Source organism: Asticcacaulis solisilvae (assembly GCF_017875235.1).
Classification (GTDB): Bacteria; Pseudomonadota; Alphaproteobacteria; order Caulobacterales; family Caulobacteraceae; genus Asticcacaulis; species Asticcacaulis solisilvae_A.
On sequence record NZ_JAGGMI010000005.1, the window covers coordinates 1 to 227,683 of the forward strand.

The window sequence follows — 227,683 nt, forward strand, 5'->3', positions numbered from 1 at the left end:
GGCCGCATAACTCCGGCATCCAAAAATACCCAAACCCAAGTAACGGACAAAAAACAAACCCCGCCAAAAAGACGGGGTTTGTCAACAGTCTGAGCGGGCCGTCAGGCCCGCTCTTAATGCGTTACCCGAAGGATGTGACGTTATTTTGCGCCGAACAGGCGCGCCCAGAAGCCGGGCTTCTTCTTGGTGGCTTCCGCGGCCTTGCCGGTGACTTCATGCGCCTTGTCGGCGATGTCGCTGGCGATGCTGTCGGCCTTTTCAGCCGCCTCGGCGATGACCGGCTTGGCGGCTTCGACCGCTTCATCGATCTTGGCCTTGGCGGTGTCCAGTGCGGCTTCGGCCTTTTCGCCCAGGTCCTTCAGCGCCGGCTCGGCGGCGGTCTTCAGTTCCTCGATCTTGGCGGCCGCGATATCCTTGGCCTCCTCGATCTTCACCTTGGCGTCGGCGAGCGAATCCTTGGCAGCTTCGACAACGGCCTCGACCTTGGCAGCCGTCTTGGCTGCGGCCTTCTTGGCCGGAGCTTTGGCGACAGCCGTTTTTGCCGGAGCCGTCTTGGCGGCGGGCTTTGCAGCCGCGGCCTTGGCCGGTGCAGCCTTGGCAGCCGTCGTCTTTGCGGCCGTCGTCTTGGCGGCCGCCGGCTTCTTCACCGCCTTGGGGGCTTCGGCGACCACCGCGTCCTTGACGTCGTTGACGAGCGACTTGGGCGCGGCCTTCTTTGCAGCCGCCGGCTTTTGGGCGGGGGCAGTGGCTTCAGCCTTCGGGGCCGGCGCCTTGCGCGCGATCGTCTTCTTCACACCGGCATCGGCCGCGATGTCATCGGCGCCGGTTTTTTTGTCGCCGGAATTCGTTTTTGTGGTAGCTCTCGCCATCATCCGTCCTTAAGTGCCTGGCACGCGCCCGAATCGTTACCTTAAAAAGAAAAAGTAACTTAGTCCGGGTGCTGAATCAATGTTACCGCAAAGCAGCATGACCTATAATCCTCAACAAATCGTCGCTCGTGGCCCGCGCGCCATATCTGAAGCCGCCGCCGAAGCCATTGACGGCGATGTCCTGCTGGAAGGCGCTACCTATTCGATCCTCGAAGAAGACGAGGACAAGGACGTTTGGCGCATCGACGCCTTTCCGACCACCGAGGAAGAGGATCAGCGCCTTCAGGCGGTTTTAAGCGGCTTTGACGGGCTGATCGTCACGCACGACAAGCTGGCCGACGCCGACTGGCTGGCCATGGCGCTGTCGGGCCTGCCGCCGGTGCATGCCGGACGGTTCTTCGTCTACGGCATCCACGACCGCGGCAAGGCTCCGTCCAGCACGGTCAACCTGCGCATCGAAGCCGGCGCGGCCTTCGGCACCGGCCATCACGGCACGACGGTCGGCTGCCTCATCGCCTATAGCGACCTGCTGAAACAGCGCAGCTTCGAGCGCGTGCTCGACGTCGGCGCCGGCACGGGCGTGCTGGCCATCGCGGCGGCGCGGACAGGCACGCGAGTCGCCGTCGGCACCGATATCGACCCGGTCAGCGTGCGCATCTCCAACGAGAACGCCAAGCTGAACAACGCCAATGCGCGTTTCGTTTATGCCAACGGGCTGAACCATCAGTTGGTGCGCAAGGACGGTCCTTACGACCTGGTCTTCGCCAATATCCTGGCGCGGCCTCTGGTCAGCCTGTCGCCGTCCATTCGCGGTGCCTTGAAACCCAAGGGGCTGGTCATCCTCTCGGGCCTGCTGCGCACCCAGGAACGCTTCGTCAAGGCGGCCTATTTGAGCCACGGCTTTCAACTGATCCGCCGCATTCACCGTGACGCCTGGTGCACACTTGTCATGGAAAAAGTGTAGGCCGTTATCCCAACTATTGCATTTGTACGACAACGCGGCATGATTAAATAAATCAAATAGAAGAACCCTGCACGGGAGCGGGGTTTCAATGCCGGGGAGTGTCTCATGCTTATTTCACGTCGCAGCCTTATTGCGTCCACAGCAGCCTTTGCCGGGACTTGGGCGGGGGCTTCGGCCCTGCCTGCGTTCGCCGCCGAGCCGTTCGTCGTCTACGACGACGAGCTGAAAAACGGCTGGCAGAACTGGAGTTGGGCCAAGGCGGAGCTGTCGGTGCCGGCCGGCGGCGCCAAGCCGATCAAGGTCGAGGGTGAACCGTGGTCGGCCCTGGCCCTGCGCCACGATCCATTCTCGACCGCGCCCTATACCAAGCTGACCTTCTTCATCAATGGCGGCGTCGAAGGTGGCCAGACCCTGGCGATAAAGGCGCTGGTGGACGGCAACGCGGTCGAGTCGAATTGCCAGATAACACTCAAGGCCAAGTCATGGCAGCCGGCGTCCATCCTCCTGAAGGACTTCGCCGCGGACAACAAAACGATCAACGGCATCTGGTTCCAGGGGCAGGCCACCGCCTATCCGGCCTACTACATCACCAAAATTCAGTTCGAGTAGTTTTTAGCACCTCACGCCGCGTGGCGCCGCATTAACGCTCGGCAATTCGGCGTTTGCAACAATACTGGATTTGGCGGGGCGGTGGTTATATGTGTAACCACCGCCTTTTGCATGTCCGAGACTGCCATGACCGCCGATTCCGCCCGTCCCGTCTTCCAGACCTATGATGTCACGACCCATCCGTCACAGGGCATCGCCAATGTCGCGGCCCTGCGCGCGGAAATGAAGGCGCAGGGGCTCGACGGTTTCATCGTGCCGCACGAAGATGAGCATCAGAATGAATACCTGCCCGACGCCAATGAGCGCCTGGCCTGGGTGTCGGGCTTCACGGGCTCGGCCGGCGCCGCGATCATCTTCAAGGACCGCGCCGTCCTCTACGCCGACGGCCGCTATACCCTGCAGTCGCGCGAACAGACTGACGCATCCGTATTTGAAGTCAAGGACTTCCATGCCTCCGCCTTGGCCGACGAACTTCTGGCCACGGCCGCCGGCAGCGTCATTGGCTATGACCCGGGCTTGATTACGCCGGATAGCTTGAGCCGTCTGCACGCCGCCGCGCGGACCGCCGGCGTTACGCTCAAGGCCGTGCCCGTCAATCCGCTGGATGCCGCCTGGGGCAGCGCCCGCCCGGCCCAGCCCGCCGCCACCATTGTGCCGCAGCCGCTCGACTATGCTGGTTTGGCATCGGCCGAGAAGCGCGCCCAGATCGCGCGCAACCTGACCGCCAACGGTGTCGCCGCCGCCCTGATCACGGCGCCGTCCTCGCTGGCCTGGCTGTTCAACATTCGCGGCGGCGATGTCATCCGCTCACCCCTGCCGCTGGGCCAGGCCATCCTGAAGGCCGACGGCACGGCCGAACTGTTCGTCGAGCCCATCAAGGTCTCCGACGGCCTGCTGGAATGGCTGGGCAACGAGGTCAGCGTCAAGGCGCCCGCCGATATCCTTGACAGCCTGGCAGCCCTCGACGGCGAGGCTGTGCTGATCGATCCTGTACAGTCGTCGGCCTTTTGGTTCGAAGCTCTTGCCGCCGCAGGCGCCAATCCGGTCGCTCAGGACGATCCCTGCCTGCTGCCGCGCGCCTGCAAGAACGCCACCGAGATCGCCGGCACCAAGGCCGCGCACATCCGTGACGGCGCTATCCTGACGACCTTCCTGCACTGGGTGGCGACGGAAGCGCAAACGACCCTGCCGACCGAAATCGAGGTTGCGCAAAAGTTGGAAGCTTTGCGCATCGCCAATGGCGGGCTGAAGGATCTGAGCTTCGACACGATTTCGGGCTTTGGTCCGCACGGAGCGTTGCCCCATTATCGCGTCAACGCAAACAGCAATATCCCGATCCAGGCCGGCAACCTGCTGCTGGTCGACTCGGGCGGCCAGTTCATGGACGGCACGACCGACGTCACGCGCACCATGGCCATTGGCACGCCCAGCGCCGAACACAGGCGCATGTTCACCCTGGTGCTCAAGGGCCATATCGCGCTGGCGACCGTCAGGTTTCCCGCCGGCACGACGGGTACGCATCTGGATGCCCTGGCGCGCCAGTTCCTGTGGTCCGAAGGTTTCGACTACGACCACGGCACGGGCCATGGCGTCGGCGTCTATCTCGGCGTCCACGAAGGCCCGCAGCGCATTTCCAAGGCTCTGAACCGCTACGCCCTGCAGACCGGCATGATCGTGTCGAATGAGCCCGGCTTCTATAAGGAAAACGACTTCGGCATCCGCATCGAGAACCTGCAGTTCGTCACCGAAGCCGTCATCCCAAAAGGCGGCGAACGCGCCATGCACGGGTTTGAGAACCTGACCTGGGCGCCGATCGACCGCGACCTGATCGATGTGACGCTGCTGACGTCTTCCGAGCGCGCCTACATGGACTGGTACCACAGCCGGGTGCTGGAATTGATCGGGCCGCTGGTCAGTCCCGAGGTTCGCAACTGGCTCGAGACGGTCTGCGCGCCGCTTTAGAGCGACATGGCGAAAAGTGTAAGCGGTTTTCGCCTTAAATGTCGCGACAAAACAAAAACTTAGATCGGTATGATGTTCCCACTAAAATCATACCGATCTAGCCGCGCCCATAGAGCGGCATAGCGGATGCCATAACCGTTATGAACGGGATGTTCGCGTCGGGTGGCAGGGTCGCCATATGCACGACCGTTCGCGCAACATGAGCAACATCCATGCGCGGCTCCGGCCTGACCTGCCCATCCGCCTGAAGCACGCCGCTATCCATGCGCGCCGACATGTCGGTCACCGCATTGCCGATATCGATCTGACCGCAGGTGATGCCGTATGGCCGGCCATCGAGGATCAGCGATTTGGTCAGGCCGGTCATGGCGTGCTTGCTGGCGACATAGGGCGCGGACAAGGGGCGTGGCCCGTAGGCTGACACCGAACCATTGTTGATAATACGGCCGCCTTGCGGGTTCTGCGCCTTCATGGCGCGCAGGGCCGCCCGCGCGCACAGCATGGCGCCCAGCACGTTGACGTCCAACACGGCGCGCAGATCAGCCGCCGGCAATTCATCGAGCGGCATGGCCGGCGCGCTGACGCCGGCATTGTTGAACAGAAGGTTGACACGACCGAAGTGCGCCACTGTCTGGTCGAACAGGTTGGCGACCGAGGCTTCGTCCGTCACATCGGTCGTGATCGCGACGGCGTTTGACGCTAACGCGGCTGTTTCCTGAAGGGCCTCTGCCCGGCGACCGGCCAGCACGACGGCGAATGCAGCTTCACTCAGGGCGATGGCGACCGCGCGGCCAATGCCGCTGCCGGCGCCGGTAACAATGGCGACCCGGTTCATGCGATCATCGCCAGCCATTCATCTTCGGTCAGGGTCTTGATGCCCAGTTCCGCGGCCTTTTTCAGCTTCGATCCTGCCCCCGGTCCCGCGACCAGAAGATCGGTCTTGGCCGACACCGAACCCGACACCTTGGCGCCCAGCCGTTCGGCCTGCGCCTTGGCTTCATCGCGTGTCATCTTTTCCAGCGTGCCGGTGAACACTACGGTTTTTCCGGAAATGGCGTGATCGCCTGCGGCGACTTCGGCGTCCCTGACCGTAACCTGCGCCAGAAAACGGTCATAGATAGCGCGCTGATAAGGGTGGGCGAAGTAGCTGATGACCGAATTGGCGACCACCGGACCAATCTGGTCGAAGTGCTCGAAGGCGTCGCGCGCCTCCTGATCGCCTTCAGCGGCAGCGGTGAGTGTCGTGCGGAAGGCCTCTTCAGAACCAAAGGCGCGCGCCAGTAGTTTCGCCGTAGTCTCGCCGACGTGCTTGATACCCAGAGCTGCGATAAAGCGTTCCAACGGAAGATCGCGGCGACTTTCGATAGAGGCGAACAGGTTGCGGACGCTCTGTTCGCCCATGCCTTCGCGATCTTTCAGCTTTTTCAGATTTGTCTTGTCGCGCTCAGCCAGGGTGAAGATATCGGCCGGCTCCTTGATCAGGTCGTCCTCATAGAACTTTTGCAACTGCTTTTCGCCCAGGCCTTCGATATCGAGCACGCGGCGGCTGACGACATACTTCAGATATTCGACACGCTGATGCGGGCAGGCCTGGTCGCCGGAACACTTGCGCGCCACGCCCTCGCCCCCGCCGGCCGTGGCTTCGCGCACAACCTCGGTCTTCAGCGGGCATGGGCAAAGCTTCGGGAATTCGTAGACCTGCGCATCGTCCGGCCGTTCCGCCAGTTCGACGCCAACGATCTGCGGAATGACATCGCCGGCGCGCTGGACGCGGACCATATCGCCAATACGGATATCCTTGCGCTCGATCTCGTCGGCATTATGCAGCGTCACATTGGTGACGACGACGCCACCGACATTGATCGGTTCCAGCCGCGCCACCGGCGTCAGGGTGCCGATACGGCCGACCTGGATGTCGATACCGCGCAGCCGCGTCAGGGCCTGCTGCGCCGGGAACTTGTGCGCGATGGCCCAGCGCGGGCTGCGCGAGACAAAGCCTAGGCGGCGTTGCCAGTCGAGGCGGTCGACTTTATAGACCACGCCGTCGATATCGTAGCCGAGTTGCGAGCGCGTCTTGCCGATATGGTCGTAGAGCTCCAGCAATCCCGCCGTGCCTTCGACGCGCTTAGAGTTAGGATTAACGTCGAAGCCCCAGGCGCGGAAGCAGTCGAGCGCCTCGGTCTGGGTCTTGACGAAGTCAGCATTGCTGACCTCGCCCCAGGCATAGGCGAAGAACCGCAGAGGCCGCGACGCCGTCACGCTGACATCGATCTGGCGCAACGAGCCCGAAGCGAAGTTGCGCGGATTGGCGTAGGTCCGTCCGCCTTCGGCGATCGCTCTGGCGTTCATATCGGCGAATTCGGCGAGCGGCATATAGACTTCGCCGCGGATTTCAATCCGTTCCGGAAAACCGGAACCTTTCAAGCTATGCGGTACATTCTTGATTGTCTTGACGTTTTCGGTGATGTCCTCGCCGACGCGGCCGTCGCCACGCGTCGCCGCCCGCACCAGTTCGCCATTGATGTAGAGGATGCTGCACGACAAACCGTCGATCTTGGGCTCGGCGGCATAGGCGACGACCTCGTCCTCCGGCAATTTCAGGAAACGTTTCAGGCTCTTTTCGAAATCAGCGATGTCGTCGGCGTCAAACGCATTGTCGAGCGACAGCATGGGAATGCCGTGCGTTACCGGAGCGAACTTTTCCGATACTGGCGCGCCAACTTGCTCGGTCGGGCTGTCGGGCGTCTTCAGTTCCGGGAACTGCGCCTCGATATCACGCAGTCGCTTTTCGAGCGCGTCGTATTCGGCGTCGGTCAATTCCGGCGTTTCTTCGCGGTAGTAGAGTTCGCGATGATATTTGACCTGGGCTGCCAGATCGGCGTGCGCCACGCGGGCGTCGTCGAGCGTCATAGAGAATCCCCAACTTTTGAGCAGCCTTAACTGCCATAAAGCTCAATAAGTGTCAGGATCGAAAGGCTCCCGCTCCAGAGACTTTTTCGTCAGTTGGTAGCAGATCCAGATGAGCGACACCACGCCGGCGGCGATCAAGGCCGCCGGATAAGCCGGGCGCATATCTTCGAGGAAGAAGGCCGAATGCGCATAGGCCATGCCCTTGTCGTGGATAATATAGGCGGCGGTGCCGCCGATGGTCAGGGCGACGACGACGGCAAACTGGATCACGAAATAGATCAGACGACCGATCACGGCCTTCCCTTTCTTATACCAGTTCGGCGCTCCTCAACCTTTGCGCCGCCGCGCGGGCTTCCGGGGTGATTTCCGCACCGGCCAGCATGCGCGCCAGTTCCTCAAGGGTCTGCGCCTCATCCAGGCATTGTACGCTCGAACGCACGCCTTCGCCACCCTCAAACACATAGGCCGCTTTGGAGACCTTCAAGTGCTGGTCGCCGCGCGCCGCCACCTGGGGACTGTGGGTCACCACAATGACCTGGGAGGTCTGGGCCAGCTTCTTGAGACGCAGGCCCACGGCATCAGCGACGGCGCCGCCGACGCCTTGGTCGACCTCGTCGAAGATCATGACGGGCGACACGGCTTCATCGCCGCCGCGTGTCGCCAACGCCGCCTTGAGCGCCAGGGCAAAGCGCGCCAGTTCGCCACCCGATGCGATGACGCCGAGCCCGCCCCACTCCGCGCCGGGATTGGTCTTGACCTCGAATTCGACGGCATCGCCGCCATTTTGCCCATAGCGGTCCGGTTCCAGCGCCGTGATGCGGACCCGGAAGCGCGCCTTGTCGAGCTTGAGCGGCGTCAGTTCCGCCATGACAGCCGCCGACAGCGTTTCACCGGCCGCCATTCGGCGCGCACGCAAGGCATCGACGGCGGCATGAAAGCGCGTTTGCGCCTCCGCTATCGCCCTGTCGAGCCGGACCAAGTGGGCGTCGAGATCCTCGATCTCGTTGAGCGCCTTGGCGATGCGCGTCCGCTCCTTGGGCAGGTCATCGACCAGTACACCCAGTTTGCGTGCCGCCGCGCGCAAGGCGAACAGACGCTCCTCGACCCGGTCGAGCTGTCCGGGTTCGAAATCGAGGCTGTCGGCGGCCTGATCCATCAGCGCCAGGGCCTCGTCGGCCGCGATCAGGGTGCGGTCGAGCGCATCCGCCGCCGCCGTCAGGCGCTTCAGCACCTCGTCCTCACCGGCGGCGCCGGCCTGGATGGCGCGCGTGCGGGCATGGTCGAGCGCGCGGAAGGCCTTGACCAGGCGCTGCGACAACTGGTCGCCACCGACGGCGTCGCGCGCCTCAGTAATGTCTTCAAGCGCGCGTTCGCCGGCGCCCAGCAGCGCGCGTTCGGACGCCAGTTCCGCCTCTTCGCCGGCCTGCGGGCTCAGGCGGTCGAGTTCCTGCAGACGCGCCGTCAGTTGTTCCAGTTCCGCCTTGTCGCCCTGGGCGCGCTTGAGCAGGTCGCGATGCTCATCCTTCAGCGCCTTCAGCGCCTTGAAGGTTTCCGCCACCGCGGTGCGTTCGGCGACAGTGCCGCCATAGGAATCGAGCATGCCCATATGGGCGCGGGCATCGAGCAGCCCGACAGTCTCGTGCTGACCATGCACTTCCAGCAGGCTTTCGCCCAAGGCTTTCAGCACCGCCACGCTTACCGGTTGATCGTTGACGAAGGCCTTGGAGCGGCCGTCACGCGTCACGACCCGGCGCAGCAAAAGAGATTCGCCGGGCTCAACGCCCAGCCCGCGCTCTTCGAAGAAATCATGCAGGGGATGATTGGCCGTCAACTCGAACTCGGCGGTCACGGATGCCTGATTGGCGCCGGACCGGATCAGGCCGGCATCGGCGCGTGCGCCGGTCGCCAGACCAAGACTGTCGAGAAGAATGGATTTACCGGCGCCGGTTTCACCCGTCAGCACGCTCAGGCCCGGGCGAATATCAAGATCGAGCCGATCAACGAGCACAACGTCGGCAATGGTCAGGCGGGTCAGCATAAGTTGGCCGTCCATGATATTCGGACGACTCACACCAGTTGTCCGCAGTCAGCGCATTAAAGCGCATTTTCCGCGAAACGCAAGAACAAATAGAGAACTTTTAACTGGGTGTCTTCTTAGACGTTCGGGCGCATAAAGCTGAACCAACCCTTTTTCTTTTTGGTATCAGGCGCTTCCGGGCCTTTTTTGCCGTTGGGATCCGGCTTGACGGCCGGGGCGTCGCCCTTCTCGGTCAGCAGCTTGTAGGCCTTGGCGTACCAGCGGTCGCCCGGATAGTTGTAGCCGAGGACCGCGCCGACGCGCACGGCTTCGTCGTGCAGGCCCATGGTTTCATTGGCTTCGACGAGGCGATAAAGGGCTTCGGGCGTATGGCTGGTCGTTTGATATTCGGTGGCCACCGACTTGAAGCGGCCGAGCGCTGCCAACGGCTGGTTGTCGTTGAGATACCAGCGGCCGATTTCCATTTCCTTGCCGGCCAGCTGGTCGCGCACCATGTCAATCTTGACGCGCGCGTCGCGGGCGTATTCGGTGTCGGGATAGCGGCGGACGACGTCCCCCAGCAGGCCCAGGGCCGAGGTCGTATAGGCCTGGTCGCGGCCGACATCGACGATCTGTTCGAACGAGCAGATAGCCTTCATGTAATAGGCATAGGGCGTCAATTCGCTGCCCGGATAGAGGTGGATGAACTGATCAGCCGCCTGGGTGGCTTCCTGGTAGCTGCCGCCCTGATAGTTGGCGTAGATCGTCATGACGATCGCGCGGCGCGACCATTCCGAATAGGGATGCTGACGCTGGACTTCTTCGAAATACTGGACGGCGTCCTTCCACTGCTTGTCGTCCAGGCGTTCCATTCCGGTCGCGTACAGCAGTTCCACGGGGCGTTCTTCGTAAACCAGGTGCTCGGTCTTGCCTTTACCGGCACAGCCCGAAAGCGCAACGGCCGAAACCGTGGCCAGGAGAATCACAGCCGCGGAGGTCTTGAGAAGCCGTACAGCGTTCACGCCAGATAACCCTTTTCCCTGGCGCCTTGTACCGGCGCCTCGCCATAAGTTTTGTGAGGGATACATCTACACGAGGGCAAGGCCCGCGCCAACCGGAGAATTAGCCGACCTCGGCCAGATCCGCGCCGCGTGTGACGATACGGTAGCTATCCGGGGCCGACAATAGGGCGCGAACAAGGGCATTATTAAGGCCGTGACCGGCACGGATTCCTTCAAACCTGCCAATAATCGGCATGCCCAGGACGTACAGGTCGCCGATGGCGTCGAGCGCCTTGTGACGGACGAATTCGTCGGCGAAGCGCAGTCCGCCTTCATTCAGAATGGTGTCGCCGTCGATGACAACCGCATTGTCGAGCGAACCGCCACGCGCCAGACCGGCCGCGCGCAGGGCTTCGACGCCCTGCAGGAAGCCGAAGGTGCGCGCCGCCGCCAGTTCGGTGCGGAAGGTGTCTTCGGTAATGACCAGATCGACAGCCTGATGGCCGATCGGGCTGTTCGGGAAGTCGATTTCAAAGCGCACTTCGAAACGGTCGCACGGCAAAAGCACCGCGCTCTTGTCGTCCTCGACGACTTCGACGGCTTTAAGGATTTCGATCGCCATCTGCGGCGTACCCTGGCGGCGGAAACCGGCCTGGTCGAGAATCTGGACGAACGGCAGCGACGAGCCGTCCATGATCGGCACTTCGGGGCCGTCGAGTTCGGCGTAGACGTTGTCGATGCCCATGGCCGCAAAGGCGGCCATGACGTGTTCGATGGTCGAAACCGAGACGCCGGCGTCATTGGTGATGACGGTGCCAAGGCGCGTTTGCGTGACATTGTGGGCAAGAGCGGGCACGCGGTTGTCGCGATCGGTTACGTCGGAACGCACGAAAACCACGCCCGTGCCTGCCGGGGCCGGACGCACGACCATGCGCACCGTCGCCCCCGTATGCAGGCCGATGCCGGCAATGATCGCGGCGCGCGCCAGGGTCTGTTCGTTCTGATCAGTAACCATGTTGATGCGAAACCTGCTGCGCCCTCGCCCCCGTTGGCTGGGCATAAAAAAAGCGAGGACAACCCTGTCCTCGCCTTAATTAATAGGGGTTTCGGCGCCTATCCTCAAACGAACTTGTATTTCCGTTTGTAACGCTAACCAGAGACAATCTTAGTTAGCGAGGCGCCTTAAGAAAGAAGGGATTTCCAGATCATCCTCCGCATCGGCTGAAGGCTGCTCCACCGGCTTGGCGGCCGGGCTGACGGACGACGCGGAGCTCTTGGCAGGTGCCGGCTGATAGCGGTCGGCCTCATCCTCGGCCGAGGCTTGCGAGCCTACCGGCGAGAAATCATTGCGCTGGCGCTGCGGAAACAGGCCGCGCCAGAACGATTCGCGGCCCTCCTCTTCAGTATTGAGGCGGGGCGCAGGCGCAGGCGCCGCCGGACGAGGCTGCTGGGCGGCCGGTTGCTGGACCGGGGCTTGCGTGCCGTAGGCATTCGGACGCGTGATGTTCGGGCGGCTGATCTGCGGCTCGACGCGCGGAGCCGGCGTGATGGCGGGCGCAGGCTGAGGCGTCGCGGCGGCCGGCAGGTCTTCCATGGCCATCGGATCGACGATCTTGCGGATCACCTGAGGCTCTTCGACAACCGGGGCGGGCGCGGGCTGAGGCGCGGATGCCTGAGCTGCCGGAGCGGCTTCGAACAGGCTGGAACGCGGCGCGGCCGGAGCCGACGGGGCGGCAGCAGGAGCCGGAGCAGCCGTGCGCTCTGCAGCCGGGGCAATCGGCTGGCTGGGTGCCGGCTGCGGCGCAGGCTGTTCCTGACGCGAGGCATAGCCGAGGCCGAAGGTCGGGGCCGGCGTCTGGGTCTTGACCTGGGTAGTGGTCAGCGGCGTCTGAAGCGCCACGCCGTCCATGCCGGTGGCGACGACCGACACGCGCAGCTTGCCTTCCAGGGCCGGATCGAAGGCCGCGCCGAAGATGATATTGGCTTCCGGATCGACTTCGGACGAGATGGCGTTGGCCGCTTCGTCGACTTCGTGCAGCGTCATGTCGAGGCCGCCGGTGACGTTCACCAGCACCGCCTTGGCGCCCTTCAGCGAGGTTTCGTCGAGCAGCGGGTTCTGGATGGCGTTCTGGGCGGCCAGCAGGGCGCGGTCTTCGCCCGAAGCCTCGCCCGTACCCATCATCGCCTTGCCCATGTCGGACATGACCGAACGGACGTCAGCGAAGTCGAGGTTGATCAGGCCCGGCAGGACCATCAGGTCGGTGATCGAACGGACGCCGGCGTGCAGCACCTGGTCGGCCATGCCGAAGGCTTCGGCGAAGGTCGTGCGCTCATTGGCGATGCGGAACAGGTTCTGGTTCGGGATGACGATCAGGGTGTCAACATAGCGCTGCAGCTCGCTGATGCCCGCGTCGGCCAGGCGCATGCGGTGGCGGCCTTCGAAGGTGAACGGCTTGGTGACGACGCCGACGGTCAGGATGCCGCGCTCACGGGCGCACTTGGCGATGATCGGCGCGGCGCCGGTGCCGGTGCCACCGCCCATGCCGGCGGTGATGAACACCATGTGCGCACCTTCCAGGTGTTCGGCGATCGTGTCGCTCGACTCCTCGGCGGCGGTCATGCCGACTTCAGGATGCGCGCCCGCGCCCAGGCCCATGGTGATGCCGACGCCCAGCTGAATGCGGGCCTCGGTACGGGAAAACTGCAACTGCTGGGCGTCCGTATTGGCTACGACGAACTCCACGCCTTCCAGCCCGGCCTCGATCATGTTGTTGACGGCGTTACCGCCGGCCCCGCCGACCCCAAAGACGACGATGCGCGGCTTCAGCTCTTGGTGGCGCGGCGCAGAAAGACTAATAGCCATGGCTTCGGACTACCTTTCCAAACAGACTCCCGGCCTTCAGCCAGAAGCTCTCCCCGTACAGGGGCGACAAAGCGGATAGTTCTCATCCACCGAATCTGCCCCTAATAGCAGAGATGAATGAGACATCAAATATGCTTAACGATTGGTTACCGGATAACTTGAGTCGGGCGTTTTTGAAGCCACTTCCCTAATATATTTTAATAAAAATTACCAAAGTGTGACTTCGCGCAGGGCGGCGTGACAGCACGATGAAACGCTCGGCATCGACCGCTTACCGCCCGGACATGTCGGCCACTCTTCCCGCCAGCGACAATAATCGCCGCTTTATAATTTCACCCGTGAACTCCCTAGTGACTCTTTATGAGCCGCCATGACCAATAGGCCTCAGGTATCTTTCGTATTGAGGCGGGCATAATCCTATGAATTCCAACGCAAAAATTCTCCTGGTGGACGACGAAGCTGAAATTCGCAGCATGCTCGGCATCTTCCTGAGCGTGGAGGATTTCGAGATCGTCGAGGCCGACAGCGGCAAGTCCGCCCTGCGCCAGGTCATCTCAAGCAAGCCGGACCTGATCGTGCTCGATCTCGGCCTGCCGGAAATGGACGGCCAGGAGGTCATCACCGCCGTGCGCCAGTTCTCGAACACGCCCATCGTCGTCCTGACCGCGCGCGCCGACGACCGGGAAGTTGTTACGGCCCTGAACGCGGGCGCTGACGATTATGTGACCAAGCCCTTCCGCGCCGAGGTCCTGCTGGCGCGCATCCAGGCCAACCTGCGCCAGCGCAAGGTCGAGGCCGAGCCCGAGGGCATCGACAACGGTCCTATTGCCATCGACCTGATGCGCCACGAAGTCCGGATCAATGGCGAACTGGTGCCGTTCACGCCCAAGGAGTTCGCCCTGCTGGAATTCTTCGTGCGCAACAAGGGCAAGATGCTGACGCACAAGCAGATCCTGCGCGAGGTGTGGGGCCCGACCCACGTCGACGACACCCAGTACCTGCGCGTCTATATCGGCCAGGTCCGCGAGAAGCTGGAACGCGCCGCCGGCCTCGGCCAGAGCATCACCTCGGAATCCGGTATCGGCTACCGCATGGAAGCCTTGTCGACCGGCGCCGCAGCAGTAGCGGCGGAATAGGCACCGCCGCCATTGCATCACATTGCGCACAAACGATATTTCCATCTTATCGTTTGTGCGTAATGCTGTGTCATGGCCTCCAAAAGCACGCTGAACCAGAAAAACCTCGAAGCGCTGGGCGCGGAACGTCTCGCCGCCCTGCTGATTGAAATCAGCGAAGGCAACGCCAACCAGAAACGACGCCTGCGCATGGAACTGGCGGGGGTCGAAAGCCCGGCCAAGCTGGTCAATGAAATCCGCAAACGCCTGACATCGATTGGCGCCGCCACCAACAACATCGGCTGGCGCAGCCTTAAAGCGTTCAAGGCTGACCTGTTGAGCCAGCGCAAGCTCATTACCGAACAGGTAGCCGTCGGCGCGCCCACGGAGGCGCTCGACCTGATGTGGCAGTTCATCTGCCTGGGGGGTTCGGTGCTGGAACGCACCACCGATACATCGGGCGAAGTCATCGAAATCTTCCGCCAGGCCGCCCACGACCAGGGCGGGATCGCCATCCGGGCGGAAGCGTCACGCGATGCCCTGCTTAAACCCCTGACGGAGGCCATCCTGGCCAATGGCTATGGCCAGAGCGACACCCTGATCGGCGACCTGGCGCCGCGCCTCGGTAAGGAGGGACTGGAGCAGTTGCGCGTCAGGCTCCTGGCGTCGGCGAAGGAACCCGAACCGCGCAAGGTCGTCAAGACGCGCAGGATTTCACGCTGGCGACGCCAGAAGCTGGAGCGCAGCACGGTGGCGCGCCGCAACCGCGCGCAGATTCTACACCAGGCGCAACTGGATATCGCAGACGCCCTGGGCGACGCCGATGCCTATATGGCCCTGCAGTCCGACCTGCGTTCACCGGCGACAGCGGCGAAGGTCGCAGAGCGTCTGCTGGCGGCCGGGCGCGCGGGCGAAGCCCTGGCTTTGCTCGATAATGTCAAGGCGGGACTGCGCGAAGTGCGGCCACGCGAATGGACCCTGGCGCGCATCCAGGCACTGGAAACCCTGGGCCACGGTGCGGATGCCCAGGTGGCGCGTCTCGATGCCTTTCACCAGTCGCTCAATCCGGAATTCTTGCGCGCCTACCTCAAGCGCCTGCCCGATTTCGACGATATCGAAGCCGAGGACGAAGCGCTCGATTTCGTCGCGGGGACGGCCGACGCGAACAAGGCGCTCGATTTCCTGATCAGCTGGCCGGCGCTTGAGCGCGCCGCGCGGTTCGTCATTGACCGCATCGCCGGGATCGACGGCGGTGACGACGAGATTCCGACCATCGCCGCCGAAAAGCTGGCGGCGCGCTATCCTCTGGCGGCGGTCTTATTGCTGCGGAAGATGGTCGAAGCCACGCTGAACAATAGCCGGTCGATCGACTATGAGCTCGCCGCCGATCGTTTGAGCGAAGCCGAAAAGCTCAGTGCCGGGATCGACGATTTCAAGGGGTTCGCGGATTCCGCGACCTATATGCGCCAGCTGAAAGCTCAGCACGTCCGCAAAACAGAGTTCTGGGAAGCGGTCTGATTTTTAGCGCGCTTTTTTACCCAAAAACCGCTTCACACTTTTGAAAGCCCTACAGGTTGGACTGCAACCAGTTGATCACGCGCTGGATGATGCCGCCCTGGCTGGTCGTCGGCGCGTCTTTGGGGCCAATCTTGGCCGTCATGATGCGGCGAACCTGGACCACATCGCGCGGGCCGTAAAGCGTGCGCAGGATGACGCCCGCCGCGGCCGCGAACGACGGGCCGGCCGCCGCGTCGCCCAGATGCGGCACGCGCATCGGCTTGCCCAGGCGCACAGGACGGTCGAAAACGCGCACGGCCAGTTCGCGCACTCCGGCCAATTGCGACGCCCCACCGGTCAGGACGATGCCCGCGCCGGGTTCGATCTGGACGCCCGACGCCTTGATCTTTTCGCGCAGAAGCTCGAAGGTCTCCTCGACGCGCGGAGCGATAATGCCCTTGAGGATCGAGCGCGGCACCACGATCGGGCCGCCGCCGCGATCGTCGCCGCGCGGCGGCGCTTCGACGGTTTCACGGTCTTCGTTCGACGAGGCGATCGCCGAGCCATGCAGGGTCTTGATGCGCTCGGCGCCGGCGATGGTCGTCGACAGGCCGCGCGCGATGTCGGCCGTGACGTGGCTGCCGCCAACATTCAGGCAGTCGACGTGGATCAGGGTGCCGTTGGCGAAGATGGCCGCGGTCGTCGACGACGCGCCCATGTCGATGCAAATGCAGCCCAGTTCCTTCTCGTCTTCTTCCAGCGCGGCGACGGCGGCGGCCAGCGGCGCCGATACGATGGCCTGGACTTCGAGATGGGCCAGGCCGACGCACTGCTGGATATTGTTGAAGACGTTCTCGTCGATGGTGACGACCAGCAGTTCCAGGCCAAGGTTACGGCCGTTCAGGCCGCGTGGATCGCGCACGCCGGCGTGGCTGTCGACGCTCCACGACACAGGCAGGAGGTGGATGGCGCGGCGGTTGGGAAAGCGAACCTGGGCCAGGGCGGAGGCAATGGCGCGGTTGAGGTCTTCGTCGGTAATCGGCTTCAGACCCAGCGACACGGAGGCCGACACGCGGTGCGACGCCGTCTGCGCGCCCGGGATGGCGACACGCACGCCCTGGATCGAGACATTGGCCATGGCTTCGGCGCGTTCGACCGCCTGGGCGATCGCCTGGGAGGCAGCCTCCATGTCGATGATGGCGCCGGCGCGGATACCCTTGGACTGCACATAGCCGACCCCGGCGACGCGGATAGACTGGTCCGACTGGCGCGCGCCTTCGGGGCGCATGATGAAGCAGCCGATCTTCGAAGCCCCCAGGTCCAGCGACGCGATCAGGCCAGACGACACGACCGGACGGACGGCTGCATCGGCCATGGCGGGACGGCCGGAGGCGGAGGCCCCTTTGGTTGCCTGCAACTTGGCGTTCTGGCGGTCTTCGTAACGGGACATGAGCGGATACTTTAGAGTGCGGTCAGGTTTGCGGGATGGGACGGGAAACCAGCGGGACGACCTGTAACGCGGTCGGATCCAGCAGGTCGATTTCGGCAAAGCCCTGGTCAAGCACGCGGCGCTCGGCGATCAGAACGTCAAGGCGCGCCATGGCGTCGTCCTGGTTCAGGGCCGGCAGCTTGACGATGGTGCCGTTCTTGAGGTGGATGTCCCAGCGGCGCGTATCGACGCGCACCAGGGCATAGGTCTTCTGCATCAGGCCGGGACGCGCGTTCATCAGTTCCAGGATGGCGGCGGCCTGTTCGTTGGCGCCTTCGCCGACGACGAGCGGCAAGTTGACGAAGTTGGTGGCGCGCGCTTCCGGGATGATCTGGCCCTGGTCATCGACCACCATGCTCTTGCCCTTGTATTGCCAGACGGCCAAGCGCGGACGTTCGACTACGGTGATGACCAGCAGGCCGGGCAACTGACGGCGGACAGAGACCTGCCGGACCCAGCCGACGCTCTCGACTGACTTCTGCACGGCGGTCAGGTCCATCAGGGCCAGCGGGTCGCCGCGCTTCATGTCCAAAGCACGCTGGATGTCGGGGGCCGCCGCATCGGACACGCCTTCCAGGCGGACGTGCTGGAGGTTCATGCCCAGGGCCGCCAGGCGGCCGTCGGCGAAGCGGGTCAGGCCCTGCCCCAGGGCGGTGGCGCGGCCGCCGGTCATCAGCACGACGGCCAGCAGGCTCACGACCATGATGACGGAAAACCAGGCGGTGACTTCGTTCGGGATCGGCACCGAGCCGATGATGGCGCGCTTGCCGCCGGGCGCGGCGCCCTTGCGCGCAGCCCCCCTTCCTTTCGGTGCACCCTTGCCCTGGCTTGCCTTCGGCGCCGCCTCGGGTTTCGATGCTTGTCGTCTGCCACCACGCACGACAGCCGGCATAGTCGGATCTCCACATCACGTCACAGAAAGGCTTCGCATTCCGCAAAGCCGTTACAGGGTGTCACGGGAGCACCGCGCCGCCGGACGGCAGCGAACGTTGCGTTCTCATGACCCCTGAAAGTTAGAGACCCATAAAAACCCCAACGTCCTTAACAATGTCATAACAAACGGCGATTCGTTTAACCGTACAGCAGAAACAAAAAGAACGTATCCATCTGTATTTTAATGCTTTTGCCTCGTCTTTAGCGATCTAAAAGAAATTGCCGCATTAAGAATTCTACAGTTGGCCCCGCCCACCACTCGCTCTGCTCGTGGTCCCCTCCCCATTCATGGGATAAGCGCCGCAAAAGTATAGCTTTCGCAAGCGCAGGGACCGCCGAAGGCGGTTGACGGGGGCCTACATGGGCAGGTTCAAGCCCAGAAGCCCGTTCGTCACTCACAAACAAAAACGGGCAGGGTTTCCCCTGCCCGTTTCGCATCATGTCGCGTGGATCAGATCCTGATCGCGACGCTTTCGGCCGCGACCGGCTCCGTTTCCGGCACCGCCAGGTTCGAGCTGAGCTCAACAGCCACACCCGTGGTCTCGTCACGCTTGATCTCCTCGCCGTTCAGCACCTTGGCGATCTCGTCGCCCGTCAGGGTTTCGAGCTCGAGCAGGGTCTTGGCCAGGCGGTGCAGGCCGTCATGGTTTTCCTGCAGGATGCGCTTGGCTTCGTCGTAGCCGCCCTTGACCAGGCGCTTGATCTCTTCGTCGATTTTCTGCGCCGTGGCCTCCGACGTATCGCGGCCCAGGGCGCCGTATTCGTCCTCGGAGTCCTTGTAGTTCACCAGGCCCAGCTCATCCGAATAGCCCCAGCGCGTCACCATCGCTTTCGCAAGGCGGGTCGCCTGCTGGATGTCGGATGAGGCACCCGACGTAATCTTTTCCTTGCCGAAGATCAGTTCTTCGGCGACGCGGCCGGCCATCAAGATGGCGAGGCGAGAGGTCATCTGGACGAAGTTCTGCGAGTAGCGGTCGCCTTCCGGCAACTGCATGACCATGCCGAGCGCACGGCCGCGCGGAATGATGGTCGCCTTGTGGACCGGGTCGGCCTCGGGCGCCTTGAGGGCGACGATGGCGTGGCCGCCTTCGTGATAGGCCGTCAGCTTCTTTTCTTCTTCCGACATGGCCATGGAGCGGCGTTCCGCCCCCATCAGCACCTTGTCCTTGGCGTCTTCGAAGTCGCGCATGGTGACCAGCTTGCGATCCTTGCGCGCCGCCATAAGCGCCGCTTCGTTGACCAGGTTGGCGAGGTCAGCGCCTGAGAAGCCTGGCGTGCCGCGCGCAATGACCTTTACATTGACGTCAACGGCCAGCGGCACATTCTTCATGTGTACGCGCAGGATCGATTCACGGCCGGTCAGATCAGGGTTCGGCACGGTCACCTGGCGGTCGAAGCGGCCCGGACGCAGCAGGGCCGAGTCCAGAACGTCCGGACGGTTGGTGGCGGCGATCATGATGATGCCTTCATTGGCCTCGAAGCCGTCCATCTCGACCAGCAGTTGGTTCAGAGTCTGTTCGCGTTCATCGTTACCGCCACCGTGACCGGCGCCGCGATGGCGGCCGACGGCGTCGATTTCGTCGATGAAGATGATGCACGGTGCATTCTTCTTGGCCTGGTCGAACATGTCACGGACGCGCGAGGCGCCGACACCGACGAACATTTCCACGAAGTCCGAGCCCGAGATCGAGAAGAAGGGCACGCCCGCCTCACCGGCGACTGCTCGCGCCAGCAGGGTCTTGCCGGTCCCCGGAGGGCCGACCAGCAAAGCGCCTTTCGGAATCTTGCCGCCCAGCTTCTGGAACTTCGACGGGTCCTTCAGGAAGTCGACGACCTCCTGCAGTTCTTCCTTGGCTTCGTCGACACCGGCGACGTCCTGGAAGGTGACGCGGTTCTTGTGCTCGGTCAAAAGCCGCGCCTTGGACTTGCCGAAGCCCATGGCGCCGCGCCCGCCGCCCTGCATCTGGCGCATGAAGAAGATCCAGATGGCGATGATCAGGATGACCGGCAACAGCGTGGTGATGATCGTCATCAGCAGCGGCGTACGGTTCGACTGGAAGGTCGTCTTGACGCCCTTGGCGTCCAGAGCGTTCTGCAGCGGCGCGGAGCCCATGAGCGGCGGCAGGGTCGCCTTGAAACGCGTCTTGCCGTCGATCAGCACGCCGGTGGCTTCGTCGTTGTGAATTTCGATTTCGCGCACCTGGCCGGCATTCACCTTGGCCAGCAGATCGGAATAGATCATCGTCTGCGGCGCCGCGCCGGTCAGGGAGGAGCCCCCCTTCATCTGGGACTGCATCACGACGTACAGCCCGATCAAGAGGGCCAGGACGATGCCGATGATCGTGATGGAACGCATATTCATGCCGGTTCATTCCTCGAAAACGGTCGCGTAGGCAACGCGCCCGCAGGCCTCAAAAACAGTCGCGTGGAGCACGCGCCGGTTGCTTGTTTCCGCCCCGCTTCCGCCCGCTTATCACGGTGGCCGGTAAAGGAGCGATACACACTTCAATCACACCATATAGGGAGCATCTGTAAACATTGCTACAGCGGTTTTTCCCGCATTCGGGAACAATCGCTTTCGCAGGCGAAGACACCGCAGGCGGCCAGAAAACGCGGCATGACCCAACAAGCAAGCTTTATGCCGCTTGCAGCCGTGTCGTCCGTATGAAGAGGAATTGGCAACACAGGCGAAGTCCCGCCGTCGGAAACGGCAGGCAAGGCGCCGCGAAGCGCCGCCGGCAGGGCCAGCAGAGCGTTCCGGTCCACATCGGTCAAGGAGGGGCGGACCTGGGCCGAGGGTTGGACGGTTGCTTCCCGTCCCGTCAGAATCTCAAAACGGCCATCCCACATGACCGGATGTCCGGCCTCGACACAGACCGGATCGGCCCTGCAGCGTTCCAGCTCGCCGGCCTCGCGTATCATCGTGATCCTGCCACCGCCGCGATGGACACGCGCGCCTCCTAAAGTCGCTGTCGCTTCCGGCGTCAGGTCCCGGCGCAGGCGGTCGAGACTGTCGCGCCGTGGCAGCCTGTCGCCGCCGCCGGCGCTGACGACCGCCGCCGCCAGCCGGTGGCGCGCCACCGCGTCCGGCAGGGCGTCGAAGACTTCGGCATCAAATGTAATGGCGCCAAGATCGCCAAAACCGTCATCCACCAGCAGATGCGGCAGGTCCTGGCACAGCCGGACCGGCTGCAGAAACAGGCCGAGCGTCGGGCTGACCAGGACCTGCCCCTCAAGCGCCTTGCGCGCCCGCGCCCTTGCCGACGCCATGTTTTCATTGGCCGGATCCTCGATCCAGCTCACGCCGCGTAATTTGAGAAAGTCGCGTAATTCCGCCCGGCGCTTGCCAATAAAGGGGCGGAAAAGGAACACACCACGGCCTTCCGGCCATACCGGCGACGGCGCCCAAAGCGCTGGCGGGCCAACATTCGATCCTTCCTCGGCCATGACGAGCGCCTCGGCGATGTCGTCGTGGGTGTGCGCCAGGCAGATGACCGTTACGCCCTTCGCGCGCGCGGCGTCGGCCAGAAGCCGGTGGCGCGCCATACGCGCCTTGGCCGACAGGCCGGTCCTGGGTTTCTCTCCGGTCCATTCGAGCGCGGTGAAACCAGCGCCAACGCTTTGCGCATGGCGCGCCACGCCTTCGATCCAGCGGCGGCTGTCGGGATTCAGCCCATGATCGACCGAGAAGACTTCCAGCGGCCGGCGGCCCCACAGGGCCAGAGCATGCAGCAGCGCCACCGAATCGCCACCTCCGGAAACGGCAACGCCGACCGGGTGGTCGGCGGGTCCGTCAAGATAGGTCTCGAAAATCGCGAAGGCGTCGTCCAGGCTGGCCGTCAGGCCTTGCATTTCGCCCGGACTTTCAGCGTCTTCGCCTGGGCCTTGCTCTCGGCCGTCGCTGCCTTGGCATAGAGCTTGTCGAACTGGGCAAGGGTCGCGCAGGCATCACTGGGGCGGTTGGTATCTGTAAGCGTTCCGGCCAGGTTGACAGTAGCTTCGGGCGCCCAGGCGGCCTTGGGCCAGCCCTTCAGCGCCGTCGCATAGGCCGCGATGGCGCCCTGGTTGTCCTGCTTCTTCGCGCGGATTTGGCCCAGGCGGAACCAGGCTTCGGGCAGTTGCGAGGCTTCGGGCCACGTCGTGGTGAAACCTTCGAAGGCGCGCTCTGCGTCGTCGATCTGACCGGACGTCATCATGTTGTAGGCGCGTTCGAAGTCAGCCTGCGCGTCACCGAGCGTCGGCGGCGGCGGCGGTGGCGGCGCCAGGGCGGCGTCGATGTCCTTGATATGCGCGTCATTGAGATCAACGCGCTTGGTCAGGGTATCGATACGCGCCGTCAGGGCCGAAATCTGTTCGAGCAACTGGCGGTTCTGGAATTGCGATTCCTCAAGCTGGCCGGTCAGGCGGGTCAGGCCGCCATTCTGCTCCTCGACCTTGCGCGACAGGATGTCGACGGTCGCCTGCAGGGCCACCACCTCGGGGTCCGGCTCGATCAGGATCGGCGGATTGGGCGCCTTGCCTTCCAAGCGGGCGATGGTGCGTTGCAGCTTGCGGACATTGCGGTCGAGCTTCTGCAGCTTCTTGGCGTCCCAGACCTCATTGTCGGTCGGACGCATGGTGGGGTCGTCCTCATCGTCATCGGTGCTGAACAGCTGCGCGTGCGCCGTTGACGGCGACACCAGCGCGGCCGTGCCCGCACCCAATGACAAGACCAGCGCCAGGCCGGTCAAACCCGCGGCGACGTGTGTCCGCCAACCCGCTGCAAACTGTTTACGGCAACGATACTCTGTCATGGAACCTCTTCCCCGCCCGTAACACGAGAAAAGCGCCGACCGGAGCCGGCGCAATACAGTGCTTAGCTAAACACCATAGTCGGGCTGAATTAAGACGTAAACGCCTAATTCAACCCGATTTTCGGAAGTCTTACTGCGCGGCCGACAGTGTGTCGTTCTTGACCCAGCCGATATTGTCGTTGTCGTCGGCGACCTGCCACCAGATGCCGTTCTTTTCGCCTGTCGGATAAAGGGTCAGGCCAACCGGCAGGGCGCGCACGACGGCGCCCTTGGGGTCGGGCGTCTTGCGCAGGGTCGTCGCCGTCTGGACGGTGAAGCTGCGCGACGGCGCCGCCGCCTTGCCGCCGATTTCGATACCGCCCAGGCTATTGACCATCTCGCCATAGGCAACGATGAAGGCCTGGGTGACGATGCGGCCGACCTCGGTGTCCTCATAACCGCCGCCGACCGCGCCGGCAAAGCCCAGGCCGCCGCCGGCACCCCAGCTCAAGTCGTTCTTGGCCGCGTGGCCTTCGAAGGCATTCGATTCCGAGGTGCGGACGTCTGTCAGCGACAGGACGACGTCGGCTTCAAGCTTCTTGGTGCGGAAGCCGCCGATCACCGCCCCGGCCTTGCCACCGACGAGGCCGCCGATCAGGCCCGCGGCGCCACCGCCGCCGGTGTTGGAATCGGCGCTGCCGACTTCGGCGACCAGCACGAAGTCCGCCGCCTTGATCTGCCCCTTGCCGACGTTCGAGCCGCGCTGCAGGCCGAGATTCTGGTTCAGCTCGCGCTCCCTGGCCGCCGCGTTCATGCCCGCGCCGCGGTCGACCAGGCTGAAGCAGCCTGACTTCTGCACGATAACCTTCAGCAGCTTTTGCGGCGGAGCCAGGCTGTTCTGCGTCCAGCCGCTATTGTCATCGCCATCGACGATCGAAATGGTGCCGAGCTTTTGCGAGCATTTCGGGATTTCGGACAGCATCTTGTCCTGGGTCTGCTGGACCTTGGAGGCCTTGGCCTGGGCGAATACGGCCGGCGCGGCCATCAGCGCCGAGACGGCGACGCCCGCCGCCAGCACGCGCGAAAACAGTTTAAGAGTGGTCATGCGGTATCTCCCCGATGAAATAGGCTGAGACGCGCAAAGACAGCGGTTGCCCCCCGCTTATTGACATGTCTCGACAAAAAACGCTGGGTTACTGAAAGTTTGGTCGGGCGCGCCGATACGGACTGCGCAAACGAAATCAGGCCTCGCACGTTAACCGTGGGAGGCCTGATCCGCAACCGGAAAAACGGTTTAAAGCTTAGCGCGCGCCCGAGGTCAGCGAGGTATGCGCGTTACGGTTCTGCGCCCAGGCATCCTCATCCGAACCAGGGTTCAGCGGGTTTTCCTTGCCGTACGAAATCGTCGAGATGCGGGCCGGAGCCACGCCCTTGGAGATCAGGAACTCCGACACCGATTCGGCGCGGCGGGCGCCCAGGGCGAAGTTGTATTCACGCGTGCCGCGTTCGTCGGCGCTGCCTTCGATGCGGATCTTGACGCCCGGATAGCGGTTCAGCCACGCGGCCTGCGCGGCCAGCACGCCCTGCGCATCGGCGCGCAACGACGACTGGTCGGTATCGAAATAGACGCGGTCGCCGACATTGACGACGAAGTCCTGCTGCGAGCCCGGCAGGATACCGGTCTGGACAGGCTGGGTCGGAGCCGGTTGCGGCTGCGGCGCCGGAGCCGTCGCGACCGGCGGCGGGGTCGGCGTGGGCTCGACGGGCTTCGGCTTGTCCGAGCAGGCAGCAACGGATGTCAGCACAAAGGCCACAAGGGCTGTTTTCACAACGGTTTTGGTCTTGATCGACATAAATCCACCTCTCTCACCAGGTCGAACCTTTATGCGGTTCTATTGCATAATTTTTGTGACTTTAACGTTCACAAAAAGCGTTAATGTTTACCTTCATATGCCCTGCCGGTTTTGTCAAACACAAGTGTTAATTTCAACTATCCGGGCAAACGCTTCATAAAAACGCGAGATTTTCCTACTTCAGACGCGGCGACCACGCCGGGTCCGAGGCGCCGCCGTGATAGGGCACCGGCCGCTCGATCCGGCCCGACGCCTCGACCGTCCACAGGGACGGCGTACCGCCCGGCGGCTCGCGGAAGAACATGATGTAGCGGCCGTTCGGCGCCCAGGTCGGGCCCTCTTCCAGGTAGGACGAGGTCAAAAGCTTTTCGCCGCCGCCATTGGGGTTCATGACGCCGATGGAGAAGCGGCCGCCCGACTGCTTGGTAAAGGCGATCATATCGCCCTTGGGACTGAAGACCGGCGTCGAATAGGCGCCGCCGCCAAAGGTCAGGCGGCGCACATTCGAACCATCGGCGTTCATGACGTAAATCTGCGGCGAGCCGCCCCGGTCCGAGGTAAAGGCGATGCGGCTGCCGTCGGGCGAGAAGGACGGCGACGTATCGATCGAGCCATCGCGCGTCAGGCGCGTCGTCTGACGCGAGCCGAGGTCCATCGTATAGATGTCGGAATTGCCGCCCTGCGTAACGGTAAAGGCCAGCTTGGAACCATCGGGCGAGAAGCGCGGCGCGAACACCATGCCGCGGAAGTCGCCGACCGTTTCCTGGCGGCCGGTTTCGATATTGAAGATGTAGATGCGCGCGCGGTCGGCGCTCAGCGACATGTAGACGACTTCCTGGCTGTCGGCCGAGAAGCGCGGCGTCATCACCTTGGTCGAGCCGTCGGTCAGATAGGAGGGGTTGGCCGCGTCCTGGTCCATGATGGCCAGGCGCTTGACCCGGTTGCCGCGCTTGCCGCTTTCGGCGACGAAGACGACGCGCGTATCGAAATAACCTTCTTCTCCGGTCAGGCGCTCATAGATGGCGTCGGCGATCTTGTGCGCCACACGCCGCCAGTTTTCCGGCGTCGCCGTCATCGACTGGCCCAGCAACTGGTTGGTCCCAAAGACATCCCACAGGCGGAAATCAACGGTCAGGCGGCCATCGGCGTCAGTGAAGGCACGGCCGTTGGACAGGTACTGGGCATTGATGGTCCGCCAGTTATCGAAATTCGGCTGGACGTTGACGTCGGCTTCGTGCGCGATAAAGGCGTTGGGATCGATCGGCTTGAAGAAGCCCGAACGTTCCAGGTCGGCCGAAATCACCTTGGATATCTGCGCGCCGATATTGTTGCCGGAGGCATCGGCGCCGGAATTGATATCGATGGCGATCGGCAGGGGCTGGATATTGCCCTGGTCCACGGTGCCGCGCAGAGCGGTTTGCGCAAGAGCCTCAGGCGCCATGGCCAGACCCGCCAATCCCATGCCCGACACCAGCAAACCGCGCTTGGTCAGGTCAAATGGTCCGTTGGCTGTCTTACGCATGAGAGCTCCTTTTTTTATTCTGGCGTTCTATCGATCGTACGTAACGGATTCCGTCTTAATCCGCATTGAGTGCATTTTTATGGCGAGTTCTGCAATTTTGCACAGATGCGGTTTAACCGCCGCAGACCTTTCTTCCGTCGAAGACGATTTCCAGAGGCTGATTGTACAGCTCCTTGGGTAGATCGTCGTAAAGCTCGCCGCGCTTGACCGCGCTCATGGCGCGCGAAGCGGCCGCCTGCCAGATTGGATCGTTGCGACGATTGGCCCATTCCGGCCCCTTGATCACCCGGCCGTTGGGCGAGATGGTGAAGTGGATTTCCGGGCTGACCAGCTTCGCGCCCGGCACATCGCAGTTCGGGTTCCACAAGTTCGACAGCTTGTTGATCAGCGCCGTTAAGGCGGCCTGCGTGCCGGCGTCGGCCGGCGCGGTGCCCTGGTTCGAACGGCCGTCGGTGCGGCGGGTATTGGCCTGGGCGGGCTTTTTGCTGGTCGACCGCGAAGGCGCCGCGGCCAGTCGTGACAACAGATCGTCAGCCGCCGAGGTCTTGGGCTTGGTCTGCTTGGGCGGTTCCGGCTTCTTTACACCCTTGGGATCAGGCTTCGGCTTTTCGACCGGCTTGGGCTCAGGCTTCTTTTCCGGTTTGGGCTCCGGCTTGGGCGCCGCCGGCTTCTGCGGCGTCGGCACAGGCAGTTTCGGCGCGGGTTCCGGCTTGGGTTCGACTACAGGCTCAGGCGGCGCGGGTTCCGGCTCGGGCGTCTTGACCGCCTGTTCGTCGACCGGCGCCTCGGCCTGCTCGCGCATCGGCACTTGAGAGACAAGCTCGATCGGCACGCTGGCGATCGTCAGCGGCGGGGGCGCGGTCTTCCAGCTCACATAGGCAAGCGCAAATATGCCGGCGTGCAGCGCAAGAGACAAAACAAGGGCGGTGTTGAACCGTTTCATGTCTTACCGGGTTGCCGCTGCCGCGCTCGAGGAGGCCGCCGATTGGCCACCCATCGTTTCCGTCAGGAGGTTGATCTTCACAAAGCCCGACTTCGACAGCCGGCCCATGACCTGGGCGACCGTCTCCCAGGTCGCGGCACCCGCGCCCCGGACATAGATCGGCTTAGAGGTGTCACCGCCGGTGATGGCCAGAAGACGCGGCGCCAGCTCGTCATAACTGGCCTCATCGTCCATGACGTAGATCTTGCCTTGCGCGTCCACCGACACGGTGACCGGATCGCCTTCGTCCTTGAGCGCGGCGGCCTCGGTCTTGGGCAGGTCGATCTTGATGCCCGACGTCAGGAGCGGCGCCGAGATCATGAAGATAATCAAAAGCACCAGCATGACGTCAACCATCGGCGTGACGTTGATTTCGGCCAGAGCCGCGCGCTTGCCGCGCCGGCTGGAGCGGCGGCGTCCGCCGCCTCCGGATGTTGCGCCACCAAGGGCCATGGCAGCCTCCCCCTAGCTCGCGATCTTGTCGCCGACGCGGCGGGTCAGCGACACCATCAATTCGTCGGCGAAGCCTTCCATGCGGGCCACGAAACGGGCGATCTTGGTGTTGAACAGGTTGTAGCCGATATAGGCCGGAATAGCGGCGCCCAGGCCCAGGGCCGTGGCGAACAGCGCTTCGGAAATCGCCGGGGCGACGGTCGCCAGGTTGGTGTCACCTTGCGAGGCGATCGCGGAGAAGGCGTTCATGATGCCCCAGACCGTGCCGAACAGGCCGATGAAGGGCGAAGCGGTCGCGATAACGGCCAGCAGGCTCAGCCCCTGCTCCATGCTTTCGGCTTCGTTGGAGATGACGTGGTTCAGTTCGCGGTCGGCCTGGTTAAGGACGATATCGCCCTGGGCGCCCGACAGGCTGCGGCTCTTGTTGTCGCGCCACACGCGGGTGACGATGACCAGCAGCTTCTGGAACGGTTCCTTGGGATGGGTGCCCAGGGTCGCCGCGATATCATCGAGCGGACGGCCCGAAGCCAGAACGCCTTCGAAGCCGTCGGCCTCCTTGTTGACCTTGCCCAGCAGCATGACCTTCTGGATAATGACCGCCCAGGACCACAGGGAGCCGAGGACAAGCGCGATCATCACGGTCTTGATCACCCAGTCCGAGTGCATGAAGAGTTGAACAAAGTCCAAGCCGGCGGCGGTAGTCGTGGCTGCCATGAAGCGGTCCCCGATGTGGTTAATCCCTGAATAGGGCCACATTGCACCAGTTTTGACGACATTTCTATGGCGCAGGTGCGTTTTGTGCCCGGTTTTCAAGCGATATGCCGAAAAGTGTCAGCGGTTTTCGGCTCAATATCGCGCTAAGGCAAGTCTAACGGCGTTTTGGCAACAGTCTCTTCGATGACGGCGGACAGAGCCTTTGGCAGGCGGCGCGGCCTGTTTTTAAAGTCGATGCAGACGGCTGTGAAGTGCGCCTCGCACAAGAGGACGCCGTCACGTTCGATGCGCTGGTGCAGGAAGAACTGCGCCCCCTTCATGCCGGTAGGCCGTGACCGGACAAGCAGGATGTCGTCGATCTTCGCCGGCGCGCGATAGCGGATATCGATGTGCGCAACGGCAAAGGCCAGCGGTTCCGGCAGGGCCGCCAGTTCGGTATGGTGAATGCCGATCAGGCGCAGATAGTCCGAACGCCCGCGCTCGAAGAACTTCATATAGTTGGCGTAGTAGACGACACCGGAAAAGTCCGTGTCTTCGTAATAGACGCGCACCAGCAGGTGGTGTTCGCCATCGACGATCTGGCCGGACAGGGACTGGGAAGGTATTTGGGTCATACCGGCTTTTACGGCGCTTGGGCCAGGAAAATCAAGAAAGGCCGGCGTCCGGATGGCAAGCGTAAACGCTCAGTCCACATACCAAGGCCCCCGCCCACCGCCTTCGGCGGTCCCCCTCCCCATGAATGGGAAGGGCGAAAAGTAAACAGCCTCCGCTGGTTACTTTTGCAGCTTCAGGCATCGGCAGATATCACGGTCGTAAATCCTTCGCCCTTCCCATTCATGGGGAGGACCATCTGCGGAGCAGATGGTGGGCGGGGCCTCTTACCTAAGGCGTATCGCGATACCGGCAAACCTCATAGCGCATGCCTTTGCGCGCCACGGGGCCCTTATGCTCATACTGAAGGTAATAGCCGTCCGTGCCGTAGAAGGGCCAGAAGGGCAGTCCCTCCCCGTTCGGATCGCCGGTCTTGGCAAACCGCGCCCAATGCTCAAGCAGCGGCGGCCACTGACGCGCCGACTTTCCCTCCGGCCGGTGGTTGAACACAAAGGCCAGTTCCGAACCGTGATGGGCAGTCCCCCCGGACGCATCGACATCGAGTTGATAGAGCCAGGTGCCCTGGCCCGAGGCGTTGACCTGCCACGCCGTCCAGTCCGACGGACAACGCATCATCAGGTCGGTCGACAACTGCATGGCCGTGTCGCCCAGTACCGGATCGGGCTTGGCGCGCAGCTTGGTGTCGATGCCGTAAAAACTCAAAGCCTTCATGCGGTTCGGACCAAAGGCCTCATGGACCGTCGGATAGACGGCCGCGTCGCCGCCGTGCAGGCCCAGCTCCTGCGCCGAGGTACCGATGATCAGCGGCACCTTGGCTTGGTTGTGCGCGCGGAAAACCTCATAGGGCGACTTTGGCAGGACATGTCCGTCGACGACCGCCTGGAGCCATATGAAGCTGGCATCATCGACCGGCGGCCTGAGCTTGTCGGCCGCTTCCTGGAGCTGGATCCCGGGCGCTCGGCGCAGGTCCTCCAGCGCTTCGGCGCCGGCGGGTGCGCGCTCGCCGGCGCGCGGACTATATAGCCGCACCAGTTCGACACCCATGGCTTCGTTTTCGGCTAAGGTGCGCGGCGGCAAACCGAACTGCGGCGGTCCGCTCTGGATGATCGCCTTGTCGAACAGGCCTTCCGCCAGGGGCGAGGCCATCAGAAGCCCGACATCCTGCGCGCCGGCGCTGTGGCCAAACAGGGTGACATTGTCCGGGTCGCCCCCGAAGACGGCGATATTGTCGCGCACCCATTCCAGGGCGGCGATCTGGTCCATCAGGGCATAGTTCCCCGAAGCGCCCTCGCCCTCGGCCGTCAGGGCCGGGTGCGACAGGAAGCCGAACACGCCCAGCCGGTACTGGATCGACACCAGGACGACACCTTCGTCGACCAGGCCCGACATGACGGTCCCGGCCCCATTGCCGGCGCGGTTGGCGCCGCCATGGACAAAGACCATGACCGGCAGCGGCGCGTCGGGATGGATTTCCGGCGTGCGGATCTCGAGATAGAGGCAGTCCTCGGAACTGGTCTTCGCCATGTCGGCGTTCCAGCCATAGGGGACCTGGAGGCAAGCCGGCGCGCCTCGGGTCTCGAAGCGGACGCCGTTCCAGCTGAGCGGCGGCTGCGGCGGGGTCCAGCGCAGGTTGCCGACCGGCGGACGGGCAAAGGGCACGGCCTTGAAGACGACCGAGCCGTCATCCAGACGGTCGCCGCCGATAAGCCCGCCGGTCACCGGAAGTTCGACATCCGCTCTGGGGCCATGGACGACGGGCGGCGAGGCAATAGTGCCTTGCGGTTCGGCTTGGGTTTCTTCTCGCGTCTCGGGCGGATAGTCCTCGGCGCGCCAGCTCTTGACCGGGACCTTTTTCACGGCCGCCGCATTGCCCTTGAAGCTGCCGCGCCAGCGCTTGGACTGCGCATCGGCGCTCCCAACGACAAGGCACAGGGCGCCCGTCAGCAGAACAAGCTTCGATAATTTGGCCTTAGGGGTCATAGCCGGCTCCGGAGTCAATACGCCGACATTATAGGGTTAACGGCCCTGCTGCCAGAGCTGAGCCGCACCGCGCACGCCGGAACTATCGCCCCACTTGGCGGCCGCCAGGGTCGCCGCCCAGGCGTCGCTGAACACATAGGGGCGGATCTTGCCCGGCAGGCGGTCATAGAGTTCCGGCACGTTCGACAGGCCGCCGCCGAAGATAAAGGCGTCGGGATCGATCATGTTGACGGCGACGGCCAAGGCGCGGCCCAGGCGGTCGATCAGCCGGTCGAAGGCGGCATCGGCTTCAGGATCGCCGGCGCGCATGGCTTCGATGATCTGTTCGCCCTTCATGGCGCGGCCGGTCACGTGATGAAAGTCGCGGGCAAAGCCCGAGCCGGAGACCCAGGTCTCAAGGCAGCTCTTCTGGCCGCACCAGCATGTCGGCCCAGGAAACTCTTCGGGTTGAGGCCACGGCAGAGGCATATGCCCCCATTCACCGGTGACGCCGTTGGCGCCTTCGACCAGCCGGCCGTCGACGACCAGACCACCGCCGCAACCGGTGCCGATGATAATGGCGAAGACGGATTTCAGTCCCTTGCCGGCACCGTCGATAGCTTCGGAAAGGGCCAGGCAGTTGGCATCATTGGCAAGGCGGACCGGGCGCTGAAGCGCGGCTTCAAGGTCCTCGCGGAAGGTCTTGCCGTTGAGCCAGGTGGAATTGGCATTGCGCATCACGCCCGTCCGCGGGCTCACCGAACCGGGAGCGCCGACACCAATGGTGCCGATACGGTGGGCGAGACTAGGGTCTTTCTGGCGGGCTTCGGTTTCGACGCGATTGATCAGCTCGCACACCGTGCGAATGGCATCGTGATAATTGCCGGGATTAGGCTCCCTTTGCCGCGACAGGAAGTCTCCGTCCTGCGACAGGGCAGCGGCTTCGATCTTCGTGCCGCCAAAATCAACACCGACATATAACATTCAAAGAGTTCCTGCAGCGAAGCATTTATGTATCCCGTCCTGTGGCCGGACGGCTTTTTTAAGTCAGGAGTGACCTCCGGCGCGCCATCTCAGTGACGTCGCCGGAGGCCGTTACGCGATATACTTAATACTTAGTGGCCGCCGCTGACGCCTTCTTCGATGGCGTGGGTCGGCGCCTTGCGGCAGGCGAACGAGAACCACAGCACGTAGACGTAGCAGAGCAGAGGCGCGATGAAGCCGAGCGACATCGAACCGGTCAGTTCCTGGATCTTGGCGAAGGCCAGCGGCAGGAAGGCGCCGCCGACGATGGCCATGCACAGCAGGCCCGAAGTCGCCGAGGTCGGCGCGGTCGAACGCTGCAGGGTCAGGGTAAAGATCGTCGGGAACATGATCGAGTTGAACAGGCCGATCAGCAGGGCCGCGAAGGCCGGGATCAGGCCCGAGGTTTCCGGAACCGAGGTTAGGATGACATTGATCATGCCGGTCGGTTCAGTCGGGACCAGGTCCTTGGTAAAGATAACCACCAGCGACAGGGCGATGGCGCCCAGCGCCACCATGGTCAGCATGACGTAGTCGCGAACGACCTTCAGCAGGGCCGAGCCGGCGAAGCGGCCGATCATGGCGAACAGCATATAGAAGGTGGTCAGCTGGCCGGCCGACTGGGCTTCGATGTTCAGGATGTTCTTCTGCTCAAGGAACAGAAGCAGGTTGAGCGAGATGGCCACTTCGGCGCCGACATAAAGGAAGATGCCGATCGAGCCAAGGTTGGCCCACTTGGACTTCAGCGCGCTGAACGGCGAGACCAGCTTGCCGGTCTTGGGGGCGGCGGCGGTGATCTTCTTGCGGACCAGGAAGATGGCGAAGATGAACAGGGCCAGGGCGACGCCGATGGCCAGGTAGACGTTCGAGACGAAGCCCAGGGCCTCTTCACGCATGACGTCGGTGATGACCACGTCCTTCTCGAAGATCGCGCCGTTCAGCAGGAACTTGGCGCCGAAGAACAGGCCGCAGGCAGCGCCCAGGCTGTTGAACGACTGCGACAGGTTCAGGCGGAAGGCCGAATCCTCGGGCTTGCCCATGGAGGCGATCAGCGGGTTGGCCGCGACCTGCAGCAGGGTAACGCCCGACGCCATGACGAACAAGGCGACCAGGAAAATGGTGTAGATGTGGACGTTCGCCGCGGCGATGGCCATGAAGCAGCCGGTCACGATGGCGCCGAGGCCGACCATGACGGAGTTGGCGTAACCGAACTTGGACAGGAAGGCCGCCGACGGCAGCGACATGACGCCATAGGCAATAAAGAAGGCGAAGCCGGTCAGGTTGGCCTGGACGGGCGTCAGGGTGAAGACGGTCTTCATGGTCTTCAGCAGGGGGTCAAGCAGGTTGGTGACCAGCGCCCATATGAAGAAGAGACACGTGACGTATACCACAGCAAGCGCAAGGCCGCCGGGTTTAGCCGTTTCTGAGGATGAGGACATATACCTACCTGTGCACAGTTATGGTGAAAGCCGGCGCACACCTAGCCTTCCCCGATTAAATAAATCAAATTGCAAAAAATGACTCTTTGCAAGTGCCTTCGGCGAAAAATGTGCGTTTCTTCCGCCGCCATCGACTTGTAACACATCACCGTGTCCGTGCCAGAGCGCGCGCCTTAAGGGAGAGCGCCATTCTTGCCATCCATCGATAGTGCCAAAAGCCGGGCCGGGGCGCGATCGCGCGTTAAGCCCTGTTTAAGCTTTACGTCACCCCGGCCAGACCGGCAAGGGATGTTAGCGCTAACCGCAACAATAATCAGACAATTGAGAGCCTTGGAGGCAACGATTTGAGCCGTGATGTTTCAAAGGTTTGAACAAGTTTTAGCTTGACCCGACGGCATAAGATGGGCTTTGTGCCCGCGCTCAAAATCCCTTCCCAGACGAAGAGTCGCGCCCTTGAAAATCCTTCGCCGCCGTAAAACCAAGATCGTTGCCACACTCGGGCCCGCCAGCTCGAATCTGGAGATGATGACGCAACTGCTGCACGCCGGCGCCGACGTGTTCCGGTTGAACTTCAGCCACGGCAGCCACGAGGATCATGGCCGCAATATCGAGCTGATCCGCGAACTGGAGCAGAAAACCAAGCGTCCGATAGGCATCCTGGCCGACGTCCAAGGCCCCAAGTTGCGCGTCGGCCGCTTCCTGGGCGGCGCAGTGGTGCTCAATCCGGGCCAGACCTTCCGTCTCGATCTCAATCCGACGCCTGGCGATTCGCGCCGCGCCAACCTGCCCCATCCCGAAATCATCGCCGCCGCCCAGATCGGCTCGCACCTGCTGCTCGATGACGGCAAGCTGAAGCTGCGCGTCACCCACGTCCGCGACGACCATCTTGAAACGGTCGTCGTCACCGGTGGCCGCCTGTCCGACCGCAAGGGCGTCAACGTCCCCGACGTCGTCCTGCCGATCCCGGCCCTGACCGAAAAGGACCGCGCCGACATGGAGTTCGCGCTCCAGCGCGGCGTGGAATATATCGGCCTGTCCTTCGTCCAGCGTCCCGAGGACGTCATCGAAGCCAAGGGCATCATCCAGGGCCGCGCCTGGGTCCTGTCCAAGCTGGAGAAGCCGCAGGCGCTCGACAATCTCGATGAAATCATGCGCCTTTCCGACGCCGTCATGGTGGCGCGCGGCGACCTGGGTGTTGAACTGCCGCCCGAAGAAGTACCGCTGGCGCAAAAGCGCATCGTCATGACCGCCCGCCAGATGGGCAAGCCGGTCATCGTCGCCACCCAGATGCTGGAATCGATGATTTCGGCCCCGACCCCGACCCGCGCCGAAGCTTCGGACGTGGCGACCGCCGTGTTCGACGGCGCCGACGCCGTCATGCTGTCGGCCGAAACCGCCGCCGGACAATATCCGGTTGAAGCCGTCACCATCATGGACCGCATCGTCGCCCGCGTCGAAAAGGACGATGGCTGGCGCGGCCTGACCGACCGCCGCCGCCCAGAGCCGGAAAAGTCGACCTCGGGCGCCATTGCCGCCGCCGCGCGCCAGGTCGCCCAGACGATCGACGCCGTGGCCATCGCCGCCATGACCAATTCGTCGGCGACCGCGCTGCACGTCGCGCGTGAACGCCCAACCTCGCTGATCCTGGGCCTGACGCCGAACACCGAAACCGCCCGCCGCCTGGCCCTGACCTGGGGCGTGCACCCGGTTGTCACTCCGATCACCCACTCGATGACCGAGACGGTCGCCGTTGCTTCTAAGCTGGCGCGTTCCGAAGGCGTTGCCGAGCCGGGCCAGGACATCGTCATCGTCGCCGGCATGCCGTTCGGCAAGTCGGGTTCGACCAACGCCTTGCGCGTCGCCCGCGTCACCCGCACCAACGCTGTCGAAGCCGAATTCGACGATGGCGAAACCGAAACGAAGTAAGGCTTGGACGTTCCAAAATGGAAAACGCCGCGCTGTTCTCACAGCGTGGCGTTTTTCTTAAGAGCGACCCGGGGAAAATCCTCCAATTTGGATGAGATGCTAGCCGGCAAGCGCCGCAGGTACGCTTGTACCTGCCAGCGCAGACTGCGACGCAGATCGCCAAATTCGAGGATTTTCGGCTACTCGATGTAGTCGGGAGCGGTTATCCTTTTGCCGAGCAGCATCGCGTCGGCAACGATGCGCAGCGGCTCGAAGTCCGCGTCCGACGACTTCGACTTGATCAGGTCGTGGAAGTGCGCGTAGAGGCCCGGATACTCGGCTTCCTTTTCCTTGGCCATGACCTGGCCATCGATTTCCAGCTCGGCGCCGCCCATCGACAGGGTCAGCTTTTCACCAGCTTCGGACTCGACGAAGATGCTCCAGGTCTGAATGCCGGTCTGCAGGAAGTCGTATTCGGCTCGCACCGGCACGCCGTTGGTGGTCAGCATGTCCATCTCGACCTGGATCGGCGCTTCGCAATTGCCCGGAATGTGCAGGTCGGCCTTCTTGACCATGACGGCGCCCGGCAGGATGCGCGTGACGATCGACAGCGAATTGATGCCCGGATCGAAGACACCCATGCCGCCGGCCTCGAAAATCCACTTCTGGCCGGGGTGCCACTGGCGGACGTTTTCCTTCCAGTGGACGACGACCGACTTCAGCTTGCGCGACGCGATCCACTGGCGCGTGCGCTCCACCGCCGGGGCAAAGCGCGAATGCCAGCTGGCCAGCAGGCTGACGCCCTTCTGGGCGGCCAGGGCCTTGATCGCCATGGCTTCGCCGAGTGTCGCCGCGGGCGGCTTTTCCAGGAAGACGTGCCGGCCGTCATTGATCACCTGCTGGGCGATGACGTGGCGGACCTGCGGCGGAGTGCAGATGGCGATGGCCTCGATATCAGGATGGGCCGCGACCATTTCCTCATAGCTGTTGTAGGCCTTGACGCCGTCGGGGCGCGAGCTGGGCGAACAACCGGCGACCAGGGTCAGCTTCTTGTTGGCATTGATCGAGGGGATGTGCTGATCCACCGCGATCTTGCCGAGGCCAATCAGACCGATCTTGAGGGGTTTACTACCGAACATGAACAAAAGTCCCTTATGCTAAGCGCTTGCCTATTGATCGCGATATTTAGCCGAAAATCGCTACACACTTTTCGGCATATCGCTCTGCCTGTATTTGTCAGAGTTTTCAGCCCTCTTAGCACGGCCTGACGGCTTGGCAATTATCATATTTATCCAGGTTGCTCGGACAGCGCATAAATTCGCGTCATGGGCACCCATTTTTCACCGGGAGCGGCAAAGGGCAAGGGCTGTTGAAAGTCCCACATCAGCTTTTCCCATGCCTGGACGTCGGGACTGGCGGCGTCGGCGGCGGCTTTTGCCGCCGGATCGAAGCTCGGCCCGGGCGTCAGGACCATGACCATCCGGTTGCCGGCAAGGAAGATTTCAAGCGCTTCGATGCCGGCATTGCGGATCGAGGCATTGATGGGGGCCGGCACCTGACCGGGCGCATGCCATTGCTTATAGCGTTCTATGGCCGCGGCATCGTCCTTGAGATCGAGGCAGAAATAGAGCTTATTCATATGGCGTCCTTTGTCATTCCTGTAGTGTTTCCGTTTTCGCCACTCGTTCCACATTCCTCCTCCCAAGTAAATTTCATATTTGACGTGTTCGTTCATATGTGATGAGCTATTTCCATAAGCGGCCGGTAAAGATGCCGCGCATGTGAGGAAAACTGGGACCATGTCAGAAGCGGCGAAGACGGACGCAAAAGCGTCAACAGGGCTCTGGCCCATCATATTGATCACCAGCCTGTTCTTCTTCTGGGGAATAGCCAATAATCTAAACGATATCCTGATACCGCAGTTCAAAAAAGCCTTCATCCTGACCGACCTTCAGACGGGGTTGGTCCAGTGGGCTTTCTACCTGGGCTATTTCCTGCTGGCCCTCCCCGCCGCCTTCGTCATGCGCCAGTTCGGCTACAAGTTTTCCGTGGTCATCGGCCTGCTCCTTTACGCCGCCGGCGCCTTCCTCTTCTATCCGGCCGCCGACAATCACCAATACAGCTGGTTCCTGGGCGGCCTGTTTGTCATCGCTTCGGGCCTTGCCTTCCTGGAAACCTCGGCGAACCCGCTGATCACCGTTCTGGGCTCGCCGGAAAAGGCCGCCTTCCGGCTGAACCTGGCGCAGAGCTTCAATCCGCTGGGCGCGCTGTCGGGCATCTTCATCGGCCAGCACTTCATCCTGTCGGGTATCGAACACGACGAACAGGCGCTGGCCGCCATGAGCGAAACGGCGCGCCAGGCCTTTTATATTTCAGAAGTGAAGGCGGTCCAGGGCCCTTACCTGGTCATCGGCTGTGTCGTCCTGCTCTGGGCGGCGCTGGTCCTGCTGTCGAAATTCCCGTCGGCGGCAACGCAGAATACCCACGAAGATACCGGCGAAGACGTCGGCTTCTTCACCTCGATCGCCCGCCTGTTCGGCAAGCCGCACTTCCTGTTCGGCGTGGTTGCCCAGTTCTTTTACGTCGGCGCCCAGGTCGGTATCTGGAGCTTCACCATCCGCTACGCCCAGGCCGAAATCGGCCTCGGCGAAAAGGAAGCCGCCAACTACCTCTACTATGCTCTCATCGCCTTTGCCGTCGGCCGTTTCTTCGGCACCGCGCTGATGAGCCGCGTAAGCGCCTCATTGATCCTCGGCATCTTCGCGGTGATCAATATCGGCCTGACCCTGTACGCCGTAGTCGCCGGCGGCCAGAACGGCCTCTATGCGCTGGTCGCCTCGTCCTTCTTCATGTCCATCATGTTCCCGACCATCTTCGCCACCTCGGTGCAGGGCCTCGGCAACCTGACCAAGACCGGCTCGTCGCTGCTGGTCATGAGCATCATCGGCGGCGGCGCACTGACCATGCTGATGGGCCTGGTGTCCGACGCCAGTCACATCCGTACGGCCTTCATCGTGACAGCCGTCTGCTTCGCCGTCATCGCGCTCTACGCCTTCCGGACCAAAAACGCAGCGGCCCCGGTCGCGATGACGGGGCATTGATGGTCATCGATTCGCACCAGCACCTGTGGCAGATCGGGCGCAACGGCCATGAATGGCCGACGCCCGACCTTACCGCCATCCATCGCGATTTCGGCCCGGAGGATCTCCGGGCCGAAGCTGTCGCCGTGGACGGCAGCGTGCTGGTGCAGTCGCAGCCCAATGACGCCGATACTGACTGGATGCTCGACGTCGCGGCCACCGAGCCCTTTATCAAGGGTGTTGTCGGCTGGGCCGATCTGGAGGCGCCGTCGGCCCCTGCCCGCCTGGCTGAGTTGGCGCGCAGACCCAAGCTGAAGGGCATCCGTCCGATGCTTCAGGGCCTGGCTGACGACGAATGGATCCTGCGCGGCACGGTTCGCCCAGCGCTGACGGCCCTCACCGACCTCAACCTGCGCCTCGACGCCCTGATCTTCCCGCGCCATCTCGGTGTCATCGATCGGCTGGCGCAAACCTACCCTTCGCTCGCTATCGTCATCGATCACTGCGGTAAGCCTCAAATTGGGCCCCAGATCGGCAATGGTAACGACGCCCTGTGGCGCGACGGCATAGCGCGCGCCGCCGGCAATCCCAACGTCTTCTGCAAGCTGTCGGGCCTGGCGACCGAAATGGCGGACGGCCTGTCGCTCGATGCCGCGAAACCCTACGCTGACCACGTGCTGGCCTGTTTCGGGGCTGACCGCCTCATGTGGGGATCGGACTGGCCGGTGGTGAACTTGCGTGCCCACTACGACGTATGGCAGGACTGGACATCGGCGTGGCTGGCGCCGCAATCCGAAGCCGTGCGTGACGCTGTCTTCGGCGGTACGGCCCGCCGTTTCTATCAACTGACTTAAGGCCGGACATGCCCTTTTCCGATTCCGAATCCGACAAGACCGCCAAGTACCGCGCGCCCGCTCTGGAAAAGGGGCTCGACGTCCTGGAATTGCTGGCCGCCGCCAAGGCGCCGTTGACCCTATCGCAGATTTCCACGCGGCTCGACCGCTCGGTCAGCGAACTGTTCCGCATGGTCCAGGTGCTGGAGGCGCGCGGCTATGTTGGCCCTTCGGCGCGCGGCGACGGGTTTGAGCTGACCAACAAGCTGTTTTCGCTCGGCATCTCGCGCGGCCCGAACCAGAACCTGCTGCTGAGCGCCCTGCCGATGATGCAGGAGCTGAGCGAGCAGACCCGACAGGCCTGCCACCTCGTCATCGCTTCCGACGACCGCATGGTGGTCATTGCCCGCGTCGAAGCCCCCGGCGACATCGGCTTTTCGGTCCGCGTCGGCTATCAGCGCCCTTTGTGCAAGTCGACCTCGGGTATCATTCTGTACGCCTTCCAGAAGCCGAAGGTGCGCGAAAGCTGGCGCAATCACATGCGGCCGACCCTGACGCCCGAGGAATGGCAGGAATTCGACGCCCAGGCCGACCGCGCCGTCGCGCAAGGGTTTATCGCCGTCAAGAGCGGCTATGCCGAAGGAATCATCGACGTGTCCTGCCCGATCCACAACGACGTATCGGTCATCGCCGCCCTGACCATGCCGTTCATCCGTTCGACCGAAAGCGCCGGCATTGAAGAGACGACCGCCCACCTCCGCGCCACGGCCGCCGCGCTCAGCCGCAGCCTGGGAGCCTAGGAGATGTATCGCCCGTGACCCGCTTTCCCAGGACATCGATAGGCAGCACAGGTCTTGCCGTCCCGGCGCTCGGCTTCGGCGCCGCGTCGGTCGGCAACCTCTACCGCGCCATGAGCGACGCGGCCGCGCGTGAGACACTGCAATGCGCGTTGGATCAAGGCATCGCCCTGTTCGACACCGCGCCGCATTACGGCCAGGGACTGAGCGAACGCCGTGTCGGCGCCGTCATCTCCGGCCATGATGTCGTCCTGTCGACCAAGGTCGGCCGTGTCCTGAAACCGACCACGCCACACGATCGAGGCACCGAACGCTACGGCTTTATCGACGGCGATCCGTATGAGCCGGAGTTCGATTATTCCTATGACGGCGTCATGCGGGCGTTCAACGACAGTCGCCATCGTCTGGGTGGCGCACCTGTAGACATCCTGCTGGCCCACGACCTGGGTGAGGTGACGCACGGCGACGCCCACGCCCACCATCTGAAAGCTTTCCTCGACGGCGGCTACCACGCCATGCGCGCGCTGAAGGACGGTGGACAGATCCGGGCGATCGGCCTGGGTGTCAATGAATGGCAGATCTGTGAAGAGATTCTCGGCCACGCCGACATCGATGTCGTTCTGCTGGCCGGGCGCTATACCCTGCTGGAACAGACGGCGTTGTCGAGCTTCCTGCCGTTGTGCGAACGGCGCGGAGTGAGCGTGCTGGCCGCCGGCGTCTTCAATTCAGGAATTCTCAGCGGCGGAACGGCTTATAATTACGCTCCCGCGCCGGAAACCGTCCGATCGCGCGTTCAGGCTCTAAAGGCCGTGTGCGATAGCCACAACGTCCCGCTGGCGGCGGTCGCTCTCCAGTTTCCGCTTGCGCACCCGGCTATCGCCGGCGCGATCGTCGGTATGGCCAGTCCCGCCGAAGTGACGCAAAATATCGACTGGTTCAACCGGTCCATCCCCGCCGGCCTATGGAGCGATCTCAAGGCCGAAACCCTGCTGCCCGATGACGCGCCGACACCGGCGCCGGAGAAAGTTCATACATGAGTACACACGCGTCCTTCATCCTCCTGCACGGCGATGACAACGTCCTCGTCTGCCGCGCCCGCGCCGAAGCCGGCGAGACGGTCGCGGTGGACGACCAGATATTGACGCTGACGTCTCCGATCGAGGTCGGCCACAAGATCGCACGCCGCGACCTGAGCATCGGTGACAAGATTTACAAGTATGGCGCGCCCATCGGTTCGATGACGACCGATGCAAAAGCCGGCGACCACGTCCATATGCACAACATGCAAAGCGATTACATCAAGACCCATACCCGTGAGGCGACCCATGGATAGTCTCAGCCCTGCCACGGCGCCTGCGCACATCGATCCCAACACCTTCACCTTTCCGGCCTGGCAGCGTTCCGATGGCCGCAAGGGCATCCGCAACATCGTCGCCGTCGCCTACCTCGTAGAATGCGCGCACCACGTGGCACGCCGCATCGTCGACAAGTCCGGCCGTGACGACGTGCACCTGATCGGCTTTCCGGGCTGCTACCCCAATCAGTACGCGCTCGACATGATGCAGGCCCTGTGCACCCATCCCAACGTCGGCGGCGTCGTCCTGGTGTCGCTCGGCTGCGAAAGCTTCAACCGTGAAGCCCTCCGCAAGGCCGTCGAAGCCTCCGGACGCCCGGTCGAAGTCTTCGTCATCCAGCAGGAAGGCGGCACCGCATCGACCATTCAGAAGGGCGTCGATGCTGTATCGCGCATTCGCGCCATCGCCGACACTACGCCAAAGACCGAGATGAAGACGTCGGAGCTGGTCATTGGCACGATCTGCGGCGGGTCCGACGGTACGTCGGGCATCACCGCCAACCCGGCCGTCGGCCGCGCCTTCGATACGCTGGGCGCCATCGGTTCGGCCTGCGTCTTCGAAGAGACCGGCGAACTGATCGGCTGCGAGAAGATCATGGCCAGCCGCGCGATCACGCCTGAACTGGGCGTGGAACTGGAAGCCTGCGTGCAGAAGGCCGAGACCTACTACTCGATCATGGGCTTCGGCTCGTTCGCGCCGGGCAATTCCGACGGCGGCCTGACGACGCTCGAAGAAAAGTCGATGGGCGCCTATTCCAAGTCGGGCTCAGCGCCGATCTGCGGCATCCTGAAGCCCGGTGATGTGCCGCCGACGGGGGGCCTGTACCTGCTCGACGTCGTGCCGGACGGCGAACCGCGCTTCGGCTTCCCGAACATCTCGGACAATGCCGAAATCGTCGAGATGATCGCCTGCGGCTGCCACCTGACCCTGTTCACCACCGGCCGCGGCAGCGTCGTCGGCTCGGCCATTTCGCCGGTCATCAAGGTCTGTGCCAATCCGGAGACCTATCGCCGCCTGGAAGGCGACATGGACGTCGATGCCGGCCGTATCATGGAAGGCCGCGCCACGCTGGACGAGGTCGGCGCCGAGATCACCGACTTGATCCTCCGCGTGTCCGCCGGCGAGCCCAGCAAGTCGGAAGCCATGGGCCACCAGGAATTCATTCTCACCTACAAGGCGTTCGACCCTGTGGGTCCCGCCTGCCTGCCTTTGAAGAGAGCCTGATTACAATGGGAAGACTAGCTGGAAAAACCGCGCTGATCACCGCAGCGGGGCAAGGAATCGGCCGCGCCACGGCCGACGCTTATCTGCGTGAAGGTGCTACGGTTATTGCCGTCGATATCAACGGCGATACGCTCAAGGATTTCGGCGGCATCAGCCACGTCGCCGACATCACCGATGCCGAGGCCGTCAAGGCGTTGGCCGCCAAGTTCCCGGACGTGAACGTGCTCTATAACTGCGCGGGTACGGTCCATGCCGGCAATATTCTCGAGTGCGACGAGGATGCCTGGCAGTTCTCGGTTAATCTCAACGTGACGGCCATGTACCGCATGGTGCGCGCCTTCCTGCCAGGCATGCTGGCCAATTTCCAGAAAACGGGGGGCGGCGGGTCGATCATCAACATGTCGTCGATCGCGTCGTCGATCAAAGGCATTCCGAACCGCTTTGCTTACTGCGCCACCAAGGCTGCCGTCATCGGCCTGACCAAGGCCGTGGCCGCCGACTTCGTGACGCAGGGCATTCGCTGCAATGCCATCTGCCCGGGCACCGTGGAAACGCCGTCGCTGTTGCAGCGCCTGCGCGACACCGGTGACTTCGACAAGGCCTATTCGGAATTTACGGCGCGCCAGGCCATGGGGCGCTTTGGCAAGGTGGATGAACTGGCGGCGCTGGCGGTGTATCTCGGTTCGGACGAGTCGAGCTTTACGACCGGCCAGGCGCACGTGATTGACGGTGGCTGGGTGAACTAACGAGATGTGGGGTCCGCGACCCCACAACTCTTGATATCAAAAGAAAAACCTGCACATGAAAGGCCAAGCTTCTATCAGAGACAGAATAGTGAGGTGAGCGAGGTACCCGAGATTCTGTGAAGCATTCCGAAATATCGTTGGATGAAACCCTGGAAAGTTTAGGCTTTCCGCTAAAATCTACGCCATCCTATGGGACTTGAAAAAGGTTAATGGCCCCCCATGTAGCCAAATATGGCAAAATCACGGCCACGCAAGGAGTGGGAAATGGCGGATATCGACAACACTTTCCCAGAGGCAGAGCTCGCATATCGGGACATCCACGAGCCTGACTGGCTTCTTCAGCATATTGTCGGTATCGCAAACCGTGTGGCAGCGGGTCCAGACGTTACCCTGCAGATTGGCGGCCATTTCATCACTGGCTCGATAATTGGCGCGAAAGAGTACGTCGAGAAACTTGCTATCCAGCTGGGTAGCAGCAATTTCAAAGACCACTCAGGACAAATTGATGCAGAGGACGAGCAAGAACTCGCGAACCAGTATGCGAAGCTGTTGCTGGTTCCGTTGGAAGCGAAATACCTCCCGCAAGGCGATAAAGAGACCAGTTCTGTGCAGGAGGACGACGACACAACGATCGCCTTTATTCACCTTAAGAACATAGCCATTGGCAACGCGATTGGCAGCCTCAGAGAGGTCAACGACATCGTCTGGAGGGGCCGCCTGTCCGCTATAACCGGGTTCTATTTCGGACGGACGACAGCTCAATAAATTCAATGCGTTTTAATCGCGGCTTGAGCCTTCTATGAATTCAATATGCCAAAGGCGGCCAGGGGATACCCCAGCCGCCTCATTGACTAGTGAGGCCAGCATATGCCGATCAACACTAGGACGAAACCGTATGTCCATCGTAAAATGGCGGCCGCGTCCACGTTGATGTGCACGTTGACGTTCACTGAAGGGCTTGGCTTCTTCATAAATGAATACCCAAGGCCACGTCGCGACGCAGCCTAAAAGGTTGCGTGTTTCGCGTGGGTGAACGGATTACCCTTCCGTTCCCAATAAGGCCCGCTCTCCCCTGCGGCCGCAGGCTGAAGCAGTTCGCCAAGAGCTAGTCCGCACAGTCGCTTAACGTCATCCCCATGGAATACGTCAGAACGGTATTGTGAGGCGAGGCGCGTAAGCGAACCGGGCTGGTAGCTAATCAGTTGTCCGTCGCTCCACCTAAGTACTTTGGCCGGAATATAGCCTCATGTCCAGTCACATCACTCATAAAGAGCCAACGTGTGCCGTGGTCTATGACCGCCTGGCGTCCGCGAACATAAAATGCCTGCATGGTATTCCGCACTCAGGATGACGCTGTCCACTACTGGACATCTGAAGTTTTTTATAAAGAGACAGGCCCAACCCCGTCAGTCATGCAGTGCCAGGTCCATCCACACCATGTCCGTCTGCCCGCTCTTCAGGCAGTGCAGGCCCGAGTTCGGCTTGTTGAACGGATCCGGCATATGGTTGACCGGCTCGGCGCAGAAAATCTCAGGATCGTGTGTCGGCGCGAAAATATGCAGCCAGTGGCAGTTCGGCGAGGCCCGCAAGGTATGGGTCAGCCGGTCGCCTTCGAAGATCTCGGCCTTGCCCTTGAAGCCGGTGTAGCAATTGTCGATGGTGATATCGTGCGTCACGACATCGCCGTGCGTCCAATCCTTCTTGACCACACCTGCATGCCAGTTGCGCGGCAAGGTCTGGTCATCGACCAGCCACACGCCATCGACGCTGGCCTTCAGGCGCGTCTGGGGCGTGCGATTGAAATAGGGGTGAAAACCCAGCCCCGCCGGCATCGTCCCGCGCGCCAGATTCCTGACGGTCAGGAAGCAGCGCACGCCACCGGGGCGCAGTTCATAGACGACAGTCGCTTCATAGTCCCATGGCCAGGCATCCGGCTGATGGCGATAGGACAGCACTGCCCGCGTCGGAGAGGTCTCTACGACCGTCCAGGCGGTCTTCCAGCCATGACCATGCAGGGGGTGAGGACTGTCGCCGAAATTGGCCGGCAGTTGCACCTTGCGCCCTTCGGCGACGAAGGCGCCGTCGCGCAGCCGGTTGCACCAGGGCACCAAAGGAAAATTGGCGGTCATCAGCGCATCGGTCTGACCGTCCTGCGTCGGCCGCAGGGCATCCCTGCCCTTGTGTGTAAAGCGCCACATCGCCCCGGCAACCGCCGGATTGATGTCTAGCACTGTGTCTCCCGCCGTGAGACGTAGCATGGTTCATTCCCCGCTGGCATTTTTTATCGTTGAAACAGCAGCGGGGGCCCGTCGAGGAGCCCCCGCTGTTTACGCATACATGGGAACGCTTACGACTTCTTCCAGAGGCTTTCGATGGCTTCCAGGGTCTTGCCTTTTGTTTCCGGCACGAACTTCCAGACGAACAGCGCCGCCAGGATCGAGAAGATGCCATACATATAGTAGGCCGCACCGTGATTGAAGATTTCATTGAGCTTGGTGTCGCCGTCGATGATCAGGAACGACCACGTGACGACAAAGTTCGAAATCCACTGGGCGGCGACGGCGATGGCCATGGCCGGCCCCTTGATCGAGTTCGGAAACAGTTCCGACAGCATGACCCACACGACCGGGCCCCACGACAGGGCGAAGCCGGCGACGTACAGCATGGCGGCGGCCAGCAGGCCGATACCCTGGCTGTGCGTCTGGAACAGGAAGCCCATGGCGATCATGGCCGCGGCCATGATCAAACCACCCAGGATCAGCAGCGGCTTACGGCCCCAGCTATCGACGGTGAAGGTCGCGACCAGGGTGAACAGGACGTTCGTCGCCATGACGATGACGGTCTGCAGGAAGGCTGTGTCCGAATCCAGGCCGATATTCTTGAACATGATGTTCGAGTAGTAGAGCACGGCGTTGATGCCGACGAACTGCTGAAAGACCGACAGCAGGATGCCTACAATAATGACGCCGGCGCCGAACGAGAACAGCTTGCCAGAGTGCTCGGTCAGGGTGCCCTTGATTTCGGTGATCGTGGCTTCAGTTTCCTGAGCGTCGTTGAGGCTCAGCAGCACCTTGCGAGCCTTTTCCTCATGGCCCTTGATGACGTACCAGCGCGGCGTGTCCGGCATCATGAAGGCGGCCAGGAAGAACAGCGCCGCCGGCAGGGCACATGAGGCCAGCATGTAGCGCCAACCCGTGGCGTGCAGCCAGCTTTCGTCACCGCCACCCATGCGCTGGATGTACAGGTTGACAACCGCGACCAGCAGGATACCGCCGACGATGGCCAGTTGCTGGAAGGTCACCAGCAGGCCGCGTTGCTTGGCCGGCGCAATTTCAGCGATATAGAGCGGTGAGATCAGCGACGCCATGCCGATGGCCACGCCGCCGATGAAGCGGTAGACCATGAAGGGGTTGAGCGCGTCGACGCCCATGCCGCCGATCGGCGCCAGGCCAAGTTCCGGATAGCCGGACAGGATCGACGACACGAAAAACAGGAAGGCGGCAACCAGCATGCCGACGCGGCGGCCGAGCGCCGTCGCCAGAGGACCGGCGATCAGCGAACCGACGACGCAGCCCAGCAGCGCCATGCCGGTCGCCCAGCCGAACAGGTTGTTGCGCTCAAGCTCCGTGAGCGCGGTACGCGGATCGATGAAATTGTGCTTGATGGACTCGACCGCGCCGTTGATGACGGCGGTGTCGTAACCGAACAACAGGCCGCCCAGCGCAGCGCCGATGGCGAGCCCCATGACAAGACCCATGTTCACAGACTTTGCTGTGGCTGACATGATATGACATTCTCCCTAATGTGCGGGCTTTTGCCCACGCGATATTCCCTGGTCTCTGCGGTCCGGTGCTTGGACGCACCTGTTTAACCGCTTAACGAAAGCTTAACCCCAAGGCAGGTTTTCAGCAAGCCCCGGAAAACCAAAACCCCTATAAAACATAAAGAGTTAACGGCAAAAACGGTCTTATATTACCGCAAAATTGTTAACGGTAACAATAAAAGAGGGATGTCGCGTCGCAACATCCCTCGAAGCGTTTAGTGATTGTGACGCGGAAGCTTCTCGGAAATCTTCGTATATTTCAACGCGGGTTCCATGACGGCGCCAGTGTGCAGCTGCGAAACCGTGGCGCGGTAAATCTCCTGCCACGGAGTCATCGACTCCGGCACGGCCGGAATGCCGTCTTTTTTGCGTTCCGCGATAACGCTATCATCGACCAGGGCGTTACAGGCGCCGGTATTGAGGTCGATGCGGATCACATCCCCCGTCCGCAGCCAGGCCAGGCCCCCACCCGCCGCGCTTTCCGGCGAAGCATTCAGGATAGACGGCGAATCGGACGTGCCCGACTGGCGGCCGTCGCCCAGGGTCGGCAGCGAGGTGATGCCCGCCTTCAGCAGTGCCGCCGGCGGCTGCATGTTGACGACTTCGGCCGACCCCGGCCAACCGATCGGGCCGGAGCCACGAATGACCAGGATGGTGTTCTCATCGATGCCCAGTGACGGATCGTCGATGCGCTCGTGATAATCGGTCGAACCGTCGAAGACGACCGCGCGGCATTCGAGGATGTTTTCCTGGCCAGGGCGCGACAGGTAGCGGTCGCGGAATTCCCTGGAGATCACGCTGGTCTTCATGATGGCGAAGTCGAACAGGTTGCCCTTGAGCACCATGAAGCCGGCGCGCTCCATGATCGGTTCGGCCACCGTGCGGATCATTTCGCGATCCTTGGTCTCCTTGCCCTTGATGTTGTCGCCGATCGTCTTGCCGGTAACGGTCAGGGCATTGGTCTCGATCTTATTGGCGACGGCCAGTTCGTGCAGAATGGCGGGGACGCCGCCGGCGCGGTGGAAGCGCTCGCCGAGATACTTACCCGACGGCTGCATGTTGAGGATCAGCGGCAGGTCGTGTGCGGCCATCCAGTCGGCATCGGTGATCTCGACGCCGGCGTGGCGCGCCATGGCGACGATGTGCGGCTGGGCGTTGGTCGATCCGCCGATGGCGGCGACGGCGGCGATGGCGTTCAGGAAGGACGCCTTGGTCAGGATCTTTGAGGGTTTGAGGTCCTCATAGGCCATTTCGACGATGCGGCGGCCGGTCTCATAGGCCATCTGGCCGCGTTCGCGGTACGGCGCCGGAATGGCCGAGCAACCCGGCAGCGACAGACCCATGGCTTCGGCGACCGCGTTCATGGTCGAGGCGGTGCCCATGGTGTTGCAGTGGCCGGCCGACGGCGCCGACGAGGTGGCCGCCTCGAAAAACTCTTCCTCGGTGATCTGACCGGCGGCAAGCGCCCGGCGCGAACGCCAGATGACCGTGCCGGAGCCGACGAGGTCGCCATTGTGATAGCCGTCGAGCATCGGCCCGCCGCTCAAGACAATGGCCGGGATGTCGACCGCGGTCGCCGCCATGATGCCGGCCGGCGTGGTCTTGTCGCAGCCGGTCGTCAGCACGACGGCATCGAGCGGATAGCCGTGCAGGATCTCGATCAGCGTCATCATCGACAGGTTGCGGTCGATGGCGGCGGTCGGACGACGGCAGTTTTCGAAGATCGGGTGGACCGGGAATTCCATGCAGATGCCGCCGGCGGCGACGATGCCGTCACGGGCGCGCTTGGCCAGTTCCAGGTGGATGCGGTTGCACGGCGCAATGTCGCTGCCCGACTGGGCGAAACCGATGATCGGCTTGCCCGAGCGCAGTTCGGCCGGCGTGATGCCGTAGTTCATGAAGCGTTCGAGATAGAGCGCGGCCAGGTCGATATGGCCAGGGGCTTCGAACCATTCCTGCGACCGGAAACGGCCGTTCGGCGTGGCAGGCCGGCGCGCGGCCGCCTTTTCGGAAAATTCAGACATGTTGGATCTCATTCTGGGGCTGACCGGGGATATCGACGTCGAAACGGAAGAGCCCTCCCGCCAGCGGCTGTTTTTTCAGCTCTTCCGGCGACAACCCCTTGGCGGCGGTCGTGGCATAGACAGTCTTCAGGTCCGGACCGCCGAAGGCGATCTTGGTGACATTGGAAACGGGGAAGCGGACGCGACGCAGCAAACGGCCATCAGGCGCATAGCAGTTGACGCCCCAGCCGAAGAACAGCGCGTTCCAGACATTGCCGGCGCTGTCGACAACGGGCCCGTCCATATAGCCCTGGCCGTGGTCCTTCTGGGTCGCCTGTTCATTGGCGTAGCAGACGGGGCTGGCGCTTTCCGGCGGCAGCGGCTGGTCGAGCTGGGCGAAGACGCGCTTGTTCGACAGATGGCCGTCATGGCTGAGGTCGAAGGCGTAGATGACCTTCTTCAGCGTGTCGTTGTGATAGAGGGTCTTGCCGTCGGGGCTGACGGCCGGGCCATTGGTGATGACGTAGTCGTCGTCCATGACCTTCAGGCCGCGCGCGTCATAGCGGTAGAGCTTGCCGTGCGGATGGTTCTCATCGTCATCCATCGAACCGAACCACAGGCGGCCGTGATGATCGACATAGCCATCGTTGAGCCGATTGTTGGGGAGGCCCGGCTCGACGTGCGTCAGCAGTTCGAAATGGCCCTGGCGGTTATTGCCCTGCGGATCGAAATCGAAGAGGCCGGTCTTGCAGCCGACGATAAAGCCGCCGCGCTGTTTCGGTGCGACGAAGCCGCAAGGCGACGGGGCGTGGAAGACCTGATGCGAGCCGATATTGACGTCATAGCGATAGACGCGCGACGACTTGATGTCGACGAACCAGATGGCGTGGTCCTTGCGCGACCAGACGGGACCTTCGCCAAGCGTGGCCTTGAGGTCCCAGACACAGGTTGGTTCGAACAACTGGCTCATTCCGCGTCCCTGTTTTCTTCTTGTATGGCCCCGCCCACCATTGGCTCCGCCAATGGTCCTTCGCTTGTGAAAGCTATACTTTCCCTGCGCTCACCCCATGAATGGGGAGGGCGAAATTCGTTCTTACCGGGAGACCACTTCGGCTACCGCCAGCCGGCGTCGATCCAGTAGCCGTGACCGGTGCACAGTTCGGCATCGTCCGACGCCAGGAACAGGGCCAGGCCAGCGACGTGCTTGGGCTCAATACGGCCCGGCAGGCACTGGGCTTCGACGATCTGGCGCTCGCCTTCCGGCGTGTACCACTTCATCTGGCGCGGCGTCTTGACATTGCCCGGGATGATGGTGGTGACGCGGATATTGTCGGGGCCCAGTTCGCGGGCCAAGGCGCGCGTCATGCCTTCGATGCCGGCCTTGGCCGTCTCGTACAGGACCAGGTCCGGCAGGCCGAGGTGCCACGAGATTGACCCGAAGTTGATGATGGCGCCGCCGCCATTGGCCTTCATGCCCGGCGCCACGGCCTTGGCGCAGAACAGCAGGTGCTTGAGGTTCACCGCGATGCGGTTGTCGAAATAGGCCTCGGTGACGTCGCCAAGTGAGTGGCGGTCGTCATTGGCGGCGTTGTTCAACAGGATGTCGACGGTGCCGATCTGAGCCAGGGTGCGTTCCAGCGCCGGAATGTCGGTCAGGTCGCACTTGTAGAAGGTGGCGGCGCCGGCCGGCAACTGCTCGGAAATGGTGTCGGCCAGATCGATGAAGGACACTTGCGCGCCCTGTTTTACGAAGGCTTCGACAAGGCCCGCGCCGATGCCGGAGCCCCCGCCGGTGATAAGCACCTTGCGTCCCTTGAGGCTCGGATAGATGGCAGATGACATAGACTTATACTCTTCCCTTTGGGTTTGCGCCCTGGTTTATGCTGTTTTTGCGTTATGACGCCAAGGCTTGCGCGCGGCTGGTGTTTTTTGCGTTTAAAAGTCCGCGTTCACTGAGGTTTTGCATCAGGTCGGCTATGCCGAAGGTCCATTCGCGGGCGTCCTTCGAGAAGACGACGCGATTTTCCAGGCAGCCGAGCTTAGGCGACGACACCTTGACGACGTCGCCGACCTTATGGGTAAAGCCGCGGCCCGGGACGTCGCGGTCCTGGGTCGGCGCGAACAGCGTGCCCAGCATCAGGACGAAGCCGTCCGGATAGTGGTGCTCGCTCATCGCCTGGCGGATCAACTCCAGCGGGTCGCGGCTGATCTGGGTCATGGTCGAACGGCCGACCAGTTCATAGCCTTCCGGTCCGTCGATCTTCAGGTCCAGTTCGGCGCTGCGGACGTCCTCGATGGTGAAGCCGTCGTCGAACATGCGGATGAACGGCCCCAAGGCACACGAGGCATTGTTGTCCTTGGCCTTGCCGAGCAGCAGCGCCGAGCGGCCTTCGAAGCAGCGCAGGTTGACGTCGTTGCCGAGCATGGCGCCGACCGCCTGGCCCTTGGGCGTCACGACCATGACGACTTCCGGCTCGGGGTTGTTCCAGGTCGAGTCGGAACGGACGCCGACCTCCTCGCCCCAGCCGACGCTCGACAGGACCGGCGACTTGGTGAAGACCTCGGCGTCGGGGCCGATGGCAACTTCGAGATATTGCGACCACAGGCCGTCGGCGATCAGGGCTTCCTTCAGCTTGGCCGATTCCGCCGAGCCCGGCTTGACCGAACGGATGTCCGAGCCGACGCGTTCCGCCAAGGCGTTGCGGATATCCTGGGCCTTGTTGGAATCGCCGCGGGCGCGTTCCTCGATGACGCGCTCGACGGCCGAAACGGCGAAGGTCACGCCTGCGGCCTTGACGCATTGCAGATCGATCGGCGACAGCAGCTGGTCACCCTTGCGGCCGCCTTCCCAGGTCTTGCCGAAGGTGAAGTCCTCAAGCTTGCCCAGCGACTTGCCGCCCGACGGTACACCGGTGTCCGGCCAGGCCTTCAGCAGTTGCGATACGGTCGGCGCCACCGTGCTCATGTCGAACACTTCGCCGTTCTTCACCAGGATGGGAGTCGGACCAGCTTCAGTCTGCAGGCGCCCGACCAGGGTCGCCGACTGCCAGTCTTGAGGTAAGAAGTTCGTCATAACACAATCTCCGCGCCGAATTCGCGCACCGAAACCTATAGGATGGCTATTGGGTGGCCGTAGGAATTTACCGCATCGTCGCGGCCTCCACGGAAGTTACCGCTACCTTCCCCAAAACCCTTATTTTGTTAGCGCTACCAAATCACGCAGCGCGAAGACGATGTCAAGCTAATACGAAAATCGAAACACAAATTCTACGCTTAACTGTCCGAGATGGCGCCGCCACTGCTGGTAAAGGTCGAGGACTGGCGCTCGATCAGGGCGAAATCCCTCACCTCGCGCACCGGTTCGAACTCGCGGCCCAGACGGCGCGACCGGATCTGTTCCAGCAGCAGCCGGACGCTGGCCGCCGCCATGTCGGCGATCGGCTGGCGCACCGTCGTCAGTTCCGGCCAGACCGAAGACGCCATGGCCGTATCGTCGAACCCGACGATCGTCAGCTGGTCCGGCACGTCCAGACCCATACGGTGGGCGGTCGCCACGGCACCGGCGGCCATGTCGTCATTGCTGGCGAAGATGGCGGTCGGGCGCTGCTTGTGGCTCAGGATTCGTTCGGCCGCGTCGAAACCCGAACGATAGGTGAAATAGCCCTGGGCGATCAGGTGCGGCTCAGCCGTCAGCCCGGCCTTGGCCATGGCCGATAGGAAGCCGTCGAAGCGCAACTGGCTGGCATAGGCGTTGGGATGGCCCTTGATGAAGCCGATGTCACGGTGGCCCAGTTCGATCAGCCGGCGCGTCATAGCAAAGGCCGCCTTGTGGTCGTCGATCGACACGGCGCAGATGTCGGTCGCCGGACGCGCCGCCGCCACGCCGACGAAAGGCAGGTTCATGTCCTGCAGCGTCTTGGCGACGCGCGTCGAATCAGACAGGGGCGGCGACAGAATAACGCCGTCGCAGCCGTTGTTCTTGAGCTTCTCAAGCGCCGCGGCAGCGCCTTCGGGGCCATCGCACGACTCGATGAGGAGTTGGGTGCCGGCCTGCGAGCTTTCGCCGAGGATCCCCAGCAGGAACTCGCTCAGGAAGGCCACCGACGGGTTGGAGTAAAGCAGGCCGACGCGCGCCGCGTCCTGGGTCGCCAGCGACCGCGCCGCTAGGTTCGGGGAGTAGTTGAGCGCCTCGACACTGGCCAAGACCTTGGCGCGGGTCTCCTCGCGCACGTTCTTTTCGCCGTTGATAACGCGCGATACCGTCATGGGCGATACGCCGACATGCCGCGCGACATCATGGATTGTCACGATATTGCCACCGCGGCGGCCGACCTTACGCGCCAAGCTCAGTCCCTTTTTTATCGAAATGGTCCGGTAGAATCGTCCGGACACTTATGATTCAAGGGGAACATCCATAAACTGCTCCGTTACAATTGGCAAATTCATAGCTTATTCGCGCGAAGTTCGCGGGCAAAAATCTTTTAATTGGCAAAAGTACCGCGACGTGGTGAGTATGTAAAACCTCACAAAAGCGCTTGCCAAGTCGGCCACGGTTTGCCGATATCAGCGCACAACAACAAAACGGAGGCGGAGATGAAACGGCTTGGATTCAAGGGATGGCTTTGCGCATTGACAGCGCTTACCGCCGCAAGCACCGCGCAGGCGGCGCCTGAGTTCGCCAAGGTATTCAGCGACCACGCCGTCCTGCAGCGCGACGTGCCGTTGAAAATCTGGGGCCAGGCCGCGCCTTCGCAAGCCGTGGAGGTCAAGCTAAACGGTAATAACGGCACGACGCGCAGTGCCAATGCGACGGCCGGCGCCGATGGCAGGTGGACGGCGATCCTGGACGCGCTTCCGACAGGCGGTACCTATACGCTGACCGCCACCGACAGCAGCGGCGCCAAGACCCTCAGCGACATCCTGGTTGGTGACGTCCTGATGTGCGGCGGCCAGTCGAACATGCAGTTCCCGGAACGCCTGTCGACCGGCGCCTGGGGCGACATCGGCAACTCGGCCAATGACAGCTTGCGCTTCATGATCGTTCAGACCAACACGCAACCCGCGCCCCTGGCCGATATCGGCAAGCCGACCCAGTGGCAGGTCGTCGGCCCCGACACGGTCGGCGAAGCTTCGGCCGTCTGCTATCATATGGCCAAGGCGATCCAGAAGGAACACAATGTTCCGATCGGCATGATCAACTCCTTCTGGGGCGGCACGACGATCCAGAGCTGGATCAGTCCGGCATCCTTGCGCACCCTGCCGAAATATACCGCCGGGCTCGACACCCTGGCGCTGCTGGCCAGCGATCCCGCCAAGGCCAGGGCCCAGCAGGTCAAGGCGGATGAAGCGTGGTGGGATGCGCACGACAAGACGAACAAGGCCAATCGCGCCTTCATCGCGCCCGCCTTCGACGACAGCAAGTGGGCAACGCTCACCGCCGACAGCGGCTGGAAGGATGCGGGCATCGCCGAGCTGAAAAGCTTCGACGGCGTCACCTGGCTCCGCACCACCGTCACCCTGACCGCCGAACAGGCGAAAGCCGCCAACCAGTTGCAACTGGGCCCGATCGACACCTACGACTCGACCTGGGTCAACGGCACCTGGGTCGGCAGCACCGGCATTTCGTGGATGTGGCGCGACTATTCCGTCCCGACGGGCGTCTTCAAGGCCGGCGCCAACACCATCGTCATCCGCGCGCTCGGCGGCGGAGGCCTGAGCGGCCGGGCCGCCAACCGATACGTCAAAACCAGCGACGGCCAGGCCATTCCTGTGCCCGCGACCTGGAAGTACAAGACCGGCATGGCCGCCAAGGGCCTCAGCATCCCGGCCGCGCCGTGGTCGGTGCCGACCAGCCTGTCGACCTTGCACAACGCCATGATCGCGCCGCTCAGCGGTTACCGAGTGAAACTTGCCGCCTGGTACCAGGGTGAAGCCAATACAGGCGAGGCCGGCGAATACCAGGCCCTGCTGGCCCTGCTCATGAAAGACTGGCGCAAGACTTTCGACGATCCGCAGATGCCCTTCTTCGTCGCGCAGCTGTCGGCCTTCGGTGATGTCGCCACCAAGCCGGTCCAGTCGAGCTGGGCCGAGCTGCGTGAAGCCCAGCGCCTGGCGGTCAATGCCGATCCGCGCGCGGGCCTGGCGGTGACCGTCGATTTCGGCGACCGCACCGACATCCACCCGACGCAGAAGGTCGTGGTCGGCCAGCGCCTGGCGCGCAACGCCCGCGCCATCGCCTATGGCGACACTGTCTCCAACGGCGGCCCCGATGCCGTCAGCGCCACACGTTCGGGCAGCGACCTGATCGTCACCTTCCGCAACACCAACGGCGGCTTGCGCACCTACAGCTCCGACGTCGCCATCGGCTTCGAAGCCTGCAAGGACGGCGCCTGCCGCTACGTCACGGCCAGGCCGCAAGGCGACACGATCGTGCTTTCCGGCGCGGCCGACGCCACTTCGGTGCGCTATGCCTGGGCGGACTCGCCCTATGTCAACCTCTACAGCGCCGACGACCTGCCCGCCGGGCCGTTCCAGCTGGACGTGAAGTGATGCGGCGCCGGGCCCTTCTTGCAGCGGGTTTAAGCCTACCGTTCGCCGCGGCGTGCGGCCCTTCCGTCGCGCAAGGCGGGCTTACCCTGCCCGACATGCCGCTGCACGATCCGTGGATCGTCGCCGACAAGGCGTCAGGCACCTACTATCTCTATACCTCGAATATCGGCCGCATCAGCGGTGAGGCCGGTATCGGCGTCATGGCCTATACCAGCAAGGACCTGCGAAACTGGCAGAAGGCAAAACGCGTCTTCGCCCTGCCGCAAGGCATTTGGGCCAATGCCGGCTGCTGGGCGCCGGAAGTTCACGAATGGAAGGGCCGCCACTACCTGTTCGTCACCGTCCATAACGACGCCCTGCCGCTGCCCGGCAATGGCAACGGCTCGGGCGAGAAGCTGATCCGCCGCAGCACGATCCTGGCTGTATCCGACAGCCTGGACGGGCCATTCACCGTCGTGCGCGATGCCGAGCCCGTCGTCTCAAAAGACCTGATGACGCTCGACGGCACGCTTTATGTCGACACGTCCGGCCAGCCGTGGATGGTCTACGCCCACGAATGGATCCAGACGCGCATCGGCACAATGGAAGCCGTACCGCTCGACGACGACCTGAAGGCCAAGGGCCCGCCCATTCTCCTCTTCAAGGGCTCGGATTCGCCCGACGCCACGCCACAGCGCGAAACCGGCTCGGTCGTCACCGATGGTCCGGAGCTCTATCACACCGGCGACGGCAGCCTAGTCATGCTGTGGTCGAGCTGGGGCGCCGACGGCTATATCCAGACCCAGGCGGTCTCGACCAGCGGCAAGCTGGAAGGCCCGTGGAAGCAACTGCCGCACATGCTGGGCAAGGGCTCGGGCCACGGCATGGTGTTCACGACCTTCGACGACCGCCGGATGCTGATCGTCCATCGCCCGTTTAAGAACGCACGCGGCAAGCTTTACGACATCGACGACAGCGGAGACCGCATCGTCGTTGTCTCGCCGCGCCCGGATCTCGATTTCGACCCGGCCCCGCTCTATCCCAATCCCCTGATCGCGAAATAAGGACCTGATCATGCGCCCTTCCCGCCGCCAGCTTATCGGTTCCGCCGCAGCCTTAGGCGCCATTCCAGCCGTCCCGGCTGAGGCTGCGCCCGCCCCCTTCAAGGCCAACTGGGACTCTTTGGCCGCCGGCTACCGGACGCCCGAATGGTTCCGTGACGCCAAGCTGGGCCTGTGGGCGCACTGGGGGCCGCAATGCGTGCCCGAGCATGGCGACTGGTACGGCCGCCAGATGTACATCCAGGGCAACCATTTCTACGATCACCACCTCAAGACCTACGGCCATCCGGCGCAGTTCGGCTTCATGGAGTTCCTCAAGGACTGGAAGGCCGAAAAGTTCGATCCGGACGGCCTGGTCAACCTCTATAAATCGGTGGGCGCGAAATACTTCGTCGCCATGGCCAACCACCACGACAATTTCGACCTCTATAACTCCAAGTACCAGAACTGGAACTCGGTCAATATCGGTCCCAAGCGCGACATCTGCGGCGACTTCGAAAAGGCCGCGCGCAAGCATGGCCTGAAGTTCGGCCTGTCGAATCACGCCGCCCATGCCTGGCACTGGTGGCAGACCGCCTACGGCTATGATCCCGAAGGTCCGGTCAAGGGCTTGCGCTATGACGCCGCCCGCCTGACCAAGGCCGACGGCAAGGGCAAGTGGTGGGAGGGCTACGACCCGCAGGAACTGTACACCGGCCCGTTCGGCGACATGCCGCCAAAGGATGGCATTACCTCCATCGCCGCCATGCAGGATCACATAAACAAGACGTCGGGTCAGTGGCTGGAGACAGTGCCCCCCAACGGGCAGTACTACGCGAAGAAGTGGCTGTTGCGCCAGAATGACATGGTCGACCGCTACAAGCCCGACCTGGTCTATTTCGACGACACCGCCCTGCCGCTGGAACAGTACGGCCTCGACGCCGCCAGCTACTATTATAACCAAAGCCTGAAGTGGCATGGCGACATCCAGGTCGTCGCCACCGGCAAGCAGCTCAACGACCTGCAGCGCCGCGCCATTACCGAGGACATCGAACGCGGCTTCTCCGACCGGCTGCGGCCAATCCCGTGGCAGACCTGCACCTGCCTCGGCAACTGGCACTATGACCGCGGCCTCTATGAGCGTGGCGGCTATAAGCCCGCCAAGCAGGTCATACAGCGCCTTTGCGATATCGTCGCCAAGAACGGCAACATGCTGCTGAGTGTGCCGGTGCGCGGCAATGGCGAGATTGACGAGAAGGAAGTCGCCATCCTCAACGGCATGAAGGCGTGGCTGGACGTCAATGGCGACGCCATCTTTGCCACGCGGCCGTGGGACATATACGGCGAAGGCCCGGTCAAGCCTGCCGAAGGCCATATGCAGGAGGGCGCCGCCAAGCCTTTCACCCACGAAGACATCCGCTTTACGACGAAAGGCGGCGCCCTCTATGCCATTGCCATGGAATGGCCGGAAAGCGGCTTCCTCAACATCCGCGCGATGGCCGAAGGCTCACCGCAACGCAAGGGCACGGTCGAGCGCGTCGAAGTGCTGGGCCACGGCGAGCCGCTGCGCTTCGAGCTGGGAATGGACGGCCTGGCGGTCAAGCTGCCCGAAGCACGCCCGGCCTTTACACCGGCGCTGAAAATCAGCGGTGCGGGTTTGGTGTAAGCGGTGTAAGGTGCGCGCAACACCAAGCGATATACCAAAAAGTGTCTGCGGTTTTTGGCTTAATATCGCGACAAGTCAAAAAGCCGAGGGAGCGCGCACCATGACCAAATCAATATTGATATTCAGTGCTGGCCTAGCTGCCATAGCGCTTGTCCAATGTTCGCCGAAGGCCGATGCGCCCGCTGCTTCGGCGGCGCCGGCCGCTGTCGGCTACAGCTATGACATCGCGCTCAGCTTCACGCCGGAGGCAATCGAAAAGATCAAGGCGCGCGGCAGTCAGATGGAGATCTCCGCCCTCTATTATGGCAATGCCCGGCCGTCGACCGTGCAACTGGCCGATCCCAAGGACGGCACGATCCATCTCAATACCGACACGCTGCAGGTCGAGGCGAAAGACCAGACCGTGCATATGACCGGGGCCGGCGCGCAAACCGAGAACCTGCAGCACATCACCGGTCAGAAGCCACTGGTCCTGATCAATATCTACTCGACCAAGGCCGGCAAGAAGGATGGCCTGATCGGCTGCGGCGTCTTCCAGGACTATGTCGAAAGCGCCCAGGCCAAACCCGTCGCCATTCATTGCGACCTGAAATAACGAACGGTTAGAACCGGATCGGCCAGTCGCGGATGATGATGTTCTGCGCCTTGGCCGCAGCCATGACATCCGGACGCTTCTTCAAGGCGGCGACGGCGGCATTGAGTGCCTTGCTGCGCTCCGAGTAGGCGATCGGCGGCTTACCGTTCTGCAGGGTGATAATGGTCTCATCCCTGGACGAAGGTGTGTTGATGTGGGCTATCAACGCCTTGGCCGCGCCTTCGGTATCGCCCGCACAGAGATAGATCTTGGGATCGGTCAGTCCGGACGGCGTCGTCGCCATGGACAGCGACACGTCATAACGCATGGTGTCTTTCAGATAGCCGTAGGCACACCCCTGCACCGCCGCCAGCCGGCGCTTCTGGCCTTCATCGAGTTGGGTGAAGTCGATATTCGACTCCAGCGCCAGAGCCTCCTGGTCACGGCCGAGACCGATCAGGAAGTCCATATAGGACATCGTGAACGTAAATGTGCCGGCGCCTTTCATGACCTTGGCGCCCTCCTTGTAGAGTGTCAGGGCTTCTTCCGTCTTGCCGAGTTCGGTGAGGAGAAGCGCCTTGTCGCGGATCAGGTTGGGATAGGTGTTCGGCGCCTTGAACTTTTCCAGGCCATTGACGCGGATCAGTTGCAGGACGCCGTTCAACTGGACAAGGGCGAGCTGCTGCTCATCGGCCGTACGCTGCAGAAGGATCAGGTAGCGCAACCCCGGCAGGTCGGTCGGTGTATTGGCGATATAGGTCTGGACGTCCTGGATCTGCTGGCGCAGCACCGGCATCACGTAGGCGGGAGGGACGTTCGCGTCGCTGATGGCGCCGTCGCCCTGGCTGATCGGATAGATGAGCGCATTGTCGGCGATGTCGGCGCGGAACAGATCGGCCAGGACCTTGTCGTCGGCCTTGACCGCCGTGCGCAGGCCGTCCAGGCGCAGGAAGTCGATGACCAGCCGCCCCGATGGATCGCGAATCTGCCAGCCGGCGCGTTGCAGCCCGGCCAGGAGTTCCCGGCGGCGCTCCAGCTTGACGGTCAGCAGCGTGCCCATGACCGTCATGTCGGTCAGCTTGTAGGCCGTCGCGGAAAAGCGTGTCACGGCCTCGGCCAGGACAGTGGCCGCCGCGTCCGTTTGCCTGGAGCTCAGGAGCAGGAAGATGCGCAAATCGTAGCTGGCGACCGTCGCGCCGGGATGTTTCAGGCTTTCCTCTGACAGGGCCAGCGCCGCCGGCATGCCCTTCAGCGCGATGGTGCAAATGATGCGCTGGAAGCGGAACTTTTCGGCCAGGTCCGGATCGCTCTTCAGCAGTTCCGGGTCGTTCCATAGCTGTTCGAGGATCGGCAGGGCTTCGTCGCACTTGCCGGCCTGCATGGCGGCGGTCGCCTGCATGATGTTGAGCGCGGTATTGGGGCTGGCCGCGGGGGCCGTGGCCGGCGCGATCGTGGCCGTATCGGCGCGCGCGGGTGCCGCAGCAGCGGCGCACAGGCCCAATACCAGCAGGCCTACCGGTCCAAAACGCCGCAACGCCAAAATCATGAAAAGCCCCCACCATCCATCGTTTAACAAGCGTTAACCGAAAGATGGCGGGGCGGCAAGCATCGACGCCTGCCAGGGTCAAGCAAATCGCGCCGCTGCGGCAAATTTGTCTTATCCAGGACGTGCTTACGGTTTCAGGGCCGGTTCCCAGACAAAGCCCTCGCCCTTGACCTTGATGGTGCCGACGCCGGGATAGGGGAAGTGCGGCGAGAAGACCAGTTGGCCGCTCTTGGCCAGGCTGCTTAGCAGTTCCTTGCGGCTGTCGCGCGCGGTCGGCTTGTCGCCGTCGAACTGGATGAACCATTCCGGCTTGGCCAGCGAGATGATCGACGAATGCGCGCTGTCGCCGATGGCCAGCAGGCTGTCCTTGCCCGAGGTGATCTCATAAGCCGAGTGTCCAGGCGTATGCCCCTTGACCTCGACCGCCTTGACGCTTGGCGATATCTGCGCGCCGGGCGCGAAGGTTTCGACCTGGGGTATGATGGCGGCAACGATGGCGTCGGCGCGACCGCCGGCCTTTATCGCCTCCCATTCGGCAGCCGTCATACGCACCTTGGCGTTCTTGAAAGCAGGCGTGCCATCGGCATTGATCAGCCCGCCGATATGGTCACCATGGCCGTGGGAGATCAGGACGTCGGTGATCTGGTCCGGCGTAACACCGGCGTATTTCAGGCTTTCGATCAGCTTGCCGCCCTTGGGGCCGACGCCGGTGTCGATCAGGATCAGGCGGCCGCCGTCCTTGACCAGCAGCGCATCGACGCTGAGCGTAATCTTGTCGGTGGGTGCACCGGCGTCCTTGAGGACCGTCGTGACGGCATCAACACCGGCATCGAGGCCGAAGACCTTGGCATCATTGGGCATGACGAACTGCGTGTCGTGCAGCGAAACCAGTTCCAGATCGCCGACCTTAAAAGTCTTGGCGGCGATTTCCGGAATGGCCGGCTCGGCGGCACAGGCCGCGCCCGCTGCGAGGATGGAGGCAAACACAGATGCAAAGCCAATACGCAACGCCGTTTTCATATCGTGACCTTTCGGATGCCCTAGCGGAACGTGTCTAGCACTGCGGACAGCGGCGGGCCAGTCCTGGTTCTTAATGTTATGGGGTGTGGGGTCCGCGACCCCACAGACTTACTGATATCAAAAGAAAAGCCTGACCTTTTAGGGCCAGGCTTTTCTTTTGATTTTAAAGGCCTTGGCGCCGCAGGCCCCAAACCTCGTAAATTTAAGAGTCGAGGAATGACCGCAGCTTCCGCGACCGCGACGGGTGCTTCAGCTTGCGCAGCGCCTTCGCCTCGATCTGACGGATCCGTTCGCGCGTCACCGAGAACTGCTGGCCGACTTCTTCCAGCGTGTGGTCGGTGTTCATGCCGATACCGAAGCGCATCCGCAGCACCCGCTCTTCACGCGGCGTCAGGGACGCCAGCACGCGCGTGGTGGTTTCACGCAGGTTCGACTGGATGGCCGCATCGATCGGCAGCACCGCGTTCTTGTCCTCGATGAAGTCGCCGAGGTGCGAATCCTCTTCATCGCCAATCGGCGTTTCGAGCGAGATCGGTTCCTTGGCGATCTTCAGGACCTTGCGCACCTTTTCCAGCGGCATGGCCAGCTTTTCGGCCAGCTCTTCCGGCGTCGGCTCGCGGCCGATTTCGTGCAGCATCTGGCGCGAGGTGCGGACGATCTTGTTGATCGTCTCGATCATGTGGACCGGGATACGGATGGTCCGCGCCTGGTCGGCGATCGAGCGCGTGATCGCCTGACGAATCCACCAGGTCGCATAGGTCGAGAACTTGTAACCACGACGGTACTCGAACTTGTCGACCGCCTTCATCAGGCCGATATTGCCTTCCTGGATGAGGTCCAGGAACTGCAGGCCGCGGTTGGTGTACTTCTTGGCGATCGAGATGACGAGGCGCAGGTTGGCTTCGACCATTTCGGTCTTGGCCTGACGGGCCTCGCGTTCGCCCTTCTGCACCGTCTGGACGATGCGACGGAAGTCGTCGACCGCCACGCCCATATCGGTCGCCAGTTGCGTGACATCGCCACGGATGCGCGCAATGGCGCCCGAGTCGTTGTCGATGAACTTCTGCCAGCGCACGCCCATGTCGCGCACCTTGTCGCCCCACTGCGGGTCCAGTTCGCGCGAATAGTAGGCGGTCAGGAACTCGGTCCGCGAAATGCCGTAGGAGTCCGCCAGACGCAGCAGACGGCCTTCCAGCGACATCAGGCGCTTGTTGATGGCATAAAGCTGCTCGACCAGGGCTTCGATCCGCTGGTTGTTGAGCTTCAGGGTCTTGAGGTGGCGCGTGATGGTCGAGGTGACCTCCTCGTGCGCCGCCTTGTCGGCCGGATCGACGGGCTGGCCTTCCAGCTTGGCGCCAAGGATCTTGTCCTGTACGCGGCGGTAGGTCTCGAACTCGCCGGCAATGGCGTCCAGCGTCGCCATGACACCTTCGCGCAGTTCCGATTCCATGGCCGAGACGGACGGACCGGCGCCATCGTCGAAGTCGTCCTCTTCCTCCTCTTCGGCGGCTTCGGGCTTCTTCTCTTCCTCGTCCATCGGGACGTAGTCGTCGTCATCGTCTTCGTCGTCGCCCGACTTCTTCTTCGGCTCGGGCTTCTTCGCCTCGGGCTTGGGCTCAGGCTTAGGTTCCGACTTGGGCTCAGGCTTCGGTTCGGGCGCCTTGACGACCGGCGCGGGCGCACGCAGCGCGATCACGCCGTCACCTGCGTCTTCTTCTTCACCGTCTTCGCCGAGCGCACCCGGAGGCGGACCTTCCGACGGACCACCGCCATAGGTGCCTTCCAGGTCGATGATTTCACGCAGCAGGATGCGGCCGGAGCCCAGTTCCTCGCGCCACACCATGATGGCTTCGAAGGTCAGGGCCGACTCGCACAGGCCGCGGATCATGGTGTCGCGACCGGCCTCGATGCGCTTGGCGATGGCGATTTCGCCTTCGCGCGACAAAAGCTCGACCGACCCCATTTCGCGCAGGTACATGCGCACAGGATCGTCGGTGCGGTCATAGGCCGACGTCTTGCCGGTTTCGGCCAGCGCGCCCGCTTCCTCGCGCACGGCGACCTCGGTCGACTCGCTGGCCTCTTCTTCGGACTCGATGACGTTGACGCCCATCTCGGTGAGCATGGCCAGCGTGTCTTCGATCTGTTCCGAAGTAAACTCTTCAGATGGCAGGACCTTGTTCAGCTCGTCCATAGTGACGTAGCCGCGCGCCTTGGCCGCCTTGATGAACTTCTTGACCGCGGAATCGGTCAGATCGAGCAATGGGCCGTCGGACGGCGTATCCGCTTCGGGTTTCTCGGTCGTGGTACTCATTGGCCGGCACCCTTCATATTTAAAAGCATATAGCTCTCCGCAACTCGACCCGCTTCCCGGCTGGGTCTCCGGACTTTAAGTCCGGTTTGGTGTGTTATGGCGGGAGTATCGTCAACGAAGCCTTAAAAGGGCGACGTGACGGTCATGTCACACCTAATGCCCTAAGCTTTTGTTGCACTGTCCTGCCAGATATGTCCGCTTCGCAAGGACCGCCGCAAGGAATCGCGCTCCAGCTTCAGCCGTGAAAAAAATTCTGTTCCAACCTGTTCCTTGGCAGAATTAAGAGCACGATCCAACGCCGTCAAACGCGAGACCGCGTTGAACGCCTGTATCCAGCGGGCGTGGGCATGCGCGAGTTCGGTGTCCGGTGCGAGGAATGGCGCGCCTGCTTTGATGGCCGCCTTTTGGATCTCGCTCAGCAATGCGCCAAGTCCTTGCCTGTGCAAATGGCGAGTAAGATTCTCTCTGTCAAGCCCCTCGTGACGAAAAGTTAATGCGACGAGATTGCGCGCCAGCCCGTCCAGGGCCGGATCGCCCAGGCCATAGGCTTCAAGGCCTTCGACCTGGTCATGCATCCAGTCGGGATTGTCGATCAAACCTTGCGCCAGCGCCGCCGCGATCGGATCGATCGAAACGGTCAGGTTCTGCGCCGCCGCGCGCGCCTCGGGCATGGCCGGCTGGTTCTTGGGATCAGGTTTGCCGCCCGTCCATTTTCCGCCACGGCGTATGTCCGGCCGGTATTCCGGATAGGGCGTCTCATTACGCCTGGGCGCGAACATGTCATCGAACTTCGCCAGTAGGTCGCGGCGATAGGTATCGGCGAGGTCCTTGTCCTCGATCTGCTGCGCCAGCGCCCGCAGGCGCTTCTTCAGGCCCGCCTTGCGTTCCGGCGTATCGAGCGGCTCGGCCTCGGCCTCGCGGGTGAACAGCACGTCGACGAACGGCTTGGTATGGCCGATCTGGTCGCGCAGGACCAGGGCGCCTTTTTCTCGCAGGATTTCGTCGGGATCCTTGCCGCCTTCGAGGAAGCAGACCTTGAACGACTTGCCGGGCTTGAGCTTCGGCAGCGCCCGATCCAGGGCGCGATAGGCGGCGCGCAGGCCCGCCTTGTCGCCGTCGAAACAAAGCGTCGGCTCCGGGTGGCGGCGCCACAGGATATCGATCTGTTCTTCGGTCAGGGCGGTGCCGAGCGGCGCCACGGCGGCGATCTTGGCGCGCTGGCAGGCAATGGCGTCCATATAGCCTTCGACGACGACCAGTTCCTCGTGCGTTTCTTCCGCACCAAGCAGTTTCAGCGCCTTGGGAAGGCCGAACAGCATGCTGCCCTTGTGAAACAGCGGCGTTTCCGGACCGTTGAGATACTTGGCCTTCTCATCGGGGTTGAGCGCCCGGCCGCCAAAGCTGACCACATGGCCGCGCTGGTCTTCGATCGGGAACATGAGCCGGTCGCGGAAACGGTCATAGGGCGCCTTGCCATCGACCTCGATGAGAAGACCGCATTCGACCAGTTCGGAGACCTTGGCGCCTTTCTGCACCAGGGCGTCCTTAAGCGCCTGGTGATCGCGCGGCGAATAGCCGAGGCCGAAGGTGACGATGTCATCCTGCGACAGACCGCGTTTCTTGAGATAGTCGCGCGCCGCCTGCGCCGCCGGCGTCTTGTCCTGGAGCCGGGCAACAAACCACTTCTGCGCCAGTTCCATCCAGTCGCTTAATCCGCGGCGCTTCTGCTCGGCGGCGACGGCCTGGGGCGTGACGGCCGGCAAGGCCATGCCGGCCTCGGCCGCCAGCTTCTCGACTGCCTCGTTGAAGCTGAGGCGCTCGGTTTCCTGGACGAAGGAAATGATGTCGCCATTCTTGCCGGACGAAAAGTCGAAGAATTGCCCCTTCTGGTCGTTGACGTAGAAGGACGGCGTCTTCTCCTTGGTGAAGGGCGACAGGCCGACCCATTCCTTGCCGTTGCGGCGCAGCTTGACGCTCTTGCCTATGACGTCGGACGGACGCAGGCGGGTCTTCAGCTCATCAAGAAAATGGTCATCAAAACGCACCGGCTTAATATAGTCGCTTGCTGCCGATTCGCGAAATGTTCCGAACCACGATTAATGAAATCATTTTTCATTATTCCAAAATCTGCTAACCAGACCGGACAGGGAGATGAAAATGACACGGATTTTGAGGCTGACTGTCCTGGCCGCATTGCTGTCGAGTTCCGCGATGGCGGCGCCGCAAGCCAACCCACCGGTCTTCACGACTGAGAACAGCCGAATCTTGACGCCCGATGGCCGCGAATTCGTAGCGCGCGGCGTCAACCTGCAATATGGCGACCATCCTGATCGCGCCTTGCCGGCTATCGCCGCCATAGACAGCGCCGGCGCCAACATGATCCGCCTGCAGCTGCGCCGAAACACCACCGCGGGGCAACTGCGCCGTGCGCTGGACGCGGCGGTAGCACACCAGATCCCGGTCATGATCTTCTACTGGGAAAAGGACATCACCTGCGCCTCTGACAGCGCGCTGTTGCGCAAGGACACCGAAGCCCTTTGGTTGAAGCGCTGGGCCAAGGTGCTGAAAGAACCAAAGTACCAACCCTGGATCATGCTCAATATCGCCAATGAGTGGGGCACCTCCAAGGACGGCTTCAAGGACTATACCGCGACCTACACCGACCTGATCAAGGCCTTCCGCGCCAAAGGCTTCCGCGCGCCAATCGTCATCGACGCCGCCGATTGCGGCCAGGCCACGGCAAGCTTTACAGAAGGACGCGGCAAGGCCTTTATCGCGGCGGACCCGCTGAAAAACGTCATCGTTTCCGTCCACGCCTACCACCACCTGTGGAACAACCCCGGCCGCATCGACGACAATATTTCGGCCCTGAAAGCCACCGGCCTGCCTTTTATGCTGGGAGAATTCGGCGACCGGGAGCTCAACGAGGACGGCCATACGGTCGATCATCTCTACCTGATGCAATCGGCTGATGCACAAGGCGTCGGCTGGCTGGCCTGGAGCTGGAAGGGCAATGGCGGAGCCACGCGCGTGCTGGACATGTCGCAGGACTATGGCAAGGTAACGCCCACCCGCCGGGGTGAAGAGATCATTTCGCGCTGGCGATCGTTAAAATAACGCATCAAGGAAGCGCCGCCATGCAGGTTACGACAACGAATTCCATCGAAGGCAGCAAGATCACCGCCTATCTCGGCGTGGTCACCGGCGAGGCCATATTGGGCGCCAACATCTTCCGCGACTTCTTTGCCGGCATCCGCGACATCGTCGGCGGCCGGTCCGGCGCCTACGAAGAGGTGTTGCGCGAAGCCCGCGACGCCGCCCTGCGCGAAATGGAAGCCGAGGCGCAGAAGCGCGGTGCCAACGCCATTGTCGGCGTCGACATCGACTATTCGACGGTCGGCCAGGGCAGCATGCTGATGGTCAGTTGCTCAGGGACAGCCGTGACAATCAGCTGAGGGCTTCCTATCTGACGGGCAGTATCCCTCAGAGTTAAGTGCCATGCCCGAAACGCGTCTTGATAAATTTGGTCCCCTGCCCGCCGAACATTGCGTCCCCGACTTGCTTTCAGCCGGACTGAAGGTGGTGTTCTGTGGTACGGCGCTCGGGCGCGTGTCCGCCGAACGCCGCGCCTACTACGCCAATCCCGGCAACTTCTTCTGGCGAACGCTGCACAATATCGGCCTGACGCCGGAAAGGGTGCGGCCCGAGGATTACGCGACGCTGCTGCAATTCGGCATAGGCCTGACCGACCTGTGCAAGGCGCATTTCGGCAATGACAACGAACTGCCGGCCGGCGCCCTCGATGCCGGGGCGCTGCGGAATAAGATTCTGAAATTCCAGCCGCGTATCCTCGCCTTCACCAGCAAGACGGGCGCTGGCACCTTCCTCGGCCGGCCAACGGGCGCGATTCCACTGGGCTTTCAGGACGACAAGGTCGGCGAGACGCGCATCTGCGTTCTGCCGTCGCCCTCAGGGCAGGCCCGCATCTTCTGGGATCAACAGGCGTGGCAGGACCTGGCCGACGCGGTCAAGGCCATGCCGTAATCGGGTTACGAAATCACGCCGTTGCGCGGCACGGACTTGACGTTGCGCGCGGCATAGAGGGAGTTGGACGACAATTGCCCCAGCGTGCCCAGGCCGAGCGCATCGAGCAGGGTGTGGATCTTGGCCAGGCGCTCGGACAGCTCGGTCCGGCGCTGGTCCAGTTCCGCGTGCTTCTTGACCAGCATCGCCACTTCGGCATCGAGTTGCGCCCGCTCTTTTTCGATATTTTCAATGTCCGCGGTCGTCAGAAGAATAGCAGGCGTCTCCGTCGTCATATCGCTCCCCTAGCTAAAACGGCTCATAAACCACCGTTCTTAAGTGCACTTTGTGACATGTCGATGATGGCATTCGTCAAGATTTCGCAGCTGCGCATTGACCTGCGGCCCCCGGCCCCCTATGTGTGCGGCCGTTTGCCCGCATCCCATAAAAGTGAGTCCCGCCCATGACCGATCAAGCCCCTACCGACCTGCTGCCCGGCTGCACCGGAGTGCTTGTCCTGGCGGACGGCACCGTCTATCAGGGCCTGGGCTGCGGCGCCGCCGGCGAAGCGCTGGGCGAGGTCTGTTTCAACACCGCCATGACCGGCTACCAGGAAATCCTGACCGATCCGTCCTATATGGAACAGATCGTCGCCTTCACCTTTCCACACGTCGGCAATGTTGGCGTCAATGCCGACGATGTCGAGCAATTGGGCAATGACCCCAGGCGCGCGGCCAAGGGCGCGATCTTCCGCGACCTGCCGACGCCGCCAGCCAACTGGCGCTCGACCCTCAGCTTCAATGACTGGCTGACCCAGCGCGGCGTCGTCGCCATCGCCGGCATCGACACGCGCGCCCTGACCAAGCGCATCCGCGATAAGGGCATGCCGCATGGCATCATCGCCCATTCGCCGACAGGGGTCTTCGACATTCCGGCCCTGATCACCAAGGCCGCCAACTGGTCCGGCATCGGCGGACTGGATCTCGCACCCGCGGCGACTTCCGCGCAATCCTCGACCTACACCACCGACCTGTGGCAGTGGCCGCAGGGCTACCAGGACGGGAAGGATAAGGCGTTCAAGGTCGTGGTCATCGACTACGGCGTCAAGCAGAACATCCTGCGCGCCCTGGTCGATATCGGTGCCGACGTCCAGATCGTCCCGGCCAAGACCTCGGCCGAGGACATCCTGGCCCGCAATCCCGACGGCGTGCTGCTGTCGAACGGCCCGGGCGATCCCGCCGCCACCGGCGAATACGCCGTCCCGGTCATCCGCAAGCTGGTCGATGCTGGCCTGCCGGTCTTCGGTATCTGCCTCGGCCACCAGATGCTGGCCCTGGCTCTGGGCGCCAGGACGATCAAGATGGGCCAGGGCCACCACGGCGCCAACCACCCGGTCAAGGACGAGACAACCGGCAAGGTCGAGATCGTGTCGATGAACCACGGCTTCGCGGTCGATCGCGACAGCCTGCCCGAAGGCGTGGTCGAAACCCATGTCTCGCTGTTCGATGGTTCGAACTGCGGCATCGCCATGGCTAACAAGCCGGTCTTCAGCGTCCAGCACCACCCCGAGGCCTCGCCTGGCCCGGTCGATTCGCTCTACCTGTTCGAGCGCTTCGCCCAATATATGCGTCAGCATCAGGCCGTCGAGGCGTAAGCGCCGCCAGGTCTTTGCTCTTACGTTTGGGCGGCCGCGATGGCCGCCCTTTTCTTTGCGCGCTGATATCCCCACATACCGACACCCAGGCAGATCAGGGGCGCATAGCTGCCCCAGACGCCCAATACCGTAATATAGCCGTAGGCGCCGAGATGCAGCCATTTGGCGATGAAATGCGTGATCAGGGTGTTCACATTGGCGGCGGTAATGAAAAACACCCAGATACGGCGTGAGCGGATCGCCAGCCAGCCGTAGCAGATCAATGTGGCGACATCGATCGCCACACTGAACGGGCCCGGCCTGTAATTGTCCAAAGGCAGCGTTAGCAAACCGATACCCCAGGACACAACGGTAATCGCCGCCGCTATCCGTTCGGTCTTGCCGCCGCGCCAGAAGGCCCAGCCGCAGATCACGAAAAAAAGGACCCATGCCCCGTATCTGTACAGGAATTCCAGCGTGTGAAGATCCAAATCAGCCCCCCTGTCTTACAAGCGCCCTGTGCCCCATGATGCCCGCGGCCAGGCAGGCCAGTATGCCGTAACCGCCCCAAAAGCCGCTGACTGTTACATAGGCAAAGGTACCAAGCCCCAACGTGCGCGCGATAAAATGCGTCACGACCGCATTGACCATGCAGGCCGTAATGAAAAACGTCCAGGGCCGCCGCGACCAGATCGCAAGGACGGCAAAACAGAGCATCGCCACGATATCGACGACGACGGTCGTTATCGCCGGGCCGCTGCCGTCGTGCGTGGCATGAATGAACGAGATATACCAGGCAACGATCGTGATCAGCGCACCGGCGCGCTCGGTCACGCCGCCCTGCAGGAACGCCCAGACGCAGATGATAATGCAGAGGCTTCGCGCAGTGTATTTCCAGAAGAAATGGATCAGTTCCCAGTCCAGGGTCACTGAGTCTGCCCGGTCAGATTCTGGATGGCTTGGATAAGGGTCGCGGCGCTGGTCAAAAGGGCCACCAGGATGACGGTCAACCCCAATGCCATGAGCAGGATGATTCCCACGCACTCGATAATGGATCTTTCCTTGAGCCAGGCAGCAAATGTGCGTGACTTCGGCATGAGGCTGCCGGCAGGCCGGAGGGTGGGTTCCGTCTGCGCCGCCACGTTGTATAACTCGACGGGCACGTTTTCCTGCGAATCGATGAGTGAACCGCCCGGGACGTCCGCCGGTGAACCCGGCAACAGTTCCTGCTCACTCAGGCTGCCGTCGCCGCTTTCATGCCGCAGCAGGACGATCGCCGCCTCACGGCTGGTCGCGGCGCCCAAGCGCCGGCGCGCCTCTTCGGTGTGGGTCCGGACGGTTGCCTCGCTGATATTGAGGAGGCGGGCGATCTCCTTGACCTGATGATGCCGCGCCACCAGGCGCAGAATTTCCTTCTGGCGTCTGGACAGACTGTCCACGCCCGTAACAACTTTTGACTTCCCGGGCACGCTTCTTAATCCCCAAACTTCGCCGGAATGTGCCGCACGCCTGTCCTTCTGGCAATGCAAATCCTCCGACAGTTGCATAGAGGTACGCAGGCGGCGGGACAATCCTTTCAAAACCTTGGCTTTCTCGCTTCGTCGCGGCCGGCAGTCTGGCCCCACTTCAACAGTCAACGGAGGTGGCATTGTGGAAACACTTGAGATTCGGCGCCGGAATCGATTCGCGAATGGCGGGTCACGGGCCGTGGCCATCGCGATCCGCCTATGGGTGGCAAGGGCATCGGCGCCATTACGAGGGACCGCGCGCCGTAAAGAATCGGATAGCGGGCAAGAATCGGGTTGCGCTGCGGGGCCCTAGGCACTAAAGCACCCGCTTAGCCCAAAACCCGAAAGTCCCGGCCGTGTCAGCGCCCCTGAGCGCGGACGGTTCGCGCGCGTTACGAAAGACCGAGATGCCCAAACGTACAGACCTCAAGTCCATCCTCATCATTGGCGCCGGCCCGATCGTCATCGGCCAGGCCTGTGAGTTCGACTATTCGGGTGTCCAGGCGTGCAAGGCCCTGCGTCAGGAAGGCTACCGCATCATCCTGGTCAATTCGAACCCCGCCACGATCATGACCGATCCGGACGTGGCCGATGCGACCTATATCGAACCGATCACGCCGGAATTCGTCGAGAAGATCATCGCCAAGGAGCGCCCGGACGCGCTTCTGCCGACCATGGGCGGCCAGACGGCGCTGAACACCGCGCTGGCGTTGGAGAATTCCGGCGTCCTGGCGAAATACAATGTCGAAATGATCGGCGCCAAGGCCGAGGTCATCGACAAGGCCGAAGACCGCCAGAAGTTCCGCGACGCCATGGACAAGCTGGGCCTGGAATCGGCCAAATCCGCCGTCGCCCACACCTGGGAAGAGGCCGTCGAAGGCCTGAAGACCATTGGCGGCCTGCCCGCCGTCATCCGACCGTCGTTTACCCTGGCCGGCACCGGCGGCGGCATCGCCTTCAACCAGGAAGAATTCAAGGAAATCGTCGAGCGCGGCCTCGACCTGTCCCCGACCACCGAAGTGCTGATCGAAGAGTCGATCCTCGGCTGGAAGGAATACGAGATGGAGGTCGTCCGCGACACGGCGGACAACTGCATCATCGTCTGCTCGATCGAAAACGTCGACCCGATGGGCGTGCACACGGGCGATTCGATCACGGTTGCCCCCGCCCTGACCATGACGGACAAGGAATACCAGATCATGCGTTCGGCCTCGCTGGCCGTCCTGCGCGAAATCGGCGTCGAAACCGGCGGCTCGAACGTCCAGTTCGCGCTCAACCCGGCCGACGGCCGCATGATCGTCATCGAAATGAACCCGCGCGTGTCGCGCTCGTCGGCCCTGGCCTCCAAGGCGACCGGCTTCCCGATCGCCAAGGTCGCCGCCAAGCTGGCCGTCGGCTACACGCTGGATGAGCTGCAAAACGACATCACCAAGGTCACGCCGGCCTCGTTCGAGCCGTCCATTGATTATGTTGTGACCAAGATCCCGCGCTTTGCCTTTGAGAAGTATCCGGGCTCCGAGCCGCTGCTCGGCACCTCGATGAAGTCGGTCGGCGAAGTCATGGCCATCGGCCGCACCTTCGCTGAGTCGGTGCAGAAGGCCCTGCGCGGCCTGGAAACCGGCCTGTCGGGCTTCGACGAAATCGAGATTCCAGGCACCAGGAACGCCGAGCCGCACGCCCTGCGTGAAGCCGTCATCCGCGAACTGGGCCGTCCGACGCCGGACCGCCTGCGTGTCATCGCCCAGGCCTTCCGCCATGGGCTGAGCGTCGAGGACATCAACGCCGCCTGTTCATATGAGCCGTGGTTCCTGCGCCAGATCGAAACCATCGTCTCCGAAGAAGCCAAGATCGGCGCCCTGGGCCTGCCCAAGTCGGCGCAAGGCTTCCGCACGCTGAAGGCCATGGGCTTCTCGGACAAGCGCCTGGCGCAACTGACCGACCAAAAAGAAAAGGACGTTCGCGCCGCCCGCCGTGAACTGGGTGTGCGCCCGGTCTTCAAGCGCATCGATACCTGCGCCGCCGAATTCGCCTCGAACACCGCCTATATGTATTCGACCTATGAATCGGGCGCTTTAGGCCAGATTCCGGAATGCGAAGCCGATCCGTCAGATCGCAAGAAGGCCATCATCCTCGGCGGCGGTCCCAACCGGATCGGCCAGGGCATCGAGTTCGACTATTGCTGCTGTCATGCCGCCTTTGCCTTCAAGGACATCGACATTGAAGCCATCATGGTCAACTGCAACCCGGAAACGGTGTCGACCGACTATGATACGTCCGATCGTCTGTATTTCGAGCCTCTGACGGCCGAAGACGTGCTGGAACTGATCCACGTCGAGCAGTCGAAGGGTGAATTGGCCGGCGTCGTCGTCCAGTTCGGCGGCCAGACACCGCTGAAGCTGGCCCAGGCGCTTGAAGACGAAGGCATCCCCATCCTCGGCACCTCGCCCGACGCCATCGACCTGGCCGAAGACCGCGAGCGCTTCCAGCACCTGCTGCGCGACATCGAGCTGACCCAGCCGGTCAACGCCATCGCCCGCACGCCGGACGAAGCCTTCAAGGCCGCCCACGAAGTCGGTTATCCGATCGTCATCCGTCCGTCCTACGTCCTGGGCGGCCGTGCCATGGAAATCGTCCGCGACGACGAACAGCTGACCCGCTATGTCCGTGAGGCCGTGCAGGTGTCGGGCGACTCGCCCGTCCTGATCGACCAGTACCTGTCGGCCGCCATCGAGGTCGACGCCGACGCCCTGGCCGACGGCACCGATGTGTTTGTGGCCGGCATCATGGAGCATATCGAAGAAGCCGGCGTGCACTCGGGCGACTCGGCCTGTTCGCTGCCGCCGTTTTCGCTGAAGCCGGAAACGGTCAAGGAACTGGAGCGCCAGACGGTCGAACTGGCCCGCGCGCTCAAGGTCCGTGGCCTGATGAACGTCCAGTTCGCCATTGAGAACCCGTACACCGATCCGAAGATCTACGTGCTGGAAGTCAATCCGCGCGCCTCGCGGACCGTGCCGTTCGTCGCCAAGACCCTGGGCCAGCCGCTGGCCGGCATCGCCGCCAAGATTATGGCCGGTGAGACGCTCGCCTCCTTCGGCCTTAAGCCGCGTGACTACCGCCACGTCGCCGTCAAGGAAGCCGTCTTCCCGTTTGCCCGCTTCGCAAATGTCGACACGGTCCTGGGGCCGGAAATGCGCTCAACCGGCGAGGTCATGGGCCTCGACTGGGTGCGCGACGGCGAAGAGATGATCGACGCCTTTTCGCGCGCCTTTGCCAAGTCGCAGCAGGGCAGCGGCGTCAAGCTGCCGTCCTCGGGCAAGGTCTTCGTCTCGGTCAAGGACCAGGACAAGCCGGTCATCGTCGAGTCGATCCGCACCCTGCTCAATCTGGGCTTCGAGGTCGTCGCCACCGGCGGCACCTGCGACTATCTGGAAGAACACGGCGTCAAGGTCGAGCGCATCAAGAAGGTGCTGGAGGGCCGTCCGAACATCCTGGATGCCATCAAGAACGGCGAGATCGCCCTGGTCTTCAACACCACCGAAGGCAAGCAGTCGCTATCCGACAGCTTCTCGATCCGCCGCACGACGCTGATGATGAAGATCCCCTACTACACCACCGCTTCGGGCGCCGTGGCCGCTACGCGCGCCATTGCCTCCGGCGCCAAGGAAACGCTCGACGTCCGCGCGCTCCAGGCCTACGCCTGATCAGGTCAAATCCATCGCAGCCGCGAACGGTAGTCCGTTGCGGCTGCGAAAGGAAAAGGATATAGCCTCCGCCAGCGTTAAGAGGGGGCGATAATGGAACAAGGTGAGTTTGAAAAGCACCGAAAGGCCTTGACCTTTGCGATGCCAATCATCCTGTTCATGCTGTTCTTCACGCCGGCGGTCCTCGATCCGACACGGGTCGGCTGGTTGCTCGACGGCGACTGGGGACAGCATTTCCTGGGCTGGCACGCCTATCGCCAGACCCCGCTCTCCTGGCCATTCAATTACCAGACCCTGCTTTCCTACCCAACCGGCCTGAGCCTCCTTTACACCGACTCCAATCCGCTGGTGTCCATCCCCATGCGATGGCTCACCGGCATATTACCCCAGCACTTCCAGTTCATCGGCTGGTGGTTCCTGGTCTGCATCGTTCTGCACTACTATGTCGCCTACCGGCTGGTGGCGCGCCATGCGCCCGGGCCATGGTCCGCACTTGCCGGCGCCACCCTCCTGACCCTGCTGCCGACGCTTTATATGCGCATCGGTCACGATACCCTGGTCGCACACTGGCTGATCCTGCTCGCGCTCTACATCTTCTTCGAAATCCAGGATGAGCGCCGCAAGCTTATCAGTTACGGACTCCTCATGGGCCTGGCCGGCCTTATCCATCCCTATCTCCTGTTCATGATCCTGGCTGTGTGGGGCGCGGATCAGTTGCGCGTCACAGGCCCGCTACTGAAAAGCCGCGACTGGAAGCAGCTTGCTGTCGCCATCGGCCTGGGCCTGCTGACCCTTGTTCCGCCGGCGGTAACCCTGGGCATTTCGGGCGCCTATTCCGGTCAGAGCGCCGCCAGTGACGGCTTCGGTGTCTACGGCATGCCGCTTGACGCCATTTTCAACCCTTCGCGCAAGGACTTCGCCCTGGCCTTGCTCAACGGACCACAGCCGCCGCGAATGGCCTTTGAAGGCTTCCAGTACCTGGGGGCGGGTCTGCTGTTCCTGATCGGCGCGGCGATCTGGCTGTATCGCAAGTCGCCGGCGGTGAAGTCGGGTGCGGAGGTTCTGGCCACCGCGCGCCCGTTGAAGTGGCCTTTTATTATCCTGCTGGTCCTGGCGATTACCGACCAGGTTCACCTTTATTCGATAAAGCTGGTTGATCTGTCCTTTCCAACGCCTCTGGTCAACCTGCTTAATGTCGTGCGCGCGTCCGGCCGCCTGTTCTGGCCAATCGCCTATACACTCGTTTTTCTTGCTATTATCTGCGTCTACCGTACCCGGCCTCGGACCGTAGGGCTCCTGCTCGGCGCCGCGATCGTATTGCAGTTGGCCGACATGTCGCAGTTCGCGACGAATATTCGCGCCCTGACCGGCAACGCGGCAACCGGCCGGACCTTCGCATTGACGCCCAGCAAGCAGTGGGACGCCGTCATGGCTCGCACAGAAGTGGTATCTTTTCAGCCGGCCGTGCCGCAGACCGACAAGCGCGCCTTTTATGAAATCATCCTGCATGCCCTGGACCATAAGGTCCCGGTCAATATGATGTATGCCGCACGGGAGAATCCGCATCAGGATGCCATCCAACGCCAGGAGTACCTCGACTTTCGCGTTGGCAAACTGGACCCGCGCCGCCTGTACGTCATGCTGGGCAAGGCCGCTCCCGCGGGCCTGGAAGATCGGGTGCGCGAGATCGACGGCATCTGGATCATTCCGCCCCAAGGCGCCGAGGTCGGGCTGGCGCGCCCGAAACCCGAACCGTTCGAAACCGGTAAGACCTATGTCACGGGCGCGGCCAATGCTTCGGTCGTCTGGTTCGGCGGCGACTGGCAGATGCCGCAAGTCGACGCCATGAACAGTAAGGGGCAGGCCGCGGTCATCACACCGACCTTCGTACCTGAGGCCAATAAACCTTATCGCCTAATCCTTTCCCTCCGCGGCTGGCGCAAGGCCCAGACCCTGACAGTGGCGATCAACGGCGTAAAGCTCAAGGAACAGCGTCTTGGCAAGAAAGCGGCAGAGGTCGTCGTGGACATACCCTCATCAGCCCTCCAGTCCGGCCGTATGCAGGTTACGCTTGACAATCTGCGCCCCGCCCCTGAGCCCGGCAAGAAGCCAGACAGCAAGGAGATGGGCGTCGAAATCTATAGCTTGCGTATTGATCCCCTTTGAGAAAGACCGTAGATTTGGGCGCCTTCCGCCACAGCCGCCGGTAACGCCAACTATTCTTCACAAGTTCACGACCTTGTGAGCAGACGCAATTTCGCGTATGATGGCATGGCGGAAACGCGGCAATTGCTGCGCCGCAAAAAAGCCTTGAGTCGCGATCAGAAAAGGCGGCTTTATGGCGCTCTCCTTTTACTGATGATTTGTGAGTTGATCCGGCATGTCCCTGTCGCAATGGCTTAAGCCTCAGGTCTGGCTATCCACTGTGCAGACGCTTCCCGACCCCGTGCGCAACGGTCTGTTCCGGGCGGCGGTTATCCTTGCGCCTATCTTTATCTTCCTGGCCTTCTTCAGCCCGTTCATCGTCGATCCGACGCGCGTCGGGTGGCTGCTGGACGAGGACTGGGGCCAGCACGTGCTGGGTTGGAACGCCTTCCGCCGTGAGCCATGGTCGACCTTCAACCACGAATACATGCTGGGCGCTCCCGTCGGCAACAGCCTGTTCTCGACCGACTCGAACCCGTTCTTTGCCTTTATTTTCAAACCATTTGAAGCCTTCCTGCCGGATCGCTTCCAGTATATCGGCCCGTGGTTCCTGTTCTGCATGGTCATGCACTTCGTCTTCGCCTGGAAGCTGGTGCGGCCGCATGCTCCGAACCGCTGGGCAGCGCTGGGCGGCGCCATCGCGCTCAGCCTGTTGCCCATGCTGACCTACCGCATGCGCCACGACACCCTGGTGGCGCAATGGCTGGTCCTGTGGAGCCTGCATATTTTCATCAATGTCCAGGGTGAGAACCGCAAGACGATCCACTGGGCGGCGCTGCTGGGCCTGTCGGGCCTGATCCACCCCTATCTCCTGTTCATGGTCGCGGCGATCTGGGGCGGCGACGTCCTGCGGAATTTCTGGCCGGCGGCGCGCAAGCTGAACCGCCCGGCGCTGCTGGACGTCACCTGGCGCGCCCTGGTCGTCCTGGCCTTCCCCCTGGTCACGCTCGGCATCGGCGGCGCCTACGTCAAGGGCATGAGCCCGGGCGCCGGCGGCTACGGCTTCTACTCCTTCCCGCTCGACGGCTGGATCAATCCGGTGCGCAGCGACTTCTCGCAAATCCTGAAGGCGTGGCCTCTGGACGGTGGCCAGTATTTCGAAGGCTATCAATATCTCGGCTTCGGACTGATCGTCCTGGTCGTGGCGGCCGCCGTGCTCTACATCACCACGCCCGAAGCGCGTCAGTCGCGCGCCTTCTTCAGCGGCTTGAAATACCTCACCCTGCCGTTCATCGCCCTGTTCCTGATCGCGGTGTCGAACCACGCCCAGTTCTATGGCTATACCGTATGGCATTTCGACCTGCCGTCCTGGCTGCGCGGGCCCGCGGCGGTCCTGCGCGCCTCGGGCCGCCTGGTCTGGCCGATCACCTACTGCCTGATCCTGGCCGCGCTGGTCGTGCTGTTCAAGAGCCGCCCTAAACTGGTCGGCATTATCCTGCCGGCGGTGCTGATCATCCAGGCCTACGACATTTCGGGCGTCGCCAAGGCCATGCGCAAGGCGACGTCGCTGGCCACGACCGGCGAGACCTATTTCGTGACGCCCAGCCCGGTCTGGGACGAGCTGGTCACGCATTCAAAGGGCATCGACTTCTATCCGCCCAATGTCCACATGAACGACCGCCTGTTCTATGAACTGACCTGGCGCGCCACGTCGCAGGCCAAGCCGGTCAACACCATGTACGCGGCGCGCCAGAACCTGATCCAGCTGACGCACGAGCGCGAAGGCCGCGACGCCTTCAAGCGCGGCACGGTGCGCAATGACCGCCTGTTCGTCTTCCTCAAGCAGTGCGACGTGCCGCCCGCCCTGCAGTCCAGCGTGCGCATGGTCGATGGCTTCTGGGTCATTCCGCCCCAGAGCGCCCAAAACCTGCCGCTCGACAGGCCGGTGTGGGACCCGATCAAGAGCCGCATCAAGTTCGGCTGGCTCGACCAGGGCAACTGCCTGATCGACGAGAACTGGAACGGGCAGGAATATGACGGCATCTGGAGCAATGGCCCCGAAGCCGACGTCGTCGTGCCCATCCGCGCCGTGGAGTTCAAGAGCCAGCCCAAGGCACTGGACCTGACGCTCAAGGCCAAGAGCCGCGTGCCGGCCACCGTCGCCGTGCTCGTCGACGGCAAGCTGGCCACAACGCTGGAACTCAACCACCGCGCGGAGGAATATACGGTACCGCTGCCGGCTTCGGTCCTGGGGCGCGACAGCCTCAATATCCGCTTCGTCATCACCGCGTCGGACGAGGCGCCGGTGAAGCTGGCGGCACTGCGCACCACGGGCCGTTCGCCCGCCGCCAAGGCCGTCGCCGCTCCGGCGCCCTCGATCAAGCTGATGAACATGGAGTTCATCGAACGGCCCCGGCTGGACGAAGAAGCCGCGAAAGAGGCCTTGCGCGCCCTGACGCGGGACAGCTGACAGCACGGCGGAAAGGCTACAGACACCCCCTGAAATATCGCTATTTCATTTCGGGACAAATCAAACTATAAGGGCTGTCCCGCGACGAATTGTGCGCTGCGAAGCGCGCCATTGTCGACGGGGGATTTGCCGGCGCGCGAGCTTTACGCGCATCGCCACTTGCAGATCTTCCACCGCGCACCTATCTGCCCTGCCGGTCGCATCCCCCTCGACCGCTTGTAGGGTTTTTGTCATTCCTCAGGGGGGCTGAAGACATCAATCGCACATGGAAAAAGTGCCGATGACCGTCGCGGGCTACAAGGTTCTCGACGAAGAACTGAAGCGTTTGAAGTCCGTCGAACGTCCCGCAGTAATCGCCGCCATTTCGGAAGCCCGTTCGCACGGCGACCTGTCCGAAAACGCCGAATATCACGCCGCCAAGGAACGCCAGGGCTGGATCGAAGGCCAGATCGCCGAGATCGAGGACAAGATCAGCCGCGCCCAGGTGATCGACGTGTCGAAACTGAGCGGCAACCAGATCAAGTTCGGCGCCACCGTCACGGTCGTCGATGAGGACACCGAGGAAGAAGGCCGCTATCAGGTGGTCGGCGACCACGAGGCCGACGTGAAATCCGGCAAGATCTCGCTGTCGTCGCCGTTGTCGCGCGCCATGATCGGCAAGGAAGTCGGCGACGTGGTCGAGGTCGTGACCCCCGGCGGCGTCAAGGCTTACGAAATCGCCAAGGTCGAATGGATCTAGCTTGCTTTCGCAAAGGACCGGTGCACGCGCCGGGCCATTTTGCGGATCACTATGCATAAGACTTGCCAGGTCACAGCCTCGGCAAGTCTTTGACATATCTGCCCTCATCTTTGGCCGATGCGGGCGTCCGGCAATCGGATGGCTGGCCCGGAGCGGTGATGACGTCGGTGACCCACAATAACGTACTGACCATTTGGGCCGTGTCCGACGGCCGCGCCGGCATCGAAAGCCAGGTGCTTGGCCTGGCCGAAGCCATTGCGCGCCAGGCGCCGGCCGATATCACCACCAAACATATCCGCTACGCCAGGATTTTCGATCGCTGGCCGACGCCGCTTAAGATCCTGCCCGACGCCATGCTGGCCGGTGACAGCGACCGTATCGCCCCGCCGTGGCCCGACATCTGGATCGCCGCCGGCCGCGCCACCCTGCCCCATTCGCTGCGCATGCGCCACAGGTCGGGCGGCCAGACCCTGGTCGTACAGCTCCAGGACCCCAAGCTGGGTTACAAGGATTTCGACCTGATCGTCGCGCCCGAGCACGACAACCTGACCTTTGCCCACGTCCTGCCACTGCTGGGATCGACCAACCGTATCACGCCGGAACGGCTGGCCAGCGAATACGCGCCGTGGCAGGCGCAAATCGAAGCCTTACATGCGCCACGCATCGCCGTCCTGATCGGCGGCCGCTCCAAGGTCTATGACATCAGCGAGGCGCGCGCCGAGATCCTGGCCGAAAATATCCGCACGGCGGTCACCGAGGCCAAGGGCTCGCTGCTGCTCAGCCTGTCACGCCGCACGCCTCCGTCCGCACGCGCTGTGTTCGAACGGGTCCTGTCGGGCCTGCCGGGCATGGTTTACACGGGCGACGGTCCCAATCCCTATTTCGCCTTCCTGCATGCCGCCGACCACGTCCTCGTCACGGAAGACTCGGTCAACATGGCGACCGAAGCCGCCGGTACCGGCCGTCCCGTCCACCTGCTCGGCATGGACCGCCTGCGTCCCAGCCAGAAGTTCGATATCTTCCACAAGAACCTGCGCATGCATGGCATCGCCCGGCCCTTCGCCGGCAAGCTCGATAGCTGGAGTTATATTCCGCTCGATGAGACGGCGCGGGCGGCCCGGCATGTTCTGCAGGTTTACGCCCAAAAGCAGGGCGCCGCCGCGCATAAATGATGACAACGCCGTCTCGGCTCCCTATCTAATGGCCGTTAATATTTTCGATTCCATAGGCTAGATAATGCCCAAGTCACCCGTTGCTCCCCGTCCCGTCCGCTGCGCCATCATCGGCACCGGCCCCGCCGGCTGGACCGCCGCCATCTATGCGGCGCGCGGCCTCCTGTCGCCGGTCATCTTCACCGGTCCGCAGGACGGCGGCCAGCTGACCATCACCACCGATGTCGAAAACTATCCGGGCTTTGCCGAGGTCGTCCAAGGTCCGTGGCTGATGGACCAGATGAAGGCCCAGGCCGAGCACATGGGCACGGAGATCATCGCCGAGATCGTCACCAAGGCCGACCTGCAACAACGCCCCTTCCTGCTCGAAACCGAAAGCGGCGCCCAGTACCTGGCCGAAACCGTCATCATCGCCACCGGCGCCCAAGCCAAGTGGCTGGGCCTTGAATCCGAAAAGACCTATCAGGGCTTCGGCGTGTCGGCCTGCGCCACATGTGATGGCTTCTTCTACCGCAACAAGGTCGTGGCCGTCGTCGGCGGCGGCAATACCGCCGTCGAGGAAGCTTTGTTCCTCACCAAGTTCGCTGCCAAGGTCTATCTGATCCACCGCCGCGAACAGCTGCGCGCCGAAAAGATCCTGGTCGAGCGCCTGCTGAACGATCCCAAGATCGAGCCGATCTGGAACGTCGCCCTTGATGAGATCTTGGGCGAAACCAATGAATTCGGCGGCATGGGCGTTACCGGCGTGCGCCTGAAGTCGACGGTCAACGAAGCCGATGACGATCGCGTTGTCGATCTCGACGGCGTCTTCATCGCCATCGGCCACGCGCCCGCCTCGCAACTGTTCGAAGGTCAGCTGGAAACCAAGGCCGGCGGCTATCTGGTGGTCGAGCCCGGTACGCCCAAGACCTCGATCAAGGGCGTCTTTGCCGCCGGCGATGTTACTGACGATGTCTACCGCCAGGCCGTCACCGCGGCCGGCATGGGTTGCCAGGCAGCGCTCGAAGCCATCCGCCTGCTGGCCGAAGAAGACCATCACCATTCGCTGCTGACGGCGAAGGAAGTCGATGAAGAGTTCTCTCACCTGACGCCCAAGCAGAAGAAGGTCGCGGCGAAGGTTTAAGCGGCCACGCGTGTCCGCCGGGCTTCGCGAAACGCCGTCGGCGTCTCGCCAAACTGCGCCTTGAACGCCCGGTTGAATGGTCCGATCGAGCCAAACCCGCAATCGAGCGCGATCGTCAGCACCGGCAGGTGATCGCAGCCCTGATCGGCCAGCCGGCGGGCGGCTTCTTTGATGCGGAAGTGATTGATCATGTGGTTGAAATTGCGGAAGCCCAGCGGCCCCGTAATGCACTGCGTCACCTTGTATTCCGCCTCATTGAGGCGCCGCGCCAGGTCGGCGACCTTCAGGCTGGATATGGTGTAAATTGCTTCGTCGGTCAGCAAGGCCAGGATACGGGCAGCCAGGACCTCATCGGCCGACACGGCATTCCGGCGCCGGACGGGCTCCGGCTGGGGCGCACCGCCGCGATACCAGATGGCGACACCGGCCGCCAGCACCGCCAGCACCGCGCAGGTGAGCTTGATCGCGTCGCTCGATTGCGCGGCAATGCTGCTGGCGGGCGCGCCGCTGGCCCACACGACCGCGACAGTGGTCAGGGCAGCGTGTCCGCCGAGGAAGGCCAGGCGGAAGCACCGCTCGGCCCTGGGCGTGTCCTTGCGCAAATCCCTGACCGGTTCGCTCAGCGCCAGCACCAAGACGGTCGCGCTGATGAGGCCCTGAAGGTTGGCGACCATGTGCGTCAAAGGCTCTGCCCGGCCATCGGCGAACTGTACGAACGCGCCCGCAGCCACCAGGGCCAGGACGGCCGCCAATGGCCACGGCGAAGCGCGCGCGGCCTTCGGCCGGAACAGCGACCGCGCCAGCAGCCATGACCATCCGCAGGTCGCATTGGCAGCAATGGCGATCAGGTCGGAAATAATACCGAACCGATCGCCTGTCAGCCGGCCCACGAAAAAGAAGGCGATGGCGCCGATAAACAGCGCGCCATAGACGTGCGTGTCCTTCGGCCCCTTGTCTTCGGGAACCGGCGGTAACGCAAAGATATCGTGTGCTGCGGCCAAGGCCCGCCTCCCCGTAAGACATCGCATCCTACACCATCACGCGCGCCGCAACGATAGACCCTAAGGGTGAAATATATCGCCGATTTCCAAATCGGCGAGACGGCCATGCGCCACACAGGAAATCTCCGGCCAGGATCGCGGCCGTCGCCGCGATAGATGGAGACCGCACCGTACATGACACCGCGAACACCCCCCGCCGGCAGCACGTGGCTGCGGCGTTCCGGCCTGATCTGGTACCTGACCGCCGCCGTCGGCCAACTGGCCTTTATCTGGATGATCGTCGCCCACTATGGCCGCAAGACGATGAGCGGCAACTATGCCGGCTGGAACGACAAGCCGATCATCAAGGGCTATGTCGAAGGCGACCTCATCGGCAATGTCATGTTCGCCGCCCACGTTCTGCTGGCGGTTGTCGTCACGCTGGGCGGATTGATCCAGCTCATCCCCATGATCCGCAGGCGCGTTCCGGCTCTGCACCGCTGGAACGGCCGCCTGTTTCTCATCATCGCTTTTTTCATGGCGCTGGGTGGCCTGTGGCTGACGTGGGCCCGTGTGACCTATTTCACCGTCCCGCAAGCCATTCCAGTCTCGATCGACGGCGTCCTCATTCTTCTGTTCGGCACCATAGCTTTGCGACTGGCCATGAAGCGCGACATCGACGCCCACCGGCGCTGGGCCATGCGGACCTTCATGGTAGTCAACGCAGTCTGGTTCCTCAGGGTGGAAATCATGGGCTGGGCGGTGCTGACCCATGGCTGGGGGCTGACCGAAACCCTGTCGGGCCCCGTGGATATCGCGCTGCAATTCGGCTGTTATCTCATTCCGCTGGCGGTCCTGGAACTCTATTTCATGGCCCAACGCAGCCCGCGCGCCGTCACGAAACGGCTGGTCAGCATCCTGCTCCTGGTCCTGACAGCCCTCATGGCCGTGGGCATATTCGGCGCGATCGCCTTCATGTGGGGGCCGTACACGCTGTAGCCGGCGCCACAAAAAATTCTCAGGGCATTTTCGAAAAAATCTTCGCAAGCGCCCTTGAACGGCTATTCCGGGCTCCCAAATCATAGAGCGAAGGCGCCGCTGACGGGCCTTCTTGAACGGCAGCATCGCCCAGTTGGGGATGTGGATGTCTTTCAAAATCAAACCTTTATGGACGACGTACTCCGTCCGTAAGGCACTCGCTTTTTGATGAGGAGAGCCCCTATGCGTACCGCTATCGATTTCTCGCCCCTGTACCGTTCGGCTGTTGGTTTTGACCGCCTGGTCAACCTGCTCGACACTGCCACCCGCGCCGACGCCGCGCCGGGCTGGCCGCCCTACAATATCGAACGCTTTGCGTCCGAAGATGGTCAAAGCGACACCTACCGCATCGAAATCGCCGTTGCCGGTTTCCGTCCCGATCAGCTGAACATCGAGGTCAAGGAAAATGTCCTGACAGTGACCGGCAAGAAGGACGCCGACGACGGCAACCGTACCTTCCTGCATCGCGGCCTGGCCGAACGCAGCTTCGAACGCCGCTTCCAGCTTCATGACCATATCCGCGTGACGGATGCCGAACTGGCCAATGGCCTGCTGTCGGTTGGTCTCAAGCTCGAAGTGCCGGAAGCCAAGAAGGCCAAGCAGATCGCCATCAAGACCGCTGGCAATGACAGCCAGCCGGTTCTCCAGGCCGCCGAGTAAGGCTTAACTAGTCCGGTGCAGTTTTTCCCGCTGCGCCGGTTCTACCCTCTTTCGTTTCTCCCAAAACTTCCCCGGCCTTCAGGTCCGACAGATGCGTTGCGCCCTTTATCCCCCTGGGGCGCACCTCTGCCGGAGACCTGAGGGTCTTTTTTTATGCGCGGCGGGCGATGGCCAGCAGTCCAAGGGCGAGCGTGCCGAGCACCAGAAAGCCCGCTGTCATAGGAATGACCGTGTCGTTGTAAAGCTGGCCGATAAAGGTGCCGAGGCAGATCGAGATCACCGACGCGGTCGAACCGATGATCGCCGAAGCAATGCCGGCGATTTGGCCCATAGGCTCCATGGCCAGGGCGTTCAGATTGCCGAACAGAAAGCCCATGCAGAAGAAAACACAGCCGACATAGGCGACGAACATCCATAGCGTCGCCGGCGCGATCAAGTTAAGCCCTAAGAAGATCGCCGAACAGACGACGATCGCCGCAAAGGCGATGGCGACGATGCGCAACATGCCCATGCGCTCGACGATGCGGGAATTGCTCAGTGACGATACGCCGAATGTCAGGGCCAGCCCGCCGAAATACAGCGCAAAGGCATTACCGACGCCGAAATGCTCCTGGAATATTTGCTGGCTGGAATTGAGATAGCCGGTCATGCCGCCGAAGATCAGCGCGCTGGCCACCATGTAGCAGACGGTGCGGCGATGACCAAAGACGGTCGCAGCCCCGCTGATCATGTGTTCGATGCTGAACGAGATGCGCTTTTCCGGTGGCAGGGTTTCTTCCAGGCGGATTGTCACCCAAACCATCACCGCCAGGGCGTAGACGATGAACATCACGAAGATATAGCGCCAGGAGGCAAACGACAGGATGGCGACGCCCAGGCTGGGTGCAATGGCCGGAACCATGATGAAGATCATCATGACCAGCGACATGACGCGTCCCATGGCGCTGCCGCTATATTTGTCGCGAACGATCGACATGGTCGAGACATAGGGTCCAGACACCCCCAGCCCCTGCAAAAACCGCCCGATCAGCAGGACTTCGATGCTGTCGGCCAAGACGCAAACCACGCTGCCGATCAGGTAGAGCACGATGGTTATGTAGATGACGCGCTTGCGGCCCAGCGCGTCCGACAGCGGCCCGCAGATCAGCTGGCCCAGCGCCATGCCGGCGAAGATCGAGCTGATGATGAATTGCGCCTGATTCGGATTGGTGAGCCCCAGATCGTCGCCGATAATCCCCAGCGCCGGCAGCATGGCATCGATCGAGATCGCCACCACCGACATCATCACGGCCATCAGCGCAACGAATTCCGCGCTGCCTTTTTTACTGTCGATGGTCATGAAGAGTCCTGTGGCTATACCGGCGTTCGAGTACCGGCGGTTAATCACCGCGTCTACAGGATTTTGTCAGCAGGACCTATTTTGCCGGCAGGGTTTCGACAAAGCGCCGCGCCATGGCAACCCAGTCTTCCAGGGTGTCATGCGCGCCGGCTTCCCGGACGAAGATAAATCCCTTCATCACCCGGCCGCCCATCTCCATTTGCACCGCGCCCTTGTCCAAGGCTTCAGCGATCTGATCGGGCCCCACACGAAACATGAAACGGTCGCCTGACGCATCCCGGCCGACAGCACCCAGCATGTTGCCGTCGAGCATGAAAACCCGCCCGCCCATCATCCGCTTTTCGACGATGCCGGACCGTGCCCCCAGAGCATCGCGAAAGCGCATGGCCAGCAATTCACTATAGGCCATGACGGCGCCTCCTTGTCCGGGGACAAGCCTATGGCTGACCTATCATAATAGCAAGATCTAGCTGGCCAGCTGCCCGCGCAAGCCGACGCAGGTGACGTGTTCGAGCTGTTCCAGGTTCATGCTGGCGTTTTCGAGGTTGGCGCGCGACAGGTCGGCGCCGTCCAGCTTGACCAGCTTCAGCTCGGCACCGGCAAAATTAACGCCGCGCAGGCGCGCTTCGCGCAGGTCCGCCGGCAGCATGCGGTCCTTCGCGATCATCAGCGCGCCGAGATTGGCGCCCTGCAGGTTTGCTCCATCCAGCCGCGCCTTGTACAGGCGCACGCCGCGCAGGTCGGCGCCCTGGAGATTGCAGTTGCGCAGATCGGCTTCTTCAAGGTGCGCGCCCTGGAGCTGGACGTCCCGCATGTCGAGACCGTAGAAGACCGCGCCCTTGGCGGACAGGGCCGTCAGGTTCAGCCCCTTGATCGAGCCCAGCGCGCGCAGGTCAGCCTTGTCGAAGGTTGATGGCTTGCCTTCCTTGCCCAGCGTGTCGACCCACTTGGCGTGGTCATGGAGCATCTCGCCAAACGGCAGCGCCTTGACGTCGGTGCCGACGACCTTGTCGGTCAGCACGCCGCTCATGTCGGTCTGGTTGACGCGCCACGAATCCGTCTTGGCCTTGATCAACACGGCGTCCTTCAGCGACGCGCCCGACAGGTCCGCGCCCGACAGGTCGGCGCCGGCCAGGTCGACATTGTTCATGATCGCCTGTTTCAGGTTGGCGCGCACCAGCTTGCACTGTTTCATCACCGCGTCGGTAAAGTCGGCCTTCATGGCCTGGATGCCCGACAGCTTGGAGCGCTCAAGGTTAGCGCCGCGCAGATTGGCATAGGTGGCTTCGGCGGTCCGCATCGAGATTTCGACATAGGACAGGCCCGTCGCCTTGTCCGGCAGGGCCAGGGCGCCTTCGCGCAGGTCGGCCTCGTAAAGATCGACGCCCGACAGGTTGGCGCCGCGCAGGCAGGCGCCGCGCAGGTCGACGCGGCGCATGGAGGCGCCCGTCAGGTTGGCGAGTTGCAGGTCGGCGCAGAACAGGTTGGACTTGTCGAGAACGACGCCCACCATGTCGCAGTCGGTCAGGATGGCGGCGGTGAAATCGGCGTCCTGGAGGTTTCGGCCACGCAGAGACAGACCCGACAGGTCGCACCAGGCGAAGACCGCGCGGGCGCCGCCCGGCTTGCAGGCAAAGAAGCGCTCATGCTTGACGCACATCTGGTCAATCTGGACCTGCGTCAGCTTGGTATACTTGTTTTCGCCCGAAGTGGCGCTCATGAACCGCGGCGTCCTGATAAAACGAACGCTCAGGCTGACACGAAATGATTAATATTTGGCTGTGGAGTCTATTAGCCCTGCATCTACAAGGGCTTGCGCCTGAGGCGAGCCCGGCCGGACGAAGAGATGGCGATAGCCCTTGGCGGCCCAGTCCTTGAGATCTTCGGGATTTCCGGTGAATTCGGCATCAAAGCCATCAGGCGTTTCGGCGATTTTAACCAGAGGCTGGCCGGTCTTCAGCCAATGCGCGAACGGCGCGATCAGGTGCGCGGCCTCCTTTTCTCCCAGTCCTTGCTCAACCACGATCCCCGCATCCTTCAACCGTTGCGGCCCTTTATGAGAGGCATAGGGCGACGGATCGACGCAAGCATAGACGACGCGCGCGACCTTTGCGTCGACCAGCCTCTGCGAGCATGAGCAGACGCCGGTGGAACGTTCGCCGCAGGGTTCAAGCGTTACATAGGCGGTGGCGCCTCCGGCTTTTTTACCCGCCGCTGCCAATGCGACTTCCTCGGCGTGCGGGCGGCCGCCGTCGCCGGTCGCGCCTTCGGCGATAACAATGCCGTTTTTGACAATTACACAGCCAACGGCTGGGTTCGGCCAAGTTTTGCCGGGTCTGGCCAGGACAATCGCCTGGCGCATAAACTCCCTCTCTCCGTTGAGATATCCCCTCTCCCCATCTTGAAGTCCCCTCTCCCCGCTTGCGGGGAGAGGGTTAGGGTGAGGGGCAAACCGACCGGTCACCGCGGGATAAAATTGAAATTCAGGCGCACGGACAAACTCACGTATCTCGCCGTCACAAATCGCGGCGATTGTCTCCAGAACAGGCTCCAACGCGCCCCCGGTTGAAAACCGCGCGACCGACCAGCCCAGTTCATTCATGTACTGATTGCGAAGGTCGTCATAATGACTGTCGATATGCTGGTTGCCATCGAGCTCAACCACCAGAGCACTATCGCGGCAGGCAAAGTCGGCAAAATAGGGCCCAATCCCCAATTGCCGCACAAACTTACGGCCGTCCAGTTGCCGATTACGCAAGGCATGCCACAAACGCGCTTCACCACTATTGTCCGCCTGACGCAGACTCCTTGCCCGGTCTGTGCGCTTATTTCTTGGTCCTCGCATGCGGCGCCGGCGGCTGCCCCTCACCCTAGCCCTCTCCCCGTAAACGGGGAGAGGGGACTTCTGTGTCTAATCTTACTCCGCGATCGCCGGCAGCGGATTGGCGCGGGCCGTGTCCAGATACTTCGCCCACTGCGGCTTCAAGGCCGGATCGAGATGCACCACCAGCGGATTGCCGGTCGGAACTTCCAGCTCCAAAATCGTCTTTTCATCGAGGTCGAACAGCGACTTGATGATGGCGCGAATGGAGTTGCCGTGCGCGGCGACCAGAACCGTCTTGCCCGACTTCAGCGCTGGCGCGATGGCGCCGTCCCAGAACGGCATGACGCGGTCAAGCGTCGTCTTCAGGCTTTCCGTATCGGGCAGTTCGGCGCCGGCATAGCGGCGGTCGCCCTTGAAGTCGTAAGCGCTGCCGGCTTCCAGCGGCGGCGGCGGCACGTCGTATGACCGGCGCCAGATCTTGACCTGCTCCTCGCCGTGCTTGGCGGCCGTTTCAGCCTTGTCCAGCCCCGTCAGACCACCGTAATGACGTTCGTTCAAACGCCAGTCCTTGACGACCGGAACATAGATCTGGTCGGCCGATTCCAGCGCAAGGTTACAGGTGCGGATGGCGCGGGTCAGGACGGAGGTGAAGGCCTGGTCGACCTGAATACCTTCTGCCTTGATCAGCTCGCCGCCGCGACGCGCCTGCGCTTCACCTTCGGCGGTCAGGTTGACATCGACCCAGCCGGTGAAGCGATTTTCCAGATTCCATTGGCTTTGGCCGTGGCGCAGCAGGACGAGCGTGGGCATGAAGGCAACCTCGATATGTGAATTCCTGCGCGCGTTTTAGAAGCGGAAACACTAGCATACAAGCTTTAAAAGACGTGTACCTTATCGCCCGGCCGGATCGATCCGCCTTTGGTAATGCGGGCATAGATGCCGCAATCCCGGTGGCCGTAGTTTTCCCAAAGCGCCGTGCACAGATCGACATCGCGTTCGGCCGTGTCCGGGTTCACATGGGTGGCGACGCAACGGACGATCGGCTTGAGCACTTCGAACTCGGGGCCGTCGTCGCCGACGCGGATTTGGCGGCCGACCCAGTTGTGGTCCTCAAAAGCGTTCAGGCCTTCCAGCCAGATGTTGGCGCGCATGCGTAAGGGGTCGAGATCGCGCTCAAGCCGGCTGCCAAGGTCACGCAGCGAATTCAGATTGAGGAAAGAGACGAAGCCCCTGCCGGAATCGGTAAAGCGAAAATGTGTCTTGGTATGCTCATAGGACGGCGATTCCAGCACGTTTAACGGTTGTAAAACCGGGTCGTAGTCCTCGTGCGCTGCCAGCCGCGCCTCGACATGGCGCGCCAGGCTGTTGCGACCGGCGACCGAGGTCAGGTCGAAGTCCCATGTTCCCGATGCATCAGCAATGTGGAAGCTTCCGGCGATCTCGTCATAGCGTGTCCTGAGCCGGGCCACGGCCGGAAACCGCGCCAGGACAGCGAACTTCATCTTCGAAATGGTCTTAGGGTTGTCCTCATCAAAGCCGGAGGGTCCAACCTCCATGGCGTAAAGCCGGTCATGTGGAAAGAAATCGCCATCGGACAAGAGGGTTTCCGCGACCGGCTCCGGCGTAAATCCCTTGATCGGGTGCCGCCACAAGGCCTCGATGGTCGCGGTCGCCAGTGTCATCCCATTTCTTCCTCTAGCATGGCCAGGCGTTCGGCCTGGTCCTCGGCGATCAGGGCATTGATCATCTGGTCCATGTCGCCTTCAACGAACTGCGGCAAGTTATAGATGGTCAGGTTGATGCGGTGATCAGTTACGCGCCCCTGCGGATAATTGTAGGTGCGGATGCGCTCGGAGCGATCGCCTGAACCGACCTGCGATTTACGGGCGTCGGAACGCGCCGTGTCCAGCGCCTGGCGCTGCATGTCATAGAGCCGGGCCTTCAGGTTGCGCATGGCGATGGCGCGGTTCTGGTGCTGCGACTTTTCCGACGAGGTCACCACGACGCCCGTTGGCAGGTGGGTGATGCGCACGGCCGAGTCGGTCTTATTGACGTGCTGGCCGCCCGCGCCCGACGAGCGATAGGTGTCGATGCGCAGGTCCTGGTCGCGGATTTCGATCTCGACGTCCTCGGCTTCGGGCAGGACGGCCACGGTGGCCGCCGAGGTATGGATGCGGCCTTGCGTTTCGGTCGCCGGCACGCGTTGAACCCTGTGTACGCCGGACTCGAACTTCAACTTGCCGAAGACGCCCTCGCCCGTCACTGAGGCGATGATTTCCTTGTAGCCGCCCATTTCGCCCTCGGACACGCTGTCGATTTCGACGCGCCAGCCCTGCGAAGAGGCATAGCGGCTATACATGCGGAACAGGTCGCCGGCGAAGATGGCGGCTTCATCCCCGCCCGTGCCAGCACGGACTTCGAGGATGGCCGAGGCATTGACGTCCTTGTCCTGCGGCGCCAGCAGAAGCGCGACACCGCGTTCCAGGTCCGGCAACGTCGACTTCAACTCGGCCAGCTCTTCCTCGGCCAGTGGCGACAGGTCCGGATCGCCCAAAGCCGCCATCTCTTCCAGTTCCGGCACCTGCTGGCGCGCCTTGACCAGACGCTCGACCGCGTCGCACACCGGTTTGATCTCGGCGTGCTCCTTCGACAGGCGCACGATCTCGGCGCCATCGGTAGCGGATTCCATGCGCGCCTCGATCATGCGGAAGCGGTCCATGACCTGGTCGAGCTTGGCTTGGGGAAGGTGTATCAAGGGTTTACTCTCGGCAATTCAGCGACTGCCTACTCTTATTTAGGATAGGTATCAATGAACGACTGCCGCTTTTCGAGTTCGGCGGTCAGTGCCGCGACATTTGGCGCGACGCCTTGCCAGTCGAGATGCGGATAACGGAAGGTCGTATAGGTCCCGGCGATCGCAAGCGTGATGGCCGCCAGATCGAACGTCTCCACCGGCGGACAGTCGCGCTCGACGACGGCGAAACCGCGCATCAGGTTATCTTCCCAGCGCTTTAGCCAGAAGGGCGACTGATATTGCTCCGGCCGGCGATACTCCAGCACCATCTTGACCAGCATTTCGAGCAGGCCGGACGCGGCGACCTCGGTTCGGCGCATGGCCCACAACGCCTGTCCCTGCGGTGACAGCCTGCCACCGGACAAAGCATCCAGACGCGCCGAAATCAGGCTGCTGTCGGTCCAGCGTACGCCGTCGTCATCGACCAGGGCTGGGATCTGGGCCAGAGGATTGGCGTCGACCAGCGCCGGCAGGTTTTCGACCGGAATGGCAAGCACCTCTTCGACCTTTGTCAGGAAGCCGGTTTCACGCACCACGATGCGTGCCTTGCGGGCGTAGGGTGACGCGGTGTTGAAGAACAGTTTCATGAAAGCCTCGCGATCCAGAAGACGACAATCGTGGCACGTGAATGCCGCGCGAAACCACGCCCGTCAAGACCTCGAACGCGATCAGCCCAGACTACTAATCCCTGTGAAATCAAGCCTTTTCAGCAATTTGCCTTAATTTAAGACTTGCCGTGTAAAACGGGTGAAACAAATACATCCCTCAGAACGAGGCCCGGGTGAAAAACGGCACAACCGAAGCGAAGTTGATGGTCCCTATGGCCGTGATCGTTATTGTCGCGGTCATGGCGCTGGTGGGCAGCCTCTGGGTCTGGGCCGAACAGGCCGACAACCTGGCGCGCACGCGTGAGGAAAGCCTTGTCCGCAAGGGTTTGGACCAGATCGCGGCCGATCAGTCCATGCTGATGACGCCGATCACCATCTGGGACCAGGCGACAATCGCCACCGCCGTGAAATACGACCCGAAATGGGTCCGCGGCAATATCGGCGACTATTTCCAGAAATATCTCAAGTTCGAATCGAACGTCCTGCTCGATGCCGACGGCAAGGTGCGCTTTGCCTATCACGACGGCCAGGAGGTCTCCCCCAGCCTGTTCACGGCAACCCTGGCCCAGACCCAATCGGTGACGCGCGACTTGCGCAACCGCTATGCGTCGGACATGGCCGCCGGGCGTGGCTACAGCGCCGACAGCAATCACGCCGGCAAGGTGATCGCTGCCGATGGTCGTCTTTACATTACCGGCGCCAGCCTGCTTCTGCCCGACGCCGCCGGCTCGCCCCTGCTCAAGCACCCGCCCTTCGTCGTCGTTGGCATGCATGAAATCAAGGCGCCGGAACTGGCCGCCCTGTCCGACCGCTACATGGTGTCGCGCATTTCTCTGCTCCCGCGCGGCAAGACGCCGCCTTCCGGCAATGCCTCCGTTGCCTTTACCGATGCCAATGGCGTCGTCCTGGCGCAACTGAGCTGGCAGCCGGAAACGCCCGGCAAGACCCTCTTCCTGCGCACCATTGGCCCCGTTCTGATGATCTCGCTTGGCCTCGGCCTGGTGGCCCTGGTCCTGCTGCACACCAGCCAGAAGACCGCGCAAAGCCTCAGCGCCTCCGAAGCCAAGGCGAAGCACATGGCCTTGCACGACGCCCTGACGGGCCTCCCCAACCGCACCCTGTTCGCCGACCGCCTGAGCCAGGCGTGCGAGCGCATGAAGCGCCAGGGCGGCCAGGTCGCCGTCATGTGCATCGGCCTCGACCGCTTCAAGGATGTCAACGACACGCTGGGTCACCTGGCCGGCGACGAACTGATCCGCCACAATGCCGCGAAAATCAACGGCGTCATCCGCGCCTGCGACACCCTGGCCCGGCTGAGCGGCGACGAATTCGTCATCATCCAGACCGACAGTGACGGCCACAGCGCCGCGACCCTGGCCAAGCGCCTGCTGGAGACCCTGACGGGCACGGTAACGCTCGAAAGCGGCCAGGTCTTCTCGTCGTGCTCGATCGGCGTCACCCTGCTGATCGATGGCGAGATCGAGCCCGCCGAAGCGCTGCGCCAGGCCGATCTCGCGCTCTATCGCGCCAAGGACGCCGGCCGCGGCCAGTACGCCTTCTTCGAAGTCGAGATGGACGCCACCATCAAGCTGCGCAAGACGCTGGAAACGGGCCTGCGCGAAGCCATCCACATCGAGGCGCTCGACGTTGTCTATCAGCCGCAGGTCGACCATTTCGGCAAGATCGTCGGTGTCGAGGCCCTATGCCGCTGGACACACCCGTCTCGCGGTCCGGTCTCACCCGGCTATTTCATTCCGCTGGCCGAAGAGTGCGGCCTGATGAACGATCTCGGCGCCTTTGTACTCCGTCGCGCCATGCAGGATTCGCATCGCTGGCCAGGCCTCAAGGTCGCGGTCAACGTTTCGGCTACCCAGATGCGCCATCCCGATTTCGTCAGGAGCCTTGGCGAAATGCTGGCCGAAACCCGCACCCAGGCGTCGCAGATCGAGATCGAGATCACCGAAGGCGTGCTGCTGGCTGACGACCATGCCTCGCAGCTGGTCCCGCGCGACCTGCGCCATATGGGCTTCTCGATCGCGCTCGACGATTTCGGCACAGGCTACTCGTCGCTGGGCTATCTCAGCCGCTATCCGGTCGACAAGATCAAGATCGATCGCTCCTTCGTGTCGAACCTCGGCAACGACCCCGAAGCCGAAGCCGTCATCCGCGCCATCGTGAAACTGTCCAAGGCCCTGAACCTCAACATCATCGCCGAGGGCGTCGAAACGCGCGCGCAGAAGAACCTGCTGCGTCAGGCGGGCTGCCAGATCATCCAGGGTTTCCTGTATTCGCGCCCGGTGCCGGTGTCCGATATCGACGCCTTCATGCGCGACGGCGGCGGTAAGATCGTGCTGAGCGAAGAACCCGAAGCGCTGCGCCAGGCGGGGTAAGATAAAGACAGTCGCACTCGGGTAGGCGCCGGGCCGCGAGCCTGAGGGGCATCACTTAGCAGAAGCGCACGCGGAAAGAGTTTCTGCCCCTCATCCGGTCCTGCGGACCACCTTCTCCCCGCGCGCGGGGAAAAGGAAATTCACAGCTTCTCGGCGTGGGCCTCGACCAGCTCGACAATGTGGTCGATCATGCCGGCATTGTCCTGCTTGTGGTGCGGCTTGCCGCCCATATAGATCATGCCGGCCCCTGCCCCACCGCCGGTAAAGCCAACGTCCGTATAAAGCGCCTCTCCCGGGCCATTGACGACGCAGCCGATGATCGACAGCGACATCGGCTTGGTGATATGCGCCAGCCGCTCCTCCAGCGTCGCCACCGTCTCGATGACGTTGAAGCCCTGACGCGCGCACGACGGACAGGCGATGATATTCACGCCGCGGTGACGCAGGCCCAGCGACTTCAACAGGTCGTAACCGACCTTGATCTCCTCGACCGGATCGGCGGCCAGCGACACACGGATCGTATCGCCGATGCCCGCCCACAACAGGTTGCCGAGGCCAATGGCGGACTTGATAGTGCCAACGCGCAACGGCCCCGCCTCGGTCACGCCGATATGCAGCGGGCAGTCGATGGCGTCGGCCAGCGCCGTATAGGCGGCGACGGTCAGAAAGACATCCGATGCCTTCACCGAAATCTTGAATTCGTGGAAGTCGTGGTCACGCAGGATATTGGCGTGGAACAGGGCGCTTTCGACCATGGCTTCGGGGCACGGCTCGCCGTACTTTTCCATCAGGTCCTTTTCGAGCGAACCGGCATTGACGCCGATGCGCATGGAACAGCCGTGGTCCTTGGCGGCCTGAACGACTTCGCGGACGCGGTCGGGCGAGCCGATATTGCCGGGATTGATGCGCAGGCAGGCCGCGCCGGCTTCGGCGGCCTCGATGGCGCGCTTGTAGTGGAAATGGATGTCAGCGACGATCGGCACATTGGATTGCTGGACGATCGTCTTCAGCGCGCGCGTCGAATCGACGTCCGGACAGGAGACGCGCACGATGTCCGCTCCCGCCGCTTCCAACGCCCGGATCTGCGCAAGCGTCGCCTCGGAATCCGAGGTCAGGGTGTTGGTCATCGATTGAACGGAGATCGGCGCGTCGCCGCCCACCAGCACATTGCCCACGCGGATCTGGCGGCTCTTGCGCCGTTCGATGTGGCGCCAGGGACGGACGTGGGTATGATCGGTCGCACTCATATCGGGTTCTTTTACAAAGGAAGATGAGGCCTATATCGGCGCTCGAAGCCACCGCCGCAAGCCTTATTGCGCGCCTTCAGCCGCCGCCGGCGGTGTTTCCGGCACGGACGCCGGCGGCGGCGCGGCCGGCCGCGACGGCGCATAAGGAATGGGCGCGGTATTGCGTGGCGCGGCCACTGGCTTCTGCGGCGCCGGCGCGGCGGTTCGGTAGACGGTCGAAACCTGGCCTTGCGTGACCGACTGGGCGTCGAGTTGCGCCGCCATCTGGGCCGCGCGGGCATTCAGCTTGGCGACAGGCATGACATTGGCGTCCATCATCCCGGCATATTCGCCGTTGTGATAGACTTCGATGGCCGAGACGTCGGTGACGTCGACCAGGGCCGTCTGCAGGTCATTGAGCGGCACGCGATAGGACTCGCCCGCCCCCAGTTGCTGGACGAAGTGGACGACGCCGTTCTTGCCGTCGTGGACGACCAGCAGGACGCTTTTCTTGGCCTGGATGGTGACGGCCGAATTGTCGGGCTGCGCGCCATAGATGGCGCCGCGCGGATTGAAGGCCTTGCGCGCCTGCAACACGTCCTGAACGGGCACCGGCGCGGCGCTGGCCTGGTTGCGCGCGGCCATCATCGAGGCGAAACCCTCTTCCAGGCCGGGCGTGGCGTAGGGCGGCGGCACGTCCTGGTCCTGCGGCGCGGGCTGCGACTTGGTGACGTAGACCACGCCGTCGCGAATCATCGGCACGCCCATCGACCAGGCCTGGTTGGCGAAAACAGCTTCATTATGCTTGCTGAAATCGATCGGCTTGCGCTGGAAGATATTCCAGACAACGACGGCGGCGACGAGGCAGACGGCGGTCGTCAGATAAAGGCGATAGTTCGGCTTGACGTCTTCCAGCGAGGCGCCAGACGGCGCCTGCAGGCGGGTGTTAACATCCGTCACATCGCGCTTGAACATGTCGGCCAGGGTTTCTTCGTCGAGCCCCAGCGCCTTGGCGTAGGCCTTGACGTAACCAATAGCAAAGGCGCGTGGCGGCAGCACGTCATAGGCCGCCTGCTCCAGCGCCTCGAGATAGCTCTGGCGCACGCGGGTCATTTCGGACACCAGCTCCAGCGACCAGCCGCGCGCCTCACGCGTCGAGCGCAGGATGTCGGCCAGGTCGAAGCGGTCGGGAAGATGATCGCGCGCGTAGGAATAGGTCGAAACGGCGCCGCGATAGAGGCCTTCGTAGGGCTCGTCCTCGATTACGTTGATGGTGTCGTTACTCATAGCCGTTCCGTAATCGCCCCGTTCGACAGAACCATAAGGCAGGCCAAGAATCAACCGCCGCACGTCCCTACGCGACGCTCCGGAAGCTATTTTTTCCACGGCCTGGTGAAGCTCCCGCTCTCGATTTACGTCCCGTTTCAGGTCACGCCCGCGAAGGTTGCTCTTAACGTCAACTCGGTCTAAGAGAGCCTGTTGCCCCACCGCCCCTGATTGGCTTTCGGATTGGACTTCGCGCATGCCCGCCGCCTTTGACGATTTGTGGATTGGCCAGGTTGCCTCGATCGGCGCCGGCGTGGTTTCCGAGGAAGACCTGAAGAGCTTCTGCAAGACCTATGCCCCTAGCTGGAAGCCGGAAGACGGCCTGCCCGACTCGCTGATCTTCGCCTTCTGGTCGAAGCTGGAAAGCGAAGCGGCGGCCAGTTGGCCCCAGACCAAGCGCCTGGCGGTCGACGCCCTGCGCTGGATGCGCAATCCGCCGGCGGGCGAGCTGCTGAAATGCCGCCTGACCATCATGGGCAAGGACGCGGTGGGCGACGCCAAGGGTGTGGTCATCGCCCAGCATGACGTCCTCGACGAAGCCGGACGGCTGGTCTTCTCGTGCCTGACGCGCTCGGTGTTCCAGCGCAATCCGATGGCACCGACCGAGTAACCAGCCTCACATAAGCTGTTCGGGACTACTTCTGGATCGCCGGAAAGCCGCGGCGCGAAACGTAGCCACGCTCGGTTTCCGACAGGATGCCTCCGGCATAGTAGGCCGCTGTCAGCATCCCCATTTTCCACGCCCGCATGTCGTAGTGCATGCCGAACTTGGCTTCGAAGCCGCCTTTTTCGGGACGGTCCAGCAGCTCGTAGATGTCGATGTCCTCAATCGTCACATAGGTCTGGTTCGTCAGGTAGTTCAGGGTGTTGTTCAGGCTCTTGTTGCAGTTTTCGACCAGGGTTCCGGACCAGGTGTTCTGGTACAGCGGGTCATAGATCTCACCGCAATTGACCTCGTTGAACTGGACCGGGCGCTTGTAGGTCGCCAGCTTCTGGAACAGGTTGAACGTACCCCAGTAGTTGTGCGGGTTGGTGCCCAGGCGTTCGTAGTAGTGGTACGATATGACCTCGTACCTCACCCCCTTCGACGCCATGAAGTCGAGAAAACCAAAATGGGTCGAAGTCGTGTTCAAGGTCCGGCGCAGCTTCAGGCCATTGTCGGCATTGATCTTGTCGATCGCGTCCGACGCGCCCTTCAGCACCATCGCCCAATCGTTCATCAGAGGCGTATTGAATTCGGCGGCGGTCCAGCCTTTGCCCCACAGTGACTGTCCGCTGGAATTCTTGACCAGGACATTCAACTCGTTGCCGAGCTCGTAGTCGGTGATCTCGTACTTAAAGGCATTGGCAAACGCGTAGGTGCGATCATAGCCCTGACGGTACAGGGCATTGGCATCGCCCTTCGGGTACTTGCCGTAGTCGGTGCGGTCGCCAAAGGCGAACGGAAAGATCAATAGCGGCCGCAGGACAATGCCGTGCGACCTGGCCTGCCTCTGCATCATCTGCACCATCCCCACCCGGTAGGGGTCGGTGTCGGCCGTCAGGTTGGCGTTGAAGCGATAGCGCTTGAGGCCGCGGTACTGCATCAGGTCGAAATAGGACTTGATGACGGCCTCATCGCGGCTGGCGGGGCCGACCGTCCCGATGGCCGGCTTGGCCTCGGCGACATGCGCCATCCCAACTGAACCAAGCACAAAGACAAGACACGCCAGAAGAGACGACAGTATAGACTTACGCATACAGATTACTTTATTCCGATGAAATAGACACGCGATTAAAGTTGCGTACAGCGTTCGGCCGCGCGCAGCGTTTTTCAGTTCAGCTATTTTCCTGAGGCCCACTCGACAATGCGTCGCTTTGCGATCTTGCATCGTTACAGGAATTTTATGTAATTTTAATAATCTATATGTTGAAAAAATGGCTAAATTTACAAATGAAACGCAATATATTTATGCACTGAATACACGCCTGCCAGGCGAAAATATCATTCATGATCAACCGTTTGCATATAGGAAGGCAAGGCGTATGCGGACAAACGCATATCTCATGGCCCTGATTTGGCCACAATAGCGCAACGAAAAAGGCTCCGGCGCTGCCGGAGCCTTTAACGGTATTCTTATTTTCGCGGGTTTACTGGACGGGCTGGGCAGCGGCGTTGCGCTCGATCGTCATGGCGATCAGCTTGTCCCAGGCCAGCAGCGAGTTCAGGTGCGCATAGATGTGCGTCAGGGCGCCATTGTTGCGCAGCTCGACCAGCTTGTCGCCCGACAGTTCGTTGAGGACCTTTTCGTCGACCGCGAAGTATTCGGCGATCTTTTGCGGCTCACCGGGGGTACCATCCGGATTTTGCGGACGGTACAGGGTTTCGCGCGGCGACAGCAGGTTCAGTTCACGCAGCAGGCCGACGAAGCTTTCGGTGCGGCGGCGCTCGGTTTCGAAGTCGGTGCAGAACTGCATGGCGTTTTCGACGAAGGGTGTGGCCTTGCCGTTTTCGAAGAAGGGCACGTCCGGATTGGAACGCGACACCATCGGCGCGTTGGTATCGACGCACAGGATCATGCGCTCTTCGCGCTCATCATTGGCGAAGACGAACGGATAGCGCCTCGCGAAGGCCGGCAGGTAGGCGTCGGGCTTGAAGACGCCATCGGCCGAAACGAAGACGTTCTGCCCGGCCGACAGGCCCATGGCCGCCACCGGCATATAGTTTTCGCCGATGAAGACGATCGGGTAGCTCAGCGACGCGGCCGGGAATTCGGCGACCGTCAGCGGAACGACGTTGGTTTCGGCGACGAAGGCGTGCGGCGTCGCCGTCGCGCTGATGCCCATGGTGCCGTGCGTGTCCGGGCTGAGCGGCTCCGGGTTCTGGTAGAAGAGGACGTTTCCAGTCAGCGTTGCGTCGTTGTTCTGTTCTTGTGCCATGGTACTTCGAGAGGAGTTAGAAAAAACGAGCCTCGCTTCTACCGCAAGCATCTGACGTGGGCAAGTCACGTAACGGAATTAGCGAGAGACTCTGTGCAGCTTCGCGCAAACGTGAGCCTCGCTCTTAAAAACTGTAGTTCACTCCCACCCGCAAACTCCGGCCCGCGCCCACGACGATGTCCTTGGTCGCCGAAGTCGCCTCGCGGATTTCCGCATCGGTGGCATTGCGCAGTTCCGCGAACAGGCTGAGGCCCGGCTTGATCCGGTAAGACGTGAACAGGTTGACCATGGTGTAGCCTTCGGTCGGCGTCTCCAGCTCCGCCAGCCGGTCGTCGCGTGCGTCGACAGCGCGAACCTCGACGTGGCTACGCCAGGCGTCGCCGGCGCTTTCCAACCGCGCCGTCAGCGACTGCGGCGGGATACGCGCGATCGGGCCCAGGTCGGACGATCCACGTACGTAGTCGTAGGCCAGGTTCAGGCTGACCGTCTGCCTGCGCCACGCAAACAGGCGCGTATCGGCCTCCAGTTCCACGCCCCAGATATCGGCGTCGGTCTGAACGTACTGGAAGACCGGCATGCCGTCCTCTTCCGCGCCGGTCGGCCTGAGGTCGATGAAGTTGTCGAAGCGGCTGGCATAGATATGCGCGTCGACCTGGAAGCGGTTATGCTCGTCGACCATCAGGTGGCCAGTGAATTCCAGCGACTGCCCGACCTCGGTATCGAAATCCGGATTGCCCACGACAAACTGCGCCGTGGCGATGTGCGGCCCGTCCGCCAGCAGTTCGGCGTCCGACGGCGCCCGCTCCGACCGCGTCAGGCTGACGCCAGCAAAGGCGTGGTGCGACGGCCGGTAAAAGGCCCCCAGCGACGCGGACAGCGTGTCGAAATCGCGCGAGAAATCATTCGAGGTCAGTTCGGTGCGGTCGATACGCGCGCCGCCCTCGACGCCCCAGTTGCCGCTGTCGTAACGATACTGCGTAAAAATGCCGGTCTGGCGGGTCTCGGTCGACGGTACGAAAGCTTCGTCGCCGATGGCTTCGAAATTGCGGTCGAGCCCCGTAATACCAACCGTGCCGCTGACCTTGCCCATGCCGTCGCGCACCAGGGTGAGGCGATATTCACCGCCGTCCGACAGGAAGCGCGTGCCCGTCTCCTCGCCCTCGAATTCGGTGTGCTGATAGTCGCTGTATCCGGCGTCGAACGTCAGGCGATTGAAGCCGGCCAGGGCGAGCTTGATGTCCGAGCGGAAATCATAGCGCGTCTGCTCGAGGCCGATCGAGACCGGGCCCTCTTCCTCATGCTCCTCTTCCTCGCCCTCTTCGTGTTCATGTTCGTGCGAATGGCCGGGGACGCCGTAATGGGTATCGGTCTGCTTGACGCTTAAGCCCGCAAAGCCAAAATCACCGATCCACGACACCCCGGCGCCATAGCTTTCCAGGTCGGTCGCCGAATTTTCCTGGACACGGCGCGTATCCGGTTCCTCGCCTTCCAGGTTGGTCAGGTAGCGCGACTCCGGGCCGACGGGCGTGTCGTAATCCTCACTCTGGCGTTTCGCATAGTCAAAGGCGAAGACCAGAGGCCCCTTGCCGACCTTGCCGCCCAGGCCCAATTGCCGGCCGTCATCGACACTCGACGCCTGGGCCGTCACCCGGCCTTCGAAACCATTGGCCGCGGGCGTTGTCGGGATGCGGTCGTCGATGATGTTGACGATGCCGCCGATGGCGTTGCCGCCATAGATCAGGGCCGATGGGCCGCGCAGGACCTCGATGCGGCGCGCCTCCAGGGGCTCGGTCGCGACCGCGTGGTCGGGCGACAGCGCCGAGGCATCGACCGCGCCCATGCCGTTGTTCAGCACCAGGACGCGAAAGCCTTCCAGGCCACGGATGACCGGACGGCTGGCGCCCGGCGCGAAGCTGGTCGAGCGGATGCCCGGCAGGTAGGCCAGCATGTCGCCCAGGCCCTGCGCCGGCTTTTCAGCGATCTCGGCGCGGCTCAGGACATCGACGCTGGACATGACCGCGTCCTTTTGGACCGCGTAGCCGCGGCCGGTGATGACCACCTCCTCGCCGCCCGCGGCCGTGTTTGACGTCTGAGCCGCAGCCATCGCCGGACACGCGGCAAGCACGGCGGACAATGCAATGATGGAGGCGGAGGCGGACGGGTGTGGCATGACAAAAACCCCTGACGGACAAGTGATGGCGGTTTGTTATGTAATAATATAACGCCCGTCAAGCCCTTCTGATATATTATTACACTTAAGAGGTAAAACCCTGCTGTTGCGAAAAGCGATGACGCGTCTTACCTTGGAGGCATGAGTCACGCCTGCGCCCACCACGACCACGATCATCACCGCCCAGCCGACACGCCCGCGCGGCTGGCGGAAGCGGAGGCTCTGTGCGCCGACGCCGGCGAGCGCATGACCTCGGCGCGTCTGCGCACCTATGAGCTGGTCCTCGACGCCGGCGGGCCGATCAAGGCCTATGACGTCATTGACCGCTTCCATCCGGACGGCGCGGCCAAGCCGCCGACCGTCTATCGCGCGCTCAGCTTCCTTGAGCAGATGGGGCTGATCCACCGCATTGAAAGCCTGAACGCCTTCGTTGCCTGCGGCGCGCATGATCACAAGCATACGGCCGGCTTCCTGCTATGCGACTGCTGCGGACGCAGCGTCGAGATCGCCATACCGAACGTGGCGGACATCGAAGCCAGCGCAGGGGCGACCGGTTTCAAGGTTTCGCATATCACTATGGAGGCGCGTGGCCTGTGCCAGGCGTGCAGCCAGGAGTAAGGGCAGCCATGAACAGGCGTGCAGCGGCGATTAGCCGCACTGCCTTCGCATCTGCGGAAATCGCTTGCATGTGATCACGGTTAATTTAGACATCGTTGCCACTCAGTTATTGCGTTTGTAACCGACTCGCCGATGCGTGAAACGTATCTGCCCCAGCGCGCGATCTGCCCCCAAATGCCTGCTCCGAATTCAACGACCGCCGCGACGCTCCAGATGATCGACCCGGCGTCGCTGCGCCATATCCTGGAGCAGCACGCGCTCTTCAAGGCGAATCGTCCCGGCGGACGGATCGCCAATCTATCCTATATCGACCTGACCGAAATGAAGCTGGAGGGCGTCGATCTCAGCGACGCCAACCTGACCGGCGCGCGCCTCTACGGCGCCAGTTTGCGCGACTCCATCTTTCTGCGCGCCAACATGTTCGGCTGCGACCTGCGCAATGCCGACCTGCGCTTCGCCCGCCTGGACCGCGCCGACCTGCGCGGCGCCTGCCTGCGCGGCGCCAACCTGTCAGCCGCCTCGCTCATCGGCGCGGACCTGCGCGAAGGCCAGATCGCCTTCAAGGACGACAAGCAGGGCCTGCGCCTCATGAAGCACGAAAAGCGCCCGGGTGAGCTCGACTACGCCATCCTTTCCGGCGCCGACCTGTCGGGCGCCCGCATGAACGGCGCCCTGGCGGTCTCGACCGACTTCAGCGACGCCAACCTGTCGGGTGCGGTCATGAGCCAGGCCAAGCTGCGCAAGGCCAATCTCAACGGCGCCATGATCAACGGCGCGGACCTGTCCGGCGCCGATGTGACTGGCGCGACTATGCGCGGCGCCATCATGGTCGATACGACGACCAGTGGCTGCAATCTCAAGGAAGCCGACACGGCGGACATGCTGGAAGCGCCGATCGCCGTCTTCATCGACGACCAGCCCCTTGATCAACTCCTGTCCGAGCACGAGCAATGGGTGAAGACCGGCGGCGCATCGGGCGCGCGCCACAGCTTCGCCAGGGTCGATTTCCGTCTGGTGCACACAATGAATGGCCGCTGCCTGTCGACGCTCGATGCCTCCGACGCCGTCTTCTTCGGCATGGACCTGAGCGGCATCGAGCTTCAGGGCGCCAATCTCGTCAATGCCGACCTCAGGCGTTGCAATCTAAGAGGCGCGGACCTGCGCGGCGCGCGGCTGCAGGGCGCCAAGCTGAACAATGCCTGCCTCGAAGGCGCCAATCTCGGCCCGCTCGACCTCGGCGGTGGCCGGCTGATCCGCAGCGACCTGACGGGCGCGAACCTGTGTCACGCGGATCTCAGCCGCGCGGACCTGACGCGCGCGCGTATGATCGCGATCATCAATGACTATATGCGCGACAAGGGCACCAACTACACCCTCACCGAACGGGAATAGGTCTGTAGAGCGCCATTTGCGGAATGGAACTCAGCTGGTTACGGTTTGATATTTTTCGCCCGAAAGCAGACATGCCGAGAGCTAGTGGCGCGAATGCGCCGCCATGAACATCGCGACGGCTGACTGGCAATAGGCCGAAATCTCGGCGTCATTTTCCGCGCGCTCTGGATCGAAATGCACGACGGAAAGAAGGTCGGACCCTTTGAACAACGCCCCGAACAGACGTGCGGACTGCACGGGATCGGGAATAAACAGGGCTTTGCTGTCGTGCAGGCGCCGGAGCAGGCTTTCGATCTGCCCCAGGAACCTTATTGGACCCGCTTCGAAGAATAATCGCGACAGCCGGGCCTGATTAGCCTTGTCCGACGCAATCATGTCCGTCACGCTGCGTACGTCCGGACTGAGCAGGAGGCGAAGAAGGCTGTTGCCGACCGCCAGCAGTTGGTCCTCGGCCGTCCCTTCCACGCCCTCGAACAGGGACTTGGGCGCAAATGCCTGGCAGCGCGTTGCGATCGCCGCGCTGAACAAGGCCTCCTTATTCTCGAAGTGCTTGTAAATACTTAGCTTCGATATCTTGGCCTGGTTCGCGACCTTGTCCATGGTCGTCGCCTGGAAGCCCAGCTCACTGAACAGATCACAGGCAGCGTCGATGATTTTTTCAGACAGGGCAGGATCGACAGGCCGGCCGCGACGCGCAGGGCTATTTTCAGGATTTTTTTGGGGCATACTAATAATGATACTTGACAGTATCCAAATTTGGGCGCTTTACGATACTCATGAGTATCAAATACGTCACCCCATGGATCAAAGTCAATATGTCCTTTCCATCCACCCTCACAAAAAAAGCCCCGGCCCTGGCCTCCCTGGCTACGGTCATGGTCGTTCTGGCCGCTTGTCAGGCCCCGGCAAAGCCTGAAGCCAATACCCCTCCCCGCGTCCTGACCTACCGCGTCGGCACTTCGACCGAAGCCGAAACAGCCTATGCCGGCACCATCCGGTCTCGGGTCGAGCAGGCCCTGGCTTTCCGGGTCGGCGGCAAGATCATCGAACGCAAGGTCAATCTCGGCGACCGCGTATCCCCTGGGCAGGTGCTGATGCGGCTCGATCCGACGGATTACAGCGACGGCGTCGATGCCGCCACAGCAGCGGTCGCGGCCGCACGCAGCGTCGCGGTCCGGGCCAATGCCAACTATGAGCGGGTGAACAGCCTGGCCGCCAGCGGATCGACTTCGGTCGATATGATCGAACAGGCACGCGCCGCAAAGGATGGCGCCGACGCCAGCCTGAAGGCCGCCGAAGCGCAGTTGGCGACCGTCAGGAACCAACGCGGCTATACAGAGCTGCGCGCCGATGTCGCCGGCGTGATCATCGACCTGCCCGGGGAAGCCGGGCAGGTCGTGGCGGCCGGGCAGCCCGTGATGAAGATCGCGCAGGCCGGTGCGCCCGAAGCCGTCGTCGGCCTGCCGGAAGCCGGCCATGCCATTGGCGAGGCGGCGCAGATCACCGTCTTTGGCGCGAACGGCACCGTCTTTAACGGCCGCCTGCGTCAGATATCCGCCGCTGCCGATCCGTCTACCCGGCTGTTCGAGGCGCGGTATGTGCTGGACGCCAGCTTTGCCGACGCGCCGCTGGGCTCGACCGTTCAGGTCACCCCTTCCGGCGTGAAGGCGGCATCGGCATCGCTGGATGTTCCGCTGGCGGCATTGGTCGATAAGGGCAACGGCACAAAGGTCTGGGTCATCGACGCCAAGGGCAGCGTCCGCGCAAGACCGGTAAAGGTCGCGCGCTTCAATGAGGAAACCGCGACCGTGTCATCCGGCCTCGCCCAAGGGGAGGTCGTCGTGGCGGCCGGCGCGCAGTTGCTCAACGAAGGCCAGGTCGTTCATGCCATCACGGAAGGCACGCTGTGAGCTTCCCCAACCTGTCCGCACTGGCGGTGCGCGAACGCGCCGTTACCCTGTTTCTTATCCTGGCGGTCCTTGCCGCCGGCACATTCGCCTTCATAAAGCTGGGCCGGGCCGAAGACCCGCGCTTTACCGTCAAGATCATGACCGTCACCGCCGTGTGGCCTGGTGCAACCGCAAAGGAAATGGACGAAAACGTCGGCGACCTCCTCGAGAAGCGCCTGCAGGAACTGCAATATTACGACCGCGTCGAAACCACGGCACAGCCAGGCGTGCTGCAGGCCAAGGTCATCCTGAAGGACTCGACGCCGCCGTCGGCCGTACCGGAACAATTCTACCAGGTGCGCAAAAAGCTGTCCGACGAAGCCCGGAATCTCCCAAGAGGCGTCTACGGTCCCTTCTTCGACGACGAGTTCAGCGACGTCTATTTCTCGCTCTATGCCATCCAGGCGAAGGGCCTGCCGAACCGCGAACTGGTCAAACAGGCGGAAACCCTGCGCCAGCAACTGCTGCAAGTGCCGGGCGTTCAGAAGGTCAAAATCCTGGGTGAACGCCCCCAGGCGATTTTCGTCGAAATTCCGCAGGCCAAGCTGGCGACATTAGGCGTCAACGCCCAGGATATCATGGCCGCGCTGCGTGGTCGCAACGACGTCACGCCTTCGGGCTCTGTCGGTACGGTTGGCCCCCGGATACAGATCCGGCTCGATTCCGGCCTGAACTCACTGGATGACGTGCGCAGCGTGACGCTCAGCGTCCGTGGCCAGTTGCTGCGCATCGGTGACATTGCCGAGGTCCGCCGTGGCTACGAAGACCCGGCAACTTACGAAATCAACCATGCCGGCAAGCCGGCTGTCGTCCTCGGCGTCGTCATGGCGCCGCGCTATAACGGCCTGACGCTCGGCAAGGCGCTCGAGAAGGAAGAGGCCGGCATGCGTGCGCAGCTTCCGCTGGGCGTCAGCTTCACCAAAATCTCCGACCAAGCCAAGGTGATCCACCACTCGGTCGATGAGTTCATGGTGAAGTTCCTCGTCGCCCTGGGCGTTGTAATGTTGGTGTCGCTGGTGGCGCTCGGCTTCCGTGTCGGCCTCGTCGTGGCCGCCGCCGTCCCCCTGACCCTGGCCATCGTTTTCGTGGTCATGCTGCTCACCGGTCGCGACTTTGACCGGATCACGCTTGGCGCGCTGATTATATCGCTGGGCCTGCTGGTCGATGACGCCATCATCGCCATCGAGATGATGGTCGTGAAGCTGGAAGAAGGCTACGATCGGATCAAGGCCGCGACCTATGCCTGGACGACGACCGCGGCGCCCATGCTGTCGGGCACGCTGGTAACGATCCTGGGCTTCATTCCGGTCGGCTTTGCCCAGTCCTCGGCCGGGGAGTATGCCGGCAACATCTTCTGGGTCGTGGGTTTTGCCCTGATCGCGTCGTGGGTCGTCGCGGTTACCTTCACACCCTATTTGGGCGTGGTCATGCTGCCCGACATCAAGCCGAAACCCGGCCATCATTCGATGTACGACAGCAAGGGCTATACGGCCTTCCGCAAGCTGGTCCGGCTCACGGTCGACCATCGCATCCTGACGATCGCCATTACGGTCGGCCTGTTCCTTCTGTCCGGCGCCGGAATGATGGTGGTGAAGAAGCAGTTCTTTCCCAATTCTGACCGGACCGAGCTGACCGTCGAGGTCAAGATGCCCGTCGGCAGCGCGTTCGAGGCCACCAAGGCCGTGACGGCGCGCATCGAAGCCGATGTCATGAAGCAGCCCGAGGCAACCGATGTGTCCGCCTATCTGGGACGTGGCGCGCCGCGCTTCTTCTTCTCGCTGAACCCGGAACTGCCCAATCCGGCCTACGCCCAGGTCGTCATCCAGACGAAGGACGTCGAAGCGCGCGCCAGGCTGAAGGCACGCCTACAGCAATGGACGAAGGACGGCCGCTATCCGCAAGCCCGCGTCCGGGTGACGCAGTTCCTGTTCGGTCCGCCCGTGCCCTACCCTGTGCTCTTCCGCGTCATCGGTCCGGATGAAGCCGGCATCATGAAGGTCGCCGAAGAGGTCCGCGCCGTCCTTGAACACAATCCCAATGTCATCAACCCGCATCTCGACTGGGGCGAAAAGACGCCGATCATGCGTTATGTCATCGATGATGCACGTCTGGCTCAGCTCAACCTGACCCGCCAGGCCGTGGATTTCCAGCTGCAAGGGCTCGTTTCGGGTGCTCCGGCAACCCAGATGCGCGAGGGGACACGCACGGTCGATGTCGTCCTGAAAACACCAGCCGGCGAACGTCGCTCACCTTCCGACCTGGCCGGCATGACGGTCGTCAATACGCTCGGTCAGGCGATCCCCTTGAGCGCCGTCGTGCATCAGGTCCCCGATACCGAAGGCCAGCAGATCAAGCGCTATGACCGCGACCTGTTCGTCAGCGTCCAGGGCGATGTCCGGGAAGGCCTGCAACCGCCCGACGTCACGGCGGAGCTGTTGCCCAAGCTTAAGGCCATCAAGGCCAGCCTGCCTGCGGGCTATCGGATAGAGACCGGCGGCGCCGTCGAAGAAAGCGCCAAGGCCAATGTCGCCCTGGTCGCCGTCGTCCCGGTGATGATTCTCCTGACGCTTGTCGTCCTGATGATCCAGGTCCGGACCTTCTCGACCATGTGGATGGTGTTCGCGACCGCTCCGCTCGGTCTGGTTGGCGCCGTTCCCACCATGCTTCTGTTCAACCAGCCCTTTGGCTTCAACGCCATCCTGGCCCTGGTCGGACTGTCCGGCATCCTGATGCGCAACACCCTGATCCTGGTACAGCAGATCAGCGACAACAAAGCGCACGGCGCGTCGGACTATGAGGCGATCATCGAGGCCACCGTCCGCCGGGCGCGTCCGGTCATACTGACGGCGGCGGCGGCGATGCTGGCCTTCATTCCCCTGACCCATTCGGTCTTCTGGGGGGCCCTGGCCTTCGTCCTGATCGGCGGCGTCGGTGTCGGCACTGTCCTCACCCTGGTCTTCCTGCCGGCGCTCTATTCGTTCTGGTTCAATGTCCGCAAGCCACAAAGCGAGACGACACATGCGTAAACTGCTTATGCTCCTTCCCATGCTGGGCGCAATGAGCGCCTGTTCGACGCCCACGGCCAACCTACCCTTGGCGCCTGCGCCGGTGGCATGGCCGGCGCCGGTCGCTGCCCACGCCAATACCGCATGGTGGACCGGGGGCAGCGACGCAACGCTTATGAACCTGCTGGCGACGGCCGATCAAAATAGCCACGAGATCAGGATCGCCACGGCGCGTCTTCGCGAGGCCCGCGCCGCCCATGTTGCGGCACGGTCGTTCCTGTTTCCTGACATTGCCGCTGCCGGGGTAGCGCAACGTGGCGACATCGGCCTGACCTACGGCAACCGGACGATCAACATCGCCCAAGGCCAACTCAACGCCAGCTACGATCTCGATCTCTTCGGCGGCCTGAAAGCCCGCTCAAAAGCCGCCAGGGCAAACGCCACCACCGCCGAAGCGTCGCTTGCCGACGTCAAGGGCGCGGTCCGGCTGGAGATCATTGCCGCCTATATCGGCCTGCGCCAGAGCCAGCAGAGCCTGGCGAGTCTTCAAACTACGGCGTCCTCCGCCCATGCCGTTTCCGCGAGTCTGCGCGAGCAGTGGCAGAAGGGGCTGATCACCGAAGGCCAATGGCGGGCAGCCGACAGCGACGCCAGAGCCGCCGACGCAGGTGTCAGCCGGCTGACCGATGCCCGCGAACAGTATCTGAATGTCCTCAGCATCCTGACCGGCGACGACGAGATGGCTTTGCGTGCGTCACTGGAGACACCCGGAGAGATTCCGGACTTCGAGCCATCCGAAGCCGCGGCGGCCCCCCTGGCCATCCTGCGCGATCGACCGGATATGCGAATGGCGGAATCGAACCTCACCGCCGCACGGGCCGCGACGCGTTCCGCCCAGGCAGCCTTGTTCCCCAATCTGTCGATCGGGGCGTTTCTCGGCAGCCAAGACACCAGCGTCGGGCCGACGGCGGATGTCTGGAACACGGCCGCTACCGTCTATATGCCCCTGCTGAATTTTGGCCGGGTGAAAGGCCAGATCGATGCTGCCTCGGCCCGCGAGGTTCAGGCCTATGAAGCCTATCGGCTCGCCGCCATCGCAGTGCTTGCGGATGTGCGGACAAAATGGGTCGCGGCCGAACAGGCGGACTATCGCGCGCAACTGGCGACGGCCGACATGCAGGCATCCGCCCGCCGCCATGCCGAGGCGGACCGTCAACATACGGCAGGACTGATACCGAAAATCGCGTTGCTTGCGTCCACCATCCAGCTTGAGGCCTCGCGTCGCGCACTGATCGATGCCGAGGCAGACCGTTCGATGGCGGCCGCCGCGCTCTACAGGGCGCAAGGGCTCTGATCTCCTTCCCTCACAACCGACAATCCAAGGAATATGTCATGTCCAACGACAAAGTTATCGTCATAACGGGCGCCTCCTCAGGCATCGGCGAGGCAACAGCCCGCCTCCTGGCCCAAAAGGGGTTCCGGGTATTTGCCGGCGCCCGCCGCGCGCCGTCCGCGCCTTTGGTGCCCAACCTGGAATTTGGGCGGCTGGACGTCACTGACGAGGCTTCGGTCACAGCCTTTATCGACTGGGTGCTGTCCGAAGCCGGCAAGATCGACGTACTGATCAATAATGCCGGTGTTTCCCTGGTGGGCCCTGTCGAAAAAACATCGATCGAAGAGGCCAAGGCCTTGTTCGATACTAACGTCTTCGGGCCTTTGCGGATGATGCGCGCCGTCCTGCCTTCCATGCGCCAAGCCAGGCAGGGGCTGATCATCAACCTCAGCTCCGTCCTGGGATTTTTGCCCGCGCCATTCATGGGCCTTTATGCCAGCAGCAAACATGCGTTGGAAGGCATGTCGGAATCGCTTGACCATGAGGTTCGTGAATTCAATGTCCGGGTCGTCCTGCTCGAGCCGTCCTTTACCAACACGAACCTGGACACGAACTCGGCGCACGTGAGCGAGGCGTTCGGGATCTATGCCGGCCAGGTCGATGCGACGACAAAGGCGGTCGTCGCCCAGATCAAGTCGGCGCCACAACCCATATCGATTGCGAGAAAAATCCTTTCGGTGATCAACGGGCCTTATCGCCTGCGCCAGCCAGCGGATGGCCAGGCCAAACTGCTGAGCATCCTGCGCAGGTTCATGCCCGCCAGCGCCATCGACAGCAGCCTGCGGAAAAGTTTTGGCTTCAAGAGCTGACGGCCACGCTTGCGCTTGCGTCCGCATCGGTGGCAAAATCAATTGTCATACAACAACAGGTCCGGCTCTGCGGCCGTATTCCATAAAGGGTGAAACGTGGGCGGTTTGAAGAGTGGATTTCTGATGCTGGCGCTGATGACCGGTGCTGTTGCGCCCCAGGCCTTTGCGGCCACGGCAAGCGATGTTTCCGCGGCATCCGTCCGCGAACGCACGAATATCGACAAGGGCTGGCGATTTGCCTACGGCCATGCCGACGATGCCCAGAAGGATATGCAATACGGCCTCAGGCCATTCTTCTTTGCTAAGGCCGGTTACGGCGACGGCCCCGCCAATGTCGATTTTAGCGATGTCGCCTGGCGTAAGGTCGACTTGCCGCACGACTGGGCGGTCGAGCTGCCTTTCGATCCGCGTGGCAACACCAACCACGGCTCTAAGGCGATTGGCCATCCGTTTCCCGAAAACAGCGTCGGCTGGTACCGCAAGGACCTGGACATTCCCGCCGCCGACAAGGGGCGTCGCATTTCTCTTGAATTCGACGGCGTTTATCGCAACAGCGCCGTCTGGGTGAACGGCCACTATATCGGCACCGAACCGAGCGGTTATTCCGGTTTCGGCTACGATATTACCGACTACATCAATTTCGGCGGCCGCAACGTCATCTCCGTCCGGGTTGATGCGACGGTGGAGGAAGGCTGGTTCTACGAAGGCGCCGGCATCTACCGCCATGTCTGGCTGACCAAGACGGACCCGCTGCACGTGGCGAAATGGGGCACCTTCGTCAAACCTGTGGTCGAAGGCGATGCGGCGAAAATCGACGTCGCCGTGACGGTGGTGAACGATGGCAAGAGCGACCAGGCCTTTGCCATAAAACAGGAAGTCCTGGACGCAGACGGCAAGATTGTCACCGTTACAGAAACGGCAGGGCTGACGGCCGAAGCCGTCTCATCGCGCGATTTTGCCACCAGCCTCCGCCTCGACCGCGCGCGGCTGTGGTCGCTGGAAGATCCTTATCTCTACCGGCTCCGGACGACGATCCGGCGCGGAACCGAAATTGCCGACATCTATGAGACCCGGTTCGGGGTGCGCACCATCACCTGGGACGCCGACAAGGGCTTTTTCCTGAACGGCAAGAACATCAAGCTCCAAGGAACCAACAACCACCAGGATCATGCCGGCGTCGGCACGGCCATTCCGGACGGATTGCAGACCTGGCGCCTCAAGCAACTGAAGTCCTTTGGCGTGAATGCCTATCGCGCCTCCCACAACCCACCGACGCCCGAGCTTCTCGATGACGCGGATGAACTGGGAATTCTTGTCATCGACGAGCACCGGATGATGGGCACGTCGCCGGAGATCCGGGGGCAGCTCGAACGCATGGTCAGGCGCGACCGCAACCATCCCAGTGTCATACTCTGGTCGGTCGGCAATGAGGAATGGGCCCTCGAAGGCAACGAGTTGGGGACGCGGCTGGCAATCGAGATGCACGACATCGTCAAGCGCATGGATCCCACGCGCCGCACGTCGGTCGCGGCCAGTTCATCCGGCAGGGGCACGTCCGTCGGCGCGGACGTCATCGGGTTCAACTATGGCGCCCAGCATGATGTCGACGGTTTCCACGCCGCCCATCCGGACAAGCCGGCGGCCATGACGGAAGAAGGCTCGACCCTGACGACGCGTGGCATCTATTTCGATGACAGGGCCAAATCACACCTCAACGCCTATGACCGTCAAGGCCGCCCCGGCAACTCGCTGAGCATCGAGGAAGGCTGGAGACGTGTTCAGGAGCGGCCGTGGATGTCCGGCATGTTCATCTGGACTGGGTTCGACTATCGCGGCGAGACGACGCCTTTCGGCTGGCCGGCCATCTCCTCGCAGTTCGGCATGATCGACACGACCGGCGCCTTCAAGGACACGGCCTATTACCTGAAAGCGGTCTGGATGAAGGAGCCCAGCGTTCACATCCTTCCGCACTGGAACTGGCAGGGACGCGAAGGCCAGCCGATAGATGTGCGGGTCTACAGCAATGGTAACGAGGTCGAGCTGTTCCAGGACGGACGGTCCCTGGGACGCAAGCCGATGGTCAAGGACTCGCATCTCAAATGGGACGTGCCGTACAAACCGGGCAAGCTTACGGCCAAATCCTATCTCAACGGAAAGCTGGTCGCGTCCACGGACATGGCAACAACGGGTGAGCCCGTGCGTGTGACGCTGACGCCTGACAAGACAGCGCTCGTCGCGGACGGTACTGACGTTTCGGTCGTATGGGTCAATGTGGCGGACAAGGCGGGGCGCATCGTTCCGACCGCCGGCGATCTGGTGCGCTTCGAGACGACCGGCCCGATCCGCATCATCGGCGTCGGCAACGGCGATCCGGGCAGCCACGAAGCGGACAGGCCCGCACCCAGGGATCGCTTCTATGGCGTGTCCAACTGGCGGTCACTGGCAATCTCCAACCTCGAGGGCGGCGACGCGACATCGAGTTCGGCCGACACTTCCACGTGGCGCGATCCGACGCAGTGGCTGCCGCCCGAGCAGCAGCCGCCACTGACCAAGGGTCTCGTTCTCAGGGGTCAGTTCGCACGGCCACCATCTGCTCCCGGCGATGTCGCGACCCTGTTCATCGACAGCCTGGGCGCCGAACAGAAGGTCTATGTCAACGGTACGCAGGTTACGCCCCGCGCGGTTGACGGCGCTCTGGTCATTGATCTGGACTCCGCGCAGTTACGGGACACCAACAGCCTGACCTACGTCACGCCGACGCCAGAGGGCGGTGTCCAGGCCATGTTCGACCGTTCCGTCTCCGCGACGAAATGGGGCACGCTGCGCATGACGACGCCTGCGGCGCCCTGGCAACGCCGTGTCTTCAACGGCTGGGCGCAGATTATAATCCAGTCGACCGGCGAACCCGGGACGGCGACTCTGAAAGCAACGTCACATGGCCTCAAAGCCGCATCGGCGGAGTTCCGGCTAAAGTAGTCTTCAGGCCAGCATCGACTGCTGGGCGGCGATACCCGCCATCGCGCCCTGCCACGATGCCGTCGTGACCGAGGGTATGAGCGGGTTGGAGAGGTCGCCGGCGGCGTAGATGCCGGGCATGCTGGTTTCGCGGCGCTCGTCGACCTTGAGGACGATGCCCAAGGGCGTATCGACCGTGGCGAGACCCAAGGCTTCATGCAGGCTTGCGGATGGCTTGTTGCGCGGATGTGCGAACAGGATGTCGACTTCGACATCGGGTCCGATATCTAGTTTAACAGTGGCATTATGGCTTCCACGACGGACGATTTCGGTGATCCGGCCATCGACGACAGGTGTGTTGCGGCGCGCCAGATCGGCCCGGATATCTGGCGAAATGTCGCGACCATCGGCGAAGACCGTCAACCGTTCGGTCCAATCGTGGAACAGCCTGACCTGATTGTGCGACTGAGGGCCTGACCAGACGAGGCCCCAATGCTGACCGGCGACTTCAAAGCCGTCGCAATAGGGACAGGGGATGACGGACGTGCCCCATCCTTCGGCAAAGCCCGGCACGTCAGGCATTTGATCGACGACGCCATAGCTTAGGATCAGGCGACGCGCCTTCAGGGTAACACCATCGCCAGTGAGGACGGAGAAGTCGTCGATGGCGCCCGAAATGCTGTCGGCCCGCGCATTGACCAGGCTGATCGCGGGATAGCGCGCCAGTTGCCTTCTCGCCTCCGCCAGGATGTCGAGTGGTGGTTTGTGATCGTGGCCGAGCATGCCGTGCGAGCGGCCTGCAAAGCGATTGCGCGGTAAACCAGTATCGAGGACGGTGACTTTGCGCCGCGCTCGCCCGAGCTGTAAGGCGGCGGCAAGACCGGCAAAGCTGCCGCCAATAATGATGACATCATCCATGGTCATAAGCTCCGTTCAGGACACCGCTCTCAACCCAGACTGCGGTGTGAACCGTTGCGGCCTAGGTTGAGCCGCTGATAGTCGTGCATTTTAGAAACTAATGGGTATCGTAATTCACATATATGGATACTGTCAAGTACCGCTATTTGCTTAAGCAAAAAAATCTAGCCTTCCCTCGGCCGGATAGTCAAAATCAGCCGGGAAGCGACAGAAACCCTTTGGAAAATGTGGTTCAGGAGCTGGTACGCGCCATTTGCCGAAATGGAATTGAGTAGTGGCAGTTTGTCGAATCCAGCCGAGAAGATGGCGTAACCGGCCGGCATTAGCCAGGGCTTGCGCTCGATGTGAAAACGCCAGTATCGCCTTAGGGCCAAGCCGACATAGAAACCGCTTAAACTTGCAGGCAATAGCTCTTAGGCGATACCCGCCATTCGCGTCTTCGCCTCCTGCCTGTCGCGGTATTCGCCAAGGAATTTGGCCACGCGGCCAATGGCTTCGCGCAGGTCGGATTCGTGCGGCAGGAAGACGATCCGGAAGTGGTCCGGGGACGGCCAGTTGAACCCCGTGCCCTGGACCAGCATCACGCGCGTGGCCTCAAGCAGTTCCAGGAAAAACTGGCGATCGTCCCGGATCGGATAGATTTCGGGATCGAGCCGCGGGAACATGTACAGCGCGGCCTGCGGCTTGACGCAGGTGACACCCGGAATGGCGGTGATCAGTTCATAGGCCAGGTCACGCTGCTGACGCAGGCGCCCGCCTTCCGCCACCAGGTCGTTGATGCTCTGATAGCCGCCCAGCGCCGTCTGGATCGCCCATTGGCCGGGCACGTTGGCGCACAGCTTCATATTGGCCAGCATGTCCAGGCCTTCGATATAGTCGCGCGCCGAGGCCTTGTCGCCCGACACGACCATCCAGCCCGCGCGATAGCCGCAGGCGCGATAGCTTTTCGACAGCGAATTGAACGTCAGGGTGACGACGTCCGTCGACAGACTGGCCAGGGCGGTATGCCTGACGTCGTCATAAAGGACCTTGTCGTAGACTTCGTCGGCCAGGAGGACCAGGCCGTGCTCACGGGCAATGGCGACCAGTTCCCGCAACACGTGGTCCGGATAGACGGCGCCGGTCGGATTGTTGGGATTGATGACCACGATGCCCTTAGTGCGCGGCGTGATCCTGGCGCGAATATCGTCGAGGTCCGGGATCCAGCCCTTGCTTTCATCGCACAGGTAATGGACCGGCCGCCCGCCCGACAGGCTGGCCACAGCCGTCCACAAGGGATAGTCGGGCGCGGGCAGCAGCAGTTCATCGCCGTCGTCCAGCAGCGCATTGGTCGCCATCGCGATCAGGTCCGACGCGCCATTGCCGAGATAGATGTCTTCCAGGGTCACGCCCTGCACCCCCTGCGACTGGGTATAGTGCATGATGGCCTTGCGCGCCGCGAAGATGCCCTTGCTGTCGGAATAGCCGGCGGAGTTGGGCAGGTTGCGGATCATGTCCAGCTGGACTTCCTCGGGCGCATCGAAACCGAAGGCCGCCAGGTTGCCGATGTTCAGCTTGATCAGCTTCTGGCCCTCGTCCTCCATCTGCTTGGCCCGCGCCATGATGGGACCACGAATGTCGTAGAGGACGTGCGCGAGCTTGGTGGATTTGCTTATGGCTTTCATCGGGAACCGTACTGTGACATCGCGCCTTGCGGGGGGACATGGCCATTTAATGATAGACACGCCAAAGTCAACCAAGGCGATCAACGACCAAGGGGCTGTCTATAGCCACCGGCGCAGTTTGAACCACCACAGGAGGCCACCGGCGATGGCGACCATGATCCCCACCACGATCCAGAAGGCCGGCGGACTGTGCAGCCCCGGCATGGCGTCAAAGTTCATCCCATAGATCGAGGCAATCAGGGTCAGGGGCAGGAAGATCACCGAGGTGATCGAGATCAGCCGGACGATATTGTTCTGTTCCAGGTTGATGAAGCCCAGCGCTGCGTCGAGCAGGAAGGTGATATTGCCGGTGACGTAGGTGGCGTGGTCGCTCAAGGACACCAGGTCCTGGGCCATGGTGCGCAGGCGCTCGTCGTATTCCCGGTCCTCGTCGCCCTTCAGCCCGGTGACGCCGCGCTCAAGGCCCGCGGCGAAGACGCTCAACCGGGTCAGCGAGAGGAGCGAATCGCGGATGCGCGCGATATCGTTCTGCAGGCCACCCAGCTCGTTCAGCACATGCTCAAGCCGCTTGGTGCGCCGCGTCTGGAAAATGGTCCGCGACAGCGCGTCGACATCGTCCGATGTCTTTTCGATCAGGTCGGCGGTCCGGTCGATCAGGACGTCGAGCAGGCCCAGGAAGACCTCCGTACTGCTCATGCAGATATGGGGCTGGCGTTCGATCTGGTCGCCGAACAGGCGGAAGGAGGTCGGCTGGATATAGCGGATGGTGATCAGCCGGTCCTTCGACAGCACAAAGGTGACGGGTCCGGATTGCAGGTGATCGAGGCCGCCGTAAAAGGCGACCTGGGCCGTCATGAAGGCTGCGCCATTGTCGAGATACAGGCGGCTCGACGACTCGATCTCGACCATATCCTCCTGCGTCGGCAGGGCCAGGCCAAGGTGCGCCTCCAGCGCCAGTTCCTCGTCGCGCGTTGGCTCAAGCAGGTCGAGCCAGACGGCGGCGTCATCCACATCGCCGGCCTCTCCCATCGTTTCGGTCACCTGGCTGACGACCGGCGGCTCATTGCGGCTGAACGGCCGTTTGGCGCGGGACGGGGTCTCACAGATCCGCTTGTAGATGGTCAGCATGCGCAGCATTACCCCAAAGACAAAAGCCCGGCGCGAGAGGCTCGCACCGGGCTCCTGAAAAAATCCTTATCGCAGCCGCTTACTGGTTGGCAAGCTGCTGACGGGCTGGTGCCTTGACGCGATGATCGACGTCGCGGCTGGCGACACGGGCCTGCTCGACATTGGCGTCGAGACGAGCGACCAGTTCCTTGGCGGCAGTGCCCGAAGCGTGGGCCGCAACGGTCACCGGCTTGGCCTTGTCGACGTGGGTCGCGGCAAGCGCCGCCTTCAGTTCGTCCGCATCGGCAGCGACGGTCAGCTGACCCGCATTGAGTTCGTCGGCAACGGTCTTCGGCGCGGCGTGGGCCTTCGACTGGCCCTTGGCTTCGTTATAGATGAAGCCGTAGGTGGTATAGATGGTGGTGCCAAGGTCGTTCAGCGGGCCGTACCATACCTTGACCTTGCTCCAGTCGCCCTTTTCCGACACGTCGAGGACGTTGACGTCCTTTTCGACCTGGCCACGGCGGCCATTGATCGGCGACCAGTTGGCGTGGGTAATTTGAATGTAGCGATCCGTGACGATCTGCGAGACGACGGCGACGTGACCGACGCGCATCTTGCCTTGCGGCTTGAAGACGAGGACCGCGCCCGGCTTCGGCGCCTGGCCTTCCTCGTACTTGCCGGTCGCCTTTTCCCACCAGGTCCAGGCGTCACCGAAAATCTGGATACCCGTGAACTGACGGGCGAACTGCACACACTGAAGATAAGGGCTTGCGGGCTTTTTCTTGGCCTTTACGGCAGCGACTTTGGTCGTCTTCTTGGGGGCGGCCTGCGCTTCAATCGCGCCGGTGGCACACAGGGTTGATACGGCGAAAATCAGAGCCGAAAGGATTTTCCGCATGCACTTGTACTCCGTCACTGTTAGTCCGAGTGACTTAGGTACAACACAAAAATTAAATTTCAAGAAATTTTCGCGTGAGCGGCGTAAATAAATTAACCGAATTACGCCGCTTCCGGGGTGGGTTTGTTAACCAATTGCTCGCCCCACCGGCGAACGACGCGGCGGAAGGGAAGCTCGACCAGATGGTGCGCCAGCATGGACAGCGGCACCAGGGCGACGAGGCCCGTTAACCACCACATAAAGGGAAGAGGCGAGCCGTTCAAGCCTAAAACCATATCCGCCCCCTTCAGATAGACCCACTTCCACGGCACGTAGATCATGTAGGTCGCGAACGAGATTTCGCCGAGATAGACGAGCGGCTTTGACGACAGGACACCCTTGTCTCCGAGACCACCCATCGCCAGCAGGCCGAGGCCCAGCGCGATGACGGTCAACCAATCGGGCGCGCCCAGCTGGGCGGCCACGAGCGCCCCCCCGATGCCGGCGACAGCGCCGATGCGCGCGGCCCAGGGAGAGGCGACCAGGCCCGACCGCCAGGCGAGATAAAGGGCCGAACCGAACAGGAAGGTCGGGACGATTCGCAGGGCGCCCCAATGGAAGGTCGCCTTGGTCAGCGCGAAACCGGCAATGGTCTGGAAGGCGATATTGAGCGCGACCAGAAAGGCCACGGCCAGTCCGACCGCCAGCATGGGGCGACTGCGCAGCGGCCAGGCCAGCGCGGCGACGGCCGGGAAGCTCAGATAAGCAAACCATTCGGCCGAAATCGACCAGGATGGGTGATTGAACGACGCCGTCGGCGCCAGGCCCCAGGCCTGAGTCAGGGTCAGGTGCGCGGGCAGTGCCGCCCAGTTGGCGGCATTGCCGTCGAGCGTGATGCCCTTGATGGCGGCGGCCGTGACGAGCAGCAGGGTAAAGCCGAGCGTGGCGATGTGAAGCGGATAGACTCGCGCTAGGCGATGGACAACGAACTTGCCGTAATCGAAGCGGCCTTCGCCGAAGGCTTCGAGATAGACATAGGACAGGATAAAGCCCGACAGGATGAAGAACAGGTCGACGCCAAGATAGCCCTTGTCCAGCAAGGGGACAGCGACCGCGCCTTGCAGTTCATGGATATAGGTGTAGAGGACAACCCAAAGCGCTGCGAAAAAACGCAGGCTGGTCAATGGCTTGATCTGATCTTGCGGCATATCCCTTATCCCCGGCCTATCCCGTTTGGAGAATTCCTGGCTCGCCTTGCAGGATATATGCCGGACGGTAACATAGGATGAAGAGGCGGCGCGTAGTCCCCTCTCCCCGCTTGCGGGGTATAGCGCCAGCGAAAGTATAGCTTTCGCCAGCGATGGGTTAGGGTGAGGGGCCAACAACCGAAGCCGCACACTGTTGCATCTACAATGGCCCCTCATCTGGTCCTGCGGACCACCTTCTCCCCGTATTGCCTGCCGGCGAGGCCGGGGAGAGGGAAAAAAACCCTCCGCGAGGTATCGCGGAGGGCAAAACATTCAATTCGCGAAAGCGCTTACTTCTTCACCCAGTTGCCCGAGGCGTCCTGGTAATACTCACCCGCGGCCAGCTTTGGCTGAATGTGATTGACGAACGTCGCCTGGCCGGCGGCATCGGCCGAGACGCCGTTCTTGGCAGCGGCCTGGGTATAGACGGTCTGGCGGCCGGCATTGATCTCATCAACCGCGGCCTTGAGCGCGGTATCGGACGATGCCTTGACGAAGCCGAGATAGCCATTGCTCTTTTCGCCGACGATGCCCTGCTTCTTGGCGGTGTCGACCAGCGCCTTGGAGGCAGCGACATCGGCCATAGCCGGGGTGGCGATCATTGCGGTGGCGCCAACGCTTGAGACGGCCAGGACGGTCGCGGTACAGACGGCTTTAAACATAGACAGTTTGCTCATGATATCCCCCTCAGAACAGGTTCGGGTTCTGCTGGACGAGGGCCTTCATGTCCTCGTCGAGCTGATGCTTCACATTGATGTCGAGCTTGGCGTAGATCGGCGCCAGGTTGACATTGACATTGACCGACGGCGTGCAGGCCATGAGCGTCAAAGCCGATGCGCCCGCGACGGCCGCGAACAGGGTGTGCTTCATTACCGGTTCCTCTCTTCCATACCGCTATAGTCGCAGATATAGGCTGAACCGTGGCTGAACGGAAGCCGGACTTATCGTTCAGGCTTCAGGGCGAATTTCAATCGCCGCGCGGCTTGAAGCCGGCCAAGATGTCGTCGAAATTGACCGGGATGTCGAGGTTCAGCTCGACCGGCGTGTTCGACGGCAGCTTGATCGGCTTCTGCATCCACTTGCCGCTCAAATAGTCGCTGATTGACACGGTGGCCTTTTGGCGCTGCGGCGGGTCGAAATGGCCCTTGATGTGGAAGTTCACATTGACACGGCCGTCCGGCAGCGAATTGATCCGCGCGTCCAGTTGCTCGTAGCTCAGGTGTTCCATCGCCTGGAAGGCAAGGTCCTGGAACGGATTGAACTCCGCCGGCGTCTGTCCGGCCTCAGCTGTCGTGTCGGAGCTCACCGAGCCGGTGGCGGCGACATCGGCGACGCCGGTGCGCAGGATGGAGATTCGTCCGGGACCGTCGGCCGCCATGCCGCCGTCCTTGAAGCTCATGTGCTCGCCGATCAGGGTGAACGGCACGCGGCCGGTCAGGCGGCCTTCGAAGGTCATATGCTGACGCAGGTCGGTGGCGGCGATGACCTTGCCGAAGTCGAGCCCGTTGAAGGCGACGACGCCGGTAATCGGTGTTTCGCCGTCGAGCGGCAGGCGCATGGCTTCCAGCCGCACGGGTCCGCCGGGGCTTTGCACGGTCGCGCCTTCGACGGCGACGTGATCGCCCTTGAACTGGACGCCGAGGTCGAGGTTCTCGAACGGGACGGCCGACTGGATGCGGCTGACGGTAACCTTCTGGTTCGGCGCGGTTTCCAGCGGCGCCAGCGAGGTAAAGACGATGCGCGTCTTCAAGCCTTCGGCGACACCGGCGGGCCCGGTGAAGTTCATCCCGTCGGTCGCCAGCACACCGCCGCTGGAGCCGCCGGACGGCGTCCAGTCGAAGCGGCCGGTGAAGCTGGCCGAACCCGACACGTCGCTGGTCATGATAGTGGACGCCAGCGGGCTCAGGTGATGCGGTTGCAGGGCGCCCGGCGCGAACTTGAGATCGATCGTGTCGAAGGACAGCTTGCCGACGCCGCTCAAGGGGTCGTTGTCGAGGCCGATGGCGATGACCGGCAGTGGCGCGCCGCCGGCGGCAGGCACGGCCGGGGTCGCGGCGACAAAGCGGCCGGTCATCCGGCGCGTGTCCTGATCGAGCGTGCCGGTCAGCCGCATGGGATTGAAGCGGCGCTTGTCGTCGGCCATAGCGTCGGCGCCGGTGCCCGCGGTCAGGGTCAGCCTGAGGCCCAGGACGTTACTATTGCCTTGCGAGAAGGCGTCGAAATTGCCCTGTCCGCCGCTGAGTTTCAGCGCTTCGGTCGGCGCGGTCAGTGCCAGACCGGAATAGGCCCCACTGACGCGCCAGCCCGACGGCGTAACGCGAACCAGTGCGCCGTCGCGCTGGGCAATTGTGGCCACCATCGTTTCGACATGGGTGCCGAGTTCAGCCGAACGGACCGAAACGGCGACAGGCGCATCCAGGGTGGCGGTAAAGCCGCTGCCGGCGATGGCAAAACCGCCGCGCGCATCGAAAGCCGCGCCTTCGACCGGCACGGTGGTCAGTTCGCCATTCAGCCGGTAAGCGCCGCTGAGACGCGACGGATCGGACGGACTGGCATAGCCGAATTTCGACACGGTCAACGCCAGGTCGGGCAGGTCCGCGCCACCGATCGTCACGCCGAAACCGCCCAAAGCTTCGGTCGACAGGACAGGTGTGTTGGGCCCTGTTGTAAGGACCGCGCGGCCGCCGCCGCTCAGGTCGGCCGTCGCACCGTTCAGGCGAATATCGTAGCGCGGCGGCACGGCCGCCTGGCCCATCAGCGCGACCTTCAGGCCGCGGGCGCGCAGGGTGAAACGCTGAAACGCGCGGTCAAGCGCGACGATGTCGTCGCCCTCAGGCGTCTTGTTTTCTTTTTGGGGATCCTTCCGGCGGCCGTCAGCCAACGGCTTCAGGCCCGAATAGCTCGCGCCACTGGTCAGGTCAGCATCGAGCTTCACCGACCATTCGCCGGGAATGGCGTTCAGTGTGCCCGACACGGGCGCGCGCGCGCCGTTGAGCGCAATATCCGAAATCGATGCCTGGCCGAGGCTGAGATTGCCCTTGAAATCGGCCTTGGTCTCGGCTGAGGTCAGGGTGGCGGCCAGGCTGGTTAGGTTCAGGCGCGCCGAACGGACCGACAATCCGCCCTGGCGCAACGTGGCGGCGTCACCGGTCACGGCGCCGCCTGCGGCCAGGGTCAGGCCCTCCTTGACGTCATAGCGCGCGCGCAGGCCCAGGGCCGGCCCTTCGACACGCAGTCCCTGCGTATCAACATCGGTCGTCTTCAGCGCACCGGCGCGCGACTGCAGCGCGGCAGCCCCCTCATATTCTATATATTTCGCCGTCGCCTTCGTCTGGCCATCCAGGCGCAGGGTGGCATTCAGATCCTTCGTGCTGCCAAACGCGCCATCGACGCTGCCGGCGCTCAAGGCGACCGTGGCATCCAGTTTACCCGCCAGCGCGGCCAGCCCCGTCGCCTTACGGTACGGGACGTGGCCGTCGAGGGCGAAGGCGACATTGCGGGCGCGGAAATCCTGGCCGTCCGCGCCTTCGGCCGCCGCAACGTCGCGCAGGTCCCAGCGCGGGGCGTTCAGACGGGCATGGACTTCCAGACGCTTGTCGGCCGCGATCCAGGCGGTCAGGTAACCACTGGTAATTTCGCCGGAGCCCTTGGTGCCCGTGAATTCCGATTTCGGCAGTCTCAGCGCCAGGTCGGTCAGTTGCCCCGCACGCAGTTTCACGTCGCCAAACGTCTTCAGCGCACCGTAATCGGTCTGCAGAAGGACCGTGGCGTCGTCGAGGAAGATGGCGTCGGGCGGTGGCGCACCGGTCGACGGCGCCGACAGCGCCGCCTGGACCAGCTTGTCGATACTGCCGAAATGAAGCTTGCCGTCCTTGACGACCACGGCGACCAGCGGATGGACGGCGTGCAGGGTCTTCAGGCGGAACAGGGGCTGTCCCTTGCCGGCGAATGGCTGAAGGCTGTATTCGGCGTCAAAGCGCTCGACGCTGACGTCCGGGTGCCTGGCGTCGCCGAGGACCAGCTTGCCCGAAACGCGGCTGAGCGACAGCTTGGAGAAGGTGACCTCGGCCGGAACGCCCTGCCCTTTCAGCCAGCCTTCGGTAATCTCGGCGGCGATTTCCTTGCGGGCCAGGACCAGCAGCGTACCGACGGCGGCCGTGCCGACCAGGGCGACCCACAGCCAGGCCGGCGCCTTGAGACCGCCCTTTTTCGGAGGGCGCCGACCACCACCACCCGGCGGCCGGCGATTCGGCAAACCGATGCCGTCGTCATCGCCGCCTTCGGGCGCGCCATCGGGCCGCGTCACGCGCAGGAAGCTGTCGCCCGCGCTCATATGCGCTGGAAACCATAAGGCTTCATCGTCTCGGGATGGGCGATTCTCAGGCATCGGATTTTAGGACGGGCTTCTGCTCGTAAGGGTTTTCGAGTTCGCACTATGCACGAAACCTGTTAAAAATTGTGGACATATCGAAAAACTTTCAAAGCATAAGATAGTGAATGCGGCTGAAATCTGGCGCAACCTCTATTGACAGTGATTTTTTAGCCGCACCTTATTTTTGCCGTGATTTTTCATATTTTATGAAGGTGTTAGAGGATAACAGTGAACACCACTGTGCTCCGGCGATGAGCCGTTAACCCTTCATTAGGACATTCGAAGGCTCATCTTAACCAGTTTCACATATCAAGGGCAGGCTTTTCTGTCCGTGAACCCGGGCAAAATTGCCTCATTTTCGCCTTATTTCGGCGTATGCAGGGCCTTCCGCGAACGTGAGACTCAGCTCATGGTCCGGAGGCTGAAGTCGGATGGCAGCCCTAAAAGCTGCCCGCCGGGGGTCTTTTGAACCGGAAGACCTTAAAGTGATGTTTTCGTTCTGTCGCACTGTGGGCAGAACTCAGGAACCGCGATCGCCGGAAAAAACGGCGGCGCAGATTTTGAAGACCCTTTGCTTGGCCAGAAGGCCAGCCACCGACGATCAACAGGAAGTAACTCGCGTACCATGGCCCAACTTGATCCCCGTCGCCAACCCGTCCGACTGACGCCGATGCTGTTCGCGTCGGCGACCGCCCTGACGGTCGGGACCCTGATGTGGAAAGTCCTCCAGCCCCTGCCCGTTGCCGCGCCGATGGATCCGGCCGCCGCCCTGGCGCTGGAAACCCAGGCCTATGCCGAAGCCGCCGCGCGCCCCGGCTATGCCCAACCCGTCGAAATGGATATCGCGCTCGGTAAGAATGAAGACCTGACCGCTGCGGTCATCCGCACCGGCGTCGCGCCGGCCGAGGCCAAGGCCGCCGTCAACCTGCTGTCCAAGGCGTTCAATATTTCCACGCTGAAGCCCGGCGCCAAGATGGAGGCGGCGATTGCGCCTGCGGCCGAAGGCAGCACGCGTCCGGCGCAACTGGTCGGTCTGACCGTCCGCACCGGCGTCGCCAAGCAACTGACGCTCACCACCTCGCGCGACGGGGCCATGCGCCTGCGCGCGCTCGAAGAAGCGGTGCGCGACGAACGCCTGATCGCCATCGGCGAATTCAACGGCTCGCTGTTCTCATCGGCCGCTACGCTGGGCGCCACGCACGCCCTGACCAACCAGGTCGTCAACCTGTTCGCGCACAAGCTCGACTTTCAGCGCGATATCAAGGCCGGCGACACCTTCAAGCTGGTCTTCGACCGCAAGGTCACCGAAAGCGGCCGCACCGTCGAGGCCGGTAACCTGCTCTATGCCGAGGTCGAGGCCAAGGGCGGCGTCGGCCGCTTCTATTCCTTCCAGCCGCAAGGCAGCCGCGATGTCCAGTTCTTCGATGAGAGCGGCAAAAATATCAAAGGCTTCCTGCTGACCACGCCGGTCTATGGCGCGCGTATTTCGTCCAGCTTCGGCATGCGTTTCCACCCGGTCCTGGGCTTCAACCGCATGCATACCGGCATGGATTTCGCGGCGCCCACGGGCACGCCGATCCTGGCGGCCGGCGACGGCGTGGTTGCCGACGCCAAGTGGTGGGGCGGCTATGGCCGCTGGGTCCGCCTGCAGCACGGCGGGAACTGGGAAACCGGCTACGCCCACATGTCGTCGATCAAGGTCCGTCCGGGCCAGCGCGTTCGCCAGGGCGACGTTATCGGTTACGTCGGCACGACCGGCCGTTCGACCGGCCCGCACCTGCACTTTGAGGTCTGGAACAACCGTCGCCCGGTCGACCCGCGCAGCAGCAAGGTGCCGCAATCCAAGATTCTCGCCGGCCAGGACATGATCGCCTTCCGCGCCCGTAAGCGCGAAATCGACACCATGATCGCCGCCGCCGAGGTCAAGCGTGAAGACCAGCCGTCGATCTCGCACGCCGTTGCCATGAAGGCCAGCACCTACCACTACGAAAACGAGAACGCGACAAGCCGTCCAGAAGTGCAGAAGGCGTCGCTTATCGCCCAGACCGGCCCCAGCCGCATGCGCAAGAACGACCTGATGCCGCTTAAGCCCGCGCTGTCGTCCACGCGTGGCATGCGGTAGCCGCGCACTGTGACGCCGTTTTCCGATACGCGCGTCCAGGCTGTTTTCGACAACTATCCTGATACCGTCCGTCCGCATATGCTGGCCCTGCGTCAGCTTGTGTTCGAAGTGGCGGCGGAGTTGCCTGAGGTCGGGGCTTTGGAAGAGACGCTGAAATGGGGCGAACCGGCCTATCTGACGCCGGTGACACGTAGCGGCAGCACGCTGCGCATGGACTGGAAACCGCGCGCGCCGGACGTTTGTGCGCTGTATTTCAACTGCCAAACCACATTGGTCGAAACGTTTCGCACGTTGTTTCCAGACGCGTTCAGCTTTGAAGGCAATCGGGCGGTGTTGACGCCGCTCTCGGCGCCACTACCGGAAGACGCCGTGAAGACCTGTATCGCCACAGCTTTGACCTATCATACCCGAAAAGGCTAGCGTCCCCTCTCCCTGCTTGCGGGGAGAGGGTTAGGGTGAGGGGCAAAGAACAGTTGCACTCGCTCAGCCAGCGTTATGCCCCTCATCCGGTTCCGCCTCGCCTACAGGCGAAGCGAACCACCTTCTCCCCGTAAACGGGGAGAAGGGAACGAAGCCCTACTCCAAGCGATCCGTCTTCCATAGTTCTGGAAACAGCTTGATCCACACCCCCGTCACGACCAGCGACCCGATGCCACCAAACAAAGCCGCCGTCACCGGTCCCATGATCCGCGTCATCACGCCGGTTTCGAACTCACCCAGTTCATTCGACGCGCCGATAAACAGGTAGGACACGCTGGCGACGCGGCCGCGCATATGGTCGGGGGTGACGATCTGGATCAGCGTGCCCCGGACATAGACGCTGATCATGTCCGCGGCCCCCAGCACGATGATGGCGAAGATCGAAATCCAGACATTGGTCGACAGTCCGAAGACCACGGTCGCCAGGCCAAAGATCGCCACGCCCGCGAACATCCATGGCCCGGCATGACGACGCAGGGGTTTGAGCGACAGGTACAATGACATCCCCAGAGCGCCGATCGCCGGCGCCGCGCGCAGGATGCCGAAAGCGATCTGCGGCGGTAAAAGGGTATCCGGACGAATAATATCACGCGCGAAAACCGGCATCAGCGCCGTCGCCCCACCCAATAGCACGGCGAACAGGTCGAGCGAGATCGCGCCCAACACGATCTTCTTCTCCCAGACATACTTCATGCCTTCGCGCAGCATCTGGGTCTTGGAGCCCGACGGCGCATCCGGCGCGGTCGGGGCTTTGATCGTAAAGATCATGACGGCCGACACCAGGGTCAGCAAGGCGCAGAAGGCATAGGCAAACTTGGGCGAAAAGCCGACGAGGACACCTCCGAGCGCCGGCCCGACGATCAGGCCGGTCTGGAACGCCATCGAATTGACGGCAATGGCCTTCGGCAGGATGTGTTTCGGCACCAGCATCGGGCCAATGGCCGAACTGGCAGGGGCACTGAAGGCCCGGAAGGCGCCGAGCACCGCCGATAGCGCGAACAGCCCCCAGAAGGGCGGATGCGGCAGGAAGGCGTAGGCGAGAAAGGCCATAGACAGCAGGAGTTGCCCGACCATGACGCAGGCGACGATCACCTTGCGGTCGTAGCGGTCGGCGACGATCCCCGCCGGCAGGGTAAAGGCGAACAGGGTCAGGAACTGCGCCAGGCCGATCAGGCCGACATAGAGGGCCGATTCGGCGATGCCATTGGTCCGCCGCGCCACCTCATAGACCTGCCAGGCAATGGCCGCGCTTTGCGCCGAGGTCCCCAGCACGCCACATAGCCGCGTCAGCCAGAAGGCGCGAAAATCCGGAATCTGTAACGGGTGGCGGTTGTCTTCGATGGGTGGCGGCAAGCCGGCGCCGGTATCGGTGGTATTGAGCGGAGTGGTCACGGTGCGCCTTACATGAAGATTTGGCTTTTCCCGGTTTGCGAAGGGTCTTACAGGAAGCGCTATGCCCTACAAAGTCCAAATGCTCGATCCGGTTGCCCTGACACAGGAATTGATTGCCCGTCCGTCGGTGACGCCCGCCGATGCCGGCGCCATGGATATCGTCGAGCGCCATCTGACGGATTTGGGCTTTGCCTGCACGCGCCTGAAGTTCGGCGAGATTGAGAACCTGTATGCGCGGCGCGGGACGGCGTCGCCCAATCTCTGCTTTGCTGGCCATACCGATGTCGTGCCGGGCGGCGTGCGATCGTTGTGGCGCTATGATCCGTTCGGCGCCGAGATCCACGACGGTGCTTTGATCGGGCGCGGCGCCGTCGACATGAAGGGCGCCATCGCCGCCTGGATCGCCGCCGTCTCGCGCGTAGATGTGCCAAGTTCGCTGTCCTTCCTGATCACCGGCGACGAAGAAGGCGTGGCCACCGACGGCACGGTCAGGGTCGTCGAGTGGCTGAAGTCCCAGGGCGAGACTATTGACCATTGCATCGTCGGCGAGCCATCGTCTTCGGCGCAGTTGGGCGACATGATCAAGGTCGGCCGACGCGGCTCGATCAACGCCACCTTTACCGTGACCGGCAAGCAGGGCCACGTCGCCTATCCCCAGCGCGCCCTCAATCCCCTGCCCGTCCTGGTCGACCTGCTGGCGATGCTGAAAGGCCGGGTGCTCGATGACGGCTATGAGTCATTCCAGCCGTCGAACCTGGAAATCACCACGATCGATACCAACAACACGGCGACCAATGTCATCCCGCAAACGGCTACGGCACGGGTCAATATCCGCTTCAATCCGGCCCATTCGGGGGCGGAATTGCAGCAATGGTTCGAAACCGTTGCGGCTGAGCATGCAGCACGCTCAGGCACGAAGATCGCCGTCGCCTGCGCTATCTCCGGCGAAGCCTTCCTGACGCAGCCAGGGCCGTTTATCGACCTGATCGCGGATGTCATTCAAGACAAATTAGGCATCGAAACCGATCGCTCGACAACGGGCGGCACATCGGATGCGCGCTTTATCCGCGACCTGTGTCCGGTCGTCGAGTTCGGCCTGGTCGGCCAGACCATGCACCAGATCAACGAGTGCGTGCCGGTGGCCGAGCTTGAGGCCCTGACCGACGTCTATACGGCCCTGATCGAGGCGTACGCCTTGAGATTTAAGGTTTAACCACGAACCACACGAACACACACGAACATTCGTGTCGGCGCTTGCGCCGGTTCGTGTCGTTCGTGGTTATTCCTAAATCGAGGACCGAGACTCAAAATCCGGCTCGGCTTCATAGGTCACATGCGTCAGGAACAGCCCTTCGGGCGGCGCGACCTGACCGCAGGCGGTGCGATCCCTGGCCGCCAAGGCTTTAGCCACATCTCCAACCTCCCAGCGGCCGATACCCGCTTCGGCCAGACTGCCCGTCATCGAACGCACCTGACGGTGCAGGAAGGAGCGCGCGGCGAAGACCAGGTGGATTTCGTCGCCGATCCGTTTGACGCGGGCGATATCGAGCGTCTTGACCGGTGACTTGGCCTGGCATTCGATATGACGAAAGGTCGTGAAGTCGTGCGTGCCAATAAGGCATTTGGCGGCTTTGGCCATCGCGTCGGCGTCGAGCGGTTTCTTGACGTGCCAGACGCGGCCCTGATCGATGGCCGGCGGAGCGCGGCGGTTAAGGATGCGGAAGAGGTACATCCGTCCTGTCGCCGAAAAGCGTGCCGAGAAGTCGGGATCGCATTCTTCGACGTCGAGAATGGCAATCGGCTCAGGCGTCAGATAGGCATTGATAGCGTCGCGGACCGTACCGGCCTTGAACGGCTTGTCGAGATCGAATGTGATGACCTGGCCGGTGGCGTGGACGCCTGTGTCGGTCCTTCCTGCCGCAGTCAGCCGCAGGGCCTGGCCGCTGAAGGCCAGGATGGCGCGCTCGATCGAGCCCTGGACAGTCGGCAGGTCGCCCTGGGCCTGGAAGCCCTTGTACGGCCGGCCATCATATTCGACGAGAAGCTTATAGCGGGGCATAATTTTTATCCCCTCTCCCCGTTTACGGGGAGAGGGCCAGGGTGAGGGGCAATTGGACAAAGCAGCGCGTGCAGGTAACGTTTTTGCCCCTCACCCGGTCCTTCGGACCACCCATGGCTTGCGAAAGCTGTACTTTCGCTGGCGCCAAACCCCTCAAACGGGGAGAGGGGAAGACGGCCCGACCTCATAGCAACTGGTCCCCCGGCGCCAAGCCCGCGCCATTAAGAAACTCCGCCGCATCCTGCGCCGCCTTGCCTTCGCGCTGGACGCGCAACAGCTGGATCACGCCATCGCCCGTTGCGACCTTCAGGCCACCGAGCAAGACCGTCCCCGGCACCTCGCCGCTCCTTTCATCAACGAAGCGCGACATCAGCACCTTCAGCCGCACCTCGCCCTTCGGCGAATTGATCATCGTCCAGGCGCCCGGAAACGGCGACAGGCCGCGGATATGAAAATCAAGATCGCGTGCCGGGCGGTTCCAGTCGATGCGCGCCTCTTCCGGCGTGATCTTTTTCGCGTAGGTCGGCTCACCGACCTGCGCCTGCTCCTGGGCGCCGCCGCGATCGATCGCCGCCAGCGCGACCGGCAAGAGCGACGCCCCCAGATTGGCCAGCTTGTCGTGCAACGTACCCGCCGTATCGTCGGCGGTGATCTCGACCCGGCCGGACAGGATGATCGGACCTTCGTCGAGCCCCTCCGACATGCGCATGACTTCGACACCGGTGAAGCTGTCGCCGGCCATAATGGCACGCTGGATCGGCGCAGCCCCCCGCCAGCGCGGCAGGAGTGACCCGTGTAAGTTGAAGCAACCAAGACGCGGATGGTCGAGCACGGCGGCCTTCAGTATCTGGCCGTAGGCGACGACGATACAGACGTCGATATCGAGCGCCTGAAAGTCGGCAATGGCGTCAGGGTCCTTCATCGATTTGGGCGTACGAACCTCAAGCCCCAGACCTTCGGCAAAAGCGTGGACCGGTGACGGGCTCAACACCTGCCCACGGCCTTTGGGCGCCGGCGGCTGGCTATAGACGCACACAATCTCATGGCCGGCCGCGACCAGTTCGGCCAGGGCCTTCACGGCGAATTCGGGAGTGCCCATAAAGGCCAGGCGCATAACAAAGACCCTCGCAACGGATGTCGCGAGGGTCTAGTCGGTATTGCCCGGATCGGCAAGTTTAGGCGGCTTTTTTCAGCTTTTTCACCTTGGTGACAGCGCGATCGCGCTTCAACTTGGACAAGTGGTCGATGAACAGTACCCCCTCGAGGTGGTCCATCTCGTGCTGGATGCAGACGGCGAACAGGCCATCGGCCTCTTCTTCGACTTCATTGCCGTTGTAATCGAGATATTTCAGGCGGACGCGCGCCGGGCGCTGAACCTCGTCATAGACTTCCGGAACGCTCAGGCAGCCTTCTTCGTAGGGCGCCAGCTCTTCGGACTTCCAGACGATTTCCGGATTAACGAAATAGCGCGGTTTCTTGATCGCTTCGCCTTCCGGATCGTCAGCGGGCTTTTCCTGCAGGTCCATGACGATGACGCGGATCGGTTCGCCGATCTGGACGGCTGCCAGACCGATGCCCGGCGCGTCGTACATGGTTTCCAGCATGTCATCCATCAGCCGGCGCAGATCGTCGGTCACAACGTCAACGGGTTTGGAGACCTGCTTGAGGACAGGGTGGGGTACAGTCAGAATTTCACGAATAGCCATGGCGCTTACTTAATCGCAGACCGTTAAAAAATCAAGATTAGCGGTTTCTGATGTAATCAGACGGCTTCGTTTTCCACGTCGGCATCGCTCTTCAGGCTCAACAGCTTGGTCGCCGTGCGCGGCTGGGTATCGACTGGCTTCTGCTCCGGGATCGACTTGCCTTCGTGATCGACCTGCAGGTCTTCGAAACGCCGCGCCTGGGTCAGGACCTTGGTTTCCAGCGAACCGACAAAGGCGTTGTACTTGTCGACCGCACGCCCCAGGGCATCGCCCATGGTCGAGACGTGGCCGCCCATGACCGACAGGCGGGCATAGAGTTCGCGACCGAGTTCGGCGATCTGGTTGGCATTCTTCATCTGGTCTTCGACGCGCCAGCCATAGACCACCGCCTTGCACAGCGCGAACAGGGTCGTCGGCGTGACGATGATGACCTTCTTGTCCATCGCCTCGTTCATCAGCGCCGGATAGCGGTCGAGCGCCGCGGCCAGGAAGCCGTCGCCCGGGATGAACAACGCCACAAAGTCCGGCGAGGTCTGGTCCTTGAACTGGTCCCAATAGACCTTGCTCGACAGGTCGCGGACGTGGCCACGCAAGGCGTTGACGTGACGCAGCAGGGCCGCTTCACGCGCTTCGTCGCCCACGGCTTCCATCGATTCCAGAAAGGCCGTCAGATTGACCTTGGAGTCGATGACGAAGATGCCGTTCGACTTGTCGCCCGGCATGCGCACAACGACGTCCGGACGCCGGCGGCCTTCATCGGTGTCGAGATTGTGCTGTTCAATAAAGTCGAAGCGCGTCAGGCCGGCAGCCTGAAGCACATTGCGCAGCGTCTCTTCGCCCCACCGTCCCTGCACACCCGCGCCCCGGCGCAGGGCATTGGCCAGCTTCTGCGTCACGTCGCGCGTTTCATTGGACGCCGCCAGAAGCTGGCCGATCTGCTCGGTCAGCCCGCCCTTGTCAGTAGCGCGCGACTCCTCCATCGCCTTCACCTGGGCCTCGAAGCGCGTCAGCGTCTCGGAGACCGGCTGCAGGCTTTTGTCCATGCGCTCCAAGGCCAGCCGCTCGCGCGCGGTGAACGATTCCTCGGCGCGCTTCAGCAGCGAATCGGCCGACTTCTGCATGGCTTCGTGAGAGACTAACTGGAACTGTTCGCTCATGGTCGAGCGCGCGTCCTCGAGATTGCGCGTGCGTTCGCGCAGGCGTTCAAGCTCTCCAGAGCCGGTAATCAGCTTGTCGTTCAGCTCGTCATTGCGGCCGCGCAGACGCTTGTTTTCGAAAAACAGCACCACGCTTAGGCCCATGAAGACCAGCGCGACAAGGATCAGGACAAGGCTTTCAATGTTCATGCAATGTTCTATAAGCGGATTCTGGTGTTTCGGCGAGTCGAAAATGCTCTATGCTTCTGAAGGCAAGGCGAGCATGACTCGACGATAAGGATGGGGCGATGGATTTCAACACGTTTATCAAACGCGTATTCACGGCCAGGACGCCGTGGACCTACCTGTACCTCGCCTGCATTCCGTTCGTGAACTGGGGCTTCGACAAGATCCAGACCGTGCCGCTGCCGACCGGCGGCGACTGGCATCCGCTGACCGTCGTGACTGGCCTGACCCTGGTGGTGCGCGACTTCGCCCAGCGCGAGGTCGGCCACTATATCTTTCTTTTCTTAGGCATCGGCCTGGTCCTGTCCTACATGACGTCGGACCCGACGGTGGCCTTCGCCTCGACCTGCGCCTTCCTGATCAGCGAACTGATCGACTGGGCGCTGTTCACCTTCCTGAAAATCCCTTTGTCGCGCCGGGTGTTCATTTCGACCGCCATCAGCGCGCCGATCGATGCGGCGGTCTTCCTGGCCATCGCCAGCCAGTCGATCCCGGGCATATTCAATCCGTGGTCTTTCGCCGCCGCGATCGTCAGCCGCTTTGTCGCCTGCCTGATCATCTTCGTACTGATGCGCCAGCGTGAAAAGCAGGAAGCCAAGACCGCATGATCACCGTCTATATCGACGCCGACGCCTGTCCGGTAAAGGACGAGACCTACAAGGTCGCAGAGCGTTACAAACTCAAGACAGTCGTCGTGTCGAACAGCTTTATTCAAATCCCGAAGTCCAAGCTGATCTCACGGATGATCGTCGATGCCGGGCCGGACGTCGCCGACGACTGGATCGTCGAGCAGGTGGTCGCCGGCGATGTCGTGGTGACCAACGATATTCCGCTTGCCAGCCGTGTGCTGGAAAAGAAGGGACATGCCCTGGCGCCCAACGGCCGCCCCTTTACGCCTGACTCGATCGGCGCGGCTTTGGCGCAACGCTCGATCATGGAACATATCCGTTCTACGGGCGAGATCACCGGCGGGCCGCCACCGTTCGCCAATACCGATCGGTCGAAGTTCCTGCAGATGCTGGATCAGATTATCGTTCGGCAGAAAAAGGCGATGGGATAAGCCGCTAAGGGACTATGGTGAAGCCTTCCGGTGCCCGGGTTTCGACGTAGTTGGGAAAGTACATATCCATAAAGATATGGCTTTCAGCAGGTTTTGAACCTGCACAGGTCACCACGTAGTCGTCGATGATATGGTCAAACGGCCCCAGGCCGGCACTCCCTGATCGCTCGAAGGCTGGGCGCTGACCGTTCTCACATCTTAAACGCCTAAGATAGAGCACCTCGCCCCTTGGCTCATGCACGCGGATGGGATTGTCCGCGCTTCCTAACGGATATTGCGCGGCATTTGCGAGTTTCTTGTCGAGATCGCGCGGCGGCTTTCCATCAAGCAGCCCCAGAAAGTAATCGTCATCATTCGATTGCGCCGAGCTGACAGCCGGGACGAAAACAAGTAAGGCAACCGTTAGAAGCGCTATTTTTCTCATACGTCCCCCCTCTGCAACAACCTACGCTAGCATAGTGATCGCTAGCGTCTACTTTTAAATGCGTGCGCTATGGTCCCGTCGTCGAGCCAGTCGAGATCGCCGCCGACGGGCACGCCGCGCGCCAGGTGCGAGATGGTCACGCTGTTGTCGTGGTATTTGAGACGGTCGGCGATGTAGTGCGCCGTTGTCTGGCCTTCGACCGTCGCCGGCAGGGCCATGATGATCTCGCTGATCCCGCCGGCCTTGATGCGCTCGATCAGCCCTTCCATGCGCAGGTCTTCCGGCCGCACGCCGTCGAGCGCCGACAAGAGCCCGCCCAGCACGTGATAGCGGCCGGAAAAAGCGCCGACGCGCTCCATGGCCCAAAGCGCGCTGTCTTCTTCGACGACGCAGATCATGGCGCGGTCGCGCGCCGGGTCCGAGCAAATGGCGCACGGGTCTTGAGTCGATAGCGATCCGCAAACGCGGCAGGTCGTCACCTTGTCGGCGGCGTCCTGCATGGCGGCGGTCAGCGGCAGCAAGAGCTGCTCGCGGCGCTTGAGCAGCGCCAGCGCCGCGCGCCTAGCCGAGCGCTGACCGAGGCCAGGAAGCTTGGCCAGCAGCGCTATCAGGCGTTCGATTTCAGGTCCGGCTCCGGCCAATGAAATACCTGTGCGGTTGGAAAGTAAAAAAGCCCCGCCCACCATTGGCTCCGCCAATGGTCCCCCCTCCCCACACGTGGGGAGGGCGAAGCAAGCACAAACTTAGAAGAACTTCGGCATGTTGGGCAGGCCGCCATTGGCGCCTAAGGGGCCCGCGGCTTCGGCCAGAAGCTTCTGGTTCAGCTCATCCAGCTTCTTCTGCGCGTCCTTGTGCGCCGCCATGATCAGGTCGGCCAGCACTTCGGCGTCGCCTTCCTTCATCAGGCTGTCGTCGATCCTGAGCGTGGCGATCTCGCCCGTGCCCTTGACCTCGATCGCCACGAGCCCGGCGCCCGAAGCGCCCGACACGACGCTTTCGTGCATCTTGGTCTGGGCCTCAGCGAACTGCTGCTGGACCTTCTGCGCCTGCTTCATCAATGCCTGGAAATCCATCACTCATCATCCTTGTCTTCGTCATCGTTTTCGTCGGGCGCCACGGTGACGTCCGGCGCCATGGGTTTAAGCCGGGCACGGACCGCCGTGATCTCCGCGCCGGGGAAGGTGGCGAGCAGGTTGGCCACGAACGGGCTTTCGAGAATTTTCGCCTTCGCCGCCGCGGTTTCGCGCTGGTCGCGTTCATAGATGGTCTCGGCCCCGCCCTGCCCTTCGGTGGCGATCAGCCAGCGCTGCCCCGTCCACTCCTTCAGCTTCATCGAGAGCTTGCGCACCAGGTCGATCGGCGCATTGGGCGCCGGCTCAAACGTAATCGCGCCCGGGCGGAAAGACACGAGGCGGACATAGCGTTCGACATCGACGCGTAGGCCGATATCGCGCTTTTCCTCAATCATCTTCAGCACTTCGGCGAAGGTCTGCGGGTTTGGCAATGCTACCGGCGCCGGCGCGGGACGGACCATGGCCGAGCCGCGCATCTGCGTACCCTGCGGGGCGCCACCGCCGCCACCGCCCGGCCCACCGACCAGCGGTTCGCCCGATTGCAGGCGCTTCATCAGCACTTCCGGCCCCGGCAGGTCCGACGCATAGCACATGCGGACCAAGGCCATTTCAAAAGCCGCGCTGGTGTCAGGCGCCCGGCGCAGCTCCTCGAACGCCTTGAGCATCAGGGTCCATAGACGCGACAAGGTGCCGTTCGACAGCTGCGAACCCAGCGCCGTGATCCGCATGGCCTGGGCCTTGGGCAGGCGCGTGGCGTCCGCCCCCAGCACCTTGGCGACCGAGGCCGCGTGGCAGTATTCGAGCAGGTCGCCCATCAGCTGGACCGGATCAGCGCCAAAGCCGTAAAGCGTGCGAAAGGCCAGCAGGGCCTCGCTCATCTGGCCAGAAATGACGTTTTCGAACAGGCCCAGCGTCGCCGAGCGGTCGGCCAGGCCCAGCATGTCGCGGACGGATTCGGTGCCGACCGTCTCACCGGGCTCGCCCTGGACCAAAGCCTGATCCAACAGGGACAGCGAATCGCGTACCGAACCTTCGGCGGCGCGGGCGATCAGGGCCAGGGCATCGGGCTCGATCTTGACGCCTTCCAGGGCGCAGATCTTTTCCAGATGCGGGATCAGGGTTTCGGGCTCGACGCGGCGCAGGTCGAAGCGCTGGCAGCGCGACAGGATGGTCACCGGGACCTTGCGGATTTCGGTCGTGGCGAAGATGAACTTGGCGTGGGGCGGCGGCTCTTCCAGTGTCTTCAGCAGCGCGTTGAAGGCGCCGGTCGACAGCATGTGGACTTCGTCGATGACGTAGACCTTGTAACGCGCCTCGACAGGGGCATAACGCACCGATTCCAGCAGTTCGCGCATGGCGTCGACGCCTGTGCGCGACGCGGCATCGAGTTCCAGCACGTCGATATGGCGGCCGTCGATGATCGCCTGATCGTGACGGCCCATGACCTTGAGCTCGACACTGGGCTGATGGACGGTATCGGTATCGTAGTTGAGCGCGCGCGCCAGCAGGCGGGCGGTCGTCGTCTTGCCGACGCCGCGCACGCCGGTCAGCATGAAGGCGTGGGCGATACGATTGGAAGCAAAGGCGTTTGTCAGGGTCCTGACCATGGCCTCCTGGCCGATCAGATCCTCAAAGGTACGCGGCCGATATTTGCGCGCCAGAACGGTGTAGGATTCCGACTTGTCGGTCGTCTGCGCCGGCGCGTTGGGTACGGGCGTCGACTCGCCGAAAATATCCGCCGTAAGATCGTCGTGCGCGTCTTCGATGGCGTCGCTGGCAAAGGGATCGTCAAGGTCGGGATTATCGGACATGGGCGATTTATAGTCGGAAACACACACTTTAACAGCCTTAAAGCGCGATTCGCCGGCAACCATCCAACGCGTTGTCCACGGTTCCGTTGCTCAGCGGGCGGTGGTGCCCGCCGCCTGCGCTTTAGGCGTCTATATGCTCAGCCAGTCGCCCGCCTGCAAGAGAGGCTTTATAGCGCTTCCAGACCGACGCGCAGACGTACGCCCGCGACGACCGCGTCCTTGATCGACGGGTCACCCGACGGGCGGCGGATATATTGCAGGTCCGGCTGGATCGAGAAGCCGCTGCGGATTTCATAGCGGTAGCTGAGTTCGACCGTCGTCTCGGGTTCAAGATCAAGGCCCAGGCTGTCCGCATAGGGATAGCCGAAACGCGCATGAGCGATCGCCAGCCCCACTGCATCGGAGTCGCGGCCGGGGAACGGTCCGGTATAGACCAGCCCCCCGCCGGCATAGCTTGCCACTGCCTGGATGTCAGGATTGGCCACACCCGAGCGAACCCAGCCGGACAGGCCCTGCCCGTCGTCCGTGGCTTCGCGGATAAGATCATACTTGACCTGCGCATAGACGCCGTCATTGCCCTTGATCCGGCCCAGGCCGTCGAGGCGATCGGCTTCGGCCGAGCATGACCAGACGCCCAGCTTGACGTAACCGCGCGGGAAGTTGTGCTCGAGTTCGGCGACCCAATGGACGCCGTCTTCGGCGTCGAGATTCAGGGCGGCAAAGCGTTTGATATTCCCCGGATCTCCCGGCATGCCGTCGAAGACACCGGCCCGCACGCGGGTCTCGTCGGTCAACCGCCATTCCGCGACGGCGCCAAGGCCCGAGATCGGAAAAATGGACGGTCCGGCTTGGGCAAAGTCGACGCCGATGCCGTGCGACGCGTTGAGAAACAGCGCACCCGCTTCCTGGGTATCGAATATACCATTGAGATTGATGATACCGGCGGTGACCACCAGGCGTTCATCAGCCGAGGTCTTGCGGACCCAGGCTTCAAACAGGCGCACACCCGCAGGCGCGTCGATATTGGAAACCACCTGGGCATCGCCGCTGTAGGTTTCGGAAAACCCGCCACCCGCATCGGCCAGCATGTAGCCGAACGCTTCCCAGCCATTGTCGCCGGTCCACGCCGCCGACAAATCGAGATTGGCCATAACCCGCGTGCCTTCGCGCAGCCCCCCCTGTTGATTGGACAGGACATCCGTGGTCAGGACAGCATCAAACGCGGTTTCCGCACTTGCCGGCACAGCCATCGCCAAGCCGAGACAAAAGGCGATCGCCTTAACCAGTATATTATTACCACAGATACGCGACATATTACAACTTCCCAGCACTATACTGGGTCAAAATTAGCATAACCTTTCTATATTAAGGTTTACGGGCAAGGTTAGCGACAGGTAAACTTCGGCCCGATTTTTGCCGGTCGAAATGCACCTTGTGTGGAATACGTTCTATTATGAAACTGTTTGCTCTCGGCCTTGTCGCCCTGCTCACCCTGCCGGCCTCCGTTCAGGCAGGGACGCCGACGACCGCCGCCTATCGCGCCTGTCTGACCGAAGCCCTGCGCCCGATCACCGACACTTCGGCCTATCGTAACGGCTCGGTGCGGGAAAAACGCGCCCTGCTGAACGGGTATAATGCCGAGGTCGCTCGCCGTCGCGCCGCCTGCCGCGTCAATAGATAAAGACGCGCCTACGCCGCTTCGACGTTGGTGTTCATCTTGGTCAGGAAGTCCGCCACGCGGCCACGCAGAACATTGGCCTGCTCTGACAGGTCCTGCGAAGAGCCATAGAGCTGGGCCGAAGCCTCGCCGCTTTCGGTCGTCACGCTCGATACGTCGTGCAGGTTGTCGCTGATCATCTGCGTGCCTTCCGCCGCCAGCGCCATGTTGCGCGCGATGTCCTGCGTCGTCGCCGACTGCTCCTCAACGGCCGAAGCGACCGAGGTCGTCGCCTGGGTGATGTTGTCGACCGATGATTTGATGTCGGACAGGGCATCGATGATGTCGCTCGACGCCAGCCGCATCTCTTCGATCACACTGTTGATTTCACCGATCGAGCGGTTGGTCTGGTTGGCCAGGTTCTTGACCTCGCCGGCCACGACGGCGAAGCCACGGCCGGCGTCGCCGGCGCGCGCCGATTCAATAGTCGCATTGAGCGCCAGCAGGTTGATCTGGCTGGAAATACCGGCGATGACGGCGGTGACCTCGTTGACGCGCTCAGATGCCTGGGCCAGCTTCTGCGCCAGCAGGTCGGCGTTCTGGACCTTGGTATAGGACTCGCGCACCAGGTTGTTGGTGACCTGGATCTGCGAGGAAATTTCGCGAATCGACGCCGACAGTTCCTCGGCGGCGGCCGCCACGGTATGAACGTTCGATGTCGTCTGGCTGGCCGCCGACGATGCCGAAACGGCCAGTCCGGCGCTGCGCTTAAGCTCGTCGGTCATGGATGAGGCCACGCGCGACAGTTCTTCGGCGGATGCCGCCAGGCTGGACACGACCTGCTGGACGTTCGTCTCGAATTCCTGCGTCAGGTGCGTCTTGGCCGTCACCAGCTCCCAGACCAGCATGGCGGCGACATATTCGCCCTTCTGGTCGCGCACGGCCGAAATCTGAAGGTCGATGGATTCGCCGCCGAGATTGATGTTGGCGCGGTGCGGCAGGTTCTGAGGAGTGCTCAGCAGGCGGCGTTGGTGTTCCGGATGCTTGTGGAAGATGTCGATCGACTGGCCGATGACCTGGTCGCCCTTGACCGGCAGGAAGGCGTCGAGCCGCTTCAGCAGGTCCAGGGTCGACGTGTTGGCATAGTTGATGCGCAGATTGTCGCGCACATCGACCGACATGACCGAGGTCGGCATGCCCTGGACCATCTGGTTGACCATGAAGGCTTCGCGCGCATTGCCGCGCAGGGTTTCCGTCGCGCGCGCCAGGATGCCGATTTCGTCGCCGCGGCGGACATAGTCGACATTAATGTCCGTATCGCCCTTCGCGATGGAGGTGATGGTGCCCGCCATGGCGTTCAGCGGCTTCAGGATGTCGCGCCACAGCAGCCAGGCCATCAGAACGACGCCGAAGATGGCCAGCGCCGACAGGATGCTGACGATCAGCTCCATCTGTTCGCCGGCTGCGACGGCGTGCGCGTCGGCCTTTTTCATCCAGGTGTCGATTTCGCCCGACAGCGCCTCGTTGCTGGCTTCCATTGCCGAGAAGCGGGCCTCGAAATCGGCCATCGCACCGGCGCCGCTGCCTGCAGCAATACCGGCCAGGGCGGTTTCGCCGGCGGAGGTGTAGGCTTCAAGGCTTTGCAGGGTGGCGTCGAAGCTCTTCTTCAAGCCTTCCGGGACATTTTCCGCGCGGTTCTTCTCAAGATTGCTGCGGAAATTGGCGGCGTGGGCGCGAAACTCTTCCTGGGCACTCGTCACGCCCTGAACGTTGCCGGACGACTGGGCCACCATGGCGCCCAGCACGTCGGAATTCATGGCGTCATGCATCATGTCGCCTTCCATGTGCCGTTGCGTGATGACGGTAATGGTCGACGACTGCCTGATATGCGCTTCGGTCAGGTTCGAAGAGTGCCAGTTGACGCCGACGACCGTCATGACCAGGCAGGCACAGGTGGCGCCCAGGCCGACAAATTTCGTTCGCAAATTCATACTGTTACTCCGACTGCGATGCGCCCCCGTCCGGCCATTGCGCTTTCAGGCGAGATGACCGGTGCGACCGTACACTTATGTACCCGCATCATGCTTAACGCGGCCTTAAGTCCTCGCCTGTCAGTTGAACAAAAACACGGTGCGGTAAGCGGTAACAGTCCGGTTTTATTTGAGAAAGCGGGTTCGCATCACGCGATCGCCCCCCTACATTAAGACCATGTCCTCCCGCAGTTCCCGCCTCACCTACGCCATCGGCGACATCCACGGCTATGACGGCCATTTCGAACGCCTGCTCGACCGTATTCGCATCGACGCGGAACTGGCTGGCGAAAAGCCATGCATCGTGCTTTTGGGCGACTATATCGACCGCGGTCCGGCGTCGCGACAGGTCCTTGAGCGCATCCTGCGCCTTGAGGCCGCCGAGTGGTGCGACCTGATCGCGCTGAAGGGCAATCACGAAGACGCCCTGCTGCGGTTTGTCAAAGAGCCGGAGTTCGGCGAAACCTGGCGCGACTGGGGCGGCGCCGCGACCCTGGCCAGCTATGGCGTTGCCATGCCGTTCCTGACCAACGATCCGCAGGTGTGGCAGGATGTCAGCGCCGCATTCTCACGCGCCATGGATCCGGCGCATCGCGCCATGCTGGAACGACTGCCGGCGATCTATCAGGCCGATGACTATCTCTTTGTCCATGCCGGCGTCGATCCCGACAGGCTTTTGACGGAACAGGGACCGGAAACATGGATGTATATTCGTGGCCGCTTCCTGCGCTCCGAAAAGGCCTGCGACCATGTGGTCGTTCACGGTCATACGCCCGATGATGAACCGTCCAACCTGCCGTGGCGCATCGGCGTCGACACCGGCATCTACTTCAACGGCATACTGACGGCCGCACGGCTTCACGGCGAGACACGTAGCTTTCTCAGGGTCGAGGGCGATATCTGATTAAGTCATGATTTCCAAGCCATCTTTCGGCTTGGCAAGGGCGACTGCCCGCCCGAGCGGAGGCGAGGAGCCTCGCGGCGCTTGAGCCATAAAGAGGTGAGACGGCACGACCCGAAGGTGAATTCGTTGTGGCTGCTGCCTTCCGGCCCTGACCAGGTTGGCGAGGCCTTCGCCCGCACCGTCTCACCGCCTATATGCGTATTTTAACCGCCATGCGCAAGAGCATTTTCGAATGCCACCGGTGTCAATCCTGCTTGCCCCACCGCGCGCCCCATGGCAAGGTCGTGCAAAACAGGGAATACAGACATGATTTCGCGTGCACGCCTTACCGCCTTTATCCTTTCGGCAGCGCTTCTGACGGCCCCGGCTTTTGCGGAAGTGATCGGACAGAACGTACCTGCCCTGCCTCTCACGGCCGAAAGGGTCGCCAGCTTGCCCGAAGCAGATCGGGCCGCCTGGACAACCTACATCCAGACATCGAAAACATTGCAGGCGGCGGACAAGGCGGCGCTCACTGCCGAGCGTGAAGGTCTGACGGCTGTGCCCAAGCCTTCGCCCCACGGCGACAGCGCCAAGACCATGCCGTTGAAGAACGCGGCGGAATGGTATGCCACGCCTGAGGCACGCAGCGTTGCCGACACCATTGTCAGCTTCCAGACGCCGGCAGGGGGCTGGGGCAAGAACATGCTGCGTAACGTGCCTGCCCGTCAGCGCGGCCAGTCCTATACCGGCGACAATGTTTCCGCGCACCTGAAGCCCGGCGACAATGATCAACCGGCCGAAGGTGGCTGGAACTATGTTGGCACCTTCGACAATGGCGCGACGACGACCGAGCTGAAATTCCTGGCGCGCGTCGGCGAAGCCCTGCCCGGCGCGGAAGGCGACGTCTACCGCAAGGCGGTTCTGCGCGGCCTGGAATACATGCTGACCGCCCAATTTCCCAATGGTGGCTGGCCCCAGGTCTTCCCGCTGCAAGGCGGCTATCACGACGCGGTCACCTATAATGACGACGCACTGGGCGACGTGACCGAAGTCCTGACCTTCGCCGCCGAAGGCCGCAATGGTTTCGGCTTCGTGACGCAAGGCTTGCGCAACCGGGCGCGCACGGCGGTCGATCGCGCCGTCGAATGCATCCTGCTCACCCAGGTGCGCATCGACGGCAAGCTGACCGTCTGGGGTCAGCAGCACGATGCCCTGACACTGGAACCGACCTCGGCGCGCAACTACGAGCCGCCGTCGCTGGCGAGCGCTGAAAGCGCCGGCCTGCTGGTCTACCTGATGCAGATCAAGAACCCGTCGCCGCGCATCGTCGCTTCGGTGCATGCCGGCGTGGCGTGGCTCAAGGCCGCCGCTCTGCATGACGTCGCCTGGATCAAGATTCCCGACGACCGCGTATTGCAGCCGCAACCCGGTGCCCCCTTGTTGTGGTCGCGCTATTACGACTTCAAGACCGGCAAGCCGATCTTCGGCGATCGCGACAAGTCGATCCACGACACGGTCACCGAGATCAGCCAGGAACGCCGCCGCGGCTATTCGTGGTACAACACAACCCCGCAAAAGGCGCTGGACGCCTATGCGAAATGGAGCCAGACTCACCCTTAAACCCCCTCTCCCTGCTTGGGGAGAGGGTTGGGGTGAGGGGCTTACCAGCCGTTCAGCAAGATCGGAAAAGGGTTTGCCCCTCATCCGGTCCAGGCCTCGCCGGCAGGTAAAGCTGAACCACCTTTCCCCGCCATAAAAGGGAGAAGGAAGTGGACACACTCAACGGTTACAGCCGGCGCTGGTGGAAGGAAGCGGTCGTCTATCAGATCTATCCGCGTTCCTTTTGCGACAGCAATGGCGACGGTATCGGCGACCTGCGCGGCGTCCTCAGCAAGCTTGAACATATCAAGGGCCTGGGCGTTGATGTCATCTGGCTGAGCCCGCATTTCGACTCCCCCAATGCCGATAATGGCTATGACATCCGCGACTATCGCGCCGTCATGGCCGAGTTCGGCGCCATGGCCGATTTCGACGCACTGCTTTGCGCCATCCACACCGCCGGCATGAAGCTGATCATCGACCTGGTCGTCAACCATTCCAGCGATGAACACGTCTGGTTCGCCGAAAGCCGCAAGGGGCCGGACAATCCCTATCGCGACTACTATATCTGGCGGCCGGGGCGAGGGAATGAACCGCCCAACAACTGGACCTCGATCTTCCTGGGCCCGGCCTGGACGCGCGAGGGCGACGACTGGTACCTGCACCTGTTTGCCAGCAAGCAACCTGATCTCAACTGGGAAAACCCAAAGGTACGCCACGAAGTCCATGACCTGATGCGGTTCTGGCTCGATAAGGGCGTTGACGGCTTTCGCATGGACGTCATCCCGTTCATTTCCAAAGATCAGGAATTCAAGGACCTCCTTGCGGATCAATGTGCCAAGCCGCAATTCGCCTATACGACCGGGCCAAAGCTTCACGAATATCTGCAGGAAATGCGGCGTGAGGCGCTGGCCCCCTACGACACCATGACGGTCGGTGAGGCGTTTGGCGTAACCCTTGACCAGACGCCGCTGCTGATCGACGAACGGCGCGGCGAACTCGACATGATCTTCCAGTTCGATACGGTTGAGATCGACCGCGGCGCCGACGGACGGTGGAAACCGTGGACCCTGCCGGAGCTGAAACGTATCTTTACGCGCCACGAAGCGGCGCTCGACAAACACTGCTGGCCGACCGTCTTCTTTTCCAACCACGACAATCCGCGCGTCGTGTCGCGCTATGGCGACGACAGCCCGCAGTGGCGGATCAAGTCCGCCCAGGTCATGGCGACCTTGCTCCTGACCACGAAGGGCACCCCTTTCATGTACCAGGGTGACGAGATCGGCATGACCAACTTTCCGTTCACCGCGCCGGAACAGTTCGATGACCTGTGGACCAAGGCGGCCTGGCGCGAAGAGGTCGAAAGCGGCCGCACAACGTCCGAGGCGTTTCTCTTCAATCAGAACAAGGTCAGCCGCGACCACGCTCGCACACCGATGCAGTGGTCGGACGCGCCGCACGGCGGGTTCACGTCGGGGACGCCGTGGCTGGCGGTCAATCCGGACTATGTCGAGGTCAATGCCCGAACGTCTGGTGCGCTATACGATGCCTTCGCCCGTCTGATCGCGTTGCGCCATGCCGAGGCGGCCTTGGTTTATGGCGACTTCCGCGACCGCATGCCCGATCATCCACATCTGTTCGTCTATGAGCGGACGATCGACGGCAAAGGCTTTGTCGTGGCGCTGAATGTCTCTGCCGAGGACCAGGCGTGTGACCTGCCGGGCGACGTCGTGTTCAGCAATTACGGCGACATCTCCCCTGCCCTGCGCGGCTGGGAAGCGCGGGTGTGCCGCCTTTAAGCTCCCTCTCCCCGCTTAAGGGGTTTGGCGCCAGCGAAAGTACAACTTTCGCCAGCCATCGGCTGGGGTGAGGGCAGCGGACAGTAATGCAGGTGCGACCTCTACAGTCGCCCCTCATTCGGTCGCAAGCGACCACTTCTGCCCGTAATGCCTGCCGGCGAGGCCGGGGAGAAGGAAAGGTAATTTTGCCTTTTCCGCTCTTGTATGTCACAAGCCCGGCCGATGAACGATCCGATTTACGAAACCCTGGTGCTGCCGATCGAAGATGGCACCGTTGCCCTGCCCGACGACGGCGCCCTGTTCCTGCGCGCGCGGACCGGCTTTCCGTCCCTCCCGACCGCGCAAGTGCTCTGCGAACAAAGCTTTCGGCCGGCCTATGACGCCCTGATCCGCTCCGGCTTCACTCTCCGCGACACAAATGACGGCCGCGCCTTCGGCCTGACCCTCGTCCTGCCTCAGCGCCAGCGCGACGAAAACCGCGCCCTCCTGGCCCGGGCCGTCATGAGCACACGCGACGGCGGCATCGTCATGGCGGCGCAATCGAATACCCAGGGCGCCAAGACATTCGAGAATGAACTGGAAGCCCTGGCGGGTAATGTCACCAGCCTGTCGAAAAACAAGTGCCGCGTCTTCTGGGCGCGCATCGACCAGAGCCAGGTCGATTCCGATTTACTGGAAGCATGGCTCGCTAACGACGCACCGCACCGCAATGACGCCGGCTATCTCAGCCGTCCCGGCCTGTTCGCCTGGGACCGTATAGACGCCGGCTCACAGAAGCTGATCGACCATCTGCCGGCCGACCTGTCCGGCCGCGCCGCCGATCTGGGCGCCGGTTTCGGCTATCTTGCCGATGCAGCCCTGAAGCGCTGCCCGAAGCTCACCCATATCGACCTCTATGAAGCCGAACAGCGCGCGCTCGACCTGGCGCGCGAGAATCTGGCCGAATATGGCGACCGCGCTCAATTCCTCTGGGCGGACGTGACGCGCGGCGTGACCGGCGACTACGACGTGATTATCAGCAATCCGCCCTTCCACGTCGATCGCGAGGACCGCAGCGACATCGGCCAGGCCTTTATCCGCGCCGCCGCCGGCGCGCTGAAATCCGGCGGACAGTTGTTCATGGTCGCCAACCGCCACCTGCCTTACGAGGACACGCTGAAGGCCGCCTTCAAATCGGTAAAGATGCTGGCCGATACCGGCGGCTACAAGATCATCCAGGCCATCGGTCCCCAAGCTAAACGCAAATGAAGCTGATCAAGCACCTCGCCAATCTGGGTTACGGCAGCCGCAAGGAGGTCCAGAAGCTCCTGCGCATGGGCCGGTTCACCGACGCGGCCGATAACACGATCGATGAAGACAGCGCGATCGCCCACGCCGATATCCGCTATCGCGGCAAGCCGCTCGACCCTGACTTTGGCGTCGTGCTGATGCTCAACAAGCCGACCGGCTATGTCTGTTCACTGAAGGACCGCGGGCAACTGGTTTACGAACTGCTGCCCGAACGTTTCGCCTTGCGCAAGCCGGTCCTGTCGACCATCGGCCGGCTCGACTCGGACACGTCAGGACTTCTGCTATTCACCGATGACGGTGACTTCCTTCACCGCATCATTTCGCCGAAAAATCACGTTTCCAAAATATATGAAGTGACGTGCGCGCGACCTATCGACCGGAAATATAAGGATATTTTCGCCTCCGGCACGCTGGTTCTTGAGAGCGAAAAGGACGCACTTAAACCAGCATTTCTGGAAATAACCGGTCAGACGACAGCCCGCCTGACGCTCTACGAAGGCCGCTACCACCAGGTCCGGCGCATGTTCGCCGCCGTCGGCAACCACGTCGAAACCCTGCACCGTTCACAGATGGCGGAACTGACGCTCGGCGGCCTCGAGGCCGGCCAATGGCGTGTTCTGACACCGGCCGAGCGTGATGGGTTACTCGTTAAGCCGGATGCGAGTTAGGCAGGACGTGGATTGGCCAGCGGCGCGTAGAACTCCGGCCGGCGATCGCGGAAGAAGCCCCAGGCGGCGCGGTGGGTCTTCAGGTAATCGAGGTCGAATTCGGCGACGAGGACGCCCTCTTCCTTCGCCCCATATTCCGCCACCTTGTCGCCGCGATGATTGGCGATGAAGCTGTGGCCGTAGAAGGTCTGGCCGCAACCGTTCTGCGGCGAGATCAGGCTTTCGGTGCCGATACGGTTCGACGCCACGACCGGGATGACATTGGCGACCGCGTGGCCCTGCATGACGCGCTGCCAGGGGGCTGCGGTGTCAAGCGAATCGTCATGCGGTTCCGAGCCGATGGCCGTCGGGTAGAACAGGATCTCGGCGCCCTGCAGGGCCATGGCGCGCGCGGCTTCCGGATACCACTGGTCCCAGCAGATACCGACGCCGATGCGGGCATATTTCGTGTCCCAGACCTTGAAGCCGGTATCGCCGGGACGGAAATAGTATTTTTCCTGATAGCCCGGGCCGTCGGGGATATGCGACTTGCGATAGACGCCCAGCAGTTCCCCGCCGGCGTCAACGACAACCAGGCTGTTGAAATAGTGCGGGCCTTCCGATTCGTAGATCGAGGTTGGGATGACGACATCCAGTTCCTTCGCCAGCTTCTGCATGGCCAGGACCGCCGGATGCGTGCGCCACGGAAAGGCGGTGGCAAACCACTTTTCTTCCTGGCTGACGCAGAAATATTCGCCCTGGAACAGTTCCGACGGCAGGATGACCTGCGCGCCCTCGGCCGCGGCTTTGCGGACGAGCGCTTCTGTCTTCGCGATATTGGCGTCCATGTCGGAGCCGTAGGCGGTTTGCAGCGCCGCGACTTTCACCGTGCGGGTCATGGCAGGTACTCCAGAAATGATTGGCCGTTCGCAGATGGGAACGACACGAAGATTCTCAAGCCTTGATCAGTGGAACCTGCTGGCTGATGCAGTGAAAGCTGCCGCCGCCGGTCAGGATGGCCTTGGACGACAGGCCAACCACCTGGCGCTCCGGGAACAGGCTCTGCAAGGCCTCGACCGCCAGTTCGCCCGGCCGTTCCTTGTAAATCGGCACGACGACGCAATCATTAGCGATCAGGAAGTTCATATGTGAGGCCGGCACGATCTCGCCGTCTTCGTCGGTCACCTTCCCTGGCGACGGGATGCGAACGACCTGAAGCGACTGGCCGCGCGCATCGGTCTGGCTGGCCAACAGGCGCGCGGTGGCGTCATAGACATCGGCATTGGGGTCGTCGCGACCATAGGCCACCGGGCAGGCCACAACCCCCGGCGCCACGAAGCGCGCCAGGTTGTCGACGTGGCCGTCGGTATGGTCGTTCAACATGCCGTCGCCCAGCCAGATAACCTTGCGCGCGCCAAGCGCCGCCTTCAGTGCAGCTTCGGCCTTTTCCTCGGTCCAGCCGGGATTGCGATTGGGGTTAAGCAGGCATTGCCGCGTCGTCAGGACGGTGCCGTGGCCGTCATGGTCAATCGCGCCGCCTTCGAGGATGAAGTCCTGAAGCTCCCCTTCGATACCATCGGACGCGCTGATCTGGGTTGAGACCTCGTCATCGTGCGGCAGCGCATATTTACCGCCCCAGCCGTTGTTGCGGAAACCAATCGGCTTGGCCTGATGCAGGTCGTCCTCATCGGGATCGTCGGCGACATAGACGGGACCGGTGTCACGGAACCAGATGTCGCCAAAGCGGCCGTCGACGATTTCGACGCGTTCGACATCGCCCAGCAGGCTTTGCGCCGCCTTGTGCGCTTCATCGCCCATGACCATGAGCTTGACGTGTTCATCGCCCATTTCCGCCAGGACGCGCGCCAGGGCCGCGACTTCAGCCTGGGCCGGAATCAGATCTTCCTGCCAGAGGATTTCATGGCTGGGAAAGCCGAGCCACATGGCCTTGTGCGCTTCCCATTCCGCGGGAACCAATCGTGTCATGTCACTTCCTGGAGGTTGACGAAGCCTCGTTGGGACGAAGGGCTTCATGTTCGCCTGCTCTTACCACAGGCGGAATTGTTTTGACTATGATTTTGCGCAAAAGAAAACGGCCTCCGGATGACTCCGGAGGCCGCTATCTTAGCCCTCAAACCGTAAGGTTTAGAACGCGGTACGCAGCGACAGAACGAAGGTGCGCGGTGCACCGACATTGATGAACGGACGCGTACCGTTCTTCACCGCACCGGTGTTGTCGGTGTAGGCAAAGGCGTTGTTTTGCGAGGTGATCGAGCCCAGATACTGTTCGTCGAGCAGGTTGACGACGTTCAGCTGCAGATAGGTGCCTTGCTTCAGGAACGGCAGGTCGTAGCGTACCGCGGCGTCGACCTTCACGAAGCCTTCCGCCACTTCGTCGTTGACGTCCGTGGTAAAACGGTCGCCGACATACTTGGCGGTCACATCGACGTTCAGCCTGCTGGTAGCCTGGTAGTTCACACCCGCCGTAGCCATCCACTTCGGCATTTCGGTCAGTTGCTTGCCCTTGGTCATCAGGTAGCGGCCGACGCCCGTCGCGGTCTTGGCGTATTCCAGGTTGTTCTGCATCACGGCGTCGGTGTAGGTCACGCTGCCGTTCAGAACCAGGTTGCTCAGAGGCGTCCACGCCGCCGAACCTTCGAAGCCGTTACGCTTCACCTGGCCGACGTTACGGTCGAACGAAGCGCCCGAGTCGCGGTCGAAGGCTTGGATGATGCGGTTATCGTCAACGGCCGAGAAGAAGGTCGCCGTACCTTGCAGCGTCGGTGCGCGGTAGCGATAGCCGAGTTCGATGGTTTCACTGGTTTCCGGCTCCGGATTGGCAACCGAAAGCGCGTTGGCCTGGACCCACGCACTGTTGGTCGTCAGTTGGGCCGAGTTTGTCAGCGTCATGGTCGTCGGGATCGGCGTATCGAAGACGGCGCCGTAATAGCTGTCGGTACGCGGCGACGACATCGACTGGGCGTAGGTGAAGAACACCTGGTTGCCTTCGTTGATGCGATACGTCAGGCCCATGTTAGGCAGGGTCTTCTTGAAGGAGACCGTGCGCGAATAGGGCGAGAAGTACAGGCTGGTCGTCGCAGCATTGGTGCCGCTGCTCTGGATCGCGACAACCTTGACGCCGTCCGACATGGTGACCGAGTTCGTCGGGACCTGCGTCGTGCAATACGGCGCCGTCGAACCCGTGCCGTTGATCGGCGAGTAGCAGAACTGGTTCAGTTCGCGCGTCAGCTTCTGGTCACGAACACCGAATGACACGAACAAGGCGTCGTCGAAGAAGCGGCCGCGATATTCGAACGAGAAGACGTCGACATTGGCCTTCGACAGGCGGTCACGGCGCTTCCAGTAGGAACCGTCGGCCGTCTTGATGCGCAGGTCGTGGTTGGTACGGCCGCCGAAGACGTCGATCGCGGCGTTGTTTTCGTCAACCAGGGTCGCTTCACCAGTCTGGCGGTGGCGAGCACGGTCAAACGAGGCGCCGAAACGCACGATCTGCGAGTCCGTGACCTGATAGATCAGGCTGGAGTTGACGCTGTAACGGTGCGTGTTGGTGGTGTTCGGACGGTAGATGGTGATCGTGTCGGCGACATCGCTATCACCATTGAGGTTCACACCGGCAACCGTGCCATAATTGGCGCCGCGCAGCTGCGGGCTGTTTTCCGCCAGGGTCGAGTTACCGCCGCCATTGGCCAGGGTGTACTGGAAGGTCGGGTCAACCGTCAGGGTCAGCTTATCGCTGAGAACCCACTTCGACTGGCCGCGCAGGTTACCCGTATTCGACGGGTTGATGTTGCCGGCATTGATCGAGCTGTAGTCGTAGCCGCAGAACGGCGCGACGTTACCGGCCGAGCCACCAACCGCCGTATTGGTGTCACATTCGCGCTGCGGCGTCGAGGGACCGAACTGGAAGTGGTTACGGTTTTCGTTCCAGTGGCCCGACAGGCTCATGAACGAGCCTTCGTCACCAAGATCCTGATAGATGCGGAAGTTGTACTGGTTTTTCTGCAGGTGCGGATTGATGTCCGGATCGACATTCGGCTCACGCGTCCAAGTGTCGTAGCTCTGGCCGGAATAGGCGAAGAATGCCTTGGTGCCCCAAGGACCGAACTTGCCCGAGTCGAGGCGGACAAACAGTTGCTTGAAGTCCTGCGAGCCCAAGCTTACCTTTACGACGCCACCCATTTCATCTTCGGGCTTGCAGGTCGTGTAGTTGATCGTACCGCCGGTGGCGGAAGCCGACATCGAGTCGACGTCGGTGGCGCCGGTCTGGACCGTGGCCGAGCAGATCAGTTCCGATTCCATCTGCTGGTTGGAGTAGATGGCGTAGTTGCCCGAGTCGTTCAACTGGGTGCCGTCGACGGTCAGCGAAACGCGGTCGCCGTTCAGGCCGCGCATCATGATGTTGCCGCCCGACGAACCGAAGGCGTCGTTGTTGGTGAAGTTATAGCCCGGGACCAGGTTCAGGGTTTCGATGATGGTCTGGCCGGCGGTGCTCTTCGAAATCGTGCCCTGATCGATCGTGGCCTTGGCCTTGGGGCCGGATTCGCGACGAATCGGACCGGTAGCCTTGTTGCCGCGGATGACGACTTCCTGGGTCGGCGCGTCGAGGTCCTGGGTGGCGGTGGACTGAGCGAAGGCGCCCGTGGCGACGGCCAAACCGGCAAATGCCGTGCTGGCCAAGATCAGTGTTTTATTCAGTTTCATTCGGGAGTATCCCCTCTCCAGGTTCAAAGCACACAAACCCACCGCAGCGCACAAGCGTTCCGTGCTGCTCGTCTGGTGAACGGCAACTCGTCTTCAGATGTTCGCGGATTAAGGTGTTAATCCTTTAGTAGGTTTTCAGGCAGGTTTTGAGCGAAAAGTGCGAAGCTTTCGTGACAAAACCCATGAACACAAGGGATTGCTGCCTTATTGTCACACAAGATACCGACACAGCGGTTACATTTTGCCGCGCTTTCGCCCGGCCGAAACCAGCTCAGAACACCATATCTATGTGTAAATATGGATCATTTCGCTAGATATATTGTTTCCATTGAAATGAGATAATTGCGCAACGGTCGCTTCGCGTATCGATGTTAGAAAATAAAAATACAACGGAAAATCAAAATATATTGCAGCGCAGAAAGATATCGTCAGCAACAAATTGCAAAACAAAAGCCCGGTCTGTTTCCAGACCGGGCTTCGGTTTTAGCGTGACAGCGTTCGATTAGAACGTGATGTCGATCGTCGAACGACGGTTCAGCGGTTCCTTCACGCCGTCGCCGGTGGCGACCGCAGGCTCAGCTTCACCCTTCCAGTCAACGGCCAGCTTCGTGGCGTCAACACCAAGGCCAGCCAGGGCATCAGCGACAGTCTTGGCGCGACGTTCCGACAGGCGGATGTTGTAGGCCGCGGAGCCCGAGGTGTCGGTGTGACCGACGACGACGATACGGGCGGCGTTGCCGGCCTTAGCGTAGTCAGCGGCGGCCGAAACAACGGCTTGCGCGTCAGCAGTCAGGTCCGACTTGTCGAATTCGAAGTAAACCGTGAATTCGCGCGCTTCATACGCCGGTGGCGGCGGAGGAGGCGGGGGCGGAGGAGGCGGCGGAGGAGGCGGCGGCGGGGGCGGAGGAGGAGGCGGCGGCGGCGGAGGCGCAGCTTCCTGGCCGAAGGCCCAACGCAGGCCGACCGACAGCGTCTGGTCGTTCAGCTTGCCCTCGAAGTCGCCCGGCGTCCAGCCAGCGACCGGATGAGACGAGATCGATTCGAAGGTCGCCTTTTCCGAAGCGGCATAGCGGTAGGTCAGGTCGAGGCTCAGGCGCTCCGACAGTTCCCAAGCCAGACCGGCCAGCAGTTGAACCGCCGGAACCGTGTCCGTGCCTTCGATGGTCAAGTGATCGACACGGCCAGCGGCGCTGGTTGAGTACTGGCCGATCATCTTCGCCTTAACCTGGTTCAGACCAACGCCCACGCCGACGAACGGATGGAAGGTCGATTCCGGCAGGATGTCATAGATCAGGTTGACGAACAGGCTGGTCTGGGTCAGCGAACCTTCCGGACCGCCGCATTCCGTCGAAGCCGTACGGATTACGCTCGGCGTGCAGAGCGCGGTGTCGCGCGTGCTGGCGCTGCCCGGATAGGTGCGCGGGAAGCCGATGGCGGTGTCGACGTCACCCGGACGATAGCCGCCTTCGAATTCAACACGCCAGTTCGGGCTGTAGCGGTAGCCGAGGCGAGCGAAGCCAGCCCAGGTGTCTTCCGTCGAAATGTCGTAAACGAAAGGACCGCCGTCGACCATGTTGTTGGCCGAGCGTGCCTTGTAATCACCCATCGAGTTGTAGCCGGCGTCAAGAGCGCCGTACCACCCGTTAGCTTGTTCAGCGGATGCGCCAGTCGCAACCGCCAGTGCAGCGAGCGCAGCGCCCGCTAGCAAATTGAGTTTCATCTTCTTGCCCTCTCTTGGCCATCAATCGACCAGCCGATACCCTGGCTGATGCATAAAGAACAGGCTTTCATAACTTTACGAAGCCATTTTGCATAGCACCGAATTGCGCGTTTGGTTAAAATTGTGCGCATTTAGTCCCGTTTGGTTGTGACTGACACCTGAAAGCCACGCCTCACGCCGACGCCATTGCATCGCCGCATTTAGGCCGTGTTCGGCAGTAAAAAAGCCATCCCGTGCCAGAGAGAGCGAATAAAAATCCCATAAGTGTCGATAAAAGGCTTGCGAATTCCGAATCCTATGAGTAGGAACACGCCTCCTGACGACCCACGGCCCTTTCGCGGCCGCTGACCGGAGCCAGAAATGGCCGGTACACCTGAATACGGAGAGGTGGCAGAGTGGTCGAATGTACCGCACTCGAAATGCGGCGTAGGTGCAAGCCTACCGTGGGTTCGAATCCCACCCTCTCCGCCATTCACCATTGGAATTTTTGGGGTTTTTAGCCGGTGCGGCCCAAAACCCATACTTTGCCCCATACTTTACAGGTGTGGACGGTCGTAACCGTCGATAGACAGCGATTCGCGTCAGTACTATCTTTGTTCTCGCGGTCCGCTCTGCGGTCGCTGATTCGCGCGGGATAGAACGGCCATTCGATAAGCTGCCCCACACCCGGCAGTTTCCCGCGCCCCCTTCAGGGTGGCGTGGTGTACGTATGAATGGTGCATTAGCTGTAATTCCGGCTGGTTATCTCCGCAGCGACGAGGCGTTCGGGTCGGCCTCAGAAATTATTCGAGAACATGGACGTGTCGACGGGCTTGTGCTTGGTCTAGTCGGTTTTGACCTAGACCGCTTCGGCGTAGAACTGGGTAAGGGGGAACAGGGCAGCAAGTCTATTCATCAGGTCCCGCGCGGTGACATCGACGGCGCCATGGCTGAGATGTGCGAGACTATGCGGGGGATCGCTGTGTCCGTATTGTTGGATCGTGAGCGCCGCGCTGGCCGATTGACGTTCTGGTACGAAGACGCGGGCCGACTTTACCGGGTGCTCCCTCATGTCCCATCAGAGGGGTGTGCTGTGTATTATGGCCAGATGATCACAGATGAGGCACGGAACAGCGACTATGAGGCGTGGCGAACTGGACGAGGCGCTGCCATCGTCGGCGGGGTTGCGCGGTATGATGTCCCCATGCTGATCGATAAGGAACAATTTGCTACGGTAATTGACCGTCTGCGCAAATCCTACCCGCCTGCGCGGAACGCGTTCATGAACTCGGATGCCTTCCGCCGCACCCTGTTGTCATCGCCACAATTCGCGGCTTACCAGCAGGCTGTAGAAGATGCTCTGCGACAAGCTCCGCACTGTGACCTTGTGAGCGCGTTGCTTCTCGTAGGTTTCAAGGACATGCGGGCAGCGGCGCGAGTTCGCGCGATCCTAACGCGCTCCGGCGTATTTGATATGCTGGTGGACGACCCTGCTGGATACCTGACCGAGTTCTTCAATGGATGCGACGCCAGTTTCGAAGAGTTTCCTGTTGTTGATTCGCAGCCGGCTCGCACGCTGCGCAGGCAGTTGGAGCGGGGTGAGGTCCGCGCCCGCTATCGTGGAGGGTGGATTGACGCTCACGAATGGCCTTTGCGCCGGTTTTGCGGTGAAGTGATCGGTGATCGCTATAAGGATCCACCCGAGGAAGTTTACATCGGATCGGTTGACGGCTTCGGTGTATTGTCTTTTCCGCTAGCAGAATTGCGCGGAGATGTCGTCGCTGCAAGCACGCCTCAACATGGCGCACCTTCCACAGATTTCGATCGCGCGAAGCCAACGGACCTTACCGATGTAGCCGATAATCTGTTGCTAGCTTCGCACTGGCCAGAAATTCCCCCGCTGCACAGTTGGCGTTACGCCAACGGGGACATATCGAAAATCCGGATATGCAATGCCCTGGCATCGCGACGGCATCTATTCGATGTATCGTGCGAGGATTTGAGCAGTGAGTTAGGTGCAGACAAAATTCCTTGCTCTGCCTCTAATGTTAGAAAGTACCGAGACGCACTTTTGCCGGAACTTGCTGATTTGGTTCGCGCGCAAAATCCGCAAAAACAGCAATTTCAGCAAAATCGGCAGGGCTGACGACCGTGGCCTGATGTGGTCGTATCTGGATGTCTCCAACCCAATGGAGACATTAGCTTGCTTCAAACAAACGCTGACGCACCCGCACCCGCACCCGCACCCATCGGTAAAACCGGGCTTCAACCGCTTTCAGTCTGCATCAACGACGCTGCTGCTCTCATCGGCGTCTCGCGCTCAAGTATCTATAATCTCGCAAGAGAGAAGCGCCTGCGCATAGGGAGCATCGCGGGCCGCTCGGTCGTCCCTGTGGCTGACCTCGTTAATCTTGTTCAGGAGGCGTGCGCATAACATGACCTCCTGCAATTTGCCCCCTCAAGACGGCGAAGGCCGTCACGCGGGTGAGGCGGACGGCTCTTCTAAAATGTCGGTGCTTTCCACGGCGGCTGACAAGGCAGAAGATAGCAAATCCCCCCTCCCCGATCAATTGCTGAATAAGGTGTCCGGCCCGCTGGCTCGCCGGGGCGCGGTCGAAACTTCACGGGATGCTGCCAAGGTAGCCCGCAAGTCGCATAGCAAGCGTTGCCGCCGCGCCTATGGTCTGATCAAGGCGGCTGGCGATGCTACCTGTGAGGAAATTCAACAGACCTTGGGAGCAGACGGTGAACACTGGTTGCTGACAACCGTCCGCGCCCGTGTCTGCGATCTGCGCCGAGACGGCTATGTCACAAAATCGGGCCGCAAGGGTATCGGTGAAAGCGGTGTTGCAAAGGTCACGGCATGGCGCGTCACGTCAGAAGCCGAACGCGCCGAAATCCTCGCCGAACGCGCCCGCAAGGCGGTGGCGGACGTTCCCCCTTCGGTTCTGTCCGAAGCCTGCGCCCGCGCACGCGCCGTCCTGGCTGAGTCCGATAATATCTTCGACGCGATGGTGAAGGCTTTCTCGGCGCAGATAGTAGCGGAGGGCGGCGCCAATGGGTAATCCCGCCTCGATCCTGAACCGTCCCCTCACCGCTTCCGACTATGCCCGCAAGGCTCGTGCCCTGTTTCGGCTGGCCGGGTCATCAGATGAACCCGAAACGAGGGTGCTGCTCAACATGGGCGCAATCATTCATTTGTCTGCGGCTCGGGCTGCGAAGGCGGTGGCACATGGGTAACGTTTCATTCCCCGTGATGATCGGCGACGTGCAAAAGAATAGCCGGGAACTTGTGCGGGTCAGCCTAACCGAGTTCAAAGGCTATAAACTTGTCGATGTACGGATCTACGCTGGCGCCGATGATGATGCAAAGCCAACCGGCAAAGGCATCTCGGTCAAGGCGTCAACGCTTCCGGCGTTGATTGTGCTTCTGCAGAAGGCGGAGGCGCAGGCTCGTACTATGGGCCTGATCGATGGGGGCGCACAATGAGCGCCCTTTCAATCGTACCCCAGATTGAGCCCGGCGAACACCTGACCGCAGCGGATGCCAGTGAGGAACTCATTGGCCTGTTCATCGTTCACTCAGATGTTCGCCCGGTGGCCCGTAGCGTGTCGCCTGAGGCACATTACTATGGTGTGCATCAAGCTATCTGGCGCGCCCTGTTGGCAATCTATGCTGAGGGGGGCGAACCGCTCCCCGAGGCAGTCGGCGCACGTCTCACGCACGTGGAGCTGAGGGATTTCCTCGATTATGGTGGAAAGACAACGCTGGAAAACCTCGGTGCCAAATGCGGAGTCCCTTCGCGCGCTCGCCCGATGATCGAACTGGTGGAAGCTGCGGCTCGCCGCCGGCGCCAGCAAGTCCTTTCTGCGGATCTCGCCGTCGCCTATCGAGACAATCTCGATCCGGCGCCGCTCCTGGCCGAACTTCAGGCGCTCACGGCCGAGCACCGCAAAGGCTCGCTCCTGCCTTTGACCCGGTGGTCCTGGACTGATCCCGCCAAGCTGCCGCCCCGGCAATGGCTCTACGGAAAGCAATATATCCGCCGGTTCGTCTCTGCCACCGTCGCACCCGGCGGCTCTGGTAAATCTGCGCTCGCCCTTACCGAGGCTCTTGTGTTGGCCTCAGGTCGTGGTCTTCTCGGTGTCCTGCCAGAGGAACGGGTCAAGGTCTGGTACCTGAACCTTGAAGATCCCCTGGAAGAGACGCAGCGCCGTGTCGCTGCAGCGTGCTTGCATTACCGTCTGAAGCCGGAAGACCTTGAGGGTTGGCTGATGATCGGCTCAGGACGGGATGCTGATCTGATCATGGCGGCGCAATCGCGCGATTGCACCGTGGTCAATGAGGCACTGGTTGATAAGCTCTGCCGCGTCATCTCCGAGTACGGCATTGGGGCGGTTATCGTTGATCCGTTTGTTTCATCGCACCGTGTCAGTGAAAACGACAACGGCGCGATTGACGCAGTGGTGAAGGCTTGGGCGAGGATTGCCGATAAGACTGGCTGCGCGGTCGAACTGGTTCACCATGTCAAAAAAGGTCAGTCCGGTGTGGCAACCACAATGGAAGACAGTCGTGGCGCGGTCTCGCTGATAGGCGCGGTTCGCTCTGGTCGCGTCCTCAATGCCATGACAGACGACGAGGCTGCAAAGGCTGGTGTGGATGCGGCTTGGCCGTACTTCCGCGTCAATAACGGCAAGGCAAACCTCGCGCCCGCAAATCGCGGTTCGGAATGGTATCGCTTCGTCTCGGTCGATCTCGGTAACGGGGATAACGTCGGCGTGGTCACCCCGTGGGACTGGCCTGCCGAAGCGCCTGTCAAGCTGGACGACGTTGCAAAGGTCCACGCGGCTATGGCCTACCTTGCCGATGATCGGGGACGTTGCGACCATCAGTCCCCATCCTGGCTTGGTCATACGGTCGCGGACGCCCTCGGGCTTGAGATGCCGCGCGCAAAGCAACAAATCCGGCACATGCTGAAGGCGTGGGAAGATGCCGGATATCTCGCTAGGGTCCGGCGCAACGACGCTCGTCGTGTTGCAAAGGATTACTTCACAGTAGGCGCTCCACCTTCGTCAGGTGCGGCGGTGCAGAGTGGAGCAGCGAAGCAACCTTCGTCCACCACCCCCCCCCTTATAAAAAGGGGGGGGGGTGGTGGAGCGGATAAGGCGCAAGGCGTGGGTGGTGCAGCATGACGGAAAATGCCAAACCTTCACTCGTAGATATGCAAATCCAAGCCTTGGAAGACGTCAAACAGGACGCGCTATTCCTGGCGATTTTTTCGGAGCGGCTGATAGGTTCGCTGGGCCGCGCTCAAGACCTTGGGCACAAAATCCCGATCCTGCCAAGCAGGCTCACCCGCCAGCAGAGGGCAATCTTGGAGCATGTGCAAACGCACTACCCATTCGGCTTCCACCCTGCTTACACAAAGGGGGATTTGGGCGTGATCCTGTCTGCGGATATCGAAGGGGACGGCGGCAACGAAGTGAGCGCCAGAACCGTTGAGCGCACCTTGGATGAGTTCGGCCTATCACCCCGCGCGAGGACGCCCGATGGCAAATTGTGACGACAAAAATATGCCGTCCAGTTGTCGGGCGTCCGCAGCCGAAGCGACTTATAAAATTGTCTATGAAGCGTACCTTAGACCCGTCCCATCTGAACGCCGTTGCCAATCACCCCGCCGTGCGCCCACACATCGGCGGCGGTGATGGCGAACTCGATCTGACCGAACTGGTCGGCAACACTGCCAACTACGTCCTCACCGGCGAGCATGGCGGCTTCGTCGCCGTCCGACATTTCCCAGGCACTTACGAAGTACATACGTTGTTCACACCAGAGGGACGCGGCGCTGCAGCGATGGAGGCTGGTCGGGAGAGCCTTGGAACCATCTTCTCCGAAACGGATGCAATAGAGGTTCTGACCCGCGTGCCGCGCCCCAACAAGGCGGCGCGGCTGTTTGCTGAGGCGAACGGCTTCACACTTCGCTTTACCCGCCCCAAGGCCTGGGAAACTGGTGCTGATGTGGATTATTTCGGCATCACGATTGAGCAATGGGCCATGCGCTCGGACGCGTGCCTTGCAGCCGGTCGGCGCTTTCACGAAGAATTGGAGGCCGCGAAGATCGCAGCCGGTTCAACCTTGCCCACACATTACGACGATGAGGCGCACGACAGGGCGGCGGGAGCCGCCTGCCTAATGATCGCGGCGGGGAACGCTGAAAAGGGCGTGGCTTTTTACAACAGGTGGGCGCGGTTCGCCGGATACGCGGAAATTTCCCTGATCGGCCTGCATCCAATTCTTATCGACATTCAGGACGCTGTCATTCAGGTCCGCAACGGGCACATGGAGGTGCTCTCATGCCAGTAGGTGGGGCAATTGTCGCCGCGTCCGCCATCGGAGCAAACGCGGTTAGCGGTGCAGCTAAGAAAAGCCAGAAGGCGGCACAGTACGCGGCCGACAAGAACGAAGCGACTATTAAACAAACGCAAGCCGACAACACCGCCCTGCTTTCGCCGTTCGTCCAGGGCGGCACAAAAGCGCAGGGCGCGTATGAGAACTTCCTAGGCCTGAACGGTGCTCAGTCGCAGGATGCCGCCTTCAACGCCTGGCGCGACTCGACCGGTTACAAGGACACCCTCAATCAGGGCCTCGATGCGCTCAACTCGAACCTGGCGCTAAAGGGACAGCTCAAGTCCGGCACCGCAATGAAGTCGGCGATCGGTTACGGCGGCAAGGTCGCGAACTCCTTCGGGCAGCAATACTTGGGGAACCTGCAGACGCTGGTTGGCAATGGCCTGAACGCTGCGGGCTCAAACGTGAACGCCAATTCGAACGCAGCCGGCATGGCGGTCAATAACAATAACTTCCTGGCCAATGCGACCGCGACTAACGCCTTCACGAGCGCGGGCGCGACCAACCAGTTTCTGTCCGACATCGCCAAGACATACGGCGACTACGGCGGTGCGAAGATGGACAGCAGCTACAATGTCTTCGGCACTGGCCGGAAGAAACCGACAGGCTTTGGCGCCTACGGACGTGATGGCGGCTACGGCTACAACCCGTGGGAATTGAACTGATGCCCGACGTGAACCATTTTTCGATTTATGACGCGTTTCAAAGCGGTCGTCAGCACGGGCGTGAGCGCCGTCAGCAGCAGGCTACGGAGAACGCTTTCGCCCGCTACGCCCGGGGAGAAACAGACGCGGCTATCTCTGATCTGGCCCTAGTCAATCCAGAGCAAGCAAATCAGCTCGGCGTTTACAACCAATCGCGCATCAAGCAGCAGATCGGCCAACGGATGGCCTCGGGCGATGTGGCGGGGGCGAAGCAACTCGCCGCCTCATCGGGGATGTGGGAGTACCGCAAGCACCTCGACGACGCCGACGAAGAAAGCCGCGCCCGTGGCGTAGCGGCCCTGGGGCGGAGCGCTGAGATGGCCAAGGCGCTTGTCGAGTCGTACCCGGACGATCCGTCTAACCCAGGCGCCGCCGAACAACAACGTCGGGCGCGTGCGTTGGAGTTGGCTCCGCAGTTTGGTATAGATCCGAGTAAGGTTGCGGGTCTGGACTTCAGCACGGCCAGCATAGAACGGTACTACAACGAGATGCGCCGCCTCGGCGCGGTCTCCCTGCCGAAGCTGACGGAAGTTTCGCCGGATGCCACGCTGTATGATCAGCGCACCAATCAGGCGGTGTTCACAGCCCCCGCGAAAGATCATTGGGTGGCCGTTCCTGATGGCGGCTCTTTGGTCAATACATCTCGCGTTGGCGGTGTCGGTAATACCGCCCCGCAAGGCGCCGCGGTGAACGTGTTCGGCAAGCAGAGCTATCAAGCCGGCACCGGCACGCGCGCGGACCGAAACAACAATCCTGGCAATCTTCGCGACAGTGGGGATCGTTGGCAGGGAATGACTGGTGTCGATAACGGAGGCTTTGTCCAGTTCGACACGCAGGACAATGGTGTGCGTGCTGCACGTATCAACCTAGCCAACCAGCAGAGATTGCACGGTATCAACACCATAGCAGGTCTCGTCTCGAAGTACGCCCCGCCGTCCGACAACAACGACACAGCAGGCTACATCCAGTCGGTTGCACAGATGTCCGGCTTTCAGCCCAACCAGCCCTTAGATTTCAACGATCCGGCGACACAGGATAAGCTTCTTCAAGCTATGTTCAGAGTGGAAAGCGGCGGTACGCCTGCGCAGTTTGACAGCGGTCAACCCGGCAACCCAAACGTCATTCAGGGCAGGCCGAAGGCGCAAACACGCCTCATGACAGTGCAAGAAAAGGCGACTTATGGCATCGACGCAGACACGCCTGCACAGATAAGGCCTGACGGTACGGTTGATGTCATTTCAGGTGCTAAGCCGAAGCTGAAGCAGGTCCCCGTCAAGGCACAGGCGGGGTATCAGTCCAACCTGTCGGCAATAAGGGAGATTGACGAGGCGGTTGCCATGATCCGAGCCGACCCCGAGGCTATGGGAGGTGCGAACTATTTTGGCGATGAAATCCGTCAACGTGCTGACCCTAGCGGCGTCAAGGTTCGCGCAACGGTCGCAAATATCGGCGGGAAGATTATTCATGATCGTGCTGGTGCTTCTCAGACCGTGACGGAGGTGAAGCGGTTAAAACCGTACATTCCGAACCTGACCGATCGGCACGACGTTGCCATAACCAAGCTCCAGCAATTGCGCCGAGCTTACGAAAACGAGATTGCGCAATACGAAGCCGCCTACGGTGAGGACAATGGTTATCAGTCATCCTCGCCCGTTACCGCCCGACCTGCGACAGGTTCCCCGCAGCAACAACGCGGCGCAAACATGAACGATGCGCAGCGCACGCGCTACCGCCAGGTGTTCAAACCGGGAGCGGAGTACGGCTCAAAAGATAATCCGTTCATCGTCAACAATGATGCGCAGTTCAATGGCCTCAAGCCCGGCCAGCACTTTATTGCACCGGACGGAAGCGTGAGGATTAAATAGATGCCGAACGCATGGGAAAAAGCAAAGGTGGTTCAGCCTGCACCGCCCACCGGCGGCAACTCGCCTGCATGGGCCACGGCTAAAGTCGTATCGTCCGCGCCTCAAAAGCGGGGCAAAAGGCCTTCGGTGCTGGACGACTACAAGGGGGGTATCAAGGAGTCGATGGACGCCTTTACCGAACAGCAAAACCGCGTCGAGGCGCGTCGGTCCAGGAACGAGCGGACGAACAATTTCGGTGGACGGATCACGGATGCTCTGCGGTATCCTGCGGATCAGGCCCTGACTGCGCTGACCGCTATCGGCGCCGCTACCTCTCCGGTGTTTTCAGCACCGATCAAGGCGGGCTCGCGGCCATACTCGGATCTGATGTACGACACTGGCGTTGAGTTCCGTCTGAACAACCTGGGTCAGCCTCAGCTTGGGATGCTTTCCCTGATACCGACGATCGAGCCAATCAAGCGCAAGAGCGCAGAGGGCCGCGAAGCAAACCGACAAGTGACCGAGGCAATGATGACCGCCGGGAGCATGGCGGTAGGAGGCTTCGGCGGCGGGGCTGGTAAGGCCGGCACTGTCGCGCGAGAAGCCGCCCCAATGGTGAATATGTTCGGAAAGGCTGGCGAGGCCGCAAAAGCTGAGAGCACGGCCCTGCGCATGGCTGCGAAGGATCTGAAAAAGGCAGGCAGTAAAGCGGCTGATGCCATGGCGCGCAATCCTGATCTTTCTTTCGCAGAAGCGGTAGGTGAGCGCGGCATGAAGCGCGTGCGACGCTTGGGCGAAATGGACGATTTGGGTCTTCGGGATAATGTGACCGGCGCAATGGCGGATCGCATTAGCAGCACGCCGGCCCGCATCAACCGCGCAGCCGAGAAGCGGACCGGTATCGTTCCTGAGGCGGCAGAGGCTAACATCGACGTTGCAACGGTTCGCGGCCAAAAGGCTGCTCAACCGCTTTACGACGAGGCCTACCAGCAAACCGTCGATAGTCCCGTCTTACGTGGCCTGCTGCAGCGCCCTGGCGTACAGGAGGCCATGCGTCCTGCTACGAAGGGCATCCTGAACCAGGGACGTAGTCCATACGACATCAACGAGACCCTGGCCCTCCCCGATAGTCTGCCGACCGGAACACCAACCGGCGATGCCGCAGCATATCTCGATGACGTGCAGGCGCTTGCCACAGGTGGAGTGCGTCGTGCCAACCGCGCGGCGGCATCTCTTTCGGATACCCTGGCCGAAATGGGCGGTATTGCTGACAAAACAGGTGACCTGGCGGCTTTTGATGCCGATCGCATGTTATTCAATCCGGGCGTCGGCAAGCTGAAGAAGCTAACGCGTGACGGCGGCATGTCGCTCGATGATGCAGCGGTTAGGGCTTGGGAAGCGGGCTATTTCAGAGATGTGCCTACCCAACGGGAATTGCTCGACGCGTTGCGCAACGAGGCGCGCGGCAAGCCTATGCGCTCGATGCAGGCCGAAGGTGACCCGACGCGCGGACAGTACCTTGAAGGGCTGGACCAGCGTATCGGTGAACTTGGCGTGCCCGGTGGCTCGGCGCCGCGTAAGACTGCGCAAGCTCTGGCAGATGATGATGCCGCGCTTCGTAACCTCGAAGACTTCGCGGCGGGTCGCCAAAGCGGGCTGTCTCCGGTGGCGATCGAGGAAAAAGTGCCCACAATGGAGCGCCTGGACAAGACCAAGCGTTACCTTGACGACGCCGTCCGCGATGCCAGGGCACGGGGAAAGAACGAAACGGCCTCTGACCTCGACGCTGCGCGCTCTGATCTCGTAGGAGAACTCCGCAACCTCAATCCGACTTATGCCAAGGCGCTCGATACGGCGTCTGACTACCTGCGCAACAAAGCCGCCTTTGACGCATCGTCGCGTCAGTTCAGCGGGGCGTCCGGGAACGCGTACCGTCAGTACGTGGCGGGCCTGTCTGGTCCGGAGAAGGAAGCAAACCTTGCGGGCCTTCTCGCGGACTTTGACAAGCGTATGAGTGCGCGCGTCGGGGGCCCCAAGGCGTTCCTCGACACCCTCAATGCACCGGCTGTCCGTGAGAAGCTGGCAATTGCTGCCGAGCACCTTGGGCCAGAAGTCGGCGCCAAACTTCACCGCGATATCCTCAACGCCATAGAGGTACGCAACAATGCCTCGCGTATGATGCCCAGGGCGTCACGAGGCAGCACGCGAGATATTGAAAACGATCTGTTGGCTGAGGCGACAGGCGCCAATGGCTCCAAACTGCCAACGAGCCGTGCTGGCATGGTGTCCAGCTTGGTTGACATGGTAGCCAACCCCGCTCGGCAGGTTTGGTACAAGACGCGGATGGCGAAGGGGAAGCCGACACTGGAAGCTTACGCGCGCTTGATGCTTGAGCGGGGCGACATCACTATGGCCCAGATCCAAGCCATGCCTGACAACCGGCTGAAGACCATCCTGCTCCGCATCGGCAAGACGATAGCACCTGTCGCGGGCCGGGTAGCAGCAGGCTCTGGCGCTACGAATATGTTCGGCCGACTATTCGGCGGGACACAGCAACAGCAACCTCAGGAAAACCAGTTCATGCGTCCGGTTGGGCGAAACGTTGGCAAGCTGACACCTGCAACAGCAATCAAGGACGCGGGCGGTAACTGGCGTCGTCCGGACGAGATGTGACCATGTCGAACGAACATCTCGACGAAACCCGAAAAAACGGACGAACAACGGCTGGCCGGTTTGGGCCTGGTAACCCTGGGCGCCCGCAAGGAGCACGCCACAAGGCAACCTTGGCAATTGAAGCGCTTTTGGAGGGCGAGGCAGAGGCGCTTGGGCGCAAAGCAATTGAAATGGCGCTGGCTGGCGATGCGGCGGCTCTACGCCTGTGCATGGATCGATTGGCTCCACCCAGGAAGGGGCGCACAGTGACATTCGACATACCGGGAGTTGATACAAGCCGCGACATCGTGAAGGCGCTGCAGGCCCTTATGTCAGCGGTCGCGGGCGGCGAAGTGACACCTGAGGAAGCGGTCTCTATTTCGTCAGTTCTGGAAGTAAAGCGCAAAGCCATTGAGACCATTGAGCTTGAAGCGCGACTGGCAAAATTGGAGCAAGCAGCGAAATGACGAGCAATTTAGAGAGCCGTATCGGCAAGCTGGAGGCATCGAAAGGAATGGACGATAGATTTGTGATTATCCGTACCATTGTGGAGCCCGTCTACGATGACCACGGCCGACTCATCGGCGAACGAAACCTGCGCGCCGTGAAATGGAACCCTGAGATACGCAGATACGAGGACTATTCCGATGAACCAGAAACTTGATAGGAGGCTGCGTACTTTGGAGGCGGGCAACGCCGATAGTGGCGAAGCGCTGCTGTGCGAATGGCTGGCGTGCGTCGGCAATGACGGCGAACGGGGTGAAGTTCTCGGCGGGCAGATGATCGGCAACTCTGCGGTCAATGCGGCAATAGACCGCTACCTTTTACTGGTCGCAGGAGAATGATGTGGCCACACAAATGGAAAAGCGCATAAGAGCTCTTGAAGGCTCGCGCGAAGGAACTCTTGCCGACATTTCAGACGAACATCTCGATTTGCTTATTGCCTGGGGCCAAATGGCCACGGCAAATCCGGACAGTGCGGAACTGAGGGCTTTCGAGCGGGCTCTTCCAACGAACGCGCAGTTTGAGCGTGCAAAGATGATATCCGGCATCATGCGCTGGATTGGTGAGCCACTGCGAGGACTCTCGGACGTCGAACGCGTTTCAAACCGCCTGTCGTGTTGACACGCTCTACCTTCACCAGGAGTACCCGGTTCTCGGGGGCGCGGTCTCCGCCCATTATGCGTCCCTTACTCAGCCATTTGTGCGGAGATAGGGGAGCTGTAAAAATCGTAGCTGCGCAATTGATTTGTAGAGGTCGCGTCCACTGGGAGCGTATAAATTCGGACGTTCAGCATAAACTCATCTGTCAAGTCACCCCTACATGATGCCCCAATAGGCACAACAATGGAAGCTGACGGGCCAAGGGTGACCATCCTCCCAAACTCAGTGGCGAAGTTATTCTCTCTGTGAACCGTTATTCCATTCATTTGGTTAGAAATGGGGCACGACTTACCAGTGTCCGTCGAAAGAGACCATCCTACAAGGCGGTCGTTGACATCTTGCGGATCGGTCGCCGCGAAAATTTTTACCGCCCTTCCATTCCCTTTAATTTTCAAACTGACCCGCACACGCTGATTGGATAGGGCGCGAATGTAAACGTAGTTCGCCACCTCGACCTGCAAAGGCGCGTTAGGATCTGCCGAACTCATAGGCGTGAAGAATGTGCGACGTTTCTCGTCAACTAGCGCGGCCTGCTGAGGTACAGCTTTTGGCGGTTCACTACTTGCCTGAATGGGAGGGGTGGAGACGTGACGAGTTTCCGAAACTACGGAATCTGCAGCTTCGTTCTGTTGTTCGAGCGCGGCGGGAGATACAGATGAAGGATGACTACCATCACTCCGTTCGGACGCTGCCTCTGAACCACTAGGCGACGGCTCTGGCGCTTGCTTGACGATGGTTAGGCTATTTACACTTTCGTCGGCAATCGCACTTTTCGGTTTATCCGGGAGCAAAAAGGGGACAACTGCTACCAGTGCGGTTACTACGACTCCAATCGTAGCAATGCGGTTCGTGGTAGATAGCTGCTGCCATTTCTCTTTGACATCGTTAATCATTCCAGTGATCATTGTTGCGCCCCTTCAACTATGCTGATCCTTTACCAAGTGACGATCGGCCCGACGCTTTTCTGGTAGTTGCGAGCCATCGCAATTATCTGAAATGGCCTTCAGCCGCCGCCCGCGGCCTGTCTGGGCTCTGGGGAATTTTCGATATCGAACTTGTCAAGCTCATGAAGAAGCAAGCGGCGATTACCTGTAACCGTTATTGTCTTCGCTTTATACTCTTGGACCAACTTTTCTATGTCCTCCAGGGACATGTCATCGGTAACCTCGAGCGCGAGCGCTTCATTTATTTCCTTGCTTGTAAGGTTTCTTTTGACGTGACCAGACTTTACAATGTCGCGTGGTCCATCAACCTTGTATCCAATAATCGGTACGCATATTTTCTTTCCCAGTAACGCGCGACAATACCCACCACTGCTTGCAGCTGGAATGTGGGATGCAAGGCGAGCGTTATGCACAGCTTGCATATCCCATTTCGGCCCGCCAACAAGGACGGCGCCATACATTAATTTTGCTCGAAATTTTTCCACACCCGACGTGAGCATTGCATCGTAGAGCATATAGTGAACTTCCTTGTCTTCCCGGACACGGACGTCGCAATAGTAATCGTGAATGACTGATGCGTCGCGATATCGCCCTGTGTACGGGCTGCCAACTGAGGTCCACCAAAATGGTGGGATCGACGCCCCGTTGATCATGCTGCCTGTTGGCACTGGCCAATCTGTTCCGCGGCTATCGGTGTAGGTAATCGGCTGTGTCAGTTCCATATGGATGCCGTCCGGCAACCATTTGGCAACGATTTCGCCCGTGAACCTACCCTTTGCTATTGCCGGAGCGCAAAAAATAAATGCGGACGTAAAAATCCCAAAGGCTACAGAACGAATAATCATGATGACGCCTCCCTGCTTGCAACTCTAGCGGGCGGCCCGTTTGTGTCAACGTTTAGTTAACGTCGTTATTCTTGAAGTGCTTTATTGAGCCTGAACGCATCGTCCGGCAGGCTTGACCGAGATGAAGGCGCACTGTTGGCTAGACCGGCCGAGATCACGACCACCAGTTGGCTTAGAATTTCGCGTCTAGCTTCAAACTCGCTGCCGGAACGCCCTGCCCAATCAAGTTTACCTGTACGCGCAATTTATGCGCCCTAGCCTTCGCTTGAACGGACGGCAACCCATCGCGATCCTGAAGCGCTGCAACCTTGTCCTGTACGGCGGCAAAGAACCGTAGCTTAAAGGCTTCGTCTTCGGGGCTCGCCATGCCAACTCCCATATAAGGCTGTGAGTAGGGCAGTTTAGTGAAAGTTCCGGGACTTTTGAAGTGGCGCTTCCTGCACCCGTCTGTCGCTTCCCTTCGGACCATATTTGAACTCATCCGCGCGGCTCAGGCGCACATCTACGGGCTCGTCCATGTCCCCGATGGAGGATAGTTCGTGCGACAGATCGACAATGCTCCTGGCAATCAGGTGAACCACCTCCCCCTCCCGTTGCAAGTAGCCTGTGATGAGCATGAGCGTGCTACCCAGCACGGCCCGGCGAAACTGCTCGAAGACCTTAGGCCAGACAATGACATTGAGGACGCCCGTTTCATCTTCCACCGTGATGAAAACAACGCCTGATGCGGAGCCTGGCCGCTGCCTAACCAGCACCATCCCAGCAGCTTGGACGTACTTGCCGTCTTTCGCCTCGTTCGCCTGCCGGCATGACAAAATGCTGCGGCTCGCCAGATCTCTACGCAGGAAAGACACAGGGTGATCCCGTAGTGTCAGGCCGATATGGTTGTAGTCTTGGACGACATTGCCGCCTTTGGTCATCGCCCTTAGCTGCACCGCATCCTCTTCGAACTCTGGCACCGGCTCGTCCAGCTTGTCAGCCAATGAAGCGAACAAAGGCAATGGTTTGTCTCGAAGGGCCTTAATCGCCCACTTGGCGTCACGCCTGGGCAGTTTCAGCGACGGCAGAAAGGCGTCGGCGTCAGCCAACTTCAGAAGGGTAGCGGTTGGGACCTTAGACCGGCGCCACAGGTCGTCAATCGATACAAAAGGCCGGTTCATGCGCGCCGCGACGACTGAAGCCAGGTGCGCATTGTTGAGGCCCTTGACCATTCGAAAGCCCAGGCGAACGGCGAACCGTCCCTCATGCTGTGTCGGTTCCAGCGTGCAGTCCCATCGGGAGGCATTGATGCAGACCGGCCGGACCTCGACGTTATGCTCGCGGGCATCGCGGACAATCTGCGCCGCGGCATAGAAGCCCATAGGCTGACTATTCAGCAAGGCGCAGCAGAAGGCGTCAGGGTGCCAACATTTGATCCAGCAGGACGCGTAGGCAATCAGGGCAAAAGAGGCGCTATGCGACTCTGGAAAGCCGTAGGACCCGAACCCTTCCAACTGGTCACATATCCGTTCGGCATCATTCAGGGTGTAGTTGTTCCCCAGCATCCCGCTTATCAGGCGTTCACGAAACTTCACGACACCGCCCGTGTGCTTAAAAGTCGCCATAGCTCGCCGCAACTGGTCGGCCTCGCCGGCAGTGAAGCCCGCGGCCACCATGGCCACCTGCATGGCCTGCTCCTGGAAAAGCGGGATGCCGAGGGTCTTAGACAAAACCCGCTCCAACTCCGGTGATGGATAGGTGACGGGCTCCTTGCCCTCCCGGCGCCGCAAATATGGGTGCACCATGTCACCTTGAATTGGTCCTGGCCGGACAATGGCAATCTGCACAACCAGGTCGTAGAAACTGCGAGGCTTGAGCCGTGGCAGCATCGACATCTGCGCTCGGCTCTCGACCTGGAATGTGCCCAACGTATCGGCCTTGCGGATCATAGCGTAGGTGCGTGGGTCCTCAGCCGGTATTGTTGCAAGCTCCAGGCTTAGATCCTTATGGCCTTGGAGTAGGTCCATTGCCTTCGCCATGCACGTCAACATGCCCAAAGCCAGGACATCGACCTTCATGAATTTCAGGACATCAATGTCGTCCTTGTCCCACTCTATGACGGCCCGGTCCTTCATGCGTGCGGGCTCGATGGGCACAAGTTCATCCAATCGATCGTTGGTCAGTACGAACCCGCCTGGATGCTGAGATAGGTGGCGTGGAGCCCCCTTCAGTTGCTCTGCCAGTTCCAGCGTCAAGCGGATGCGGCGGTCTTTGGTGTTGATGCCGGCGGCCGCAATCTCCTCAAGGCTCAGGCCTTCCTTCCAGTAGCCGTAGACCTCGCCCGTAATCGTCTTGACCATGTCTTCGGGCAGCCCCAGCGCTTTTGCTACGTCCCGCAACGCCCCCTTGGTACGGTAGCGGCTGACGACGGCGGTCAGAGCGGCCTTCTCGCGGCCATAGGTCTTGTAGATCCACTGAATGACCTCTTCCCGGCGCTCGTGCTCGAAGTCGATATCGATGTCGGGTGGCTCCGCGCGCTCCTGGGATATGAAGCGCTCAAACAGCAGGTTATTGCGCGCCGGATCGATAGATGTGACGCCAAGGACGTAACAGACAGCGCTATTGGCAGCCGAGCCGCGCCCCTGGCAGAGGATGCCGACCGAACGGGCGTAGCGGACGATGGCATGAACCGTCAGGAAGTAAGGCGCATAATTCAGCGCCTCAATCAGCTTCAGTTCGTGCGTCAGGTTAGTGATCACCTCATCGGGGACGCCTTCGGGATAGCGCGCTTTGGCGCCCTCCCAGGTGTAGCGCTTCAAGGCATCCATGGCCGACATTCCGGTCAGCACCTTTTCCTCTGGATATTGGTAATCCAGCTCCTTCAGGGAGAAGGTGCAGCGGTTCATAATCTCGATGGTGCGCTGAAGGGCGTGAGCGTATTTCGGAAACAGTCTCGCCATTTCTTCCGGCGGCTTCAGGTACCGGTCCGCATGGCGTTCGCGCTTAAACCCTACATCATCGATGGTCGTTCCATGCCGGACGCAGGTGAGCACGTCCTGAAGCTTGCGCCGTGACCGATCATGAAACAGCACATCGTTTGTCACGACAGTAGGGACGCTGAAACTTGATGCGAGGTTGGACAGTTGCAGCAACCGGACCTGGTCGTTTGGCCGGCGGCGGAGTGTCAGGGAGAGATAGGCACGGTCTGCAAACATCTCCTTTAGCTTGCGCAATTGCAGCGCCGTTGTGTCATCGGCCTGTTCTGGCACCAAGACAGCGATTAGACCTTCAGCGTAGAGCCCGACATCATCCCAGCCGATATCACATTCACCTTTGCCAGCGCGGGATTTGCCGAGGCTGAGCAAGCGGCACAGATGGCCATAGCCTGCCCTGTCGATAGGATAGGCAAGGATAGAAGATCCATCATTCAGGTCGAGACGGCATCCGACGATAAGCCGGACACCATGCTCTTTTGCCGCCACATAGGCCCGGACCATTCCCGCCAGGCTATTACGATCGGCAACCCCTAATGCGCTGATACCCAAGGCCTTGGCGGTGGCAAACAAATCATCAGGCGACGACGCACCGCGCAGGAATGAAAAGTAGGTCGTGACCTGAAGTTCGGCATAGGCTGTCATGCAAACAGGCCATGCATGTACCAGCCCTGGCTCCCTGTGTCGTCGTACTCGCCGTCGCCGTCGCGGAACAGCCAATAGCGCTTACCGGTCTCGTCCACGACGTAGTAATAATCACGGACGCTTTCTAACTCAGGATCGCGCTTCCACCATTCGCCAAAGACGCGCTCAGGACCGTCCGCCTGGGCAATCCGTCTGCGTTGACCGCGCCAGGTGAAAGCGACAGGCGGATGGTCAGGCAGCAGAGCCATGACTTGCACAGGCTCGGGCGGCGATAATAGCCGTGTCGGTCGCTTCCAGCTGTCCGCCCAAGTCTGTGTCACGGCAACCTCGGCGCCGGCCCAGCGTACATTACGCTCTGGCAGATCACTGGCGACGGGTACCGGCCTGGTAACGGCCTGATCGCCTAGGCGATTGGAAAGGACATCGACAAGCGAGATAACATCAGGCCGCTGATTCTCGGTCAAAGCAGACGCGATCTGATGGGCTTCCAACGGCTCGGCCAAGGTCGCAGTCAGGGTCATAACTTCGATACCAAAACCCGGATTTACGGTTTCGATCTTGTCGATGAGGAGGCGGGATAGCTGTTTAATGTCGCGTGACGGCCTTGCCGTGCCAATCCGAATGGACTCGACGTGATTATCTACCCGGTAGAATAGGAGATCGACCAGCCGGGCACCAAGACCGGCGACCTCCAACGCATCGCAAAACTGCTCAACTAATTTACGGGTGTATCGCTGCAAGGTCTCAGGCGCGCCAATGGGCTCTGCGAACACTTTGCGCACCTCGATGTACTCGACCTCGCGCGCCGACGGGATAGGCTCATTCTCTCGACCGAAAGCCCGGTCTAACTGCCGGCCAAGCTCAGGGCCAAAGCGCAATTGCAAGGGCGCTCGAGGCTGAGACACAAGATCGGCAATCCGGTCGAAGCCCAGGGTGTGCAACGTTTCGACAAGTGTACCAGGAAGCCTTAGCGCGGATACAGGCAATGGCAGAAGCGCGTTTGCCGTTTCGCCAAGCGGAACTATCGTAATGGCCTTGCGACCGTAACGCGCGAGCGCATGGGCAGCACCCCAGGTATCAGCAAGTGCCGCTATGGCTGTAATGCCGGTTTCCTGAAGGCGGTCTAGCACATGCCTGACCGTTTGATGTTCGCCACCGTGTAAGTGGTCAGCGCCAGTCGTATCTATGACAAGCCCGTCCGGCGGATCGGCTGAAACGACAGGAGAAAGTCTCAGTGCCCACAACGCCAAACGTTCAAGTGCTGACCGGTCCTCGTCTTTGTCGGCATCCATCAGCACGAGGTCGTTGAAAAGCGCTTGTGCTTTTGTAACCGGCATCCCGATACGCACGCCAATCTGTTGCGCCAGGTCGTCAGCAGCCGTGACGACACGTTTGCCGCGTTCGACGCCTTTGAGCACTAAAGGGACATCACGCGCGGGCGCGGCCGGTCCCAAAGCCCGTCGTAGCCGATCGGTCGGCCAATACGGCAGGTAGAGCGACAAAACCCTGCTCATCACACGCTTCCAAAATGAAATCTGCGCACTCGGCGCCTTGAACCCGCATCAGTTCGACGGCCCATCTTGCCCGAGCAACACCGGCAACCGGCAACTCCTTAGGCATGATCTCTGTCACCCGCCAGCGGGTACGTGAGGCTGTTGGATGGCCGAAATCAGCTGCGTCGACTTCACGGCGCCAACGTCGCAGAGCCAAGCCTAATGTACCGGTGCTCTCCGCGGCGAGTTGCAAGCGCCTGGACGCTGTCATATCGAGCCGGGAGACCTCGGCTACAACAGCGGTAAGCGATCCGTGGCGCAGGCCTTCCTCAAAAGCCAGCAGAAGTGTCTTGTCATCATCGACAACGACGCGAAGCAACCGATCCGGCGTAAGTCCGGCCTGGGCTATGCCCGCGGGAAAGAGGTCAGCTTTTGTCAGGCACCACATAACCTGTCCGCCAGTGCGCGCCGCAATCCCTGCGCAAAAGGCAGCCGCAGCGGCGCCGTCAATGGCTCCCGATCCGCCGCCGGCAACTTCATGCAAAGCTCCTAAAGCAAGGCCGCCGCCCGGCAAGCGATGATCGATTTCCGGGACATGAAATGGCAAGTAGGTCCGAGGGCGTACAGAGTTGTTTTCCAGCTTGCGGATACGATCTCTAAGATCGGCAAGCTCGGCTCTGGTGGTACGCTTGGACTGCGGGGACACGGGTATGATTCCTTCTGAAGCATCTCGTCTCGGGGTTAAGTGAAAGTATGTTCGCTTTTTGTTCTCAAATTCCGCAAGGTGTCAATAGTACCTTGGTTGAACCTGCCACAACCCCAGAGCCCTACTCTACGTGCTCTAGAGCTTTAGGCTCAACGTTTTCGCTGATGGCATAAGGCTTTAGATGCTTACCGCCCACCAAATGACAAGTTGTGGAAAAGCATCGAAATTTATCCGACACGGGACTATCGCTCGACCATCTTACCCGTGAACCAGTGGCGAGCTCTATGGCGCAGCATGACCCATTAGACCTGAAGCGATTCGTGGACGCTCAGGAAAGCAGTTACGAAAGCGCCTTGGCCGAACTTCGCCAGGGCCGGAAGCAAACACATTGGATGTGGTTCATTTTTCCTCAGCTTCGCGGCCTGGGCCGATCGTCTACCGCGCAGTATTACGGCTTGTCGTCACTCGCTGAGGCGCGTGCTTATCTCGACCATCCTATACTAGGCCAACGGCTCGACGCGGCCACTGTCGCGGCGACAAATGCACCCGCACGCTCACTAAATGCCCTGTTTGGATCGCCAGACGATATGAAGTTCAAATCCTCCATGACCCTCTTCGAACGCGCGGCCAAAACACCGGACAACGTCTTTGCTCTGGCGCTCGACAAATGGTGCGGTGGACAGCGCGACACAGCCACTCTCCAACTGCTAGCCTAACATCGATCCAGTTCCGGCCTTGCGTTGACAGGCCAGGCGCGTTTAACCTCGGTATAATCGTAGCTGCTGCGAGCGGGACATGTGCAATCTCTACTCTGAACTCGTAGGCGCGGCCGCCATCGTTGCCATGGCAAAGGCCATGAACAGCGGGATCAATTTCCCACCGCTGCCAGGTGTCTATCCCGATAAGCCAGCCCCTATCGTGCGCAATGGTCCCAATGGTCGCGAACTCGCAATGGCGCGTTGGGGTTTGCCAAGTCCAGATAAGCACGTCGCGACGCTAAACTACAATAAAGGCACAACGAATGTTCGCCGCCCCGAGATCAAGCATTGGCAGCAATGGATGGGCGTCGAAAACCGATGCGTAGTGCCGTTCACAAGCTTCGCTGAACCAACGACCATTGACGGCAAGACAACCAATGCCTGGTTTGCGCTCAGCGAAGACGAACCTTTGGCCTTTTTCGCTGGCGCCTGGACCCCATGGACCGGCGTGCGGATGGTGAAGGAAGGTCAGGTAACCTGCGATGTCTTCGCTTTCCTGACGACCGATGCCAACGCGGAGGTGTTCGAACATCATCCTAAGGCAATGCCGGTGATCCTTCGAACGCCGGAGGAAATTGACCGTTGGATGACCATCCCCAACGCCGAAATCCCGGATATGCAGCAGACCTTGCCGGATGGGTCGCTGAAGATCATCAGCTTTAGCCGGGAGCATCCTCGTACGGCGGAGTTCAAAGAGCCAAAAGCTAAAGCTGAGGCAATACCGAAAGCGCAGCCCGAACAAGGCTCGTTATTCTAGGTTGTAGACCATGAAAAAGCGCTTTGATCGGTACCCTGGCGGGCTAATCGATGAATTTGATGCGCACTGCAGTTGCTTCGTCCGCAATGGTCTTGAGGGCCGTAAGAAATGAAGCATGACTAGTTTGCGTTCGTAGCTCAGATAGCTGGGCGACGTGTGTGAAGACGAGTAAGGCGTGCCCAGGCCAACCTGGTCCACCGCCTTCGATCGCATCCCAAAAGGCGTCAAGATTCCGGCCAAACATGCCGGCACCTTCAGGTTTCACAGCGTCCAGGTAACGCTGCCAAAACTCCTCGGTCGATCTGACGCCTGCACAATCAATTACGATCTCTTGCATATTTCCAACATCACCAGAGATAGCGTCGCAGTCAACAAGCTGGCCGACTATTACTGGCTACTCTGCTCCGATCTCCAACAGCCAATCCAAATCTGAATTGCCAGACTGAGAGGCTTGAGCCATTTCCCAGATATCTGAAGCGGCAGTCTCTGCATCGATCTCCTGGCTGTGCACGCGATCAAGGATCGAGTCGAGATAATCGACCAGACCCTGCCTGCTGCAATCGTCGCTGGTCACGCCGAACGCCGGCATAATCGCGGCTCGCGCTTCGACCAAGTGGATTTGATATTTCTGGAACCTGCGAACGACATCGAGAATGGTCTGTTCATTGTGCGCGGCTTTGATATCCCGAGACATTACAGTCATCGGTCGTCCCTCTGTGGAAGGGCGTACTGCCATGACCGCCCGCGCTTTCTTCGGGGCAATGAAGCGTCCATTATTCTCAAAAGCCCGTAAGATTTCAGTCGGGGTCATATGCCGGTGATATGTGGTCGCACATCCGTGCCTTGCCAATCCGCCAAAATGTTCTATCTTTGTTCTCGCGCTGGATATATGCATCCGGTGCAAAGTGCAGAAGGATAGTGAGCGTGGGTATGTGTGGCAGGTATGGCGGCCCAGCAGAGTTAGCGATTTATGCGGGCTATTTTGACCTGCCGGCGCCGTTCGCGAACCTGAAGCAAGCGGATAATGATATGCACCCGAGCCGTAACGTGACAGTGCTGGCAAAAAATCGCGAAGGTCAGTTTGCCCCCGTTGAAATGCGATGGGGGTTGATACCCTCTACCTTTTCAGGCCACATCGCCGACTGGTCCTTTAACACGATGAACGCCAGGCTTGAGACTGTTGAAACGGCTCCGGCTTTTGCCAAACCATGGGCAAAGAAGCGCCGCGTCATCATTCCGATGGAACGCTATTTTGAGTGGCTTCCGGCGAGCAACGGGCTTTTCGGCAAGACGAAGAAAAAGCAGCGGGTGGCTATCACCAGAGCGGATGGCAAGCCCATGGGCGTGGCTGGTATCTATGATCATGCGGTGACGCTAGATGGTCCGGTTCTTTCTTGCGCCATGCTTACCCGCGCGCCTGGCCCTCGCATGTTGGAGGTACATGACCGCGAGCCGGTCGTCATCGATCCGCAGGAGTGGAAAGCCTGGCTTAATGGGTCAGATGACATTGACGTCTTTTCCAGCTGGAAAGACGACGCCTTTTCCCTGGAAGTCGCATAGCAGAAGGTACGTCAGGCTGACTCAGGGCCTTTCAGAGGTGCTGACGGATGCCGGCGCCGGGGTGCTTCCTTTGCAACCTCTGCCTTAGCCGCCTTCACAGCTTTGCCGACTGGCATTTCTTTATCCCGGCCAACGCTCTCCGGCTTCTTGTCTTCGCGAAGGCCTTGGAACGACGGGTGCCGCAACCGGCCTTCCGGCGTCCATTCGGTAAACTCGATTTCGCACACAAGCTTGGGCTCGATCCAGGTTCCGCGGCCCACATCGGGCGGGAGCTTTTTGAACGGCTTCGGGATGACGGATAGCCCTTCGATCTTGGCCATGATTTCTGCCTGGCTGTCCTGATTGAAGCCGGTGCCGACCTTGCCAGCGAACTTGAGCTGGCCCTGGTCGTAATAGCCGAGAAGGAGCGAGCGGAAATCCCGCCCTGCCTTGGAGTCAGTGTAACCCACGATCAGAAACTCTTGTCGCTTGTGGCACTTGACCTTCAGCCACGCCTTCGACCGCTTGCCGGTATAGGTTGAGTCGATCCGCTTGGAGATCAAGCCTTCCATTTCCAGGCTGCAGAGGTGCGGCAGGAAGTCTGGGTTTTCCGCGAAGTGCTCGCTGTAAATGATGCGGTCGTTGAGATCGCGCCCTTTCACCAATCTTTCCAGTTGGCCTTTGCGTTCGAGGAGCGTCTGTTTCTTTAGATCCTGTCCGTTCAGATGCAGAAGATCAAAGACGTAGTATTGCAGGTTTTGGCTACGCTCGGCGCCAAGCTCGTCCTTCAGTTTTGAGAAGCTGGAAGCGCCGTGCTCATTTAGTGCTACGATTTCCCCATCGATGACCGCGCTTTCCACATCGAGGTCCTGTAGGAGCTTCGCCAGCGCTCGGTATTTGCGCGTCCAATCCAAGCCGGATCGCGAGTACATGGTGACCTTGCCGGCATCGATCACGGCCAAAGTGCGATAGCCATCGAACTTGACCTCGTGCACCCATTCAGGGCCTTGCGGCACCGCGTCCGCTAATGTCGCGAGTTCCAATGACTCGAAACCGGGTGCCTTGGACGAACTTGCCAGGTTCTTAGCAACAATATTGCGGGATTGATCGGGCACGGCATCCTGCCTTTCAAAAGAGCGAGGACGGCCAGGTAAACACGACGCACATTGTTGCGGCGTCAGGTAGCGTTCTGCATTGGTCGTCTCGCATTTTCCGAGATGCTGAAACGATGACAGGGGAGGCATAAGTTCTCAGTCGGGATTTCACATTAGCTGGTTTGTTGGTCGATCCTGTCCATTTCGGTTAGGGGTGACTTCGCCTCCTTGGCGAGATAACGAAGGCGTTCGCAGACCAGCGCGCGGGTGTCTTTGTGGTAGCTGCCGCTCATCAACTCCATGCGCTGCGTCTTGATGCTTTCGGGGATGCTCGAGATCGCTGGCAAATTGGTCATGCGAAGTCATTCGTCGCGTAGCCTCTGAGGTGGGTTGCCACTGTCAGCCTGTCCGACACAAAAAAGCCGGCCGGAGCCGGAAGTGGTAAGAGTAGACGGGCAGGCCTTATCAAGGGGGACGAGTGGAGCCAGCCCGCCGCGTGCTCGAAAGCACGAGCAACCTATGTTATGGCGGACGTAAAATACTGATGCGTTCCCCGGCTACAAAATAGGCTTATCCACATAGGAACGGCTCAGATACCGTTCATAATCCCCTAGCACCATCTAACCTGGAGTACACGTCTGATATGCGTAACTCAAAATCATCGATTAACGGAGTCATATAGTGAATAACCTCTTCCACTGTCTCAAATTTGGTTGGCAGCGAGGCTATTCCGGCAAACATTTGGGCAGCTCCACCGACCTGTATCGGAAAAACGCCACGCAAGGCTTGCCCTAAGAAGTCGCGAGAAAGTTGGATGACAGCGATCCCAGGATAGTATTGGCCTGGACCGCCAGATCTCAGTTTATGATTAATTCTCTCCTCTTTAGGTATTTCCCAATACTCATAGCTAGCCTTTTCAAGCTTTCCTAGCAAGTTTTTAAGGCCAGAAGAATTTACCTCGTCCTTTGTGCTGACCTTTAGAGCTTTAAGGGAGGTAACCTGCACATTCGTAAAATTTGATGCTTCCAGTGCTCCGCTTTGGAAGCCGGATTCTGCCAGCAAAATACCTCGATCCGCACCAATATCATGGACTATTTCTCTCAGCCCCATGACATGCAGTTTAGTTACAGGTCTTCTCCAAGCTTTACACTCGACTACCCAAGTGATTTTGAATCCAGCGTGATCAATGTTCACGAGCACGTCGATGTCGTGGCTAGTTCTTACCCCCTGAACCGCTACATCAGTGGCCGCATCCCAACCAAGTTTGTGAAAAAAATCACAAGCTTCTTGCTGATACTCTCTCCAAGTTGAAGTCAAGTTTGCCCCCATGTCGAGCGATTAAGGGAGGGACATTAGAGGGTGCCTCTAGTGTCTGCAAGAAGTGCTAACGGAGCCATCGCTATGCTCTGACACCAACCCGTCAACTCAGGTACCAAGCGTGCAATTCTCCTCCGGACTCAGGGAGCCCGTACACGGCAGCGTCTGATATCTGGCGTCGTGGTGCGAAAGTGCCCGACTTGAGTCTGTACGACTCGGAAAATGGCCTTAGCGGCGATTTAAATGAAAAGCCCCGGCATCTCTGCCGAGGCTCTTTGACTGTGGCGGGGCGACACGGTGGAGGCGGCCTAGATTTGCGTCCATAACCGCCTCCTGGCGTGTTCCATCCCTACATGGATCAAATCATATTCATCCTGGTGTAAATTGTAGATGCTGTTCAGCCCGTTAGTTGCTTAGCTGGAGGCAGCAGTTCTCGCAGGTTGACTCTCCGCTCGCAGTGGTAGAGTTCTTTGTAATGAGCCCCGAGTCGCCCTCCTACCAGTACGTCGCCTACATCGATGAAGCTGGGGATCCAGGTCTAAGTAAGGTTTGGCCGCGCAGCGCGAATGGCGCGAGCGAGTGGTTCGTCATAGCCGGTGTGCTCGTGCCAGCTGACCTTGAGAGTTCCGTTTCAGACTGGGTGTCTGAAATGATGGTCGCGATGAATAGTTCGCAAATGAAAGATTTGCATTTCAAGACATTGACGGCAGATCGTAAACGGCAGGTCTGCCAGATTCTGGCCGAGAAACATGTTCGCTGCTTCGTCGTCGCCTCCAATAAGCAAAATATGGAGGGTTACGTTAACCCGCGGGCTTGGCCACGAACTTTGATGTCGCCTCCGGACAATTGGTACTATTGCTGGATGACACGGGTATTGCTGGAGCGCATGACCGACTATGTTTCCAAGCACTCACGAAAGAAAACAGGAGAAATCGGAAAGATCAGGCTGGAGTACAGCGAGCGAGGGGGGTTGCGCTACACGCAGATGCAAGCCTACTACGATTTCATAAATATCAAGAGTGCGGGCGGAACCAAGGACCTATACCTGCCGTGGGGCCATGTCGATTTCAGAACAATGGATCGGAGGCTTCTACATGTCTACAGCCATAGATTTCGGCCAGGTTTAAAGCTGGCAGATATCACAGCCAGCGCGTTCTTCCGCGCTATGGATGCAAGACACACGTCCGAACCTGATCCTACCTACGCTAAAATATTGGTTCCCCGTCTCGCGCTCGAGCCTGAGACAAAAGCTATAGCCGGTTATGGTCTAAAACTTCTTCCCAGTTGGGGTAAACTGGATCGTTTCGAAGTGCCAGACTCGAAACGGGCGATATTCCGACACTGCGGCTACCCCAAGCAGTGGTGGCAAAAAGTGGTGGAACCCGGGCCGGTCTAATCCGCTGCCTTTAGGTCAATCTCAGTATCGACCGTGCTACACGGACGCCAATCAACTTGGCCCCGGAGGTTCCGGCGAACCACCATTGATAGAATCCCATGCGGGAGTCGCGCTGTCAACGCACTATTACGGAACGATTTGCGGACTGGAAATTACGCTACTGCATAGATGAATAGACTCCCGAATCGTGGCTTCATGCACCTGCTAGGGCAGCACACACGGAGTGATCCGATGTATGACTCGCGTTTCATCGATAAGGCCTTCCGAAACCAGGCCATCATTCATCGCCATATGCACAAGACGGGCTGCACTCTGGCAGGGCAGCCGCTGTGGACTGATCAAGAAAACGCGGAGCTCCTCAAACATTACCCGAATTATGAGCACCTTTCCGGTGTACTGATCCGAAGAACAAAAAGGGCAATGCAGGAACGTGCGCGTAAGCTTGGCTTGGTCAAGCCACGACGCGTGTGGTCGCTCACCGAAGAAGAGAAGATGCCGCCTCCGTATAAGGGTGGCGCTCCAATGTCTGAAATAATTCAAAGCCTCGACAACAAAAATAAGCAGCAAGTTTATTCAAAGGCGAACCATCTCGGCGTGCGGCGCCCAAGACGGCGTCCAAGGCCAACAGGGATGCCGATTGTGGATATGATCCGCGACCGAAACTTCGACAATGGAGACAGTCCGGCAGATTTGAATGTTTGGACCAACCGGAAGACATATTGGACGCGCCCGAGGAAATACGACTGGAAAGCAATTTCTCATGCTTTAAGGATACTGGGAGGGAGAATTGTCCCGATATGGCCTGACTAAAGCGTTTCCGCCGTGGACGCCTGAGGAAGACGAATTAATTCGTCTTCACGCGCCGAAATATAAGTATCTGCAACAGCTCCTAGTGCGACGCACTTATGCTGCCGTTAAGACGCGAGCTCGCAAGCTTTGCCTCGGGTCGTCCGTTCGATCATGGGAGCCTTGGGAAGACAATATCCTCCGTGACCACTATCCCAATTACGACGCCATCGTGCAGCGTCTTAAACAACGCAGTAGGGAGGGCGTTCGCGCAAGGATCAATCGTCTAAATATTCACGTAGCCCGGCGCACGTGGAGCAAGTCTGATCTAGCTATTATCAATACCCTTCATCTTCAGGGTGTTCCCAAGAAGGAGATAGCCAAGCGATTCCACGACGTAACAACAACATCGATCTTCAACGCAATTTATACCTATGGAGACTCACGCGCACGGACGCCGCGTGAGAGTTCGCAAGTGATGTCGTCGATTTGTGCTCGGATGAAAAGGCTCGGAATAATGCGGTCGCACTATGACAAAGCTAATAATACTTCCTTTTACTTTTCAGGGGGCGGAAAAATCGTGATCCCTAAGCTCGTGATCCGTGCGATCGAGGATTTGGGCGGCACTTTCCAAATTGAATGGGATGAGAAATAAAACCTCCGGGCATAATTCGCTACCTGCCTATGGCTAGATGTATATGTACCCCCCTCAACCGATACCGTGGGAAAGTGTGAATAGCCCCTGACGGTATCGCTTAAGGCTACCGTGAGCCTGTTTTTGACGATTTGACCCGCCTAAACCGATACCGTCATCAGCCTCAACCGATACCGTGTTCTAAATATCGATGTTCGCCCAAGCCCGGATCTGTAACGAAACTAAGCCAACTGCGCACGCTGTTCTACTCAGGGACAAACCGCCCCTCCATCCGCATTGTTGCTCGGCGGCGGCGAGTCTTGACGTACTAAAGTGCACCGCCTACGGTCGTCGTACTTTCTGAGGGGGGGGATATGAAAACGCTATTTGCAACGTTCTGTTTTGGCCTGGCCGTGTGCGGCGGGTTCTTAGCAACGGTACCAAGTTACGCCGAAAGCCAGGGCAAAGAATGGGTTGCTGCTGACTTGAGGGAGTTCGACGACATTCTGAATAGGGATGTCTTGCCGCTGTTCTCGTTGATGAGCACAACTGTAGAGCTTTCGGGGTCAGATCAACTAAAAGCATGTGAAAGCGCCAAGAAGACGCAGGCCCAGGCTGGAGTAGCGATCAAGGCTATCAATGTTCTCAACGAACGCATCAAGGCAGAAGGCAAGGACTTGTCGCGCTTTGCTGAGGTCAATGAAAAAATAACTGACCTGAAAACACTGATGCCCGAAATGGTTGATGGGATTTGTAATGGCGAGGTTGCTTCACATGGCTACGTCGAGGATTTCGCCGAGCTCAATGAGGCCATGACTTTAATGGGGCAATATTCAACAGCAATATCCGCCAGCGCCGAAGCACGGTCTGCCGGCGACAAACCAAGCGCCTGCGCCAAGCTGAAGCAAGCCGGCGCGGCGTTTAGCACGTTCAAAGCCAATCTGGCGCAATGGAAGGCCAAGCCATCCAACGACCCCGACGCAATAGCGGACCTGGATAAGCTAGACGCGAACTTCACCGAGTCATGGGCAGGAGCCAGCCAATTCCTGGCAACGTGTCCTGTATCATAGGCTGCTGGGTTTTAGCCTGCCGGAGGGGCGATGCCCAATATCACAGTTCGTCGAAACGTGTTGCTTGGGGCCGCGCCCGTGCGGTCGCATTTGAAGCACGTCAACCGGTACTGGGTCGCCTTTCGATCCTTTCGGGAGAAGGCCGCTTCCTGGGCCTTCTCGACAAAGCCCGCGGCGATTAGCCGTTTGACGGCCTCCGATGCAGTGTTGGGGCGAATGTTGCACTCTGAAGCAAGGTTGTCGATCGATGCGCCGAGATAGCCATTATTCTCGCCGTTGTACCGGCGCATGATCTGCATTAGCACGGCGCGGTCAGACGGCATCAGGGCGAGCCAGGCCGGGCTATCCATCAGGTAGTAGAACAGCCTGACGAACGGCGGGCCGCTTTTGCGCCTTCCTGTGGCGTCATGTCTTGCCATTTCGGCAATCCTCAAATGGAAAAACGGCGGGCCTCGGTGCGCCCGCCTAGTTGTCGTGGTCGGTTAGAACGGCAGGGCGGTGTTTGGGGCGCTGTCGTAGTCGTCGGGCAGGGTGTAGGCGTCTGGGCGCCTGTCTCTCGGTCCGCTGCCTGAGCGATGCTCCTGGCCGGCCTGTGAGGCGTGCGGAGCCGTCGACGCACCGCTTTGCCGGTGGTCGTGGTGGCTGCGCATTTACTGCCCGGTCCCTGCAGGATTGGCGCGGTAATAGGCGCGCAAGGCCAGGATGGGTTCGCGAGGCATTTCCCACAGGTGGTCAAGGAAGCCGGTTTCCTTGGCATCCTCAGCGGTGCGGTAATAGCTGTTGACCTGCTCGGTGACGTACTGGCTGCCCTCCAAACTCGCGGCAACCAATTCCACAGCCGCAACCTCTTCGGCCCGCGCCGCTGGTGCATATTGCGTTTCGTCGTAGTCAGGCGCTTTCAACGTAGCTTCCGCCACTTCATTGCGGCGTGCGAAAGCTTCCTTATGGGCGTTAATCAGGTCCCAGATATTGCCGCCGTTTTCAGTGGTGATCGTAGGCTCTTCCTCGGCCTCCGGTGCTGCGAAGTGACAGAGGGATTTTAGGAAGGCCTCGGCGTCGTCGCCGTGTTCGAACACCTCACGCTGAAATGTGGGCGAGCCTGCCGCGAAAACGAGTATTGCCGTTGCCTCGGCTGCGGTTGCGCACCTGTGGTCTCGGATGGCGTTTGCAGCTTCGGCAAGCTGTTTGATGAGGTAATCTGTCCGCGCCTCTGCATCCTTGTACGCAGCTTCCCCGTCACCTTGTCCATAGCCGCATAGCTGGCTTCGCAAGCTTGGTCGCAGGCCTGAAAAGCGCTGATCTTGGCCTCAACGGTCGCGAAGTCGGAAGCATTGCGACGGCGAAGCCCGGCCATTGCGCGGGCTGGGTCGGCCGTGACGGCTTCAGCCAATGTAATGACGAGGCTGTCGGGTATCGGGATCAGGTTATGAAGCAACTCCGAGCGCGACGCGAACTCACCCGCATGAAGCTCAATGGCGATTTTATCGGCGTTGTTGCCGTTCGACAGGCGATGATATGCGAGACGAAGAGCGCCCATCATCTCCGCCTCGTCGGTTTCGTTGAGCCGCTTTTGCTCGTCCGGTGTCGGCTCGCCTGGGTGATCGGCGGCGCTCATTGCGGCCAGCATTTCGCGGCAAGCGCGGCGGTGAGATATTATCAGGTCGAGGCAGGCGGGGGAAAGAGCGCCGTGGTCGTCGCCTTCGTTGATGAGGTGGGCGCCGTCGTCGTGCAGTTGGATCAGGACGGGGTTTGCAGGTTGCTTGGTCATGGTCGTGCCTTTCGGGCATGGGGCCGCGCTGGCGCTCGGAGGCGCGCGGGGCTGGATAACTGGAAAGGTCGCCCGCTTGGCTCGGTTAGCGCTGGCGGGCGCTGATGTGGCTAGAGAACGCGGCCAATAATGTTGTGCGGGAGGTGGCAGGCGAGCGTCCGGACGCGTTGGGTCCCGTCTGCGCTTACCATCGTTACGCAGGGGCTTCCCGGCCATCCTGGGGCCAATTCATCGGCGTCTACCGCGTCGCTATAATCGATGCGAACCGTGTGGCCGTTGCCGAGCAATAGCAGTTCCCCAGGCGGGTATCGATCCTGCCAGAAAGCAACCTTGCTTTCGGTCAAGGCTTCAGCGCGGCTCACTTTACGTGACTTGGCGGCGAGAGCGTAGAACCCCACAACATTCAGTTTTCCGCCCGATAAGCGCTTGATGGCGTCTATGTGGTGTTGCAGGGCGTCGGCATCGTCCAGCGAGGGCGCCGCTTGGGCGGGGGCTGGGGCAGCGGCGAGCGCTCCGAAAAAAGGCAGAGCTGCAAGGATGCTGCGACGAGTGCTTTTAGTCATGATCGCCTCCTATTCCGCAGCCATCAGGAAGCCGGCTTCGTAAATCTTATGGACGGTTTCGGCGTCCGAGTTGCCGTAATCGAAATCCGGGTCGTTGTAGCCAATGGTTGGGGCATCGACATGAACCCAGCCGTCAGCCGTTTCCTTGCCGTCCTCGAAACGGAACCAGTGGCCCAGTACCGGGCAGAGAAAGGCGTGGTCGGCGCGATAAGCTTCGATGGCCTCGGCTTCCGAAGCGAACTCGCCGGGATTGTCGGCCATGAACTGAGCGACCTCCGTAGAGCCTGGCTCAATAGCATCGGCGCGGACGTTAGCGACATACGAACGCCAGCTTGTTGCGGGCGGAGTCGTGGTGGTGATAAGAGTGAGATTAGCCATGATTTGATCCTTCTCCGATCAATTTGGTTAGGGCCGGTGGAGAGGTTGCAGCCTCTCACTGGCCTGTTTCCCTTTTTGGCATATCTGCACTTAAAGTGCAATGCGAAAGGTAGCCATTCAGGAGAATAATTGCACTTTATGTGCAGATCATGGTATGGTGACGCCATGGATATATCTAGCGCGCAATGTCGAGCGGCCCGCGCCCTCGTAAATATGAAACAGCAGGACTTGGCCGACGCCAGTCGTGTGAGCAAGCGGACGATCGTCAACTTTGAACTGGATGCGGCAAAGCCCGTTCCATCTACTTTAGACGCTCTTAGACGCGCTTTGGAGACAGCTGGAGTAGAGTTCATCCCCGAGAACGGCGGCGGCGTTGGCGTGCGCCTTAAATCACCCGGTTAGGACATGTTGCCTTGATGATATCGGCGTTCTCCTATAGCTTTAGTTAAAATGGAGGGGCGGGATGAAGATCATGTCGGGGTTCATGCTTGCCGTGCTGGCGCTATTTAGCGCCCAAACAGCACAAGCAGCGGATGAAATCAGTTTGTTCAATGGTACAGGCGAAGCAACGGCCTACATTGCCGTAGACGACGGGCTCACAATTTACACATGGAACGGAAAGCCTGTGGCTTATCTTGATCCTGTACAATCGGGAGGCTTCAATATCTACGGCTTTAACGGATACCACCTCGGTTGGTTTTCGGATGGTGTTGTTTGGGACCATAATGGCGACGCGGCGTGCTCGGTAAAAGAACGCCAAGGAACGACCCAGTTTGAGCCGTTTAAGTCGTTCAAGGAATTTAAGCCTTTCAAGTCCTTTAAAGAGTTCGCTCCATACAAGCCGACACTATCCAACTCGTTTGGCACGCAGCCGTGCAGCCTATTGCTCGCACGAGGAGCGAGTTGAGATGCCGCGAGCTTTCAGGGTATCCGTCATGCCTAACGGGGGAGTGGACGCAGCGCGCGTGGCACTTGTAGAGCAGCCGGCGAACAAACGCGGCTTCTGGGCCTAGCAAGCATCTTGTTTACGATCTGGCTTATAGTATTTGCGATTGCAACTTTTTGCAGCCTCGCGAGACCCCTCGCGAAGCATTGGGCTCATGTTTGGCAAAGGATAAAATCGCTCGCAGCGGCTTTCCGGTCTGTTCGTGTTCCTGGCGCTCTTATCTACCTTGTCTGCTATCTAAGTTTTGCGTTGCTGGCTGGTTTTCTATTTGCGCCCAAACAAGAGGCAAAACGCGAACTGCAATATGCCGCTATGTGCGCAGACGGGACGCGCAGTTTTAGCACGGGCCAAGGTACATGCTCGTGGCACGGCGGCGTCGCATATTATTATTGAAGCATGTGGTGGCTGCCCAATGACTAGGACCCGTAAACCATCATTGCACGCGATTGCGATAAGTCTCGCCAAAGCTGGCGTGCCATTTCGGATTACCCAAGGTCGGGATGGCGCGACCACGCTTGAAACAGGCGTGACGATGCAGCCGATCGAGGAGCCCAATCCCTGGGACTCAATTTTGGATCTCAACCCGGATGAGATGCGGAAGTGGCGTGAAGAGAGCTCAGCTAGAAGGAAAGTGGCCCGGAGATGACTGAGTGGCCCCGCGTCAAATCTGTGAAGCAAATTGTCGATGACGGGCTATTCCCGGGCACGGAACGACAACTCATCGATCTCGCGAAAAAGTATCAAATAGGGCGCATGTTCGGCCGCATGGTCGCTTTCACAGATCAAGACTGGGCGGATTTGTTGGAGCGCCTCCCTGTGCCTGGCCAGTCTGAACAATCTCGCTCATGGTCCCGCGCCGAGGCGCCGATGGCACCGGAAAAGGCCTATCGGCTTGCTTTAGCCATGGCTGAGAAGGGAAGGCCGAAAAGCGCACGCAGCGGCGCGTGAAAAGCCCAGCGGAGCAAGCGGCTGCAATGCGTGAGCGTCTCAAAGATCGGAACAAATGAGCCTGGTGCCCAGGTTGCCGAGGGGCGTGAGGTTCGGAATAGCGAAACACTATTCGTGATTATGATGAACGACTAACCTGTGGTACGGTCAAGGGGTGAGTGACACGGTGAAATTCTGTCGGCCGTAGCACTGCCTGATCCGGTTTAAGCTTGTCGGGTTAGGTGGGAGCGCAATGTAGGGTTCATGGACAGGCCTTACCTCACGCAGCGGGAGTTTCGGCTCCCGCTTTTTTATTGGTGCTCGCGAATTACGATCTGATCCTTGCGGCGAAGTTTTGCCATGTGGCTGTCGCGTAGGCGATTGAACGAGGTCACAAATATTCGTCCGTCTCGCGTCCCCTTGATGCAGGCGCGGTAATTGTACCCTCGAAAATACGTGTCTGAGTACACAGAGATGATCGTTCGGTCAGTGTCCTGGCGCAACTCGCCAAACGCGAGGCATGGCGGTAGGACCCGGTAATCCACCTCATCTAAGTCTGGGTGATGCTCACGCTGTTTTTTGACGGTGTCCAAGGAAAGCCAAACACGTCCCCGCCCGCAACCGATCGCGGCGGCAATTCGCTGTTCGAGATGGCAAACGATGACATCGTCAATCCGCTCGTCGCGGTAAAGACCCAAGAAATGGTCAAAATTCATGATTCGGCATTGTCACCGACAATCGGAGCGTGAGTCAAACAGTCGGCGGGTCATCGCACTAGAACGCGCAAACTCGCCGCACCCGCCCGTCGTCATCCCACTTCGCCACCGCACTAATTGACCTTGTCGTCAAGGCGTTGAGAAGGGGTCACGAAGGCCCATATGAAGGCAGCGATCCAGCCAACGACGGTCCACCCCATAAAGATCGTTAAAAACCATATTGGCAGTGCGTTCGGGTGCTTTCGGTGGTTGGCCACCAATCCCGGCGTGATCCAAAGCGGTATCAAGATCACCAGAACAAAAAATGCAGCGATATGCCAAATTGAGACGGCGCCCATATTCCCCCCTTGCGGCTTACGCCGTACTAGTTGCTACTCATCGAAAAAGGCACTGTAGCAGGTCTTTTCAATTCGCGCGTGCTTATCCCACCTCGCCACGTACACCACATTTCTCGCCTTGCGGCGCGATATAGCAAGCCGTTCTGATAGCGTCGGATTTGTCCCATTTGCGGACGTAGATTGCATTGCCCGTCGCGACCTGGTGACAGGATAGATTACCTACGACTGACGTAACAATCGCCAACGTCCGGCCGTAGCGATCTTTACCAACGCGCTCGATCTCAACTGTTCCGAAGCTGATTGCCTTAGCTAGGCTGTCACGGCTTCGGATCGGATCGCCCGGGACACATACACGCCCCTTCGGCTGGCACGGCCCCATCTCCGGCGCGTCGATGGCGAGGAGGCGGATACGCTCGTCGCCGCAGCGGATCGAGTCGCCGTCTGTAGCAATCGGCGTGCACGTGAGGACGGCGACTAGAAAAGCGATCACACCGTCGGTCCCAGCGAGGCAATCCACGTGATCATTCTGGAAAGATGGTAGGCGTACCTGTCGCCGTATTGACTGACGGTAAAGCTTACTAGCAAGAGCCAAGGGACCAAGAAACATGCGCAGATGTAATAAGGCAGCTTGCTCGATACTTTGCCGGGCCCGTGCGGTGGCGATCCGAAGGTAAGTTCGTCAGGATATCGTGATGCGATCTCGCGGACTTTTTTCCACCAGACATCATACATTATTCGCGCGGCATGAACGCCAGTCATCGCCAATATCGACAGGGCAGCTCCCATTGTCGGGATTGCAATGATCACCCAATCAATTAGGTCAACATAGTTGGCGGCCTTGCCGGACAGGCATAGACCGTAGGCGGCGAACAAAATAGTTTGCGGCACAAACAGCCAGTTTAGGCGTTCGTGTGCCCATGCCTTTTCGCGACGGGCCGCCTCCACGAATCGCTCCCATATTTCCAGATCACGCTTAAATTCAGCGCCCTGATCCGCTTCGTTCATCGATTGCCCCCACAAATGAACATTGCCCCCTCATCCGTTAAGCCAGCCGGCAGTGGGAAAGCGTCACACTTCTGAGCCATTCAGGCAACTAGCGGAACGCAATTTGCGCATGGTGTTACTCGCGGGGCACGTCATGAGGGATCATTCACAGGCCACGCCATCACCGTCTCTATCCATTTTAGGCCTGTACCCAGGCTCACCGCGCTTCAGAGGAGCGGCGCCCACTGCTCGTGCCTCAGAGCAATTGGCATAGTAGACCGATGACTGCATCAGGCTCTGCGCCTTCGCTGGCTTGCGGGGCTTGGCAGAGGATTGCTGAGGCCGTGACGAAGCTGGCGACCGGCCTGAGCCATGGCAATGATAGCCGCCGCGCTTCCGGTCGTTATGGCAGCCGTACTTATCCAGGCCGCCACCGTGGGCGAACGCATCGGCCGGCGCAATCGTTGCCGCCGCCACCAACAACGCGATCAGAAACCGCATTTCGCCTCCCCAGGCATTTTCGTATTAAGGGAGAATAGGGAGGATTCAATCAGAGATGCAAGAGCACGCTCGCATTTTAAAGAAACGTCGTTATTCTGGGCCACGCAGCTAACAACGCAAAAGCCGAACGGCATCGATCCACGCGATAGCTATAAGCTTGGCTAAAGCCGAGGTGACGTTTCGCATCATTCAAGCCCGGGATGGAACAACTACACTGGAGACGGGTGTTACGGTGACGCCGGTTGAAGGGCCAACCCTTGGGACTCAACTCTTGACGCAAGCCCCGGAACAACTGCGGAAATGGCACGGAGACATCGCTCCTGAGCGTAGGCCGGAGCGCAAATTTACGAATTTAGTTAAAAAAGAGGGTTAACAGACTCGCATTTTGTAAAAAATTAGGCAGTATGGGGGTGCGGCAGCCTACAATAGCCGCGGACTAGACCACAGAGGCATGAAGATGGATATTCATCTGATTGTTTCGGTGGATATATCCGTCACCGGTCAGCTTGTCATAGCTTTGTTGGCACTGGCGATGCAGCCGATCCGGCGACGGTAAACCGAAACAGGGGCTCGCAGTCATACCGGCTGCGGGCTCTTGTTGTATATCTAACTGACCTTGGTTCAAAAACGATGAAGGTCAGAAAGCGACACGGCAAAATCGTATGTTTACCGTTAACGAAAGCTTAACCACAAAATAAAAAAACCATCAACACGAGAATCTCGACTCGCTGCATTTTGTTGTGAGAAAACGTTCAATTGAGCAAGAAATATGCCCTCGATTCTGCGAAACGTAACCTGATATCTCCAATCAGCTTATATTACAGGCTATGTGTCTTCAGCGATGAGGCAGCGCTGTTGTCCCGATGTCGTCCACATAAAGGGCCAGTGCTGAGGATCAAGGATTAAACTGGGAGCGTTTGCGTAACCAGATAATTAGCCAACTGACAAAATGAGCCAGACACGACCTTACAGCGGCCGGAGAATTTTCGACGGTGGGCGGATCTATAGGAGGGCAAGCACGAGGAGCGCCATCATAAGATTTACCCGTTTGACTAGCCTAACATTGAATCGGGTTGCTCTCAGGCCTCTAGAAGTTCGGCTCTACATACGTTGCCCAAGCCTCCATGATCTTACGGCGCTTCTCAAGTCCGTCAGACCGCCAATACGCCTCCTCGGTGTCGTCTGCGACCTTATGGGCTAACGCCATTTCTGCAAGTTCACGCGGGAACGTGGTTGCGTCTGCAACCCAATCCCGAAACGAAGAGCGGAAGCCGTGCACGGTGGCGTCATGCTTCATCTTGCGCTTCAATAGCTGGTACATCGTCCCCGATGATATCGGCCTACCGGGTTTCAGCCCCTTAAACACGTAGCCGCCGCCGGGCGCGCTTTGATCAGCCGGCGTTCGCATCTCCGCCATGAGGGAGAGAATTTCCATTTGCCGACCGGTCAGCGGCTCGCGGTGAAGCTCGTTCATTTTCATGCGTCCCGGTGGGATGGTCCAGACGCGCGCAGCATGGTCAATCTCATTCCACACCATGTCTTTGACTTCGGTGGTGCGCTTCGCGGCCAGGATCGTAAATTCTAGGGCTAGTGCGCTTACAGTCTCGATGCCACGCAATTCGGCAACCAGTTCCTTGACCTTCTCGTGGGGCTTGGCCTTGTGATGGCCGCGCACAAGTCGGCGCTTCCATTGCGGCAGCATGTGATCAAGGTTCTCTTTCCACCGGGCCGGGTTCTCGCCTGTCCGCAGGCCCTTCACCTTAGCAAATGCGAGCACACGTTCTATTCGGCCGCGCAGACGTGAAGCGGTCTCGTGCTTGGTTAGCCATATCGGCGCCAAGACGCCTTGAACATCGATGTTTGTAATGTCGGCAACGTCTTTACCCCATATCGGGGCGCAATACTCTTTCAGGGTATTGCGCCACTGCTGGCGGTGCTTGGCGTTCTTCCAGCCTTCTTCCTGGCCGTCCACGTAGGCGGTTGCGCAGGCCTCGAACGTGGCGGCTGTGCGTCTGGCCTCTGCCTCTGCCCTTTCCCGATCGCCGCGCCCTTCCTCGTCCTTCTTGGCGGCTTCCAGTTCTCGTCGAATCTCTATCGGGTTTAAGCCATCGATCTGATAGACCCTGCGCCATGTGTCACGGTCGGCGCGGGCCGCGTCCAGGCTGATGGAGGGGAACGGGCCTAAGCCCATCTCCTTGAGCTTACCTTCCCATTTGAAGCGAAAGACCCACGACTTAGCACCCTTGGCGCTGACAGAAAGATAAAGGCCGTTTCCGTCGTTATGATAGCCGGGTTTCGTTATCTGATCGACCGTGGTGTCAGTCAGGCGCTCGCCCGCCTTGCGACGCGGCTTCTTGCTCCGTGCGATCTCCGCAAGGTTCGCTCCGCGTCCCGGTTTCTTTCGAACTACATCGCCCGTCATGACAGCTGCCCCATACTTTGGCCCATACTTTTAGTTTGCACGGACATGACAAATACATACAGCCGGGCACGGCCCATTGGCAAACCATCTGAACGAATTACTTATTTTTTGGGCACTCCTGACATTTGTACACAGCGAAAAACAAATGTTGGGCGGACACCCTCTCCGCCATTCATTTAAATATACACCGCTCGTGCGAGGTGGGATCGAACCCACGGTAAAAGCAAAAATGCGGGTTCGTAACCGGAGCATCGCAGATGCGCAGGTTCGGCGGAGCGCAGCGGAGCCAATCCCACCCTCGTTCCGAGCTCCATAGAATCTGCCCAACCAGAAAGCGCCCCCCTACTCCTCTACCCAGTCCTTTTTCAGGCGTCTTGCCGCCAGAATCAGCAGCACCGCCGCCAGCACGTAAAAGCTCAGCGCGTACAGAAAGGCGTAGCGAATCGATTCGGCGCCATAATGCGGCTTCAAAATCTCCGACAACTTGCCAAAGGCATAGGTCCCAAGCGCAATCCCAATAAGATTGTTGACCAGCAGGAACAGCGACGACATCAGGCTGCGCGACGCCGCCGGCCCCAGGTGCTGCACGGCCGCCACAACCGGCCCCAGCCAGACCAGCCCCAAGGCCTGGGGCGCCAGAAACAGCAGAAACGCCTGCAGCGGCGTTTGCGCCATCACCCCCAGCAGGTAGAGCGCCGCGGACGCCAGGAAAGCCAGGGCAGGAACCAGGGCATAGGCGCCCTTGTGCCTTGCGCCGAGGCGATCGGCGAGAAAGCCGCCAAGGCTCATGCCGATGATCCCGCTGATCAACAGCAGGCCCGCGAACAGCCACGACCGGCTGACCAGGTCCATGCCCAACGACCGTGCCAGGAAGGTCGGCATCCAGTACATGATGCCGTAGCCGACCATCGAGGCGCAGGCTGTGCCCAGGGACATCAGCCAGAAGGACGGCTTGGATGCCGCCAGCTGGATGACCGCCGAGAAGCGCATGGCCGGTTGCCCCACGGCATCGGGGCGCGCACGGACAGGCTCCTTCACCACCAGACGGAAAACAGGCGCCAGCAGCACACCGCCCGCGCCCATGGCCAGGAAGGCCCAGCGCCAGTCTATATGCGCCGCCAGAAGTCCGCCCGCCAGCACACCGCAGGCGCTGCCGACGGGAATGCCGAATGAGAAGATGGCCATGGCGCTGGCGCGCAAGGGAGGTGGGAAATAGTCGGCGATCAGACTATAGGCCGGGGCCACGCCGCCGGCCTCGCCAACGCCGACGCCCATCCGGGCCGCGAACAACTGCCAGAAATTCGTCGCCAGGCCGCACAGGGCGGTGAATCCGGACCATAGGGCCAGCGCGCCGGTAATGATCCACACGCGCGATGTCCGGTCGGCCAGCCATCCGGCGGGGACGGCGAGCGTGGTATAGAGCAACGCGAAAGCCAGGCCGCCCATCAGGCCCAACTGTTCGTCGTCGAGGCCGAGTTCCGCCGCTATGGGTTCCTTGAGGATGCTCAGTATCTGACGGTCTAGAAAGTTGACCGCATAGACCACCAGCAGCATGAACAGCATCAACCAGCGGCCACCCGCGAACCTCTCCCCTGCTCCGGTTCCCGTCATTCGTCTTCCCCTTCGCCTGGTGTTCCGGGCGTCTTTACAGCTTCCTTAGGCGAAGCGCCAGAAACCCGATCCGTTCCTTAGGCGCAAGCTGCTATAGTATCGGTGTTTCTAACGACCAGATCCTAACCAAAAGCCGTAAGACCCAGCCATCATCAGCAAAGGGCCTTACGGCTTTTCGGTGTTTGAAGCGCTGCTTACAGTTCAGCCCACTGCCGGATCAGGTTGTGATAGTGACTGGTCAACCCTACCACCTCCTCCGAATCGCTTAAGCGCGCCCTCAGCTTCAGGATGGCCATGTCGAGATCGAAGAGCATCTGCCGGCGCACGCCGTCGCGCACCATGCTCTGCGTCCACAGTACGGACACCGTTCGCGTACCCCGCGTGACCGGCTCGACGCGATGGAGCGAGGTCGAAGGATAGAGAATCGCATCACCGGCGGGCAGCTTGACCTCATGCGCGCCATAGGTGTCCTCGATGATAAGCTCACCGCCGTCATAGTCTTCCGGATCGCTGAGGAAAACCGTCGTCGATATGTCGGTGCGGACGCTCAACCCCGTCGACGGATCGAGATGGACCGCGCTGTCGACATGGTTGCCGAATTCACCGCCGCCGGAATACCGGTTAAAGCGCGGCGGCAGAATGGTCCTGGGCAGGGCGGCCGAGACAAACATGGGATGGCGCTTCAACGCCGCCGCGACGATGGCGCTCAGGCGCTGATTGACCGGGTCTTCGTAAGGCAACTGCTCCGCTTTTTTGAGTTTGCTGGCCTGGGCGCCGGCCGTCATGCCGCCGTCGCGCCACGGCGCGGCCTCAAGGTCCGCGCGCAGCGACGCCAGTTCTTCAGTGGTCAGCAGTTGGGGAATGTGGAGCATCATGATGCCGACTCCATTATATGAAAAGGCCCCGGTGTAAAACCGGGGCCTTTCCTTGCGAGCAAGACTCGCGGCTTAGAAGCGGACGCGAGCGCTCAGGGTCGCCGTGCGCGGCGCGCCCAGAACCAGGCGGGAGCCGCCATTGTTGAGCGTGCTCACATAATCTTCGTCGAAGAGGTTGTTGATGTTGAGCTGCAGGGCGACGCGGTTGGTCAGGTCGTAGGTCGCCATGGCGTTGGCAACGAAATAACCATCGATGCTCGGCATGTTCTGGGTTGCCGGGTTGGCCGTCGGATCGACAACGCGCTTTTGCTCGCCGACATATTGCCCGCCGATACCGGCGCTGAACTTCGGCGTGAACTTGTAGCTGGTCCACACCGTCGCCGTCAGTTCGGGCGACCAGCGCGTGGCGGCGCCGGCGGCATTGTTGCCGGTTGTGCCCTGTTCAATTTCGGTCTTCATCGTCTGGATGCCGGCGGAAATCTGCCAGTTCGGAATGATGATGCCCGTGGCGCTGAATTCGAAGCCCGAGACCTTGCGTTCGCCGACCTGGATGTACTGGCCCGAACCGACTGGTTCTTCCTGGGTCAGCTCATTCTTTGCGACCGTATTATAATAGGCGGCCGTCAGGGTCAGGCGACGGCTGACATCCCACTTACCGCCGGCTTCGAAGCTGGCCGTTTCCTGCGGATCGAAGATCGGGTTAGCGGCGCTGGAGGCCGTGCCGCTCTGTGAAAAGTTCGTGCCGCCTGGAGGAGTCAGCGCGTTGCCGTAGGCGACGTAGAGGCTGGAGGCCGATGTCGGCTTGTAGATGACGCCAACATTCCAGCTGACGAGCGTGCCGTCGCCTTCGATGCGCGTAACCGTAGATGCGCTTGTCGTCGTTGCTGCCGCCGCGACATCGGTGGTCATGTTGTAATTATCGATACGGACGCCGCCGCTGACGCGCCATTGCTCGCCGATTTCGATGGTATCGAAGGCATAGGCCGCCAGTGTGGTGCTGTCACCATCCGTAAAGGCGCCGGTCTCGAGCGGATCCGGCAGGACGTCATTCACATTGGGATTGTAGAGATTGGCCGCCGGAATTGCGATCGTCGTCGTCACGTGCGTGACAGGATTGCTGGCCGAGTTGCCATAGGTCCGGTTGAACTGGCTTTCGTATCCGACTTCGAAGCCGACGGACAGGTCGTGTCTGACGCTGCCGGATTCGATGGCGAAGCTGTAGTTCGTCTGGTTGAAAAGGATAGTGTTTTCCTGATCGACGCGCTGGCGGGTGCGCGCGATCGTCCAGGTCGCGGGCGTGGCCGAGACGGCGCCGGACCCTGTCGGGTTAAGGCCGTTGATGCCGGTCAGGATGCGGTCCATCGTCGTCTTACCGTAGCGCGACGTATTGGTCAGTTTGCCGCCACCACGAAGCGTGTGGACGATCTTGCCGGAAAGCATGACTGCCTCGACATCCTCGTAGTCATTCGGGCTGCCGTAATAGTTCTCACGATCGACCCTTGCGCCGGCCGCCAGCTGCGCCGTGGCGTTATAGAAGCCCTTGATACCGATCGACGGCAGGCCGCCGTCGGGCAGGTTATCCTGCTTCAGATACTGACCGAAGATGTAGAAGGTCGTGTCAGTACCGAGACCGATGGCATAGGACGGCGCTATGCCATAGCCCGAATTCTTGACGTAGGCGCGGCCCGGGGCCTCGACGTCCTGGGTCATCAGATTCAGGCGGAACGCGCTGGAGCCGCTGAGGCGCAGGTTGGAGTCGACCGTGGCGCGGGCGCCGCCTTGGCTGAAGGCGCTGACAACGGCTGTCGTGCCGCCCGACAGATTCGGCAGCTTGGAGACGAGATTGATATAGCCCGACGATGCGCCCCGGCCGATATCGGCGCCAGCTGGTCCCTTGGCGACTTCGACCTGTTCGACGTTGAAGACGTCGCGGCTGATGGCGCCGAGGTCGCGGATACCGTCGAGGAAGAGCGAGGTCTGGGTCGAGAAGCCGCGCATCTGGAAGGTATCACCTGACGCGGTATTGCCGTTCTCGCCCAGTTGCAGGGTAATGCCCGGGGTGTTGCGCAAGGCGTCGGTCAGGGACAGGGCGTTTTGCTCGTCGAGCAGCTGGCGGCCGATAACGCTCACGGTCTGCGGCGTGTCCAGCAGGGCTTGCGTCTTCTTCGGCGACGTCACCTCGGTGGCGCGATAACCTTCGCGCTGGCCGTGGATAACGGCTTCGTCTTCGTCGCCGTGACGGTCGTGGTCGCGCTTGCCATGACGCTCGTCCTTGTGATTGCCGTGCTCCTGAGCGACGGCCGCGACAGGGGCGGCGACCGCGAGGGCAGCCAGGGCGGCGAGGTATGGATTGACCGCGTGCTTGCGGCTGCGAATATGGCTCATGGTCGTAGTCCTTAGTTTGCATGGGCGCCGCTCGGGCGTCCGGGGGAGGAAGCATGCCAAGGATGCCCCCTCAGCTGCGAATAGGTATCATTTGCATCGAATAGTCGGGAAACAGCCCGCCGGGATGCGCGGCGGGCTGCGCGTTTTTTAGTTGGCCAAAACCTCAAAGGTCGCCGTGTAGGAGTAGCGTACAGCCGGCTGGTCCTGCGGACCGCCCTGACCTTGACCCTGCCCCGGACCACCCTGACCAGGACCACCCTGACCAGGACCACCCTGGCCCTCCCCGCCCTGACGGCGCGGCGGATAGCTGGCGGTCAGCAGGTGGAAACCGGCCAGTTCCCAGGTAATGGCGACTTCGCCATTGGCGTCCGTCGTCGCGACGATTTCCTTCAGCGCGTTGCGGAAGCGGCCGCCGTCGGGGATAGCCGTGACATTCAGGTCGGACAGCGGCTTGCCGTCGAGCAGGAAGCGGAATTTCGCGGCCTCACCGACGAACAGTTCGCTGGGATGGGTCAGCGGCACGACTTCAAGCCCCTTGCCTGTCGGCTGCAGGACTGCGTCGTTCGGCTTGTTGGCCGAAGCAAAGGTTTCGATGCGGCTGAAGTTGCGCGAAATGCGGACATCCGTCGCGCCGGCCGGAACCTGCGACTGATAATCGGCTTCGGTGCCGCGGAAACGCTTGGTTTCACCATTGAGGGTGTAGCTGCCCATGACGGCGGCATTGACCAATGCGATACGATAGGTGCCAGGCGTCTTCAGCTCGACATCGAAAGCTGAACGGATCTTGCCGGTCCATTTGTTCTGCGCCTCTACCGCCTGGCCATCCGGTCCGGTGATGACCAGGTTGTCGAGGCGCGCCGGCACGTGGTCGAAGTCGAAAATGCCTTCGGAACTGGCGGCATCGACTGTTACCCACGGCGCCTTGCCTTCGACCTGGGCGGCCGATGGCTTGAGCCACTGGCGGTGCGCCTCGGCGCTCATCGGCGCCAATGCCGCCATAGCCAGCGCGGCTACGCCGCACGCCATACCCAGCCTCTTGAAATTGAGCCCTTTGAAGTTCAGCCCCTTGGTCATCATCTGTGTGCCCGGTGTTTTGTGACAAGGCGGCAATAAATAGCGACCTGTCGTTGTTGCGGTTGGGTTAACATTCTTGCAAATCATTCGCAACAAGATTCTTGCGAACCATTTGCATTATGTCGCGATTACGGCTTGTAGGCGAATGATACCGCGCCCAATTCGCCTTCGCCCTTGCCCTGGGCCGCGACGGCCTTGGCAGGATTGTAGGCGACCGGTACGCGGACCAGATCGCGGCCACCGGCTTCGCGGGCGGCTTCGACGACGAAATTGTATTGCCCGGCGGACAGGCCCTTCAGGGCGGCGCTGTCGATCGTCAGGGTCTGGCGGCCCGGGGCGCGCGTGGCGCCCGTGACGCCATCGACCGGCAGGGTCATTTCGCGGCCGGCCTTGCGCCACCACGTACGCACGTCCGGCAGCCACTTCTGGCCGGCGTTTTCGCGCTTCTTCACGTCGTACCAGACGAACAGCGTCTTGACTGCCTTGCCGTTGGTGTCTTCCAGCCAGCCGGCAACGTACGGCTTATGGTACTCGGCGACCTTCTGCTGCGGGATGGTCACGTCGACGGCCAGTTGACCGGCCTGCGCCACGACCGGCGCTACGGTAAGGATCAGGGCGCTGCCGCCCCACATCAGGGATTTCGGTGCCATTGTATGTAGTCCTAGGTATGTACAAACAAAAGGAAGAGAATGACGGGAAGCGCCAGGCCCGCCGCGACCAGCGGCCAGGTAATGGCGCGGTTCTTGGAATAGACCCAAAGAAGCCCCAGTCCCGTGATCGAAAAGACCACGCAGGCCAGGGCCAGGATATCGATGAACCACGACCAGACGGGGCCGGTGTGACGCCCCTTGTGCAGGTCGTTGAGCACGGCGATCGTCCCGCGCGTCGTGCGCTCATAGATCAGCTCGCCGGTTTCCGGAATGATGGTGACGGACGAACCGACGCCGGGCCCCGCCAGATCAACAAAGACCTCGTCCTCGGACACGTCGGCCGGACGTTTGGCGACGTCCGCACCTGTCTCAGCCTTGACCGCGGCCACGACCGCGCCCGGCAGGGGCGACTTGTCTTTCGCACGTTCCAGCGCCTGCAAGGTCGCCGCGTCCAGCACCTTTTCAATCCGGACCGTCCTGGGCTCGGCGTCGAAGTCGGCGGCATGGTTCAGCGTGTAACCGGTCACCGCAAACAGCAACAGGCCCGCCAGGCAGATGGCCGAACTGATCCAGTGCCATTGACGCAGCTGGATACGCCAGAAGTTGGGAGAAAGCTGAAAGCGCGACATGCCCGCCCCTTAGCATCCGTCGCGACGCATAACAATGAGAATTATTATCAACTAGCAAAATTGTCGCCGCCATTGTGGCAATTACGCGTCAGGGACAAAACTTAGCCAGTTGGGAAAGTTTTGCTTGCGATCCTCAACACGTCCTGATACTTAGCCAAAACGGAAACTATTGAGGGCGCCATGTCGCTGATCCTGCACTCCCACCCGCTGGCCTCCTACTGCTGGAAGGTCCTGATCGCCCTTTATGAAAAGGACATTCCCTTCGAGACGCGCATGGTCAATCTCGGCGACCCGGCCGCGCGCGCGGCCTTCGAAGCCTTGTGGCCGACAGCGAAGATTCCCTTGCTGGAGGATGATGGCCGGGTCGTGCCCGAAACCTCGATCATGATCGAATATATCGACCAGATCCGTCCCGGGCCGTCCCGCCTTCTGCCCGGCACGCCGCAAGAGCAGCTGGAAGTCCGGTTGTGGGACCGGGTGTTCGACTCTTACGTCATGGAGCCGATGCAGCGGTTCGTCGCCCAGCACCTGCGCCCTGAAGGCGCACGCGACGCCCGTGAACTCGACAACACACGGCGCGCCCTCGTCAGCGCCTATGCGCTGATAGAGGCCAAGATCGGCGAGCGGACCTGGGCGGCGGGCGAGACCTTCACCCTGGCCGACTGCGCGGCGGCCCCATCCCTGTTCTATGCCGCGACCATTGAGCCCTTCGCGGCCGGCCAGACGCGGCTTGCCGCCTATTTCGCGCGGTTGATGGCGCGACCGTCCGTGGCGCGCACCATTGCCGAGGCCAGGCCCTTCTTCCAGTATTATCCGCTGCGCCATGCGCTGCCGACGCAGTACCGGCCGGAGGATGACAATGCGGGCTGAGCCCTCCCACACCGACAGCATGGACCGCATGTTCACGGCGCTGGCCGACAGCAACCGGCGCGCCATGATCGACCATTTGAGCGGCGGCCCGGCGTCGATGTCGGACCTGGCGCACCGGCTGGGCATCGCCCTGCCCTCAGCCCTTAAACACCTGGCCATACTGGAGGACGGCGGGCTGATCCGCTCTGAAAAGGTCGGGCGCACCCGGACCTATTCCATGGCGTCCGACGCCTTCGGCGGGCTGGAGGCCTGGGTTGCGGACCGGAAGGCGCGCTGGAACCGGCAGTTCGACCGCCTGGAAAAATTTCTCGAAGGAGATGCGTAGGTGCAGCGATCCGTCACCCATACCGATTTCGTGCTTGAACGCCGCTTCAAAGCCTCACCCGCGCGGGTCTTTCATGCCTGGGCCGATCCTGACGCCAAGCGGCGCTGGTCGGACTGCCATGCCGAGACGGGCGCCACCGAGTACAGCCTCGACTTCCGGACAGGCGGCCAGGAAACCTATCGCGCCACGCTTGCCGATGGCACACGCATGACCGTCGACAAGACCTTCCTGGAGATCGTGCCGGACGCGCGTATCATCTTCGCTTACGCCATGACCGCCAATGGCCGGTCATTGTCGGCCTCGCTGGTCACGGTCGAATTCCACGCCGATGGCGATGGCACGCGGCTGCTCCTGACGGAACAGCTGGCCTATCTCGACGGACACGAGGATCGCGACGAGCGCAGGCGCGGTACCGAGGAAGGGCTCGACCGGCTGGAGCTGGACCTGCAAGAAGGTCTGCCTAAAGCTTGACCTTGAGCGCGACTTGCAACTGCGTCTGGACCTGGCGCGGCTCAAGCGACTGATAGCTGCGCGACGGGCGGTGGCTCACCACATGCAGAGCCTCCACCGCGAGGTCGAGATGCGCATTGAGCGGACGCATATAGGCCACCGTCGCGGCATAGCCCTTTTCGGTATTGTCGTCCCGGCTCTGCCATGACCGGTCCTTGACGGCGAAATAGTCCGCCCGGCCCGTCAGCCTGGCGCCATTGGCCAGCTCGCGCGTCGCCAGCAGATAAGCCGTGTCGAACGCGACGTCGAAGGCCCAGCCGTCCGACCTGCGCCAGCCCATGACGGACGTGCCGCTCATATATTGCGCCAGCACTTCGACATTGCCGGCCGGCCGGGCCTGGACGCCCAGATTCCAGAAGCGCGTGTCCCAGCCCCACTGACTGTGGCGCATCGCTTCCGGATCGGCTTCATTAGCATAATATTCGAGATTGACGGCAAACGGCGCCGGCGGCCGCCAGTCAAGGCGAACATATTCGCCGCTATTGCCGTCGATTTCGGCCGACACGTCGCTGAACGGCGCCTGGCGACCGGTATTGAATATCTGCGCCCAACCTTTTTGCCCCGCGGGCAGGGGCAGGACGCTGTCGCGGTTCGAGGCGATGTCGTGCAAGGCCCAGCCTCGCCAGGTCAGGATCGTCCCCGATGTGTCGTTGCCGGTGAAGACCGCGCCCATCAGGCCCAGAACATGGCCGCCAAAAGTCTTTTGCACAGCGCCTTCGATGCCGTCGACCAGGACTTCCTCGCCAATCCAGGCATTGGCCGCCGACGGCGTCAGCGTGCGCGACACCGACCAGCCGGCGCCGTCATGCTCCATGGATACCGGCGGGAACATCTGGCCGAACCGGACCGAATATTTCAGGTCCGAGACCGGCACGGGCTTCCATTTGATGAAGGCTTCTTCGATGCCCCAGGGCTTCAAGGCGTCGGGCGTATATTGCGCGACCATGTAGCCGGTGACGGTGTCGCTAAGGCGCGGCTTCCACACCAAAGCCGCCTGCGCAACCGCCAGGCGGCTGTCATTGCCGTAGCGCAGCTTGCCGAAACCACCGTCCAACCAGCCGCGCTCGCCATCGGCGGTGGCGGCGCGGACATCGACCCAGCCATCGATATTTTCACGAGTGAACAGTTGCGTCTCGGCCTGTGCGCCGCCCGCGATGCCAAGTCCCAGCAGTATGGCCAGGCACAGGCCTTTCATATCAACTGGCGGCTTTCTGGGGCGCGACCAGACTCGGCATGGCGGCGGTAATGCCCTTGCGCGAGAAGTCCTCGATGAAGGGCACCAGCTTTTCGAACGACATCGGCTTGGCGATGCCATAGCCTTGGGCCATGTCGCAGCCCATGGCCTGCAGCAGACCAAAGGCAGCGGCGGTTTCGACGCCCTCGGCGGTCACCTTCATGCCCAGGCCATGCGCCAGGTCGATGGAAGACCGCACCAGCAGGGCGTCACGCTGGCCGCTTTCGATTTCCATGATGAAGGCGCGGTCGATCTTCAGCTCGTGCGCCGGGATCTGCTTGAGGTAGCTCAGCGACGACAGACCGGTGCCGAAATCGTCGATCGAGATTTCCAGGCCGTGACTGACGAAGGTGTTGATCGCCGCCAGGCCGATCGTCGGGTCTTCGATAACCGCCGTTTCGGTGATTTCCAGGCAGATGCCGCCCACGGCGTCATCGCACATGGCCAGGGTCCGGGCATTGAACTGCTCGTCGCTCAGGAGGCGGCCGGAATAGTTGATCGAGATGTCGAGTTCGATGCCCAGCGCCTTCAGGCGCGACTGGTCGGCCAGGCAGGTCTGCAGGACCTGCAGCGTCAGGTCGCGGATACAGCCGGTTTCCTCGGCGATACGCACGAAACGCTGCGGCGACACGAAGCCGCGCTCCGGGTGCTGCCAGCGGACAAGCGCCTCGACCGCCGTGATGCGGCCGGCGCGGTAGCAGAACTTGGGCTGGTACCAGACCTCCATCTGCTTCTGCTGAAGCGCGGCGTACAGTTGGTCGGTCAGGAGCAGGTTGTCGGCAAGCTCCGAATAGATGCGCGGGTCGAACAGGACGATCGACGACTTGGAGGCGCGCGCCTGGTCGAGCGCGATCAGCGACCGTTCGATCATTTCGTCGGCGGTCGGGCGCGAGGTACCAATATGATAGACGCCCAGCGTCACGACGACATCGAGGCTCTGGTCATCGGTGACTTTGATGCGCTTGGCCAGACGCGCCTGGATGGCGCGGGCCAGAGGCAGGGCCTGCTCGGCGGCGCACGGGCTGAGCGTCAGGCCCAGGGTATCGGCCGACAGACGCGAAATATAGGCGCGGTCGAAGATGCTGGCCAGGATCGCCTGCAGACGCGACACCAGGGTATGGGCATAGGCAACGCCCCAGACCGCGCGAATATGGGCGAAGCGCTCGATGCCGATGGCGATGACCACCATACCGTTTTCGCCGGAACGATCGCGCATGGCGGTGATATAGTCTTCAAAGGCCGAGCGGTTCGGCAGATCGGTCGCCACGTCTGTCTTGGCCAGGCGCGTGATGTCGCGCTCGCGGTCCTCGATCGAGATCGCCATGGCGTTGAAGGCATGCGCTAGGTCGGCCATTTCGTCATGGCTGTCGACGCGGACCTGACCCGAGCGGCCGGCCTTGAGGTTGAAGGCGGCGTCCTTGAGCGCCAGGATCGGGCGCACCAGGGACCGCGACAGATAAAGACTGGCGACGACGACCAGCACCAGCCCCAAGGTGCCGATACCCAGGAGCACTGTCAGCAACGGCTGGTAGGCCTTGAGCGCATGGCCGAGCGGATAGGTCAGCAAGAGCACGCTGGTCTGGCGGCCATCCAGCGACGGCAGCGGCGTGGCGACGGCGATCAGCGAACCCTTGGCGCTGTCGACCATGCTGGCGGCCTTGGTCTGCAGGCTCTGGTCGATGACGAAGCTTAAAGAATCGGTCTTGAAGTCGCGCGTCTGTTCCGGCGGCCCCTGCCACAGGCCGCCGCGCGTCTGGGTCATAACGGCCGCGCGAATCGGGATCGCCGACAGGGTTTCCATGCCGCGCATTTCGGATTCGTCCAGGCGCGAGGCGAAGACGACCCAACCGAGACGGTCGGGCGCCATGACCGGCGCGGCCACGACCTGCCACGGGCGGCTGTCGACCGCCACTATGCCTGAAACCGGCTGCCAGGCGTCGCGGCCAGCCAGCGCGGAGGTCACGGTTTGCGACAGCGCCGACTGATCGCCGGCGACGGGCTGGCCGTCGGCGCCCAGAATCACGCCGGCATCGGCGTTCAGGCGGCCCTGAAGATTGAGGAAGGCCGATTCGACGGTTGCCTTGTCGTTGGTCGCCAAGGCCTGCTTGAAGCCGAAATCACGCGAAAGCAGCCCGGCATTGGTTTGCAGGGCTTCGGAATTCAGCGTCCAGATGCGCTTGAAGACTTCGGCATTGGCCTGCAGTTCCTTCTGCACCGACACGCGCGCATAGGAAATGACCGCCATGTAGCAGGCAATGGCAATGACCAGCAGGGCTGCGGAAAACAGCCCTCCGTACATGACCGCCAGCTTGGTGCTCAACCGTTTGAAAGCCATCGGGACCTAGTATGCTCCACTTGCCGGAAGGGCGCCGCCGCGGACCTTGATCGCGAAGGTCTGCGGGCCGGACTTTCCGGATGCCAGGGCGCGCGAAACCGAATGTTCCGGCGCATCCATCATCGGCTGCCAGACCGACAGCCTGCCGGCCGCTTCCGGCACGCCGGCCAAGGTGACGCGGCCAGACATATCGGTCGTGGCGAAATAAGGCGTATCGACGACGCGGATATAGGCGCTCATCGAGTCATGGATATTACAGGCAACGGCGACAGTGCCTGGATGATCGAACTTCATGGTGCGCGTCTTGCCCTGGCCGTACAGGGGAAACTGGAAGGGCTGCACCTTCGAGAACGAATAGACGTGGTGGTTGACGCGGTCCTGGTTGGGAAAGTTGACCGTGGCCCCTGCCGGGACCGCCAGGACGTAGGGCGCGAACTTCATCAGCTTTTGCGTCATCGTATAGGCGCCGGCCTTCAAGCCAGCGGCGATGGCCGCCCCATTGGCGGGCGCAAAGGTCACGACCGCCGAAGGCACGGGTTTGCCGGCGGTGTCCGTCACCACGACCGTGAGGTCGGCCGCCAGGGTGCTGGCGGGCGCGGCGAACAGGCACGCAACAAGGACAAGGAGACGCGCGAAAACAATCTTCATGCCCGATCGTGTATCATAACAAATATAAGAGTCGGTAAATCTTGGCTTTTCTGGAGACCTTAAAGCACAGCGCAAAAGGCACCGGGTGAAGTGTTTACATTCCTGCCCAAGTATCAGCGTTCCGTATTGTCTATTTTTGCCGCAAAGCCATGACATCCAAGGCATCCCGCTTCTCTTGGACAATTTCTCCTCAAGCGGGAATTTATTAACAGCCAACTATGCAAACGTTGTTATACAGCGGCGTTTCGCAAAGGCCGGAAAGCAAGCGAACGGTGTTTTTCGAGAATTTTCGTACAATTGTCTGAAAAAACGCCAATGCGCCTTGCCGCGCCGTCTTGGCATTTTCGCGCCGACCGACTATCTGAGACAACGAGGACGACCTCCCCATCTTGGGTATGATTTTCCGGGACGGCCCGGTTCTCTTCAGGAGGGCCGGATGGCCTGGATCTATCTTGTCTGCGCGGGGTTTCTGGAAATCGTCTGGGCCTACGCGATGAAACAGTCGGAAGGCTTCACCAAGCTCACCCCCAGCATCGTGACCCTGGTCGCCATGATTGCCAGCTTCGGCCTGCTGTCGCTGTCGATGCGCACCTTGCCGCTGGGCACGGCCTATGTCATCTGGACGGGAATCGGCGCCGTGGGCGCCTTCATCGTCGGCGCCGCCGTACTGGGTGAGCCCCTGGGCTTTACCCGCGTCCTGGCGGCCGTTCTTATCATTTCCGGTCTCATCCTGATGAAGATCGCCACTCCGAACTAAGTCCATGGCCAGTTTCGCAAGCGACAATACCGCTCCCGTTCATCCCGACGTCATGGCCGCCCTAGCCGCGGTCAATGACGGCGCCATGCCCGCCTATGGCAACGACGCAGTGACGCTGAGGCTTCAGGAGACCTTGCGCGAAACCTTCCGGCACCCGGATTTGCGCGTCTTTCCGGTGTTCAACGGCTCTGCGTGCAACGGCCTGGCCCTGGCGGCGATGATCCGGCCTTACGAGTCGATCCTGGCCCACCGCCAGAGCCATATCAATAACGACGAATGCGGCCTGCCGGAGTTCTTCACCGGCGGCAAGATCGTGGCGCTGGACGGCGCCCACGGCAAGCTGACGCCGGAAGGTATCGGCAGCCTGATCGAACGGACGCTGGAGCACGCGCCGCACACATCACGGCCCCGCGCCCTCAGCCTGACCAATGCGACCGAACTGGGGACGGTCTACAGTCCCGCCGAGATCCGCGCCCTGTCGGACGTCGCCAAGGCCTACGGCCTCTACATGCACATGGACGGCGCGCGCTTCGCCAACGCCGTCGTCCATCTCGGCTGCCACCCGGCCGAGGTCACCCACGAAGCCGGCGTCGACATTCTCAGTTTCGGCGGCACCAAGAACGGCGCCATGCTGGCCGAGGCCGTTCTTATCTTCAATCCATCATTGATTGAAAATTTCGCCTACATCCATAAACGCGGCGGTCAACTGCCGTCGAAGGCGCGTTACGTCTCGGCGCAGCTGCAGGCCCTGCTCGACGACGACCTGTGGCTGAAGCTGGGCGCGCACGCCAATGCGATGGCACAGGCGCTTCGCGACGGGCTGGCCGGAATGGCGGGCGTCACCCTGCTGCATCCGGTCGAGGCCAATGAGCTATTCGTCACCCTGCCGAAGACCTTGGCCAACCGGCTGATGGCGAAGGGACACCGCTTCTATCCGTGGCCCAACGAGGGCAATGACGCCTATCGTCTGGTGACCAGCTTTTCGACGACCGAGGCCGAGGTCGCTGAGTTCCTGGGCGACTGCCAATAGAGCTTACCCCCGGCTCTGCGCCGCCAGCAGCGGCACCAGCACCCAGCTGATCGGCGTCGAAATGCCATGCTTTTCGGCCTTGCGCACCAGGACGCCGTTGCGGGCATTCCATTCGGTCATCCGCCCGGAAACGTAGTCATCGTACATCGAATTGGTCTCTTCGGGCCTGGCCGCCAGCCAGGCATTAATCTGCTCCTCGACCATCTCCTCGCTGAGCTTCGCGCCTTCGGCAAGGCCCACTTCGATGCATTCGTGCAGGATGCCGCGCGCCAGCTCGATAATGCCCGGCTCGTGGAAGACCTTCATGGGTTTGCCGCTCAGACACAGGATGGCGCCGCCCCCGGCATTGACCAGCAGCTTGCGCCACAGGCGCGTCGTCATGTCCTCGGTCAGCGAAACATCGATGAAGGTGCCGTTGAACAGCGCCTGAAACGCCTGGCCGTCGATGGTATCCTCGACCACCATGTGCGCGCTGCGCCGCCACGCTGCCCGGCCCGTCCCCAGTTTCGAGGCTGGAATATCGACCATGACCGGCAGGATCAGCGTCGTTTGCGGCACGTGCGGCGCGGTGTTTTCGATATGCTCGACGCCATTTTGCAGGACGGCGATGCGCGTACCCGGCTGGATGGCGCGATTGAGCGCTTCGGCGGCCGAAGCCACCTGGTGCGCCTTGACGCACAGAAACACCCAGTCGGCCGGCGGCGCCTTGTCGGCCGTCACCACCCGCACCGGGCGCTGGCGCACCTCGCCGTCATTCATGGTCACGCTCAGCATGTCGAACGGCTCGCGCGCCACGAAGGTCACGTCGTGGCCGGCGCTGAGCAGAGCCATGCCGACGGTCAAGCCGATGGCGCCGGGACCGATAAGAGTGATAGTGGCCATGTCGCCTCACGGGTTGAATCAGCGGGCCTTATAGGCCTAAAACGCCCATTATGTCCAAGACCACGCCTTCGACCCTCGCCCTCACCCAGGCCGGCATCGCCTTCGACCTGCATCCCTATCCCTACGATCCCGACGCGCCAAGGGTTGGGCTCCAGGCCGCCGAGGCGCTGGGGATCGATCCGGACCAGACCTTTAAGACGCTGATGGCCGAACTGGACGGCAAGCCGGTCTGTGTTGTCGTGCCATCGCCCCTGGAGGTCAGCATGAAGAAGCTGGCCGCGCACTTTGGCGGCAAGTCGGCCAATATGATGAAGGTGCCGGACGCCGAGCGGCTGACGGGCTTCAAGGTTGGCGGGATATCGCCCTTCGGCCAGAAGAAGACGGTACCGACCGCGATCGATGAGACGGCGCAGCTGTTCGACACGGTCTATATTAATGCCGGCCAGCGCGGATTGCTGCTCAGCATCGCGCCGGACGATGCGGCAAGAGTGCTGAATGCGGGATTTGTGGATTTGATGGCGTAAAAATCCCCTCTCCCTGCTTGCGGGGAGAGGGTGGCCCACAGGGCCGGGTGAGGGGCAAATTACACACTCCGTCATGTCGGGAAACAGCCCCTCACCCTAGCCCTCTCCCCGCAAGCGGGAGAGGGGACTAAAGATCAACTCCCCCCGAACCAGTTATAGCCCATGTCTTCCCAATAGCCGCCGGGATAGACATTGCTGACCCAGATCTCGACGATGTGCTTGGGGTTCTTATAGCCCAGCTTGGTCGGCATGCGCAGCTTCATGGGGAAACCATATTCACGCGGCAGAATCTCGTCGCCGAAGGTAAAGGTCAGAAGCGTCTGGGCGTGCAGCGCCGTCGGCATGTCGATCGAGGTGTAATAACCGTCAGCGCATTTGAAGCCGACGAACTTGCACGTCGTGTCGGCCCCCACCCGCCTGAGGAATTCCGAAAAGGTCACCCCACCCCACTTGCCGATGGCGCTCCAGCCCTCGACGCAGATATGACGGGTAATTTGTGACGTCTGCGGCAGGCCATAAAGCTTGTCGAGCGTCCACGGCCGGCGATCCGCGATCTTGCCCGACAGCTCCAGCCGGAAGGTCGCGGGATCGACCACGGGCGCCTTGCTTTTGGCGTAGAAGGCGTTGAACGGAAATGGCTTGGTGACGTCGGCTTCGGTATATTCGTGCGCCATCGCCGCCGGATTGAAGATCAGCGCCTGCGCCCCGTCATTGAAGCGCGATACGGCTTCGAGCATCTTTTTGACCGAGCCATAGTGCTCCAGGGTCACGCCGGTCGCCAGCGACAGCCCGCCGAGCGTGAGCACATTACCGAGCAGCCGGCGCTTGCCGGGGTCCTTCAGCAGGCCATCAGCCTCCTTCAGTATGGCGTCTTCGTCGGTCTTGATCTGTTCGTTCATCATCGCCCCCACAGCATGGCTTTGACGGTTTTCGGCACCAGCAGGGCCATCACCACGTGCACGACGATGAAGGCACAAATGCCGGCCATGGCGAAGAAGTGTACCCGCCGCGCGCCTTCATAGCCGCCGACCAGCACGGCCAGCCACGACAGCTGCACCGGCTTCCACAGCGCCAGCCCCGACACGACCAGTACGACCAGGTCAATAATGGCGAACAGGTAAGCCGCCTTCTGGATGGAATTGTAGATGCTGAGATCGCTGTGGCTGAGCTTGCCGCGCACGAAGTGCCGCACATCGTCCCACAGGCTCTTCGGCGTCAGCGGAAAATACTTGCGGCTCCAGCGTCTGGTCGCCACGCTCATGACCGCATAGATGACGACGTTGGCGAACAATATCCACATGGCGGCGAAGTGCCATTGGATCGCCCCGCCCAGCCAGCCGCCGAGCGTCATGTCCTTGTGAAACTTGAAGCCCATAAAGCCGGTGGCGTTATAGATCCGCCAGCCGCTCATGATCAGGATCACGACCGCGGCGGCATTGGTCCAGTGGACCAGCCTGAGCCATAGCGGGTGAATGCTGGGTTTGCCTATGGCCATGTGCCTCTCCGTGCCGCACCTTAACATAGATACGCACGATACCAAGGTCAGGTTACAGCTTGAATTTTGTACCAATCAGTATAAAAGAGCGACATGGCAAAGGCAGACCGCTTCAAACTGATCAATCTCTACCCGCCGCTGATCGGCGCGGGCATCCGCGTCATCAACGTGACTAAGGACTTTACCACCGTCACGGTCGAGATGAAGCTGCGCTGGTGGAACAAGAACATCTTCGGCACGCAGTTCGGCGGTGCGCTCTACATGATGTGCGATCCGTTCTTCGTGGCGATCCTGATGAACAATCTGGGGCCCGGCTACATCGTCTGGGACAAGGCGGCGTCGATCCAGTTCCTCAAGCCCGGCCGCAGACATGTCCGCGCCGTCTTTCACATCCCGCCCGAAGAGATCGCGCGCGTCAAGGCGGAGGCCGACACACGCGGCAAGACCGAGCCGGAATACGATGTCGATATCATCGATGAGGACGGACTGGTCGTAGCCAAGGTGCACAAGGTGCTCTATGTCCGACGCAAGGATGCGAAGAAGCCCAGCTGAGCCGGTTGCCGAACCGTTCGACCTGCATTAGCCTACCCGTCAGGAACTGTGCTTCGGGGGACGTATGCGCAACAAGTATCTGATAGCCGTGACGGCTGGGCTCTGCCTGGCAATGGCATTGAGCGGCTGCACGACCGCGCAGCTTGAAGCCTTCAACAACGGTCTGGCCGCCGCCTTCCCAACGCCCCAGTCGTGCAAGGACCAGGGACAATATTACGCAAGCCCGACCAACGGCACGCCCTATTGCTCATCCTACGTGCCGAACTGCGAACGTCCGACCTATTTCGACTACAATCAGAACATGTGCGTCGGCGTCGTCATGCCGCAACATGGCGGCAAGGGGCATCACCGGCGCGATTAGGGCAACTGCATGCCCCGCTGCACGGCCGGGCGTTGGCCGACCTCATCTAGCCAGCGCAGGATGTTCGGTCGCGCCTGAAGGAGCGGCTCGACATAGTCCTTCACGCGGACGCGGTACTGGGTAATCCACGGATAGATGGCCATATCGGCAATCGTATAGTCTTCGCCGGCCACGTATTTGGCTTCGCAGAGACGCTTGTCGAGCACGCCAAACAGGCGCTCGGTTTCCTTTTTATAGCGCTCGACGCCGGTCGGCGTCTGTTCCTTGTCCGACACGACGAACCAGCCGAGTTGGCCCATCATCGGCCCTAAGCCGCCCATCTGCCACATCAGCCACTGAATGGCGGTATAGCGGCTTTCGTCCGGCAGGAAGCGGCCGTATTTTTCGGCGAGATAGATCATGATGGCGCCGGATTCGAACAGACTCAAGCTCCCGCCGTCCGTGTCGGTATCGACAATCGCCGGGATCTTGTTGTTTGGCGATATCTTGAGGAATTCCGGCGCGAACTGCTCGTCCTTGGAGATGTCGACCTTGTGCGTATTGTATGGCTCGCCGAGCTCCTCCAGCATGATGGTGATCTTGCGGCCATTGGGGGTGCCCCAGACATAGAGGTCGATCATGCTGTCTCTCCTTTGTGTTGCGGAGAACATGGGCGCATAAGCCGAACGCGCAATAGGTTTGCGCGACTTATCCCCAGCCTCGTCTTCTCAGGATGGCGTAAACACCATCAGCCAGAAGATGACGATAAACGCCGGAAAAGCCAGGCTGCCCAGGATAATCCACCAGCGATCGAAGGCCCAGTATTGCGCCGGCAGAGGCTCATTGGCCGCCAGTGCGGCGTTGGCCAGTTGCTTCATGCGGATTTGGATCCACACCACCGGTAGCCAGCAGGCCGCCGAGAAGACGTAGAGAATGACCGACGCCATAAGCCACGGCGCCGTCAGCGGATAGCCGGCAAGGTGGACGAGATACAAGCCGGTGAGCGGCTGAAGCACGGCGGTCGGCGCAATGAACAGCCAGTCGGCCAGCACAACGGTGCGCGCGGCGAAGGCGATGGCGGGAACGTTCTTCGACCGGTTGGCGACAAACATCCAGAAGGCGCTACCCAATCCGGTGCCGAAAATGACGGTGGATGACAGAATATGAATCCATTTGATCAGCAGGTAGGTCATCCTTTCCTTCTCCCCGTCAAAACGGGGAGAAGGTGGTTCGCCTTGGCGAACCGGATGATGGGCGAAAACGCTTTCCGCCTACGCCGCTGCGTCCGCATGCCACTCAGGCTCGCCGCCCGGTGCCTACCCTTTCCCGCAAGCAGGGAGAGGGGACTATATGCCGCACAGTTCGTCATTGCCGCCATCCCCTCGCATGCTAAGCTCGGGCACCTTAACCCGTTGATCCGGCATGAGCAATCCACCCGCCACCCTATGGCTCGTCTATGACGGCGACTGTCCGTTCTGCTCGGCGACGGCGCAAATGTACCGCCTGAAAAAGTCGGTCGGCGACCTGCACGTCGTCAATGCGCGGGAGGCGGGGGATACGGAAATCATGCAGGCGATCACGGCCGCCAATCTCGACCTCAACGAAGGCATTATCGCCAGCTTCAACAGCCGGCTTTACCACGGCGCCGAAGCACTGCATCTGTTGGCCATGTTGGGATCGGACAATGACTGGCTGAATCGGTTGAATGTGTTGCTATTTCGAAACCCGCAGACGGTGCGGCTTGCCTATCCGGCAATGAAGTTCCTGCGCAACTCCATACTGAAAATGATGGGCCGCACGCCGATATGATGAAACCGACCTTTGCCGAAGTCTTCGCGGAGCAATGGGACGCCTTGCCGCCCGCCATGAAGCTGCACTACGCCAACCGGCCGTATACGCGCGACTGGGTGACGGTCGAAGGCAGTCTCACCATCCGCATGGGCTGGATGATGAAGCTGGTGGCGCCTGTGATGGGCGCGCTCGGCATGCTGACGCCGCGGGATGGCGACAATGTCGCCTGCACCGTCCATTTCCTGAGCGAGTTTGAGAGCAATGTCTTTGTGTTTGAGCGCCGCTTTGCGTTTCCGGGCAAGCCGTACGTTTTCCGCTCGCGGCTGATGCCGCGCGGCCCGCACGACGTCACCGAATACATGCCGTGCGGTATCGGCTGGCGTTGCGGCTATCACTTCAAAGATGGCAAGGTGATGCTGGAGCATAAGGGCTATGTCTGGCGTATCCTTGGCGTCGACGTGCCGCTGCTGGGCCTGGGCGAACTGTTCATGGGGCGCGGCGATGCCTTTGAAGAAGCCACCGGCGAGGACAGTTTCCGTATGCGCATGGGCACGTCCGGCAGCGTGTTCGGCAAGGCGATGGATTACGGCTATGAGGGTGAGTTCCGGGTGACGGAGGTGACGCTTGACCGGTGAAGCCCTCACGAATCCTGTTTTGATTTTGGGCGGCTACGGCAATTTCGGCAAGCGCATCGCCGCGGCGCTCAGCCGCCACAACGTACCGGTCATTATCGCCGGCCGCGACTGGAATCGGGCGGAAGCGCTGGCGGGCACATTGCCCGGGGCGCGTGGATTGCGGCTCGACATCAACGAAGATTTCCTTGCGACGCTGAAGCTCGAAAAGCCGTCGGTCGTCGTCCATACCTGCGGACCGTTCCAGGGCGCGGACTACGCCGTCGCCAAGGCTTGCATCGAAGCCGGCGCCCACTATGTCGACCTGGCTGACGGACGCGATTTCGTCCGCGAATTCCGTGGGTTGGATGCCGACGCCAAGGCCGCTGGCGTGACGCTGATCAGCGGCGCCAGCACCGTGCCAGGGCTGTCGTCGGCCGTGCTGGAGCATTTCCGGCCGCGCTTTGGCCGGCTGGATCGCCTCGATTTCGGCATTTCCCCCGGACAAAGGGCCGAGCGCGGGCTGGCGACGACCCGCGCCATCATGAGCTATGTCGGCAAGCGTCTGCGGCCGTTCGCAGGCCATCCGAAGGCCTATGGCTGGCAGGATCTCAGGCGCTACGATTATCCGGTCATGGGCAAGCGCTGGCTGGCCAATTGCGATGTGCCCGATCTCGACCTGCTGCCCGAAGCCTATGGCCTACGCGATATCCGCTTTGGTGCAGGGCTGGAAATCGGCGCATTACACGTCGGGTTATGGATGATGTCATGGCTGGTGCGGTGTCGCCTGCCGCTCAACCTGGTCAAGCTGGCCCGGCCGTTATTGGCCGCCAGCAATGCCTTCAATGGTTTAGGCAGCGACGTTGGTGGCATGCATATGGTTATGGGCGGCGCGGGACTGGACGGACGGCCGTTGACGGAAAAATGGGCGATCGTCGCCAAATCCGGTCATGGCCCGCAAATCCCCTGCGTACCAGCGATCCTGCTCGCCAAGCGGCTGTATGAGCAGGACGCGGCATTGACGCCCGGCGCGCGGGCCTGCGTCGGCCTGGTCCGGCTGGAGGACTATCTGGATGAGCTTCAGCGCTTCGACATCGCCACCTACTAATTTGGCCGGTTGTTTGGGGCGATTGGCGGAAATGCCCTCTCGTTAATCGGGGCAAAACAGCGCAAAAGCCTCTCCTCCCTGTCGCGCAGCGATGGGGAGGGGGACCACACGAACGAGCGTTAGCGAGTGAGATGTGATGGTGGGGTAACACCTGCGCTCACCCCCTCCACCGCTGCGCTTCGCTGGCGGTCCCCCTCCCTATGCGTTCGGCACAGGGAGGAGAAAAGAGAAGGAGCCTCCCATGTACGAACTGCATATCGGCAACAAGAACTATTCGTCCTGGTCGCTGCGGCCATGGGTGCTCCTGAAGGCGCTCGGCATTCCTTTCACCGAACGCCAGCACTATTTCGGTGAAGGTCCGGGCTTCTCCACCTTCTCGCCCACCGCCCTCGTCCCGGCCCTGGTCGATGGTGCGACGACCGTCTGGGATTCGCTGGCCATCGCCGAATATGTCCATGAGGCATACCCCGCCGTATGGCCGGCAAATAAGGCCGCGCGCGCCTTTGCCCGTTCGGCGGCGGCTGAGATGCACTCCGGCTTTTCGACGCTGCGCAATATCTGCTCGATGAGCGTCGGCATCCGCGTCAAGCTGCACGACACGCCACCAGCGCTGATGCGTGACCTGGCCCGTATCGATGCGCTGTGGACCACCGGCCTGACCAACTTCGGCGGCGCTTATCTGGCGGGTGAGGCATTTACCGCTGTCGATGCCTTCTTCGCGCCGGTGGTTTTCCGCATCCAGACCTATGGCGCGGGCTTCGAACTGAGCGCCACCGCGCGCGCCTATGCCGACCGGATGCTGGCCTTGCCCGCCATGGTCGAATGGTACGAAGGCGGCTTGGCCGAAACCCAGCGCGACCTGCCGCACGAAGCCGAAATCGCGGCCTCGGGTGAGATAATCGCCGACTTCCGCGCCAAATAGCGCGGACGGGCTTGCGCGAAAATATCGTACAAAATATGGTCCCTGTAATCGATAACAAAACGAAGTCAGGGAGCCCGAACCATGTCGCTGTCCATTGCACGTGTAAGCCTTATCGCTCTTGCCGCATCCCTGGCCGGAGCCGGCGCGGTTCAGGCCGCCACCAAGACCGTGTCTTCGCCTGACGGCCGCATACAAATCAGCGTCGAACATGGCGATGGCGGTGTGACCTACAGCGTCAGCCGCGACGGCAAGGCGATTATTTCGCCCTCGCCGCTCGGCCTGCGCACCGACAAGGGTGCACTTGGCCAGGGCCCGCAGACACTTAAAAGTGCCGCCGACCGGTCGGTCAACGAGACCTTCCAGCTTGTCGTCGGCAAGACGAAGGACGTTGCCGACCGCTATAACGAAAGCACGCTAACCTTTGCCCAAGGCGGCGCCACGCCCCTTACCTATTCGGTCATCGTGCGCGCCTATGACAGCGGCGCGGCCGTGCGCTATGCGTTTGATGCCAAGAGCGGCTTAGGGACGGACGTCGCCGTCACCGAAGAAGCGACGCGCTACATGTTCGCCGCCGACTACGACTGCTGGGGCCTCAATCTCGGCCGCTTCAACACCAGCCACGAAGGCGAGTTCGACAAGCTCAAGACCTCGCAGATCCGTCCACACAACCTGTTCGACTACCCGCTGGTGTGCAAGACGGGCGAAGGCACTACCACCTTTGCCCTCGCCGAAGCCGATGTCGAACACTACCCGGCATCGCTGCTCTCGCGCATCGGCGGCGGCGACAATGACCGGGGCGTCCAGGTTATCGCCTCGCCCCGTCTCGACAACGATCCCGGCGCGCGCCAGCGCTTTATCGCCGCCAAGCTGACCCTGACGGATACCGCCTTCCAGACGCCGTGGCGGGTGGTCATGATCGGCGATACGCCCGGCGCCCTGACCGCATCGACCCTGATCCCGCAGCTGGCCGCCCCTTCGCGCATCAAGGACACATCGTGGATCAAGCCCGGCAAGGCGGCCTGGGACTGGTGGAACGGCTGGTCGGTCAGCGCGCCCAATCCCGGCGTCAACACCGACAGCTACAAGGCCTATATCGACTTCGCCAAGGAGGCCGGCCTCGAATACATCCTGATCGACGAGGGCTGGTCGGTCGGCAGCTCCACCGAAGCCAACCCGAATGCCGACCTGACCCGGTCCAAGCCGGAAATGGACATGCCGGCCATCGTCAAATACGCCAAGGAGCGCGGCGTCGGCGTCTGGGTATGGGCGCAGTGGCAGCAGCTCGACCAGCAGATGGACGCGGCGCTCGACCAGTTCCAGGCCTGGGGCCTCAAGGGCGTCAAGGTCGACTTCATGGACCGCAGCGACCAGGACATTGTCGACTACTATCACAAGCTGCTGTCGAAGTCGGCCGACCGCAAGCTGATGATCGACCTGCACGGGGCGTTCGCGCCGACGGGTCTCAACCGCACCTGGCCCAACTATATGACGCAGGAAGGCGTCATGGGCGCCGAGTACAACAAATGGTCCAAGCGCGTCACCGCCACGCACAATGTCACCCTGCCCTATACGCGCATGATCCTGGGTCCGATCGACTACACGCCGGGCGGCTTCCGTTCGGTGAAGCCTCAGGACTTCTCACCGCGCAACAAGGACCCGTTTGTCCAGACGACGCGCGGCCAGGCCGTCGCCATGTACGTTGTCTACGATTCGCCGTTCAACATGCTGGCCGATGGTCCAGGCGCTTATAAGAAGGCCGACGGCTCCTGGGCGGATGGCGCGCAGTTCATCGCCAGAACGCCGGTGACCTGGGATGAGACGCGCGTCCTGTCCGGCGATATCGGCCAGTCCATCGTTATGGCCCGTCGGTCCGGCGACACCTGGTATGTCGGCGCCATGACTAACGAAGAAGGCCGAACGGTTACCGTACCGCTCAGCTTTCTGAAGACCGGCAGCTACAAGGCGTCACTGCTTCAGGACGGCGCCGATGTGAACAGCCTGACGGTAAGCGAAGAGACTGTGGACAGCACAAAGACCCTGACCCTGACGCTGGCGCCTTCGGGCGGGGCAGCGGTTACCCTGACGCCCGCGGCCAAGCCGAAGAAGCGCAAGTAACCGGGGCTGTAACACTTACTGACACTTGTTGCAGATGGAACTGCGTTTCATCTCGCATCTGCACACTAAAAGGCGTATAGGGAGCGCATGTCAGCCCCCATGCAAGCTCCCGCCGGACAGGCTGCGCCCTCGCAGCCCTCCTTCGCCGAATTCGTCGCCCTGATCGCCAGCATGATGGCGCTCGGCGCGCTTGGCATTGACGCCATGTTGCCCGCCCTGCCCACCATTGGGCAGGAGCTGAACGTACAGGTCGAAAACCACCTGCAATGGATCGTGTCGGCCTATTTCGGCGGCATGGGCGTGGGTCAGCTGTTCATGGGCGTGTTGTCCGACTGGCTGGGACGCAAGCGCCTGCTGGTTACCGGCATCGTCCTGTATGTCGCGCTGGCTTTGGTTGCCGCTTTCGTCAACGATTTCGGCCTGTTGCTTGTATTGCGCCTGCTGCAGGGCCTGGCCATTTCAGCCACGGGCGTGGTGACACGCTCGGTGGTGCGCGACCTCTATGCCGGTCCGCGCATGGCCAAGGTCATGTCGATGAGCTACGTCGTCTTCCTGATCGTGCCGATCCTGGCGCCGAGCCTCGGCCAGCTGATCCTGATGTTCGCCCACTGGCGCGTGATCTTCCTCGTCATGGCCTTCCTCGGCACCGTCGTCGCCCTGTGGGCGTGGCTGCGCCTGCCCGAGACCCTGGCGATGGAAAACCGGCACAAGCCTGACCTGGGGCACCTGAAGCGCGTTGGTATGTTCGTCGTCACCGACATGTCGTCGGTCGTCTACACGCTGTCCATGGCGTTTCTGGTCGGCTCGTTGCTGGCCTATGTCTCGCTGATGCCGCAGGTATTCAACGACTTCTTCAAGGCGCCCGGCTGGATGGCCGCGGTCTTCGCCGCCTGTGCCGCCACCATGGCCGTCGGATCGATGGTCAACGCCTCGCTGGTCGAAAAGCTGGGCCTGAAGCGGATCTCGCATTCGGCCCTGTGCGCTTTTATCCTGTTTGCAGTCGTCCATTTCGCGGTCGCCAGCCTGGCCAACGAAACCATTCTGATGTTTGTCATCCTGCAAGGCCTGACCATGGGCGCCATGAGCCTGACGACGTCCAACTTCTCGGCGATCGCCATGGAAAAGGTCGGCCACGTGGCCGGCACAGCGTCTTCGATCCAGGGCGTCGTCGTCACGGTTGGCGGCGCCGTCATCTCGGCCTGGATCGGCCAGCATTGGGCCGGCCATGTGTCCCTGTTGCCCATCGGCGCGCTGATCTGCGGGCTGATCGCCCTAGGCCTCGTCGCCGCCGGCGAAAAGGGCAAGCTGTTTAAAAACTGAACAAGCTGCTGAAATTTCACGATTAAATGAAATGTAATGCGGACGCGGCCCGATTCGGGTTGCGTCCGTTTTCATTTGACAATATACCTTGCACTACAAAGTAACATGCTTTGAAAGACACCTTATGCCACCAAAGCCTGCCGACAAGACACCGGAAAGCCGGCGCACCCAGATGTACAAGGGGGTGCTGGAGCTGGCCTTGCTGAGCCTGCTCAGGGATGGCCCTCAGTATGGATTGAAAATACTCGACGCCCTGCGCGACGAGGCGGGGCTCGATCTGGCGGAAGGTACGCTCTACCCCCTGCTGCACCGGCTGGAAAAAGCCGGACTGATCGCGTCGGAGTGGCGGCATGAGCAGGGCGCCTCGCATCCACGCAAATACTATGGCCTGACGGACGCGGGCGCTTCGGAACTTGCCGAGCAGTCGGCTGCATGGCTCGACATGGCGGCACGGCTGAACGCCTTCCTTAAGAGGCGCGGCGCATGACAGCCCCGATCGATCGCCGAATTGCCGACATGCCCCACCCCAACCTGAAACTTGCCGTTAAGTCTCTCCGACCGGACCCTGCCCAATGACCGACCGCGCGCCCCTTCCTTCCCACGTCATCCAATGGCTGAACACTCTGCAACAGGCCCTTAGGCCTCTGCCGCAGGCGGAACGCGACGACATTATCCGTGAGGCGCGGGCGCATCTTGAAGACCGGATCGCCGCCGGTCTTTCGCCTGAGAACGCCCTGCACGGTTTTGGCGACGCCCGCGCCTATGCGCGCGGCTTTCTCGACGACCATTCCCTCAACACCGCCCTCACCAGCAAAAGGATTATCCCCATGCTCAAGACGCTTACTGTTTTCGCAGGCCGCAGCACCCTGGCCTTCTTCGGCCTGATGGGTACGCTTATCGCCGGCGGCATCGGCCTCAGCTCAGCCATATCCTTGATCATCGAGATTTTTCGGCCGGAATTAGTGGGGCTTTGGTACCGGGCTGAGGACCACAATACCATCCTGAGGCTCGGCACTTGGACCCCGCCGGAAGGGGCGACCGATATTGCTGGCGCCTGGATCTACCCGCTTCTGATCGTGCTGATCCTCGTCGGCTTTCTGATGGCGCGTTACTGCGTCGTCGGCACCCTGAAAACTATCAAGGGCAAGCGCGAGCAACTTGCCGCAGCCTGATCAATGCACGGGGCTTTTCAGCTCGGCTTCCAGCCATTCCATGTCGTCGTCCGACAGGCCGAAATGATGACCGGCTTCATGGACGACGACGTGGACCACCAGGTCCTCCAGCGTCACTCCACCATCGGCCCATTCGTCGAGGATGGGCCGCCGGAACAGGTGGATCATCGGCGGCAGATCGCCGGTCATGGCCTCAAGTTCGGCCGGCCGTCCACTGTAAAGCCCGGTCAAGTCGAACGGGTCCTCGATGCCCAGCTCTTCGAGCAGTTCTTCGGACGGAAAATCCTCGACAATCAGCACCACACCGCGCAGATGGCCGGCAAACGGTTCCGGCAAGCGCTCCAGCGCCGTCCGTGCAAGCGTTTCGATATCTTCAAGCGTCGGCGCCACCCCGAAAAGCGGCATTATTCGGCGGCGCTGTCGACGGAATTTTCGGGATAGATCTTTACCGGCTTTTTGCCATCCCACCCGACCCAGTACTGGCCCAGCCGGCGCTTGCGGTCGATGGCCTCGGCCACGGCGCCTTCCAGCGACTGCAGACCTGCTCGTGCAAATTCAGACGGCTGCCCATCGTACTCAACGGTGTCGATCGGCGTTGCGCTGGAGGCGTTCATATTCGGCTCGGTCATAAACGGTCGTCTTTGGTCCCATCTGTTCGAAAACTAGGGACATCTCTACATCTGCGTTAAGCAAACAAACACATCGATCAACGTCATCCTATAGGAACTAAGTAAGTTGCGCAAACTGCGAGGAAAGCGCCGCTCGATGTCCGCGACGGGAATAATTGTGTCCGCCATGCGCTACGCGTTCAGCAACACGCGCTTTGGAAGCAGCAACATCTGGCAGGGCCAGATAGAAGAGTTCGACCGTCCAATCCTGCTCATGCAGTCGGTTAATCAGGTTCAGATAGGCCTTGCCGGACAATGTCGTCTCAAAGGCAAAGTCTTCACCGGCCGCAATGCACGCTTCCATTTCCCCCAGAAACAATCGGGCTGCCGTCGCTGCTTGTAATTCCGGCGCAAACGGCGATAAACCCGACGCGATCATATCGGCATTCAAAAAGCGGCGAACACCGACACCCGGTAAGTGCTTCAGCGCGAAGGTCGCCTTACCTGCGCCATTTGGTCCTGCAATGATCAAGCACCTTCGCATCCCACGCTCCAGGCCTGAAATGGGCACTAAGCAGCAAAATGCTGCTTAGGCATCTAACCCATCCGGCAAGCCCACGGCATGGAATCCGCCGTCAACGTGGACGACTTCGCCGGTCGTCGAGTGGCCGAGGTCTGACGCCAGCCACAGGGCGCAGCCGGCCACGCCTTCCATCGAGGTTTCGGTCTTGGTCATCGAGAACTGGCCGCTCTTGGAATGCAGGCCGCGGCCGCCGGAGATGCCAGCCAGGCTGAGCGTGCGCATGGCGCCGGCCGAGATGGCGTTGGCGCGGATACCCTTGGGACCCAGGTCGCGGGCGATGTAGCGCGTCGAGGCTTCCAACGCGGCCTTGGCGACGCCCATGGTGTTGTAGTTCGGGATGGTGCGTTCGGCGCCGAGATAGGTCAGCGTGATCAGCGAGCCACCGTTCGGCATCAGCTCAGCGGCGCGGCGCGAGACATCGACGAACGAGAAGGCCGAGACGTTCATGGCCAGCAGGAAGCTGTCGCGCGTGGTGTTCTCGACAAACGAACCCTGCAGTTCGTTCTTGTTCGCGAAGGCGATCGAGTGGACAACGAAGTCGATCTCTCCGTAGATCTCCTTCAGCTTGGCAAACGCCTGATCCATCGAAGAGTCCGAGGTGACGTCGCATTCGATCAGATGCTTGACACCGACCGACTGGGCCAGCGGCTCGACGCGGCGCAGCAGCGATTCTCCCATATACGAAAACGCCATATCGGCGCCTTGCGCGGCCAATTGCGAGGCAATGCCCCAGGCAATCGACTTGTCATTGGCGATACCCATGACCAGGCCTTTTTTGCCCTTCATCAGTTCGCCCTTGGGGAATACCCAACCGTCTTCAGCCATTGTCATACCCTCGCAATGAAATTTTGTTGCGCGGTTTGAGCAAATATCACCGGAAATGGCAAGTCGTTAAGTTCCCTCTCCCTGCTTGCGGGGAGAGGGTTAGGGTGAGGGGCAAATGGAAGCCGTGACCGGTGCGGAAAAAGTTCTGCCCCTCATCCGGTCCTGCGGACCACCTTCTCCCCGCAAGCAGGGAGAAGGAAAGGATTACAAATCCGCCTGGCTGAGGATCAGCGTCCCGTTGGTGCCCCCGAAGCCGAACGAGTTCGACATCACGGTCTCGAGCTGCGTGTCCTTGCGTTCGCGCAGGATTGGCATGCCGTCAAACGCCGGATCGAGGTTTTCGATATGGGCGCTCTCGGCCGCAAAACCGTTCTGCATCATCAGCAGGCAGTAGATGGCTTCCTGCGCGCCGGCCGCGCCCAGGCTGTGGCCCGTCAGCGACTTGGTCGAGGAAATCAGCGGCATATCGTTGCCGAAGACATTGCGCACGGCTTCCATTTCCTTGGCGTCGCCGACCGGGGTCGAGGTGCCGTGCGGATTGAGGTAGGCGATGCGGCGGTTGCCGGCGCCACGCATGGCCAGCTTCATGCAGCGTTCGGCGCCCTCACCACTCGGGGCCACCATGTCGTAGCCGTCCGAATTGGCGGCGTAGCCGACGATTTCGGCCAGGATATTGGCGCCGCGCGCCTTGGCGCGTTCATAGTCTTCCAGGATGACCATGCCGGCGCCGCCAGCGATGACGAAGCCGTCGCGATCACGGTCATAGGCGCGCGAGGCGACCGACGGCGTGTCGTTGAAGTTGGACGACATGGCGCCCATGGCGTCGAACAGGTCGCTGAGCGTCCAGTCGAGCTCTTCGGTGCCGCCGGCGAACATCAGGTCCTGCTTGCCCATCATGATCTGTTCGGCGGCCGCGCCGATGCAGTGCACCGAGGTCGCACAGGCCGAACTGATCGAATAGTTGAGGCCTTTGATCTCGAACCAGGTGGCAAGCGTCGCAGATGGGCCCGAGGACATGGCTTTGGGGACGGCGAACGGCCCGATGCGCTTGGGCGAGCCCTTTTCGCGCGTCGTGTCGGCGGCTTCGACAATGGCGCGGGTGGAAGGACCGCCCGAACCGAACAGGATGCCGCTCATCTCGTTGGAGATATCGTCCTTTTCCAGACCGGCATGGGCAATGGCCTGTTCCATGGCGATATGGCCGTAGGCGGTGCCGGGCGCCAGGAAGCGGGCGGCGCGGCGGTCAACCATCTGGGTCCAGTCGCCGATCTTGGGCGGGGCATGGACCTGGCACTTGAAGCCGTGTGCGTGATAATCCTCGGCAAAGACAACGCCCGAGCGGGCGTTGCGCAGCGAATCGGTCACCTCGTCCGCACCCGTGCCGATCGACGACACAATCCCCAGACCTGTCACCACTACTCTACGCATTCCGCAAATCCTGAATTCTGTTAGTCCATCCCCCGGCGGCCGTCTTTGCGTGCGACCCTAGCCCAATTCCTTGGCATCGAACAAACCGACCCGCAGTCCGGACGCCTGATAGATAAGCTTGCCGTCGGCTTCGACAACCCCGTCGGCGATGCCCATGATCAGTTTGCCCGACATGACGCGCTTCATGTCGATCTTGTAGACGACCTTCTGCACTTTCGGCGTGACCTGGCCGGTGAACTTGACCTCGCCGACGCCCAGGGCGCGGCCACGGCCCGGATTGCCGCGCCAGCCGAGGTAGAAACCGACCAGCTGCCACATGGCATCCAGCCCCAGGCAGCCCGGCATGACCGGATCACCGATGAAGTGGCAGGCAAAGAACCACAGGTCCGGGTTGATATCGAGTTCCGCCTCGATATAGCCCTTATTGTTGGCGCCGCCGTCCTCGGTGATGCTGACGATGCGATCGAACATCAGCATCGGCGGGGCGGGCAGCTGGGCATTGCCGGGTCCGAACATCTCCCCCCGCGCACAGGCCAACAGGGCTTCGTAATCGAGGGAGTTAGGACGCTCTGACATAGACGGATAGGCTCCACTGCGGCCACAGGGCCGATGTAACGAATTGACAGGTTGCGTTACACGACACCGCGCAATGGCTCAATTGTTTTTTATCGATGGTCCTTTTTGCAGAGTAGGCACGAAACTACCGGCCGGCGAACAGGTCCGGGCGACGGCAGACCGCCTGATCTTGCGTCCCCCACAGCGATCCTTCCGGCGCCCAGCCGCTGACCGTGCCGACGCTGATCTTGCACCAGCCCTTCCTGCACTTGTCCAGTTGCGCCAGGCTGCGCGGGCGCACATAGGCCTTGACCTTGCTGCCGGCGTCGGGCGAGGCGTGCAACTCCAGGCTCTTGGCGCCGTTCGGCACCATGACGCTCTTCTGGCTTTGCAGCATCGTCTTGCTGACCCAGGCGACGCCGCCATCGACGTCGCAGACCAGCCGCCAGTCGCGCGTTTCCGAAATGATCTGGACGGGCATCGAGGCCTTGCGGTAGGTCCAGACGATGCGGCTGTCCTTGCTGGGCCCCTTGCGCGCATAGACTTCGGAGCGGCGCAACATGGCCCAGCGCGGCACGGGGCTGCCCGACGGCGTATCGAAGCTTTTCGTTTCGGCGTGTACAGGCGCGCTCCAGCCCATAAATACCAACGCTGTCAAGGCGATGAGAGTCGCAAAAGCGCTTGACCACACAGTCAAGGGCATGGGAAAGGCTTGAACCTGAACTCTGGACGGGCTGCGCGGCATACGGGGAAACTGACCCTATAGTTACTGTACTCAGTAATATTGGCCGCATGATTCCGTCGAAGGGTTCAGATTTGGTTAACAAGACCCTAATCGCCGCAATCGTTGGGTCCAGAAGGCTGTGATGAGCAACCCGAAACTCAAGGTCATCCTGACCGTCAAGCTGCCCGACGCCGTCGAAACGCGCATGCGCGAGCTGTTCAACACCACATTGTGGCTGACGCTCGACCAGATGCCGCGTGACAAGCTGTTCGAAGCGGCCAAGACCGCCGATGTGCTGGTCAGCTCGATCAACGACCGCCTCGACGCCGAATTCTTCGATGAATGCGGCGAGCAGCTGAAGATGATCGCGAACTTCGGCGTCGGCTACGACCATATCGACATCGTCTATGGCTCGGAAAAAGGCATCATCATCACCAATACGCCGGGCGTGCTGACCGAAGACACGGCCGAAATGACCATGGGCCTGATCCTGGCCGTATCGCGCCGTTTCGTCGAGGGCGCCGAAATCGTGCAAAAAGGCGAGTTTTCCGCCTGGTCGCCGACCTTCATGCTGGGCCGCCGCGTCTTCGGCAAGCGCCTGGGCATTGTCGGCATGGGCCGTATCGGCCAGGCCCTGGCCCGCCGCGCCCGCGCCTTTGGCATGAGCGTCCACTATCATAACCGGAAACCGGTATCGGCGCGGATCAGCGACGACCTGCAGGCAACCTACTGGGACGATCTCGACCAGATGCTGTCGCGAATGGATGTGGTGTCGATCAATGCGCCGGGCGGATCGGGCACGCACCACCTGCTGAGCGCGGAACGGCTGGCAAAGCTGCAGCCGCACGCCCTGCTGGTCAACACCGCGCGCGGCCAGATCGTCGACGAACAGGCGCTGGCCGCCATGCTGCGCGACAAGCGCATCGCCGGGGTCGGCCTCGACGTCTATGAGCGCGAGCCGGCGATCAATCCGGAACTG

General features: G+C 61.4%; 214 protein-coding genes, 1 tRNA gene and 1 other RNA gene (1 of these 216 cut by a window edge). 93 read left to right on the top strand and 123 right to left on the bottom strand.

What is annotated here, in order from left to right:
- Window positions 1-140: 140 nt before the first annotated feature.
- Window positions 141-869, bottom strand: coding sequence for a hypothetical protein (locus J2X24_RS09810; RefSeq protein WP_209720338.1), 729 nt, complete (start codon window positions 867-869; stop codon window positions 141-143).
- A 97-nt stretch (window positions 870-966) separates the two neighbouring features.
- Between J2X24_RS09810 and J2X24_RS09815 the strand changes: the two genes are divergently transcribed.
- The 3 genes from J2X24_RS09815 (at window position 967) to J2X24_RS09825 (ending at window position 4,404) form a co-directional block, all read left to right on the top strand.
- The gene (locus tag J2X24_RS09815; protein ID WP_209720341.1) at window positions 967-1,833 is read left to right on the top strand and encodes a 50S ribosomal protein L11 methyltransferase; all 867 of its coding nucleotides are present in this window, start codon (window positions 967-969) and stop codon (window positions 1,831-1,833) included.
- Between the two features lie 105 nt (window positions 1,834-1,938).
- A complete protein-coding gene (locus J2X24_RS09820) occupies window positions 1,939-2,442 on the top strand; it encodes a hypothetical protein (protein ID WP_209720343.1) in 504 nt (167 codons plus the stop codon).
- A 126-nt stretch (window positions 2,443-2,568) separates the two neighbouring features.
- The gene (locus J2X24_RS09825) at window positions 2,569-4,404 is read left to right on the top strand and encodes an aminopeptidase P family protein (RefSeq protein WP_209720346.1); all 1,836 of its coding nucleotides are present in this window, start codon (window positions 2,569-2,571) and stop codon (window positions 4,402-4,404) included.
- 97 nt (window positions 4,405-4,501) lie between these two features.
- Here J2X24_RS09825 and J2X24_RS09830 read toward each other — a convergent pair whose 3' ends face one another.
- The 7 genes from J2X24_RS09830 to ftsZ all read right to left on the bottom strand — a co-directional run bounded on the left by J2X24_RS09830 (window position 4,502) and on the right by ftsZ (window position 13,195).
- Window positions 4,502-5,257: an SDR family oxidoreductase gene (locus J2X24_RS09830; RefSeq protein ID WP_245344598.1), complete on the bottom strand. Its 756-nt coding sequence runs from the start codon at window positions 5,255-5,257 to the stop codon at window positions 4,502-4,504.
- Complete coding sequence (gene ligA, locus J2X24_RS09835; RefSeq protein ID WP_209720349.1) at window positions 5,236-7,314, bottom strand: NAD-dependent DNA ligase LigA; 2,079 nt, start codon at window positions 7,312-7,314, stop codon at window positions 5,236-5,238. Before ligA ends, J2X24_RS09830 begins: the two co-directional genes overlap by 22 nt.
- 42 nt (window positions 7,315-7,356) lie before the next feature.
- Entirely contained in the window at window positions 7,357-7,608 is a 252-nt protein-coding gene (locus J2X24_RS09840; protein ID WP_209720353.1) for a hypothetical protein, read from the bottom strand.
- A gap of 13 nt (window positions 7,609-7,621) precedes the next feature.
- A complete protein-coding gene (locus J2X24_RS09845) occupies window positions 7,622-9,352 on the bottom strand; it encodes a DNA repair protein RecN (protein WP_209721217.1) in 1,731 nt (576 codons plus the stop codon).
- Window positions 9,353-9,468: 116 nt separating this feature from the next.
- Window positions 9,469-10,353, bottom strand: coding sequence for an outer membrane protein assembly factor BamD (locus tag J2X24_RS09850; RefSeq protein WP_310003449.1), 885 nt, complete (start codon window positions 10,351-10,353; stop codon window positions 9,469-9,471).
- Between the two features lie 100 nt (window positions 10,354-10,453).
- Window positions 10,454-11,347: a UDP-3-O-acyl-N-acetylglucosamine deacetylase gene (gene lpxC / locus J2X24_RS09855; RefSeq protein WP_209720359.1), complete on the bottom strand. Its 894-nt coding sequence runs from the start codon at window positions 11,345-11,347 to the stop codon at window positions 10,454-10,456.
- Window positions 11,348-11,497: 150 nt separating this feature from the next.
- Window positions 11,498-13,195 (bottom strand): cell division protein FtsZ, encoded by a 1,698-nt coding sequence (gene ftsZ, locus J2X24_RS09860; RefSeq protein WP_209720362.1) that lies wholly within the window; start codon window positions 13,193-13,195, stop codon window positions 11,498-11,500.
- 419 nt (window positions 13,196-13,614) lie between these two features.
- Between ftsZ and J2X24_RS09865 the strand changes: the two genes are divergently transcribed.
- Both J2X24_RS09865 and J2X24_RS09870 read left to right on the top strand, forming a co-directional pair.
- On the top strand, window positions 13,615-14,331 hold the full coding sequence (locus J2X24_RS09865; RefSeq protein WP_209720365.1) for a response regulator transcription factor: 717 nt from the start codon (window positions 13,615-13,617) through the stop codon (window positions 14,329-14,331).
- Between the two features lie 72 nt (window positions 14,332-14,403).
- Window positions 14,404-15,828, top strand: coding sequence for a DUF6880 family protein (locus J2X24_RS09870; RefSeq protein WP_209720368.1), 1,425 nt, complete (start codon window positions 14,404-14,406; stop codon window positions 15,826-15,828).
- A gap of 49 nt (window positions 15,829-15,877) precedes the next feature.
- On the opposite strand, the gene ftsA is transcribed toward J2X24_RS09870, so the two are convergent.
- From ftsA to J2X24_RS09945, 15 genes are all read right to left on the bottom strand, one after another.
- Entirely contained in the window at window positions 15,878-17,257 is a 1,380-nt protein-coding gene (gene ftsA / locus J2X24_RS09875; protein WP_209720371.1) for a cell division protein FtsA, read from the bottom strand.
- Between the two features lie 22 nt (window positions 17,258-17,279).
- Window positions 17,280-18,188: a cell division protein FtsQ/DivIB gene (locus J2X24_RS09880; RefSeq protein WP_209720374.1), complete on the bottom strand. Its 909-nt coding sequence runs from the start codon at window positions 18,186-18,188 to the stop codon at window positions 17,280-17,282.
- A gap of 492 nt (window positions 18,189-18,680) precedes the next feature.
- On the bottom strand, window positions 18,681-20,591 hold the full coding sequence (gene ftsH / locus J2X24_RS09885) for an ATP-dependent zinc metalloprotease FtsH (protein ID WP_209720377.1): 1,911 nt from the start codon (window positions 20,589-20,591) through the stop codon (window positions 18,681-18,683).
- 179 nt (window positions 20,592-20,770) lie between these two features.
- Window positions 20,771-22,081, bottom strand: a complete 1,311-nt coding sequence (gene tilS / locus J2X24_RS09890; RefSeq protein WP_209720380.1) for a tRNA lysidine(34) synthetase TilS — start codon at window positions 22,079-22,081, stop codon at window positions 20,771-20,773.
- Window positions 22,069-23,022, bottom strand: a complete 954-nt coding sequence (locus J2X24_RS09895) for a tol-pal system YbgF family protein (RefSeq protein ID WP_209720383.1) — start codon at window positions 23,020-23,022, stop codon at window positions 22,069-22,071. The genes tilS and J2X24_RS09895 overlap by 13 nt, the downstream gene beginning before the upstream one ends.
- Window positions 23,023-23,152: 130 nt before the next feature.
- The gene (locus J2X24_RS09900) at window positions 23,153-24,106 is read right to left on the bottom strand and encodes a CsgG/HfaB family protein (RefSeq protein WP_209720386.1); all 954 of its coding nucleotides are present in this window, start codon (window positions 24,104-24,106) and stop codon (window positions 23,153-23,155) included.
- Between the two features lie 196 nt (window positions 24,107-24,302).
- A complete protein-coding gene (pal, locus tag J2X24_RS09905) occupies window positions 24,303-24,854 on the bottom strand; it encodes a peptidoglycan-associated lipoprotein Pal (RefSeq protein ID WP_209720387.1) in 552 nt (183 codons plus the stop codon).
- A 175-nt stretch (window positions 24,855-25,029) separates the two neighbouring features.
- Window positions 25,030-26,376 carry a Tol-Pal system beta propeller repeat protein TolB gene (tolB, locus tag J2X24_RS09910; RefSeq protein WP_209720390.1) on the bottom strand — a complete coding sequence of 449 codons (1,347 nt, stop codon included), beginning with the start codon at window positions 26,374-26,376 and terminating at the stop codon, window positions 25,030-25,032.
- Between the two features lie 112 nt (window positions 26,377-26,488).
- The gene (locus J2X24_RS09915; RefSeq protein WP_209720393.1) at window positions 26,489-27,319 is read right to left on the bottom strand and encodes a hypothetical protein; all 831 of its coding nucleotides are present in this window, start codon (window positions 27,317-27,319) and stop codon (window positions 26,489-26,491) included.
- A gap of 3 nt (window positions 27,320-27,322) precedes the next feature.
- A complete protein-coding gene (locus J2X24_RS09920; RefSeq protein ID WP_209720396.1) occupies window positions 27,323-27,811 on the bottom strand; it encodes an ExbD/TolR family protein in 489 nt (162 codons plus the stop codon).
- Between the two features lie 12 nt (window positions 27,812-27,823).
- Entirely contained in the window at window positions 27,824-28,525 is a 702-nt protein-coding gene (gene tolQ, locus J2X24_RS09925; protein ID WP_209720399.1) for a protein TolQ, read from the bottom strand.
- Window positions 28,526-28,668: 143 nt separating this feature from the next.
- Window positions 28,669-29,139: a tol-pal system-associated acyl-CoA thioesterase gene (ybgC, locus tag J2X24_RS09930; RefSeq protein WP_209720403.1), complete on the bottom strand. Its 471-nt coding sequence runs from the start codon at window positions 29,137-29,139 to the stop codon at window positions 28,669-28,671.
- Window positions 29,140-29,407: 268 nt separating this feature from the next.
- Window positions 29,408-31,117: a carboxylesterase/lipase family protein gene (locus J2X24_RS09935; RefSeq protein ID WP_209720405.1), complete on the bottom strand. Its 1,710-nt coding sequence runs from the start codon at window positions 31,115-31,117 to the stop codon at window positions 29,408-29,410.
- 36 nt (window positions 31,118-31,153) lie between these two features.
- Entirely contained in the window at window positions 31,154-32,080 is a 927-nt protein-coding gene (locus J2X24_RS09940) for an ROK family protein (RefSeq protein ID WP_209720408.1), read from the bottom strand.
- 131 nt (window positions 32,081-32,211) lie between these two features.
- Window positions 32,212-33,558 (bottom strand): sugar MFS transporter, encoded by a 1,347-nt coding sequence (locus J2X24_RS09945; RefSeq protein WP_209720434.1) that lies wholly within the window; start codon window positions 33,556-33,558, stop codon window positions 32,212-32,214.
- Between the two features lie 459 nt (window positions 33,559-34,017).
- On the opposite strand from J2X24_RS09945, the gene pyk reads away from it, so the two are divergent.
- Window positions 34,018-35,484, top strand: a complete 1,467-nt coding sequence (pyk, locus tag J2X24_RS09950; protein ID WP_310003468.1) for a pyruvate kinase — start codon at window positions 34,018-34,020, stop codon at window positions 35,482-35,484.
- 179 nt (window positions 35,485-35,663) lie between these two features.
- Here pyk and J2X24_RS09955 read toward each other — a convergent pair whose 3' ends face one another.
- Both J2X24_RS09955 and J2X24_RS09960 read right to left on the bottom strand, forming a co-directional pair.
- Window positions 35,664-36,602: a Gfo/Idh/MocA family protein gene (locus J2X24_RS09955; RefSeq protein ID WP_209720440.1), complete on the bottom strand. Its 939-nt coding sequence runs from the start codon at window positions 36,600-36,602 to the stop codon at window positions 35,664-35,666.
- Between the two features lie 149 nt (window positions 36,603-36,751).
- Window positions 36,752-37,102 (bottom strand): L-rhamnose mutarotase, encoded by a 351-nt coding sequence (locus tag J2X24_RS09960; protein WP_209720442.1) that lies wholly within the window; start codon window positions 37,100-37,102, stop codon window positions 36,752-36,754.
- Window positions 37,103-37,262: 160 nt separating this feature from the next.
- On the opposite strand from J2X24_RS09960, the gene fucP reads away from it, so the two are divergent.
- From fucP to J2X24_RS10000, 8 genes are all read left to right on the top strand, one after another.
- A complete protein-coding gene (fucP, locus tag J2X24_RS09965) occupies window positions 37,263-38,564 on the top strand; it encodes an L-fucose:H+ symporter permease (RefSeq protein WP_209720445.1) in 1,302 nt (433 codons plus the stop codon).
- Window positions 38,564-39,397: an amidohydrolase family protein gene (locus tag J2X24_RS09970; RefSeq protein WP_209720448.1), complete on the top strand. Its 834-nt coding sequence runs from the start codon at window positions 38,564-38,566 to the stop codon at window positions 39,395-39,397. The genes fucP and J2X24_RS09970 overlap by 1 nt, the downstream gene beginning before the upstream one ends.
- An 8-nt stretch (window positions 39,398-39,405) precedes the next feature.
- A complete protein-coding gene (locus tag J2X24_RS09975) occupies window positions 39,406-40,176 on the top strand; it encodes an IclR family transcriptional regulator (protein WP_209720451.1) in 771 nt (256 codons plus the stop codon).
- A 14-nt stretch (window positions 40,177-40,190) separates the two neighbouring features.
- Window positions 40,191-41,210: an aldo/keto reductase gene (locus J2X24_RS09980; RefSeq protein WP_310003430.1), complete on the top strand. Its 1,020-nt coding sequence runs from the start codon at window positions 40,191-40,193 to the stop codon at window positions 41,208-41,210.
- Window positions 41,207-41,506 carry a UxaA family hydrolase gene (locus tag J2X24_RS09985; RefSeq protein ID WP_209720454.1) on the top strand — a complete coding sequence of 100 codons (300 nt, stop codon included), beginning with the start codon at window positions 41,207-41,209 and terminating at the stop codon, window positions 41,504-41,506. The genes J2X24_RS09980 and J2X24_RS09985 overlap by 4 nt, the downstream gene beginning before the upstream one ends.
- Window positions 41,499-42,752 (top strand): UxaA family hydrolase, encoded by a 1,254-nt coding sequence (locus J2X24_RS09990; protein WP_209720457.1) that lies wholly within the window; start codon window positions 41,499-41,501, stop codon window positions 42,750-42,752. The genes J2X24_RS09985 and J2X24_RS09990 overlap by 8 nt, the downstream gene beginning before the upstream one ends.
- 5 nt (window positions 42,753-42,757) lie before the next feature.
- Complete coding sequence (locus tag J2X24_RS09995) at window positions 42,758-43,498, top strand: SDR family oxidoreductase (RefSeq protein ID WP_209720460.1); 741 nt, start codon at window positions 42,758-42,760, stop codon at window positions 43,496-43,498.
- Window positions 43,499-43,762: 264 nt separating this feature from the next.
- Window positions 43,763-44,263: a hypothetical protein gene (locus tag J2X24_RS10000; RefSeq protein WP_209720463.1), complete on the top strand. Its 501-nt coding sequence runs from the start codon at window positions 43,763-43,765 to the stop codon at window positions 44,261-44,263.
- A 641-nt stretch (window positions 44,264-44,904) separates the two neighbouring features.
- On the opposite strand, the gene J2X24_RS10005 is transcribed toward J2X24_RS10000, so the two are convergent.
- From J2X24_RS10005 to J2X24_RS10035, 7 genes are all read right to left on the bottom strand, one after another.
- Window positions 44,905-45,756, bottom strand: a complete 852-nt coding sequence (locus J2X24_RS10005) for an aldose 1-epimerase (RefSeq protein ID WP_209720466.1) — start codon at window positions 45,754-45,756, stop codon at window positions 44,905-44,907.
- Window positions 45,757-45,845: 89 nt separating this feature from the next.
- Entirely contained in the window at window positions 45,846-47,282 is a 1,437-nt protein-coding gene (locus tag J2X24_RS10010) for a sugar porter family MFS transporter (RefSeq protein ID WP_209720468.1), read from the bottom strand.
- Window positions 47,283-47,536: 254 nt separating this feature from the next.
- Window positions 47,537-49,345 (bottom strand): IlvD/Edd family dehydratase, encoded by a 1,809-nt coding sequence (locus J2X24_RS10015; protein WP_209720471.1) that lies wholly within the window; start codon window positions 49,343-49,345, stop codon window positions 47,537-47,539.
- The gene (locus tag J2X24_RS10020) at window positions 49,338-50,294 is read right to left on the bottom strand and encodes an SMP-30/gluconolactonase/LRE family protein (protein WP_209720473.1); all 957 of its coding nucleotides are present in this window, start codon (window positions 50,292-50,294) and stop codon (window positions 49,338-49,340) included. The genes J2X24_RS10015 and J2X24_RS10020 overlap by 8 nt, the downstream gene beginning before the upstream one ends.
- A gap of 143 nt (window positions 50,295-50,437) precedes the next feature.
- Entirely contained in the window at window positions 50,438-51,166 is a 729-nt protein-coding gene (gene xylB, locus J2X24_RS10025; protein ID WP_209720475.1) for a D-xylose 1-dehydrogenase, read from the bottom strand.
- 52 nt (window positions 51,167-51,218) lie between these two features.
- On the bottom strand, window positions 51,219-52,397 hold the full coding sequence (locus J2X24_RS10030; RefSeq protein WP_209720477.1) for a fumarylacetoacetate hydrolase family protein: 1,179 nt from the start codon (window positions 52,395-52,397) through the stop codon (window positions 51,219-51,221).
- A gap of 200 nt (window positions 52,398-52,597) precedes the next feature.
- Complete coding sequence (locus tag J2X24_RS10035) at window positions 52,598-53,668, bottom strand: LacI family DNA-binding transcriptional regulator (protein WP_209720480.1); 1,071 nt, start codon at window positions 53,666-53,668, stop codon at window positions 52,598-52,600.
- A 249-nt stretch (window positions 53,669-53,917) separates the two neighbouring features.
- Between J2X24_RS10035 and J2X24_RS10040 the strand changes: the two genes are divergently transcribed.
- The 4 genes from J2X24_RS10040 (at window position 53,918) to J2X24_RS10055 (ending at window position 59,153) form a co-directional block, all read left to right on the top strand.
- Window positions 53,918-55,873: a sialate O-acetylesterase gene (locus tag J2X24_RS10040; RefSeq protein ID WP_209720483.1), complete on the top strand. Its 1,956-nt coding sequence runs from the start codon at window positions 53,918-53,920 to the stop codon at window positions 55,871-55,873.
- Entirely contained in the window at window positions 55,873-56,916 is a 1,044-nt protein-coding gene (locus tag J2X24_RS10045; protein ID WP_209720486.1) for a glycoside hydrolase family 43 protein, read from the top strand. Before J2X24_RS10040 ends, J2X24_RS10045 begins: the two co-directional genes overlap by 1 nt.
- 10 nt (window positions 56,917-56,926) lie before the next feature.
- The gene (locus J2X24_RS10050) at window positions 56,927-58,558 is read left to right on the top strand and encodes an alpha-L-fucosidase (protein WP_209720490.1); all 1,632 of its coding nucleotides are present in this window, start codon (window positions 56,927-56,929) and stop codon (window positions 58,556-58,558) included.
- 100 nt (window positions 58,559-58,658) lie between these two features.
- The gene (locus J2X24_RS10055; RefSeq protein ID WP_209720493.1) at window positions 58,659-59,153 is read left to right on the top strand and encodes a hypothetical protein; all 495 of its coding nucleotides are present in this window, start codon (window positions 58,659-58,661) and stop codon (window positions 59,151-59,153) included.
- Window positions 59,154-59,160: 7 nt separating this feature from the next.
- Here the strand turns inward: J2X24_RS10055 and J2X24_RS10060 are convergent, their stop codons facing one another.
- The 4 genes from J2X24_RS10060 to dnaG all read right to left on the bottom strand — a co-directional run bounded on the left by J2X24_RS10060 (window position 59,161) and on the right by dnaG (window position 66,054).
- A complete protein-coding gene (locus J2X24_RS10060; RefSeq protein ID WP_209720496.1) occupies window positions 59,161-60,678 on the bottom strand; it encodes a hypothetical protein in 1,518 nt (505 codons plus the stop codon).
- Between the two features lie 126 nt (window positions 60,679-60,804).
- A complete protein-coding gene (locus J2X24_RS10065; RefSeq protein ID WP_209720499.1) occupies window positions 60,805-61,698 on the bottom strand; it encodes an MBL fold metallo-hydrolase in 894 nt (297 codons plus the stop codon).
- A gap of 202 nt (window positions 61,699-61,900) precedes the next feature.
- On the bottom strand, window positions 61,901-64,009 hold the full coding sequence (rpoD, locus tag J2X24_RS10070; protein WP_209720502.1) for an RNA polymerase sigma factor RpoD: 2,109 nt from the start codon (window positions 64,007-64,009) through the stop codon (window positions 61,901-61,903).
- Window positions 64,010-64,170: 161 nt separating this feature from the next.
- Complete coding sequence (dnaG, locus tag J2X24_RS10075) at window positions 64,171-66,054, bottom strand: DNA primase (RefSeq protein WP_209720505.1); 1,884 nt, start codon at window positions 66,052-66,054, stop codon at window positions 64,171-64,173.
- Between the two features lie 112 nt (window positions 66,055-66,166).
- Here dnaG and J2X24_RS10080 point away from each other — a divergent pair, with 112 nt between their 5' ends.
- From J2X24_RS10080 to J2X24_RS10090, 3 genes are read left to right on the top strand one after another with little or no spacing between them, the layout of a single operon-like run.
- A complete protein-coding gene (locus J2X24_RS10080; RefSeq protein ID WP_209720509.1) occupies window positions 66,167-67,126 on the top strand; it encodes a cellulase family glycosylhydrolase in 960 nt (319 codons plus the stop codon).
- Window positions 67,127-67,146: 20 nt separating this feature from the next.
- Window positions 67,147-67,464 carry a heavy metal-binding domain-containing protein gene (locus J2X24_RS10085; RefSeq protein ID WP_209720513.1) on the top strand — a complete coding sequence of 106 codons (318 nt, stop codon included), beginning with the start codon at window positions 67,147-67,149 and terminating at the stop codon, window positions 67,462-67,464.
- A 43-nt stretch (window positions 67,465-67,507) separates the two neighbouring features.
- Window positions 67,508-68,053 carry a mismatch-specific DNA-glycosylase gene (locus J2X24_RS10090; protein ID WP_209720516.1) on the top strand — a complete coding sequence of 182 codons (546 nt, stop codon included), beginning with the start codon at window positions 67,508-67,510 and terminating at the stop codon, window positions 68,051-68,053.
- A 5-nt stretch (window positions 68,054-68,058) separates the two neighbouring features.
- Here J2X24_RS10090 and J2X24_RS10095 read toward each other — a convergent pair whose 3' ends face one another.
- Window positions 68,059-68,328: a hypothetical protein gene (locus tag J2X24_RS10095; RefSeq protein WP_209720519.1), complete on the bottom strand. Its 270-nt coding sequence runs from the start codon at window positions 68,326-68,328 to the stop codon at window positions 68,059-68,061.
- 167 nt (window positions 68,329-68,495) lie between these two features.
- On the opposite strand from J2X24_RS10095, the gene carA reads away from it, so the two are divergent.
- Window positions 68,496-69,686 (top strand): glutamine-hydrolyzing carbamoyl-phosphate synthase small subunit, encoded by a 1,191-nt coding sequence (carA, locus tag J2X24_RS10100; protein ID WP_209720522.1) that lies wholly within the window; start codon window positions 68,496-68,498, stop codon window positions 69,684-69,686.
- 20 nt (window positions 69,687-69,706) lie between these two features.
- Here carA and J2X24_RS10105 read toward each other — a convergent pair whose 3' ends face one another.
- The 3 genes from J2X24_RS10105 to J2X24_RS10115 are packed head-to-tail and all read right to left on the bottom strand — an operon-like array spanning window position 69,707 to window position 71,104.
- Complete coding sequence (locus tag J2X24_RS10105) at window positions 69,707-70,156, bottom strand: hypothetical protein (protein ID WP_209720524.1); 450 nt, start codon at window positions 70,154-70,156, stop codon at window positions 69,707-69,709.
- 1 nt (window position 70,157) lies between these two features.
- Entirely contained in the window at window positions 70,158-70,595 is a 438-nt protein-coding gene (locus tag J2X24_RS10110) for a hypothetical protein (protein ID WP_209720527.1), read from the bottom strand.
- Entirely contained in the window at window positions 70,592-71,104 is a 513-nt protein-coding gene (locus tag J2X24_RS10115; protein ID WP_209720530.1) for a response regulator transcription factor, read from the bottom strand. The genes J2X24_RS10110 and J2X24_RS10115 overlap by 4 nt, the downstream gene beginning before the upstream one ends.
- Before the next feature lie 476 nt (window positions 71,105-71,580).
- Between J2X24_RS10115 and carB the strand changes: the two genes are divergently transcribed.
- From carB to trxB, 6 genes are all read left to right on the top strand, one after another.
- Complete coding sequence (gene carB, locus J2X24_RS10120; RefSeq protein WP_209720533.1) at window positions 71,581-74,874, top strand: carbamoyl-phosphate synthase large subunit; 3,294 nt, start codon at window positions 71,581-71,583, stop codon at window positions 74,872-74,874.
- A gap of 93 nt (window positions 74,875-74,967) precedes the next feature.
- Entirely contained in the window at window positions 74,968-77,040 is a 2,073-nt protein-coding gene (locus tag J2X24_RS10125; protein WP_209720536.1) for a DUF6311 domain-containing protein, read from the top strand.
- 214 nt (window positions 77,041-77,254) lie between these two features.
- Entirely contained in the window at window positions 77,255-79,489 is a 2,235-nt protein-coding gene (locus J2X24_RS10130; RefSeq protein WP_209720540.1) for a DUF6311 domain-containing protein, read from the top strand.
- A 265-nt stretch (window positions 79,490-79,754) separates the two neighbouring features.
- Entirely contained in the window at window positions 79,755-80,228 is a 474-nt protein-coding gene (greA, locus tag J2X24_RS10135; protein WP_192619158.1) for a transcription elongation factor GreA, read from the top strand.
- A gap of 158 nt (window positions 80,229-80,386) precedes the next feature.
- Window positions 80,387-81,400, top strand: a complete 1,014-nt coding sequence (locus J2X24_RS10140) for a mitochondrial fission ELM1 family protein (protein ID WP_209720542.1) — start codon at window positions 80,387-80,389, stop codon at window positions 81,398-81,400.
- 64 nt (window positions 81,401-81,464) lie between these two features.
- Complete coding sequence (gene trxB / locus J2X24_RS10145) at window positions 81,465-82,523, top strand: thioredoxin-disulfide reductase (RefSeq protein ID WP_209720545.1); 1,059 nt, start codon at window positions 81,465-81,467, stop codon at window positions 82,521-82,523.
- Here trxB and J2X24_RS10150 read toward each other — a convergent pair.
- Window positions 82,520-83,524 carry a helix-turn-helix domain-containing protein gene (locus J2X24_RS10150; protein WP_245344599.1) on the bottom strand — a complete coding sequence of 335 codons (1,005 nt, stop codon included), beginning with the start codon at window positions 83,522-83,524 and terminating at the stop codon, window positions 82,520-82,522. The two genes, trxB and J2X24_RS10150, sit on opposite strands and share 4 nt — an antisense overlap.
- 174 nt (window positions 83,525-83,698) lie before the next feature.
- On the opposite strand from J2X24_RS10150, the gene J2X24_RS10155 reads away from it, so the two are divergent.
- On the top strand, window positions 83,699-84,502 hold the full coding sequence (locus J2X24_RS10155) for a DUF2306 domain-containing protein (protein ID WP_245344600.1): 804 nt from the start codon (window positions 83,699-83,701) through the stop codon (window positions 84,500-84,502).
- A 222-nt stretch (window positions 84,503-84,724) separates the two neighbouring features.
- Complete coding sequence (locus J2X24_RS10160; RefSeq protein WP_209720553.1) at window positions 84,725-85,201, top strand: Hsp20 family protein; 477 nt, start codon at window positions 84,725-84,727, stop codon at window positions 85,199-85,201.
- A gap of 151 nt (window positions 85,202-85,352) precedes the next feature.
- On the opposite strand, the gene J2X24_RS10165 is transcribed toward J2X24_RS10160, so the two are convergent.
- The 8 genes from J2X24_RS10165 to J2X24_RS10200 all read right to left on the bottom strand — a co-directional run bounded on the left by J2X24_RS10165 (window position 85,353) and on the right by J2X24_RS10200 (window position 92,745).
- Entirely contained in the window at window positions 85,353-86,540 is a 1,188-nt protein-coding gene (locus tag J2X24_RS10165) for a multidrug effflux MFS transporter (protein ID WP_209720555.1), read from the bottom strand.
- Between the two features lie 76 nt (window positions 86,541-86,616).
- A complete protein-coding gene (locus tag J2X24_RS10170; RefSeq protein WP_209720557.1) occupies window positions 86,617-86,949 on the bottom strand; it encodes a TfoX/Sxy family protein in 333 nt (110 codons plus the stop codon).
- Between the two features lie 57 nt (window positions 86,950-87,006).
- Window positions 87,007-88,260, bottom strand: a complete 1,254-nt coding sequence (locus J2X24_RS10175) for a pentapeptide repeat-containing protein (RefSeq protein ID WP_209720560.1) — start codon at window positions 88,258-88,260, stop codon at window positions 87,007-87,009.
- Between the two features lie 48 nt (window positions 88,261-88,308).
- Window positions 88,309-89,385, bottom strand: coding sequence for a DUF559 domain-containing protein (locus tag J2X24_RS10180; protein WP_209720563.1), 1,077 nt, complete (start codon window positions 89,383-89,385; stop codon window positions 88,309-88,311).
- A 72-nt stretch (window positions 89,386-89,457) separates the two neighbouring features.
- Complete coding sequence (gene gpmA, locus J2X24_RS10185; RefSeq protein ID WP_209720566.1) at window positions 89,458-90,174, bottom strand: 2,3-diphosphoglycerate-dependent phosphoglycerate mutase; 717 nt, start codon at window positions 90,172-90,174, stop codon at window positions 89,458-89,460.
- Window positions 90,175-90,239: 65 nt separating this feature from the next.
- Window positions 90,240-91,046, bottom strand: a complete 807-nt coding sequence (locus J2X24_RS10190; protein ID WP_209720569.1) for an MOSC domain-containing protein — start codon at window positions 91,044-91,046, stop codon at window positions 90,240-90,242.
- Window positions 91,043-92,116: a peptide chain release factor 1 gene (prfA, locus tag J2X24_RS10195; protein WP_209721224.1), complete on the bottom strand. Its 1,074-nt coding sequence runs from the start codon at window positions 92,114-92,116 to the stop codon at window positions 91,043-91,045. The genes J2X24_RS10190 and prfA overlap by 4 nt, the downstream gene beginning before the upstream one ends.
- A 38-nt stretch (window positions 92,117-92,154) precedes the next feature.
- Entirely contained in the window at window positions 92,155-92,745 is a 591-nt protein-coding gene (locus J2X24_RS10200; protein WP_209720572.1) for a glutathione S-transferase N-terminal domain-containing protein, read from the bottom strand.
- Between the two features lie 194 nt (window positions 92,746-92,939).
- Here J2X24_RS10200 and J2X24_RS10205 point away from each other — a divergent pair, with 194 nt between their 5' ends.
- Window positions 92,940-95,156 carry a bifunctional diguanylate cyclase/phosphodiesterase gene (locus J2X24_RS10205; protein WP_310003395.1) on the top strand — a complete coding sequence of 739 codons (2,217 nt, stop codon included), beginning with the start codon at window positions 92,940-92,942 and terminating at the stop codon, window positions 95,154-95,156.
- Window positions 95,157-95,296: 140 nt separating this feature from the next.
- On the opposite strand, the gene ispG is transcribed toward J2X24_RS10205, so the two are convergent.
- Complete coding sequence (gene ispG, locus J2X24_RS10210) at window positions 95,297-96,403, bottom strand: flavodoxin-dependent (E)-4-hydroxy-3-methylbut-2-enyl-diphosphate synthase (RefSeq protein ID WP_209720575.1); 1,107 nt, start codon at window positions 96,401-96,403, stop codon at window positions 95,297-95,299.
- Window positions 96,404-96,466: 63 nt separating this feature from the next.
- A complete protein-coding gene (locus J2X24_RS10215) occupies window positions 96,467-97,669 on the bottom strand; it encodes a helix-turn-helix domain-containing protein (protein ID WP_209720578.1) in 1,203 nt (400 codons plus the stop codon).
- A gap of 235 nt (window positions 97,670-97,904) precedes the next feature.
- On the opposite strand from J2X24_RS10215, the gene J2X24_RS10220 reads away from it, so the two are divergent.
- Entirely contained in the window at window positions 97,905-98,318 is a 414-nt protein-coding gene (locus J2X24_RS10220; RefSeq protein WP_209720581.1) for an acyl dehydratase, read from the top strand.
- A 25-nt stretch (window positions 98,319-98,343) separates the two neighbouring features.
- Here J2X24_RS10220 and J2X24_RS10225 read toward each other — a convergent pair whose 3' ends face one another.
- The 3 genes from J2X24_RS10225 to J2X24_RS10235 form a co-directional block, all read right to left on the bottom strand.
- On the bottom strand, window positions 98,344-99,447 hold the full coding sequence (locus J2X24_RS10225) for a hypothetical protein (RefSeq protein ID WP_209720585.1): 1,104 nt from the start codon (window positions 99,445-99,447) through the stop codon (window positions 98,344-98,346).
- Between the two features lie 391 nt (window positions 99,448-99,838).
- Window positions 99,839-100,627: a SapC family protein gene (locus J2X24_RS10230; RefSeq protein ID WP_209720588.1), complete on the bottom strand. Its 789-nt coding sequence runs from the start codon at window positions 100,625-100,627 to the stop codon at window positions 99,839-99,841.
- A gap of 124 nt (window positions 100,628-100,751) precedes the next feature.
- Window positions 100,752-102,797, bottom strand: a complete 2,046-nt coding sequence (locus J2X24_RS10235) for a TonB-dependent receptor domain-containing protein (protein ID WP_209720591.1) — start codon at window positions 102,795-102,797, stop codon at window positions 100,752-100,754.
- Between the two features lie 141 nt (window positions 102,798-102,938).
- Here J2X24_RS10235 and J2X24_RS10240 point away from each other — a divergent pair, with 141 nt between their 5' ends.
- On the top strand, window positions 102,939-103,415 hold the full coding sequence (locus tag J2X24_RS10240; protein WP_209720594.1) for a Fur family transcriptional regulator: 477 nt from the start codon (window positions 102,939-102,941) through the stop codon (window positions 103,413-103,415).
- 132 nt (window positions 103,416-103,547) lie between these two features.
- The gene (locus J2X24_RS10245) at window positions 103,548-104,807 is read left to right on the top strand and encodes a pentapeptide repeat-containing protein (RefSeq protein WP_245344601.1); all 1,260 of its coding nucleotides are present in this window, start codon (window positions 103,548-103,550) and stop codon (window positions 104,805-104,807) included.
- Between the two features lie 81 nt (window positions 104,808-104,888).
- Here the strand turns inward: J2X24_RS10245 and J2X24_RS10250 are convergent, their stop codons facing one another.
- Window positions 104,889-105,533 carry a TetR/AcrR family transcriptional regulator gene (locus J2X24_RS10250; protein WP_209720597.1) on the bottom strand — a complete coding sequence of 215 codons (645 nt, stop codon included), beginning with the start codon at window positions 105,531-105,533 and terminating at the stop codon, window positions 104,889-104,891.
- An 89-nt stretch (window positions 105,534-105,622) separates the two neighbouring features.
- On the opposite strand from J2X24_RS10250, the gene J2X24_RS10255 reads away from it, so the two are divergent.
- From J2X24_RS10255 to galA, 5 genes are all read left to right on the top strand, one after another.
- A complete protein-coding gene (locus J2X24_RS10255) occupies window positions 105,623-106,717 on the top strand; it encodes an efflux RND transporter periplasmic adaptor subunit (RefSeq protein ID WP_209720600.1) in 1,095 nt (364 codons plus the stop codon).
- The gene (locus J2X24_RS10260; protein WP_209720603.1) at window positions 106,714-109,782 is read left to right on the top strand and encodes an efflux RND transporter permease subunit; all 3,069 of its coding nucleotides are present in this window, start codon (window positions 106,714-106,716) and stop codon (window positions 109,780-109,782) included. Before J2X24_RS10255 ends, J2X24_RS10260 begins: the two co-directional genes overlap by 4 nt.
- Window positions 109,775-111,115, top strand: coding sequence for a TolC family protein (locus tag J2X24_RS10265; protein ID WP_209720606.1), 1,341 nt, complete (start codon window positions 109,775-109,777; stop codon window positions 111,113-111,115). The genes J2X24_RS10260 and J2X24_RS10265 overlap by 8 nt, the downstream gene beginning before the upstream one ends.
- A gap of 38 nt (window positions 111,116-111,153) precedes the next feature.
- Window positions 111,154-111,963, top strand: a complete 810-nt coding sequence (locus J2X24_RS10270) for an oxidoreductase (RefSeq protein WP_209720609.1) — start codon at window positions 111,154-111,156, stop codon at window positions 111,961-111,963.
- 96 nt (window positions 111,964-112,059) lie between these two features.
- Complete coding sequence (galA, locus tag J2X24_RS10275; RefSeq protein WP_310003379.1) at window positions 112,060-114,939, top strand: beta-galactosidase GalA; 2,880 nt, start codon at window positions 112,060-112,062, stop codon at window positions 114,937-114,939.
- 3 nt (window positions 114,940-114,942) lie between these two features.
- Here galA and J2X24_RS10280 read toward each other — a convergent pair whose 3' ends face one another.
- The 8 genes from J2X24_RS10280 to J2X24_RS10315 form a co-directional block, all read right to left on the bottom strand.
- Complete coding sequence (locus tag J2X24_RS10280; protein ID WP_209720612.1) at window positions 114,943-115,836, bottom strand: NAD(P)/FAD-dependent oxidoreductase; 894 nt, start codon at window positions 115,834-115,836, stop codon at window positions 114,943-114,945.
- 413 nt (window positions 115,837-116,249) lie between these two features.
- Entirely contained in the window at window positions 116,250-117,500 is a 1,251-nt protein-coding gene (locus tag J2X24_RS10285) for a pyridoxal phosphate-dependent aminotransferase (protein ID WP_209720615.1), read from the bottom strand.
- A gap of 99 nt (window positions 117,501-117,599) precedes the next feature.
- Window positions 117,600-118,628, bottom strand: a complete 1,029-nt coding sequence (locus J2X24_RS10290; protein ID WP_245344602.1) for a magnesium transporter CorA family protein — start codon at window positions 118,626-118,628, stop codon at window positions 117,600-117,602.
- 79 nt (window positions 118,629-118,707) lie between these two features.
- Window positions 118,708-119,508: a CHAP domain-containing protein gene (locus J2X24_RS10295; protein WP_209720619.1), complete on the bottom strand. Its 801-nt coding sequence runs from the start codon at window positions 119,506-119,508 to the stop codon at window positions 118,708-118,710.
- Window positions 119,509-119,609: 101 nt separating this feature from the next.
- On the bottom strand, window positions 119,610-120,695 hold the full coding sequence (locus tag J2X24_RS10300; RefSeq protein WP_209720621.1) for an acyltransferase family protein: 1,086 nt from the start codon (window positions 120,693-120,695) through the stop codon (window positions 119,610-119,612).
- Between the two features lie 329 nt (window positions 120,696-121,024).
- Window positions 121,025-121,411 (bottom strand): YdbL family probable chaperone protein, encoded by a 387-nt coding sequence (locus J2X24_RS10305; RefSeq protein ID WP_209720624.1) that lies wholly within the window; start codon window positions 121,409-121,411, stop codon window positions 121,025-121,027.
- 10 nt (window positions 121,412-121,421) lie between these two features.
- On the bottom strand, window positions 121,422-121,604 hold the full coding sequence (locus tag J2X24_RS10310) for a YnbE family lipoprotein (protein WP_192619184.1): 183 nt from the start codon (window positions 121,602-121,604) through the stop codon (window positions 121,422-121,424).
- Between the two features lie 97 nt (window positions 121,605-121,701).
- Complete coding sequence (locus J2X24_RS10315) at window positions 121,702-125,067, bottom strand: intermembrane phospholipid transport protein YdbH family protein (RefSeq protein WP_209720627.1); 3,366 nt, start codon at window positions 125,065-125,067, stop codon at window positions 121,702-121,704.
- Between the two features lie 664 nt (window positions 125,068-125,731).
- On the opposite strand from J2X24_RS10315, the gene J2X24_RS10320 reads away from it, so the two are divergent.
- Together J2X24_RS10320 and J2X24_RS10325 are read left to right on the top strand one after the other, a co-directional pair.
- Window positions 125,732-127,228: a M23 family metallopeptidase gene (locus tag J2X24_RS10320; RefSeq protein WP_245344603.1), complete on the top strand. Its 1,497-nt coding sequence runs from the start codon at window positions 125,732-125,734 to the stop codon at window positions 127,226-127,228.
- Between the two features lie 9 nt (window positions 127,229-127,237).
- On the top strand, window positions 127,238-127,648 hold the full coding sequence (locus J2X24_RS10325) for a DUF1801 domain-containing protein (protein ID WP_310003366.1): 411 nt from the start codon (window positions 127,238-127,240) through the stop codon (window positions 127,646-127,648).
- A 156-nt stretch (window positions 127,649-127,804) separates the two neighbouring features.
- Here J2X24_RS10325 and J2X24_RS10330 read toward each other — a convergent pair whose 3' ends face one another.
- On the bottom strand, window positions 127,805-129,100 hold the full coding sequence (locus J2X24_RS10330) for an MFS transporter (protein ID WP_310003363.1): 1,296 nt from the start codon (window positions 129,098-129,100) through the stop codon (window positions 127,805-127,807).
- Between the two features lie 61 nt (window positions 129,101-129,161).
- Between J2X24_RS10330 and dapE the strand changes: the two genes are divergently transcribed.
- Window positions 129,162-130,313, top strand: coding sequence for a succinyl-diaminopimelate desuccinylase (gene dapE / locus J2X24_RS10335; protein WP_209720630.1), 1,152 nt, complete (start codon window positions 129,162-129,164; stop codon window positions 130,311-130,313).
- A gap of 72 nt (window positions 130,314-130,385) precedes the next feature.
- Here dapE and truA read toward each other — a convergent pair whose 3' ends face one another.
- The 4 genes from truA to J2X24_RS10355 all read right to left on the bottom strand — a co-directional run bounded on the left by truA (window position 130,386) and on the right by J2X24_RS10355 (window position 134,211).
- Entirely contained in the window at window positions 130,386-131,159 is a 774-nt protein-coding gene (gene truA, locus J2X24_RS10340; protein WP_209720633.1) for a tRNA pseudouridine(38-40) synthase TruA, read from the bottom strand.
- A 184-nt stretch (window positions 131,160-131,343) separates the two neighbouring features.
- Entirely contained in the window at window positions 131,344-132,273 is a 930-nt protein-coding gene (gene fmt, locus J2X24_RS10345) for a methionyl-tRNA formyltransferase (RefSeq protein ID WP_209720636.1), read from the bottom strand.
- Window positions 132,274-132,334: 61 nt separating this feature from the next.
- Window positions 132,335-132,865 (bottom strand): peptide deformylase, encoded by a 531-nt coding sequence (gene def, locus J2X24_RS10350; RefSeq protein ID WP_209720639.1) that lies wholly within the window; start codon window positions 132,863-132,865, stop codon window positions 132,335-132,337.
- A gap of 56 nt (window positions 132,866-132,921) precedes the next feature.
- On the bottom strand, window positions 132,922-134,211 hold the full coding sequence (locus tag J2X24_RS10355; protein WP_209720642.1) for a DNA recombination protein RmuC: 1,290 nt from the start codon (window positions 134,209-134,211) through the stop codon (window positions 132,922-132,924).
- Window positions 134,212-134,309: 98 nt separating this feature from the next.
- Here J2X24_RS10355 and J2X24_RS10360 point away from each other — a divergent pair, with 98 nt between their 5' ends.
- Together J2X24_RS10360 and J2X24_RS10365 are read left to right on the top strand one after the other, a co-directional pair.
- Window positions 134,310-134,855 (top strand): VUT family protein, encoded by a 546-nt coding sequence (locus tag J2X24_RS10360; RefSeq protein ID WP_209720645.1) that lies wholly within the window; start codon window positions 134,310-134,312, stop codon window positions 134,853-134,855.
- Window positions 134,852-135,307, top strand: coding sequence for a YaiI/YqxD family protein (locus J2X24_RS10365; protein WP_209720649.1), 456 nt, complete (start codon window positions 134,852-134,854; stop codon window positions 135,305-135,307). The genes J2X24_RS10360 and J2X24_RS10365 overlap by 4 nt, the downstream gene beginning before the upstream one ends.
- Before the next feature lie 4 nt (window positions 135,308-135,311).
- On the opposite strand, the gene J2X24_RS10370 is transcribed toward J2X24_RS10365, so the two are convergent.
- The 5 genes from J2X24_RS10370 to J2X24_RS10390 all read right to left on the bottom strand — a co-directional run bounded on the left by J2X24_RS10370 (window position 135,312) and on the right by J2X24_RS10390 (window position 139,928).
- A complete protein-coding gene (locus J2X24_RS10370; RefSeq protein WP_209720652.1) occupies window positions 135,312-135,731 on the bottom strand; it encodes a hypothetical protein in 420 nt (139 codons plus the stop codon).
- A gap of 41 nt (window positions 135,732-135,772) precedes the next feature.
- Window positions 135,773-136,372, bottom strand: a complete 600-nt coding sequence (gene recR / locus J2X24_RS10375) for a recombination mediator RecR (RefSeq protein ID WP_245344604.1) — start codon at window positions 136,370-136,372, stop codon at window positions 135,773-135,775.
- 102 nt (window positions 136,373-136,474) lie between these two features.
- Window positions 136,475-136,804, bottom strand: a complete 330-nt coding sequence (locus J2X24_RS10380) for a YbaB/EbfC family nucleoid-associated protein (RefSeq protein ID WP_209721250.1) — start codon at window positions 136,802-136,804, stop codon at window positions 136,475-136,477.
- Window positions 136,804-138,615, bottom strand: a complete 1,812-nt coding sequence (locus J2X24_RS10385; RefSeq protein WP_209720655.1) for a DNA polymerase III subunit gamma/tau — start codon at window positions 138,613-138,615, stop codon at window positions 136,804-136,806. The genes J2X24_RS10380 and J2X24_RS10385 overlap by 1 nt, the downstream gene beginning before the upstream one ends.
- 167 nt (window positions 138,616-138,782) lie before the next feature.
- Window positions 138,783-139,928, bottom strand: coding sequence for a carbohydrate porin (locus tag J2X24_RS10390; RefSeq protein WP_209720658.1), 1,146 nt, complete (start codon window positions 139,926-139,928; stop codon window positions 138,783-138,785).
- Window positions 139,929-140,068: 140 nt separating this feature from the next.
- Here J2X24_RS10390 and J2X24_RS10395 point away from each other — a divergent pair, with 140 nt between their 5' ends.
- Window positions 140,069-140,296 (top strand): hypothetical protein, encoded by a 228-nt coding sequence (locus J2X24_RS10395; protein ID WP_209720661.1) that lies wholly within the window; start codon window positions 140,069-140,071, stop codon window positions 140,294-140,296.
- A gap of 8 nt (window positions 140,297-140,304) precedes the next feature.
- Here the strand turns inward: J2X24_RS10395 and J2X24_RS10400 are convergent, their stop codons facing one another.
- Window positions 140,305-142,263 (bottom strand): methyl-accepting chemotaxis protein, encoded by a 1,959-nt coding sequence (locus tag J2X24_RS10400; RefSeq protein WP_209720664.1) that lies wholly within the window; start codon window positions 142,261-142,263, stop codon window positions 140,305-140,307.
- Between the two features lie 217 nt (window positions 142,264-142,480).
- On the opposite strand from J2X24_RS10400, the gene J2X24_RS10405 reads away from it, so the two are divergent.
- On the top strand, window positions 142,481-143,206 hold the full coding sequence (locus J2X24_RS10405; protein WP_209720667.1) for a metallophosphoesterase: 726 nt from the start codon (window positions 142,481-142,483) through the stop codon (window positions 143,204-143,206).
- Window positions 143,207-143,298: 92 nt separating this feature from the next.
- Here the strand turns inward: J2X24_RS10405 and ffs are convergent.
- An RNA gene (ffs, locus tag J2X24_RS10410) (signal recognition particle sRNA small type) lies at window positions 143,299-143,394 on the bottom strand.
- 118 nt (window positions 143,395-143,512) lie between these two features.
- On the opposite strand from ffs, the gene pelA reads away from it, so the two are divergent.
- From pelA to J2X24_RS10430, 4 genes are all read left to right on the top strand, one after another.
- Window positions 143,513-144,808 (top strand): pectate lyase, encoded by a 1,296-nt coding sequence (pelA, locus tag J2X24_RS10415; RefSeq protein ID WP_209720670.1) that lies wholly within the window; start codon window positions 143,513-143,515, stop codon window positions 144,806-144,808.
- A 149-nt stretch (window positions 144,809-144,957) separates the two neighbouring features.
- Window positions 144,958-146,586: an alpha-glucosidase gene (locus tag J2X24_RS10420; protein ID WP_209720673.1), complete on the top strand. Its 1,629-nt coding sequence runs from the start codon at window positions 144,958-144,960 to the stop codon at window positions 146,584-146,586.
- Between the two features lie 222 nt (window positions 146,587-146,808).
- The gene (locus J2X24_RS10425; protein WP_209720676.1) at window positions 146,809-147,834 is read left to right on the top strand and encodes a class I SAM-dependent methyltransferase; all 1,026 of its coding nucleotides are present in this window, start codon (window positions 146,809-146,811) and stop codon (window positions 147,832-147,834) included.
- Window positions 147,831-148,544, top strand: coding sequence for a pseudouridine synthase (locus J2X24_RS10430; RefSeq protein ID WP_209720679.1), 714 nt, complete (start codon window positions 147,831-147,833; stop codon window positions 148,542-148,544). The genes J2X24_RS10425 and J2X24_RS10430 overlap by 4 nt, the downstream gene beginning before the upstream one ends.
- Here J2X24_RS10430 and aguB read toward each other — a convergent pair.
- The 4 genes from aguB to J2X24_RS10450 form a co-directional block, all read right to left on the bottom strand.
- Window positions 148,541-149,422 (bottom strand): N-carbamoylputrescine amidase, encoded by an 882-nt coding sequence (gene aguB / locus J2X24_RS10435; RefSeq protein WP_209720682.1) that lies wholly within the window; start codon window positions 149,420-149,422, stop codon window positions 148,541-148,543. The two genes, J2X24_RS10430 and aguB, sit on opposite strands and share 4 nt — an antisense overlap.
- Before the next feature lie 55 nt (window positions 149,423-149,477).
- A complete protein-coding gene (locus J2X24_RS10440; protein ID WP_209720685.1) occupies window positions 149,478-150,509 on the bottom strand; it encodes an agmatine deiminase family protein in 1,032 nt (343 codons plus the stop codon).
- Between the two features lie 159 nt (window positions 150,510-150,668).
- Window positions 150,669-153,245 (bottom strand): TonB-dependent receptor, encoded by a 2,577-nt coding sequence (locus tag J2X24_RS10445; protein ID WP_209720688.1) that lies wholly within the window; start codon window positions 153,243-153,245, stop codon window positions 150,669-150,671.
- 502 nt (window positions 153,246-153,747) lie between these two features.
- On the bottom strand, window positions 153,748-154,965 hold the full coding sequence (locus tag J2X24_RS10450; protein ID WP_209720691.1) for an OmpA family protein: 1,218 nt from the start codon (window positions 154,963-154,965) through the stop codon (window positions 153,748-153,750).
- Window positions 154,966-155,346: 381 nt separating this feature from the next.
- On the opposite strand from J2X24_RS10450, the gene J2X24_RS10455 reads away from it, so the two are divergent.
- The 14 genes from J2X24_RS10455 (at window position 155,347) to J2X24_RS10520 (ending at window position 167,678) form a co-directional block, all read left to right on the top strand.
- Window positions 155,347-155,436: transfer RNA gene (locus J2X24_RS10455), tRNA-Ser, on the top strand.
- Between the two features lie 238 nt (window positions 155,437-155,674).
- Complete coding sequence (locus J2X24_RS10460; RefSeq protein ID WP_209720694.1) at window positions 155,675-157,090, top strand: hypothetical protein; 1,416 nt, start codon at window positions 155,675-155,677, stop codon at window positions 157,088-157,090.
- A gap of 15 nt (window positions 157,091-157,105) precedes the next feature.
- A complete protein-coding gene (locus J2X24_RS22925; protein ID WP_404977821.1) occupies window positions 157,106-157,378 on the top strand; it encodes a helix-turn-helix domain-containing protein in 273 nt (90 codons plus the stop codon).
- Between the two features lies 1 nt (window position 157,379).
- On the top strand, window positions 157,380-158,009 hold the full coding sequence (locus tag J2X24_RS10470) for a hypothetical protein (RefSeq protein WP_209720699.1): 630 nt from the start codon (window positions 157,380-157,382) through the stop codon (window positions 158,007-158,009).
- Window positions 158,010-158,176: 167 nt separating this feature from the next.
- A complete protein-coding gene (locus tag J2X24_RS10475) occupies window positions 158,177-158,434 on the top strand; it encodes a transcriptional coactivator p15/PC4 family protein (RefSeq protein WP_209720703.1) in 258 nt (85 codons plus the stop codon).
- The gene (locus tag J2X24_RS10480) at window positions 158,431-160,137 is read left to right on the top strand and encodes an AAA family ATPase (RefSeq protein WP_209720705.1); all 1,707 of its coding nucleotides are present in this window, start codon (window positions 158,431-158,433) and stop codon (window positions 160,135-160,137) included. Before J2X24_RS10475 ends, J2X24_RS10480 begins: the two co-directional genes overlap by 4 nt.
- The gene (locus J2X24_RS10485; RefSeq protein WP_209720708.1) at window positions 160,134-160,508 is read left to right on the top strand and encodes a hypothetical protein; all 375 of its coding nucleotides are present in this window, start codon (window positions 160,134-160,136) and stop codon (window positions 160,506-160,508) included. Before J2X24_RS10480 ends, J2X24_RS10485 begins: the two co-directional genes overlap by 4 nt.
- Before the next feature lie 62 nt (window positions 160,509-160,570).
- Window positions 160,571-161,308 carry a hypothetical protein gene (locus tag J2X24_RS10490; RefSeq protein WP_209720711.1) on the top strand — a complete coding sequence of 246 codons (738 nt, stop codon included), beginning with the start codon at window positions 160,571-160,573 and terminating at the stop codon, window positions 161,306-161,308.
- Window positions 161,299-162,018 (top strand): hypothetical protein, encoded by a 720-nt coding sequence (locus J2X24_RS10495; RefSeq protein WP_209720713.1) that lies wholly within the window; start codon window positions 161,299-161,301, stop codon window positions 162,016-162,018. The genes J2X24_RS10490 and J2X24_RS10495 overlap by 10 nt, the downstream gene beginning before the upstream one ends.
- On the top strand, window positions 162,018-163,922 hold the full coding sequence (locus tag J2X24_RS10500; RefSeq protein ID WP_209720717.1) for a hypothetical protein: 1,905 nt from the start codon (window positions 162,018-162,020) through the stop codon (window positions 163,920-163,922). The genes J2X24_RS10495 and J2X24_RS10500 overlap by 1 nt, the downstream gene beginning before the upstream one ends.
- Window positions 163,923-166,574 carry a hypothetical protein gene (locus tag J2X24_RS10505; protein ID WP_209720720.1) on the top strand — a complete coding sequence of 884 codons (2,652 nt, stop codon included), beginning with the start codon at window positions 163,923-163,925 and terminating at the stop codon, window positions 166,572-166,574.
- A 2-nt stretch (window positions 166,575-166,576) separates the two neighbouring features.
- On the top strand, window positions 166,577-167,020 hold the full coding sequence (locus J2X24_RS10510) for a DUF5681 domain-containing protein (RefSeq protein ID WP_209720723.1): 444 nt from the start codon (window positions 166,577-166,579) through the stop codon (window positions 167,018-167,020).
- Between the two features lie 180 nt (window positions 167,021-167,200).
- Complete coding sequence (locus J2X24_RS10515; protein ID WP_209720726.1) at window positions 167,201-167,398, top strand: hypothetical protein; 198 nt, start codon at window positions 167,201-167,203, stop codon at window positions 167,396-167,398.
- Window position 167,399: 1 nt separating this feature from the next.
- Window positions 167,400-167,678 (top strand): hypothetical protein, encoded by a 279-nt coding sequence (locus J2X24_RS10520; RefSeq protein WP_209720730.1) that lies wholly within the window; start codon window positions 167,400-167,402, stop codon window positions 167,676-167,678.
- Window positions 167,679-167,743: 65 nt separating this feature from the next.
- Here the strand turns inward: J2X24_RS10520 and J2X24_RS10525 are convergent, their stop codons facing one another.
- The 6 genes from J2X24_RS10525 to J2X24_RS10550 form a co-directional block, all read right to left on the bottom strand.
- Window positions 167,744-168,622, bottom strand: coding sequence for a hypothetical protein (locus J2X24_RS10525; protein ID WP_209720732.1), 879 nt, complete (start codon window positions 168,620-168,622; stop codon window positions 167,744-167,746).
- Between the two features lie 98 nt (window positions 168,623-168,720).
- Window positions 168,721-169,506 carry a DUF1353 domain-containing protein gene (locus J2X24_RS10530; protein ID WP_209720735.1) on the bottom strand — a complete coding sequence of 262 codons (786 nt, stop codon included), beginning with the start codon at window positions 169,504-169,506 and terminating at the stop codon, window positions 168,721-168,723.
- A gap of 172 nt (window positions 169,507-169,678) precedes the next feature.
- Window positions 169,679-169,873: a hypothetical protein gene (locus J2X24_RS10535; protein WP_209720738.1), complete on the bottom strand. Its 195-nt coding sequence runs from the start codon at window positions 169,871-169,873 to the stop codon at window positions 169,679-169,681.
- A gap of 34 nt (window positions 169,874-169,907) precedes the next feature.
- Complete coding sequence (locus tag J2X24_RS10540; RefSeq protein ID WP_209720741.1) at window positions 169,908-173,123, bottom strand: error-prone DNA polymerase; 3,216 nt, start codon at window positions 173,121-173,123, stop codon at window positions 169,908-169,910.
- Entirely contained in the window at window positions 173,120-174,637 is a 1,518-nt protein-coding gene (locus J2X24_RS10545) for a Y-family DNA polymerase (RefSeq protein ID WP_209720743.1), read from the bottom strand. Before J2X24_RS10545 ends, J2X24_RS10540 begins: the two co-directional genes overlap by 4 nt.
- Window positions 174,552-175,322 (bottom strand): ImuA family protein, encoded by a 771-nt coding sequence (locus J2X24_RS10550; RefSeq protein WP_209720746.1) that lies wholly within the window; start codon window positions 175,320-175,322, stop codon window positions 174,552-174,554. The genes J2X24_RS10545 and J2X24_RS10550 overlap by 86 nt, the downstream gene beginning before the upstream one ends.
- A 284-nt stretch (window positions 175,323-175,606) precedes the next feature.
- Between J2X24_RS10550 and J2X24_RS10555 the strand changes: the two genes are divergently transcribed.
- Both J2X24_RS10555 and J2X24_RS10560 read left to right on the top strand, forming a co-directional pair.
- Window positions 175,607-176,038 carry a DUF1810 domain-containing protein gene (locus J2X24_RS10555; RefSeq protein ID WP_209720749.1) on the top strand — a complete coding sequence of 144 codons (432 nt, stop codon included), beginning with the start codon at window positions 175,607-175,609 and terminating at the stop codon, window positions 176,036-176,038.
- Between the two features lie 79 nt (window positions 176,039-176,117).
- Complete coding sequence (locus tag J2X24_RS10560; RefSeq protein ID WP_209720752.1) at window positions 176,118-176,837, top strand: SOS response-associated peptidase family protein; 720 nt, start codon at window positions 176,118-176,120, stop codon at window positions 176,835-176,837.
- 43 nt (window positions 176,838-176,880) lie between these two features.
- Here J2X24_RS10560 and J2X24_RS10565 read toward each other — a convergent pair whose 3' ends face one another.
- Window positions 176,881-177,174, bottom strand: coding sequence for a barstar family protein (locus J2X24_RS10565; protein ID WP_209720754.1), 294 nt, complete (start codon window positions 177,172-177,174; stop codon window positions 176,881-176,883).
- Window positions 177,175-177,231: 57 nt separating this feature from the next.
- The gene (locus J2X24_RS10570; protein ID WP_209720757.1) at window positions 177,232-177,540 is read right to left on the bottom strand and encodes a hypothetical protein; all 309 of its coding nucleotides are present in this window, start codon (window positions 177,538-177,540) and stop codon (window positions 177,232-177,234) included.
- 227 nt (window positions 177,541-177,767) lie between these two features.
- Here J2X24_RS10570 and J2X24_RS10575 point away from each other — a divergent pair, with 227 nt between their 5' ends.
- Window positions 177,768-178,397 carry an SOS response-associated peptidase gene (locus tag J2X24_RS10575; protein WP_245344630.1) on the top strand — a complete coding sequence of 210 codons (630 nt, stop codon included), beginning with the start codon at window positions 177,768-177,770 and terminating at the stop codon, window positions 178,395-178,397.
- An 11-nt stretch (window positions 178,398-178,408) separates the two neighbouring features.
- On the opposite strand, the gene ligD is transcribed toward J2X24_RS10575, so the two are convergent.
- The 3 genes from ligD to J2X24_RS10590 all read right to left on the bottom strand — a co-directional run bounded on the left by ligD (window position 178,409) and on the right by J2X24_RS10590 (window position 180,787).
- Window positions 178,409-179,491: a non-homologous end-joining DNA ligase gene (gene ligD / locus J2X24_RS10580; protein WP_209720763.1), complete on the bottom strand. Its 1,083-nt coding sequence runs from the start codon at window positions 179,489-179,491 to the stop codon at window positions 178,409-178,411.
- A gap of 152 nt (window positions 179,492-179,643) precedes the next feature.
- Window positions 179,644-179,826, bottom strand: coding sequence for a hypothetical protein (locus J2X24_RS10585; protein WP_209720765.1), 183 nt, complete (start codon window positions 179,824-179,826; stop codon window positions 179,644-179,646).
- Window positions 179,827-180,070: 244 nt separating this feature from the next.
- Window positions 180,071-180,787: a restriction endonuclease gene (locus J2X24_RS10590; protein WP_209720769.1), complete on the bottom strand. Its 717-nt coding sequence runs from the start codon at window positions 180,785-180,787 to the stop codon at window positions 180,071-180,073.
- A gap of 475 nt (window positions 180,788-181,262) precedes the next feature.
- Here J2X24_RS10590 and J2X24_RS10595 point away from each other — a divergent pair, with 475 nt between their 5' ends.
- The 4 genes from J2X24_RS10595 (at window position 181,263) to J2X24_RS10610 (ending at window position 184,673) form a co-directional block, all read left to right on the top strand.
- A complete protein-coding gene (locus J2X24_RS10595) occupies window positions 181,263-182,183 on the top strand; it encodes a DUF3800 domain-containing protein (protein WP_209720772.1) in 921 nt (306 codons plus the stop codon).
- 231 nt (window positions 182,184-182,414) lie between these two features.
- Window positions 182,415-182,993, top strand: a complete 579-nt coding sequence (locus J2X24_RS10600; protein ID WP_209720775.1) for a hypothetical protein — start codon at window positions 182,415-182,417, stop codon at window positions 182,991-182,993.
- Window positions 182,971-183,624: a hypothetical protein gene (locus J2X24_RS10605; RefSeq protein WP_209720777.1), complete on the top strand. Its 654-nt coding sequence runs from the start codon at window positions 182,971-182,973 to the stop codon at window positions 183,622-183,624. Before J2X24_RS10600 ends, J2X24_RS10605 begins: the two co-directional genes overlap by 23 nt.
- Before the next feature lie 353 nt (window positions 183,625-183,977).
- Entirely contained in the window at window positions 183,978-184,673 is a 696-nt protein-coding gene (locus J2X24_RS10610) for a hypothetical protein (protein ID WP_209720780.1), read from the top strand.
- An 11-nt stretch (window positions 184,674-184,684) separates the two neighbouring features.
- Here J2X24_RS10610 and J2X24_RS10615 read toward each other — a convergent pair whose 3' ends face one another.
- The 6 genes from J2X24_RS10615 to J2X24_RS10640 all read right to left on the bottom strand — a co-directional run bounded on the left by J2X24_RS10615 (window position 184,685) and on the right by J2X24_RS10640 (window position 187,382).
- Window positions 184,685-185,092, bottom strand: coding sequence for a winged helix-turn-helix domain-containing protein (locus J2X24_RS10615; protein ID WP_209720783.1), 408 nt, complete (start codon window positions 185,090-185,092; stop codon window positions 184,685-184,687).
- A 63-nt stretch (window positions 185,093-185,155) separates the two neighbouring features.
- The gene (locus J2X24_RS10620; RefSeq protein WP_209720786.1) at window positions 185,156-185,323 is read right to left on the bottom strand and encodes a hypothetical protein; all 168 of its coding nucleotides are present in this window, start codon (window positions 185,321-185,323) and stop codon (window positions 185,156-185,158) included.
- Complete coding sequence (locus J2X24_RS10625; RefSeq protein ID WP_209720789.1) at window positions 185,324-185,749, bottom strand: hypothetical protein; 426 nt, start codon at window positions 185,747-185,749, stop codon at window positions 185,324-185,326. It abuts the gene before it with no gap.
- Window positions 185,713-186,441, bottom strand: coding sequence for a hypothetical protein (locus tag J2X24_RS10630; protein ID WP_209720792.1), 729 nt, complete (start codon window positions 186,439-186,441; stop codon window positions 185,713-185,715). The genes J2X24_RS10625 and J2X24_RS10630 overlap by 37 nt, the downstream gene beginning before the upstream one ends.
- A gap of 110 nt (window positions 186,442-186,551) precedes the next feature.
- The gene (locus tag J2X24_RS10635) at window positions 186,552-187,004 is read right to left on the bottom strand and encodes a hypothetical protein (RefSeq protein ID WP_209720795.1); all 453 of its coding nucleotides are present in this window, start codon (window positions 187,002-187,004) and stop codon (window positions 186,552-186,554) included.
- 9 nt (window positions 187,005-187,013) lie between these two features.
- On the bottom strand, window positions 187,014-187,382 hold the full coding sequence (locus J2X24_RS10640) for a hypothetical protein (RefSeq protein WP_209720798.1): 369 nt from the start codon (window positions 187,380-187,382) through the stop codon (window positions 187,014-187,016).
- A gap of 165 nt (window positions 187,383-187,547) precedes the next feature.
- On the opposite strand from J2X24_RS10640, the gene J2X24_RS10645 reads away from it, so the two are divergent.
- The 4 genes from J2X24_RS10645 to J2X24_RS10660 all read left to right on the top strand — a co-directional run bounded on the left by J2X24_RS10645 (window position 187,548) and on the right by J2X24_RS10660 (window position 189,276).
- On the top strand, window positions 187,548-187,784 hold the full coding sequence (locus J2X24_RS10645; RefSeq protein ID WP_209720801.1) for a helix-turn-helix transcriptional regulator: 237 nt from the start codon (window positions 187,548-187,550) through the stop codon (window positions 187,782-187,784).
- Between the two features lie 61 nt (window positions 187,785-187,845).
- Window positions 187,846-188,289, top strand: a complete 444-nt coding sequence (locus tag J2X24_RS10650) for a 4-fold beta flower protein (RefSeq protein ID WP_209720804.1) — start codon at window positions 187,846-187,848, stop codon at window positions 188,287-188,289.
- Window positions 188,290-188,577: 288 nt separating this feature from the next.
- Window positions 188,578-188,721, top strand: coding sequence for a DUF3761 domain-containing protein (locus J2X24_RS22930; RefSeq protein ID WP_425353175.1), 144 nt, complete (start codon window positions 188,578-188,580; stop codon window positions 188,719-188,721).
- 249 nt (window positions 188,722-188,970) lie between these two features.
- Window positions 188,971-189,276, top strand: a complete 306-nt coding sequence (locus J2X24_RS10660; protein ID WP_209720809.1) for a hypothetical protein — start codon at window positions 188,971-188,973, stop codon at window positions 189,274-189,276.
- Window positions 189,277-189,566: 290 nt separating this feature from the next.
- On the opposite strand, the gene J2X24_RS10665 is transcribed toward J2X24_RS10660, so the two are convergent.
- From J2X24_RS10665 to J2X24_RS22935, 5 genes are all read right to left on the bottom strand, one after another.
- Window positions 189,567-189,971 (bottom strand): hypothetical protein, encoded by a 405-nt coding sequence (locus J2X24_RS10665; protein WP_209720812.1) that lies wholly within the window; start codon window positions 189,969-189,971, stop codon window positions 189,567-189,569.
- 113 nt (window positions 189,972-190,084) lie between these two features.
- A complete protein-coding gene (locus J2X24_RS10670) occupies window positions 190,085-190,309 on the bottom strand; it encodes a superinfection immunity protein (RefSeq protein ID WP_209720815.1) in 225 nt (74 codons plus the stop codon).
- A gap of 82 nt (window positions 190,310-190,391) precedes the next feature.
- On the bottom strand, window positions 190,392-190,799 hold the full coding sequence (locus tag J2X24_RS22750) for a thermonuclease family protein (protein WP_310003320.1): 408 nt from the start codon (window positions 190,797-190,799) through the stop codon (window positions 190,392-190,394).
- Window positions 190,796-191,314, bottom strand: a complete 519-nt coding sequence (locus J2X24_RS22540; protein WP_245344607.1) for a RipA family octameric membrane protein — start codon at window positions 191,312-191,314, stop codon at window positions 190,796-190,798. The genes J2X24_RS22750 and J2X24_RS22540 overlap by 4 nt, the downstream gene beginning before the upstream one ends.
- Before the next feature lie 141 nt (window positions 191,315-191,455).
- Window positions 191,456-191,770, bottom strand: a complete 315-nt coding sequence (locus tag J2X24_RS22935) for an excalibur calcium-binding domain-containing protein (RefSeq protein ID WP_404977822.1) — start codon at window positions 191,768-191,770, stop codon at window positions 191,456-191,458.
- On the opposite strand from J2X24_RS22935, the gene J2X24_RS22545 reads away from it, so the two are divergent.
- Window positions 191,666-191,959, top strand: coding sequence for a hypothetical protein (locus J2X24_RS22545; protein WP_245344608.1), 294 nt, complete (start codon window positions 191,666-191,668; stop codon window positions 191,957-191,959). The genes J2X24_RS22935 and J2X24_RS22545 overlap by 105 nt on opposite strands.
- 922 nt (window positions 191,960-192,881) lie before the next feature.
- On the opposite strand, the gene J2X24_RS10685 is transcribed toward J2X24_RS22545, so the two are convergent.
- From J2X24_RS10685 to J2X24_RS10715, 7 genes are all read right to left on the bottom strand, one after another.
- Window positions 192,882-194,216: a tyrosine-type recombinase/integrase gene (locus J2X24_RS10685; RefSeq protein ID WP_209720824.1), complete on the bottom strand. Its 1,335-nt coding sequence runs from the start codon at window positions 194,214-194,216 to the stop codon at window positions 192,882-192,884.
- A gap of 342 nt (window positions 194,217-194,558) precedes the next feature.
- Window positions 194,559-195,827 carry a spinster family MFS transporter gene (locus J2X24_RS10690; protein ID WP_209720827.1) on the bottom strand — a complete coding sequence of 423 codons (1,269 nt, stop codon included), beginning with the start codon at window positions 195,825-195,827 and terminating at the stop codon, window positions 194,559-194,561.
- 194 nt (window positions 195,828-196,021) lie between these two features.
- On the bottom strand, window positions 196,022-196,702 hold the full coding sequence (locus J2X24_RS10695; protein WP_209720829.1) for a Fe2+-dependent dioxygenase: 681 nt from the start codon (window positions 196,700-196,702) through the stop codon (window positions 196,022-196,024).
- Window positions 196,703-196,774: 72 nt separating this feature from the next.
- Complete coding sequence (locus J2X24_RS10700; protein WP_209720832.1) at window positions 196,775-199,087, bottom strand: TonB-dependent siderophore receptor; 2,313 nt, start codon at window positions 199,085-199,087, stop codon at window positions 196,775-196,777.
- Between the two features lie 147 nt (window positions 199,088-199,234).
- Window positions 199,235-200,164 (bottom strand): DUF4198 domain-containing protein, encoded by a 930-nt coding sequence (locus tag J2X24_RS10705; RefSeq protein ID WP_245344609.1) that lies wholly within the window; start codon window positions 200,162-200,164, stop codon window positions 199,235-199,237.
- A 125-nt stretch (window positions 200,165-200,289) separates the two neighbouring features.
- Window positions 200,290-200,811: a DUF2271 domain-containing protein gene (locus J2X24_RS10710; RefSeq protein ID WP_209720836.1), complete on the bottom strand. Its 522-nt coding sequence runs from the start codon at window positions 200,809-200,811 to the stop codon at window positions 200,290-200,292.
- 11 nt (window positions 200,812-200,822) lie between these two features.
- Window positions 200,823-201,440 carry a PepSY-associated TM helix domain-containing protein gene (locus tag J2X24_RS10715; protein WP_209720839.1) on the bottom strand — a complete coding sequence of 206 codons (618 nt, stop codon included), beginning with the start codon at window positions 201,438-201,440 and terminating at the stop codon, window positions 200,823-200,825.
- A 180-nt stretch (window positions 201,441-201,620) separates the two neighbouring features.
- Here J2X24_RS10715 and J2X24_RS10720 point away from each other — a divergent pair, with 180 nt between their 5' ends.
- The 3 genes from J2X24_RS10720 to J2X24_RS10730 are packed head-to-tail and all read left to right on the top strand — an operon-like array spanning window position 201,621 to window position 203,106.
- The gene (locus J2X24_RS10720; protein WP_209720842.1) at window positions 201,621-202,310 is read left to right on the top strand and encodes a glutathione S-transferase family protein; all 690 of its coding nucleotides are present in this window, start codon (window positions 201,621-201,623) and stop codon (window positions 202,308-202,310) included.
- Window positions 202,300-202,635, top strand: coding sequence for an ArsR/SmtB family transcription factor (locus J2X24_RS10725; protein WP_209720845.1), 336 nt, complete (start codon window positions 202,300-202,302; stop codon window positions 202,633-202,635). The genes J2X24_RS10720 and J2X24_RS10725 overlap by 11 nt, the downstream gene beginning before the upstream one ends.
- The gene (locus J2X24_RS10730) at window positions 202,636-203,106 is read left to right on the top strand and encodes an SRPBCC family protein (RefSeq protein ID WP_209720847.1); all 471 of its coding nucleotides are present in this window, start codon (window positions 202,636-202,638) and stop codon (window positions 203,104-203,106) included.
- Here the strand turns inward: J2X24_RS10730 and J2X24_RS10735 are convergent.
- Genes J2X24_RS10735 through J2X24_RS10745 form a run of 3 tightly spaced genes read right to left on the bottom strand, consistent with a single transcriptional unit; the run spans window position 203,096 to window position 207,362 of the window.
- Window positions 203,096-204,340, bottom strand: coding sequence for a hypothetical protein (locus tag J2X24_RS10735; RefSeq protein WP_209720850.1), 1,245 nt, complete (start codon window positions 204,338-204,340; stop codon window positions 203,096-203,098). The two genes, J2X24_RS10730 and J2X24_RS10735, sit on opposite strands and share 11 nt — an antisense overlap.
- Before the next feature lies 1 nt (window position 204,341).
- Window positions 204,342-206,714, bottom strand: a complete 2,373-nt coding sequence (locus tag J2X24_RS10740) for a putative bifunctional diguanylate cyclase/phosphodiesterase (RefSeq protein ID WP_209720861.1) — start codon at window positions 206,712-206,714, stop codon at window positions 204,342-204,344.
- A 6-nt stretch (window positions 206,715-206,720) separates the two neighbouring features.
- Window positions 206,721-207,362, bottom strand: a complete 642-nt coding sequence (locus tag J2X24_RS10745) for a cupredoxin domain-containing protein (RefSeq protein ID WP_209720864.1) — start codon at window positions 207,360-207,362, stop codon at window positions 206,721-206,723.
- Between the two features lie 436 nt (window positions 207,363-207,798).
- On the opposite strand from J2X24_RS10745, the gene J2X24_RS10750 reads away from it, so the two are divergent.
- Both J2X24_RS10750 and J2X24_RS10755 read left to right on the top strand, forming a co-directional pair.
- Window positions 207,799-208,119 (top strand): DMT family transporter, encoded by a 321-nt coding sequence (locus tag J2X24_RS10750; RefSeq protein WP_209720867.1) that lies wholly within the window; start codon window positions 207,799-207,801, stop codon window positions 208,117-208,119.
- A 4-nt stretch (window positions 208,120-208,123) separates the two neighbouring features.
- Window positions 208,124-209,149 (top strand): threonine aldolase family protein, encoded by a 1,026-nt coding sequence (locus J2X24_RS10755; protein ID WP_209720871.1) that lies wholly within the window; start codon window positions 208,124-208,126, stop codon window positions 209,147-209,149.
- A gap of 3 nt (window positions 209,150-209,152) precedes the next feature.
- Here J2X24_RS10755 and J2X24_RS10760 read toward each other — a convergent pair whose 3' ends face one another.
- A complete protein-coding gene (locus J2X24_RS10760) occupies window positions 209,153-210,031 on the bottom strand; it encodes a 2-dehydropantoate 2-reductase (protein ID WP_209720874.1) in 879 nt (292 codons plus the stop codon).
- Between the two features lie 50 nt (window positions 210,032-210,081).
- Between J2X24_RS10760 and ybaK the strand changes: the two genes are divergently transcribed.
- Complete coding sequence (gene ybaK, locus J2X24_RS10765) at window positions 210,082-210,555, top strand: Cys-tRNA(Pro) deacylase (protein ID WP_209720877.1); 474 nt, start codon at window positions 210,082-210,084, stop codon at window positions 210,553-210,555.
- A 134-nt stretch (window positions 210,556-210,689) separates the two neighbouring features.
- On the opposite strand, the gene J2X24_RS10770 is transcribed toward ybaK, so the two are convergent.
- Both J2X24_RS10770 and J2X24_RS10775 read right to left on the bottom strand, forming a co-directional pair.
- The gene (locus J2X24_RS10770) at window positions 210,690-211,454 is read right to left on the bottom strand and encodes a molybdopterin-dependent oxidoreductase (protein ID WP_209720879.1); all 765 of its coding nucleotides are present in this window, start codon (window positions 211,452-211,454) and stop codon (window positions 210,690-210,692) included.
- Complete coding sequence (locus tag J2X24_RS10775) at window positions 211,454-212,050, bottom strand: cytochrome b/b6 domain-containing protein (RefSeq protein WP_209720882.1); 597 nt, start codon at window positions 212,048-212,050, stop codon at window positions 211,454-211,456. Before J2X24_RS10775 ends, J2X24_RS10770 begins: the two co-directional genes overlap by 1 nt.
- Window positions 212,051-212,143: 93 nt before the next feature.
- Here J2X24_RS10775 and J2X24_RS10780 point away from each other — a divergent pair, with 93 nt between their 5' ends.
- Window positions 212,144-212,602 carry a DUF4442 domain-containing protein gene (locus J2X24_RS10780; protein WP_209720885.1) on the top strand — a complete coding sequence of 153 codons (459 nt, stop codon included), beginning with the start codon at window positions 212,144-212,146 and terminating at the stop codon, window positions 212,600-212,602.
- Between the two features lie 64 nt (window positions 212,603-212,666).
- The gene (locus J2X24_RS10785) at window positions 212,667-212,963 is read left to right on the top strand and encodes a hypothetical protein (protein WP_209720889.1); all 297 of its coding nucleotides are present in this window, start codon (window positions 212,667-212,669) and stop codon (window positions 212,961-212,963) included.
- Here the strand turns inward: J2X24_RS10785 and J2X24_RS10790 are convergent.
- Together J2X24_RS10790 and J2X24_RS10795 are read right to left on the bottom strand one after the other, a co-directional pair.
- Complete coding sequence (locus J2X24_RS10790) at window positions 212,960-213,583, bottom strand: glutathione S-transferase N-terminal domain-containing protein (RefSeq protein WP_209720892.1); 624 nt, start codon at window positions 213,581-213,583, stop codon at window positions 212,960-212,962. The two genes, J2X24_RS10785 and J2X24_RS10790, sit on opposite strands and share 4 nt — an antisense overlap.
- An 87-nt stretch (window positions 213,584-213,670) precedes the next feature.
- Entirely contained in the window at window positions 213,671-214,135 is a 465-nt protein-coding gene (locus J2X24_RS10795) for a DUF2269 family protein (RefSeq protein WP_209720895.1), read from the bottom strand.
- Window positions 214,136-214,364: 229 nt separating this feature from the next.
- Between J2X24_RS10795 and J2X24_RS10800 the strand changes: the two genes are divergently transcribed.
- The 8 genes from J2X24_RS10800 to J2X24_RS10835 all read left to right on the top strand — a co-directional run bounded on the left by J2X24_RS10800 (window position 214,365) and on the right by J2X24_RS10835 (window position 221,981).
- Window positions 214,365-214,751, top strand: coding sequence for a DCC1-like thiol-disulfide oxidoreductase family protein (locus tag J2X24_RS10800; RefSeq protein ID WP_209720898.1), 387 nt, complete (start codon window positions 214,365-214,367; stop codon window positions 214,749-214,751).
- Window positions 214,748-215,368 (top strand): DUF4166 domain-containing protein, encoded by a 621-nt coding sequence (locus J2X24_RS10805; RefSeq protein WP_209720901.1) that lies wholly within the window; start codon window positions 214,748-214,750, stop codon window positions 215,366-215,368. Before J2X24_RS10800 ends, J2X24_RS10805 begins: the two co-directional genes overlap by 4 nt.
- Window positions 215,358-216,452 carry a saccharopine dehydrogenase NADP-binding domain-containing protein gene (locus J2X24_RS10810; protein WP_209720904.1) on the top strand — a complete coding sequence of 365 codons (1,095 nt, stop codon included), beginning with the start codon at window positions 215,358-215,360 and terminating at the stop codon, window positions 216,450-216,452. Before J2X24_RS10805 ends, J2X24_RS10810 begins: the two co-directional genes overlap by 11 nt.
- 241 nt (window positions 216,453-216,693) lie before the next feature.
- Entirely contained in the window at window positions 216,694-217,374 is a 681-nt protein-coding gene (locus J2X24_RS10815) for a glutathione S-transferase family protein (RefSeq protein ID WP_209720907.1), read from the top strand.
- An 81-nt stretch (window positions 217,375-217,455) separates the two neighbouring features.
- Window positions 217,456-219,489: a glycoside hydrolase family 97 protein gene (locus tag J2X24_RS10820; RefSeq protein WP_209720910.1), complete on the top strand. Its 2,034-nt coding sequence runs from the start codon at window positions 217,456-217,458 to the stop codon at window positions 219,487-219,489.
- A gap of 87 nt (window positions 219,490-219,576) precedes the next feature.
- Window positions 219,577-220,809: a multidrug effflux MFS transporter gene (locus tag J2X24_RS10825; RefSeq protein WP_209720913.1), complete on the top strand. Its 1,233-nt coding sequence runs from the start codon at window positions 219,577-219,579 to the stop codon at window positions 220,807-220,809.
- A gap of 124 nt (window positions 220,810-220,933) precedes the next feature.
- Window positions 220,934-221,296, top strand: a complete 363-nt coding sequence (locus J2X24_RS10830; RefSeq protein WP_209720916.1) for a PadR family transcriptional regulator — start codon at window positions 220,934-220,936, stop codon at window positions 221,294-221,296.
- Window positions 221,297-221,381: 85 nt separating this feature from the next.
- Entirely contained in the window at window positions 221,382-221,981 is a 600-nt protein-coding gene (locus tag J2X24_RS10835; protein WP_209720919.1) for a DUF1700 domain-containing protein, read from the top strand.
- Here the strand turns inward: J2X24_RS10835 and J2X24_RS10840 are convergent, their stop codons facing one another.
- From J2X24_RS10840 to J2X24_RS10870, 7 genes are all read right to left on the bottom strand, one after another.
- Window positions 221,982-222,386, bottom strand: a complete 405-nt coding sequence (locus tag J2X24_RS10840) for a metallopeptidase family protein (protein ID WP_209720922.1) — start codon at window positions 222,384-222,386, stop codon at window positions 221,982-221,984. It abuts the gene before it with no gap.
- Window positions 222,386-222,610, bottom strand: coding sequence for a hypothetical protein (locus tag J2X24_RS10845; RefSeq protein WP_209721276.1), 225 nt, complete (start codon window positions 222,608-222,610; stop codon window positions 222,386-222,388). Before J2X24_RS10845 ends, J2X24_RS10840 begins: the two co-directional genes overlap by 1 nt.
- 97 nt (window positions 222,611-222,707) lie before the next feature.
- Window positions 222,708-223,121 carry an ATPase gene (locus tag J2X24_RS10850; protein WP_209720925.1) on the bottom strand — a complete coding sequence of 138 codons (414 nt, stop codon included), beginning with the start codon at window positions 223,119-223,121 and terminating at the stop codon, window positions 222,708-222,710.
- Between the two features lie 57 nt (window positions 223,122-223,178).
- Window positions 223,179-223,997 carry an enoyl-ACP reductase FabI gene (locus tag J2X24_RS10855; RefSeq protein ID WP_209720928.1) on the bottom strand — a complete coding sequence of 273 codons (819 nt, stop codon included), beginning with the start codon at window positions 223,995-223,997 and terminating at the stop codon, window positions 223,179-223,181.
- Window positions 223,998-224,201: 204 nt separating this feature from the next.
- Window positions 224,202-225,425, bottom strand: a complete 1,224-nt coding sequence (gene fabB, locus J2X24_RS10860) for a beta-ketoacyl-ACP synthase I (RefSeq protein WP_209720932.1) — start codon at window positions 225,423-225,425, stop codon at window positions 224,202-224,204.
- Between the two features lie 57 nt (window positions 225,426-225,482).
- Window positions 225,483-226,001, bottom strand: a complete 519-nt coding sequence (gene fabA / locus J2X24_RS10865; RefSeq protein ID WP_209720935.1) for a 3-hydroxyacyl-[acyl-carrier-protein] dehydratase FabA — start codon at window positions 225,999-226,001, stop codon at window positions 225,483-225,485.
- Between the two features lie 124 nt (window positions 226,002-226,125).
- Window positions 226,126-226,638: an SH3 domain-containing protein gene (locus tag J2X24_RS10870; RefSeq protein ID WP_245344610.1), complete on the bottom strand. Its 513-nt coding sequence runs from the start codon at window positions 226,636-226,638 to the stop codon at window positions 226,126-226,128.
- Between the two features lie 208 nt (window positions 226,639-226,846).
- Between J2X24_RS10870 and J2X24_RS10875 the strand changes: the two genes are divergently transcribed.
- Window positions 226,847-227,683: the 5' portion of a 2-hydroxyacid dehydrogenase gene (locus J2X24_RS10875; RefSeq protein WP_209720942.1), read on the top strand. 150 nt of this gene lie beyond the right edge of the window; only the first 837 of its 987 coding nucleotides appear in the window; its start codon is at window positions 226,847-226,849; the stop codon falls past the right edge of the window.

Coding starts and splice junctions, on each gene's coding strand:
- ligA (WP_209720349.1), bottom strand. CDS start 7,314: ATGACGCTCGACGACGCCCGCGTGGCGCACGCCGATCTGGCAGCCCAG.
- J2X24_RS10065 (WP_209720499.1), bottom strand. CDS start 61,698: ATGAAAACGGCGTTGCGTATTGGCTTTGCATCTGTGTTTGCCTCCATC.
- J2X24_RS10530 (WP_209720735.1), bottom strand. CDS start 169,506: ATGATTATTCGTTCTGTAGCCTTTGGGATTTTTACGTCCGCATTTATT.
- J2X24_RS10250 (WP_209720597.1), bottom strand. CDS start 105,533: ATGCCCCAAAAAAATCCTGAAAATAGCCCTGCGCGTCGCGGCCGGCCT.
- J2X24_RS10270 (WP_209720609.1), top strand. CDS start 111,154: ATGTCCAACGACAAAGTTATCGTCATAACGGGCGCCTCCTCAGGCATC.
- J2X24_RS10080 (WP_209720509.1), top strand. CDS start 66,167: ATGACACGGATTTTGAGGCTGACTGTCCTGGCCGCATTGCTGTCGAGT.
- J2X24_RS10085 (WP_209720513.1), top strand. CDS start 67,147: ATGCAGGTTACGACAACGAATTCCATCGAAGGCAGCAAGATCACCGCC.
- J2X24_RS09940 (WP_209720408.1), bottom strand. CDS start 32,080: ATGTTATATGTCGGTGTTGATTTTGGCGGCACGAAGATCGAAGCCGCT.
- ybaK (WP_209720877.1), top strand. CDS start 210,082: ATGTCCAAGACCACGCCTTCGACCCTCGCCCTCACCCAGGCCGGCATC.
- fucP (WP_209720445.1), top strand. CDS start 37,263: ATGTCAGAAGCGGCGAAGACGGACGCAAAAGCGTCAACAGGGCTCTGG.
- J2X24_RS09985 (WP_209720454.1), top strand. CDS start 41,207: ATGAGTACACACGCGTCCTTCATCCTCCTGCACGGCGATGACAACGTC.
- J2X24_RS09970 (WP_209720448.1), top strand. CDS start 38,564: ATGGTCATCGATTCGCACCAGCACCTGTGGCAGATCGGGCGCAACGGC.
- J2X24_RS10720 (WP_209720842.1), top strand. CDS start 201,621: ATGTCGCTGATCCTGCACTCCCACCCGCTGGCCTCCTACTGCTGGAAG.
- J2X24_RS10510 (WP_209720723.1), top strand. CDS start 166,577: ATGTCGAACGAACATCTCGACGAAACCCGAAAAAACGGACGAACAACG.
- J2X24_RS10385 (WP_209720655.1), bottom strand. CDS start 138,615: ATGTCCGATAATCCCGACCTTGACGATCCCTTTGCCAGCGACGCCATC.
- J2X24_RS10785 (WP_209720889.1), top strand. CDS start 212,667: ATGCGCAACAAGTATCTGATAGCCGTGACGGCTGGGCTCTGCCTGGCA.
- J2X24_RS09825 (WP_209720346.1), top strand. CDS start 2,569: ATGACCGCCGATTCCGCCCGTCCCGTCTTCCAGACCTATGATGTCACG.
- J2X24_RS10535 (WP_209720738.1), bottom strand. CDS start 169,873: ATGGCGAGCCCCGAAGACGAAGCCTTTAAGCTACGGTTCTTTGCCGCC.
- J2X24_RS10475 (WP_209720703.1), top strand. CDS start 158,177: ATGGGTAACGTTTCATTCCCCGTGATGATCGGCGACGTGCAAAAGAAT.
- J2X24_RS10595 (WP_209720772.1), top strand. CDS start 181,263: ATGAGCCCCGAGTCGCCCTCCTACCAGTACGTCGCCTACATCGATGAA.
- J2X24_RS10290 (WP_245344602.1), bottom strand. CDS start 118,628: ATGCTGACCATCTACAAGCGGATCTGTGAGACCCCGTCCCGCGCCAAA.
- J2X24_RS10015 (WP_209720471.1), bottom strand. CDS start 49,345: ATGTCTGAATTTTCCGAAAAGGCGGCCGCGCGCCGGCCTGCCACGCCG.
- J2X24_RS10725 (WP_209720845.1), top strand. CDS start 202,300: ATGCGGGCTGAGCCCTCCCACACCGACAGCATGGACCGCATGTTCACG.
- J2X24_RS10495 (WP_209720713.1), top strand. CDS start 161,299: ATGCCAGTAGGTGGGGCAATTGTCGCCGCGTCCGCCATCGGAGCAAAC.
- J2X24_RS10020 (WP_209720473.1), bottom strand. CDS start 50,294: ATGAGCCAGTTGTTCGAACCAACCTGTGTCTGGGACCTCAAGGCCACG.
- fabA (WP_209720935.1), bottom strand. CDS start 226,001: ATGTCAGAGCGTCCTAACTCCCTCGATTACGAAGCCCTGTTGGCCTGT.
- ybgC (WP_209720403.1), bottom strand. CDS start 29,139: ATGACCCAAATACCTTCCCAGTCCCTGTCCGGCCAGATCGTCGATGGC.
- J2X24_RS10000 (WP_209720463.1), top strand. CDS start 43,763: ATGGCGGATATCGACAACACTTTCCCAGAGGCAGAGCTCGCATATCGG.
- J2X24_RS10155 (WP_245344600.1), top strand. CDS start 83,699: ATGACACCGCGAACACCCCCCGCCGGCAGCACGTGGCTGCGGCGTTCC.
- ftsH (WP_209720377.1), bottom strand. CDS start 20,591: ATGAATATGCGTTCCATCACGATCATCGGCATCGTCCTGGCCCTCTTG.
- J2X24_RS10660 (WP_209720809.1), top strand. CDS start 188,971: ATGACTGAGTGGCCCCGCGTCAAATCTGTGAAGCAAATTGTCGATGAC.
- J2X24_RS10090 (WP_209720516.1), top strand. CDS start 67,508: ATGCCCGAAACGCGTCTTGATAAATTTGGTCCCCTGCCCGCCGAACAT.
- J2X24_RS10305 (WP_209720624.1), bottom strand. CDS start 121,411: ATGAGCAAACTGTCTATGTTTAAAGCCGTCTGTACCGCGACCGTCCTG.
- J2X24_RS10830 (WP_209720916.1), top strand. CDS start 220,934: ATGCCACCAAAGCCTGCCGACAAGACACCGGAAAGCCGGCGCACCCAG.
- J2X24_RS10160 (WP_209720553.1), top strand. CDS start 84,725: ATGCGTACCGCTATCGATTTCTCGCCCCTGTACCGTTCGGCTGTTGGT.
- greA (WP_192619158.1), top strand. CDS start 79,755: ATGGAAAAAGTGCCGATGACCGTCGCGGGCTACAAGGTTCTCGACGAA.
- gpmA (WP_209720566.1), bottom strand. CDS start 90,174: ATGCCCACGCTCGTCCTGCTGCGCCACGGCCAAAGCCAATGGAATCTG.
- J2X24_RS10040 (WP_209720483.1), top strand. CDS start 53,918: ATGAAACGGCTTGGATTCAAGGGATGGCTTTGCGCATTGACAGCGCTT.
- J2X24_RS10735 (WP_209720850.1), bottom strand. CDS start 204,340: ATGAAAGGCCTGTGCCTGGCCATACTGCTGGGACTTGGCATCGCGGGC.
- tolQ (WP_209720399.1), bottom strand. CDS start 28,525: ATGGCAGCCACGACTACCGCCGCCGGCTTGGACTTTGTTCAACTCTTC.
- pelA (WP_209720670.1), top strand. CDS start 143,513: ATGATTTCGCGTGCACGCCTTACCGCCTTTATCCTTTCGGCAGCGCTT.
- J2X24_RS10190 (WP_209720569.1), bottom strand. CDS start 91,046: ATGACACTGGCGACCGCGACCATCGAGGCCTTGTGGCGGCACCCGATC.
- J2X24_RS10240 (WP_209720594.1), top strand. CDS start 102,939: ATGAGTCACGCCTGCGCCCACCACGACCACGATCATCACCGCCCAGCC.
- J2X24_RS10800 (WP_209720898.1), top strand. CDS start 214,365: ATGAGCAATCCACCCGCCACCCTATGGCTCGTCTATGACGGCGACTGT.
- tolB (WP_209720390.1), bottom strand. CDS start 26,376: ATGCGTAAGACAGCCAACGGACCATTTGACCTGACCAAGCGCGGTTTG.
- J2X24_RS09955 (WP_209720440.1), bottom strand. CDS start 36,602: ATGTTCGGTAGTAAACCCCTCAAGATCGGTCTGATTGGCCTCGGCAAG.
- J2X24_RS10555 (WP_209720749.1), top strand. CDS start 175,607: ATGGCGCAGCATGACCCATTAGACCTGAAGCGATTCGTGGACGCTCAG.
- J2X24_RS10770 (WP_209720879.1), bottom strand. CDS start 211,454: ATGAACGAACAGATCAAGACCGACGAAGACGCCATACTGAAGGAGGCT.
- J2X24_RS10445 (WP_209720688.1), bottom strand. CDS start 153,245: ATGAAACTGAATAAAACACTGATCTTGGCCAGCACGGCATTTGCCGGT.
- J2X24_RS10710 (WP_209720836.1), bottom strand. CDS start 200,811: ATGGCACCGAAATCCCTGATGTGGGGCGGCAGCGCCCTGATCCTTACC.
- J2X24_RS09845 (WP_209721217.1), bottom strand. CDS start 9,352: ATGCTGACCCGCCTGACCATTGCCGACGTTGTGCTCGTTGATCGGCTC.
- J2X24_RS10165 (WP_209720555.1), bottom strand. CDS start 86,540: ATGACCATCGACAGTAAAAAAGGCAGCGCGGAATTCGTTGCGCTGATG.
- J2X24_RS10030 (WP_209720477.1), bottom strand. CDS start 52,397: ATGACGAACTTCTTACCTCAAGACTGGCAGTCGGCGACCCTGGTCGGG.
- J2X24_RS10360 (WP_209720645.1), top strand. CDS start 134,310: ATGGATTTCAACACGTTTATCAAACGCGTATTCACGGCCAGGACGCCG.
- rpoD (WP_209720502.1), bottom strand. CDS start 64,009: ATGAGTACCACGACCGAGAAACCCGAAGCGGATACGCCGTCCGACGGC.
- J2X24_RS10480 (WP_209720705.1), top strand. CDS start 158,431: ATGAGCGCCCTTTCAATCGTACCCCAGATTGAGCCCGGCGAACACCTG.
- J2X24_RS10630 (WP_209720792.1), bottom strand. CDS start 186,441: ATGACCAAGCAACCTGCAAACCCCGTCCTGATCCAACTGCACGACGAC.
- pal (WP_209720387.1), bottom strand. CDS start 24,854: ATGTCGATCAAGACCAAAACCGTTGTGAAAACAGCCCTTGTGGCCTTT.
- J2X24_RS10570 (WP_209720757.1), bottom strand. CDS start 177,540: ATGACTGTAATGTCTCGGGATATCAAAGCCGCGCACAATGAACAGACC.
- J2X24_RS09870 (WP_209720368.1), top strand. CDS start 14,404: ATGGCCTCCAAAAGCACGCTGAACCAGAAAAACCTCGAAGCGCTGGGC.
- J2X24_RS10525 (WP_209720732.1), bottom strand. CDS start 168,622: ATGATCACTGGAATGATTAACGATGTCAAAGAGAAATGGCAGCAGCTA.
- J2X24_RS10665 (WP_209720812.1), bottom strand. CDS start 189,971: ATGAATTTTGACCATTTCTTGGGTCTTTACCGCGACGAGCGGATTGAC.
- J2X24_RS10795 (WP_209720895.1), bottom strand. CDS start 214,135: ATGACCTACCTGCTGATCAAATGGATTCATATTCTGTCATCCACCGTC.
- J2X24_RS10425 (WP_209720676.1), top strand. CDS start 146,809: ATGAACGATCCGATTTACGAAACCCTGGTGCTGCCGATCGAAGATGGC.
- tilS (WP_209720380.1), bottom strand. CDS start 22,081: ATGCAAGGCCTGACGGCCAGCCTGGACGACGCCTTCGCGATTTTCGAG.
- J2X24_RS10005 (WP_209720466.1), bottom strand. CDS start 45,756: ATGCTACGTCTCACGGCGGGAGACACAGTGCTAGACATCAATCCGGCG.
- J2X24_RS10825 (WP_209720913.1), top strand. CDS start 219,577: ATGTCAGCCCCCATGCAAGCTCCCGCCGGACAGGCTGCGCCCTCGCAG.
- J2X24_RS10790 (WP_209720892.1), bottom strand. CDS start 213,583: ATGATCGACCTCTATGTCTGGGGCACCCCCAATGGCCGCAAGATCACC.
- J2X24_RS10695 (WP_209720829.1), bottom strand. CDS start 196,702: ATGATGCTCCACATTCCCCAACTGCTGACCACTGAAGAACTGGCGTCG.
- lpxC (WP_209720359.1), bottom strand. CDS start 11,347: ATGGTTACTGATCAGAACGAACAGACCCTGGCGCGCGCCGCGATCATT.
- J2X24_RS09935 (WP_209720405.1), bottom strand. CDS start 31,117: ATGACCCCTAAGGCCAAATTATCGAAGCTTGTTCTGCTGACGGGCGCC.
- J2X24_RS10470 (WP_209720699.1), top strand. CDS start 157,380: ATGACCTCCTGCAATTTGCCCCCTCAAGACGGCGAAGGCCGTCACGCG.
- dapE (WP_209720630.1), top strand. CDS start 129,162: ATGCCCTACAAAGTCCAAATGCTCGATCCGGTTGCCCTGACACAGGAA.
- J2X24_RS10690 (WP_209720827.1), bottom strand. CDS start 195,827: ATGACGGGAACCGGAGCAGGGGAGAGGTTCGCGGGTGGCCGCTGGTTG.
- J2X24_RS10545 (WP_209720743.1), bottom strand. CDS start 174,637: ATGAGCAGGGTTTTGTCGCTCTACCTGCCGTATTGGCCGACCGATCGG.
- J2X24_RS10685 (WP_209720824.1), bottom strand. CDS start 194,216: ATGACGGGCGATGTAGTTCGAAAGAAACCGGGACGCGGAGCGAACCTT.
- J2X24_RS10180 (WP_209720563.1), bottom strand. CDS start 89,385: ATGCGAGGACCAAGAAATAAGCGCACAGACCGGGCAAGGAGTCTGCGT.
- J2X24_RS10430 (WP_209720679.1), top strand. CDS start 147,831: ATGAAGCTGATCAAGCACCTCGCCAATCTGGGTTACGGCAGCCGCAAG.
- J2X24_RS10750 (WP_209720867.1), top strand. CDS start 207,799: ATGGCCTGGATCTATCTTGTCTGCGCGGGGTTTCTGGAAATCGTCTGG.
- J2X24_RS10045 (WP_209720486.1), top strand. CDS start 55,873: ATGCGGCGCCGGGCCCTTCTTGCAGCGGGTTTAAGCCTACCGTTCGCC.
- J2X24_RS10700 (WP_209720832.1), bottom strand. CDS start 199,087: ATGAGCCATATTCGCAGCCGCAAGCACGCGGTCAATCCATACCTCGCC.
- J2X24_RS10715 (WP_209720839.1), bottom strand. CDS start 201,440: ATGTCGCGCTTTCAGCTTTCTCCCAACTTCTGGCGTATCCAGCTGCGT.
- J2X24_RS10060 (WP_209720496.1), bottom strand. CDS start 60,678: ATGATTTTGGCGTTGCGGCGTTTTGGACCGGTAGGCCTGCTGGTATTG.
- J2X24_RS09995 (WP_209720460.1), top strand. CDS start 42,758: ATGGGAAGACTAGCTGGAAAAACCGCGCTGATCACCGCAGCGGGGCAA.
- J2X24_RS10055 (WP_209720493.1), top strand. CDS start 58,659: ATGACCAAATCAATATTGATATTCAGTGCTGGCCTAGCTGCCATAGCG.
- J2X24_RS10640 (WP_209720798.1), bottom strand. CDS start 187,382: ATGGCTAATCTCACTCTTATCACCACCACGACTCCGCCCGCAACAAGC.
- J2X24_RS10125 (WP_209720536.1), top strand. CDS start 74,968: ATGGAACAAGGTGAGTTTGAAAAGCACCGAAAGGCCTTGACCTTTGCG.
- J2X24_RS09815 (WP_209720341.1), top strand. CDS start 967: ATGACCTATAATCCTCAACAAATCGTCGCTCGTGGCCCGCGCGCCATA.
- J2X24_RS10450 (WP_209720691.1), bottom strand. CDS start 154,965: ATGAAACTCAATTTGCTAGCGGGCGCTGCGCTCGCTGCACTGGCGGTT.
- fmt (WP_209720636.1), bottom strand. CDS start 132,273: ATGCGCCTGGCCTTTATGGGCACTCCCGAATTCGCCGTGAAGGCCCTG.
- J2X24_RS10170 (WP_209720557.1), bottom strand. CDS start 86,949: ATGGCCTATAGTGAATTGCTGGCCATGCGCTTTCGCGATGCTCTGGGG.
- J2X24_RS10295 (WP_209720619.1), bottom strand. CDS start 119,508: ATGCGGAAAATCCTTTCGGCTCTGATTTTCGCCGTATCAACCCTGTGT.
- J2X24_RS10300 (WP_209720621.1), bottom strand. CDS start 120,695: ATGCCGCAAGATCAGATCAAGCCATTGACCAGCCTGCGTTTTTTCGCA.
- J2X24_RS10855 (WP_209720928.1), bottom strand. CDS start 223,997: ATGGCTGAAGACGGTTGGGTATTCCCCAAGGGCGAACTGATGAAGGGC.
- J2X24_RS10460 (WP_209720694.1), top strand. CDS start 155,675: ATGAATGGTGCATTAGCTGTAATTCCGGCTGGTTATCTCCGCAGCGAC.
- J2X24_RS10635 (WP_209720795.1), bottom strand. CDS start 187,004: ATGACTAAAAGCACTCGTCGCAGCATCCTTGCAGCTCTGCCTTTTTTC.
- J2X24_RS10540 (WP_209720741.1), bottom strand. CDS start 173,123: ATGACAGCCTATGCCGAACTTCAGGTCACGACCTACTTTTCATTCCTG.
- J2X24_RS10500 (WP_209720717.1), top strand. CDS start 162,018: ATGCCCGACGTGAACCATTTTTCGATTTATGACGCGTTTCAAAGCGGT.
- J2X24_RS22540 (WP_245344607.1), bottom strand. CDS start 191,314: ATGAACGAAGCGGATCAGGGCGCTGAATTTAAGCGTGATCTGGAAATA.
- trxB (WP_209720545.1), top strand. CDS start 81,465: ATGCCCAAGTCACCCGTTGCTCCCCGTCCCGTCCGCTGCGCCATCATC.
- J2X24_RS10095 (WP_209720519.1), bottom strand. CDS start 68,328: ATGACGACGGAGACGCCTGCTATTCTTCTGACGACCGCGGACATTGAA.
- J2X24_RS09900 (WP_209720386.1), bottom strand. CDS start 24,106: ATGACCACTCTTAAACTGTTTTCGCGCGTGCTGGCGGCGGGCGTCGCC.
- J2X24_RS10645 (WP_209720801.1), top strand. CDS start 187,548: ATGGATATATCTAGCGCGCAATGTCGAGCGGCCCGCGCCCTCGTAAAT.
- J2X24_RS09920 (WP_209720396.1), bottom strand. CDS start 27,811: ATGGCCCTTGGTGGCGCAACATCCGGAGGCGGCGGACGCCGCCGCTCC.
- J2X24_RS10365 (WP_209720649.1), top strand. CDS start 134,852: ATGATCACCGTCTATATCGACGCCGACGCCTGTCCGGTAAAGGACGAG.
- fabB (WP_209720932.1), bottom strand. CDS start 225,425: ATGCGTAGAGTAGTGGTGACAGGTCTGGGGATTGTGTCGTCGATCGGC.
- J2X24_RS10395 (WP_209720661.1), top strand. CDS start 140,069: ATGAAACTGTTTGCTCTCGGCCTTGTCGCCCTGCTCACCCTGCCGGCC.
- J2X24_RS10820 (WP_209720910.1), top strand. CDS start 217,456: ATGTCGCTGTCCATTGCACGTGTAAGCCTTATCGCTCTTGCCGCATCC.
- J2X24_RS10745 (WP_209720864.1), bottom strand. CDS start 207,362: ATGAAGATTGTTTTCGCGCGTCTCCTTGTCCTTGTTGCGTGCCTGTTC.
- J2X24_RS10560 (WP_209720752.1), top strand. CDS start 176,118: ATGTGCAATCTCTACTCTGAACTCGTAGGCGCGGCCGCCATCGTTGCC.
- J2X24_RS10505 (WP_209720720.1), top strand. CDS start 163,923: ATGCCGAACGCATGGGAAAAAGCAAAGGTGGTTCAGCCTGCACCGCCC.
- J2X24_RS22545 (WP_245344608.1), top strand. CDS start 191,666: ATGGCAATGATAGCCGCCGCGCTTCCGGTCGTTATGGCAGCCGTACTT.
- J2X24_RS10320 (WP_245344603.1), top strand. CDS start 125,732: ATGGCCCAACTTGATCCCCGTCGCCAACCCGTCCGACTGACGCCGATG.
- J2X24_RS09895 (WP_209720383.1), bottom strand. CDS start 23,022: ATGACAGAGTATCGTTGCCGTAAACAGTTTGCAGCGGGTTGGCGGACA.
- J2X24_RS10440 (WP_209720685.1), bottom strand. CDS start 150,509: ATGACACGATTGGTTCCCGCGGAATGGGAAGCGCACAAGGCCATGTGG.
- J2X24_RS10600 (WP_209720775.1), top strand. CDS start 182,415: ATGTATGACTCGCGTTTCATCGATAAGGCCTTCCGAAACCAGGCCATC.
- J2X24_RS09990 (WP_209720457.1), top strand. CDS start 41,499: ATGGATAGTCTCAGCCCTGCCACGGCGCCTGCGCACATCGATCCCAAC.
- J2X24_RS10515 (WP_209720726.1), top strand. CDS start 167,201: ATGAACCAGAAACTTGATAGGAGGCTGCGTACTTTGGAGGCGGGCAAC.
- J2X24_RS10370 (WP_209720652.1), bottom strand. CDS start 135,731: ATGAGAAAAATAGCGCTTCTAACGGTTGCCTTACTTGTTTTCGTCCCG.
- J2X24_RS10225 (WP_209720585.1), bottom strand. CDS start 99,447: ATGCGTAAGTCTATACTGTCGTCTCTTCTGGCGTGTCTTGTCTTTGTG.
- J2X24_RS10215 (WP_209720578.1), bottom strand. CDS start 97,669: ATGAGTAACGACACCATCAACGTAATCGAGGACGAGCCCTACGAAGGC.
- J2X24_RS10585 (WP_209720765.1), bottom strand. CDS start 179,826: ATGACCAATTTGCCAGCGATCTCGAGCATCCCCGAAAGCATCAAGACG.
- J2X24_RS09975 (WP_209720451.1), top strand. CDS start 39,406: ATGCCCTTTTCCGATTCCGAATCCGACAAGACCGCCAAGTACCGCGCG.
- J2X24_RS09945 (WP_209720434.1), bottom strand. CDS start 33,558: ATGTCCTCATCCTCAGAAACGGCTAAACCCGGCGGCCTTGCGCTTGCT.
- J2X24_RS10050 (WP_209720490.1), top strand. CDS start 56,927: ATGCGCCCTTCCCGCCGCCAGCTTATCGGTTCCGCCGCAGCCTTAGGC.
- J2X24_RS10255 (WP_209720600.1), top strand. CDS start 105,623: ATGTCCTTTCCATCCACCCTCACAAAAAAAGCCCCGGCCCTGGCCTCC.
- ftsA (WP_209720371.1), bottom strand. CDS start 17,257: ATGTCCCGTTACGAAGACCGCCAGAACGCCAAGTTGCAGGCAACCAAA.
- J2X24_RS10565 (WP_209720754.1), bottom strand. CDS start 177,174: ATGCAAGAGATCGTAATTGATTGTGCAGGCGTCAGATCGACCGAGGAG.
- J2X24_RS10265 (WP_209720606.1), top strand. CDS start 109,775: ATGCGTAAACTGCTTATGCTCCTTCCCATGCTGGGCGCAATGAGCGCC.
- J2X24_RS10755 (WP_209720871.1), top strand. CDS start 208,124: ATGGCCAGTTTCGCAAGCGACAATACCGCTCCCGTTCATCCCGACGTC.
- aguB (WP_209720682.1), bottom strand. CDS start 149,422: ATGACCCGCACGGTGAAAGTCGCGGCGCTGCAAACCGCCTACGGCTCC.
- J2X24_RS10280 (WP_209720612.1), bottom strand. CDS start 115,836: ATGGATGATGTCATCATTATTGGCGGCAGCTTTGCCGGTCTTGCCGCC.
- carB (WP_209720533.1), top strand. CDS start 71,581: ATGCCCAAACGTACAGACCTCAAGTCCATCCTCATCATTGGCGCCGGC.
- J2X24_RS10010 (WP_209720468.1), bottom strand. CDS start 47,282: ATGTCAGCCACAGCAAAGTCTGTGAACATGGGTCTTGTCATGGGGCTC.
- J2X24_RS10380 (WP_209721250.1), bottom strand. CDS start 136,804: ATGGATTTCCAGGCATTGATGAAGCAGGCGCAGAAGGTCCAGCAGCAG.
- J2X24_RS09810 (WP_209720338.1), bottom strand. CDS start 869: ATGGCGAGAGCTACCACAAAAACGAATTCCGGCGACAAAAAAACCGGC.
- J2X24_RS10200 (WP_209720572.1), bottom strand. CDS start 92,745: ATGAAACTGTTCTTCAACACCGCGTCACCCTACGCCCGCAAGGCACGC.
- J2X24_RS10285 (WP_209720615.1), bottom strand. CDS start 117,500: ATGAAAGCCATAAGCAAATCCACCAAGCTCGCGCACGTCCTCTACGAC.
- J2X24_RS10355 (WP_209720642.1), bottom strand. CDS start 134,211: ATGAACATTGAAAGCCTTGTCCTGATCCTTGTCGCGCTGGTCTTCATG.
- ftsZ (WP_209720362.1), bottom strand. CDS start 13,195: ATGGCTATTAGTCTTTCTGCGCCGCGCCACCAAGAGCTGAAGCCGCGC.
- J2X24_RS09915 (WP_209720393.1), bottom strand. CDS start 27,319: ATGAAACGGTTCAACACCGCCCTTGTTTTGTCTCTTGCGCTGCACGCC.
- carA (WP_209720522.1), top strand. CDS start 68,496: ATGACCGATCAAGCCCCTACCGACCTGCTGCCCGGCTGCACCGGAGTG.
- J2X24_RS10775 (WP_209720882.1), bottom strand. CDS start 212,050: ATGGCCATAGGCAAACCCAGCATTCACCCGCTATGGCTCAGGCTGGTC.
- J2X24_RS10815 (WP_209720907.1), top strand. CDS start 216,694: ATGTACGAACTGCATATCGGCAACAAGAACTATTCGTCCTGGTCGCTG.
- def (WP_209720639.1), bottom strand. CDS start 132,865: ATGGCTATTCGTGAAATTCTGACTGTACCCCACCCTGTCCTCAAGCAG.
- J2X24_RS10130 (WP_209720540.1), top strand. CDS start 77,255: ATGTCCCTGTCGCAATGGCTTAAGCCTCAGGTCTGGCTATCCACTGTG.
- J2X24_RS10740 (WP_209720861.1), bottom strand. CDS start 206,714: ATGGCTTTCAAACGGTTGAGCACCAAGCTGGCGGTCATGTACGGAGGG.
- J2X24_RS10780 (WP_209720885.1), top strand. CDS start 212,144: ATGGCAAAGGCAGACCGCTTCAAACTGATCAATCTCTACCCGCCGCTG.
- J2X24_RS10405 (WP_209720667.1), top strand. CDS start 142,481: ATGTCCTCCCGCAGTTCCCGCCTCACCTACGCCATCGGCGACATCCAC.
- J2X24_RS10670 (WP_209720815.1), bottom strand. CDS start 190,309: ATGGGCGCCGTCTCAATTTGGCATATCGCTGCATTTTTTGTTCTGGTG.
- J2X24_RS10620 (WP_209720786.1), bottom strand. CDS start 185,323: ATGCGCAGCCACCACGACCACCGGCAAAGCGGTGCGTCGACGGCTCCG.
- J2X24_RS10390 (WP_209720658.1), bottom strand. CDS start 139,928: ATGTCGCGTATCTGTGGTAATAATATACTGGTTAAGGCGATCGCCTTT.
- truA (WP_209720633.1), bottom strand. CDS start 131,159: ATGCCCCGCTATAAGCTTCTCGTCGAATATGATGGCCGGCCGTACAAG.
- J2X24_RS09880 (WP_209720374.1), bottom strand. CDS start 18,188: ATGCCGGCTGTCGTGCGTGGTGGCAGACGACAAGCATCGAAACCCGAG.
- J2X24_RS10235 (WP_209720591.1), bottom strand. CDS start 102,797: ATGCCACACCCGTCCGCCTCCGCCTCCATCATTGCATTGTCCGCCGTG.
- J2X24_RS10760 (WP_209720874.1), bottom strand. CDS start 210,031: ATGGCCACTATCACTCTTATCGGTCCCGGCGCCATCGGCTTGACCGTC.
- J2X24_RS10650 (WP_209720804.1), top strand. CDS start 187,846: ATGAAGATCATGTCGGGGTTCATGCTTGCCGTGCTGGCGCTATTTAGC.
- J2X24_RS10575 (WP_245344630.1), top strand. CDS start 177,768: ATGTGTGGCAGGTATGGCGGCCCAGCAGAGTTAGCGATTTATGCGGGC.
- J2X24_RS10230 (WP_209720588.1), bottom strand. CDS start 100,627: ATGGCACAAGAACAGAACAACGACGCAACGCTGACTGGAAACGTCCTC.
- J2X24_RS10315 (WP_209720627.1), bottom strand. CDS start 125,067: ATGAGCGCGGGCGACAGCTTCCTGCGCGTGACGCGGCCCGATGGCGCG.
- J2X24_RS10835 (WP_209720919.1), top strand. CDS start 221,382: ATGACCGACCGCGCGCCCCTTCCTTCCCACGTCATCCAATGGCTGAAC.
- J2X24_RS10140 (WP_209720542.1), top strand. CDS start 80,387: ATGACGTCGGTGACCCACAATAACGTACTGACCATTTGGGCCGTGTCC.
- J2X24_RS10220 (WP_209720581.1), top strand. CDS start 97,905: ATGCCCGCCGCCTTTGACGATTTGTGGATTGGCCAGGTTGCCTCGATC.
- J2X24_RS09865 (WP_209720365.1), top strand. CDS start 13,615: ATGAATTCCAACGCAAAAATTCTCCTGGTGGACGACGAAGCTGAAATT.
- J2X24_RS10705 (WP_245344609.1), bottom strand. CDS start 200,164: ATGATGACCAAGGGGCTGAACTTCAAAGGGCTCAATTTCAAGAGGCTG.
- J2X24_RS10805 (WP_209720901.1), top strand. CDS start 214,748: ATGATGAAACCGACCTTTGCCGAAGTCTTCGCGGAGCAATGGGACGCC.
- J2X24_RS10485 (WP_209720708.1), top strand. CDS start 160,134: ATGACGGAAAATGCCAAACCTTCACTCGTAGATATGCAAATCCAAGCC.
- xylB (WP_209720475.1), bottom strand. CDS start 51,166: ATGTCATCTGCCATCTATCCGAGCCTCAAGGGACGCAAGGTGCTTATC.
- J2X24_RS09830 (WP_245344598.1), bottom strand. CDS start 5,257: ATGGCTGGCGATGATCGCATGAACCGGGTCGCCATTGTTACCGGCGCC.
- J2X24_RS10610 (WP_209720780.1), top strand. CDS start 183,978: ATGAAAACGCTATTTGCAACGTTCTGTTTTGGCCTGGCCGTGTGCGGC.
- J2X24_RS10245 (WP_245344601.1), top strand. CDS start 103,548: ATGCGTGAAACGTATCTGCCCCAGCGCGCGATCTGCCCCCAAATGCCT.
- J2X24_RS10310 (WP_192619184.1), bottom strand. CDS start 121,604: ATGAAGCACACCCTGTTCGCGGCCGTCGCGGGCGCATCGGCTTTGACG.
- J2X24_RS09960 (WP_209720442.1), bottom strand. CDS start 37,102: ATGAATAAGCTCTATTTCTGCCTCGATCTCAAGGACGATGCCGCGGCC.
- J2X24_RS10615 (WP_209720783.1), bottom strand. CDS start 185,092: ATGGCAAGACATGACGCCACAGGAAGGCGCAAAAGCGGCCCGCCGTTC.
- J2X24_RS09820 (WP_209720343.1), top strand. CDS start 1,939: ATGCTTATTTCACGTCGCAGCCTTATTGCGTCCACAGCAGCCTTTGCC.
- J2X24_RS10175 (WP_209720560.1), bottom strand. CDS start 88,260: ATGAGCGCCACTTCGGGCGAAAACAAGTATACCAAGCTGACGCAGGTC.
- ispG (WP_209720575.1), bottom strand. CDS start 96,403: ATGAGTGCGACCGATCATACCCACGTCCGTCCCTGGCGCCACATCGAA.
- J2X24_RS10400 (WP_209720664.1), bottom strand. CDS start 142,263: ATGAATTTGCGAACGAAATTTGTCGGCCTGGGCGCCACCTGTGCCTGC.
- J2X24_RS10840 (WP_209720922.1), bottom strand. CDS start 222,386: ATGCCGCTTTTCGGGGTGGCGCCGACGCTTGAAGATATCGAAACGCTT.
- J2X24_RS10490 (WP_209720711.1), top strand. CDS start 160,571: ATGAAGCGTACCTTAGACCCGTCCCATCTGAACGCCGTTGCCAATCAC.
- J2X24_RS10845 (WP_209721276.1), bottom strand. CDS start 222,610: ATGACCGAGCCGAATATGAACGCCTCCAGCGCAACGCCGATCGACACC.